The organism is Ruegeria sp. SCP10, from assembly GCF_040329495.1.
In the GTDB taxonomy this organism is placed as follows: Bacteria; Pseudomonadota; Alphaproteobacteria; order Rhodobacterales; family Rhodobacteraceae; genus Ruegeria.
In genome coordinates this window covers 56,264-281,350 of sequence record NZ_JBDZYF010000002.1, presented here as the reverse complement: position 1 = coordinate 281,350, position 225,087 = coordinate 56,264, and the positions used below count along the sequence as shown (strand labels likewise).

At 58.3% G+C, this 225,087-nt stretch carries 220 protein-coding genes, 2 tRNA genes and 2 riboswitches (2 of these 224 only partly in view); of the genes, 96 read left to right on the top strand and 126 right to left on the bottom strand.

All coding sequences use genetic code 11. The features are described from left to right. From sfsA to map, 3 genes are all read left to right on the top strand, one after another. Positions 1-391: the 3' portion of a DNA/RNA nuclease SfsA gene (gene sfsA / locus ABLN87_RS07745; RefSeq protein WP_353008756.1), read on the top strand. Its footprint begins 326 nt before the window's first position; the window shows 391 of its 717 coding nt (coding positions 327-717); its start codon lies beyond the left edge, outside the window; the stop codon is at positions 389-391. A gap of 63 nt (positions 392-454) precedes the next feature. Continuing rightward, positions 455-982: a GNAT family N-acetyltransferase gene (locus ABLN87_RS07740; protein ID WP_353008754.1), complete on the top strand. Its 528-nt coding sequence runs from the start codon at positions 455-457 to the stop codon at positions 980-982. Between the two features lie 139 nt (positions 983-1,121). After that, complete coding sequence (gene map, locus ABLN87_RS07735; protein WP_353008753.1) at positions 1,122-1,934, top strand: type I methionyl aminopeptidase; 813 nt, start codon at positions 1,122-1,124, stop codon at positions 1,932-1,934. Here map and ABLN87_RS07730 read toward each other — a convergent pair. From ABLN87_RS07730 to ABLN87_RS07715, 4 genes are all read right to left on the bottom strand, one after another. Next, on the bottom strand, positions 1,922-2,101 hold the full coding sequence (locus tag ABLN87_RS07730; protein WP_353008752.1) for a hypothetical protein: 180 nt from the start codon (positions 2,099-2,101) through the stop codon (positions 1,922-1,924). The two genes, map and ABLN87_RS07730, sit on opposite strands and share 13 nt — an antisense overlap. Before the next feature lie 23 nt (positions 2,102-2,124). Continuing rightward, entirely contained in the window at positions 2,125-2,760 is a 636-nt protein-coding gene (locus ABLN87_RS07725) for an HAD family hydrolase (RefSeq protein WP_353008751.1), read from the bottom strand. A gap of 86 nt (positions 2,761-2,846) precedes the next feature. Further along, positions 2,847-3,407, bottom strand: a complete 561-nt coding sequence (rsmD, locus tag ABLN87_RS07720; protein WP_353008749.1) for a 16S rRNA (guanine(966)-N(2))-methyltransferase RsmD — start codon at positions 3,405-3,407, stop codon at positions 2,847-2,849. Further along, a complete protein-coding gene (locus ABLN87_RS07715; protein WP_353008748.1) occupies positions 3,404-4,615 on the bottom strand; it encodes an NAD(P)/FAD-dependent oxidoreductase in 1,212 nt (403 codons plus the stop codon). Before ABLN87_RS07715 ends, rsmD begins: the two co-directional genes overlap by 4 nt. Positions 4,616-4,714: 99 nt before the next feature. On the opposite strand from ABLN87_RS07715, the gene ABLN87_RS07710 reads away from it, so the two are divergent. The 4 genes from ABLN87_RS07710 (at position 4,715) to ABLN87_RS07695 (ending at position 6,241) form a co-directional block, all read left to right on the top strand. Further along, positions 4,715-5,200: a peroxiredoxin gene (locus tag ABLN87_RS07710; RefSeq protein WP_353008747.1), complete on the top strand. Its 486-nt coding sequence runs from the start codon at positions 4,715-4,717 to the stop codon at positions 5,198-5,200. Positions 5,201-5,303: 103 nt separating this feature from the next. Beyond that, positions 5,304-5,549 carry a glycine zipper 2TM domain-containing protein gene (locus ABLN87_RS07705; RefSeq protein WP_353008745.1) on the top strand — a complete coding sequence of 82 codons (246 nt, stop codon included), beginning with the start codon at positions 5,304-5,306 and terminating at the stop codon, positions 5,547-5,549. Continuing rightward, positions 5,543-5,905, top strand: coding sequence for a hypothetical protein (locus ABLN87_RS07700; protein ID WP_353008744.1), 363 nt, complete (start codon positions 5,543-5,545; stop codon positions 5,903-5,905). The genes ABLN87_RS07705 and ABLN87_RS07700 overlap by 7 nt, the downstream gene beginning before the upstream one ends. Positions 5,906-5,929: 24 nt before the next feature. Then, the gene (locus tag ABLN87_RS07695) at positions 5,930-6,241 is read left to right on the top strand and encodes a hypothetical protein (RefSeq protein WP_353008742.1); all 312 of its coding nucleotides are present in this window, start codon (positions 5,930-5,932) and stop codon (positions 6,239-6,241) included. On the opposite strand, the gene ABLN87_RS07690 is transcribed toward ABLN87_RS07695, so the two are convergent. From ABLN87_RS07690 to ABLN87_RS07675, 4 genes are read right to left on the bottom strand one after another with little or no spacing between them, the layout of a single operon-like run. Then, positions 6,238-6,531, bottom strand: a complete 294-nt coding sequence (locus ABLN87_RS07690; RefSeq protein WP_353008741.1) for a 4a-hydroxytetrahydrobiopterin dehydratase — start codon at positions 6,529-6,531, stop codon at positions 6,238-6,240. The two genes, ABLN87_RS07695 and ABLN87_RS07690, sit on opposite strands and share 4 nt — an antisense overlap. Continuing rightward, the gene (locus ABLN87_RS07685) at positions 6,528-7,715 is read right to left on the bottom strand and encodes a GNAT family N-acetyltransferase (RefSeq protein WP_353008740.1); all 1,188 of its coding nucleotides are present in this window, start codon (positions 7,713-7,715) and stop codon (positions 6,528-6,530) included. The genes ABLN87_RS07690 and ABLN87_RS07685 overlap by 4 nt, the downstream gene beginning before the upstream one ends. Before the next feature lie 45 nt (positions 7,716-7,760). Then, a complete protein-coding gene (locus tag ABLN87_RS07680) occupies positions 7,761-8,528 on the bottom strand; it encodes a glycerophosphodiester phosphodiesterase family protein (protein ID WP_353008739.1) in 768 nt (255 codons plus the stop codon). Then, the gene (locus tag ABLN87_RS07675; protein ID WP_170533863.1) at positions 8,525-8,980 is read right to left on the bottom strand and encodes a RidA family protein; all 456 of its coding nucleotides are present in this window, start codon (positions 8,978-8,980) and stop codon (positions 8,525-8,527) included. The genes ABLN87_RS07680 and ABLN87_RS07675 overlap by 4 nt, the downstream gene beginning before the upstream one ends. Positions 8,981-9,270: 290 nt before the next feature. On the opposite strand from ABLN87_RS07675, the gene ABLN87_RS07670 reads away from it, so the two are divergent. Both ABLN87_RS07670 and ABLN87_RS07665 read left to right on the top strand, forming a co-directional pair. Beyond that, on the top strand, positions 9,271-10,086 hold the full coding sequence (locus ABLN87_RS07670; RefSeq protein WP_353008737.1) for an MlaA family lipoprotein: 816 nt from the start codon (positions 9,271-9,273) through the stop codon (positions 10,084-10,086). Beyond that, positions 10,076-10,684: an MlaC/ttg2D family ABC transporter substrate-binding protein gene (locus ABLN87_RS07665; RefSeq protein WP_353008736.1), complete on the top strand. Its 609-nt coding sequence runs from the start codon at positions 10,076-10,078 to the stop codon at positions 10,682-10,684. The genes ABLN87_RS07670 and ABLN87_RS07665 overlap by 11 nt, the downstream gene beginning before the upstream one ends. A gap of 92 nt (positions 10,685-10,776) precedes the next feature. Here the strand turns inward: ABLN87_RS07665 and fliP are convergent, their stop codons facing one another. Genes fliP through fliF form a run of 4 tightly spaced genes read right to left on the bottom strand, consistent with a single transcriptional unit; the run spans position 10,777 to position 13,970 of the window. Beyond that, positions 10,777-11,508 (bottom strand): flagellar type III secretion system pore protein FliP, encoded by a 732-nt coding sequence (fliP, locus tag ABLN87_RS07660; RefSeq protein WP_353008735.1) that lies wholly within the window; start codon positions 11,506-11,508, stop codon positions 10,777-10,779. Next, a complete protein-coding gene (locus ABLN87_RS07655; RefSeq protein WP_353008733.1) occupies positions 11,508-11,795 on the bottom strand; it encodes a FliM/FliN family flagellar motor C-terminal domain-containing protein in 288 nt (95 codons plus the stop codon). The genes fliP and ABLN87_RS07655 overlap by 1 nt, the downstream gene beginning before the upstream one ends. Beyond that, positions 11,788-12,384: an ABC transporter ATP-binding protein gene (locus ABLN87_RS07650; protein ID WP_353008732.1), complete on the bottom strand. Its 597-nt coding sequence runs from the start codon at positions 12,382-12,384 to the stop codon at positions 11,788-11,790. Before ABLN87_RS07650 ends, ABLN87_RS07655 begins: the two co-directional genes overlap by 8 nt. Next, complete coding sequence (gene fliF, locus ABLN87_RS07645; protein ID WP_353008730.1) at positions 12,384-13,970, bottom strand: flagellar basal-body MS-ring/collar protein FliF; 1,587 nt, start codon at positions 13,968-13,970, stop codon at positions 12,384-12,386. Before fliF ends, ABLN87_RS07650 begins: the two co-directional genes overlap by 1 nt. A 119-nt stretch (positions 13,971-14,089) precedes the next feature. On the opposite strand from fliF, the gene ABLN87_RS07640 reads away from it, so the two are divergent. The 5 genes from ABLN87_RS07640 to ABLN87_RS07620 are packed head-to-tail and all read left to right on the top strand — an operon-like array spanning position 14,090 to position 18,717. Then, entirely contained in the window at positions 14,090-14,587 is a 498-nt protein-coding gene (locus tag ABLN87_RS07640; protein WP_353008728.1) for a flagellar basal body-associated FliL family protein, read from the top strand. Between the two features lie 9 nt (positions 14,588-14,596). After that, positions 14,597-15,085 (top strand): hypothetical protein, encoded by a 489-nt coding sequence (locus ABLN87_RS07635; protein WP_353008726.1) that lies wholly within the window; start codon positions 14,597-14,599, stop codon positions 15,083-15,085. Beyond that, positions 15,085-15,669, top strand: a complete 585-nt coding sequence (locus ABLN87_RS07630) for a MotE family protein (RefSeq protein ID WP_353008725.1) — start codon at positions 15,085-15,087, stop codon at positions 15,667-15,669. Before ABLN87_RS07635 ends, ABLN87_RS07630 begins: the two co-directional genes overlap by 1 nt. A gap of 46 nt (positions 15,670-15,715) precedes the next feature. Next, a complete protein-coding gene (motA, locus tag ABLN87_RS07625) occupies positions 15,716-16,585 on the top strand; it encodes a flagellar motor stator protein MotA (protein ID WP_353008723.1) in 870 nt (289 codons plus the stop codon). After that, entirely contained in the window at positions 16,582-18,717 is a 2,136-nt protein-coding gene (locus tag ABLN87_RS07620) for a hypothetical protein (RefSeq protein ID WP_353008721.1), read from the top strand. The genes motA and ABLN87_RS07620 overlap by 4 nt, the downstream gene beginning before the upstream one ends. 53 nt (positions 18,718-18,770) lie before the next feature. Here the strand turns inward: ABLN87_RS07620 and ABLN87_RS07615 are convergent, their stop codons facing one another. Both ABLN87_RS07615 and ABLN87_RS07610 read right to left on the bottom strand, forming a co-directional pair. Next, on the bottom strand, positions 18,771-20,123 hold the full coding sequence (locus ABLN87_RS07615; protein WP_353008720.1) for an MmgE/PrpD family protein: 1,353 nt from the start codon (positions 20,121-20,123) through the stop codon (positions 18,771-18,773). After that, positions 20,120-22,561, bottom strand: coding sequence for a GcvT family protein (locus ABLN87_RS07610; RefSeq protein WP_353008719.1), 2,442 nt, complete (start codon positions 22,559-22,561; stop codon positions 20,120-20,122). The genes ABLN87_RS07615 and ABLN87_RS07610 overlap by 4 nt, the downstream gene beginning before the upstream one ends. A gap of 332 nt (positions 22,562-22,893) precedes the next feature. On the opposite strand from ABLN87_RS07610, the gene ABLN87_RS07605 reads away from it, so the two are divergent. Continuing rightward, on the top strand, positions 22,894-23,223 hold the full coding sequence (locus tag ABLN87_RS07605) for a hypothetical protein (RefSeq protein WP_353008718.1): 330 nt from the start codon (positions 22,894-22,896) through the stop codon (positions 23,221-23,223). Positions 23,224-23,232: 9 nt separating this feature from the next. Here the strand turns inward: ABLN87_RS07605 and ABLN87_RS07600 are convergent, their stop codons facing one another. Then, a complete protein-coding gene (locus ABLN87_RS07600; RefSeq protein WP_353008717.1) occupies positions 23,233-23,739 on the bottom strand; it encodes a potassium channel family protein in 507 nt (168 codons plus the stop codon). 65 nt (positions 23,740-23,804) lie between these two features. Next, positions 23,805-24,710 (bottom strand): rhodanese-related sulfurtransferase, encoded by a 906-nt coding sequence (locus ABLN87_RS07595; RefSeq protein ID WP_353008715.1) that lies wholly within the window; start codon positions 24,708-24,710, stop codon positions 23,805-23,807. Between the two features lie 97 nt (positions 24,711-24,807). Between ABLN87_RS07595 and pncA the strand changes: the two genes are divergently transcribed. After that, a complete protein-coding gene (gene pncA / locus ABLN87_RS07590) occupies positions 24,808-25,401 on the top strand; it encodes a bifunctional nicotinamidase/pyrazinamidase (protein ID WP_353008714.1) in 594 nt (197 codons plus the stop codon). Here pncA and ABLN87_RS07585 read toward each other — a convergent pair. Then, the gene (locus ABLN87_RS07585; protein ID WP_353008713.1) at positions 25,398-25,847 is read right to left on the bottom strand and encodes a hypothetical protein; all 450 of its coding nucleotides are present in this window, start codon (positions 25,845-25,847) and stop codon (positions 25,398-25,400) included. The two genes, pncA and ABLN87_RS07585, sit on opposite strands and share 4 nt — an antisense overlap. Positions 25,848-26,093: 246 nt before the next feature. Between ABLN87_RS07585 and pncB the strand changes: the two genes are divergently transcribed. Then, positions 26,094-27,386 carry a nicotinate phosphoribosyltransferase gene (gene pncB, locus ABLN87_RS07580; protein WP_353008711.1) on the top strand — a complete coding sequence of 431 codons (1,293 nt, stop codon included), beginning with the start codon at positions 26,094-26,096 and terminating at the stop codon, positions 27,384-27,386. Here pncB and ABLN87_RS07575 read toward each other — a convergent pair. From ABLN87_RS07575 to ABLN87_RS07550, 6 genes are read right to left on the bottom strand one after another with little or no spacing between them, the layout of a single operon-like run. Continuing rightward, the gene (locus ABLN87_RS07575) at positions 27,383-28,834 is read right to left on the bottom strand and encodes an aldehyde dehydrogenase family protein (protein WP_353008710.1); all 1,452 of its coding nucleotides are present in this window, start codon (positions 28,832-28,834) and stop codon (positions 27,383-27,385) included. The genes pncB and ABLN87_RS07575 overlap by 4 nt on opposite strands. A gap of 35 nt (positions 28,835-28,869) precedes the next feature. Then, positions 28,870-30,468, bottom strand: coding sequence for an ABC transporter ATP-binding protein (locus ABLN87_RS07570; RefSeq protein ID WP_353008709.1), 1,599 nt, complete (start codon positions 30,466-30,468; stop codon positions 28,870-28,872). Beyond that, positions 30,465-31,280 carry an ABC transporter permease gene (locus ABLN87_RS07565; protein WP_353008708.1) on the bottom strand — a complete coding sequence of 272 codons (816 nt, stop codon included), beginning with the start codon at positions 31,278-31,280 and terminating at the stop codon, positions 30,465-30,467. Before ABLN87_RS07565 ends, ABLN87_RS07570 begins: the two co-directional genes overlap by 4 nt. Beyond that, the gene (locus ABLN87_RS07560) at positions 31,277-32,224 is read right to left on the bottom strand and encodes an ABC transporter permease (RefSeq protein WP_353008707.1); all 948 of its coding nucleotides are present in this window, start codon (positions 32,222-32,224) and stop codon (positions 31,277-31,279) included. Before ABLN87_RS07560 ends, ABLN87_RS07565 begins: the two co-directional genes overlap by 4 nt. 40 nt (positions 32,225-32,264) lie before the next feature. Further along, entirely contained in the window at positions 32,265-33,284 is a 1,020-nt protein-coding gene (locus ABLN87_RS07555; protein ID WP_353008705.1) for a hypothetical protein, read from the bottom strand. Positions 33,285-33,306: 22 nt separating this feature from the next. Further along, complete coding sequence (locus ABLN87_RS07550; RefSeq protein ID WP_353008704.1) at positions 33,307-34,794, bottom strand: ABC transporter substrate-binding protein; 1,488 nt, start codon at positions 34,792-34,794, stop codon at positions 33,307-33,309. 169 nt (positions 34,795-34,963) lie between these two features. Between ABLN87_RS07550 and panB the strand changes: the two genes are divergently transcribed. The 4 genes from panB to ABLN87_RS07530 all read left to right on the top strand — a co-directional run bounded on the left by panB (position 34,964) and on the right by ABLN87_RS07530 (position 38,658). After that, positions 34,964-35,803: a 3-methyl-2-oxobutanoate hydroxymethyltransferase gene (panB, locus tag ABLN87_RS07545; RefSeq protein WP_353008702.1), complete on the top strand. Its 840-nt coding sequence runs from the start codon at positions 34,964-34,966 to the stop codon at positions 35,801-35,803. Beyond that, on the top strand, positions 35,800-36,651 hold the full coding sequence (gene panC, locus ABLN87_RS07540; protein ID WP_353008701.1) for a pantoate--beta-alanine ligase: 852 nt from the start codon (positions 35,800-35,802) through the stop codon (positions 36,649-36,651). The genes panB and panC overlap by 4 nt, the downstream gene beginning before the upstream one ends. 72 nt (positions 36,652-36,723) lie before the next feature. Next, the gene (glpK, locus tag ABLN87_RS07535; protein ID WP_353008700.1) at positions 36,724-38,202 is read left to right on the top strand and encodes a glycerol kinase GlpK; all 1,479 of its coding nucleotides are present in this window, start codon (positions 36,724-36,726) and stop codon (positions 38,200-38,202) included. Between the two features lie 39 nt (positions 38,203-38,241). Then, complete coding sequence (locus tag ABLN87_RS07530; protein WP_353008699.1) at positions 38,242-38,658, top strand: VOC family protein; 417 nt, start codon at positions 38,242-38,244, stop codon at positions 38,656-38,658. Positions 38,659-38,667: 9 nt separating this feature from the next. Here the strand turns inward: ABLN87_RS07530 and smpB are convergent, their stop codons facing one another. From smpB to ABLN87_RS07480, 10 genes are all read right to left on the bottom strand, one after another. Further along, entirely contained in the window at positions 38,668-39,144 is a 477-nt protein-coding gene (gene smpB, locus ABLN87_RS07525) for an SsrA-binding protein SmpB (protein ID WP_170379480.1), read from the bottom strand. 57 nt (positions 39,145-39,201) lie between these two features. Then, entirely contained in the window at positions 39,202-39,744 is a 543-nt protein-coding gene (idi, locus tag ABLN87_RS07520; RefSeq protein WP_353008698.1) for an isopentenyl-diphosphate Delta-isomerase, read from the bottom strand. Between the two features lie 198 nt (positions 39,745-39,942). Then, positions 39,943-40,356 (bottom strand): c-type cytochrome, encoded by a 414-nt coding sequence (locus tag ABLN87_RS07515; protein ID WP_353008696.1) that lies wholly within the window; start codon positions 40,354-40,356, stop codon positions 39,943-39,945. Between the two features lie 111 nt (positions 40,357-40,467). After that, positions 40,468-41,481, bottom strand: coding sequence for a P1 family peptidase (locus ABLN87_RS07510; protein ID WP_353008695.1), 1,014 nt, complete (start codon positions 41,479-41,481; stop codon positions 40,468-40,470). A gap of 81 nt (positions 41,482-41,562) precedes the next feature. After that, positions 41,563-42,309 carry an SDR family oxidoreductase gene (locus tag ABLN87_RS07505; protein WP_353008693.1) on the bottom strand — a complete coding sequence of 249 codons (747 nt, stop codon included), beginning with the start codon at positions 42,307-42,309 and terminating at the stop codon, positions 41,563-41,565. Positions 42,310-42,369: 60 nt separating this feature from the next. Beyond that, on the bottom strand, positions 42,370-42,789 hold the full coding sequence (gene arfB, locus ABLN87_RS07500; protein WP_170379490.1) for an alternative ribosome rescue aminoacyl-tRNA hydrolase ArfB: 420 nt from the start codon (positions 42,787-42,789) through the stop codon (positions 42,370-42,372). A gap of 263 nt (positions 42,790-43,052) precedes the next feature. Then, positions 43,053-43,700 carry a queuosine precursor transporter gene (locus ABLN87_RS07495; RefSeq protein ID WP_353008691.1) on the bottom strand — a complete coding sequence of 216 codons (648 nt, stop codon included), beginning with the start codon at positions 43,698-43,700 and terminating at the stop codon, positions 43,053-43,055. 91 nt (positions 43,701-43,791) lie between these two features. Continuing rightward, on the bottom strand, positions 43,792-44,676 hold the full coding sequence (locus tag ABLN87_RS07490) for an esterase-like activity of phytase family protein (RefSeq protein WP_353008689.1): 885 nt from the start codon (positions 44,674-44,676) through the stop codon (positions 43,792-43,794). Then, on the bottom strand, positions 44,649-45,512 hold the full coding sequence (gene mepA, locus ABLN87_RS07485) for a penicillin-insensitive murein endopeptidase (RefSeq protein ID WP_353008688.1): 864 nt from the start codon (positions 45,510-45,512) through the stop codon (positions 44,649-44,651). Before mepA ends, ABLN87_RS07490 begins: the two co-directional genes overlap by 28 nt. Continuing rightward, on the bottom strand, positions 45,509-46,876 hold the full coding sequence (locus tag ABLN87_RS07480; RefSeq protein WP_353008686.1) for an MFS transporter: 1,368 nt from the start codon (positions 46,874-46,876) through the stop codon (positions 45,509-45,511). Before ABLN87_RS07480 ends, mepA begins: the two co-directional genes overlap by 4 nt. Before the next feature lie 129 nt (positions 46,877-47,005). Between ABLN87_RS07480 and ABLN87_RS07475 the strand changes: the two genes are divergently transcribed. The 3 genes from ABLN87_RS07475 to yaaA all read left to right on the top strand — a co-directional run bounded on the left by ABLN87_RS07475 (position 47,006) and on the right by yaaA (position 50,309). Further along, the gene (locus ABLN87_RS07475) at positions 47,006-47,293 is read left to right on the top strand and encodes a YggT family protein (RefSeq protein WP_353008684.1); all 288 of its coding nucleotides are present in this window, start codon (positions 47,006-47,008) and stop codon (positions 47,291-47,293) included. Between the two features lie 78 nt (positions 47,294-47,371). Next, complete coding sequence (recQ, locus tag ABLN87_RS07470) at positions 47,372-49,411, top strand: DNA helicase RecQ (protein WP_353008683.1); 2,040 nt, start codon at positions 47,372-47,374, stop codon at positions 49,409-49,411. A gap of 133 nt (positions 49,412-49,544) precedes the next feature. Then, entirely contained in the window at positions 49,545-50,309 is a 765-nt protein-coding gene (gene yaaA, locus ABLN87_RS07465; RefSeq protein ID WP_353008682.1) for a peroxide stress protein YaaA, read from the top strand. An 88-nt stretch (positions 50,310-50,397) separates the two neighbouring features. Here yaaA and ABLN87_RS07460 read toward each other — a convergent pair whose 3' ends face one another. Continuing rightward, positions 50,398-52,587, bottom strand: coding sequence for a response regulator (locus ABLN87_RS07460; RefSeq protein ID WP_353008681.1), 2,190 nt, complete (start codon positions 52,585-52,587; stop codon positions 50,398-50,400). Positions 52,588-52,702: 115 nt separating this feature from the next. Between ABLN87_RS07460 and ABLN87_RS07455 the strand changes: the two genes are divergently transcribed. Both ABLN87_RS07455 and pbpC read left to right on the top strand, forming a co-directional pair. Beyond that, on the top strand, positions 52,703-58,126 hold the full coding sequence (locus tag ABLN87_RS07455) for an alpha-2-macroglobulin family protein (RefSeq protein WP_353008680.1): 5,424 nt from the start codon (positions 52,703-52,705) through the stop codon (positions 58,124-58,126). 36 nt (positions 58,127-58,162) lie between these two features. Continuing rightward, complete coding sequence (pbpC, locus tag ABLN87_RS07450) at positions 58,163-60,199, top strand: penicillin-binding protein 1C (RefSeq protein ID WP_417750386.1); 2,037 nt, start codon at positions 58,163-58,165, stop codon at positions 60,197-60,199. 10 nt (positions 60,200-60,209) lie between these two features. On the opposite strand, the gene ABLN87_RS07445 is transcribed toward pbpC, so the two are convergent. The 4 genes from ABLN87_RS07445 to ABLN87_RS07430 are packed head-to-tail and all read right to left on the bottom strand — an operon-like array spanning position 60,210 to position 66,887. Further along, positions 60,210-62,252 (bottom strand): hypothetical protein, encoded by a 2,043-nt coding sequence (locus tag ABLN87_RS07445; protein WP_353008678.1) that lies wholly within the window; start codon positions 62,250-62,252, stop codon positions 60,210-60,212. Further along, positions 62,249-65,011, bottom strand: a complete 2,763-nt coding sequence (locus ABLN87_RS07440) for a DUF4159 domain-containing protein (RefSeq protein WP_353008676.1) — start codon at positions 65,009-65,011, stop codon at positions 62,249-62,251. The genes ABLN87_RS07445 and ABLN87_RS07440 overlap by 4 nt, the downstream gene beginning before the upstream one ends. After that, complete coding sequence (locus tag ABLN87_RS07435) at positions 65,008-65,883, bottom strand: DUF58 domain-containing protein (RefSeq protein ID WP_170533961.1); 876 nt, start codon at positions 65,881-65,883, stop codon at positions 65,008-65,010. The genes ABLN87_RS07440 and ABLN87_RS07435 overlap by 4 nt, the downstream gene beginning before the upstream one ends. Continuing rightward, on the bottom strand, positions 65,880-66,887 hold the full coding sequence (locus ABLN87_RS07430; RefSeq protein WP_353008674.1) for an AAA family ATPase: 1,008 nt from the start codon (positions 66,885-66,887) through the stop codon (positions 65,880-65,882). The genes ABLN87_RS07435 and ABLN87_RS07430 overlap by 4 nt, the downstream gene beginning before the upstream one ends. 64 nt (positions 66,888-66,951) lie before the next feature. On the opposite strand from ABLN87_RS07430, the gene ABLN87_RS07425 reads away from it, so the two are divergent. Further along, complete coding sequence (locus ABLN87_RS07425) at positions 66,952-67,533, top strand: DUF1285 domain-containing protein (RefSeq protein ID WP_353008673.1); 582 nt, start codon at positions 66,952-66,954, stop codon at positions 67,531-67,533. On the opposite strand, the gene ABLN87_RS07420 is transcribed toward ABLN87_RS07425, so the two are convergent. Further along, positions 67,530-68,474, bottom strand: coding sequence for a DMT family transporter (locus ABLN87_RS07420; RefSeq protein WP_353008671.1), 945 nt, complete (start codon positions 68,472-68,474; stop codon positions 67,530-67,532). The genes ABLN87_RS07425 and ABLN87_RS07420 overlap by 4 nt on opposite strands. A 173-nt stretch (positions 68,475-68,647) precedes the next feature. Here ABLN87_RS07420 and ABLN87_RS07415 point away from each other — a divergent pair, with 173 nt between their 5' ends. Both ABLN87_RS07415 and ABLN87_RS07410 read left to right on the top strand, forming a co-directional pair. Continuing rightward, positions 68,648-69,400, top strand: coding sequence for a hydroxypyruvate isomerase family protein (locus ABLN87_RS07415; protein ID WP_353008670.1), 753 nt, complete (start codon positions 68,648-68,650; stop codon positions 69,398-69,400). 73 nt (positions 69,401-69,473) lie between these two features. Then, complete coding sequence (locus tag ABLN87_RS07410) at positions 69,474-69,704, top strand: DUF2798 domain-containing protein (protein ID WP_353008668.1); 231 nt, start codon at positions 69,474-69,476, stop codon at positions 69,702-69,704. A gap of 43 nt (positions 69,705-69,747) precedes the next feature. Here ABLN87_RS07410 and polA read toward each other — a convergent pair whose 3' ends face one another. The 3 genes from polA to ABLN87_RS07395 all read right to left on the bottom strand — a co-directional run bounded on the left by polA (position 69,748) and on the right by ABLN87_RS07395 (position 73,343). Continuing rightward, a complete protein-coding gene (gene polA, locus ABLN87_RS07405) occupies positions 69,748-72,543 on the bottom strand; it encodes a DNA polymerase I (protein ID WP_353008667.1) in 2,796 nt (931 codons plus the stop codon). A gap of 70 nt (positions 72,544-72,613) precedes the next feature. Next, positions 72,614-73,084: a hypothetical protein gene (locus ABLN87_RS07400; protein WP_353008665.1), complete on the bottom strand. Its 471-nt coding sequence runs from the start codon at positions 73,082-73,084 to the stop codon at positions 72,614-72,616. 82 nt (positions 73,085-73,166) lie between these two features. Then, a complete protein-coding gene (locus ABLN87_RS07395) occupies positions 73,167-73,343 on the bottom strand; it encodes a zinc-finger domain-containing protein (protein WP_170533977.1) in 177 nt (58 codons plus the stop codon). A gap of 87 nt (positions 73,344-73,430) precedes the next feature. On the opposite strand from ABLN87_RS07395, the gene ABLN87_RS07390 reads away from it, so the two are divergent. After that, positions 73,431-74,372, top strand: coding sequence for an ABC transporter ATP-binding protein (locus ABLN87_RS07390; RefSeq protein ID WP_353009258.1), 942 nt, complete (start codon positions 73,431-73,433; stop codon positions 74,370-74,372). 19 nt (positions 74,373-74,391) lie between these two features. On the opposite strand, the gene ABLN87_RS07385 is transcribed toward ABLN87_RS07390, so the two are convergent. Next, on the bottom strand, positions 74,392-74,856 hold the full coding sequence (locus ABLN87_RS07385; RefSeq protein ID WP_353008663.1) for a DUF1203 domain-containing protein: 465 nt from the start codon (positions 74,854-74,856) through the stop codon (positions 74,392-74,394). Between the two features lie 153 nt (positions 74,857-75,009). On the opposite strand from ABLN87_RS07385, the gene ABLN87_RS07380 reads away from it, so the two are divergent. Continuing rightward, complete coding sequence (locus ABLN87_RS07380; protein WP_353008661.1) at positions 75,010-75,423, top strand: group III truncated hemoglobin; 414 nt, start codon at positions 75,010-75,012, stop codon at positions 75,421-75,423. A 144-nt stretch (positions 75,424-75,567) separates the two neighbouring features. Beyond that, positions 75,568-76,506 (top strand): DMT family transporter, encoded by a 939-nt coding sequence (locus tag ABLN87_RS07375; protein WP_353008660.1) that lies wholly within the window; start codon positions 75,568-75,570, stop codon positions 76,504-76,506. 52 nt (positions 76,507-76,558) lie between these two features. On the opposite strand, the gene ABLN87_RS07370 is transcribed toward ABLN87_RS07375, so the two are convergent. Further along, the gene (locus ABLN87_RS07370; RefSeq protein ID WP_353008658.1) at positions 76,559-77,671 is read right to left on the bottom strand and encodes an S-(hydroxymethyl)glutathione dehydrogenase/class III alcohol dehydrogenase; all 1,113 of its coding nucleotides are present in this window, start codon (positions 77,669-77,671) and stop codon (positions 76,559-76,561) included. Positions 77,672-77,801: 130 nt separating this feature from the next. On the opposite strand from ABLN87_RS07370, the gene ABLN87_RS07365 reads away from it, so the two are divergent. Continuing rightward, a complete protein-coding gene (locus ABLN87_RS07365; RefSeq protein WP_353008656.1) occupies positions 77,802-78,089 on the top strand; it encodes an I78 family peptidase inhibitor in 288 nt (95 codons plus the stop codon). 13 nt (positions 78,090-78,102) lie between these two features. On the opposite strand, the gene ABLN87_RS07360 is transcribed toward ABLN87_RS07365, so the two are convergent. Then, positions 78,103-78,828, bottom strand: coding sequence for an SDR family NAD(P)-dependent oxidoreductase (locus tag ABLN87_RS07360; protein ID WP_353008655.1), 726 nt, complete (start codon positions 78,826-78,828; stop codon positions 78,103-78,105). Between the two features lie 186 nt (positions 78,829-79,014). On the opposite strand from ABLN87_RS07360, the gene ABLN87_RS07355 reads away from it, so the two are divergent. The 5 genes from ABLN87_RS07355 to ABLN87_RS07335 are packed head-to-tail and all read left to right on the top strand — an operon-like array spanning position 79,015 to position 83,224. Next, positions 79,015-80,349, top strand: coding sequence for an NAD(P)/FAD-dependent oxidoreductase (locus tag ABLN87_RS07355; RefSeq protein ID WP_353008654.1), 1,335 nt, complete (start codon positions 79,015-79,017; stop codon positions 80,347-80,349). Then, on the top strand, positions 80,300-80,848 hold the full coding sequence (locus ABLN87_RS07350) for a hypothetical protein (protein ID WP_353008652.1): 549 nt from the start codon (positions 80,300-80,302) through the stop codon (positions 80,846-80,848). Before ABLN87_RS07355 ends, ABLN87_RS07350 begins: the two co-directional genes overlap by 50 nt. Beyond that, a complete protein-coding gene (locus ABLN87_RS07345; RefSeq protein WP_353008651.1) occupies positions 80,848-82,071 on the top strand; it encodes an MFS transporter in 1,224 nt (407 codons plus the stop codon). Before ABLN87_RS07350 ends, ABLN87_RS07345 begins: the two co-directional genes overlap by 1 nt. Further along, positions 82,068-82,685, top strand: coding sequence for a DUF3833 domain-containing protein (locus ABLN87_RS07340; RefSeq protein ID WP_353008650.1), 618 nt, complete (start codon positions 82,068-82,070; stop codon positions 82,683-82,685). The genes ABLN87_RS07345 and ABLN87_RS07340 overlap by 4 nt, the downstream gene beginning before the upstream one ends. Beyond that, on the top strand, positions 82,682-83,224 hold the full coding sequence (locus ABLN87_RS07335) for a DUF3833 domain-containing protein (protein ID WP_353008648.1): 543 nt from the start codon (positions 82,682-82,684) through the stop codon (positions 83,222-83,224). The genes ABLN87_RS07340 and ABLN87_RS07335 overlap by 4 nt, the downstream gene beginning before the upstream one ends. A 17-nt stretch (positions 83,225-83,241) precedes the next feature. Here the strand turns inward: ABLN87_RS07335 and ABLN87_RS07330 are convergent, their stop codons facing one another. Continuing rightward, positions 83,242-83,853 (bottom strand): FMN-binding negative transcriptional regulator, encoded by a 612-nt coding sequence (locus ABLN87_RS07330; RefSeq protein ID WP_353008647.1) that lies wholly within the window; start codon positions 83,851-83,853, stop codon positions 83,242-83,244. Between the two features lie 54 nt (positions 83,854-83,907). Continuing rightward, a riboswitch (FMN riboswitch) is annotated at positions 83,908-84,055 on the top strand. Between the two features lie 70 nt (positions 84,056-84,125). Here ABLN87_RS07330 and ABLN87_RS07325 point away from each other — a divergent pair. From ABLN87_RS07325 to cobO, 5 genes are all read left to right on the top strand, one after another. Next, complete coding sequence (locus ABLN87_RS07325) at positions 84,126-84,566, top strand: 6,7-dimethyl-8-ribityllumazine synthase (RefSeq protein WP_353008646.1); 441 nt, start codon at positions 84,126-84,128, stop codon at positions 84,564-84,566. Between the two features lie 142 nt (positions 84,567-84,708). Beyond that, entirely contained in the window at positions 84,709-85,809 is a 1,101-nt protein-coding gene (gene aroC / locus ABLN87_RS07320) for a chorismate synthase (RefSeq protein ID WP_353008645.1), read from the top strand. Beyond that, positions 85,793-86,455 (top strand): HD domain-containing protein, encoded by a 663-nt coding sequence (locus ABLN87_RS07315; RefSeq protein ID WP_353008643.1) that lies wholly within the window; start codon positions 85,793-85,795, stop codon positions 86,453-86,455. The genes aroC and ABLN87_RS07315 overlap by 17 nt, the downstream gene beginning before the upstream one ends. Positions 86,456-86,509: 54 nt before the next feature. Beyond that, positions 86,510-87,445: a DMT family transporter gene (locus ABLN87_RS07310; RefSeq protein ID WP_353008642.1), complete on the top strand. Its 936-nt coding sequence runs from the start codon at positions 86,510-86,512 to the stop codon at positions 87,443-87,445. A gap of 57 nt (positions 87,446-87,502) precedes the next feature. After that, a complete protein-coding gene (cobO, locus tag ABLN87_RS07305; RefSeq protein ID WP_353008640.1) occupies positions 87,503-88,102 on the top strand; it encodes a cob(I)yrinic acid a,c-diamide adenosyltransferase in 600 nt (199 codons plus the stop codon). A gap of 39 nt (positions 88,103-88,141) precedes the next feature. Here cobO and ABLN87_RS07300 read toward each other — a convergent pair whose 3' ends face one another. The 5 genes from ABLN87_RS07300 to ABLN87_RS07280 all read right to left on the bottom strand — a co-directional run bounded on the left by ABLN87_RS07300 (position 88,142) and on the right by ABLN87_RS07280 (position 92,685). Next, positions 88,142-88,363 (bottom strand): hypothetical protein, encoded by a 222-nt coding sequence (locus ABLN87_RS07300; protein WP_353008639.1) that lies wholly within the window; start codon positions 88,361-88,363, stop codon positions 88,142-88,144. Between the two features lie 200 nt (positions 88,364-88,563). Beyond that, positions 88,564-90,132 (bottom strand): alkaline phosphatase D family protein, encoded by a 1,569-nt coding sequence (locus ABLN87_RS07295; protein WP_353008638.1) that lies wholly within the window; start codon positions 90,130-90,132, stop codon positions 88,564-88,566. Between the two features lie 134 nt (positions 90,133-90,266). Then, complete coding sequence (locus ABLN87_RS07290) at positions 90,267-90,632, bottom strand: SPW repeat domain-containing protein (RefSeq protein WP_353008637.1); 366 nt, start codon at positions 90,630-90,632, stop codon at positions 90,267-90,269. Positions 90,633-90,741: 109 nt separating this feature from the next. Next, entirely contained in the window at positions 90,742-91,692 is a 951-nt protein-coding gene (locus ABLN87_RS07285) for an AraC family transcriptional regulator (RefSeq protein ID WP_353008636.1), read from the bottom strand. A gap of 126 nt (positions 91,693-91,818) precedes the next feature. After that, positions 91,819-92,685, bottom strand: coding sequence for a branched-chain amino acid aminotransferase (locus ABLN87_RS07280; protein ID WP_353008634.1), 867 nt, complete (start codon positions 92,683-92,685; stop codon positions 91,819-91,821). A 159-nt stretch (positions 92,686-92,844) separates the two neighbouring features. On the opposite strand from ABLN87_RS07280, the gene ABLN87_RS07275 reads away from it, so the two are divergent. From ABLN87_RS07275 to dxs, 6 genes are all read left to right on the top strand, one after another. Next, positions 92,845-93,357: a MarR family winged helix-turn-helix transcriptional regulator gene (locus ABLN87_RS07275; protein ID WP_353008633.1), complete on the top strand. Its 513-nt coding sequence runs from the start codon at positions 92,845-92,847 to the stop codon at positions 93,355-93,357. Further along, on the top strand, positions 93,354-94,055 hold the full coding sequence (locus tag ABLN87_RS07270; RefSeq protein ID WP_353008632.1) for a response regulator: 702 nt from the start codon (positions 93,354-93,356) through the stop codon (positions 94,053-94,055). The genes ABLN87_RS07275 and ABLN87_RS07270 overlap by 4 nt, the downstream gene beginning before the upstream one ends. A gap of 69 nt (positions 94,056-94,124) precedes the next feature. After that, positions 94,125-95,051, top strand: a complete 927-nt coding sequence (locus ABLN87_RS07265) for a histone deacetylase family protein (RefSeq protein ID WP_353008631.1) — start codon at positions 94,125-94,127, stop codon at positions 95,049-95,051. Then, a complete protein-coding gene (locus ABLN87_RS07260) occupies positions 95,048-95,290 on the top strand; it encodes an exodeoxyribonuclease VII small subunit (RefSeq protein WP_170534025.1) in 243 nt (80 codons plus the stop codon). Before ABLN87_RS07265 ends, ABLN87_RS07260 begins: the two co-directional genes overlap by 4 nt. Further along, positions 95,291-96,157, top strand: a complete 867-nt coding sequence (locus ABLN87_RS07255; protein WP_353008629.1) for a polyprenyl synthetase family protein — start codon at positions 95,291-95,293, stop codon at positions 96,155-96,157. 16 nt (positions 96,158-96,173) lie between these two features. Then, entirely contained in the window at positions 96,174-98,102 is a 1,929-nt protein-coding gene (dxs, locus tag ABLN87_RS07250) for a 1-deoxy-D-xylulose-5-phosphate synthase (RefSeq protein ID WP_353008627.1), read from the top strand. A 532-nt stretch (positions 98,103-98,634) separates the two neighbouring features. Here the strand turns inward: dxs and ABLN87_RS07245 are convergent. Then, positions 98,635-98,710, bottom strand: a tRNA-Thr gene (locus ABLN87_RS07245). Positions 98,711-98,891: 181 nt separating this feature from the next. Between ABLN87_RS07245 and ABLN87_RS07240 the strand changes: the two genes are divergently transcribed. From ABLN87_RS07240 to arsB, 4 genes are read left to right on the top strand one after another with little or no spacing between them, the layout of a single operon-like run. Continuing rightward, entirely contained in the window at positions 98,892-99,719 is an 828-nt protein-coding gene (locus ABLN87_RS07240; RefSeq protein WP_353008625.1) for a helix-turn-helix domain-containing protein, read from the top strand. 1 nt (position 99,720) lies between these two features. Next, entirely contained in the window at positions 99,721-100,719 is a 999-nt protein-coding gene (locus tag ABLN87_RS07235) for an ArsJ-associated glyceraldehyde-3-phosphate dehydrogenase (RefSeq protein ID WP_353008624.1), read from the top strand. Further along, a complete protein-coding gene (gene arsJ / locus ABLN87_RS07230; protein ID WP_353008623.1) occupies positions 100,716-101,981 on the top strand; it encodes an organoarsenical effux MFS transporter ArsJ in 1,266 nt (421 codons plus the stop codon). Before ABLN87_RS07235 ends, arsJ begins: the two co-directional genes overlap by 4 nt. After that, positions 101,978-103,000: an ACR3 family arsenite efflux transporter gene (gene arsB / locus ABLN87_RS07225; protein WP_353008621.1), complete on the top strand. Its 1,023-nt coding sequence runs from the start codon at positions 101,978-101,980 to the stop codon at positions 102,998-103,000. The genes arsJ and arsB overlap by 4 nt, the downstream gene beginning before the upstream one ends. A 3-nt stretch (positions 103,001-103,003) precedes the next feature. Here the strand turns inward: arsB and ABLN87_RS07220 are convergent. After that, positions 103,004-103,080: transfer RNA gene (locus ABLN87_RS07220), tRNA-Arg, on the bottom strand. 115 nt (positions 103,081-103,195) lie between these two features. On the opposite strand from ABLN87_RS07220, the gene ABLN87_RS07215 reads away from it, so the two are divergent. Further along, positions 103,196-104,221: a LacI family DNA-binding transcriptional regulator gene (locus tag ABLN87_RS07215; RefSeq protein WP_353008620.1), complete on the top strand. Its 1,026-nt coding sequence runs from the start codon at positions 103,196-103,198 to the stop codon at positions 104,219-104,221. A gap of 4 nt (positions 104,222-104,225) precedes the next feature. After that, positions 104,226-105,440 (top strand): winged helix-turn-helix domain-containing protein, encoded by a 1,215-nt coding sequence (locus ABLN87_RS07210; protein ID WP_353008619.1) that lies wholly within the window; start codon positions 104,226-104,228, stop codon positions 105,438-105,440. Positions 105,441-105,443: 3 nt separating this feature from the next. On the opposite strand, the gene ABLN87_RS07205 is transcribed toward ABLN87_RS07210, so the two are convergent. Together ABLN87_RS07205 and hpaR are read right to left on the bottom strand one after the other, a co-directional pair. Continuing rightward, positions 105,444-106,142 carry a fumarylacetoacetate hydrolase family protein gene (locus ABLN87_RS07205; RefSeq protein ID WP_353008618.1) on the bottom strand — a complete coding sequence of 233 codons (699 nt, stop codon included), beginning with the start codon at positions 106,140-106,142 and terminating at the stop codon, positions 105,444-105,446. Between the two features lie 653 nt (positions 106,143-106,795). After that, positions 106,796-107,230, bottom strand: a complete 435-nt coding sequence (gene hpaR, locus ABLN87_RS07200) for a homoprotocatechuate degradation operon regulator HpaR (protein ID WP_353008617.1) — start codon at positions 107,228-107,230, stop codon at positions 106,796-106,798. A 187-nt stretch (positions 107,231-107,417) separates the two neighbouring features. Between hpaR and ABLN87_RS07195 the strand changes: the two genes are divergently transcribed. Then, positions 107,418-108,188, top strand: coding sequence for an HpcH/HpaI aldolase/citrate lyase family protein (locus tag ABLN87_RS07195; RefSeq protein ID WP_353008615.1), 771 nt, complete (start codon positions 107,418-107,420; stop codon positions 108,186-108,188). Positions 108,189-108,190: 2 nt separating this feature from the next. Here the strand turns inward: ABLN87_RS07195 and ABLN87_RS07190 are convergent, their stop codons facing one another. Further along, positions 108,191-109,333, bottom strand: a complete 1,143-nt coding sequence (locus tag ABLN87_RS07190; protein WP_353008614.1) for a DUF3095 domain-containing protein — start codon at positions 109,331-109,333, stop codon at positions 108,191-108,193. Positions 109,334-109,470: 137 nt separating this feature from the next. Here ABLN87_RS07190 and ABLN87_RS07185 point away from each other — a divergent pair, with 137 nt between their 5' ends. The 5 genes from ABLN87_RS07185 to ABLN87_RS07165 all read left to right on the top strand — a co-directional run bounded on the left by ABLN87_RS07185 (position 109,471) and on the right by ABLN87_RS07165 (position 115,991). Then, the gene (locus ABLN87_RS07185; protein WP_353008612.1) at positions 109,471-110,643 is read left to right on the top strand and encodes an MFS transporter; all 1,173 of its coding nucleotides are present in this window, start codon (positions 109,471-109,473) and stop codon (positions 110,641-110,643) included. Between the two features lie 22 nt (positions 110,644-110,665). Beyond that, positions 110,666-111,703 carry a glycosyltransferase family 4 protein gene (locus tag ABLN87_RS07180; RefSeq protein ID WP_353008610.1) on the top strand — a complete coding sequence of 346 codons (1,038 nt, stop codon included), beginning with the start codon at positions 110,666-110,668 and terminating at the stop codon, positions 111,701-111,703. Positions 111,704-111,815: 112 nt separating this feature from the next. Beyond that, complete coding sequence (locus ABLN87_RS07175) at positions 111,816-112,838, top strand: aspartate-semialdehyde dehydrogenase (RefSeq protein WP_353008608.1); 1,023 nt, start codon at positions 111,816-111,818, stop codon at positions 112,836-112,838. Positions 112,839-112,962: 124 nt separating this feature from the next. Beyond that, complete coding sequence (locus tag ABLN87_RS07170; protein ID WP_353008606.1) at positions 112,963-114,594, top strand: DUF4139 domain-containing protein; 1,632 nt, start codon at positions 112,963-112,965, stop codon at positions 114,592-114,594. Between the two features lie 290 nt (positions 114,595-114,884). After that, complete coding sequence (locus ABLN87_RS07165; protein WP_353008605.1) at positions 114,885-115,991, top strand: TIGR03032 family protein; 1,107 nt, start codon at positions 114,885-114,887, stop codon at positions 115,989-115,991. A gap of 215 nt (positions 115,992-116,206) precedes the next feature. Here the strand turns inward: ABLN87_RS07165 and ABLN87_RS07160 are convergent, their stop codons facing one another. Together ABLN87_RS07160 and glyA (ABLN87_RS07155) are read right to left on the bottom strand one after the other, a co-directional pair. After that, the gene (locus ABLN87_RS07160) at positions 116,207-117,649 is read right to left on the bottom strand and encodes a hypothetical protein (protein WP_353008604.1); all 1,443 of its coding nucleotides are present in this window, start codon (positions 117,647-117,649) and stop codon (positions 116,207-116,209) included. A 231-nt stretch (positions 117,650-117,880) separates the two neighbouring features. Further along, on the bottom strand, positions 117,881-119,191 hold the full coding sequence (gene glyA, locus ABLN87_RS07155) for a serine hydroxymethyltransferase (protein WP_353008603.1): 1,311 nt from the start codon (positions 119,189-119,191) through the stop codon (positions 117,881-117,883). 97 nt (positions 119,192-119,288) lie between these two features. On the opposite strand from glyA (ABLN87_RS07155), the gene ABLN87_RS07150 reads away from it, so the two are divergent. After that, a complete protein-coding gene (locus ABLN87_RS07150; RefSeq protein WP_353008602.1) occupies positions 119,289-120,155 on the top strand; it encodes a LysR family transcriptional regulator in 867 nt (288 codons plus the stop codon). Positions 120,156-120,170: 15 nt separating this feature from the next. Here the strand turns inward: ABLN87_RS07150 and ABLN87_RS07145 are convergent, their stop codons facing one another. The 9 genes from ABLN87_RS07145 to glyA (ABLN87_RS07105) form a co-directional block, all read right to left on the bottom strand. Next, positions 120,171-121,166 carry a helix-turn-helix domain-containing protein gene (locus ABLN87_RS07145; RefSeq protein ID WP_353008601.1) on the bottom strand — a complete coding sequence of 332 codons (996 nt, stop codon included), beginning with the start codon at positions 121,164-121,166 and terminating at the stop codon, positions 120,171-120,173. Between the two features lie 80 nt (positions 121,167-121,246). Then, positions 121,247-124,102, bottom strand: a complete 2,856-nt coding sequence (gcvP, locus tag ABLN87_RS07140) for an aminomethyl-transferring glycine dehydrogenase (RefSeq protein ID WP_353008600.1) — start codon at positions 124,100-124,102, stop codon at positions 121,247-121,249. A 178-nt stretch (positions 124,103-124,280) separates the two neighbouring features. Continuing rightward, entirely contained in the window at positions 124,281-124,646 is a 366-nt protein-coding gene (gene gcvH, locus ABLN87_RS07135; protein ID WP_353008599.1) for a glycine cleavage system protein GcvH, read from the bottom strand. Positions 124,647-124,663: 17 nt separating this feature from the next. After that, positions 124,664-125,758: a glycine cleavage system aminomethyltransferase GcvT gene (gene gcvT, locus ABLN87_RS07130; protein WP_353008597.1), complete on the bottom strand. Its 1,095-nt coding sequence runs from the start codon at positions 125,756-125,758 to the stop codon at positions 124,664-124,666. A 16-nt stretch (positions 125,759-125,774) separates the two neighbouring features. Further along, positions 125,775-126,197: a universal stress protein gene (locus ABLN87_RS07125; RefSeq protein ID WP_353008596.1), complete on the bottom strand. Its 423-nt coding sequence runs from the start codon at positions 126,195-126,197 to the stop codon at positions 125,775-125,777. 78 nt (positions 126,198-126,275) lie between these two features. Beyond that, the gene (locus ABLN87_RS07120; protein ID WP_353008594.1) at positions 126,276-127,649 is read right to left on the bottom strand and encodes an alanine/glycine:cation symporter family protein; all 1,374 of its coding nucleotides are present in this window, start codon (positions 127,647-127,649) and stop codon (positions 126,276-126,278) included. A gap of 24 nt (positions 127,650-127,673) precedes the next feature. Further along, complete coding sequence (gene lipA, locus ABLN87_RS07115) at positions 127,674-128,618, bottom strand: lipoyl synthase (RefSeq protein ID WP_353008593.1); 945 nt, start codon at positions 128,616-128,618, stop codon at positions 127,674-127,676. A 14-nt stretch (positions 128,619-128,632) separates the two neighbouring features. Further along, positions 128,633-130,015 (bottom strand): dihydrolipoyl dehydrogenase, encoded by a 1,383-nt coding sequence (lpdA, locus tag ABLN87_RS07110; RefSeq protein ID WP_353008591.1) that lies wholly within the window; start codon positions 130,013-130,015, stop codon positions 128,633-128,635. Between the two features lie 11 nt (positions 130,016-130,026). Continuing rightward, complete coding sequence (gene glyA, locus ABLN87_RS07105) at positions 130,027-131,295, bottom strand: serine hydroxymethyltransferase (protein ID WP_353008589.1); 1,269 nt, start codon at positions 131,293-131,295, stop codon at positions 130,027-130,029. 132 nt (positions 131,296-131,427) lie between these two features. Between glyA (ABLN87_RS07105) and ABLN87_RS07100 the strand changes: the two genes are divergently transcribed. Then, positions 131,428-132,030 (top strand): helix-turn-helix domain-containing protein, encoded by a 603-nt coding sequence (locus ABLN87_RS07100; RefSeq protein ID WP_353008588.1) that lies wholly within the window; start codon positions 131,428-131,430, stop codon positions 132,028-132,030. A 10-nt stretch (positions 132,031-132,040) separates the two neighbouring features. Here the strand turns inward: ABLN87_RS07100 and ABLN87_RS07095 are convergent, their stop codons facing one another. Then, the gene (locus ABLN87_RS07095; RefSeq protein ID WP_353008587.1) at positions 132,041-132,577 is read right to left on the bottom strand and encodes an SRPBCC family protein; all 537 of its coding nucleotides are present in this window, start codon (positions 132,575-132,577) and stop codon (positions 132,041-132,043) included. 106 nt (positions 132,578-132,683) lie between these two features. Then, entirely contained in the window at positions 132,684-133,334 is a 651-nt protein-coding gene (locus tag ABLN87_RS07090) for a carbonic anhydrase (protein WP_353008585.1), read from the bottom strand. Between the two features lie 143 nt (positions 133,335-133,477). Between ABLN87_RS07090 and ABLN87_RS07085 the strand changes: the two genes are divergently transcribed. The 3 genes from ABLN87_RS07085 (at position 133,478) to ABLN87_RS07075 (ending at position 136,047) form a co-directional block, all read left to right on the top strand. Further along, entirely contained in the window at positions 133,478-133,867 is a 390-nt protein-coding gene (locus ABLN87_RS07085; protein WP_353008583.1) for a hypothetical protein, read from the top strand. Positions 133,868-133,930: 63 nt separating this feature from the next. Next, positions 133,931-135,313: a leucyl aminopeptidase family protein gene (locus ABLN87_RS07080; RefSeq protein WP_353008581.1), complete on the top strand. Its 1,383-nt coding sequence runs from the start codon at positions 133,931-133,933 to the stop codon at positions 135,311-135,313. Then, positions 135,310-136,047: a C40 family peptidase gene (locus ABLN87_RS07075; RefSeq protein ID WP_353008579.1), complete on the top strand. Its 738-nt coding sequence runs from the start codon at positions 135,310-135,312 to the stop codon at positions 136,045-136,047. Before ABLN87_RS07080 ends, ABLN87_RS07075 begins: the two co-directional genes overlap by 4 nt. Here ABLN87_RS07075 and ABLN87_RS07070 read toward each other — a convergent pair. The 11 genes from ABLN87_RS07070 to ABLN87_RS07020 all read right to left on the bottom strand — a co-directional run bounded on the left by ABLN87_RS07070 (position 136,044) and on the right by ABLN87_RS07020 (position 147,215). Next, a complete protein-coding gene (locus tag ABLN87_RS07070) occupies positions 136,044-136,394 on the bottom strand; it encodes a DUF2794 domain-containing protein (RefSeq protein WP_353009256.1) in 351 nt (116 codons plus the stop codon). The two genes, ABLN87_RS07075 and ABLN87_RS07070, sit on opposite strands and share 4 nt — an antisense overlap. A 63-nt stretch (positions 136,395-136,457) precedes the next feature. Continuing rightward, positions 136,458-138,122 carry an ABC transporter permease gene (locus ABLN87_RS07065; RefSeq protein ID WP_353008577.1) on the bottom strand — a complete coding sequence of 555 codons (1,665 nt, stop codon included), beginning with the start codon at positions 138,120-138,122 and terminating at the stop codon, positions 136,458-136,460. Positions 138,123-138,225: 103 nt separating this feature from the next. Next, the gene (locus tag ABLN87_RS07060) at positions 138,226-139,443 is read right to left on the bottom strand and encodes a phenylacetate--CoA ligase family protein (RefSeq protein ID WP_353008576.1); all 1,218 of its coding nucleotides are present in this window, start codon (positions 139,441-139,443) and stop codon (positions 138,226-138,228) included. A gap of 19 nt (positions 139,444-139,462) precedes the next feature. Beyond that, positions 139,463-140,296 (bottom strand): ABC transporter ATP-binding protein, encoded by an 834-nt coding sequence (locus ABLN87_RS07055; RefSeq protein ID WP_353008574.1) that lies wholly within the window; start codon positions 140,294-140,296, stop codon positions 139,463-139,465. Positions 140,297-140,409: 113 nt separating this feature from the next. Beyond that, a complete protein-coding gene (locus ABLN87_RS07050; protein ID WP_353008572.1) occupies positions 140,410-141,693 on the bottom strand; it encodes an ABC transporter substrate-binding protein in 1,284 nt (427 codons plus the stop codon). 75 nt (positions 141,694-141,768) lie between these two features. Beyond that, positions 141,769-142,845: a branched-chain amino acid ABC transporter permease gene (locus tag ABLN87_RS07045; RefSeq protein ID WP_353008571.1), complete on the bottom strand. Its 1,077-nt coding sequence runs from the start codon at positions 142,843-142,845 to the stop codon at positions 141,769-141,771. A 3-nt stretch (positions 142,846-142,848) separates the two neighbouring features. After that, positions 142,849-143,106 (bottom strand): hypothetical protein, encoded by a 258-nt coding sequence (locus ABLN87_RS07040; protein ID WP_353008570.1) that lies wholly within the window; start codon positions 143,104-143,106, stop codon positions 142,849-142,851. Further along, the gene (locus ABLN87_RS07035) at positions 143,103-143,357 is read right to left on the bottom strand and encodes a hypothetical protein (RefSeq protein ID WP_353008569.1); all 255 of its coding nucleotides are present in this window, start codon (positions 143,355-143,357) and stop codon (positions 143,103-143,105) included. Before ABLN87_RS07035 ends, ABLN87_RS07040 begins: the two co-directional genes overlap by 4 nt. Beyond that, entirely contained in the window at positions 143,358-144,344 is a 987-nt protein-coding gene (locus ABLN87_RS07030; protein ID WP_353008567.1) for a branched-chain amino acid ABC transporter permease, read from the bottom strand. A 29-nt stretch (positions 144,345-144,373) separates the two neighbouring features. Further along, on the bottom strand, positions 144,374-145,192 hold the full coding sequence (locus ABLN87_RS07025; protein ID WP_170534159.1) for an ABC transporter ATP-binding protein: 819 nt from the start codon (positions 145,190-145,192) through the stop codon (positions 144,374-144,376). A 79-nt stretch (positions 145,193-145,271) separates the two neighbouring features. Further along, positions 145,272-147,215, bottom strand: a complete 1,944-nt coding sequence (locus ABLN87_RS07020; protein WP_353009253.1) for an AMP-binding protein — start codon at positions 147,213-147,215, stop codon at positions 145,272-145,274. A gap of 372 nt (positions 147,216-147,587) precedes the next feature. Between ABLN87_RS07020 and ABLN87_RS07015 the strand changes: the two genes are divergently transcribed. Further along, positions 147,588-148,709: a serine/threonine protein kinase gene (locus tag ABLN87_RS07015; protein WP_353008566.1), complete on the top strand. Its 1,122-nt coding sequence runs from the start codon at positions 147,588-147,590 to the stop codon at positions 148,707-148,709. A 424-nt stretch (positions 148,710-149,133) separates the two neighbouring features. Here ABLN87_RS07015 and mutT read toward each other — a convergent pair whose 3' ends face one another. Genes mutT through ABLN87_RS07000 form a run of 3 tightly spaced genes read right to left on the bottom strand, consistent with a single transcriptional unit; the run spans position 149,134 to position 151,609 of the window. After that, positions 149,134-149,532: an 8-oxo-dGTP diphosphatase MutT gene (gene mutT / locus ABLN87_RS07010; protein WP_353008564.1), complete on the bottom strand. Its 399-nt coding sequence runs from the start codon at positions 149,530-149,532 to the stop codon at positions 149,134-149,136. Continuing rightward, positions 149,529-150,755 (bottom strand): bifunctional glutamate N-acetyltransferase/amino-acid acetyltransferase ArgJ, encoded by a 1,227-nt coding sequence (gene argJ, locus ABLN87_RS07005; RefSeq protein WP_353008562.1) that lies wholly within the window; start codon positions 150,753-150,755, stop codon positions 149,529-149,531. The genes mutT and argJ overlap by 4 nt, the downstream gene beginning before the upstream one ends. A 5-nt stretch (positions 150,756-150,760) precedes the next feature. Continuing rightward, complete coding sequence (locus ABLN87_RS07000; protein WP_353008560.1) at positions 150,761-151,609, bottom strand: peptidylprolyl isomerase; 849 nt, start codon at positions 151,607-151,609, stop codon at positions 150,761-150,763. Positions 151,610-151,785: 176 nt separating this feature from the next. Between ABLN87_RS07000 and secA the strand changes: the two genes are divergently transcribed. The 3 genes from secA to ABLN87_RS06985 all read left to right on the top strand — a co-directional run bounded on the left by secA (position 151,786) and on the right by ABLN87_RS06985 (position 157,115). Continuing rightward, positions 151,786-154,503: a preprotein translocase subunit SecA gene (gene secA, locus ABLN87_RS06995; RefSeq protein WP_353008558.1), complete on the top strand. Its 2,718-nt coding sequence runs from the start codon at positions 151,786-151,788 to the stop codon at positions 154,501-154,503. Positions 154,504-154,604: 101 nt separating this feature from the next. Further along, entirely contained in the window at positions 154,605-155,534 is a 930-nt protein-coding gene (locus ABLN87_RS06990) for a hypothetical protein (RefSeq protein ID WP_353008557.1), read from the top strand. Between the two features lie 24 nt (positions 155,535-155,558). Next, entirely contained in the window at positions 155,559-157,115 is a 1,557-nt protein-coding gene (locus ABLN87_RS06985) for a phosphate ABC transporter substrate-binding/OmpA family protein (protein WP_353008556.1), read from the top strand. Positions 157,116-157,119: 4 nt separating this feature from the next. On the opposite strand, the gene radC is transcribed toward ABLN87_RS06985, so the two are convergent. The 13 genes from radC to dnaK form a co-directional block, all read right to left on the bottom strand. Beyond that, positions 157,120-157,875, bottom strand: coding sequence for a RadC family protein (radC, locus tag ABLN87_RS06980; protein WP_353008554.1), 756 nt, complete (start codon positions 157,873-157,875; stop codon positions 157,120-157,122). Between the two features lie 35 nt (positions 157,876-157,910). Further along, on the bottom strand, positions 157,911-158,645 hold the full coding sequence (locus ABLN87_RS06975; RefSeq protein ID WP_353008553.1) for an ABC transporter permease: 735 nt from the start codon (positions 158,643-158,645) through the stop codon (positions 157,911-157,913). Then, a complete protein-coding gene (locus ABLN87_RS06970; RefSeq protein WP_353008552.1) occupies positions 158,642-159,367 on the bottom strand; it encodes an ABC transporter ATP-binding protein in 726 nt (241 codons plus the stop codon). The genes ABLN87_RS06975 and ABLN87_RS06970 overlap by 4 nt, the downstream gene beginning before the upstream one ends. Continuing rightward, positions 159,364-160,038, bottom strand: a complete 675-nt coding sequence (gene tenA / locus ABLN87_RS06965) for a thiaminase II (RefSeq protein WP_353008550.1) — start codon at positions 160,036-160,038, stop codon at positions 159,364-159,366. Before tenA ends, ABLN87_RS06970 begins: the two co-directional genes overlap by 4 nt. Next, the gene (locus tag ABLN87_RS06960; RefSeq protein ID WP_353008548.1) at positions 160,035-160,970 is read right to left on the bottom strand and encodes an ABC transporter substrate-binding protein; all 936 of its coding nucleotides are present in this window, start codon (positions 160,968-160,970) and stop codon (positions 160,035-160,037) included. The genes tenA and ABLN87_RS06960 overlap by 4 nt, the downstream gene beginning before the upstream one ends. 20 nt (positions 160,971-160,990) lie before the next feature. Then, positions 160,991-161,953 carry a HesA/MoeB/ThiF family protein gene (locus ABLN87_RS06955; RefSeq protein ID WP_353008546.1) on the bottom strand — a complete coding sequence of 321 codons (963 nt, stop codon included), beginning with the start codon at positions 161,951-161,953 and terminating at the stop codon, positions 160,991-160,993. Continuing rightward, on the bottom strand, positions 161,950-162,546 hold the full coding sequence (locus ABLN87_RS06950; protein WP_353008544.1) for a thiamine phosphate synthase: 597 nt from the start codon (positions 162,544-162,546) through the stop codon (positions 161,950-161,952). Before ABLN87_RS06950 ends, ABLN87_RS06955 begins: the two co-directional genes overlap by 4 nt. Continuing rightward, a complete protein-coding gene (locus ABLN87_RS06945; RefSeq protein WP_353008543.1) occupies positions 162,543-163,307 on the bottom strand; it encodes a thiazole synthase in 765 nt (254 codons plus the stop codon). Before ABLN87_RS06945 ends, ABLN87_RS06950 begins: the two co-directional genes overlap by 4 nt. A gap of 2 nt (positions 163,308-163,309) precedes the next feature. Continuing rightward, positions 163,310-163,504: a sulfur carrier protein ThiS gene (thiS, locus tag ABLN87_RS06940; RefSeq protein ID WP_353008541.1), complete on the bottom strand. Its 195-nt coding sequence runs from the start codon at positions 163,502-163,504 to the stop codon at positions 163,310-163,312. Then, the gene (gene thiO / locus ABLN87_RS06935; RefSeq protein WP_353008539.1) at positions 163,488-164,465 is read right to left on the bottom strand and encodes a glycine oxidase ThiO; all 978 of its coding nucleotides are present in this window, start codon (positions 164,463-164,465) and stop codon (positions 163,488-163,490) included. The genes thiS and thiO overlap by 17 nt, the downstream gene beginning before the upstream one ends. Further along, on the bottom strand, positions 164,462-165,265 hold the full coding sequence (gene thiD / locus ABLN87_RS06930; RefSeq protein ID WP_353008537.1) for a bifunctional hydroxymethylpyrimidine kinase/phosphomethylpyrimidine kinase: 804 nt from the start codon (positions 165,263-165,265) through the stop codon (positions 164,462-164,464). The genes thiO and thiD overlap by 4 nt, the downstream gene beginning before the upstream one ends. Before the next feature lie 43 nt (positions 165,266-165,308). Beyond that, a riboswitch (TPP riboswitch) is annotated at positions 165,309-165,413 on the bottom strand. Positions 165,414-165,673: 260 nt separating this feature from the next. Beyond that, positions 165,674-166,822: a molecular chaperone DnaJ gene (gene dnaJ / locus ABLN87_RS06925; RefSeq protein WP_353008535.1), complete on the bottom strand. Its 1,149-nt coding sequence runs from the start codon at positions 166,820-166,822 to the stop codon at positions 165,674-165,676. 74 nt (positions 166,823-166,896) lie between these two features. Further along, positions 166,897-168,804, bottom strand: a complete 1,908-nt coding sequence (dnaK, locus tag ABLN87_RS06920; protein ID WP_353008534.1) for a molecular chaperone DnaK — start codon at positions 168,802-168,804, stop codon at positions 166,897-166,899. A 214-nt stretch (positions 168,805-169,018) separates the two neighbouring features. Between dnaK and ABLN87_RS06915 the strand changes: the two genes are divergently transcribed. Then, positions 169,019-169,621: an alpha-ketoglutarate-dependent dioxygenase AlkB family protein gene (locus tag ABLN87_RS06915; RefSeq protein ID WP_353008532.1), complete on the top strand. Its 603-nt coding sequence runs from the start codon at positions 169,019-169,021 to the stop codon at positions 169,619-169,621. On the opposite strand, the gene ABLN87_RS06910 is transcribed toward ABLN87_RS06915, so the two are convergent. Then, positions 169,618-170,439, bottom strand: coding sequence for an ABC transporter permease (locus ABLN87_RS06910; protein WP_353008531.1), 822 nt, complete (start codon positions 170,437-170,439; stop codon positions 169,618-169,620). The two genes, ABLN87_RS06915 and ABLN87_RS06910, sit on opposite strands and share 4 nt — an antisense overlap. A 122-nt stretch (positions 170,440-170,561) precedes the next feature. Between ABLN87_RS06910 and cysQ the strand changes: the two genes are divergently transcribed. From cysQ to ABLN87_RS06875, 7 genes are all read left to right on the top strand, one after another. Continuing rightward, a complete protein-coding gene (gene cysQ, locus ABLN87_RS06905) occupies positions 170,562-171,359 on the top strand; it encodes a 3'(2'),5'-bisphosphate nucleotidase CysQ (protein ID WP_353008529.1) in 798 nt (265 codons plus the stop codon). Then, complete coding sequence (locus ABLN87_RS06900) at positions 171,359-172,159, top strand: 3-deoxy-manno-octulosonate cytidylyltransferase family protein (RefSeq protein ID WP_353008527.1); 801 nt, start codon at positions 171,359-171,361, stop codon at positions 172,157-172,159. The genes cysQ and ABLN87_RS06900 overlap by 1 nt, the downstream gene beginning before the upstream one ends. A 69-nt stretch (positions 172,160-172,228) precedes the next feature. Further along, positions 172,229-173,212 (top strand): UDP-glucose 4-epimerase GalE, encoded by a 984-nt coding sequence (gene galE, locus ABLN87_RS06895; protein ID WP_353008525.1) that lies wholly within the window; start codon positions 172,229-172,231, stop codon positions 173,210-173,212. Continuing rightward, positions 173,172-174,266, top strand: a complete 1,095-nt coding sequence (locus ABLN87_RS06890; RefSeq protein ID WP_353008524.1) for a glycosyltransferase family 2 protein — start codon at positions 173,172-173,174, stop codon at positions 174,264-174,266. The genes galE and ABLN87_RS06890 overlap by 41 nt, the downstream gene beginning before the upstream one ends. A gap of 177 nt (positions 174,267-174,443) precedes the next feature. Further along, positions 174,444-175,430 carry a glycosyltransferase family 2 protein gene (locus ABLN87_RS06885; RefSeq protein WP_353009251.1) on the top strand — a complete coding sequence of 329 codons (987 nt, stop codon included), beginning with the start codon at positions 174,444-174,446 and terminating at the stop codon, positions 175,428-175,430. Beyond that, the gene (locus ABLN87_RS06880; protein ID WP_353008522.1) at positions 175,427-177,127 is read left to right on the top strand and encodes a beta-1,6-N-acetylglucosaminyltransferase; all 1,701 of its coding nucleotides are present in this window, start codon (positions 175,427-175,429) and stop codon (positions 177,125-177,127) included. The genes ABLN87_RS06885 and ABLN87_RS06880 overlap by 4 nt, the downstream gene beginning before the upstream one ends. Positions 177,128-177,133: 6 nt before the next feature. Further along, positions 177,134-178,579 carry a sulfotransferase family 2 domain-containing protein gene (locus ABLN87_RS06875; protein ID WP_353008520.1) on the top strand — a complete coding sequence of 482 codons (1,446 nt, stop codon included), beginning with the start codon at positions 177,134-177,136 and terminating at the stop codon, positions 178,577-178,579. On the opposite strand, the gene ABLN87_RS06870 is transcribed toward ABLN87_RS06875, so the two are convergent. From ABLN87_RS06870 to ABLN87_RS06835, 8 genes are all read right to left on the bottom strand, one after another. Beyond that, positions 178,563-179,081, bottom strand: coding sequence for a L,D-transpeptidase family protein (locus ABLN87_RS06870; RefSeq protein WP_353008519.1), 519 nt, complete (start codon positions 179,079-179,081; stop codon positions 178,563-178,565). The two genes, ABLN87_RS06875 and ABLN87_RS06870, sit on opposite strands and share 17 nt — an antisense overlap. 62 nt (positions 179,082-179,143) lie before the next feature. Continuing rightward, entirely contained in the window at positions 179,144-179,929 is a 786-nt protein-coding gene (locus ABLN87_RS06865) for an ion transporter (protein WP_353008517.1), read from the bottom strand. A gap of 13 nt (positions 179,930-179,942) precedes the next feature. Continuing rightward, on the bottom strand, positions 179,943-181,172 hold the full coding sequence (locus ABLN87_RS06860; protein WP_353008516.1) for a class I SAM-dependent RNA methyltransferase: 1,230 nt from the start codon (positions 181,170-181,172) through the stop codon (positions 179,943-179,945). Between the two features lie 39 nt (positions 181,173-181,211). Continuing rightward, positions 181,212-183,044, bottom strand: coding sequence for an ABC transporter ATP-binding protein (locus tag ABLN87_RS06855; protein WP_353008515.1), 1,833 nt, complete (start codon positions 183,042-183,044; stop codon positions 181,212-181,214). Continuing rightward, entirely contained in the window at positions 183,041-184,879 is a 1,839-nt protein-coding gene (locus ABLN87_RS06850; protein ID WP_353008514.1) for an ABC transporter ATP-binding protein, read from the bottom strand. Before ABLN87_RS06850 ends, ABLN87_RS06855 begins: the two co-directional genes overlap by 4 nt. A gap of 190 nt (positions 184,880-185,069) precedes the next feature. Further along, entirely contained in the window at positions 185,070-186,224 is a 1,155-nt protein-coding gene (locus ABLN87_RS06845) for a CCA tRNA nucleotidyltransferase (RefSeq protein WP_353008513.1), read from the bottom strand. Then, positions 186,221-186,835, bottom strand: coding sequence for a CoA pyrophosphatase (locus tag ABLN87_RS06840; RefSeq protein WP_353008512.1), 615 nt, complete (start codon positions 186,833-186,835; stop codon positions 186,221-186,223). The genes ABLN87_RS06845 and ABLN87_RS06840 overlap by 4 nt, the downstream gene beginning before the upstream one ends. Then, on the bottom strand, positions 186,810-187,796 hold the full coding sequence (locus tag ABLN87_RS06835; protein WP_353008510.1) for an Hsp33 family molecular chaperone HslO: 987 nt from the start codon (positions 187,794-187,796) through the stop codon (positions 186,810-186,812). Before ABLN87_RS06835 ends, ABLN87_RS06840 begins: the two co-directional genes overlap by 26 nt. Before the next feature lie 76 nt (positions 187,797-187,872). Between ABLN87_RS06835 and ABLN87_RS06830 the strand changes: the two genes are divergently transcribed. Beyond that, positions 187,873-188,316 (top strand): NUDIX hydrolase, encoded by a 444-nt coding sequence (locus ABLN87_RS06830; RefSeq protein ID WP_353008508.1) that lies wholly within the window; start codon positions 187,873-187,875, stop codon positions 188,314-188,316. On the opposite strand, the gene ABLN87_RS06825 is transcribed toward ABLN87_RS06830, so the two are convergent. Further along, positions 188,313-189,584 (bottom strand): PP2C family protein-serine/threonine phosphatase, encoded by a 1,272-nt coding sequence (locus tag ABLN87_RS06825; RefSeq protein ID WP_353008507.1) that lies wholly within the window; start codon positions 189,582-189,584, stop codon positions 188,313-188,315. The genes ABLN87_RS06830 and ABLN87_RS06825 overlap by 4 nt on opposite strands. Positions 189,585-189,739: 155 nt before the next feature. Here ABLN87_RS06825 and ABLN87_RS06820 point away from each other — a divergent pair, with 155 nt between their 5' ends. After that, positions 189,740-190,069 carry an Hpt domain-containing protein gene (locus ABLN87_RS06820; RefSeq protein WP_353008506.1) on the top strand — a complete coding sequence of 110 codons (330 nt, stop codon included), beginning with the start codon at positions 189,740-189,742 and terminating at the stop codon, positions 190,067-190,069. Here the strand turns inward: ABLN87_RS06820 and ilvA are convergent. Continuing rightward, entirely contained in the window at positions 190,066-191,292 is a 1,227-nt protein-coding gene (ilvA, locus tag ABLN87_RS06815) for a threonine ammonia-lyase IlvA (RefSeq protein ID WP_353008505.1), read from the bottom strand. The two genes, ABLN87_RS06820 and ilvA, sit on opposite strands and share 4 nt — an antisense overlap. Before the next feature lie 59 nt (positions 191,293-191,351). After that, positions 191,352-191,993 carry a hypothetical protein gene (locus tag ABLN87_RS06810; protein WP_353008504.1) on the bottom strand — a complete coding sequence of 214 codons (642 nt, stop codon included), beginning with the start codon at positions 191,991-191,993 and terminating at the stop codon, positions 191,352-191,354. Positions 191,994-192,266: 273 nt separating this feature from the next. Between ABLN87_RS06810 and ABLN87_RS06805 the strand changes: the two genes are divergently transcribed. Continuing rightward, the gene (locus ABLN87_RS06805; RefSeq protein ID WP_353008503.1) at positions 192,267-193,490 is read left to right on the top strand and encodes an argininosuccinate synthase; all 1,224 of its coding nucleotides are present in this window, start codon (positions 192,267-192,269) and stop codon (positions 193,488-193,490) included. A gap of 35 nt (positions 193,491-193,525) precedes the next feature. Here the strand turns inward: ABLN87_RS06805 and ABLN87_RS06800 are convergent, their stop codons facing one another. Further along, a complete protein-coding gene (locus ABLN87_RS06800; RefSeq protein WP_353008501.1) occupies positions 193,526-193,705 on the bottom strand; it encodes a YegP family protein in 180 nt (59 codons plus the stop codon). A 386-nt stretch (positions 193,706-194,091) separates the two neighbouring features. Here ABLN87_RS06800 and ABLN87_RS06795 point away from each other — a divergent pair, with 386 nt between their 5' ends. Together ABLN87_RS06795 and msrA are read left to right on the top strand one after the other, a co-directional pair. Further along, positions 194,092-194,373, top strand: coding sequence for an SCP2 sterol-binding domain-containing protein (locus ABLN87_RS06795; RefSeq protein ID WP_353008499.1), 282 nt, complete (start codon positions 194,092-194,094; stop codon positions 194,371-194,373). A 95-nt stretch (positions 194,374-194,468) separates the two neighbouring features. Continuing rightward, positions 194,469-195,140 (top strand): peptide-methionine (S)-S-oxide reductase MsrA, encoded by a 672-nt coding sequence (msrA, locus tag ABLN87_RS06790; protein WP_353008498.1) that lies wholly within the window; start codon positions 194,469-194,471, stop codon positions 195,138-195,140. Here the strand turns inward: msrA and ABLN87_RS06785 are convergent. Both ABLN87_RS06785 and ABLN87_RS06780 read right to left on the bottom strand, forming a co-directional pair. Then, on the bottom strand, positions 195,137-196,009 hold the full coding sequence (locus ABLN87_RS06785; RefSeq protein WP_353008496.1) for a ribokinase: 873 nt from the start codon (positions 196,007-196,009) through the stop codon (positions 195,137-195,139). The two genes, msrA and ABLN87_RS06785, sit on opposite strands and share 4 nt — an antisense overlap. Before the next feature lie 3 nt (positions 196,010-196,012). Further along, a complete protein-coding gene (locus ABLN87_RS06780; protein ID WP_353009249.1) occupies positions 196,013-198,268 on the bottom strand; it encodes an NADP-dependent malic enzyme in 2,256 nt (751 codons plus the stop codon). A 161-nt stretch (positions 198,269-198,429) separates the two neighbouring features. On the opposite strand from ABLN87_RS06780, the gene mutS reads away from it, so the two are divergent. Continuing rightward, positions 198,430-201,045 carry a DNA mismatch repair protein MutS gene (mutS, locus tag ABLN87_RS06775; RefSeq protein ID WP_353009246.1) on the top strand — a complete coding sequence of 872 codons (2,616 nt, stop codon included), beginning with the start codon at positions 198,430-198,432 and terminating at the stop codon, positions 201,043-201,045. 58 nt (positions 201,046-201,103) lie between these two features. Here mutS and ABLN87_RS06770 read toward each other — a convergent pair whose 3' ends face one another. Beyond that, on the bottom strand, positions 201,104-201,667 hold the full coding sequence (locus tag ABLN87_RS06770) for a nucleotide exchange factor GrpE (protein WP_353008495.1): 564 nt from the start codon (positions 201,665-201,667) through the stop codon (positions 201,104-201,106). Positions 201,668-201,677: 10 nt separating this feature from the next. After that, positions 201,678-202,742 (bottom strand): heat-inducible transcriptional repressor HrcA, encoded by a 1,065-nt coding sequence (gene hrcA / locus ABLN87_RS06765; RefSeq protein WP_170534251.1) that lies wholly within the window; start codon positions 202,740-202,742, stop codon positions 201,678-201,680. Positions 202,743-202,854: 112 nt separating this feature from the next. On the opposite strand from hrcA, the gene rph reads away from it, so the two are divergent. From rph to ABLN87_RS06745, 4 genes are read left to right on the top strand one after another with little or no spacing between them, the layout of a single operon-like run. Then, complete coding sequence (rph, locus tag ABLN87_RS06760) at positions 202,855-203,568, top strand: ribonuclease PH (RefSeq protein ID WP_353008494.1); 714 nt, start codon at positions 202,855-202,857, stop codon at positions 203,566-203,568. Continuing rightward, on the top strand, positions 203,565-204,179 hold the full coding sequence (gene rdgB, locus ABLN87_RS06755) for an RdgB/HAM1 family non-canonical purine NTP pyrophosphatase (protein ID WP_353008493.1): 615 nt from the start codon (positions 203,565-203,567) through the stop codon (positions 204,177-204,179). The genes rph and rdgB overlap by 4 nt, the downstream gene beginning before the upstream one ends. After that, on the top strand, positions 204,169-205,323 hold the full coding sequence (gene hemW, locus ABLN87_RS06750) for a radical SAM family heme chaperone HemW (RefSeq protein WP_353008492.1): 1,155 nt from the start codon (positions 204,169-204,171) through the stop codon (positions 205,321-205,323). Before rdgB ends, hemW begins: the two co-directional genes overlap by 11 nt. A gap of 4 nt (positions 205,324-205,327) precedes the next feature. Beyond that, positions 205,328-205,681 (top strand): YbaN family protein, encoded by a 354-nt coding sequence (locus tag ABLN87_RS06745; RefSeq protein WP_353008490.1) that lies wholly within the window; start codon positions 205,328-205,330, stop codon positions 205,679-205,681. On the opposite strand, the gene ABLN87_RS06740 is transcribed toward ABLN87_RS06745, so the two are convergent. The 7 genes from ABLN87_RS06740 to ABLN87_RS06710 all read right to left on the bottom strand — a co-directional run bounded on the left by ABLN87_RS06740 (position 205,671) and on the right by ABLN87_RS06710 (position 213,041). After that, a complete protein-coding gene (locus tag ABLN87_RS06740) occupies positions 205,671-206,567 on the bottom strand; it encodes a ParB/RepB/Spo0J family partition protein (protein WP_353008489.1) in 897 nt (298 codons plus the stop codon). The two genes, ABLN87_RS06745 and ABLN87_RS06740, sit on opposite strands and share 11 nt — an antisense overlap. A gap of 21 nt (positions 206,568-206,588) precedes the next feature. Beyond that, a complete protein-coding gene (locus ABLN87_RS06735) occupies positions 206,589-207,392 on the bottom strand; it encodes a ParA family protein (protein WP_353008488.1) in 804 nt (267 codons plus the stop codon). Beyond that, positions 207,385-208,005 (bottom strand): 16S rRNA (guanine(527)-N(7))-methyltransferase RsmG, encoded by a 621-nt coding sequence (gene rsmG, locus ABLN87_RS06730; protein ID WP_353008487.1) that lies wholly within the window; start codon positions 208,003-208,005, stop codon positions 207,385-207,387. Before rsmG ends, ABLN87_RS06735 begins: the two co-directional genes overlap by 8 nt. Continuing rightward, entirely contained in the window at positions 208,002-209,870 is a 1,869-nt protein-coding gene (gene mnmG, locus ABLN87_RS06725; protein ID WP_353008485.1) for a tRNA uridine-5-carboxymethylaminomethyl(34) synthesis enzyme MnmG, read from the bottom strand. Before mnmG ends, rsmG begins: the two co-directional genes overlap by 4 nt. 12 nt (positions 209,871-209,882) lie before the next feature. Further along, complete coding sequence (gene mnmE / locus ABLN87_RS06720) at positions 209,883-211,169, bottom strand: tRNA uridine-5-carboxymethylaminomethyl(34) synthesis GTPase MnmE (RefSeq protein ID WP_353008483.1); 1,287 nt, start codon at positions 211,167-211,169, stop codon at positions 209,883-209,885. 30 nt (positions 211,170-211,199) lie between these two features. After that, positions 211,200-212,471, bottom strand: coding sequence for a transcription termination factor Rho (gene rho / locus ABLN87_RS06715; protein ID WP_353008481.1), 1,272 nt, complete (start codon positions 212,469-212,471; stop codon positions 211,200-211,202). A gap of 120 nt (positions 212,472-212,591) precedes the next feature. Next, positions 212,592-213,041, bottom strand: a complete 450-nt coding sequence (locus ABLN87_RS06710; RefSeq protein WP_353008480.1) for a CopD family protein — start codon at positions 213,039-213,041, stop codon at positions 212,592-212,594. A gap of 404 nt (positions 213,042-213,445) precedes the next feature. On the opposite strand from ABLN87_RS06710, the gene ABLN87_RS06705 reads away from it, so the two are divergent. Genes ABLN87_RS06705 through dnaQ form a run of 4 tightly spaced genes read left to right on the top strand, consistent with a single transcriptional unit; the run spans position 213,446 to position 216,180 of the window. After that, positions 213,446-214,045 carry a Maf family protein gene (locus ABLN87_RS06705; RefSeq protein WP_353008479.1) on the top strand — a complete coding sequence of 200 codons (600 nt, stop codon included), beginning with the start codon at positions 213,446-213,448 and terminating at the stop codon, positions 214,043-214,045. Further along, a complete protein-coding gene (locus ABLN87_RS06700; RefSeq protein ID WP_353008478.1) occupies positions 214,042-214,875 on the top strand; it encodes a shikimate dehydrogenase in 834 nt (277 codons plus the stop codon). The genes ABLN87_RS06705 and ABLN87_RS06700 overlap by 4 nt, the downstream gene beginning before the upstream one ends. After that, positions 214,872-215,465 (top strand): dephospho-CoA kinase, encoded by a 594-nt coding sequence (gene coaE / locus ABLN87_RS06695; protein WP_353008477.1) that lies wholly within the window; start codon positions 214,872-214,874, stop codon positions 215,463-215,465. The genes ABLN87_RS06700 and coaE overlap by 4 nt, the downstream gene beginning before the upstream one ends. After that, a complete protein-coding gene (gene dnaQ, locus ABLN87_RS06690; protein WP_353008476.1) occupies positions 215,458-216,180 on the top strand; it encodes a DNA polymerase III subunit epsilon in 723 nt (240 codons plus the stop codon). The genes coaE and dnaQ overlap by 8 nt, the downstream gene beginning before the upstream one ends. Positions 216,181-216,204: 24 nt before the next feature. On the opposite strand, the gene secB is transcribed toward dnaQ, so the two are convergent. Together secB and ABLN87_RS06680 are read right to left on the bottom strand one after the other, a co-directional pair. Next, the gene (gene secB, locus ABLN87_RS06685) at positions 216,205-216,705 is read right to left on the bottom strand and encodes a protein-export chaperone SecB (protein WP_170534282.1); all 501 of its coding nucleotides are present in this window, start codon (positions 216,703-216,705) and stop codon (positions 216,205-216,207) included. A 54-nt stretch (positions 216,706-216,759) separates the two neighbouring features. Continuing rightward, on the bottom strand, positions 216,760-217,260 hold the full coding sequence (locus tag ABLN87_RS06680) for an FxsA family protein (protein WP_353008474.1): 501 nt from the start codon (positions 217,258-217,260) through the stop codon (positions 216,760-216,762). 108 nt (positions 217,261-217,368) lie between these two features. On the opposite strand from ABLN87_RS06680, the gene ABLN87_RS06675 reads away from it, so the two are divergent. From ABLN87_RS06675 to ABLN87_RS06665, 3 genes are read left to right on the top strand one after another with little or no spacing between them, the layout of a single operon-like run. Beyond that, positions 217,369-218,028, top strand: coding sequence for a Tim44/TimA family putative adaptor protein (locus ABLN87_RS06675; RefSeq protein ID WP_170534284.1), 660 nt, complete (start codon positions 217,369-217,371; stop codon positions 218,026-218,028). Beyond that, complete coding sequence (locus ABLN87_RS06670; RefSeq protein ID WP_417750385.1) at positions 218,025-219,065, top strand: murein transglycosylase A; 1,041 nt, start codon at positions 218,025-218,027, stop codon at positions 219,063-219,065. The genes ABLN87_RS06675 and ABLN87_RS06670 overlap by 4 nt, the downstream gene beginning before the upstream one ends. Beyond that, entirely contained in the window at positions 219,065-219,652 is a 588-nt protein-coding gene (locus ABLN87_RS06665) for a Smr/MutS family protein (protein WP_353008471.1), read from the top strand. The genes ABLN87_RS06670 and ABLN87_RS06665 overlap by 1 nt, the downstream gene beginning before the upstream one ends. Here ABLN87_RS06665 and ABLN87_RS06660 read toward each other — a convergent pair. From ABLN87_RS06660 to hslU, 3 genes are all read right to left on the bottom strand, one after another. Then, positions 219,649-220,869, bottom strand: coding sequence for an MFS transporter (locus ABLN87_RS06660; RefSeq protein WP_353008470.1), 1,221 nt, complete (start codon positions 220,867-220,869; stop codon positions 219,649-219,651). The two genes, ABLN87_RS06665 and ABLN87_RS06660, sit on opposite strands and share 4 nt — an antisense overlap. Continuing rightward, complete coding sequence (locus ABLN87_RS06655; protein ID WP_417750384.1) at positions 220,866-221,969, bottom strand: alpha/beta hydrolase; 1,104 nt, start codon at positions 221,967-221,969, stop codon at positions 220,866-220,868. The genes ABLN87_RS06660 and ABLN87_RS06655 overlap by 4 nt, the downstream gene beginning before the upstream one ends. A gap of 100 nt (positions 221,970-222,069) precedes the next feature. Beyond that, entirely contained in the window at positions 222,070-223,377 is a 1,308-nt protein-coding gene (gene hslU / locus ABLN87_RS06650; RefSeq protein WP_353008468.1) for an ATP-dependent protease ATPase subunit HslU, read from the bottom strand. 188 nt (positions 223,378-223,565) lie between these two features. Here hslU and ABLN87_RS06645 point away from each other — a divergent pair, with 188 nt between their 5' ends. Beyond that, positions 223,566-224,807, top strand: coding sequence for an MFS transporter (locus ABLN87_RS06645; protein WP_353008467.1), 1,242 nt, complete (start codon positions 223,566-223,568; stop codon positions 224,805-224,807). Here the strand turns inward: ABLN87_RS06645 and hslV are convergent. Next, a protein-coding gene (gene hslV / locus ABLN87_RS06640; protein WP_353008465.1) for an ATP-dependent protease subunit HslV crosses the window boundary here: on the bottom strand, positions 224,799-225,087 show its 3' portion. 269 nt of this gene lie beyond the right edge of the window; only the last 289 of its 558 coding nucleotides appear in the window; its start codon lies beyond the right edge, outside the window; its stop codon occupies positions 224,799-224,801. The genes ABLN87_RS06645 and hslV overlap by 9 nt on opposite strands.

The window sequence follows — 225,087 nt, the reverse complement described above, 5'->3', positions numbered from 1 at the left end:
CGAGGTGAAATACGGCCAGAACAGCCGCATCGACTTCCTACTCAGCGGGCCTGACCTGCCAGATGCTTATGTCGAGGTCAAAAGCGTCACCCTGTCCCGCCAAACCGGTCTGGCCGAGTTCCCCGACAGCGTCACCGCACGCGGCACCAAACATCTGGGCGAGTTGGCCGAGATGGTCGGGCAGGGGCACCGGGCGGTCATGCTGTATCTGGTGCAACGCACCGATTGCGAACGCTTCGCGCTGGCCGCAGACATTGATCCAGCCTATGCGGCGGCGTTTGAGTTAGCTCAGGCGCAAGGGGTGGAACGGCTGGTCTATCGCACTCGGATAACGCCCGAGGGCGTTTGGGTTGATACAAATGCCTGCATCGGATCCGAAACCAAGATATGATCGCAGGATGTCGGCGAAACCTGTTCGAGGCAAAAGCCAGTACGGCCAGCTAGGAGCCCCTTGATGGTAGAAGTATCAATTGAAACCTGTACCGAGTTACCGGAAAAGGACGCATTCAGTAGCATTTTATCGCAGTATTATCGCCTCATCGTCCAACGAATGCAGGATATGGGTTTCGACATAGACCCGGCCGCACCCGAAAGCGCAATGGCCGAATTCTGGGCCAATTCGAACGACTATCTGCCTCCGAACGGCTGCATCGTTGTGGCGCGAGATGCCGCCGGTGAAATCATCGGATGTGGTATGCTGAAACGGCTTGATGACCAGACTGGTGAACTCAAGAGAGTTTTTGTTGTTGAGAGCGCAAGAGGAACAGGCACCGGAAAAGCACTGATCGAAGCCCGAGAAAAGGCCGCACGCACGATGGGTCTGACACGATTGGTTGCCGATACGCTTACACCCAATGTCGAAATGCGCAGCCTTTATCCAAAACTGGGCTTCGTCGAAGTGGATGAAGTAATTGAGACGACAACCTACAAAGACCAACCTATGCTGCGCCCGCATATGCACTACTTCGTGAAAGAAATTTAAGGCAACACGCCCTTGCTGGCGGCATTTGAACACTGCGACACACCCGCCAATTTAGGAGCCACAGCCCCGCGCCCTCTGGAACTTTCTGCACAAGCAGCGTAAATAGAGTGCTGCGCGACACATTTGGAGCTTAGCGTCGATGAAAGAGCATCGCGGCCGTATGACGAAGGACGGCATCCGTATCTATGAACAGGGTGACTTTGCCGGCATGCATGCGGCAGGGGCCTTGGCTGCGCGGATACTCGACGATATTGCCGATCATGTGTTTCCCGGTCAGACAACCGGCGCGCTTGACGGGTTGATCACGCAGATGGTCGAGGATGCGGGCGCGACCTCGGCAACCATCGGCTACAAAGGCTATCAGCACGCCAGCTGCATCAGCGTGAACCACGTGGTCTGCCACGGCATTCCCGGCGACAAGAAGCTGAAAGATGGCGATATCCTGAATATCGACGTGACTGTCGTTGTCGATGGTTGGTTCGGTGACACCTCGCGCATGTATGTGGCGGGAAAACTGCCCCGCAAAGCCGAACGTCTGATCCAGGTCACCCATGATGCGCTGTTCAAGGGCATCGAGATGGTCAAACCCGGTAACACGTTCGGTGACGTCGGCCATGCGATTCAGGCCTATGTTGAGGCGCACCGGATGAGCGTTGTCCGCGATTTTTGCGGCCATGGGTTGGGCCGTGTGTTCCATGCACCGCCAAACGTCCTGCATTATGGGCGTCCGGGAACCGGAGCGGTTCTGGAAGAAGGTATGTTCTTCACCATCGAACCGATGGTCAATCTGGGCCGCCCGGAAACCAAAACGCTGGCCGATGACTGGACTGCCGTAACCCGCGACAAATCCTTGTCCGCGCAGTTTGAGCATTCCGTGGGTGTGACAGCCGATGGGGTGGAGATCTTCACACTCTCACCCGGCGGGAAGTACCATCCGACCTATTCGTCCTGATCGACGGCCTGTTCGCGTAGCAGCTTGAGCAACAGCGTTTCATCTCGCCATGGGATTACCGCGTCGTGAATGAAAACAGGTGCGCGCATCGGCTTGTGATCGGGGGCCGGGCTGACATCGGCATCCTGCGAAAATGACCAAATCGGTGGGTTCAGTACGCGGTCCATAACCCGACACTAGCACGGGTGTGTCAAATTCCCAAAAGATCCGGCACCACGTTCATGTCGTGAAAAACCTCTGCCCCGATCTCCGCCAATTTGGCGCCGTGACCCTCTGGTACAAAGGCAAGGCACCGCATGCCTGCGCGTACCGCGGCAGTCACACCATTCTGGCTGTCTTCAATCACGACGGGTGTGGACGCGTCGAACTGCTTCGCGGCCAGCAGAAACATCTCTGGGTCCGGTTTTGCAGTCCCAAGTTCGTGGGCCGAGAACATGGCACCCTGAAACCGATCCCAAAGCCCGTTCTGCCCCAGTGTGATCGCCATCTTGTCCGGACTGCCATTTGAGGCCACGCAGAATGGGATACCGTGGTGGTCGAGCCGATCAAGCAAGTCCCGAATACCCGGCATCAATGCCACGCCCTGACGCAGACGCTCGTAGGTTTCCGAATAGACTTCATCGATCCAGTCTTCGGGCAAATCAGCCCCTAGTGCACGTGCTTTGTCGCGCACGCCGGCCATTGTACCGCCCAAGAAAAAACCAACGCTGTCTTCCAGAGTAAGATCCAGTCCATAGCGGGCAAGGTTGTCTACCAGAACCCGATTGGACAGCGGCTCACTGTCGACCAGAACGCCATCGCAATCGAAAATGACCAGATCGTGCATGAAGCCTCCGTCTGCTTTTCGATCGTCGTACCCGAGCGCAGGTTAATGCGCAAATCGGCAAGCGGCATCAGTTCGCGCAACAGGTTTCAGTTTGAAACATTTCGCCATATCAAGGAGATATGAGTATCTCCGTACTTCCGGCTGTCGGACCGGCTAAACCCATCAGGCGCTGCCATGGGTGCGTTTTCCTCCCAAACCAGCAAGGCGTCATCAGCCGCCCATCCACCGGCGGCAAGGGCAGCCACCGCCTTTTGGCCCAGCGCCTTACCATAGGGCGGGTCCAGAAAGATCAGATCATAAGGGGCGTACGGGTTGTCGCCCAGCCGCGTCGCGTCCCGACGTACCAAATCGGTACGATCAGCACTGTTTGTCAGCGCGATGTTCTTGCGGATCAAACCCTGCGCAACCCGCCCGTCATCCACAAACGTGATATGCGCTGCCCCACGCGACAGCGCCTCAAGCCCCAATGCGCCGGTGCCTGCAAACAGGTCTAACACGCGCAGACCATCGAAGTCGATCTGATGCGTCAGGACGTTGAACAGGCTTTCGCGCACCCGGTCGGTAGTGGGGCGCAGATGCGCGCCCGCATCGCCTTTGCCAATCGAGGCCAAGGCGCGGCCTCGGAAGTCTCCGGCGATGATCCTCACGCTTTAAGCAGCGGCTTCAGGTCCGCTTCCGGGTCCGCGACCACGGATGGATCAGCCGTCTTGCCCGCATCGATCAGGCGTTTGCCAACCATATAGGCGCGAGGGTCGTTCATGGCGTCGACCGCGATCAACTGGTCGCCCTTGTAGTACCAGAAGGACACTGTGGCGCCTTCACCCTTACGGGTTACCACGCGGTCATACCCCGTGTTCAGCCCGGCAATCTGCAGCTTGACGTCATACTGATCCGACCAGAACCACGGGGTTGCGGTGTAGTCCTTGGAGGCACCCAACATGTTCTGAGCGACGATCTCGGCCTGATCGATAGCGTTTGGGACGCTCTCCAGACGAATACGCCCTTCGCCATGCGGGAATGAGGCGCAATCGCCTGCCGCCCAGATCGACGGGTCAGAGGTGCGGCCGTGGGCGTTGGTTTTAATCCCGTTGTCCAGTTCCAGCCCCGCCATCTCGGCCAGTTGCGTCGATGGGGCGATGCCAACACCGACAACAACAAAATCTACCTCGATCTCGGACCCGTCCGTCAAAACCGCTCCGACCACTCTGCCGTTGTCACCGACCAACCGATCCAACCCAACGCCTTCGCGGATATCCGCACCGTATTCGCTGTGCAATGCGCGGAAATAATCGCTGGTTTCCTTCGCAGCGACGCGTTGCAAGATACGCTCGGCCATCTCGACCAGAGTCACTTTGACCCCGCGCTTGGCACAAACGGCTGCTGCCTCAAGCCCAATATAACCACCACCCACGATCAACGCGCGTGCGCCATCGGTGACACGAGGCTCCATATCGTCGATATGCGCCAGATCGCGCACCACATGCACGCCTTGCAGATCACCGCCAATCGAGGCGGGAAGGTAGCGCGGGTCCGATCCGGTGGTCAGTGCCAGTTCGTCGTAGGAAATGACATCATTGCCAACCGTAACGGTCTTTGCCTGCGGATCAATTGCGGTGACACGCTGCCCCAAACGCAAAGTGATATTATTCTCGGCGTAGAAGCTCTCGGGCCGCAGGAAAAGACGCTCCAATTCCATTTCACCCAGTAGATAAGCCTTGGAGAGGGGTGGGCGCTGGTAGGGCAGATGCGGTTCCGCCCCGATCAGCGTGATGTCACCATCAAACCCATCCTTGCGCAGCCGCGCGACAAGCGAAGCGCCTGCCTGTCCGGCACCGATCACGACAATATGGCTCATGTTCCTCCCACCCTGTCGAATTACCATGGTCTCATCCACGCGACCACCTATATTGCGGCAAAGCCCGACTCTGCAAATCCAAACGACAGGAGGTAAGAAATGATTTCAACAGGTGACACTCTGCCCGATGCAACACTGACGCAAATGGGCGCGGACGGCCCGGAAGAGGTGCGCATTTCAGACAAAACCAATGGACGCAAGGTCGTGATTTTTGCAGTCCCCGGCGCCTATACCGGCACATGCACCACTGCCCATGTGCCCAGCTTTATCCGGACCAAGGATCAGTTCGACGCAAAAGGTGTAGACGAGGTGATCTGCATTTCTGTTAACGATCCGTTCGTCATGCATGCCTGGGGCGAATCCACCGGCGCCACGGCGGCGGGGCTGACCATGCTGGGCGATGCGACATCGGAATTCACCAAAGCCCTCGGCATGGATTTCGATGCACCGCCCGTGGGCCTGATCGCGCGGTCCAAACGCTATGCGATGCTGGTCGAGGATGGCAAGGTCGTCGCGCTGAACCTGGAAGAAAACCCCGGGGTTTGCGAAGTCTCGGCTGGTGAGGCCCTGCTGGACGCAATCTGAACCGATCTGGCCTCGGCCCGTGTCGGGGCCAGATGAACCCTATTTAACTTGCGACAACACCCCGTTACGCGAATACTTGACGCATAAACACGGGAGTTGATTGATGAAACTCAGATTTTTAACCCTCTGCGCGCTCTGTACTGGCGCTTTGGCCGCCTGCGGCCCGGCCCCGACCCCACAACAACAAGCCGCGCGCCAGCATGAAATCGCCTGCCTCGGTGGCACATTGGGTGGCGCGTTGATCGGCGGCGCAATCGGCAATCAGTTCGGGGGCGGCTCCGGCAAAACCATTCTGACTGCGGCAGGCGCTGCTGCGGGTGGCATCGAAGGGCAGAGGTTCGCATGTTGAAAGCATTGAAAATGAAACCGCTTTTGCTGATCGCATCCGTGGCACTGGCCGGTGTCGCAAGTGCTGAAACCGTGGCTGAACTGCACGAAAAAGAACTGAACGCCATTGATGCCAACAATGACGGGTTCCTGTCCAAGGACGAATTCAACGCCTTTTCCGACTACGCGTTTCAGACCATGGATGAGGACAAGAATGGCACGCTGGGATTGGATGAGGCCAAGCCGTTTCTGGACATCAAACAGTTTCAAAACGTTGACCGGAACGACGATAGCTTTATCTCAAGGGCAGAATACGACGCGCAGATGGAGAACGATTTCACCACTGCGGATCAGGACGGAAACGGCCAGCTGGACTAGGCCAACTCTGAACAGGAGCGCGGTATGAACAAATGGATCGCCTTTGGGGCGCTGTCTGTGCTCGCCGCATGTGATGTGCCGCAGGCCCCCGTCGTCGCCGGGCCGGATGGGCAGTCCCGTATTCAGATCAATGCCAGCGGTTTGACCTGCTACAACACGAAGTGTCTGGATATTGATCCGGCCGCGCGCAGCGTGCGACAGGTTGGCAACCGCACAACCGGAATTCCGGGCAACATAAATGTCAGCGACGGAACCGTGACACCGGCCGAGTTCGAACAGATGGGCGTTGTCGCCTCATTGGCTGGTGGAATGGGATCGCGCGGGGATCGGGGCTAGATCAGGCTGTCCATCTTGCGCGCCAGTTTGGCATCCAGAGACGACAAACCGCCCACATCGTGGGTGGACAGCACAACTTCGACCGTCCGGTAGACGTTGAACCATTCCGGGTGATGGTTCCACTTCTCAGCCCAGATCGCCACCTGAGTCATCCAGCCAAAAGCGGCAACAAAATTGTCGAAGCTAAAGGTCTTGGTGATTGCATCCCGGCCTTCAACCATGGTCCAGCCGTTGCTGAACAGCGGATCCAAAAGGGGGCCTCGGGTCTCGGTTGACAAAAGCTCGGTCATTGCTGTTCCTCCGGGTTCGATTTTCTGAAGGGTCCGTAATCGGTCAGAATCTCAATCTCTTCTCCTACGGCGCGGCCTTCGGCGTCCAGATATCTTTTCACAGCGTCAGCAAAACCCGGATCACCGACCCAATGCAAGCTATGCGTGCGCGTCGGCAGATAGCCGCGCGCCAATTTATGCTCGCCCTGCGCACCTGCCTCGACCCGCAACAAACCCTGCGCAATCGCAAAATCAATGGCCCGGTAGTAGCACAGTTCGAAATGCAGGCAGGCATGATGTTCGATACAGCCCCAATACCGACCATAGAGCGTTTCGCGCCCGATAAAATTCAGCGCCCCTGCAATCGGATAACCATCGCGCATGGCAAGAACCAGCGCCATATCATCCGCCATCGTTTCCTGTGCGATGTCAAAGAACTGCCGCGTCAGATAGGGTGAGCCCCATTTCCGTGCTCCGGTGTCCTGATAGAACCGCCAGAACGCATCCCAATGCTCGGGCCGCAGCTCTGACCCGGTCAAAGTGATGATGTCACCACTAAACCCGTTCGCTTGCGCCCGTTCTTTGCGGATATTCTTGCGTTTGCGCGACGACAGAGCAGCGAGAAACCCGTCGAAATCCGCATATTCGTCGTTCAGCCAGTGAAATTGCTGCGAGCTGCGCAGCATCAGGCCCATCTGCTCGCCCGCAAGCGCCTCATCCTCGGTACAGAAGGTTGCGTGCAGAGAGGAGACCTGATTGTCGGCCGCCAGTTTTACCGCGCCCTGCACCAGCGCGGACATGCCAATCGCCTCATAGCCCGGTCGCACCAGAAACCGCCGCCCGGTTGCAGGCGTGAAGGGAACGGCAATTTGCAGTTTGGGATAGTACCGCCCGCCCGCATTTTCATAGGCATGCGCCCAGCTATGGTCGAAGATGTATTCACCCTGACTGTGCGACTTTGCATACATCGGTGCGGCAGCGATCAGCATTCCGTCCAGATAGCTGGTCAGGTATTGCGGATGCCAGCCAGTTCCCGACCCAACCGACCCGCTGTTTTCAAGTGCCAACAGAAACCGATGAGTGGTGAACGGATCCAGAGGGCGCCCGCCATCTGCCGCCTCGGGGCAAGCGCAACCATCCCACTCTGCCGCAGAAATCTGCGACAGTGAGCTCAGTACCTGAACTTCGATCTGCGCCTGATCCATGTACCCTCCGCGTCTGTTCTTTATCTGTGACAGTGCGGGGCAGGTTCAACCCGGATGGGCCGCCAAATACCCCTCGAAGGTCACATTGTCGGCAACGGCGCGGGCCTGTGCCTCTTGTTCAGGCGAACGCACGGTCCAGCACAGAATCGGAATGCCCTGCGCCTTTAGCTCGGCAACACGGGGGCGGTTCAGGTCGTGAACCTCATGACTGATGAAGCTGGCCCCCACGCGGTCAAAATCCGGGATACCGCGCAGATGATCACAGATGCTGTCAGTCAGAGGCCAATCCTGCGGATCATATGAGCTGGTCACGATCCCGCGTGGTAAATGCGGGGCCAAACGCGCCAGTTCGGCCACGCTGTTGGGGTTGAAGGACATCAACGCCACCGGGCCTTTGTAGCTTTGCAGGGCCCGCACGGTATCAGCCTCAAGCGGGCCAATATCGGTGCCCATTGCGCCATCCTGATCCTTGAGCTCGATCAGCAAAGGCACCTTGCCGGCGACCATCGCAAGCACCTCATCCAGCGCTGGGATACCATCATCGCCATGCAGCAAGGGGATTTCCACCGCTTGCTCGGAAGTGATCCGTCGGATCGGACCCGCCTGTCCGGTCAGACGCGCCATATCATAGTCATGAAAAACCATGGCGCGGTTGTCTGACGTCAGCTGCAGATCGATCTCAATCCCGTACCCGGCTTCCACCGCTGCACGAATGGCCGCCCGGCTGTTTTCCGGACGGCGGTCCGAGATGTCATGCAAGGCCCGATGCGCGATCGGGGCCTGCAGAAATTCGGCTGGCAGTTTCGGGGTCATTGGACCTCGAATATGCCTTCGATTTCAACCGCTACGCCCAACGGCAATGAGGCCGCACTGACGGCCGAGCGGGAATGACGCCCTGCATCACCCAGCGCCTCGACCAGGAAATCGGACGCGCCATTGATCACCTGCGGCTGCGCGGTGAAATCTGCTGTCGAGTTCACAAACCCGGTCAGCTTGATCACCCGCACCAGTTTTTCGATATCGCCACCACAGGCCGCTTTGACCTGTGCCAGAAGGTTGATGGCACAGACTTTCGCCGCAGCAGCGCCCGCCTCGACATCCATGTCGTCGCCCAGCTTGCCGGTAATCAGATCATCCGCCTTGGAAATCTGGCCTGAAATATAGACAATATTGCCCACGCGCACGAAAGGCACATAGTTCGCGGCAGGTGCAGGGGCGTCGGGCAGGCTGACGCCCAGGCTTTCCAGTTTTGCGGTGATACTCATGCGATGATCCTCATCCCTCATTTGACTCGGGCGGACGCTACCCCCTTGGGCGCGACAGGGAAAGCAGGAAACTGGCATTTTTGAACGTGGCGCTTATCTGGGCATAACTTCTCTTATTCCGCAGTGTTGAAGCGATGTCACTTTACCACGCGCAGGCAGACGCGTTAAACGCTGGATGTTTCAATTTGAACCTGAAACATTTATGTGACCAAGACTTGTGCCAACGCGGCACTATTATCGATTTAATATCTGGCAATCATGGGCCAGATTACTTTGGAGTAGCAAAGACCGTGTTGAGCAGATTGCGTCTGAAACACCTTGTTGTGCTGTCCCTGTTGCCGATCCTGTCCGCCTGCGCCACGCAGCCCCAGGAACAGGCCGCCCGGGGTGAGGTGTTCGATCCTTACGAAAAGACCAACCGGGGCATCCACAAGTTCAATTTGGGTGTTGACCGGTTCCTGTTCCGCCCGGCCTCAAAAGGCTATGTCAAAATCGTGCCCGATCCGATGGTGACCAGTTTCAGCACCTTTGCTGAAAACATCTCGCTTCCAGGTCAGGCCGTCGACTATCTGCTGCAAGGCAATCCAAAACAGATGGGCAATGCCCTGTTGCGTTTTGTTGTGAACATGACAGTGGGCGGGTTTGGCCTGTCCGCACCCGCTGATGAGCTGAACCTGCCGCCCGTCGATACGGATTTCGGTGAAACGCTGCATGTCTGGGGGTTTGGTGAGGGCGCCTATGTCGAATTGCCGTTCTACGGCCCTTCAACAACCCGCGATGCGGTGGGCGTTGTGGTCAATCTGTTCTCGAACCCGATCAACTTTGCCCCCACGCGCCCCGCCGACAACCTTGGCGTTTATGCCGAGATCGTGCGCCGCATGGGTGACCGGGGTCGGTTCTCGGATACGGTTGACTCGATCCTGTATGAAAGCGCCGACAGCTATGCACAGGCCCGCCTGATCTATTTGCAAAATCGCCGCTTTGAACTGGCGCGCGATGATGAGGATGCCTATCTGGATCTGTACTCCGATCCCTATGCTGAAATCGGAACCGACCCTGTCAGGGACCCCTATCTAGACCCTTACGAGGACCCCTATGCCGAGTAAATCTTTGAACCGACGTCATTTTGTTTTCACCGGCCTGACCGGATTGGCGCTGACTGCGCTACCTGCATCCGCCTTTGCCCAGACCGAAGCAAGCGCCAAAGCGCTGGTGAACAGTGTTGTGGCCGAGATCAACCGCGTGATCGCGTCAGGCAAATCTGAAAACGCCATGCTGCGCGATTTCGAGAAAATTTTCGCGCAATATGCCGATGTTCCGATCATGGCACGCTATGCCCTTGGGGCCGATGCACGCACGGCCAGCCCAGCACAGCTGAAACAGTTCACCAACGCCTTTCAAGGCTATATCTCGCGCAAATACGGGCGTCGGTTCCGAGAGTTCATCGGCGGCCAAGTCGATGTGCGAAACGCCCGCAAAATCCGCGCCGGTTACGAGGTCAGAACACGGGTGAAGTTGCAGGGCTCGTCCCCTTTCGAGGTTACCTTTCTGGTGTCGAACAAATCCGGGCGCGACAAGTTCTACAATATGTTCATCGAAGGCGTGAACCTGTTGTTGACCGAACGGACCGAGATCGGGGCTATGCTGGACGCGCGTGGCGGTAATCTCAACCAGCTGATCAAAGATCTGAACCGGACCGCGTAAGTTTCGGTTTTGTTTGCAAGGGGCCGCATTGCCACGGGCAGCGCGGTCCTTTGGTTATGTTTGGCGCTAGGCCCTTCATTTTCCAGACACGTCTAGGGCATGTAGCTACGCACAAGTGCACTGGCGATCAGGGCCCAACCATCGGCAATTACAAAGAACGCCAGCTTGAAAGGCAACGAGACGATGGCCGGGGGCACCATCATCATACCCATCGACATCAGCACCGCCGCGACAACCAGATCAATGATCAGAAACGGTAGGAAAATCAGAAATCCAATCTGAAACGCCCGAGCAATCTCGGACAGCATGAACGACGGCATCAGGACAGACAGCGGAGCCTCGGGCGATAACTCCATCGCTTCACCCCCTGGTCTCAGCGCCGCCATGGCTTGAAATGTATCTACATCCAGACGCGCAGCCATGAAGGCCCGAAACGGTTGCAAGGCGCGTTCTAGGGCCGGTTCCACTTCTATCGTTTCGTCGATCATGGGGCGTATTCCGGCGCTCCAGGCTTCGGTAAAGACCGGGTCCATGATGAAGTAGGTGAGAAACAGGGCCAGGCTGACAATCAGCATATTCGGTGGTGATTGCTGCAATCCGATCCCCTGCCGCAGGATCGATAACACCGTGATCAAGAAGGGAAAACAGGTGATCATGATCGCAAGCCCCGGCGCAAGGCTGAGGACTGTGATTAAAAGGATCAATTGGATGGTGCGCGCCGAGATCGATTCCCCCTCGCCCAGAGACAGGCTCAGGTTCTGCGCGACGGCCAGCGACGGTGTCAGCACCGCTGCAGCAAGCACCAACCCGATCAGAAGGCGCATCAGCCGATCCCGTTCTGCAAATCTGCGATTTCGGTCAGGCGCACGGCCAGTTGCCCGGCCTGATCACCTTCCATCTCTTCCAGCAGGCCGCGCGCAACCAGTTGATCGCCCACGTATAAATCCACCGGGTCTTCGATCCGTTTGTCCAAGGTCAAAACAGCGTTTTCGCCCATGTTCAGCAAATCGCGGATCAATGGACGGGCACGACCCACTGAGACCGTGACCTCAATCGGGACCGCGTCGAACGGGCTGGCCTTTTCGGGTTTCTGAATCTGGGGATCACTCATTTTCCAATGCCTCTCTGGCTTCAAATAGATATGCGTCAAAGGCTCGCGCGACCGAGGCCAGAACGGCGCTGCAATCCACTTCACTGCGTGAGATACCTACCTGCAGGCGGGCCTGTCCCGGCTCTAACGCAGGATCTTCGATGACTTTTGGGGGCGAGCTAATAGCTGCGGGCAACATCGCTTCGACCTCGGCTGCGCGGCCCTCGGGAACCATGATGTGCATGGGCTGACCAACCTGCGCACGGGCCATTTCGGTCAACTGCTCGACAACTTGCGCAGCAAAACCACGATCGATCATCTCGGGCAAAACCAGCCGGGTCAGGCTGTCGAACATCGGTTCCAGAGACAGGGACATTCTGGTGACCGCTTCGGTGTAAGTGAACGACATGTCCTCGAGCGATTTTCCCAGTTCAGACGAGATTTGCCCTCGGCTTTGTTCCTGCGCCTGCGTCGCGTCCTCCCACCCCGCGCCGTAGCCTTGTTCAAAGGCCGCAAGGCGCTGTTCTTCCAAGGCGTCTTCGTCCAGCAAATGAACCTGACCGCCACCGGCTAGCGTGGTGAAGTCTTCAAGAAGATGGGCGATCGACATCAGACACGCTCCTCACCTTCTTCCAGCCAGCTGCGCAGAATCTCGACTGTTTCCTCCTGCTTGTCGCCAATCATCGCGCGCAAGCGATCCACCGGATCCGGAGACTGGTCCACGCCGATTGCAGGCACCTCGGCTTGCGCAGCCAAAGGCGCAAACTCGGACGCACCATCTGGGGCAATCTCACCCGTCAGCACCTGCGCATTCTCGGCCTCAACGTCACCGCTCGCCGGCAGCAAGGCGGGCATCACCGAAGGTTTCATCAGGATCGGACGAATGACAAACAAGGCCAAAACCAGTGAGACCACCGCCAGAACCGCCATTTGAACCAGAGACATCGCATCAAGATGAACGTTCTGAAACATCGATGCGGATACCAGGGTACCTTGCGGTTCAACCACCGGTAAATCCAGCGATTTCAAGGTGATGACATCCCCGCGCTCGGCATCGAAGCCCACCGCCGACGCAACAAGTTCCTGCAACGCGTCCAACTCGGCCTGCGGAAGTGGCGCAAAGCTCTCAGCCCCTGCAGCATCGACCACGCGTGTTCCATTGACCAGCACAGCAACCGTCAGGCGTTTGACGGCGCCGGGCGCGGTATGCACTTCAAGCTCGGTTTCTGAGACCTCGTAGTTCACCCGCTCACGGGTCTGAGTCGCATTCGAGTTCGATTCGTCGCCACCAGAGCCATCACCATCCGGCAGGTTCGAGGCCACCGTCACATCCGAAGATTGGTTGCGGGCGCTGTCCGAACGCTCCTCAACATCGGTGCTGATGGCAACGCGCCCTTTGGGATCAAAACGCCGCTCGCGGATCGATTCGGTTTTGGTCACGGTATCCACGCTGACCTCGACAACCGCGTTGCCCGCGCCGACGCGCGCCTCAACCAGGCGCAAAACACGCTCACGCAATTGGCGCGATTTGTCATCGGCTGTTTCGCCAGCCACAGCCGTTTCCTGTCCTCCGATCACCGCGCCCTTCGAATCGATCACCGCCACGTTTTCCGGGGCCAGCCCGCTGACGGCTGAAGAAACAAGAAACCGGATGGCCTTGGCCTGATCACCGGTGATCTCAGCCCCGGTCGACACCAGATAAACCGATGCAGTTGGGGCCACGCTGCGTTGAAACGGGTTTGCCGACCCGTTCGCAATATGCACGCGCGCCTGGCTAACATGGGGGCTGCCGACAATCGTGCGTGCAAGCTCGCCCTCTTTGGCGCGCCAATAGGCGGCATCAAACATCTGAGAGGTGGTGCCAAATCCGCTCAGCGAATCAAGCAATTCGTACCCGCGGTTCCCGTTTGCAGGCAGCCCTTCGCTGGCCAGGGTCATCCGTAGCTCATCCCGCTGCCCGCCCGGGACATAGATGGACCCGCCGCGTATTTCATACGGCACGCCACGCTGATCCAGCGAACGCACAATATCGCCCGCCGCCCCGCTTTCCAGCCCCGCATAAAGCAAGGTCATCGACGGCGCGGACGCCAACCGCGACATGCCCAAGATTCCCAAAAACACCAGCACAACTGCACCGGTAACGATGATTTGTTTTCGCCTGTCCAAACTTGCCCAGACAGTTCCGATCTGCTGCACGCTCACCTCCGACTCGCCGACATTCTGCCCGGCGCGTTCCCTGTTTGAACCATTGCCCTTAACAATCGGTTAGTCCCTGGCGGGTTATGACGGATTCACAACGGATGGATGAGGACGTAATGACAGACGCAACGGAAGAAGAGGCAGAAGCACCTGAGAAAAAAGGGAAAAAGGGTCTGATGATCGGGCTGATTCTGGCCGTCGCTGGCGCGGCGGGAGGATATTTTTTGACCACATCGGACCTGCTGCCTTTCGGTGCAAAATCCGAGGAGACATATGCCGAAGGTGACAAGGGCGACACCAAGGTCGAACCGCTTGCGGATGTCGGCTTCGTAAATCTTCCGCCCGTGGTCATCTCTTTGACCGAAAGTCAGGCGCGTCATTTGAAATTTCACGCACAGCTCGAAGTTAACGCTCCGTACATCGCTGATGTGGAAAAAATGCAGCCACGAATCATGGATGTGCTGAACGGCTATCTACGTGCAGTCGAAGTTTCCGATCTGGAGGATCCGATGGCTTTGACCCGGATCAGAGGGCATCTGCTGCGGCGCATCGAAATTGTCACCGGAGAAGGTCGGGTACGTGATGTTCTGGTCATGGAATTTGTACTGAACTAGGAGGCGAAATTGGAGCTTATTGCGGATATTTTGCTGGTCGCGGGTGCGCTGGGCGCAGGGCTTTATTGTTTTGTTCTGTCGCGCAGGCTCAGACGGTTTACCGATCTTGAAAAGGGCGTAGGTGGCGCTGTTGCGGTGCTGTCCTCGCAGGCAGATGAGTTGAAGAGATCCCTCGATAATGCACGCGCAGCTTCGGATCAGTCAGGCGAGTCGCTGAAGGGGTTGACCGTGCGTGCCGAAAGCGTGGCGCAACGCCTGGAGCTGATTATGGCATCAATGCACGATGTGATTCCTGCGGAGGATACCAAGCCCGAGGCCGACATTGCGGAACCGCCGGTTGGGTCCGAGCCGCAGTCTGAAGCGGAGGACGATACCGCTGAAGCCGTCGCAGAACCGTCTGACGAGCAGCCCGAAGACAAACCGGACGAGGCCACAGCCAAGGCGCCCGAGGGGCTAATGTTTTTCCGACATGGCCGAAATATGAATGAGGCCACCTGATGCGCGCCAATACTGCGGATAACGGGCAAAATCGCCCGCGCGCGGGTGTGTTGACGGTCATTTCGTTGTTGATGATCGGATCAGCGATTATTCGTGTCGGGCTGGAAGCCGGGCCAGCGCTGGCAAAGTCCACCAACGCCGAACAGGCCGGAAAGAAACCCGCAACGACTGAGACACGCGATGTTGAAGTTCTTCTGGTTGAACTGTTGCGCCGTGAAGAACGGGTAAAACAGCGCGAAGACAAGATTTTGGAGAAGGAAAAGGCGCTGGAAATTGCGAATGAGGCTATCGACACGCGCCTCGCCACTTTGCAAGAGGCCGAAGAGTCACTGCGTGCGACACTGGCCGTGGCAGACAAAGCCGCCGAAACGGACCTGACCCAGCTGACAGATGTCTATCAGAGCATGAAACCAAAAGACGCCGCCGCGTTGTTTGAGACGATGGACCCAACCTTTGCGTCTGGCTTTCTGTCGCGCATGCCCCCAGAGGCTGCTGCCAGCATACTGGCCGGTCTCAGCCCGGATGCAGCCTATACCATCAGCGTCGTGATGGCGGGTCGCAATGCGACCGCACCGCAGGAATAGACCCCATGGACAGCACCTCTGCCTTGAACATGTCTGGAGATCGCAAATGATTGGAATTGTTGGAATTGTCGTCATTTTCGTGATGGTGTTCGGCGGCTATCTTGCAGCAGGGGGCAAGATGACGATCATCCTGAAATCGCTGCCCTACGAAATGATGATGATCGGCGGTGCCGCCGTCGGGGCCTTTCTGATCAGCAACGATGCCGGTGGCATCAAACACACGATCAAGGACATGGGCAAAGTCTTTAAAGGGCCGAAATGGAAGCCCGAGGATTACCGCGATCTGCTCTGCCTTTTGTTCTCGCTTATCCGTATCGCGCGCGTGAACCCGGTCGAGGTGGAACAGCACATCGAAGACCCCGAAAGCTCAAGCCTGTTTTCTGCATACCCCAAGATTCAAGCCGACAGAGAGGCGGTGGACCTGATCTGCGACACGATGCGCTCTGCCGCCATGAACTATGACGACCCGCATCAGGTGGAAGAAGTGCTGGAAAAACGGATGGAGGCGAATTTTCACCACGCCATGCATTCAAGCCACGCGTTGCAAACCGTGGCAGATGGCCTTCCGGCCTTGGGCATCGTTGCTGCGGTTCTGGGGGTCATCAAGACCATGGGGTCGATCGATCAACCCCCCGAAGTTTTGGGTAAGCTGATCGGGGGCGCGCTGGTTGGAACCTTTTTGGGCGTCTTCCTTGCTTATGGTTTGGTGGGGCCGTTTGCAGGCAAGTTGAAAAACGTGGTCGAAGAGGACAACCATTTCTACCAACTGATAAAAGAGGTGCTTGTCGCCAATCTTCACAACCACAACGCAGCCATGTGTATCGAGGTAGGGCGGCAGAACACGCCGACACATAATCGCCCCGATTTCACCGAGTTGGAAGATGCTTTGAAAGAACTCAAGCAGGCGGCAGCATGACCCGGCTCGCCGCCTCGATATTTGCGCTAATTGCTTCGGCGACCCTTGCGTCATCGCAAGAGGTGACGATCCGCTCGGGCGAGCATGACGGATACACGCGCCTTGTGTTCACTGTTCCGCCAAACACGGATTGGGTTGTGAAACACCGCAAAGGTGGCGCGCGGTTGATGGTCGATTTGGACAATGTGACCTACAAGACCGGAGGCGTGTTCAGCCGGCTGACAACAAACCGCCTCGCCTCATTGTCGCAAAAACAGCCGGGCGATGGGCTGGAACTGGATTTTGGCTGCGAGTGCGTTGCTTCTGCATTTCTCTACCGCGACTCGATGATCGTTCTGGATATTGCGCCCGGCGCGATACTGCCGCCTTTGCTTACCAATATCCCGCCACCCCGATCGGTGCCGGAGCGGGACCTTTCGTCCCGCCCTAACCCGCCAGAAGCCATAGAGTTGCCTTCGCTGCCCCTTGGCGGGCAGAGTTTCAAGGACCAACTCTCGACGCGTCTGTTGCAAGGGGCGGATCGGGATGTACTGGATCTGAATCTTGCTACTATCGGGCCAAGGCGACGGCCCGAGCTGCAGGCGCTGCCTTTGACGGGTGGTTTGAACTCGAATGTAGAGCTTTCAACCGCATTGGATGAACTCAACGCCCTGCTGGGTTCCGAATTTCCGCAGATCGAGGCCAAACCTGCCTGTTTCACAAGCGTTGAGCTTGGATTTGAAACCTGGGCAGATGATCGGCCTTTCCAGGATCAGGTCGCTCAGCTGCGCGTAGAGCTGTTTCAGGAGTTCGACAGGCTGGACGCAGATCGCGCTTTGGCTTTGTCCAAGCTTTACGCCTATTACGGTTTTGGCGCGGAATCCCTGCAAATGCTGGGCCTTTCGGGTTTGCAAAGTGATGAGACTCAACAGGTTGCTGCAATTGCAAACATCGTTGACGATCAACCGTTTCCTCAGCGCAGCCCATTTCACGGCCTGCAGCGATGCGACAGCGATGCCGCGCTTTGGGCTGCACTCGCCGAGCGGAAACTGACAGCCGATGCGCGCGTTGAGGCAATCGAACAAAGCTTTGTCCGCTTACCCGACCATCTGCGCCGCAGCCTGGGGCCGCGGCTATCCTCAATTCTGGTTGACGCAGAACAACTTGAAGCCGCGCGGCGGGTTTTGCGGTCGGTAGAGCGTGTTGAACCGGAGACAACTCCCTCACTCTCCAACGCCAAGGCCGAAGTGGCTTATGCCGAAGGGGATGGCCCATCAGAAGAAAGCCACTTGTCCGAAGTGATCAAGGCACCCGAAGCCTCGACCGAGGCGCCGCTGGCCTTGGCGCGGTTGGTTGAAAAACGATGGAACGATCGAGGGGCTGTTTCTCTACAGGAACTGGATCTCGCCGCCGCCTATGCGATCGAATATCGCCAAACCGAAATTGGGCCAATGATGGCCCGAACACATGTGGTTGCACTAGGTCTTATGCAGGAATTCGAACAGGCCTTTGAGCTGATCGACACATTGCCGGATAGCGCAGAAGAACCTGTCGTGCTGGATCGACATCTGCAATTGCTTGCAGAACGCGCCGATGACTTAACATTTTTGCGGCAGAGCCTGTCTCTCTCACAGCCACAGAAGGATGCGGCGTCGACCGACACAGCCATCGCCCTGTCCAAGCGATTGACAAAGCTGGGGTTCGGCACTCAGGCGGCGGCACTGGCCAACCGCGGCGAAGATCGCGCGAGGCGCGCGGAACGGGCGCTGCTACGGGCGCAGGCAGCGTTGCAGGTTGGTCGCCCCTATCAGGCGGTGCTGGAGTTGGCTGATGATCCATCAGATGCCGCCAATGCTCTGCGGATCGAGGCGATGATCGCCAGCCGCGATTTTGCCAACGCCGCAGCTTTGTTGCAGGAGGCCGGAGATGTGCAGGCCGCAAACAGATACTACTGGTTGGCAAATTTGCCAGGCCGGGCCGATGTGGATTCGAACGGAAAGTTCGCTGAGTTAAATGCGACGACCCAGGCATTGGCGGACGCACCTGAACGCATCGAGGACAAACCCTTGGCAAATGCTGTGAACCTGCTGGATGAAAGTGCTCAGACACGAGCAAGAATCGCTGCTTTGCTTGAGATCGTTGAAACAGAATAGACCAACCCAGCGACGCCATTTGCGGTCTTAATTCTATGAGCTTAGGAAATAGACTATGGCGCTGGTGGTTCATACAGAAGCGCAGCCAAATCCGAATAGCGCGAATGCGGATCGGTCCAGCTCAATATCGCGTCGCGGATGGCCTCGGCGCGATCCGTGCCTACCACAGGCTTAGCGAATTCCATGTATTTCGCAATTACGTCTGATCGCGAAAACGGCGCTTCAGGGCCGCCTCGGGCATGGATATCACCCGAATGAAGAAGTCGCCCATCCATCGTGGCAATCTCAACATCGGCCCAGCGTCCCTTAGGGAAACGCGCGGTGTGCCGCTCAACTTCTGCAACCCGAATGCGGGACATGAACGCAGCTACTTCGGGATCGGAAAGGCCGGGCCCCGAGATATGCTCAACACCGATCCGACCATGAAGTGCATAAACAGCCACCGCAAAAGGCAAAGAATACTGCGCTTGAGATGTCGTCTGAGGGATACCCGAATACAGACAGGCCGCCTGATGAAAGCTATTCACCTTTAGGGTCGCAATTTGGTTGGGGCCCAAATCGTGTTCGATCATCACCGCCCGCGTTGCATCGATGGCCGCATGGGCCCATCGGCAGATGGGATAGGGTTTCACATATTGATGCTCGACCTGCCAGAAGGTCCCCAGATCCGACCAATGTGATGCTGCTTCATCGGATTCAATCGTGATGGCCGGGGCTCCGGTGAACCCACGCTCGGCCAGCACGGCGGCGGACAGACCGACCAATGCGCCCCAGCCTGACCCGTCATGCAGCATGGTTGGGTTTGCGATCTCGCGCATCATCTGGCTGCGGGGCCCGTGGTATTCCGCGATGCCCATGGCCTGCCGCAGTTGTTCGGGACTTTGCCCCCGCAGGCGCGCTGCCATGGCCGCAACGCCCAATGCATTCCACGCGCCGGACGTGTGATAGTCCGTGACGCTGTCATGCAGCGATATCCCGGCCCGACCGGCAATTTCATAGCCGGTGATCACCGCTGCCAAAGCCTCGGGGCCTGGCAGATCGGGGAGATGTTCTGCCAAAGCCGCCAGAGTGGGTAAAACGACAACGCCGATTTGACCCTTGGTCGGGTTATAGCCATCATGGCCGTCCAGATTATCGGTTTGGGTCGCGGCCGCATAAGCCGCACCTGCCAGACTGACCGCGCGGCCATCAAACATCATGCGCGCGCTAAACGCTGGGTCAGAGCTGGCATACAACAGCGCCGCAGTGTCGCGCGCAATCACGCCCGCCTCCATCGGTCCCGCCGCGATCAGAATGCCCATCGTGTCCAGCATCATCAGCGCCGCAGCCTCCTGCGCGCTGTTCGGCACGTCGGCAGCCGCCCGGGTCAGCGCAAAATCGGCAACAAAGGCGAAGCTATTGGTCACGCCGCGCCCTCCATCACCGGTTGTACATCGCGCAGTCGGTGGCCTGCCGGATCAAACGGGGGCTCTGACAGGATCTTCGCTTTGTGCGGTTTGCCGAGGATGAAAACCTCAACCGTATCGCCTGGCTTGGCCACCTTCGGATCCGCATAGCCGATCGCCAGCGATTTCCCGACCGAATAGCCGTATGCGCCCGAGGTCACACGGCCCACCGGCGCGCCATCCAGCGCAAAGATCGGCTCGCCACCGCTGGCATCGGCGTCTGCAGCGTCAACCTCGAAGATCGACAGAACCTCGCGCGCTGCATTGTCCTTGATGGACAGATAGGCGTCTTTGTGCAGGAAGTCCTTATCCAGCTTGATCAGGCCGGCAAGACCAACCTCTTGCGGCCAGTATTCCTGAGAATACTCGCGCCCCCAGGAACCATAGCCCTTTTCCATCCGCAGCGACCCCAGCGCGCGTCCGCCAACCGGGCCGCCGCCATAGTCCTTCGCAGCCTCCAAAAGCGTTGTATAGAGCCTGATCTGGTCGGATTCGGCGCAGTGAAGCTCCCATCCCAGATCGCCGGTAAAGCTGACGCGAATGGCCAGACAGGTAACGCCTGCGACTTCGATGGTCTGCGAGCGCATGAAGCGGAACGCCTCGTTCGACAGATCCGCGTTGGTCAGGCGTTGCAGAATGTCGCGCGACTTTGGGCCAGCCACGTTGAAGCCCGCAATGCGGTTTGTCGCGACCTCAAGCGTGGTCCCTTCGGGCAGATCGACCATGTTGAAGAAACGCAGGTGATAGCGCTCGGCCATGCCCGAGCCGATCATCATGTATTCGTCGTCGGCAACCTTGGTGATCGTGAAATCCCCAGCCACGCCGCCGCGGACCGAGATCAGAGGCGTCAAGCAAGATCGCCCAATCTCGGTCGGGATGCGGTTTGCGACCAGCCGATCAAGCCAATCATGGGCACCGAGGCCCTTGATCACATAGTTGGCAAAGTTCGAGATATCGATCACGCCGACCGCGTCCCGCAACATCTGAACCTCGCGCCCCACCGGCTCCCACCAATTCTGGCGGGTAAAGCCGTTGGTTTCGACCGTTCCAGGCTGATCGGCGAACCAAAGCGGGTGTTCCCAGCCGCAGTTCAGGCCAAAAACACACCCCATCGCCTTTTGCATCTCATAAGCCGGGCGCACGCAGGCGGGGCGACCAGCACTGCGTTCTTCATTGGGGAAGTGGATGGCAAAGCGGTGCGCATACTGATCCTCGACCCGCGCCTTGGTGAACTTTTTGTCGGCCCAATCGCCAAAGCGAGCCAGATCCCAGGCGAACATGTCGTATTGCGGCTCGCCCTCGATCATCCACTGCGCCGCCAACAGGCCCAGCCCACCGGACTGCGAGAAACCGGGGATGATGCCTGTGCAGCAGAAGTAGTTCTGTAGCTCGGGGACCGGCCCCCAGATCGCGTTGGAATCCGGCGACCAGATCATTGGGCCGTTGATGACACGTTTGACGCCCGCGGTGGCGGCGACCGGCACGCGTTCGGTGGCGCGGATCACGTTCTCCATGATCCGGTCCAGATCGTCGGGGAACAGATCATGGGCGAAATCCAACGGCGTGCCGTTTTCGGCCCAGAACCGCATGTCTTTCTCATAGGCACCGATCAGCAGGCCATTGCCCTCCTGACGGAAGTAGTATTCCCCATCCCGGTCGGCGATTGAGGGCAGACGGCGGCCCATATTGGCCACTTCGTCGATGGCCTCGGTCACGAAATACTGATGCTCGGTCGGTTGCAGCGGCAATTCGATGCCTGCCAGCGCCGCAACCTCGCGCCCCCACAGGCCCCCGGCATTGACCACCCATTGCGCGTGGATATCGCCCTTTTCAGTCCGCACGATCCAGGAACCATCTGGCTGCTGTTCCGTCCCTATTACGGGGCAAAATCGCTCAATCGTCGCACCCATAGCCCGCGCGCCTGCGGCATAGGCCATAGTCACACCGGATGGATCGACGTTGCCGCCGTCGGGTTCGTACATGATACAGCGGATATCATCGAACTGCGCCAACGGATGCAGTTCTTTCGCCTGTTCCCTGCTGATCTCGTAGAAGTTCAGACCGTAGAACCGCGCCTTAGCCTCTTGCAGCCGCAGCTGATGTTCGCGGTCTTCGGTTTGCGCCAGGTACAGCGAACCTGGTTGAAATACCCCGCAACCCTGGCCGGTTTCCTTCTCCAGCTCTTTATACAGATTCATCGTATAGTGTTGGATGCGCGTGACGTTGTTATTGTCATGCAGCCCGTGGATATTGGCCGCCGCATGCCAGGTCGAGCCGGATGTCAGCTCATCCCGCTCCAGCAGAACAACATCTGTCCAGCCAAGCTTGGCCAGGTGATAAAGGATTGAACAACCGACTAGGCCCCCTCCGATAACGACGGCCTGTGCGTGGGTTTTCATGAGATCTCTCCTAAAAAATCGGACGCTGCCTGCGCGGCAGGTTTCAACAAGAGTCAGCCATAGGTTGGAACAGGCATATGTTCTGTTCCCGACGCGAAATGTCGGGAACAGGGCTTTCTTAACATGAGTTTAACTCAACCCAATTGAATCCTTTATGATATTTTGAAGGCTTCAAGATTAAGTGGAGTAACCCCGTGAACCTTTTGGATGCGGGCCTGTCATACAGGGTTGAGTGGGAGGAAAAGCGCCGAACAACACACCAAACCCCACAGAATACTTGAAATATTTGGTTAATGTTCTATTTATGTTCCACATAGTCAGAGGACAAACCGATGGTCCAGCACATCCGAAATTCGGCTCTGGGTGAGCCAAGCAACGATTATCACCTGCTTCCGGTGACAGACCGGCAGATGAGGTATGCCCGTGCGATTGCAGAGCAATCTGCGCTGGAAATCCCCGTGGATGTGCAGCGAGACCGCAAGATGCTGTCGGACTGGATTTCAGCGCACAAGCCCCGCGTAACCTCGCAATTCGACAATTACCCAACTGGCAAGCAGGTCGCCTTTGCCGAGCGTATCTCGCGCAGCAAACGCCGCCCGATCCCATCCGAGTGTTTCCGTGACAAACGGATGATGTCGCGCTGGATCGATCAGAACAAGTAGGCTCTAATCTTAGCTATTTGGGCTATGATTGCGCGCATAGATCGCAACCGCAGCCGCCACAAACATGCCCAGCAGGATGTAGCCCGTGACCGCCTCGGCCGCAGCAAGTGCGCGGCACAGTCCGACTGGGGACATATCGCCATAGCCGACGGTGGTGAAGGTGACATACGAGAAATACAGGATGTCCGCCGGGCCCTGCGCGCCGATCACGCAGTTGTCGTTGTAGCCAAAGGCGCCATAGACGGCGGCAAACAGGAACGGCACGACTTGAATGAAGGACACGCCCATAAGCAGCAACAGCCGACGGGGGGATTTCACCTGGGTCACATAGTACCACGATTGCGAGGCGATCCAGATCAACAGACCCACTGAGGCGAAAGAGCCGATTGTATCGCCAGCCGTCGCATCACTCAGACGCGACAGGCCATACCACGCCAAAAAACTGACAATCACCAAACCCAATGCGGCCAACAGGGTCGATTTCCACTCTTCCAGAGTTTTGGGTTCACGATGCATTAGGGCTCCGTCCCGCTGGTGTGCCCCAGATCATCTGTCGTAAGGGGCGGACCCGCAAGCTGAATTTAGTTCGAACCCAGGTGCTCGAACCCGCGTTTGCGCGCCAGCAGGATTTGCTTTTGCCTCTCACGAAAACGGGCCTTGTCCGCCTCGGAGGTCTCACCGACACAGCGGTGACAGGCCACGCCATGCTCGTATTCTGGGCGTTTCATATCTTCGGGCAGAATCGGGCGGCGGCAGGCATGGCACAGACGGTGCGGCCCCTCGACCAGCCCGTGACCGACAGAAACACGGTTGTCGAACACAAAGCATTCACCCTGCCACGTGCTGTCTTCGGCCGGCATTTCTTCGAGATAGCGCAGGATTCCGCCTTTCAGGTGATACACATCCTCAACCCCCTGCCCCAGCAGATAGTTGGTCGATTTCTCGCAACGAATGCCGCCGGTGCAAAACATGGCCACGCGCTTGTTGTGAAAGCGGTCCTTGTTTTCCTCCCACCAGGCCGGGAAATCGCGGAAACTGGCGGTTTCAGGGTCTATTGCGCCCTCAAACGTACCGATCGCCACCTCATAGTCGTTGCGCGTGTCGATCACCACCACATCGTCCGAGCGGATGAGATCGTTCCATTCCTCCGGCTCAACATAGTTGCCGACCCGGGCGCGAGGGTCCACATCCGGCTGGCCCATGGTAACAATCTCTTTCTTCAGCCGCACCTTCATCTTGCCGAATGGTGGATGGTCTGCGGTTGCCTCTTTCCACTCAAGATCAGCACATCCGGGCAGCGACTTGATATGCGCCAGCACCGCATCAATCCCAGCACGAGGACCCGCGATAGTGCCGTTGATCCCTTCCTGCGCCAGCAGCAGTGTGCCCTTGACCGATTGGGCGCGGCACAGGTCCAGCAACGGATCGCGCAGGGCCGCGTGATCCGGAAAGCGAGTGAAGTGATAGAGAGCAGCGATCGTGTACATGCGCGCGGTCTAAACCCGCAGGCGCAGAGTCGCAAGAGACCGCATTGACGACCAACCCCGGCCCGCCTACCGATAAGGCATCAAAGGAGGCCCCCAGATGACCCATGCCCTGATCGTAATCGATGTCCAGAATGATTTCTGCCCCGGGGGGGCGCTGGCCGTGGCGGGCGGGGATGAGGTCGTGGCGCCCATCAACGCCATGATGGGTGATTTCGACGCGGTGATCCTGACGCAGGATTGGCATCCGGCAGGCCATTCCAGCTTTGCCAGCTCGCACCCGGGCAAAGCCCCGTTTGAAATGATCGATATGCCCTATGGCCCGCAGGTCCTGTGGCCCGATCACTGTGTTCAGGGCACGGATGGTGCCGCGTTTCACCCCGGTTTGCGCACCGATGCCGATCTGATCATCCGCAAAGGGTTTCGCAGCGCAATCGACAGCTATTCTGCCTTTTTCGAGAACGACCGTGAGACGCCAACCGGGCTGAAAGGCTATCTTGACACACGTGGATTGTCGAAGGTCACCCTCGTCGGATTGGCTACGGATTTCTGCGTTCATTACTCTGCCGTAGATGCCGCGCAGCTGGGCCTGGATGTGATCGTTCGGCTGGATGCCTGTCGCGGGATCGATATGGACGGGTCGATGGCAGCGGCTGAGCAGGCGATGCGGACCGCAGGGGTGGTTTTGGCCTAAGGCGTTGCTGCCCCGGTCGCCTCGAGGAACTTGAACAACACAAACAGAATGACGGCCAGCCCCAGGGCAAAGCCGATACGGCCCGGCAACGCTCGCCGTTTGGTTCGGCCTACCGGCATCGGCTCGGGCGTGAGGGCAGTCAAGGTAGGCTGCACGACCCCTTGCACTGGCCGTGCGCGTTTCACATGCGCCATGAACTGCAAAAGATCGAATTCACCGCTGTATTCACCCTGAACGCCTTGGCTTTTGATATTGGCAAACAACACTTGCAAAATCTGGTCACGGTCGACCTGATCTGCCGGAGGATAAACATCGGGCGCAATACCGCTGTCATGCGCGGCCAGCTCAAAGCCCGCATCCTGAAATATCTTGCGAATCTTGGGCGACGCCCCGCGCAAGGCATCCGACGTTTTAACATCCCGAAACAGCGCCACCGTTCGGACCATATGCTTGGCCTCGCTCGGTGTTTCGAGTGTTTGATCGTCTGATGCTTCTCTTAAAATATCAAAATCGTATCGAAGACTCATACACCTTAAACAGCCTTAGCGTTCCATCCCGCACCCTCACTAATCGGTGATCAGATCACACAATAAGCCCGCTTTGTGGCGTCAAGCGGGCATTGTCACCAAATCAGCGACTCTTGCCATTCGCCGTGCCGATTGATCTAACAACGGAAATTGCAGGAGTTCCCCATGGTCGATATTGCGACCCGTGTTTACAATCACAAATGGAAGATCGATCCGATTGTGCGGTCTTTGATCGACACGGATTTCTACAAACTGCTGATGTGCCAGTCAGTGTTTCGAAACAAGCCTCAAACCACTGTCGAGTTTTCGCTGATAAACCGCTCGAATCACGTGCCATTGGCGCGCCTGATCGACGAAGGCGAGCTGCGCGAACAGCTGGATCATATCCGCTCGCTCAGCCTCAGCCGGGGCGAAAGCACCTGGCTGCGGGGCAACATGTTCTACGGCAAACGGCAGATGTTCCGCTCGGACTTCATGGAGTGGTTCGAAAACATGCGCCTGCCGCCCTACCACCTGGAGCGTAAGGGCGACCAATACGAACTGACTTTTGAGGGTAAATGGCACGAGGTCATGCTGTGGGAAATCCCTGCTTTGGCCGTGCTGATGGAACTGCGATCCCGCGCCGTCCTGAACCACATGCGCCGGTTCGAGTTGCAGGTTCTTTATGCCCGCGCAATGACCCGGGTGTGGGAGAAGATCGAACAGCTCAGCGCCATTCAAGGCCTTGGAATCGCGGATTTCGGAACCCGGCGGCGGCACTCGTTCCTGTGGCAGGACTGGTGCGTTCAGGCGATGATCGAAGGGTTGGGCGCGTCCTTCACCGGCACCTCGAACTGCCTGATCGCCATGCGGCGCGAGGTTGAGGCCATCGGCACCAATGCCCACGAACTGCCCATGGTCTATTCCGCCTTGGCCGACACGGATGAGGCATTGGCGCAGGCTCCCTATGATGTTCTCAGCGACTGGCATGAAGAACATGACGGCAATCTGCGCATCATTCTGCCCGACACCTACGGCACTAAGGGATTTCTGGATCGGGCGCCCGATTGGCTGGCAGGCTGGACTGGCATTCGTATCGACAGTGGCGACCCTGCTGAAGGGGCCGAAGTGGCCATCGACTGGTGGAAGTCCCGTGGAGAGGACCCGACGCAGAAACGGATCATCTTTTCCGACGGGCTGGACGTCGACAAAATCAAGGAACTGCACGCCCAGTTTGTCGGCCGCACCAACATCTCATTTGGTTGGGGCACATTGCTAACGAACGATTTCCGCGGCCTTGTGCCGGACGAGGCGCTGGCGCCGTTCTCGCTGGTCTGCAAGGCGGTGTCGGCCAATGGGCGGCCAACAGTCAAACTGTCGGACAACCCGGAGAAGGCGATGGGTCCCGACGATCAGATCGACCGATACAAACGGGTATTCGGCGTCGGTGCCCAGAAGGCCATCGAAGTGATCGTCTAGCCGTGAAACGCCGCCACCGTCTTGAGTTGTGAAAAGCCGTACAGCGCTTCGAACCCTTTTTCGCGGCCGTGTCCGGATTTTCCAACCCCTCCAAACGGAAGCTCCACGCCGCCGCCCGCACCGTAATTGTTGATGAACACCTGACCCGAGCGTAGGCGTTTTGCCAACCGCATCTGCCGTGCGCCATCGCGGGTCCAGATACTGGCGACCAGACCGTAGTCGGTGCTGTTCGCTATAGTTAGAGCCTGTTTTTCGGTCTCAAACGGGATCAGAACCTGAACCGGGCCGAAAATCTCATCCTGCGCCAGAACGTGATCAGCGGGCACGTCAGCGAATAAAGTTGGTTGGACATAGGCTCCGGTCTCAGGCGCATCGGGAGTGATCTGCCCCCGTGCGGCTATCGTCAAATCCTCTCCCTTCGCTAGAAATCCCGAGACGATGGATTTCTGCCGATCCGAGATCAACGGACCCACCCGCAGGTCGTCCATTGCTGGCCCAACAGTCAACTGGCCATAAGCCTCAGCCATCCGCGCCTTGACCTGATCATAAACCCCGCGCTGCACCAGAATGCGGGATGAGGCCGAGCAGGTTTGCCCCGCATTCTGAATGCCCGCATTTACGAGAAACGGCAAAGCCGCGCCTAGGTCAGCATCATCAAACACCAGTTGCGGAGATTTTCCGCCGAGCTCCAACGTCACAGGGACTACATTGCGCCCCGCCGCCTGCTGCACCAAAGCCCCGGTCGCAACGGACCCGGTGAACGAGATATGATCGACCCCAGGATGTCCGGACAGCGCGGCCCCGGCCTCGGCACCCAAACCGGGCACAACATTCAAGGCGCCAGCCGGTAACCCGGCCTCGGTTGCCAGATGGGCAAAGGCCAGCGCGGTCAGGCACGCCTCTTCCGCCGGTTTCAGCACGCAGGCATTGCCCATGGCCAGCGCTGCACCGACTGAGCGGCCAATGATCTGCATCGGGTAGTTCCACGGCACGATATGGCCCGTCACGCCATGTGGCTCGCGCAATGTGTAGACAGTGTAGCCGTCGAGATACGGGATCGTCTCACCCATCACCTTGTCCGCCGCGCCACCATAGAACTCACAATACCGCGCCAGGGCGACGGCATCCGCCCGCGCCTGCGTCAACGGTTTGCCAACGTCCTTCGCCTCCAAAACGGCCAGATCCTCGACACGGTCCAGAACCAACCGACCTAAACGGCTTAGAATGCGCCCACGCTCGAATGCAGGCATTCGGCCCCATTCGCCATCTAGTGCAGCGCGGGCTGCCACGACAGCAGCGTCGATATCCGATGCTACACCGCGCGCGATCTGGCAGATTTCGGAACCATCGGACGGGTTGACCAAGGGCAACGATTGAGCGGTGACCGGCGATTGCCACGCGCCCCCGATCAAACAGAGGCTGGGATCAAACCATATCGCATTGGTCATCGAAAACTCCTATCTCGGCTCTAACACAGGGAAAATCACGCAGCACCCACTCCGATCTCCGGCAACTGCGGCGCAGCAGAAATCAGCTTTTGCGTGTATGGGTGGCGCGGATTTGTGAAGACCTGCTCGGTCTCGCCCTGTTCAACGATCTTCCCGGCTTGCATGACCATCACCCTGTCTGTGATCGTGCGCACGACGCTCAGATCGTGGCTGATGAACAGATAAGTCAGATCATAGGCGGCACATAGTTCAGCCAACAGGTCCAGAATCTGCGCCCGGACCGAGACGTCGAGAGCCGAGACCGCCTCGTCAAACAGGATCAGTTCCGGGCGGATAATCAGCGCGCGAGCAATTGCAATGCGTTGCCTTTGACCGCCCGAGAATTCATGGATGTACTTGTCCGCATCCTCTGGGCGCAGCCCCACGGCGATCAACATTTCAGCAATGCGATCCTGCCGCTCGCCCCCAGTCAGAGGGGTTTTGAGTAAATGAAATGGTTCGGTAATCAGGCGCGCAACCCGGTGGCGCGGGTTGAAACTGCCATAGGGATCCTGAAACACCACCTGCATCTTGCGCCGCACGGCCGGATTGGGTTTGTGACCGGAGAATACCGGCTGACCGTCCAGCCGAATGTCACCGGATTGCACCTCTTCCAACCCCAAAATAGCCCGTGTTAGGGTCGATTTTCCGCATCCGGACTCCCCTACCAGACCCAGCCGCTCACCCTGGTTGAGGGTGAAGCTGACCTGATCCACGGCACGGGTATGACCGGGCGCATCGAACAGGCCCTTGCGCGGCAAGCGATAGTCGCGGACCACTTGCGTGACCTCTAGCAACGGTTGCGGTTGTTTTGCATCAGGCAGAGCCACCCGATGGTTCGACGCCTCAAACAGCATCTGGGTATAGGGGTGCTGCATGTTGTGCAGAAGATGGTCGGTTGCACCGCTTTCGACGACTTCGCCATGGCGCATCACGACGATCTGATCCGCCATATCGACGACAACAGCCAGATCATGGGTGATCATCAGCAGGCCCATCCCGTATTCTGTCACCAAGCCCTTGAGCAGGTCCAGAATCTGCGCCTGAGTGGTCACATCCAGCGCCGTTGTCGGTTCATCCGCGATCAGCAGTTTAGGGCGCAAGGTAATCGCCATTGCAATGACCACACGCTGGCGCTGACCACCGGACAACTCATGCGGATAGCGGGACAGAGGGAAGCGATCAGAAGGCAGCCCAACTCGGGCCAATACCTCTTCCGCCCGCTCCTGCGCCTGCGCAGGAGGCATCGCCTTGTGGATCAGGATAGTCTCCATCACCTGATCGCCGATGGTTTTGACCGGGTTAAGCGCCGTCATCGGCTCTTGAAACACCATCCCGATCGAAGCACCGCGTAGTGCGCACATCTCTGCCTCGGGCCGGTTCAGTATTTCCTGCTCGTCCAGCAGGATCGAGCCATCACTTTCCGCCCCATCGGGCAACAACTGCATCACGGCCAGCGCAGTCATCGATTTGCCCGAGCCGCTTTCCCCGGTCACAGCAACGATCTGCCCCGGTGCAATCGACAAACTGACCTGTTTCAGAATCTCGACCCCGTGAATGCCGAGCGACAGGTTTTCGATCCGCAACAAACTCATGCCCGCGCCACCCTGATACGCGGGTCCAGCCAGTCGCGCAGGCCATCGCCCAGCAGGTTCAAGCCCAGCACAGTGACGATGATTGCGAGGCCCGGAATCAGGGCCAAATGCGGGGCGAAACTGACCATTGTCTGCGCGTCGGCCAGCATCCGACCCCAGCTTGGCGTGGGTGGTTGCGCTCCAAGACCGACGTAACTCAAGCCCGCCTCGGCTAGGATTCCAAGGCTGAACTGGATGGTCCCCTGAACGATCAGCAGGTTGGCGACATTGGGCAGGATATGTTCAGCTGAGATCCGCGCCGCGCCCTTGCCCGAGACACGGGCGGCTAGGATGAACTCTCGCTCCCACAGGGACAGGGCCGCGCCACGGGTGATGCGGGCGAAGACGGGAATGTTGAAGATACCGATGGCGATGATCGCGTTGATCGCGCCGGCACCGAGCACGGCTGTGATCAGGATGGCGATGACCAGAGAGGGGAAAGCAAAGACCAGATCATTGCCGCGCATGATGACTTCGTCCAGCCACGATCCCTTGCGTGCGGCCGCTGTCAGACCCAGCGGCACGCCCAGCGCCATGCCAATCCCCACGGCGACCAGTGCCACCGCAATCGACGTCCGCGCACCGACCATGATCATCGAGAACATGTCGCGCCCGAAGTGGTCGGTACCGAACCAGTGCTGCGTGCTGGGCGGTTGCAGTTTTTCAGGGATGTTGAGCGCCGCAAAATCATACGGCGTCCAGACAAAAGACACCAACGCCGCCAACAGAACCAGCGACGACAACACCGCGCCGAGGATCAGGTTTCGGCTCATGTCCGGCTCCTAAGCCTTGGATCAACGGCGGCATAGGCCAGATCAACCAGAAAATTCACGGTGATGACAGCGAAGACCAGCAGCATGACCACGGATTCCACCACGATCAGATCGCGGGCCGAGATCGCCTGAAATACCAGCCGCCCGAGGCCGGGCAGGTAGAACACCTGCTCGATAATGATTGATCCGGCCAAAAGGAACGAAAACTGCAGCCCGATGATCGTCAGCACCGGGATCAGCGCGTTTCGCACCCCGTGTCGCCACAGCGCCTGACGGCGGGACAAACCCTTGGCACGGGCGGTGCGCATGAAATCCTCACCCAGAATGTCCAGCAATGACGATCGCATCACTCGCGCCAGAATGGCCGCTTGCGGCAGCGCCAGGGCGATCGCGGGCAGTGTCAGGGAATGCAGCCCGGTCCAGAATCCGTTCTCCCAACCGGCAAACCCTCCGGCATTGAACCAGCGTAGGTTGATGGCAAAGATCAGAACCAACATCATCGCAAACCAGAAATTCGGCACCGCAATGCCCAGCTGTGTTGCGCCCATCACCGTCAGATCACCAGGTTTGCCGCGGCGCGCGGCGGCATAGATGCCTGCGGGAAAGGCGATTAGGGTCGATAAGGTCAGTGCATAAAGCGCCAGTGGCAAAGACACCCACAGCCGATCCGCGATCATCTGCGAAACAGGCGTGCGATAGGTGTACGAGGTCCCGAAATCCCCCACCAACATCCCGCCAACCCAGTTGAAATACCGCTGGGTCTTGGACACGTCCAAGCCCAACTCGGCCCGCAGTGCGGCCAATGTGTCGGGCTGCGCGTTGACCCCCAACATGAAGGAGGCCGGATCACCCGGCGCCACCTCGATCACCGCAAAGATGACGACCGAAGCAATGCCAAGGCTGATCACAAGTGAGAACAATCGTTTGAGCGCATAACGTAGCATTGGGGGCAGGTTAAGTGCGCGCCCTGCCCGGGTCCAGCGGCTAGTTATACTTACGCTGCTCTTGCCGAACCAGATCGACGGCGCAGGCCGAAAGCTCTTGCGCAGGGGCCGATTCAGCTAGCGTTTCCAGATTGGTTTCGGTACGTGCCAAAGCCGCCCGACGTAACACCATCAACCGGGCGCGCGGGCTGTCCAGAAACTGCGATTGCGGGATCACGGTCTCAAGGGGGCTGTCTGTGCGGATCACCTCGAAGTACCCGCCCAGCAGCGTAAGGAAGGCAAAGGAACAAGCCGCAACCTCTGCCGAACAATGCGTGTTGCACAGTTGCGCGATGGGTCGCGTCGCCTCGGCTGTCATCAGCCAGTTTTCCACGGCGGGCCGCCACGGGTTGCCCGGTGACAGATCGCCATAACCCAGTCCCAAAGCCAAAACACCAGCCATACCAAGCGCCTGTTCCGAGTTTGCCGAAACCGGGTCGGGCTGAATATGACGCAGCGCAGCCAAGCCGTCCCCGCGCGGCTCGGGACTGTCCGAAAGATAGGCCAGATAGGGCTGCAGATCGTCCATGGTCCCGTCATAGGCGCGCAACTCATCCCGCATCGCTTGACTGCCATACAAGGCAACGATCCGCGTTGGGTAATCTGTGGCTTGATGTTCACCAAGATCGTTGAGGCGCTTCACCTGATCGGGATCAGGCTGAGGCTGCCTGGATCGCAGCAAGGCCTGCGCCAGTGCATTCCCCTCGGCGGCTTCGAGGGTCACCCAAGATGTGCCGAAATTGCTATTGTCGTTGCGCCGGAACAGGGCGCGAGATTGGGCGGGCTCAAGGCTTTGTCGAAACGGGGATGGCCCAAGATCCGTGGTTTCGATCCGGCCCAGCAACAAACGCGCATCCGAATTGCCCGCCGCCGCCAGCGCCGCCAGCATCGGCAACGCCTTGGCGTCATCACCGCCCAGCCACAAGGCTATTGCCGCATCCAGAGTGGTCTCTGCCGATGCGGATGGCGCGGCACAAAGCTGCGCCAAGACCATCAAGGCGAGGAAAGAGCGTTTGATCATAGGCCTTCCCTTAGGCTGAACGCTACTCCGCCCAGCTGATAGCTGTCAGATCAATGGCCGCCGTCGGCGCGTTTTGCCACAGCCCTTGTACGCCTGCCTTGGCCACACCCAGTTTAGCCAACTGGAACAGGTACCCGTTGACGTAGTCGTTGGAAATCAGGCGCTGCGCTTCGCCCATCAACCGTGCCCGTTCCTCGGGGTCAGTGGTGGTGTTCAGCAACTCCATCAGGGCCTGAAAATCCGTGCTGTCATATTGGAAGTAATAGTCGGGCCGCGCATAGATACCGATATCCATCGGCTCAGTATGGCTGACGATGGTCAGGCCGAAATCCTTGCCCTTGAACACCGATTCCAGCCATTGCGCCCATTCTACATTAATGATCTCGGCGGTGATCCCAACCTCGGCCAATTGAGCGGCGATGATCTCTCCACCCCGGCGCGCATAGGAGGGCGGCGGCAGGTGCAGCGTAGTCTCAAAGCCTTCGGCAAACCCGGCCTCAGCCAGCATAGCCTTGGCCTTTTCCGGATCATAGGCAGACTGCCCGGTCAAATCGACATAGGCCGGGTTATGCGGTGCGAAATGGGTGCCGATGGGCGTGCCGTAGCCGAACATGGCTCCGTCAATGATGGCCTGACGGTCAATCGCATGAGCCAGAGCCTGCCGGACGCGAATATCATCAAACGGCGCTTGCTTGTTGTTGGTCGACAGGATCGTTTCACCCTCGGTCGAGCCAACAAGAACCTGGAACCGTGGGTCAGCCTCGAACTGAGGCAGGTTCTCGGGCGCGGGGAAATTGTCGAAAACATCCACATCTTCGGCCATCATGGCCGCAAAAGCGGCAGTCGGGTCCGAGATGAATTTGAACGTCGCACTCTCTAACGCGGGCTGATCACCCCAATAGTCAGGATTGCGGTTCAATGTGATGCTGTCGCCCTGCACCCATTCGCCAAAGGTAAAGGCTCCGGTCCCCACTGGGTTTGTCTTGATATCATCGATGCTCTCAGAGGCCACGATCACCGCATCACCCCAGGCCATGTTGAACAAGAAGTTACCGTTTGGTTCGGACAGGGTCACCTTGACGGTCAGCGGATCCACCGCCTCGACGCTTTCAATCCCGGCAAACAGAGCCTTCTGCGCGTTGGCGCTGTCTTCTGCCATTGCGCGATCAAGGCTGAATTTGACATCCTCAGCATCCATCGCACTGCCGTCGTGAAAACTCACACCCTCGCGCAGCTTAAAGGTATAGACGGTGCCGTCATCCGAGATTTCCCAGCTTTCCGCCAGCCCCGGTACAACCGAACCATCGCCCATGAACCGGGTCAGACCTTCGAAGATATTGGTGTAGACCACCGAATCGATGGCCTGAGCAGCCGCGCTGGTCGGGTCCAGATGAGGCGGCTCTAACTGCATGGCGATTGTAATGTCCGATTGAGCCATCGCTTGTGTCGCCAGCAATCCGGCGCTTAGCGCCAGCACCGAGCCAAAGGTTCGAAACACCTGCTTAGTCATGGAAACTCTCCCCGTTGAAGTCAACGCAGCCGCGTGTTTGCGGGCTTTCTGGGCCCAGTGTTCCTTTAAACCTAAGGTCATTCAAGGAAATGTTCGCGCAACCGGGGTTTCGTGGGCCCTGCCCGATCTGCTATGCCGCACTGCAACATGAACCCCGCAAGGAGCGAACATGAGCGCCACCGCCCGGAAAAAAGCCCCAAACGCCGAGGATATTCGCGCCCGGAAGAGAGGCGAGCCGCTGGTCAGCCTGACCGCCTATACCACCCCGATGGCGCGTTTGATGGACACCCATTGCGACTTTGTGCTGGTGGGTGACAGCGTTGGCATGGTGCTGCACGGGTTGGAATCGACCCTTGGCGTGACGATGGAGATGATGATCCTGCACGGGCAGGCCGTTGCCCGTGGGTTGGACAGTGCAATGATGGTCATCGACATGCCCTTCGGCAGTTATGAACATTCTCCTGCCGATGCATTCCTCAATGCCGCCCGTCTGATGGCGGAGACCGGTGCGGGGGCTATTAAGCTGGAAGGCGGGGTCGAGATGGCCGAGACCATCCGCTTTCTGGTCAAGCGCGGCATTCCGGTGATGGCCCATATCGGCCTGACGCCGCAGTCGATCAACACGCTGGGCGGGTACAAGGTTCAGGGCCGGGATGACCAAGCGCATGCCGTGCTGGCCGACGCCCATGCGGTGGCCGAGGCGGGCGCGTTTTCCGTCGTGTTAGAGAAAGTTCCGCAAAATCTGGCCGATCAGATCACCAACGAAGTAGCGATCCCGACCATCGGTATCGGCGCCTCTGCCGGGTGCGATGGGCAAATCCTTGTGGTTGACGATATGGTGGGCTTTTTCACGGCGTTCAAACCGAAATTCGTCAAACGCTATGCCGAACTGGGCCGGTTGGCCGAAGCCGCGATAGCCGAATACGCCGCCGAGGTGCGCGCGCGCAGTTTCCCGGCGGATGAACATGTCTTTGCCGATCAGGCCCCTGCCAAAGGGCCAAAGGGATGACCGCACCGATCCTGCGTCGGCTGGCCGATCTGCGCGCCTTGACGACCGAATGGCACCGCAACGGCGACACCATCGGCGTTGTGCCCACAATGGGCGCGCTGCATCAGGGGCATCTGTCACTGGTTCAGGCCGCCAAGGCAGGCACTGACCGCGTGATCGTCACGATCTTTGTGAACCCCAAACAGTTCAACAACCCCGAAGATCTGGCCAATTATCCGCGTACCGAGAGCGAGGATGCGCAAAAGCTGGTCCCTTACGGTGTTGATGCGATCTATGTGCCCGATCCCGATGAAATCTACCCGGCAGGCTTTTCAACCACTGTGACCGTCGGCGGCCTCACTGATATGATGGAGGGTCCCTTCCGCCCGGGCCATTTCGAGGGCGTCGCCACAGTGGTCGCCAAACTTTTCCTGCAAACGCAGGCGGATAAAGCTTATTTCGGCGAAAAAGATTATCAGCAACTGCTGGTGGTCCGACGTATGGCACGTGATCTGGACATCCCCGTTGAAGTTGTGGGCTGCCCCACGGTCCGCGAGCCCTCGGGTTTGGCCATGTCATCGCGCAATCTGCGGCTGTCGGCCAACGGGCTTGAGATCGCAGCGCGAAAGAACACGCTTATGCAAGCGATGGCCAAAGAACTCGCCGCCGGCGCACCGTTCGAGCCACTTGCAGAGCAAGCCAGGGATGACCTGCTGGCCGCTGGGTTCACCGAGGTGGAATATATCGACCTGCGTTGTGCCGAAACGCTTGAGCCCCTGCCCAACGCATCCCGCCCGGCCCGGCTGTTCATCACCGCATGGGCCGATGGCGTGCGCCTGATCGACAATATCCCCATTCCGGCGGCCTGATTTCTGCTCTGGCCCCTGCGCGAGTGTTTGCGCTAAAGTCCCGCAAAACCATGCGGGGGAGGAGCGCAGGCAATGACCTATATTCTGGCAATCGATCAGGGCACCACGTCCTCGCGCGCGATCTTGTTCGACGCACAAATGCAGGCCGTCGGCACCGCCCAGCGCGAATTTCCCCAGCATTTTCCGCAGGAAGGCTGGGTTGAACATGATGTTGAGGATATCTGGGACAGCGTTCTGACCGTCTGCCGTGAGGTTATGGAGACCAGCGGCGTCTCGGCCGACCAGATCGCCGGGATCGGCATCACCAATCAGCGCGAAACCACCGTGGTCTGGGACAAGACCACCGGCAAAGCCATCCACAACGCCATCGTCTGGCAGGACCGTCGCACCGCCGAGATCTGCGCCCGCTACAAACAAGCCGGGTGCGAGGATGATGTGACGGCCCAAACCGGGCTGTTGCTGGACCCCTATTTCTCGGGCACCAAAGTGAAATGGCTGCTGGATACCGTCGACGGAGCCCGCGCGCGGGCCGAGGCCCAAGAGCTGCTGTTCGGCACCATCGACAGCTTTCTGATCTGGCGTCTGACCGAAGGCCGTAGCCACGTCACCGATGCGACCAACGCCGCACGCACCCTTCTGTTCGACATTCACAAGGGTGAATGGAGCGCCGAGATTTGTGATCTGCTGGACGTGCCCTTGACGATGCTGCCAGAGGTGCTGGATTGCGCGGCTGATTTTGGCAGCACGTCCCTGCTGGGTGGCAATATCCCAATTCTGGGTGTCGCAGGGGATCAGCAGGCCGCCACGATCGGTCAGGCCTGCTTTCAACCCGGCATGATGAAATCAACCTATGGCACCGGGTGTTTTGCGCTGCTGAACACTGGCGCGCAGCCCGTCGCCTCAAAAAACCGTTTGCTGACCACCATTGGCTATCAGTTAGACGGGCAAAAGACCTATGCGCTGGAAGGCTCAATCTTCATCGCCGGCGCAGCAGTGCAATGGCTGCGAGATGCACTGAAAATCATCGATGCCGCCCCGCAAAGCGGTGATCTGGCGGCGCAGGCCGACCCGACTCAGCATGTGGTTCTGGTCCCTGCCTTCACCGGCCTTGGTGCACCCTATTGGAAGCCTGATTGCCGGGGCGCGATGTTCGGGCTGACGCGCAATTCAGGCCGGGCCGAGATTGCCCGCGCCACGCTGGACAGCATCGCCTACCAGACCCGCGACCTGTGGCATGCAATGCAAGGCGATTGGGGCGCCGAGGCCAATGTGATCCTGCGCGTCGATGGCGGGATGAGCGCGTCAGACTGGACCATGCAGGGCCTGTCGAACTGTCTGGGGGCTCCGGTGGATCGCCCGGTCATGCAGGAAACAACTGCATTGGGCGCGGCATGGCTGGCCGGCATGAAAGCGGGCGTCTATCCTGATCAGGACGGGTTCGCCGAGACCTGGCAGCTTGATAAACGCTTTGAGCCCCAGATGGCGCAGGATGCCCGCGATGCCGCCTATGCCCGCTGGCAACGTGCTGTACAGGCGGCCATGTCATTCTAAAATCTATTGTCTTGGGCCTCCAAGACGAGGAGGGATAAAATGATCGCCTATGTCACCGTTGGTACCGATGACGTCGCACGGGCCAAGCGGTTCTATTCGGCCTTCATGCCTGCGCTGGGCTATGAGCTTGAGGAAGGGCCCGAAGGTCTAAGCTACGCCTTGCCTGTGGAACCGGACCAATCACCGGTGTTGCCCGAGTTCTACGTCAAACCCACCTTTGACGGAGCACCCGCCTCGGCAGGCAACGGGTCAATGACCGCATTCGAGGCGCAAAATCAGCAGCAAGTGCGTGATTTGCATGCCGCCGCTCTGGCTGCTGGTGGGTCAGACGAAGGCGCGCCGGGTTTTCGTGCCGCTTATGGACCCAGATTCTATGTCGGATACCTGCGTGATCCGCAGGGCAACAAGATTGCTCTATTCTCCAGCAATCCGAGCGAGCCTGGGCGGGACGACTAACGTCGCGACCTAGCTGTGATCTTTCATCAATCGCTGCTTCTGGCGTGACCAGTCTCGCTTGGCCTGCGTCTCACGCTTGTCGTGTAGCTTTTTACCTTTGGCGATCCCGATCTTCAGCTTGGCCCGGCCCTTGTGATTGAAATACAGAACCAACGGCACCAGTGTCATGCCTTTGCGCTGCGTTGCATTCCACAGGTTCGACAATTCCTTGCGCGAGACCAGCAACTTACGGCGGCGGCGTTCTTCGTGCTTGAACACCTTGGCCTGCTCATACGGCGCGATGTAGCTATTGATCAGCCACAACTCGCCATCATCAACCGAGGCATAGCTTTCGGCGATGTTCGATCCACCGGCCCGCAGGGATTTAACCTCGGAGCCTTCCAGCATGATGCCACACTCGATATCCTCTTCGATCGCGTAGTCGAAACGGGCACGCCGGTTTTCGGCGATCACTTTGTAGTTTGGATCAGTCTTCTGCTTAGCCATGACGCGTTGATTTAGGCGGCTTGAACCCGCCATGCAAGGCCAGCACAGGCTTTGATATCAGGATTGTGCGGAAATGATCAGGTCCGGGCCGAAAATTGTATCTGAATGGTTGTGCAGATAGATCTTGAGCCAGGGTGTAAAGCGTTCCGGGTGGCGCTGCACCTCGGCCAGGAGATCGTGATAATCGATCCAGCGAATATCCATCACTTCGTCCGGGTTCGGCTCGATCTTCAGCGGGCCACGTACATGTGCTAGGAAAACGTCCACCACCTCATGTTCGATCAGGTTGTTGCCCACATCGGCATGATACTCCAGACGGTGGCGGTACTCGGGATACAGTCCGGTGATCCCGAGTTCTTCGCGCAAACGGCGCACTGCACAGGCTGAGGCACCTTCATCCCAGTCAGGATGGGTGCAACAGGTGTTCGCCCATAGGCCCGGGGTGTGATACTTGCCCAACGCCCGGCGCTGCATCAGAATTTCAGTGCCGCGCACCACAAAGACAGAGACAGCCTTGTGCCTGAGGCCTTTTTCATGCGCCTCAAGTTTGTCCACGGGGGTCAACTCACCATCAACCCAAGCCGGGATCATGATTCCCATATGTCGTCTCCTGATGCCGATCCATCGGACTGGCGAACTTTGATGTGGTGCTATGGCCGGATCGGCTTGGCATCGGGGCCCGTCGGCCCTGGATCGGGCCGCGTTGGGACAAAATGGCAATGATTGGTCGGATTATCAACCTTACGAAAAGCCGCAGGTGCGGCGGCTTTTCGATATGTCATCGGGTCATCTGAAATCTTATTCGCCTGATACGCTGAGGATATAGGCATAGACATCCTCGCCACCGGATTTCAGTTTGAAACTCATCTTTGACTTGGCCGCAGTGTCATCCAGATATTCCTTGAGGAACGATCTGGGGTCCTGAGAATAGGCGACAAAACTCTCTTCGTCCCAGACAAGCCCGTTTTCACCGGCTTCGACGATGCTGTCACCGTATTTGAACCCTTCCAAGGTCCCTGCGGTACGGCCTGCGACCCCGTAAAGGTTTGGTCCGGTTTTGCCGCCTTTTACAATCACATCACCCGCAGGGTCGGCGATCATGTGGCAGGATTTGCATCTGTTGAAGGCTTTCTTGCCCGCCTCTGCATCCCCTTCTGCATAAACAGGCAAGGCAAGCAGGCCGACGATTGTGGTGGCGAGGAAACGATTCATTGTCTTTGCTCCAGATTTACGTGGCTGGCCTAGAAGGAGCTTCGGAGCGCCAATGAGTCAACGCGCAGATTGCCGCGCGCGGGTCTGTGTCGCTGTGGCAAAACGCCGGACCTAGCCGGTTTGGTTGAGCTGTGACCAGCACGGTAGCAGGTCGCCAGACGCGGGTGAGGCGAGGTAGATCGCGCGCGCGATGGCCCGCGCCAGACAGAGCGAAGCCGCATGGCCGATCATCCCAAGTTCGGTATGATTGGCTAACTGCGCCTTGCCTGTGCTGACGCCAAAAACCAAATCACCGTCCCCCGGCGTGTGGGCAGGCAAAACCGCGCGCGCGATGCCATCATGCGCGGCGACGGCCAGCCTGTAGCATTGAGATTTTGACAAGGCCGCATCGGTGGCAACAATGGCGATTGTGGTATTCGATCTCTCGGGATCGGCCCGCATTGCGCTGGCCTTGCGGCTCGCATCCGGCTGGCCCAATCCGGCGCGCGGATCAGGACCTAAACCGCCAAATTCCTCACCTTGTTCGAATGGTGTCGCCCAGAAATGCCGGTCGCCGGGGGTGGTAACGCTCCCCATCGGATTGGCCGCAACAAGTGCACCCACCGTGATGCCCGTGTCCAGCACTGCTGAAGCCGAGCCCAACCCGCCCTTCTGCATCGCAGCCAAGGCACCGGTTCCTGCGCCAGCTGTGCCTAGTACAAAGTCTTCGCTGGCCGTCTCAAAAGCGCGCTGCCCCAATGCGCGGTAGGGGTTTTCGGGCCAGTCTTTGTTGCCGCCATTCAATAGATCGAACAGGATCGCGCCGGGGACGATAGGGACCGCAGCGTTGCCGACCGGATATCCCCGGCCTTGGGCCCTTAGCGCATCTGACACGCCCGAGCATGCGTCCAGCCCAAAGGCTGATCCGCCAGACAGGGCGATCGCGTCGACATGGGCGACCGATTTATCGGGGGCCAGAAGATCGGTCTCGCGTGTTCCGGGCGCGCCGCCCATTACGTGAACCGAAGCAGTGAATGGAGCGTCCGCCGTGAGGATGGTTGTGCCGGATTTGAGATCCTCATCCTGGGCGTTGCCGACCTTAAGGCCGGGGATATCGGTGATCAGGTTTCTGGATCCAGGGGTCATTGCAATCTGCGATGTTTGGGGCGGAAAGCGCGCAGGTGCGCTGCCTCCGGCGGAGGTGTTTTTGAACAGAAGAAGAGCGGATCAGATACAGCGGCCACCGTCGACCTCAAGCGCTGTGCCGGTGATCATGCTGGCCTCGTCCGAGCAGAGGAACAGGGCCGCGTTGGCCATGTCCTGAGGGGTTGAGAAGCGACCGAGCGGGATGGTCGAGAGGAATTTGGCGCGAATCTCGGGCGTGTCTTCACCCATGAAGGATTTCAGCAGTGGCGTTTCCCCCGCAACCGGGCAGATGGCGTTGACGCGCACACCCGAAGGGGCCAGTTCGACAGCCATGGTTTTCGTCGCGGTGATCATCCAGCCCTTGGAGGCATTGTACCAGTTCAGATTGGGGCGCGGCGACAGCCCGGCGGTTGAGGCGACGTTTAGGATCGCCCCCGCGCCCTGCGCCTTCATCGCCGGGACAAAGGTGCGGGCAGTCAGGTAAACGGACTTCATGTTCACGTTGAAGACACGGTCGAAGTCTTCTTCGCTGACGTCTTCCAGCGGGGTGGGCAGATGGGTGACGCCAGCGTTGTTGACCAGAATGTCGAGTTGCCCATAGGCGGCCTCGACCGCGTCGGCCATCGCCTGAACCGACGCGCCGTCGCTAACATCCACTTGCTGCGCCTTGGCGGCGGAGCCCAGTTGGGCCGCCAGGTCCTGCGCCGCGTCGCCGTTGATGTCAGCGATCATCACACGCGCGCCTTCGGCCAGAAACGTCTGTACGATCCCGGCCCCGAACCCGGACGCGCCGCCGGTGACGATTGCCGTTTTCCCCTCCAGCCTCATGGTGTTACCCTCCTGCCGCTTTTGCGGGTCAGAGTATCAACGGGTCGGCGAGATACCAGATCAATCTTCAGATACTTTCCCCCGCAGCGCCTTGACGTCGCCACGTGCCTTTTTCGCGGCCAGACGGCGTTTGACCGAACCGTAGGTAGGCTTGGTGGCAATCCGCCGCTTGGGTTTGACCAGCGCTCGGGCGATCAGCTCAGCCAATCGGGTGCGCGCGATCTCGCGGTTGCGGGCCTGAGAACGGGTTTCTTCGCATTGAATGATAATTGCACCATCCTTCGTCCAGCGGCGCCCGGCCAGACGTTTCAGGCGGTTCTTCACCGGCTCGGGCAGCGATGGTGAACGCGCGGCTTCGAACCGCAGTTCGACAGCGGTCGAGACCTTGTTGACGTTCTGCCCACCGGGACCGGAGGAGCGTACAAAGCTCTCGGTCATTTCCCAGTCTTGCAGGATGATATCGTCGGTGATGCGCAACATTGGGCGGACCTTACAAGGCGTCAGGGAAAACAGAAAGGGCCGCCCCGGTGGGACGGCCCTGCGAAAGTTCAGGAGGTTGGGTCGGTTAGATCAATCGACCAGCCGGAGCGAGCGCTCCGCCAAGGGCTGCCCTAGCAGGCGATCCCCCCGGTTGTTCCGACACCTCTCTCCAATCTCTTTCTTGACACTGGATCACCTCCTTTTCTATCTGTTGCGGTTAACTTTGAGCCTGACACAAGATGCGCCATTCTCAAAGCACTTTTTTAGGCAGGCTGTGCGGCGGTCAGACGGCCGACGATCACCTTGAACGGGATCAAGGCAATCAGGGCCAGTGACAGCTTTACCAACCAATCCGCGAAAGCCAGCGTAACCCAGAGCGGAGCCACCGGTCCGGACAGCATGAACGGCACAGGCTCCCATGCCCAGTTGATCGCGGCATCGGCGTTGGCACCGAAGAAGGTGACCGAGGCCGAGAAGGCCAACATAAAGAAGATCGCCGTGTCCAGCGCCGATCCGACAAGGGTCGAGACCAGCGGAGCACGCCACCAGCGGCCACCGCGCAGCGAATTGAAGATGGTCACATCAGTCAACTGCGCGATCAGGAAGGCGGTGCCGGACGCGACCGCAATCCGCAGCGGCACGGCGGCATAGGTGAACCCATCACCCTGCAGCATGATCTGGCTGCCGATCAGTGAGCAGATGATACCGGTGACAAACCCGGCAAAAACGACCTTGCGGGCCGGACCCACGCCATAGACGCGGTTCATGATGTCGGTGACCAGGAAGGCCAGCGGATAGGTGAAAGCACCCCAGGTCAGCAATCCATCAAGGATCAGGAACTGGACCAGAATGTTCGAGGCCACAACAATGGCGGCCATGGCAAGGATGCCGGGAATATAAGAGCGTTGCATTTTCAGATGCCCGTTTTGACAAGGTAGCGGCGACTTGGCCAAGGGTTCATCCCAAGGCAAGCCGTGCGTTTAGACCTTTGCCCTGCACCTGTCAATCGGGCAGTAGATATTCGACCAGTTCGGTCTGTTGCAGCGCCAGAAAATTATCGTCCGAGATCATCGTGGCGCGCAGTCGCCCCTGATCGTCGCGCCAGACGGATAGGCCCTCCAGATTGTCATGCGTGCCTTTGCTGGTCTCGAACAGGATTTCCTCTGCTTCCGGGGTATCGCCAGAGACATCCCACCGCCGCAGTCGCGACCGAAACCCGGTAATGGATGCCGTCCGTTCCAGCACATAGAACCGGCCATCGGGGCCGAAATCGGCCGCAACAGGTTGGAACTGCCCACGTTGCTGCAGCACGAAAGGCGTCGACCAGGCCTGACCATCCCAGCGATAGACCGGGATATCACCGTCTACCGTGCGGCTTTTTTCAGTGAGCGTATACAGGCGGCCCGTGTCGTCGATCGCCAGTCCTTCGAACGATCCATTCCGCTCAAGATTGTCAAAAGCGTTGGGGCGCGGCAAGACGCGGGCGTTTGTCCCCGGCGCGGGGTAGTAGGCGATGCGGTGAACACCTTCGAAAGAGATATAAAAACCGCCATCCGGGGCCATGGCGATCCCTTCGGAATCACCTGCATAGCCCAGCATGATGCGGCCGGTACTGGATAAGACCGGCCAATGGCCCAAAATGCGAATATCGGATACCTGATCCCCATCACGTTCCACACGCGCCGTCATCAGAGTCGCGCGGTCGCTGAGAACCGTCAGATGACGCCCCTTATCCGAAACATGTATCGCCGAGAAACCACCGAACCACTCGGCGTTGTCCCTCCAGACATAACTGCCAAGCTGGGCGGCGGTTTTGACCTCAACCGCCCCAACCGACCCGGCACACAGACATGCAGCAATCAGTTTGACGATAAAACGGCGGCGCATTGTTTGGGCAAATCGGCCAGAACATATTCCCGGCGTTTCTTGGGGGCAGGCGCATTCGGGTTGGGCGGCGGAGGGTTGAGAATGTTGTTCACCCATTCCTGCGCCTGGGCGCAGCCATCACCCTTGGGGATCGGATCCTGATTAACGCAGCCTTTTGAACCCCTGGGACAGTTCAGGCGCACGTGGAAATGATAGTGATGCCCCCACCAGGGCCTGATCTTGCGCAGGTAAGCACGATTGCCTTTCTCATCCTTGCACATCTGAACCTTGGCCCCGGGAAAGACAAATATCCGCGCCACGCGCTTGTCTTTCGCTGCCGCGCGCAGCACGGCGTGGTGCTGCTTGGTCCAGTTATTGTTCACAAAGGCCCCGTTCGAGCGTCGCAGAGAAATTGACGAAAGGTTCTCGCGTGCTTTGCGGCTCAGGCGCATATCGCCGCCTGGCAGCATCCAGATATCGATATCCAGACCCAGTTGATGAGATCGATGGCCCGATGTCATCGGCCCGCCCCTTGGCTGGCTGATATCCCCGACATAAAGGCCGTTCCACCCCGGTTGCTTTGCGGCAAACCGGCTGAGGTCCTGCACATAGTCTATAGCAACAGGATGCCCCCAGTTGCGGTTGCGCGACAGGCGCATGGCCTGCCATGTCGGTCCGGTTTCGGGCAATTGCACCGATCCAGCCGCGCATCCGCGCGAATAACTGCCGAAGGCGGCTGGTTTTTGCTGTGAGCTGACCCGTTTCGCCCCAAACAGCTGTTTCGCCAAAGGTTCAGCCGTCGCCGTGCTTGCCAGTACAAGTGCGGCCAAAGCGACTAAAAAACGTCTTAAAGTCATCTGCTCTGATCCCCTTCCGGTTTCACCCAGCGCATCAGTATGAGACCCAGAATAAACAACAGAATGATGGGTGACACCCCCAGACGTGCACTGCCGGTTATAGTTGTTGCAATCCCGATCAGAAGGGGTGCGGCAAAGGCCGTGGCGCGGCCCGACAGACCATACAGCCCAAAGCTTTCGACCGGGGTTTTAGGATCGGTATGGCGTACCATCATCGACCGGCTGGCCGACTGCAGGATACCACCCATGCCGCCGATCAGGATTCCACAACCAAAGAAGACCATATCGGGCAGGCCCGACCCTTCGGGCAACGAAATGCCGTAAACCTGCGTTCGGTCCATCGACACAACGGTCACACACACAAAGATCAGAACCCAGATCGCCACAAGGATAACCGGCTTTGGGCCATACTTTTTATCCATCTTGCCGCCGATCCACGCAAAGATCGCCGAGGCTAGGACGCTGACAATGCCAAATACACCGATCTTGATCAGGTCCCATTCCAGCACCAACCGGGCATAGACGCCGCCAAAGCTGTAAAGCCCGTTCAACGCGTCACGATAAAACATGGACGAGCCCAGATAGCTGGCCAGGCTCAGGCGACGGCGCAGGTTCGAAATGGATTTGGCAAGCAGGCTCAGCGCCTCACCCATACTGCCCTTTTTATCCGCAGGCGCATCATCGCGGACCCAGAGGAAATACGGCACCATGAACAGGACGAACCAACCAGCCGTGAAAGGCCCGACAAAGCGAGTGCCCTGCTGTTGCGCCGCATCCAGCCCAAACAGCGGGTCCATCCCGATCAGCGTCTTGCCGTTGGGCTGTTCCACGAAAAGCGCCAGCATGATCGCCAGTGAGATCAGCCCGCCGAAATAGCCAAAGGCAAAGCCCGAGCCCGAAATCTCGCCCACTTCACTGTCGTCGCCCAGATCGGGCAGTTGAGAGTTGATGAAGATCAGCGCATATTCCGCGCCCACGAAACCAAGGCCAAAAGCCGACAGCATCAGCCACATGTTCGACCCGTCCGGCATCGTGTACCACAGCGCTGCCGAGCCCACCGCATACATCACCGAAAAGGCAAAAATCCACGGGATACGCCGCCCCGACACATCTGCCATTGCCCCCAACAGCGGAGCACCAAAGGCGATGATCAATCCGGTAATGGTCAGGCAATTCGCCCAGACGGTTTGTGCCTGCGCAGCGGCGGCCTCGGCATCCAAGCCCGTGCCCGAATAATAGCCGGCCGCCACCCCGGCAAAATAGGGACCAAAGACAAAGGTCACCAAGAGGGTGTGATAGGGCTGACTGGCCCAATCAAAGAACCACCAGCCCCAAATGCGCTTCCGCCTGGAAATCTCTGCCATCTCTGCCCCTGTTGTTCTTTGACGTCATAAGACGGGCGTTTCACCCATTTCGCAAGCTTTCAGTTGGCGCAGACTTGCTCTTTGCCGCCGGGGCGCTTACGTCTCTGCCGGTGAAAGAACGGAGTGCCCATGCTGTCGCTGATCCAAATCCTGCTGCTGATCCTGGACATTGTCTGGTTCATCATTCTTGCCCATGTGATCATGAGCTGGCTGATCAACTTTCAAGTGCTAAACCTGCATCAACAGCTTGTGGCGCAAATTTGGTACGGGCTGAACCGCATTCTAGAACCTATTTATGGTCCCATCCGCCGTTTTCTGCCGAATATGGGCGGGCTTGATCTGACGCCTTTAGTTGTTTTGATCGGCGTCTATGCGCTGCGGATCATACTTATAAACAATATGGTCTATTTCGTCTGAGACCTTGTTCACCGAATCTTAGTATGTGATTGTCCTGTCTTAAGAGCAGATAAACCTTAAAACAGGGTCACCCCGCAGATGTTCGACTCCGCGCCTTTGCTGCGAGATGTCTTTGGATTCGACGCCTTCCGCCCCGGGCAGGAGGAGATAGTCGACGCCGTGACCGCTGGCGAAAATGTGTTGGCGATCATGCCCACAGGGGGCGGCAAATCCTTATGTTTCCAACTGCCTGCCCTGCTGCGCGACGGGGTGACGGTGGTGATATCCCCTCTGATCGCCCTGATGCGCGATCAGGTCCGCGGGTTGCAGGAAGCAGGGGTTGAGGCAGGCGCTCTGACCTCGGGCAATACCCCAGAAGAAACTGATGCGGTGTGGGAGGCGTTGGAGGCCGGTCGGTTGAAACTCCTCTACATGGCCCCAGAACGTCTGGCGGCCGGGTCCGCGTTAGGGATGCTGCGGCGGATCAATGTCAACCTGATCGCCGTGGATGAGGCGCATTGCGTCAGTCAGTGGGGCCACGATTTCCGGCCCGACTATCTGCGGATCGGAGAGCTGCGGCGCAGCTTGGGTGTTCCTTTGGCTGCCTTCACCGCCACCGCAGATGCAGAGACACAGGATGAGATCGTCGTAAAGCTGTTCGACGGGACCGCGCCGCGCAAGTTCCTGCGTGGCTTCGACCGACCCAACATCCATCTGGCCTTTGCCGCCAAGGACGGGCCCCGCAAACAGATCCTCGATTTTGCAGCCGCGCGTAAAGGGCAATCAGGCATCGTCTATTGCGGCACCCGCAACAAGACAGAGGTGCTGGCGCAAGCCCTGCGCGCGGAAGGGCACATCGCCTGTCATTATCATGGCGGCATGGACCCTGAAGACCGTCGCATCGTCGAAACACGCTTTGCCCGCGAGGACGGTTTGATCGTGGTGGCCACCGTGGCCTTTGGCATGGGGATCGACAAGCCCGACATCCGCTGGGTGGCCCATGCAGACCTGCCCAAATCCATCGAGGCCTATTATCAGGAGATCGGACGCGCAGGCCGCGATGGTGGCCCGGCCGAAACGCTGACGCTGTTTGGCCCCGACGACATCCGCTTGCGCCGGTCGCAGATCGATGAAGGGCTGGCCCCGCCCGAGCGGCGGATGGCCGACCACGCGCGGCTGAACGCTTTGCTGGGATTGGCAGAAGCCCTGAAATGCCGCCGTCAGACCCTGTTGGGGTACTTCGGGGAACAGGCCGAACCCTGCGGTAAATGCGATCTGTGCGATACCCCGCCTGAGGTGTTCGATGGCACCACCCCGGTCCGCATGGCCCTATCCGCGATCCTGCGCACCGAAGAATGGTTCGGTGCAGGCCATCTGATCGACATTCTTTTAGGCAATGAAACCGACAAAACGCGCGCTCGTCGCCATGACACGTTGTCCACCTGGGGGATCGGCAAGGAATGGTCCCGCCCGCAATGGCAAGCGATCTTCCGGCAGATGATGGGGCATGATCTGGTGCGCCCCGACCCCGAACGCCACGGCGCGCTGCGTATGACCGAGGCCGCGAAACCAATCCTGAAGGGCGAGGCGCAGATTGATCTGCGCAAAGATACGATCCGCAAGGCCACGCGCCGCCCTGCGGTCAAGGCGATGGTGTCCGAGGAAGACGCTCCATTGCTGAGCGCGCTCAAGGCCAAGCGTCGGGCCTTGGCGGAATCCGCCCGTGTTCCGGCCTACGTGATCTTCCCGGACCGGACTCTGATCGAAATGGCCGAAAAGCGCCCGATGACGCTGGATGATATGGCCCGGATTGGCGGCGTCGGTGCGAAGAAGCTGGAACGCTATGGTGACACGTTTCTTGAGGTAATCGCGGGCGAGGCCGCTGCAGTTCACCCCGCGCGCCGCAAATTGGCAGGCCAAGATCAGGGTGAGATTTATGACCGTTTGCTTGAAATTCAGTCCCAATTGTCGCGCGGCCCGGATGGAATCGACAAACCGCTGACCTGTTCGGCTTCGCAGCTGGCGAAGGTGGCGCAGTTGCGCCCGGATGACCCGCGCGGGATCGAACAGGTGCTGGGTGATCGCCGTCACGAAAGGTTTGGTGCTGCCTTTCTGGACGTCCTGCGGGATGCAGGTTAGGTCGTTTCGCGTTTCAATGGTGCCAATAGACGCTGCCTCTCCCTGCGGTCGACCGCACCTTTCGACAAAAGCTCTTTTGGTAAAACGCAAAACGACCTAGATACCGCAGGACGGGCAAGGAAAGAGGGCGGATATGCTGGTAGTGATTTCCCCGGCCAAGCGGCTGGACTGGGCAGAGCGGGATGTTGAGGTTACGGCACCCGATTTTCAGGACGACGCAATCCGACTGTCAAAAACCGCCCGCAACCTGACCCTTGGCGATCTGAAAAAGCTGATGGACCTCAGCGATGATCTGGCGCGTCTGAACCGTGACCGCTATCGCGCTTTTTCCGACACGCCAGAGCCTGACGCCACCCGCCCCGCGGCCTTGGCCTTCGCCGGGGATACCTATCAAGGGCTTGAAGCGGCCTCACTGGATACCGATGAGATGGCCTGGGCGCAGGATCATCTGCGCATTCTATCCGGCCTTTATGGTGTGTTGCGCCCGCTGGATGCAATTCAGCCCTATCGGCTGGAGATGGGCAGCAAACTAAAAACCCGCCGGGGAACAAACCTGTATGAGTATTGGCGCGACCAACTGAGCAAGGCGCTGAATGCGCAGGCCGAACAGGTTGATAGCGACATCCTGGTTAATTGCGCCAGTCAGGAGTATTTCGGTGCGGTCGACCTGAAGGCCCTGAAACTGAGTGTGATCACGCCAGTCTTTATGGAAGACAAGGCAGGCAGCCCGAAAATCGTGAGCTTTTTCGCCAAGAAAGCCCGTGGAGCGATGGCGCGATACATTGTTCAACACCGCCTGACCGATCCGCGCGCGTTGCTGGAATTTGACAGCGGCGGCTATGCATACCGCCCTGATTTGTCAGAAGCTGACAAACCGGTATTTGTACGGCCCTATTAAGCCTGATGGGCAGGGCAAGCGGTTGGAGCGAGGGACCTCCCACTCGCGCTCCTCGAGGTATTTTTGGACAGAAGACGGCGGGGCCGTTTCAATCCGTTTCAGGTGTGATCGGAGCCGTACCGTCAGGACGGTGATCCAGGATCATCTGATGGATCAGCTTTTTATGCAGCGGTTTTGTCAGGTAGTGATCCAACCCCGCTGACAGAATACCCTGATCGTCCCCCGCCATGGCGTGGGCTGTCAGCGCCACGATCGGCACATGATGTCCAGTTTCGACCTCTTGCCTACGAATCTCGGCGGTGGCCTGCTTGCCATCCATCTTCGGCATCGAAATATCCATAAAGATCAGATCGGGGGCAAAGTCGTGATAGGCCTCGACCGCCTCAATCCCGTTTCCGGCAAAGCGCAGTTCGATGTTCAGGTCTTTCACCATCTTTCTTAGGATCAACTGATTGGTACGATTATCCTCAGCGGCCAGCACACGCATCAGCCTTCCGCCTTCAACGAGGGCCTCGTGCTCTGGCTCGGCGGTGGGTTCTGGGCTAAGCGCCGCGCTGCCCAGCGCAATCAGGCGACTATAAAGCTCGGCCCGTGGTATGGGTTTTTGCAGAACACCGTCGATCAACTGCCGCGCGGCATTGGCGTGGATAACGCCCGGATTGGCGGACATGATCACCAGTGGCAGATCGGCCCAGCCGCGATCTTTCAGCGTTGTTGCCAGTTCCAGCCCATCCATATCGGGCAGATCGTGATCGCAGAGGATCAGATCAATCGATGCATCCAGTTTTGACAGGGCTTCGCTGCCCGATGCGCAGACCGTGACCTCAGCGCCCATCCGGCTGAGTTGTTTTTCAAGGATCGCCCGGTTCACGGCCAGATCTTCGACCACCATGACGTTCTTCAGACGCCCGTCCAGGTCAGGCGGCACGGGTTGCGGACCTTCTGCCGTAGGCAGAGAGATACGGAACCCAAAGCACGAGCCCTGCCCCAGTTCACTTTCTACCCAGACCGTGCCGCCCATCATCGTGATCAGACGTTTGGTGATGGCCAAGCCCAGACCCGTGCCCTCAAACTGGCGGTTGCGTTCGTCTTCGACCTGATTGAACTCTCCAAAAATATGCCCGATTTTGTCGGCTTCGATTCCGATCCCGGTATCCTCGATCGCAATGTGGATGTCGCAGTGCTGCTGATCGGGATGGGGCACGCCGGTGACGCGGATCAGCACATGCCCTTCGGTGGTGAACTTGACTGCATTGCCCACCAGATTGGTCAGCACCTGCCGCACCCGTCCCGGATCGCCGACAAAAAGCGTGGGCAGGAACAGGTCATAATCCATTAGCAGGGTCAGGCCCTTGTCGCGCACGCTGGGCTGCAACAGCATCGCAACCTCAAGAATACAGCGTTCCAGATCGAACTGTTCAGGATGCAGGATCAGCTTGTCGGCTTCGATTTTCGAGTAATCCAGAACATCGTTGATAATGACCAGCAAAGCTTCACCCGAGTTGCGGATCGTATTGACGTAAAGGCGTTGTTCTTCGTCCATCGGCGTTTCAGAGAGCAGCTCGGTCATGCCGACGATACCGTTCATCGGCGTGCGAATCTCATGGCTCATATTCGCAAGGAAAGCCGATTTGGCGCGGTTCGCAGCTTCGGCCCTGTCGCGGGCGGCCTGCAACTCGGCCTCATGCCGGACCGAGGCGGTGATGTTCAGCGCCAGGCTAACCACATCGCCCCCGCTGCCACGCTGGTCGATCAGGCGGATGTACTGGCCGTTCCACAGCTGAATCACCTCTGGCGGAGGATTGGCACGAGACCATCGCCGTTGCATTCGGCAGCACCATTCGGACGCGTTTTCTGCACCTAGGTCTACAATCCCTTCACTGGTCAGCAGTTCCAGTATGCGGCTGTATGAGATACCGGGCGCGACCTCATCCAGCCCTTCGAACACGCTGAGATATGCGGTGTTGGCGCTGATCAGCCGACTGTCACCGTCAAAAAAGGCAAACCCATCCTGAATGGTCTGGATCGAATGCCACAAGCGGCGTTCAGCCACTTCGATCTTTGCATTGGCAACGGTGAGATCGGATTTGACCTTTTCATTCTCGCCACGAACCGTCTCAACCTCAGCCTGGGTTTCGCCAATGCGCTTGGTCAGGGCCATGGCGTGGCGACCCAACTTGCGATTGGCCGAGGACAATTCCGCTTGTTTCAGTTCCAGCATCCGCTCGGCCGCAAGGCGCGCGCGTCGTTCTTGGGCCAGCTTTTGTGCAAGACTCATTGCGTTCGATCCCGTTCGTTCCTTGCGCAGCATCCCGCCAACCGGTGAAAAAGTGTTTAAGCCGTTGCGTGACTGGTAGGCCGCGTGCGAGGCTACGTTGGAATAGGAGGTCGTCATGCACCGCTTTATTTTGATTTCAATTGCTTATATCATTTCGTTCCTGATCCTGCCGATAGCGTCCCTTGCCCAAACTGCGATTCCTGAGTTTCGCTATGTCACCACGCGGGATGCTGATTTCTATGGCTCGGATCTAGATGCGCTTTTCGATACGGATCTGGCGTCTTGCATTCGGGCCTGCTCGGCCAATCAGCGCTGTACGGCCTTTACTTACAACACCCGGTCGGATGCCTGTTTCCCCAAAAGCGGCGTCAACCGGCAGGAGGAGTATCAGGGCGCTTTATCAGCCCAAAAGGTTCCGACCCCTGCTCAGACCCTAACACTGGCGAAAGCCCGCGCCGAGGCGCTCGATTTCCTCGCTCAGAAAGACCTCAACCGCGCGGCTCAGCAGGCGCGGGACCTTGGATTTGTTCACAATGCTGGAGGCCGGGATCTACAATCTTTGCTGGATGCGACGCGAAACGCGGGCGACGGCCGTCTTGCGATGCTTTGGACCGGAGCGGCGGTCTCGCTCAGCGATGCGCCAGACCTGTGGGTGGAGTATGCCCGGTTGTTGCAGGTTGCCCAACCAACAAGAAGCGAAGGCCGGTACGAGCTGCGTCAGCGCGCCGTAACTGCGGCGATCAACGGGTATCTTCGGGCCGATGCGCCGGGCACTCAGATTTCCGCGCTGATGGCACTCGCCGACGCGCTCGAGACTGTGGATCGCGGGCGCGACATGGTCTCGGCCCTGCGGCTGGCCGAGCAGGTGCAACCGCGCGAGGATGTGCTGGTCGCCCTGGACGACGCCATCGGAAAGTATGGCTTTCGTGTCATTGACAGTACCGTTGAAAGCAACGCCGCCGCGCCTCGCATCTGCGTTGAGTTCTCGGAGCCTCTGGTCAAGGCCGGGGTCGATTATGACCCCTATGTGCAGCGCAGCGATGAGGGGCTGGTGGTTCAGCTGGACGGCAAGTCCCTGTGCGTCGATGGAGTGGCGCATGGTCAGCGCTATCGCCTTGCACTGCGTGAGGGGCTTCCCGCCGCATCCGGAGAGGTTCTGAACCGCACGGTTGAGCTGACGCATTATGTGCGCGACCGCGCGCCATCGGTTCGATTTCCGGGGCGCAGCTATGTTCTGCCAAAGGCCGCAGATGCTGCTTTACCGGTTGAAACAGTCAACACGCCGACGCTGGACCTGACCCTGCGCCGGGTCAGTGACCGCAACCTGATCCGCGCCGTGCAGCAGGATTTCTTTGGCCGTCCGCTCAGCGAATGGCAGGAGCGGAACTTTGCAGACGAAATGGCCGAGGATATCTGGACCGGCACAGCCGAGGTTGCGAACCAGCTGAACCAGACGATGACCGCCCGCCTGCCTATGGCCGAAGCGATTGCCGATCAACCCGCGGGTATCTATGCGCTGACGGCGCGCGTACCGGGGGCCGATCCGTATGACGATCCTGGCGCGACCCAGTGGTTTGGGCTGACCGATCTGGGGATCAGCACCGCATTGGGCACCGATGGGTTGCATGTCACCGTACGCGGGTTGGCAGACGCCATGCCGAAGGAGGGGATCGATGTCTCGCTGATCTCAAACGCCAATGCGGTGATTTCCAAAGGTCAGACCGATGACAGCGGCTACATCCGGTTTGACCCGGGCCTCACGCGCGGTAACGGCGGCAGCGCGCCTGCGCTGGTTATGGTATCCGATGGCGATGCGGATTTCAGCTTTCTGTCCCTGACCGACCCGGCCTTGGACTTGTCGGATCGCGGGGTCGAGGGGCGCGCACCTGCCGGACCCGTCGATGTGTTCCTGACGACCGACCGGGGCGCCTATCGCGCCGGTGAGGTAATTCATGTCACCGCCCTGTCGCGGGACAGCACCGCGCAGGCGATCGACGGCCTGCCGCTGACCGTGATCCTGTCCCGCCCGGATGGGGTTGAATACCGTCGTGCGGTCTCGGATGGCGGGGTTGCTGGCGGGCATGTCTTTGCTTTGCCCGTCGCCGCAGATGTACCACGCGGGGCGTGGAAGATCGAGGTCAAGTCCGACCCCAAGGGCGACGCGCTGGCCCGCCAGACCGTGTTGGTCGAAGATTTTCTGCCCGAACGCATCGACTTTGACCTATCCCTGCCGGATGCGCCGTTGCGCCCCGGTGACACGCCGCCATTGCAAATCGACGCGCGGTACCTGTTCGGCGCGCCCGGGTCTGATCTAAACGTCGATGGTCAGGTCATCGCCCGCCCAACGGACACGGTGCCGGGGTATGAGGCCTATCGCTTTGGCCGCTACGATGCCGAGATATCGACCCGAAGCACCTATTTCGGCGACGCCCGCACCGATGCAGCGGGGCAAGCCACCATTGCTGTGGAGATCCCCGTGTTAGAGACGGATGGCGTACCGCTTGAGGCGGTGGTCATCGCCCGTCTTGCCGATGGATCGGGCCGTCCCGTGGAACGCCGCCTGACCGCACCTGTGCAGCCAGCGCAGGCAATGATCGGGGTGCGCCCGCTCTTTGAGGATGTTCTTCAACAAGGCACCGAGGCCGCGTTCCAGATCATCGGTCTGTCACCCGACCTGACACCGGACCCCATGCGCCTGCGCTGGACGCTGAACAAGGTCGAGACCCGCTATCAGTGGTATCAGCTTTACGGCAACTGGAATTGGGAACCGACCACGCGCCGCACGCGCATCGCCACAGGCGAGATTGAAACGACAACAGAGCCGCTAAACCTGTCGCAACCTGTCGATTGGGGTCAGTATGAGCTAGTCGTCCAGCGCCTGGATGGTGCCTACGCGGAAACGGCGGTCGAGTTCTCTGCGGGCTGGTACCAGGCGGCCGATGCCTCGGTCTCGCCTGACCGGCTGGACATGTCGCTGGATTTCGAGAGCTATCAACCCGGTGATACCGCACAGCTACGCATCGTCGCTCGCATGGCCGGAGTGGCGCAAATTGAGATTCTATCCAACCGGGTGATCCATCGCCAGATGGTCGAGGTGCCGGAGGGCGAAACCGTGATCCCCTTAGAGGTGACCAAGGACTGGGGTGCAGGCGCCTATGTCACCGCAACCGTAGTCCGCCCGATGGATGTCGCCGCTGGCCAGAACCCTGCGCGCGCCATGGGCGTGGCCCATGCACTGGTCGAACCGGTGGGCCGTACACTGGAGGTATCAATTGACGTGCCCAGTGTGACCTCACCCCGACAAACGCAAAAAGCTATTGTTAGGGTCGAAAACGCACACAGGGATGATCCCGTCTGGGTCACTTTGGCTGCCGTGGACGTTGGTATCTTGAACCTCACCGGGTTCGAAAGCCCGGACCCGCAGGGCTACTATTTTGGCCAGCGTCGCCTGGGTGTTGATCTGCGTGATGTTTATGGCCGTTTGATCGACGGCATGAACGGTGCGATGGGAGCAGTGCGTTCCGGCGGTGACAATTCGGGAATGCGACGGCAATCCCCGCCGCCCACTCAGGACCTGATGGCGGTGTTCAGCGGGCCCGTGCAGGTTAACGAAAACGGAGAGGCCGAAATTGACATCCCCTTGCCTGCCTTTAACGGCACCGTGCGCCTGATGGCGGTGGCCTGGTCCAACGCCGCCGTGGGTCAAGCAGAAGCCGAGATGATCGTCCGCGACCCGGTTGTTGTCACCGCCAGCCTGCCGCGCTTTCTGGCCCCCGGCGACCAAAGCCGGATGTTGCTGGAGATCGTGCATGCCGACGGTCCCTCGGGCGAGATGGCTTTGGGGCTGACAACCTCCGCCGGGCTGGAGCTGGGCGATGCCCCCACCAGTTTTGTGCTGGAGGACGGCGGCAAGGCTACATTCGAAATCCCCATCCAGGCTCTTGCGGTCGGAGACCCGGAGATCAGCGTAGCAATCTCGACGCCGGATGGACAGGATCTGGAACAGACCCTGCGGATGCCGATCCGTGCGAACGACCCAGTTGTGGCTCAAACACGGCGGTTTTCGCTGGGCGAAGGTGACAGTTTCCTGTTCACGCAGGATGTCTTTGACGGCTTTCAACCCGGATCGACCAAGGCGATCCTGTCTGCAGGCGCTTTGGCGAAGTTCGACACGCCGGGCCTGTTGGATCAGTTGAACCGCTACCCCTATGGCTGCACCGAGCAGATCACCAGCAAGGCGCTGCCGCTGCTCTATCTGTCGTCGGTCGCGCAGGCGACCGGGCTGGGTGATGGCCCGCTGGTGGATCAGCGCATCAATGACTCGATCCTCAGCATCCTGACGCGGCAATCGTCGAACGGTGCCTTCGGCCTCTGGCGAGCAAACAGCGGCGATTTCTGGCTGGATGCCTATGTCACTGACTTCCTGTCGCGCGCCCGAGTACAAGGTCACGCAGTACCGGATCGGGCCTTTGCACAGGCCATGGATAACCTGCGCAACCGGATCAACTATGCGCCCGATTTCGACAAGGGTGGTCAGGACATTGCTTATGCGCTGATGGTACTGGCGCGTGAAGGGGCCGCCTCGATGGGTGACCTGCGGTACTATGCCGACGCCAAGGGGGATGCGTTCGACACTCCGCTGGCCGCGGCACAATTGGGGGCGGCTCTGGCGTCATACGGCGATCAGACCCGCGCGGATGCCATGTTCACGCGGGCGGCCCAAATGCTGGACCAACGACCTGAACAAGAGCAATCCCTCTGGCGTGCGGATTATGGCACCACGCTGCGGGATGCCGCCGGTCTGCTAACGCTTGCGTTGAATGCGGGCAGTCAGGCGGTGGACCGCGACGCTCTGATCCAGCGGGTCAGCGAAGGTCGGCAGTACCTATCCACGCAAGAGGCCTCTTGGTCTTTGCTGGCCGCCCATGCGCTAGTCTCGGACTCGTCCGGGTCAGGACTGATGGTGAATGGCGCTCCGGTCTCAGGCCCCTTTGTTCAGGTTCTGGAAAGCGGGTTGGCGGATGAATTGAACATCACCGCCACCGACGCAAACCCAACCGACATCACCCTAACCGTCACCGGCATCCCCACCACCCCCCCGCAAGCGGGCGGCACCGGCTATGCAATCAACCGGTCCTATTATTCGATGGATGGCGATCCGCTTGATCCGACCTCGTTCACCACTGGCGACCGGTTCGTCACCGTTCTGACGGTCACGCCCTTTGAAAATGGCGGCGCGAGGCTGATGGTGGATGATCCGCTGGCCGCTGGGATCGAGATCGATAACCCAAGCCTGCTGCGCTCGGGCGATGTGCGTGCGCTGGACTGGCTGGACCTGTCGGAGGCCAGGCATACCGAGTTCCGCTCGGACCGGTTCCTGGCGGCTATTGATCTGTCCGGCGGCGAGACTGTGACGCTGGCCTATGTGGCCCGCGCAGTTACGCCCGGCACCTTCCACCACCCGGCAGCATCGGTCGAGGACATGTATCGCCCGCAAAACCGTGCACGTACCGAAACGGGGCAAGTAGAAGTTCGGTGATCCCGCGTCTGGCATATCAAAACGCGAAGCACCGGGATGCCTAGACGCGCCACATTGCTAATGGCGCTGGCTGGCGCGCTCTACCTGACCGCCTTTGCGCGAGATCGAGCAACGGACTGGGTCGACGCGACCATCCTGCCCCCTGTTCTGGCCGAAACCTCGGTCGAGATGCTGGACCGGAACGGCGCTTTGCTGCGGGCCTTCCCGGTCGAGGATGGCATCTGGCGGATGCGGCCCGGCCCGGTTGATCCTCGCTTTGTCGATATGTTGATCCGTTACGAGGATAAGCGATTTTGGTCTCATTCCGGCGTCGACCCTGCTGCGATGATCCGCGCCGCGGGGCAGGCGCTGTGGAATGGCCGCGCAGTCTCGGGCGGATCGACCCTGACCATGCAGGTTGCGCGGCTGATCGAGGACGGCCCCACCGGGCGGTGGAGTGGCAAACTCCGCCAGGTTAGAGTCGCATTGGCGCTGGAACAACGGCTGACCAAGCGACAGATATTGGACCTCTATCTGATACATGCGCCTTACGGTGGCAATCTGGAAGGTGTCCGTGCAGGCGCGCGCGCGTGGTTCGGGAAAGACCCGACGCGACTGACGGCTGCGCAGGCGGCATTGCTGGTGGCCCTGCCGCAAGCGCCTGAAACCCGCCGGCCGGATCGGGCAAATACGAATGCGGAAAAAGCCCGCAATCGTGTTTTACACCGGATGCAGCGGCATGGAGTTCTGTCGTCAGACGACATGCAGGCGGCGCTGATCGAAGCGGTTCCCACGCAGATGCGCCCCTTCCCACGCCATGCGCCGCATCTGACCGATCACGCGCTACGCACGCGCCCCGAGGCCCAGACCCACGATCTGACCCTGGATGGGCGTCTTCAATCCCGGCTAGAGGGATTGGTCGCCCAAACGGCCTCAGAAGCGGGCCCGCGTATCTCGGGCGCGCTGATCTTGGCTGATCATCGCAGCGGTAACATACTCGCCTCGGTCGGATCAGCAGGCTATCAGGACGCGCGGCAGGGGTTTGTGGATATGACCCGCGCGGTGCGTTCGCCCGGATCGACGCTTAAGCCCTTGATCTATGGCATGGCATTCGATCAGGGACTGGCCCATCCTGAAACCCTGATCAGCGACAGCCCGGTGATGTTCGGACGCTACGCCCCGCGCAATTTCGACGGTATGTTTCGTGGCGATGTCCGGGTGCGCGACGCGCTGCAATTGTCGCTGAACATCCCCGTCGTGCGATTAACGAATGAACTCGGCCCAGCCCGTGTCATGGCCGCCCTGCGCGATGCCGGAACGCAGCCTAAACTAAGTGGCGGCGCACCCGGTTTGGCGATCTCGCTGGGCGGCGTCGGGCTCAGCCTGCGGGATCTGGTGCAGCTTTACGCGACGCTGGCAGCGGGGGGTCAGGGGCCAGTTATATATCACGATGCGCTGTCTGTCCGAGCACAGACAACGCGTACGCTATCAGATGTCGCCGCGTGGCAGGTGGCCGACATCCTGTCTGGGCTGGCGCCACCTTCGGGTGCTGCTGCGCAGGGGTTGGCCTATAAAACCGGCACGTCTTATGGGCATCGTGACGCTTGGGCAATCGGCTTTGACGGGCAGCATGTCATCGGGGTTTGGTTAGGCCGTGCTGATGGCACCCCGGTGCCCGGCGCTTTTGGAGGAGAGCTGGCGGCCCCCCTGTTGTTTGAAGCCTTCGGGCATCTAAAACCCGCCCCCACGCCCTTGCGCCCGCCGCCGCCATCCACATTGATCCTTGGCGCGTCTGAATTGCCCCAACCTTTGCAACGGTTCCAACCGCGCAGCGCCGCGTTTGAGAAAGATCCAAGCGCGCCCGACCTGGTATTTCCGCCCAACAACGCCGTGTTAGAGACGAACGGAGGCCCCCTGGCCATCAAGCTGCGTGGCGGGGTTGGCCCGTTTTCCTTGTTGGCTGATGGGGTTCCGGTGCTGACAGGTCTGCGGCAACGAGAGTTTGATATCCCGAATCCTGGGCGGGGGTTTTCGTCGCTGGTGGTGGTGGACGCACGCGGAGCGTCTGATCAGGTCTCGATCCGGATCGACTGAGGCGCGGCCCTTAGCGGCGACCTTCGCGCAGCCAACCGCCCAACAGGAACCCACCTGCAAGAAGCAGAACCAGCCACGGCGGCAACAACCCGGCCTGGGTAACATCGCGCGTTTCATACGCCTCGCGCGGCGTCAGACCAATCCAGCCGCGCCCGGCTGCCGGTCGCCCAGCCCGAACGTTGCGGACCGCAGGCACACCATCCTCCAAGCGGATGACACCGCCGCGCAGCTGATCAATCACTGGTTCCAGAACGTCGCCAGTAGCGATGGTCTGCTCAAACTCCTTTGGTGCGGCGGGGCCCAGCCCGATCACGGCCATTAGGTCGCCCTCCTGCAAGCGATAAAGACCAATCTCAGGCCCAAAATACTGCGCTTCAAACCGACCGGGCGTGACCTCATCAAGTGTCATCTCAAGCGTTTCGCCATTAGGGCGGGTGATCGTCGCCGGGCCAACCTCTTCTTCGAGGGTCTGACGGATGATGCGCATCGACTGGCCGTTGGCCTCGGCCCAAAGCGCCTCTTCCTCTAACTCCGGCTCTTTCATCATCCAATGGGCCAGACGACGCAGCAATTCCAGCTGCGGCCCGCCGCCCTCGAACCCCCGACTCCAGAGCCAGGCGTGATCCGAAGCCAGCATGGCTACGCGCCCTTCACCCACCCGGTTCAGAACCAACAGCGGGCGGTCCTCGACCCCCGTCATCAAAACCTGACCCTCGCGATGCTTCACGTCGATCTGGCGCAGCCATGCGCCCCAATCCTCGGAATCGCCCAGATTGGTGGTCACCGGATGGCGATGCCCCAGATCGCTGACCATAGGCACATAGCGTTCTTCGATCACACGCGCGGTTGGCTGCGCCGGCAAGATCGACGCGAGCGGTGAGCGAAAGATGCTGTCCGCCGTGGCAAAATCAGGACCCGCCGCAATCAGCACTGCGCCGCCATCGTTGATATAGTCGGTCACGTTGTCCAGATAGATCGCAGGCAGGATGCCGCGCCGCTTGTAACGATCAAAGATGATCAGATCGAAATCGTTGATCTTTTCCAGAAACAGCTCTCGGGTCGGGAAGGCGATCAGCGACAGTTCATCGACCGGAACACCATCCTGCTTTTCCGGTGGGCGCAGAATGGTAAAGTGAACCAGATCAACGGAACTGTCTGATTTCAAAAGGTTGCGCCACGTGCGACCGCCCGGATGCGGTTCACCCGACACCAGCAGCACGCGCAGCCGATCACGGACACCATTCATCTGGATCAGCGCGGTGTTATTGCGATCCGTCAGCTCACCCTCGGCCTCGGGAACCGTGAACTGGATGACGTTGCGCCCACCATGAGGCAGCGTGATGGGCAATTCAACGTCCATGCCAATCGGGATGATGAACTGCTGTGGCTCGCCGCCATCGACGGAAATCTCAAGCGGTGCATTTGCGGCATCAACCGGAGCGGCGCCACTGTCTTCGACCCGCAAAGTCAGTGTTACAGGTTCGCCGATAATGGCAAAGGCAGGCGCGTTGCGGACGATCAGCCTGCGATCCCAATCGCTTTCGCGCCCGGTTTGCAACAGATGCATCGGTGCAGGCAGGTCGGGCGCTTGATCGACGTCGTGCACGATCCCATCCGAGACCACAAGGATACCGGCAATCCGCGCACGAGGTTCTTCGGCCAGCGCAGCGTTTACGGCTGCCATCACCTGCGTGCCTTCATCCCCATCCCCGTCGCCAACGCGGATGCGGCGCAGTTCGGTGTTATCGCGCGAGTCGATCTCGGCGGCCAGCGCCTCGGCGGCCTCGGCAGTCTGATCCGCGCGATCCGAGAGTGTCTGACTGGCGCTTTCATCTTCGATCATCAGAACGATATCGGTCAGCGGCGCACGATCTTCGACCTGATACACCGGACCGGCCAGAGCAGCGATCACGACCAGAGCGGCCAAGCCGCGCAGCGCCCAACCGGACAGGCCGCGCCAAAGGGCCAGAACGATCCCACAGACCGCAATCGCGGCAACAGCGGCCAGCACGGCCCATGGGATCAGCGGACCAAAGATGACGGTTCCGGTCATTGTCCCAACCTGTCCAGCAGAGCAGGCACGTGGACCTGATCGGATTTGTAGTTTCCAGTCAGCACATGCATCACCAGATTGACCCCAAAGCGGTTGGCCAGTTCGCGCTGACGTTCGCCCGCGTATCCCCGCCCAACCGGCAATAGTGCCTGCCCGTTGCGGTCCACAGCCCAGGCCCCGGCCCAGTCGTTGCCGCCAATCACCACAGGCGTCACGTTGTCATTGAGGTTGCGGAAGGGCATCCCCTCGATCTGTTCAGCGTCCAGCGGCGCAGCCTCAACCCAGACCTCGGTGCCCGAATAGCGACCGGGGAAATCCTGTAGCAGATAGAAGGTCCGGGTCAGGACATGGTCGCGGGGAATAGGCTCTAGCGCGGGGATATTCAGCGGGGCGGCCAGCTGTTGCAGCTTGCGCCCATTTGGGCTGGAAGCGCCGAACCCAGCAATATCAGCATCGCGCGTATCAAACAGGATCATGCCGCCTGACCGCAGATAAGCGTTCAGCTTGGCATAGGCCTCGGCTGAAGGTTGCGACTGATCGGGGGTGATCGGCCAATAGAGCAACGGGAAAAAAGCCAGCTCATCGCGTTCCAGATCCACGCCAAACGGCTCTGCCGGCTCCACAGATGTGCGGAAGAACAGCGTTTGCCCCAACCCACGCAGGCCTGCTTGCGCGATGTCGTCCACCCGCGCATCGCCGGTTAGAACATGTGCCAGAACCAACTCTTGTGTGGCGGCGAGAGCGAAATCCGTATCATCCGGCGTTTGCGCCTGCGCCTCGGGCACCAAAAGCAAGGCCCCCAACGCAACAGCCGTTGCTTTGGCCATACCCAACCGGCCTGATAGGGCCAGCGAGGCAATTACATCCACGGTCAAAAGGATCAGCGCAAGGCTGAGCAGCAAACCACCCAATGGCGTCTCGGTCGTTACTTCCTGTCCTTTGATCGGAACACCAGCGGGCCAGACAACCGGGCGCAGGGTTGCATCCTCGGCCAATACATTGCGGGCCAGCTTTTGCTTACCGCTTTCGTAAAGACCGGGGCGAATATCGGGACCAATTTGACCAGAGACCAGTTCGACGCCATCCACACCCGCCAGGGTGCCCGCGTCGGATAACACACCAAAGCCGTCCATGATCTGCACAGGTTCCCAGGTTGTGCCTTGCAACTGATCCACCTGCCGTGACTTCGCAGCCGATGCCACGGCCAGACGATCCAGCATTTCAACAAACAATCCCGAGAGCGGCAGGCTAGACCATTCAGCATCTGCGGTCACATGGAACAGAACCACCTGCCCCAATCCCAGTGCCTTGCGGGTGACCAGAGGCGTGCCATCCGACAACGATGCAATCACCCGATCCGCCAGATTAGGGTCTGGTTGTGCCATGACCTGAGTTGAGACAACAACGTCACCGGGTATTTGAAGCCCATAAAAGGGCGACGCTTCTGGGAACGGGGCCAGTGTCTTGGCCTCGCCCCAACTCATCGCGCCGCCGACAGTGCGCCCACCGCTGCGCAGGCGCACGGGCAGCAACGTGTCCTCTTCGTCGCGACCCAAATCGCTGGCCGCCATGCGTGGGCCGGCAAAGCGCAGCAACAGGCCACCCTGTTCGACCCATTGGATCAGACCAGCCTGTTCCGTGTCGGACATCTGCGCCACGTCGGACAGAACGATCACATCCGGGTTTGCGGGCAGAACCTCCAGCAACCCACCCTCGACAAAATCCGCCGTGGGGATCAGAACCTGTGTCAGATAATGCAGCGGTGACAGCAGCTCCAGCCCTTCGCGGTTCACCGTTCCGGCAATCAGCGCGACCTCGCGCCTGCGCAGGCTGTCATCGGTCAGCGTGACGGCCCCTGCCGATTTCTGGCCTTGAATCTCGAACCGAGTGATCCGAGCGCGCAGTTCCGATGGCAGCGCAAGTTCGATCTGCGCCTCAGTCGCGCCTGCCTCAAAAGCCAGTTCTGCAGATTGTAGAACGCGCGCGGTGCCCGCAGGGTCACGGCCCTGCGCCAGAATGGTCACGGTTTCCTCGGGGCCCGGCTCGGCCCGCAACACCGTGATCTGAATGACGCCATCTTGATAAGTAGCCGGAAGGATGGCCAGTGCATCCGATGGGGATTGGTAAACTGTCACGTCACCGCGCGATTGCAGCGCTGACACCAAACCCTCATGGCTGTCATAGCTCAGCCGATCACTGAACCAATGCGTGTCAAATCCGCCTTCGACCTGATCCAGCCCGGCTATGACCTGATCGATCTGTGCCTCAGTCGGCTGCCACGGGTTCGGAACCAGACCGGGCAGGCGGTTGCGCCACGCCTCTGCCGCCTGAAACACGGGCGGTTCCGGTTCGGTCAATCGCAGGATCGAGACAGGGCGGCTTGAGCGGCCCGCCTCGGTCAATTGCGCATCGATCTGGTCCAGCGTCGAGGACCACCGTGTGGCACCACCCCAGCTGGCATCCAGCACCAGCAACAAAGGCCCGGTGCCCGTTTCATCGCGTGAAGGGTTCAGGACCGGACCCGCCAAGCCAATGATGATCGCTGCCGCTGCCAGCATACGCAGTAGCAACAGCCACCACGGGGTGCGATCCGAGACGCTCTCGTCATCCTTCAACCCCAGCAGCAATGTCACCGCCGGGAACAAGCGCCGGATCGGCGCCGGTGGAACCGCGCGCAGGATCAACCACAGGATCGGCAGGGTCAGCAAACCCAACAGCACCCAAGGGGCGGTAAAGCCGATGCCCGCCAGAACCGTCATCGCGTGCCCCCGTCCAACGCGCGATAGAGCCAAAGCAGCGCCGCCTGCGCGCTATCGCCGGTGTGATGCAGACCCAGCTGCCACCCTGTCGCGCGGCAAAGCCGAGTCAACGCATCCTTGCGCTGCGCCAATCGGTCCAGATAGCGATCGCGCAGGTCTCCGGCTTTCAGTGTTTCATGGCGGGCTGTTCCACCAACGCTTTCGAAAATGGTGCGACCGAGATAGGGAAAGCTTTCCTCGCTTGGGTCCAACACCTGCAAGATCACACCGCGCACGCCGCGATCAGCGGCTTTGGTCAGCGCCAGTTCAACCTCGTCCATCGGGCCGAGAAAATCGGATATGAACACAGCACGCGCATGCGGGATCATGGCGCGGTGTTCAGGCGGCGCATAGTCTGCCTGATCATCCTCGGACCAGGCTTGCGCCAGGCGGATGATCTGCGCATTGCCGCGTCGGGGCGGCAAGGTCGTCCCCGTTAGCCCAACACGTTCACCGCCGCGCACCAGCAAGATAGCCGTAGCCAGACCCAACAGCCGCGCCCTATCCGATTTCGTCGGCAGGCTTTTGTCAGAAGCAAACCGCATCGACGCGCCCTGATCGACCCACAGCATCACCGATTGAGCAATCTGCCATTCGCGTTCCCGCACAAATTGCTGGTCCCCTCGCGCTGATCGGCGATGGTCGATCATCCGGCGGCTATCTCCGATCTGAGCAGGGCGGTATTGCCAGAAATCATCGCCCATACCTGATCGCCGCCGACCATGGTCGCCCAATAAAACGGTTCCGGCCAGATGTTCGGCGCGCGCCAACAGCGGCGGCAGCCGGGACGCCTCGGCCTCAGATCGTTCTCGAAGGGTTAGCGCAGCATTCACGCCGCAGCCTCGGTTCGGATCAGACCGGCAGCGGTCGACTCGATGAGGCCTGACAAGCTGTCACCCCGCGCCCGCGCTGCAAAGTTCAACGCCATCCGGTGGCTCAGCACTGGGCGGGCCATATCCAATACATCTTCGGCATTCGGTGCCAAACGCCCTTGAAGCATGGCCCGCGCTCGAACTGTCATCATCAGTGCCTGCGCCGCACGGGGGCCGGGCCCCCAAGCAACGGTTTCCTTGACCCGCTCGGACACGCCCGCTTCATCCGGGCGGAACGCGCGAACCAGATCGAGGATCAGTTCGACAACTGACTCCCCCACCGGCATACGACGCAACAGGACTTGCGCGGCCAGCAGTTCCTCTTTGGTGAAAATCTGATGCGCATCTTCTTCTTCGACGCCTGTAGTGGCCAGCAAAATGTCCCGCTCGGTCTGACGATCTGGGTATTCGACATCGACCTGAACAAGGAAGCGATCCAGCTGCGCCTCGGGCAGCGGATAGGTGCCCTCCTGCTCGATCGGGTTCTGCGTGGCCAGCACGTGGAATGGTGTCCCGAGTGAGCGATCCTCGCCCGCCACGGTCACTGTCCGTTCCTGCATCGCCTGAAGCAGGGCCGACTGAGTCCGCGGGCTGGCGCGGTTGATCTCATCCGCCATAAGCAACTGACAGAAGATCGGGCCTGAAATGAATCGGAAATGACGGCTGCCGTCATCAGCGGTATCCAGAACCTCGGACCCCAGAATATCAGCAGGCATCAGGTCGGGCGTGAATTGAATGCGATTGCCGTGCAGACCCATGACAGTCGACAGAGTTTCAACCAGTCGCGTTTTACCAAGACCCGGCAAACCGATCAGCAGGGCATGTCCACCGCACAACAGCGCCGTCAGGGTCAGGTCCACGACCCTCTCCTGCCCGATGAAGCGGCGGGTGATCGAGGCCTTGGCCTCTTGCAACTTGGTTTCCAGCGCTTCGATCTCGGATACGAGGTCGGCAGGTTCGGTCATGACTTTCCCTTCCGTGGACTATTATAGATGAAGTGTATCGCGCTAAGAGGAAATGGCAAAAGCAATGAGCGGACAAAAACCCGTGAAACCTTCGCCGGATGGTTTGGCTGCATCAGTCAAAGCGGCCAAAACCAAGGGTCTACCGCCCGTTCACCTGTGGAATCCTCCGTTTTGCGGCGATCTGGACATCAAGATCGCCAAAGATGGTTCTTGGAGTTACTTAGGGTCGCCCATCAACCGGTTCGAGCTTGTGAAGCTTTTTTCCTCAATTCTTAAGAAAGAAGACGGCAAATACTACCTCGTCACCCCGGTCGAGAAGGTGGGAATCACTGTCGAGGATGCGCCGTTTCTTGCCGTCGACTTCGACCAGACGGGGGATGGCCTATCGCAAGACCTGACATTTACCACCCATGTGGGCGATACGGCCATCGCCGGGCCGGATCATCCGATCCGCATTGTCATCGATGCGGAAACAGAGGAACCCGCACCCTACGTATTGATCCGAAACAACCTTGAAGCACGCATTGACCGCAAAAGCTTCTACCGACTCGTGGATATTGGTACCAAACATGATGGCTGGTTTGGCGTCTGGTCGGGCGGGCAGTTCTTCCCGTTGATTTCGGCAGATGCCCTAAGTGGTGTTTAGGCCGGTTGCCGAATCCGTCGGTCCTGCGCGACCACAACAGCCAAAGCGACAATCCCTGCGCCCAGCGCGCGGGTCCAGTCCCACGCCTCGCCTAAAACCAGCATGATCACCATCACGTAGAACGGCGCGACGTTAATGTGAAACGAGGTCAGCGCGACGCCCATTTTGCCCACCGCTGCAATGAAAAAGACCTGGCTGATACCCATTGAGACCAGCGCATAAAACACCAGCATCCCGCCCTGAGCGAAATCGATGGGGATGGCGGGGCGCAGGTCAAATCCTAACAGAAATGCCCCAGCCACCATCACTGTGGCCATCACCAACGCCCCGACAAAGGTGATCGTCGATCGACCCATCTGGCTGAGTTCGGGGAAATCGCGCGCCGTGGCCATGCTGCCCCAACAGAACAGAAATGTGGAAACCACCGCGCAAGCCGCACCCAGACCCAGTTGTGCCGGTGCCAGCGCACTGGTCGCGATGATCCCGCCCACAATCGAGACCAACACACCTAACGCAAAGTTCCATCGCAAACGTCGCGTACCGGCCGCCAGTTCCAACACCGTAGCCGCCAAAGGCGCGCAAGAGGCGATGATGGCCACCGTGACAGGATCGGTCAAATTTTGCGCCAGAAGGATCAGGAACATGCCGCCGCCGAAGCCAAAAGCTCCGACAAAAACTGCGCGGCCCCAGCGCGCATTCAGTACCCGCGCCGGACCGTCGAGCCAAATCCAGATCGGAACCATGACAACCACTGCCAAAGCCACCCGGGCTGCAAACAACGCGACGGGTGGCCAGCTTTGCAGTAAGACCTCGGCCGCCGGAAAACCCGCTGCCCATGTTAGCATGGACACGACAGCCAGCCCGTTTCCGGACAAGGCCGCATTGCGGTCAGCGGACACAGTAAGGGGTGTCCCGCGCACGGGGTCTGGGCTGAATGCCATAACGTTCCGATCTTTTGTTAATACGCCGCCAAAAATGATTCGCCGTATGTTCGGGATCGTCACCCAGTCCAGACCCGCGATCTGGTCGATTTTCGACAATCTGTCGTTTTCAGTCCCTTTCCCGAAATCACCCCGCTCGCTAAGCTTTGCGCACCAAACCGCCGGGACCGCTCATGCCCAGATTTGCCGCCAATCTTTCGCTGCTCTTTACCGAGCTGCCCTATCTCGACCGCTTCGCCGCCGCCGCTGATGCCGGGTTTTCCGCCGTTGAGATCCTGTTTCCCTATGATCTGGCTGCAAAGGAAACCCGCCGCGCCCTACTGGCAAATGGGCTGGACCTGGTGTTGATCAACGCACCACCACCCAATTACACCGGCGGGCAACCGGGATATGCCGCCGTTCCGGGCGGTGAGGCGCGTTTTCAATCCGATATCCGCCGCGTTCTGCGTTATGCTGAGGTTCTGAAGCCCCGGCTGATACATATTATGTCCGGTTATGCATCGGGGCCGCAGGCGATGGCTAGTTTCGTGCGAAACCTGCAATGGGCCGCTGATGCCGCCCCCGATCAGCAATTCACTATCGAGCCTTTGAACCCGGTCTCTCAACCGAACTACTTCCTGAACGACTACGCCTTGGCTGCCGAGGTTCTGGATCAGGTGAATCGTCCCAATATCGGCCTGCAATATGACAGCTTCCACGCGCATATGATCCACGGGAATGCGCTGGACGTCTGGCACCAGCATCACGATCGCGTGGTCCACGCCCAGATCGGGGCCGCGCCGGATAGATCCGAGCCCGGCGATGGGCCGACCGACTTTCCAAGCCTTTTCAACGCGATGGATAGCTGTGGCTACACCGGTTGGGTCAGTGCGGAGTACAATCCAACAACGCAACGCACCGAGCACTCGTTGGGCTGGTTGCGGTAACCCTGTCGTGACCACTGGCCATTGGGGTCAAAATACAGCACAGCTTGGCGCGGTGAATGAACGGATGATACCGATGACCCACGCCAGACTGTCACATATTATGTTCTGCCTGATCATGTCAGGGCTGATGTCCTGCATCGTGACCGGGATTGCCACGGTCAAGGCCATCGGATTTGGGCCGGGCACCTTTGGGGATTGGATGGCGGCCTGGGCCTTTTGCTGGCCCATCGCCTTCACCGTCATCGTGGTCCTTGGCCCCAGTGTCAAACGGCTGGTCGACCGTCTGGTCAGGCCCAAAGCCTGACCCGTCGCGAAGAGGGCCCATCGGGCCTGATGAGCGGCGAGCTCTAGTGTGCCTCGGCCCAGTTGGCGCCGCGCCCGGCGTCAACATCCAGCTTCACATCCAGTTTCACCGCCGGATCCGAAGCACCCTCCATCACATCGCGCGCCACATCAATCAACTGATCAACACCGTCCTCAGACACTTCGAACAGCAATTCGTCATGCACCTGCAGCAGCATCTTGGCAGGCAGGCCCTCGATCGCGTCTGGCATCCGCACCATCGCGCGCCGGATCACATCCGCGGCCGTGCCCTGGATCGGCGCGTTTATCGCCGCACGGCGCGAGAACCCCGCATGCGGCCCTTTGGCATTGATCTCAGGCGTGTGGATTTTGCGTCCAAACAGGGTCTGCACATAGCCTTGCTCTTTCGCAAAGGCGATGGTGTCGTCCATATAGGCGCGAATACCGGGGAAGCGTTCGAAATAGCGGTCGATGAATCCCTGTGCCTCGGCCCTTGGAATACGAAGGTTGCGCGCCAGACCAAAGCCCGAGATGCCGTAGATCACACCAAAGTTGATCGCCTTGGCCTGACGACGGATGTCCGGTGTCATCTCATCCAGTGGCACATCGAACATCTCGGACGCGGTCATCGCGTGAATGTCCAGCCCGTCAGCAAACGCCTGTTTCAATGCGTCAATCCCGGCGATATGTGCCAGAATCCGAAGCTCGATCTGGCTATAGTCGAGACTGACCAGCACATTGCCCGGTTCAGCAATAAACGCCTCACGAATGCGCCGCCCTTCCTCGGTGCGCACCGGGATATTCTGCAGGTTCGGATCGGTCGAAGCCAGACGACCCGTGTTCGCCCCAGTGATCGAATAGGACGTATGCACCCGTCCCGTATCGGGGTTGATATGGGTCTGCAATGCGTCCGTATAGGTCGATTTCAGCTTGCTGAGCTGTCGCCAGTCCAACACGCGGCGCGGCAATTCATGCTCGGTTGCCAGGTCTTCCAGAACATCGGCCCCGGTCGAGTACTTCCCGGTCTTCCCTTTCTTGCCGCCTTCCAGACCCATCTTGTCGAACAAGATCTCACCCAACTGCGCAGGCGAGCCGAGGTTGAAATTCTCACCCGCCAATTCGTGGATTTCAGCCTCTAATCCAGCCATTTTCTGCGCAAAGGCATTCGACATCCGGCTGAGGACATCGCGGTCGACCTTGATGCCGTGCATCTCCATTTCTTTGAGAACCGGCACCAACGGGCGTTCCAGCGTTTCATAAACCGTTGTCACCTGAACCTGATGCAGTTGCGGCTTGAACAGCTGCCACAGTCGCAGCGTGATATCCGCATCCTCGGCGGCATAAGCCGTGGCCTCATCAATTGCGACCTTGTCGAAGGTGATCGCCGACTTGCCAGACCCCAGCAACGGTTTGATCGGGATTGGAGTATGACTCAGGTAGCGCTCGGACAGAGTATCCATCCCGTGCCCATGCTCTCCACCATGCATGGCGTAGGACATCAGCATCGTGTCATCGATCGAGACCACGTTGACGCCATAGCGCGCAAATATCTTTGCGTCATATTTCATGTTCTGCCCGATCTTGAGGATCGAGGGGTCCTCGAACATCGGCTTCAGCAGCGCCAGCGCGTCCTCCAGCGGCATCTGCCCATCGGCCAGGTCATCTGAGCCAAACAGATCATCGGTTGCGCTGGCACGGTGAGTCAGCGGAATATAGCAGGCCTCACCTGCCTTGACGCACAAAGATATACCAACCAGATCGGCGATCATCTCGTTCAGGCCGGTGGTTTCCGTATCAACTGCGATCCAGCCGGTTTCATAGGCCCTGTCGACCCAGTTTTGCAGCGCCACCACATCCCGCACGCATTCGTATTTCGACGCGTCAAACGGAAGGGCCTCGACTTCTTCCACCTCGACCTGCATCGGCGCATCGGCGATGACCGGAGCCTCGGCCCCTAGCTTGTCGGCAATCCGCTTGATGAGGGTGCGGAACTCCATTTCCGCCAAAAAACCCAACAGGGTTTCGGGGTCAGGGTCCTGTACTTCGAGGTCGTCGAGGTTGAAATCCAGCGGCGTGTTCTCATCCAACTGCACCAGTTTTTTCGACAGCTCGATCTGATCGCGCTTTTCGATCAGGGTCTGGCGGCGCTTGGGCTGCTTGATCTCTCCCGCACGGTCCAGCAGGGTTTCGAGATCACCATATTCGTTGATCAGCAAGGCTGCCGTTTTGACGCCGATTCCCGGAGCCCCCGGCACGTTATCAACGCTATCCCCGGCCAGCGCCTGCACATCGACAACACGCTCGGGGCCAACGCCGAATTTCTCGATCACCCCGTCCCGGTCGATGCGCTTGTTCTTCATCGCATCCAGCATCTCAACGCCACCGCCGACCAACTGCATCAGGTCCTTGTCGGAACTCACTATAGTCACACGTCCGCCAGCCTCGCGCGCCTGAACGGCAAGGGTGGCAATGATGTCGTCAGCCTCATACCCTTCCAACTCTTTACAGGCGATATTGAACGCCTTGGTCGCTTCACGGGTCAGCGGCATTTGCGGGCGCAGGTCCTCGGGCATCGCCTCACGATTGGCTTTGTACAGGTCATAGAGGTCATTGCGGAACGTGTGCGAGCCCTTGTCGAAGATCACCGCCACATGGGTCGGTGCATCCGGGCCATCATTCCCCTCGACATATTTTTGCAGCATGTTGCAAAAGCCAGAAACTGCCCCGATCGGCAGACCATCCGATTTCCGAGTCAGCGGCGGCAGCGCGTGATAGGCCCTGAAAATAAAGGCCGATCCATCGATCAGATGCAGGTGACACCCTTTTCCGAAATTGCTCATGCGCACGCTCCCTGTCGGTCAGAGATGGTTCTGCCACAGGGTCGGTCGGGTGACCAGTCTTGAACTTGGGCTAACCGCCGAAGAGGCCGCTGAAAACGTCCGAAAAGCTGTTGAGCAAAGCCATAATGATCAAAACACCAAGGAAGGCAAAAAACGCGAAGGCAAAGAACTGGAACAGGATTGCGCCGACGCCAACCGCAATCCCGGCAATGGCAGGGCGGCGCCTTTCGTGACGCAGGAGACCGACAACCGACAGAACAACTGCCAGCGCACCCAGCATGGCCACGCCAATCTGCAGGAAATCATCCAGATCGCGCGCACGCGCAACAGGCTCTGGCTGCTCCAGCCCTGCCGCAGATCGCAGGGTGGATTTACCGATTTGAGCCGCCAGCTCACCCAGCGACACGCCCGCGGATTGCTGAGGCGCGAAGGGTCCAGCCCAAAAGACGAACAAGGCAGCAAACAGCGTCAAAGAGGCAATGCAAAAGCCGATCCAACCGAAAATCGGGTTGGCAGAGTCATTGGGTGCAATGTCGGTCATCACGTTCGCCTACGCTGTATGCACTACCGAAATAGCATAAAAAACACGGCGAGATTTGGGCGAAACCCGATTGGGCGGGCAATCAGCCCTGCTCTGTGCCTTTCAGAACATATTTGCAGTCGCAATAGGGGCACTCGACCCAGCCGGTATCTTCGGGGATTTGCAGCCAGACGCGCGGATGGCCCAGCGCACCTTCGCCGCCGTCACAAGCGACGCGGGTGGTTTCGACGATCTTGGTTTCCGGCGCTTCGATGGTCACGGCTGGCGATCCTTCACTGGTTGTCGGCCTCGCGGGCATGCATTAGGTGCGTTTATGAGCGATGAGCAATCCGGGGGCAAGAGCCACATGAGCGATGCGGCAATCAGGATCGAAGGTCTGCGCAAGACCTATCGGGCAAGCAAGGGTCAGCCCGAGAAGCACGCACTGAAAGGGATTGACCTGACCATTCCCAGCGGCTCGGTTTTTGGGCTTTTGGGGCCGAACGGCGCGGGTAAATCGACCTTGATCAACATTCTGGCCGGACTGGTGATCAAAACGTCCGGAAAGGTATCGATCTGGGGCTTCGATCAGGATCAGAACCCACGCCAGTCGCGCGCCGCCATTGGAGTAATGCCACAAGAGCTGAACCTGGACCCGTTCTTTACGCCCCGTGGCGCGTTGGAGGTGCAGGCTGGCCTTTATGGCGTGCCCAAGGCCCAGCGCCGCAGCGATGAGATTCTGGAACTCGTCGGGCTTAGCGATAAGGCCGAGGCCTATGCTCGCACGCTGTCAGGCGGGATGCGGCGGCGGTTGTTGTTGGCTAAAGCGCTTGTGCATCACCCCAGGATTTTGGTTCTGGATGAACCTACTGCGGGTGTCGATATCGAATTGCGCCAGATGCTCTGGAGCAACGTGCGCAAGCTTAACGAGCAGGGGATGACGATCATCCTGACCACGCATTACCTGGAAGAAGCGCAGGAAATGTGTGATCAGATCGCCATCATCAACCATGGTGAGAAGATCACTCAGGACAGCACCGCCAATTTGCTGGGCCGCATGGACCGACGCACCATGGTGATCATGCCCGATATCCCGGTTGCGGACCTTCCATCTACTGACGGGGTCGAGGCCGCATTGCGCGACGATGGCAGCCTGCTGCTGCAGTATCGCAGCGCCCAGACCAGTGCCGAGCAGGTACTGGAATCCGTTCGCGCTGCGGGTATCCGCATCCGCGATGTGCGCACCGAGGAGGCTGATCTTGAGGATGTGTTCCTTGCGCTGACCTCTTCTCAGGCTCGGGCGTCGTAAGCGCTGCTTAGAACCAGCCTTAGCCTCGGTCGATCCGCGCTTGATAGCAGTTGTTGCGCGCAGATCGGACGTGGATATAGGCCACATCGGGGCGGTCAAAGATATCTTTGACCTTTGCACCAATCTGATCCGTGGGGGTGATAGCTCCGGTGCCATAAACGATCCGATCATCCTGCCCGTATCCCTTGATTAAATAGTCAGGAGAGCTGGTCAGAATCTCAGGCAATTTATCCCCTTCATAGCGCTCGCAAGGTTCGGCACACAAAAATATCGGCCCGGTTTCCGCATAAGGATGCGTTGCGGCAAAGGGCCTGTGCGCCAGAACCAGCATCGGCGCCCCTTCGGGTATGTTTTGCAGACAATGACGGCAGGGATTGCCTGCGCCGGTTGAAACAGCGTGCTCTGGCGTGGCTCCATAGTCATCCGGACCACCCTGTTGCAGTGTGCGGACTTCGTCAGTGGGCAATGCAGTGATTTTGAACATATCAATCCTCCGGTTTTCCGGACCATGCCCAATCGTGACCACGCCGCGCGACCCGATTCCTGCGCAAATCGCACGTCGCCGTTGGCCGTAAGGATAAGCGCGACAAAACCACGCCTGTAGAACCGCCGGAAAGCCCGCTAGGACCAAAACACTATGACCCGACCCGTCCTGCCGCCGCGTTTTCCGGCCACGTCTGATCAGATCAATGCGCAAGTGTGCGCCTTTTATGCCCGTGTCAGAACCGACCCGGTACTGGGTCCCGTTTTTGCGCAACATGTCGATGACTGGCCCGCGCATGAGGAAAAGATCGCCTCATTCTGGCGCAATGCGATCCTGTATGAGCGCGGGTATGACGGCAATCCGCAGCGGGTTCATATTGAACGGCCAGAGGTGAAATCCGAGATGTTTGCCCACTGGCTGGATCTGTTCGAAGAGGTTGCAACCCAGACGTTGCCATCCGAGACCGCGACACCTTGGGTCGCCCTGGCACGACGCATCGGGGTGGGGATGAAGGCCGGGGTGCAGTCGGCGCGTCAGCCCAAGGATGCGCCACCAATCCTGCGTTGATCTCAAGACATGGCAGCTTTGCACTGTTAGCGGTAAAATAGGGGCTATGCGGGCTGGTCAATTGGGTTTACTCAGGGCCAAGACAGCCCTTTTTGCGCTGAGCGGCATTGTGCCACCACACCGACATCACCCGAGGCCACAGCGATGAGCACTCAGAATACCACCCTTCGGGGACTTGGTTTCGCGTTTCTAGGATTCGCGGTTTTTGCCAGCCATGACGCATTGATCAAAGTGCTGGGCGGGACTTATTCGGTGATGCAGATCATCTTTTTCGCCACTCTGTTCTCCTTTGTGCCCATGGCAGTGACAATCCTGACTGACCGGACCACCGGGAATTTTCTGCCGCACCATCCTTGGCTGGTGCTGCTGCGCTCAGCCCTGATGGTCACATCCATGGTCTGCGCCTTCTACGCGTTTTCGGTGCTGCCACTGGCCGAGGTCTATTCGCTGCTGTTTTCCTTCCCTTTGATCGTCACCGTCCTGTCGATCCCGATACTGGGAGAGGTCGTAAGAGCCCAGCGCTGGGCCGCGGTCGGCGTTGGCTTGATCGGTGTTTTGATCGTTCTAAGACCCGGCTCAACTGACATCACACTGGGCCACCTGGCCGCCTTGACTGCCGCGTTTTGTAGCGCGTTTGGGTCTGTTCTGGTGCGCAAGATCGGGAATGAGGAGCGGTCCGCCGTCCTGATCCTATACCCCATGTTGTTGGCCATTCTGGTCATGAGCCTGATGCAACCCGCCGTCTATCAGCCACCTTCGCTGCTGCATCTGGCAATGATGGCGCTGGTTGGTGTGTTTTCGGTCATCGCGCAACATCTGATCATACTCGCCTACCGCGCCGCGCCCGCCGGGGTCGTCGCGCCCAGCCAATACAGTCAGATCATCTGGGCCACTTTGTTCGGCATGATCTTCTTTGGCGAGCGCCCAGACGGCTGGGTCGCCGTCGGGGCAAGTATCATCATCGCGTCCGGTGTTTTTGTAGTCTGGCGCGAGAGCCGGTCGAACACCACATCCGCGAACACTCCGGTATTGCGGGTACGGTCGCCTCGGTCGGATACGGGGGCGACACGGCCAGGGGAATGAAAAACGGCGCGCCAACCAGCGCGCCATTCTCAAGATTAGTAAGCGTGGTGTCTTAGTACACAACCACCGACCGGATGCTTTCACCCTTGTGCATCAGGTCGAAGCCGTGGTTGATGTCGTCCAGACCCATGGTGTGGGTGATCATCGGATCGATCTCGATCTTGCCGTCCATGTACCAGTCGACGATTTTGGGCACATCTGTCCGGCCCCGCGCGCCGCCAAAGGCCGTGCCGCGCCACGAGCGGCCGGTGACTAGCTGGAACGGACGGGTCGAAATCTCGGCACCGGCAGGTGCCACGCCGATGATGATCGATTCACCCCAGCCCTTATGCGCCGATTCCAACGCGTCGCGCATCACACCGACATTGCCGGTGGCATCGAATGTGTAATCCGCGCCGCCCTTGGTCAGGTTCACCAGGTAGGGAACAAGATCGCCTTCAACCTCTTTTGGGTTTACGAAATCGGTCATGCCGAACTTGGTCGCCATTTCCACTTTCGACGGGTTCAGATCGACGCCCACGATCTGATCGGCCCCGGCCAGACGCAGACCCTGGATCACGTTCAGGCCGATCCCGCCCAGACCGAATACAATGGCACGGCTACCCAGTTCGACCTTGGCGGTGTTGATCACCGCACCGATACCGGTGGTCACGCCGCAGCCGATGTAGCAAATCTTGTCAAACGGTGCGTCCTCGCGCACTTTGGCTAGCGCAATTTCGGGCAGAACCGTGTGGTTCGAGAAGGTCGAGCAACCCATGTAGTGCAGGATCGGATCACCATCCAAAGTCGAGAATCGCGACGTGCCATCGGGCATCAGGCCCTTGCCTTGGGTCTCACGGATCGCCTGACACAGGTTCGTTTTAGGATGCAGGCAGTATTCGCACTCACGACATTCGGGGGTATATAGCGGGATTACATGATCGCCGGGTTTCAGGCTGGTCACGCCCGGCCCGACCTCGACCACCACACCTGCGCCTTCATGGCCCAGAATAGCGGGGAACAGGCCCTCGGGATCGGCTCCCGAAAGGGTGAATTCATCTGTGTGGCAAATGCCGGTAGCCTTGATCTCAACCAGAACCTCACCCGCCTTGGGGCCTTCGAGGTTCACATCCATAATTTCCAAAGGCTTGCCAGCCTGAACGGCGACGGCTGCACGGGTGCGCATAGTGCTTGTCTCCCAGTCTTGTTTGTCCAAACCCTGCGTCAAAAACAGGGTTCTTTCAACTGTGCATTCATGACAGACTGGCTAAACTTTTGATATTGAAGAAACGACATTGCCCGAATGAGGAACGCCAATGCACCGATTTTTTCCGATCCTAGTCCTTCTGGCGGCCTGTTCCGAACCACCCCCACCCGAAGATATTCCGATTGAGCCAGAGGCCGCGCCGGTCGATCTGGCCTTTTGTCAGGGCGATCCATTTGCCGAGACCATTGGCCAGCCGGTTTCAACCATTCAGGCTGATTTGCCCGAACGCAGTCGCGTGCTGGCACCAAACGACATTGCAACCCAGGATTATCGGATCGACCGACTGAATGTGTTTGTGGATGATACCGGAGTGATCCAACGCCTGACTTGCGGCTGATCCTGGATCAACGCTATTTCCCGCGATAGATCAACCAATCCGGCAGGTAGTCCAACAACCGGATGACCCATGAAAACGGGGCCGGGAAATCGGTACGGAAACGACGGCGCGACATCGCTTTGATCACACGATCTGCCGCATCCTCAGCCGTCATCAACATAGGCATCTTGAAATTGTTCTTCTCGGTCAGACGGGTCTTGATGAAGCCCGGATTAACGATGCGCACTGTGACCCCGGTACCCGCAAGATCAAAGCGCATGGTTTCCGCCAGCGACACCAAAGCCGCCTTGCTGGCCGCATAGCCCACGGCCGCGGGCAACCCACGATAGCCAGACAGAGACCCGATCAACGTGATATCGCCGCGGCCTGTACGCACGAAAGACGGCACCGTTTCACCCAGAACCCGAAGGGCACCGGTGTAATTCACATCCGTCATGGCCAGTACCGCCTCGGTATCCCAATCGGCGCTGCGCATCGGCTCGTAGGCCCCGGCATTGTAAACCAGCCCGTCGACCGCACCGACCTCTGCCACAGCACGGCGCACGGCATCCAGATCGGTGACGTCAAAAGGAACCGCGCGGGCATTGGGCAGGCTTGCGCAGATATCAGCCAGCCGATCCGCATTGCGCGCCGACAGAATCAGATGCGCACCCCGGCGGCTGAGCGCCTCGGCCAACGCGCGGCCCAGGCCCTCGCTGGCGCCCACGATCCAATAGGTTTTTCCATCAAAGCTGCTCATGTCTGGGCCGTATTGTGATCTGATGCTTATTTTACGGGCGGGCACGGGTGCTGGATCACGCCGCCATGCAGGAAATTCGGCGCAGAAGTCACAATATAGAGCAGCATGGAAAATAATCTAATCTGATTGATCCGACATCAAACCTGCTACGTATCCCCTTGTAAAATGTCGCACTAAGGGGATCACATGTTCGACGAAACGCGAGGCGAACGCAAGAAAATCGCAATCGTAGGTGCAGGCATTTCCGGTCTATCCGCAGCCTATTATCTGTCAGAAGATCACGACATCACTATTTACGAGGCCGAACCTCGGTTGGGTGGGCATGCACGTACCGTCATGGCTGGCAAGAATGGCGATCAGCCTGTCGATACCGGGTTCATCGTCTTCAACTATGCGACCTACCCCTATCTGACCAAGCTGTTTGACGAGTTGAACGTGCCGGTTGTCAAATCCGAAATGAGTTTTGGTGCAACCATCGACAATGGCCGGATCGAATACGGGCTGAACAACCTGCGTACGCTGACCGCGCAGAAACGCAATCTGGCGCGTCCATCCTACTACAAGATGATCGCCGACATCCTGCGGTTCAGCAAAGAAGCACCCGAGGCTGCCAAGGATGATGACACCACAATCGGAGAGTTGGTGGATCAGATGCGTCTGGGCCATTGGTTCCGCCACAACTATCTGATGCCGATGTGCGGCGCGATCTGGTCGACCCCGGTGGAGTTTGTCGATCAGTTCCCGGCGCGCTCGCTGGTACAATTCTTCCGCAACCATGCTTTGCTGGCCAGTGGCCGTGCCAATCAGCATCAGTGGTATACGGTCAAAGGTGGCAGCATCGAATATGTGCGCCGCATCGATGCCGCCCTGCGCGAACGGGGCTGCGATATTCGACTGGCTGCCCCGGTCGATCACGTTCAGCGCGACGACATGGGCGTTTCGGTGACAAGCCAGGGACATATCGACCAGTTTGATGAGATCATTCTGGCCACTCATTCCGACCAGTCTCGCGCCATTCTGGGCGACAATGCCACGACCGCCGAAGCTGCAGCATTGGAAGCGATCCGCTATCAGCCCAACAGCGCCATTCTACATTGCGATCCCAGCCAAATGCCCAAGCGTCGTGCCTGCTGGTCCAGCTGGACCTATCGCTCACAAGCCGGAAACGTTGGTGTCACTTACTGGATGAACCGGCTGCAAAACATACCGGACAGCGATCCGCTGTTCGTGACGTTGAACGCGTCATCAGAGATTTCCGCGGATAAAATCTATGATCAGGTCGAATTTGCCCACCCGGTGTTCGACAAGGCCGCCCTGAAGGCACAAGGGCAAATCCGCGAGATGCAGGGACAGAACCGGACCTGGTTTGCCGGAGCGTATAACCGGCACGGGTTTCACGAAGACGGGATTGCCAGCGCGATGCATGTTGTGGATCGCATCAAGGGCACCCCGCTAACGATCGGAGCTGACCATGGCACTTTGGAACAAGACCCGGCCATCCCTGCGGTTGCGGCTGAATAGGCGCCTGTGGCGCGCGGGGCTTCTGTCCTTGACGCTGCTGGCCCCAGGTGGGCTGGCGGCTGATCCGCTGTCGAGCGAATTGCAAGACCCCAAGCAGATCGGCAGCGGGACCTTCCGGTTCCTTGGCCTGCCGCTCTATGACGCAAAACTCTACACACCCGGCGGGGCCGCGTTCAATTGGAGCGAGGATTTTGGCCTGAAGCTGACTTACCGCAAAAACCTGAAACAAAAGGCGCTGGTAGAATCGACGCTGGAAGAAATGGCCCGCCAGGGCAATCCGCAGCCCACGCAGGCACAGCTTGAAAAGTGCTTTCAGGCTGTCAGCAAGGGCGACAGCTATCTGGCGATCTCGGAAGGGCCAAACAAGGTCGGCTTCTGGCGGAATGGTACCCAGACCTGCACATTGGCGAGCAACGACATCAAGAAGTCCTTCATGTCGATCTTTTTGGGCGACAACACCCGCTCGGCCAGCTTTACGCAAAGCTTGAAGGGCCAGTGATGCTGTACCCCCGTGTCAGCCTGTACGCGCTGATGCTCGCTGCGGCGGGTATCCCGCTTTACATTCACCTGCCACGCTTTGCGGCGGTGAACTTGGGCATTGGTCTTGGGGTGATTGGCACGGTCCTTCTGGTGATCCGACTGGTCGATCTGGTTCAGGACCCGCTGATCGGCTGGGCCATCGACCGCTGGCCGGGAGGGCAGCTTCTGTTCGCAGCTTTGGCCGCGTTGGGATTGGCCATCGGCTTTCCCTTGCTGTTTGGCCTGCCGGAAGGCGCAAGTGTCACGGCCCTGATCGTGGTCCTGATCCTGCTGTTCTCGGCCTACAGCCTCGGTACGATCCTTTTATATGGTCGCAGCGCGACGCTTGCGAAAAAGGCCGATGCCAAAGAGCTGATGACACTCGCCGCCTACCGCGAAGGCGGGCAATTGACAGGCGTCGTGATCGCCGCCAGCGCCCCGGCCTTGTTCGTGGCCTTGGGCGCTTCCGCACAAGGATACCCCGCCTTTGGCCTGTTTCTGGGCTTGCTGGCGTTGCTGACCCTGATCGTGACGATCCCAATCTGGCGACGTACCCCGATCACCGGTCAGGGCCTGTCCTTCGCAGGCCTCGGTCAGGCCGGAGCGCTGCGCCTGCTGGCATTGGCACTGGTCAATAGCCTGCCGGTCGCCATCACATCCACCCTGTTCCTGTTCTTTGTCGAAGATCGCCTGCAACTGCCCGGCAAAGCGGGCCCGCTGCTGATCCTGTTCTTCCTGAGCGCCGGTGCAAGTGTGCCGCTTTGGGCCAAGCTCAGCAACCGGATCGGCCCGAAAAAGACTCTGATTATTGCCATGCCCTTGTCCATCGCAGGGTTTATCGGAGCGGCCAGTCTGGACGCTGGAGCGTTGGTTGGCTTCGCCATCATCTGCATCGCGTCCGGTGCCGCGCTTGGGGCGGATATGGTTGTCCTGCCCGCCATGTTTTCCGTTGTGCTGACTCGCGCGGGGCTGAACGCCTCGGCCGCGTTTGGCATCTGGTCTTTTGCCGGCAAGCTGGGCCTCGCGCTCGCTGCCTTTTTCACTCTGCCACTGCTCGAGCGCAGCGGCTTTACACCCGGTCAAACCAATAGTGTCGAGGCTTTGAAAACACTCAACCTCGCCTATGCCGTACTGCCCTGCATCCTCAAGCTTGGCGCATTCGGGATGGTTTTGACACTGCCCACGGAGGTTTCAGCCAAATGAAGACGCTTATTGTGTTTCTTCTCGCCATCCTCGCTGTTTTAGCAGCCAAGGGGCGTTTCCTCAGCTTTCGCTCACAATCGCCTGCCGATTATGCGTCCACGGGCCCCAACTTCTCGCTGAAAAAACACCTGAATGGCGAAATCCTGTCCGAAGGCCTGATCTATGGCCCGAATGGCAAGATGTCGAACAGCTTTGTCGCCCGCATGGTCGGCGAATGGGATGGCAACTCGGGCACACTGGCCGAGTGGTTCACCTATTCTAACGGCAAGCAGATGACCCGCAAATGGTATCTGACGCTGGGCACCGGCAACACGTTCATCGCCACGGCAGATGACATTGTCGGTGAAGGAAAGGGAGAAATCTCGGGCTCGACCGTCAAACTGACCTATCGGATCATCCTGCCCGAAGATGCAGGCGGGCACACGCTGGATGTGACCGACTGGATGTACCTGACGGAAAATGGCGCGATCATGAACCGCTCGGAAATGCGCAAGTTCGGCATCAAAGTGGCCGAGCTGGTCGCCACGATGCGCCCCGCGCCCGAGGTCAAGACCGCGCATCTGAACGGTGCAAATGGCTATGATGCCAAGGCTGCGGAAAGACCACTGCAATGATCCGCGCCCGCTTTGTCATCACCTTTGCCGCCATCGCGTGCCTTGTGTTTCTGGCCGCATGCTCGGCCAAGCCCCGCGTGCCAAAGACCTTCCTGTCAGATCGCGAGCTGAACCTTGAGGAGTTTTTCGAAGGCAAAACCGTCGCTTATGGTCAGTTTCAGGACATCCTCGGCAACGTCCCGCGTCGTTTCTCTGTCGATATCGACGGAACCTGGGACGGAGAAACGCTGACCTTGGTCGAGGATTTCGTCTATGACGACGGCGCAACCGAACAGCGTATCTGGACCCTGACAAAAACCGGTGCCGATACCTGGACCGGCACCGCCCCCGGTGTGCTTGGCACTGCCGAAGGAATCGAGCGGGGCGATACGTTCAACTGGAAATACAAGATCGACCTGCCGATCAAAGATGGCACCATGCGTGTGAAGTTCGATGACTGGATGTGGCTGCTGGAGGATGACCGCTTGCTGAACCGCGCCTATGTCTCGCGCTTTGGCGTCCGCATTGGTGAGGTGATCCTGTTTTTTGAGAAAAAATAGACTCTAGACAGGGTCTTCTACACCTCACGCATCAGCGCGGCCAGCTGATCGGTTTCAGCGCCAAACCCAGCCGCCACCTGATCCGCCGCAGCGCGCCGCACCTCATCCGGCTTGTTCTGGCCCAGTTTCCAGGTGCCCTGAATATCCTCAACCTGCATCCGGCAAGGCACGATCATCCGCATCATCCGGGTTAAAGCATCCTCTGACATCTTACCCGTGACCCAAGGGGGTTTCGGCAGCAGCTTCTGTTCGTAGAACGCAGATTGCCGGTTCAGCAGATCCAACAATTCCTCCTGCGGGCGTAACTCAAGGCGACCGATCAGATGAACCGCCACATAGTTCCAGGTTGGCACTTGATCATCCACCCCATACCAGTCGGGCGAGATATACGCATCCGGCCCCGTCACTGCGATCCGCACAGTGCGCGGTTCCTTGAGCAGCCTGACAATCGGGTTCGACCGCACCAGATGCAACTCGGCCAGCTCACCAGTCTCGTCCAGCAAAAACGGGACGTGGCTCATGATCGGCGCGGCATCGCCTGAAACAGCCAAAACGCCAAAGCCACGGTCACGGGCAAAGGTGATATGCCGGGCGCGGTCTTCAGCGCGAAATGCGGGATTGGGATGCATGAATCTCCTCCTGTCAAATCTCTTGCAGATCAGGTGGGTTCTATGCAAGGTCCCATCTGTTCTCAGGGCGGGGCGAAATTCCCCACCGGCGGTATGCGGGCAATGATCCGTAAGCCCGCGAGCGGCCCCATAGTCCGGGGTGTCAGCAGATCTGGTGAGAGGCCAGAGCCGACGGTTACAGTCCGGATGAAAGAGAACGTGCATCGTGCCGCCCAGCGGCGCGCCTGCTCGTGATCGCCTTGGGTGACGTGTCTGTAACTCAGGAGGTCCGAATGACACACACCCGCTATGCCTTCATCAAAGCCAACTGGCACTCCGATATTGTCGACCGTGCACTGGATGGGTTTCTGCAACTCATCCCCAGCGATCAGGTTGATGTCTTCGACGTTCCCGGCGCGTTCGAAATGCCCCTACTGGCCCGTGATCTGGCCCAAACCGGACGCTACGCTGCAATCGCCTGTGCGGCGTTCGTGGTGGATGGTGGCATCTACCGGCACGATTTTGTGGCCCAAGCCGTCGTTGATGGCCTGATGCGGGCCGGGCTTGACAGCGGCATCCCCGTCCTATCGGTCTCATTGACACCGCATCAGTATCAGGAAACCGACCACCACAATGCCATCTATCGCGACCACTTCGTGCAAAAAGGCCGCGAGGCTGCACACGCTGCGCTTGCTATCATCAAAACCCGCCAGTCCTTGAAAGCGCAAACCTGATCCACTTCATCTGGCCAAAAATATCCCGGGGGTGAATTGAGCCAACGGCTCAAGAGGGGGCTGGCCCCCTCCCCCTTATCCGAAATCCGCTTGAGGCCAAGCCCTGTGCCCGCTAATCACAACGCTCAAAGGAGCATGCCCCATGTCGATGAACAGCTTTGGACACCTCTTCCGCGTCACCACCTGGGGTGAAAGCCATGGGCCCGCATTGGGTGCCACCGTTGATGGCTGCCCTCCGGGTGTGGCAATCGACGCAGCGATGATCCAACACTGGCTCGACAAGCGCAAACCAGGGCAGAACAAATTCACCACCCAGCGGCGCGAACCCGATCAGGTGAAAATTCTGTCTGGCGTGTTCGAAGGTCAGACCACCGGCACGCCCGTTCAGCTGATGATCGAGAACACGGACCAGCGCTCGAAGGACTACGGCGATATTATCGACAAGTTTCGTCCTGGCCATGCCGATATCACCTACTGGCAGAAATACGGCATCCGCGACTATCGCGGCGGCGGGCGCAGTTCGGCGCGCGAAACCGCCTCGCGCGTCGCTGCCGGAGGCTTGGCGCGCCAAGCGATCAAACAAATCGCGCCCAATGTGCAGATCACCGGCTACATGACCCAGATCGGCCCGCACAGGATCGACCACGCCAATTTCGACTGGTCGCAGATAGAACAGAACCCCTTCTGGACACCTGACGCCCAAGCCGCCGAGGACTGGGCCACCTATCTGGACGACCTGCGCAAGTCCGGCAACTCGGTCGGCGCGATTGTCGAAGTCGTCGCGCGCGGTGTCCCCGCCGGGCTGGGCGCGCCGATTTACGCTAAGTTAGACACTGATCTGGCCGCTGCGATGATGTCGATCAATGCGGTCAAAGGCGTTGAAATTGGAGAAGGCATGGCCGCCGCTGAACTGACCGGCGAGGCCAATGCAGATGAGATTTTCATGGGCCAGAACGGCCCCCAATACAGCTCGAACCATGCGGGCGGCATTCTGGGCGGCATCTCGACCGGACAGGACATCGTGGTGCGCTTTGCGGTCAAACCGACCTCATCGATTTTGACCACGCGCAAGACGATCACAAAATCCGGCGAGGAAACCGAGATCATCACCAAAGGACGCCACGACCCATGCGTCGGAATCCGAGCCGTGCCGGTAGGCGAGGCGATGATGGCCTGTGTGATCCTGGATCACCTGCTGTTGCATCGCGGCCAGATCGGCGAGAACCGTGGCCATATTGGCTGATCTCCGCACCCGGCTGCGCGGCATCGTCGCGCAGCGCATGCAGGCTGATCCTGCCCATGATCTGGCGCATCTGGACCGCGTCTGGCGCAACGCACAGGCTATCGCAGATGATCAGGCCAATATGCAGGTTCTCATGGCCGCGTGCTATCTGCACGATCTGGTCAACCTGCCGAAAAACGATCCGAACCGGCATCTCGCATCTCGTAAATCGGCACAAGTATCAGAGTCTATATTGGACGATTTGGGCTTTGATGACCCGTCGATCCATGCAACGCAACATGCCATCGAATCTCACAGCTACTCGGCCAATATCCCGCCTCGCTCGTCCGAGGCCCGCATCCTGCGCGATGCGGATCGCCTCGATGCGCTTGGGGCAATTGGGATTGCCCGGTGTTTCACTGTGGCCGGTGCTCTGGACCGGACGCTTTATGATCTTGATGATCCATTTGCAGAAAACCGCAATCTGGACGATCTGAAGTTCGCGATCGACCATTGGAAGATCAAACTGCTCGATCTTCCGGCGGGGATGCTAACGCAGGGCGGGCGGGATCTGGCGACCACGCGTGTATCAGTGATGCTTGAATATCTTGAGGCCCTGGCAGAGGAAATCGGCCACCCCGTTCCAGATCACTGGAAATCTGCATAATTGGTACAATCTCGTCGTTGATCTTTCCGCACCAAAGGCGCAGGTTCGCCGCACATGGCACAATCCTTAACATCGCATCGACCCATGCTTGCCGTGGGTCTGAAACTGGCCGCGCTGGTGCTGTTCACCTCGATGTCGGCGCTGGTCAAAGCCCTGTCCGAGGATTTCCCGCCGGGTGAACTGGTCTTTTTCCGCTCGCTCTTTGCCGTTCCGGTGATCATTGCCTGGCTGATCTGGCGTGGAGAGTTGGCACAAGGCTTTGTGGTCAAAAAACCCATGGGTCATTTCTGGCGCGGCGTGCTGGGCACCAGCGCCATGGGCCTGACCTTTACCGGCCTCAGCCTGCTGCCGCTGCCCGAGGTCACCGCAATCGGCTATGCCACCCCGATCTTCACCCTGATTCTGGCCGCCGTCATGCTGGGCGAGCGTATTCGCATGATCCGCATCGGCGCTGTGGCACTGGGGTTGTTGGGGGTTTTGATCATGATCTGGCCCCGGCTGGGCAGCACCCAAATGGAAATGGCCGCAACCATAGGCGCGCTATGCGTCCTGGGCGCAACGCTGGCCCGCGCCTTTGTTCAAATCCATATCCGCCAACTAGTTAAGGTCGATCATCCCGCCGCCATCGTGTTCTATTTTTCGATGACCGCGACGCTACTCTCCTCGTTGACCGCGTTCTGGGGATGGACGATGCCGACCCTGAATCAGACTCTAATACTGATTGCAATGGGCCTTGTCGGCGGGGTGGCGCAAATTCTGGTGACCTCATCCTATCGGTTCGGGCAAGCCTCAATGCTGGCGCCGTATGACTACACCACAATGCTTTTTGCCATCTTCATTGGCTATGTCTGGTTTGATGAACTGCCAACACTGGCCATTCTGCTGGGGGCTACTCTGGTGATCGCGGGCAATGTGGTCGTGATTTGGCGCGAGCATCAGCTTGGGCTGGAACGCGGCAAGGCCCGTTCGGTAACGGACCCCAAAGCCTGATCTTTACCTTTCGCAAACTTCGCCTAGGTTGGGCGGAACAATCAACGAGGGTGCCCCATGAGCGACGCGCAGGATCACAAGGAAAAGATGCAGAAGGTGCAGGCCAAGCACCGCAAGAAAGTGTCCGAGGCGGTCGATCCGGGGCGCGGCCTGGTTCTGATCAATACTGGCAAGGGTAAGGGCAAGTCCTCGGCCGCCTTTGGTGTTGTGATCCGTGCGCTGGGCTGGGGGCAAAAGGTTGCCGTTGTTCAGTTCATCAAAGGCAAGTGGAAGACGGGCGAGCGCCGGTTCTTTCAAGACCGCGATCTGGTGACGTGGCACACGATGGGCGAAGGCTTTACCTGGGACACACAAGATCGCGAACGCGATATTGCCGCCGCTACCGCCGCCTTTGACAAGGCATGCGATCTGATGGCTGGCGGGGATTATGATCTGGTCGTGCTGGACGAGATTAATATCGCGCTGCGGTATGAATACCTGCCGGTCGAACGTGTACTAGACGGTCTCAAGGCGCGGTCGGATAAGACTAGCGTTTGCCTGACGGGCCGCGACGCGCCGCAAGCACTGCGTGACTATGCCGATCTGGTCACTGAAATGACCGAAGAAAAACACCCTTTCCAATCAGGCATCAAGGCACAGCGTGGCGTTGATTACTAAGGGGTTTCGTGACGGGCAGGATGTGAGGGCACACCTGCCTTATTCGAAGCGCCTTAGAAGTACATTTTCAAAGATATAGCGTATCGAATCCGTGCGGCTGGTGGCGTTTTCGGGCAATGTCACGTCCTCGGGCCGTTCAGAAATCGCGTTCTCGCGTTTCGTGCAGTCGAAATAAGCCGCAAAGTCAGTGTCGCAGCAGCTGCAGCCACAAGCGGTTGCAGCGTCATGCCGTGCAATGATCTCTTCAAGCGGATCGCCCATGCCAGAACCCTACGCGGTCGTTTTCGGAGCGGCGGCACGCCATCACCAAGTTGCGCGCTATGCCTGCAAACCACCCCGAAACCTATGGCCGGACGAGGTACAATCCGGCGTTGGTTTTTATCTGACTGTTTTTGTCGATTATTTCAAGGAAAAAACGCCCTCGAAAAACAACGAGGGCGCAAGTCACAGGGAAACAAGTCTCAGATGGACTGACCTTGCGGATCCAAAGTCACCGACCAAAGCTCGGTATCTGCACGATCCATCAGGCGCACCGTCATCTGTTGCGTGCCGCCATCAATGTCGACCAGACCAAAGAACTGCAAACCAGCGCTTGGGGGAAGGTTGACGCCCTGCCCTTCGGCGGGGGCTTTGACAAATTTTACCTCGGGACCGAACGTGCCATCCAGCGCATTCGGGCCAAAGGTTCCCGCGTGGAGAGGACCAGACACAAACTCCCAAAACGGTTCAAAATCTTGGAATTGAGCTTTGTCAGGGTCATAGTAGTGCGCCGCGGTATAGTGCACGTCCGCGGTGAACCAGACAGTGTTGGTGACGCCTGCAGTTTTGATGAACCGCAGCAGATCGGCAATCTCTAACTCGCGCCCCTTGGCTGGTCCACTATCACCGTTCGAGATCGCCTCCGCCCCGGCCTGTTCCTTCCAGTTGTCCCAGACAATCAAGCCAATCGGCATGTCCGAGGCGATGACTTTCCAGGTCGCTTGTGATGCTGCAAGCTCGCGCTTTAGCCAATCCAACTGTGCCGCGCCCAGAATGCGGGACTGGTCGGTGATCTCATCTTCCATCGCCGGGCCGTTCGGGCCGCGATAGCTGCGAAGATCCAGGAAGAACACGTCCAGCATAGGACCGTACGATATCTTGCGATAAACCCGACCGGGTTCAGCCGGTGTGATCCGCAGCGGCGTCATCTCATGAAAGGCACGACCCGCGCGGGCTTGCAGAACATGCACCGATTTCTCGGAATACCGGTCATCGGAAATCAGGTCTTTGGCATCCGACCAGTTGTTCACCACCTCATGGTCATCCCACTGGAAAAAGGTCGGGCATACCGCATTCATCGCCCGCACATGTTCGTCCATCATGTTGTATTTCCACTGGGCGCGGAATTCATCCAACGATTCCGCAACCTTGCGTTTCTCGTCAATCAAGGTGGCGTTCCTCCAGATCACTTGCCCGTCTTTTTCAACCTCGTCCTGCATCGGGCCATCGGCATAAACCGTATCGCCAGAATGGATGAAGAAATCGGGCCGGTGCTGGCTCATGGTCGCATAGGTGCGCATTCCATCGTCGTCGATGCCCCAGCCCTGACCGGCGGTATCCCCTGACCAAGCAAACCGAATATTGCGGCGTGCGGTCGGCGCGGTGCGGAATTGGCCAATAATAGGCTCTGATATGGTGTTGATATCGCTCAGATCAGCGGCCACAAAACGATAGAATATATCCTGATCCGAGGGGAGCCCATCGATAAGACGCTTAACCGCAAAGTCGCTGTTTGGGATGGCATCCATTGGCGGTAATTGGCGGGCATCAGAAAAGCTCTCGGTGGTCGAAACCTCCATCATCACGCGCGCCGGGCGATCTGTACGGGTCCAGATCATGCCAGAGCTTGTGTCCACATCGCCCGACTGAACGCCATGGGTAAACACCGGGCGCGAAGCGGCGCGGCTGATCGCTGGCATCGACAGCGAGGCTGCGGCAGCGGTGCTGCCAGCCAGAAACATGCGGCGGTTGAGGCGAAGGAATTTGGTCATGGGGGCTCTCCTGTCTGGACACCTGTTCGAAGGCGCGCGATTGGTAAGCCGCAGTGAGCCGCCCATTTGTAAAACGGAAGGCTCAGTTTCTTGAAACTATCACGATGATATTGTGAAGCCCTGTGGATAACTGCTCAGGCAGCTACGCGTTGCTCGGGTGCGCTGAGCGAGATAACCGCGACGACTGCAGCCCCGTTCAGCCAGTAGAATGCTGCGTCCAGACCCGAAAACCCAAACATGCTGGGTGCAAACAGGAATGTAATGCCGACCAGCAGATCGACAGCCAGATGAAATTTGTAGGGCAACACGCGCCAGATGCCGAGGTGGTGATCCGTCAGGACAGTCAGCACGAAGGCTGCCGCCCCGGTGACGACAGACAGCCACAAAGCCAGCGGATTTGATTGACCCAGTCCAAGCACGAAGGGCAGCACCATCAGGGCGATAGCGACAGGATAGTCCAGATACGCGTGGACGGAGCGAGTGACAAAGCGAACAGACATTGCGATTTCCTTTCCTGGGTTGGTATGGCCCCAAGTTAGGTGCAGGTAGTTGGTCGCAGAATTCCGGATCGTACGCGAAATGGTGCAGATCGTTCAGAAACCTGATCGATCAGTGCATCGATCGATAGGCTGCCGGGGATAGGCCGATCTGTTTCTTGAACACTCGGGAAAAGGCGGCTTCGGAAGCATATCCAACCTCTGCCGCCGCATCAGCCACATTCCAGCGCGCCTCGGTCAGGCCATGGCAGGCGATTTGCATGCGCCAATCGGTCAGATATTGCATTGGCGTGGTCGCCATCTTCACAGCAAAAAGCTGCGCGAAGGCAGTGCGTGACATCCCCGCCTCGCGCGCCAGAGACTCAACGCTCCATTCCTGAGCGGGCGCTTGATGAAATGCAGTCAAAGCGCGCGAGATACGAGGGTCAGCAAACCCCGCAAGGGCCGAATCCGTAGGGCTTTGATGTTCAAGATGGGCGCGGATCGCCTGCGCAAACAGCGCTTCCGATAGTTTCAGTGCGATCAAGTCACCGCCAATCCGCGCACCGCTAACCTCAGACCCGATCATGCGAAGCGTGGCTTCGATCCAGGCCCCGGCCTCTTCGCCATAGTTCTCGATCAGGATGTAAGGCGGCAGGCGGTCGATCAGCATATGGCCAGTACCTTGGCGCCCCGGCGGACCTGTGAATGAGAAATGGCCGCAGATCAGCTGAGTGTCACGCCCGGTCTCTTCACCGCCATAAACCAGCACACCATCCCCCTGATAGCCCGACTCCTCCAGCACTTGTTCAAGCGGCAACGCATCGACCGGTTGGACCTCGTTGCATAACAATGCATGGGCAGAACCGTGGGAGATCAGGATTAGGTCGCCTTGCTTAAGACGCACAGTTTCGCCTGTGCTAGAGACAAATACCTTCAACTCACCCCGTTGCACAAAGTGGAAGCGCGCCACATTCTGATAGGACGGCACCTGGACACCGAAGGGTGGCGTGAAAGAGGTTCGGAAGTAGAACGTTCCCCTTAGGGACAGGCGTGTCAGGATATCGCTCAGCAGGTCTAGCATGGGTGTAACCTACAGCGGCCCGTGCATTCGTCCAGCTGTCTGAACGATCTGCACAAGAACTTGAACGATGCGCAAAGAAAAACCCCCGCCTTACGCGAGGGTTCAGGGCTGATGCGTCAACGTTGCTTAGGCGCGCACCAGTTTCTCATAGTCTTCGGCGATCTCACGCGTGATGTCGCCCACCTCAAACGTGTAGTCACCGATTTGGCCTACAGGCGTGACCTCGGCCGCTGTCCCGGTCAGCCAACACTGTTCAAAATCCGCCATTTCTTCGGGCTTGATGCGGCGTTCATGGACGGTCAGACCTTTGTCTTTCAGCATCTGGATAACGGTTTGACGGGTGATACCATTCAGAAAGCAATCGGCCAGCGGAGTGTGCACTTCCCCGTCCTTGACGAAGAACACGTTCGCACCGGTTGCTTCGGCCACATAGCCGCGCCAGTCCATGAACAGCGCGTCGGAACACCCCTTGGCTTCGGCCTTGTGCTTTGAGATCGTGCAGATCATGTACAGGCCTGCCGCTTTGGCGTGCACCGGGATGGTTTCAGGGCTGGGGCGCTTCCATTCTGCGATATCCAGCTTGGCACCCTGCATCTTGGCATCGCCATAATAGGCACCCCAAGGCCAGACCGCGATGGCCATGCGCACCGGGTTCTTGGCCGAGGCGACACCCATATCCTCACCCGAGCCGCGCCAGACCAGCGCTCGCACATAAGCGTCCGTCAGACCGCTGGCTTTCAGCGCTTCTTCCTTGGCGGCTTCGATATCATCGACCGAATAGGGCATAGGCATATCCAAAGCCTCTGCCGAGGCGATCAGACGCTTGGAATGTTCGCGGCTTTTGAAGATTTTGCCGTTATAGGCACGCTCACCTTCGAACACCGAGGACGCATAGTGCATCGCGTGGGTTAGAATATGTACGTTCGCCTCACGCCATGGAACCAGCTTGCCATCCAGCCAGATAGTGCCATCACGATCATCATACCCCGCCATGCGAAACCTCCAGCCTTGGGTTGAATTTCCGATTGTTGCGCTATTTAGGACCGATGCGGACACAATCTTGCGCAAAAACTGCGATTCGATACCTGTCTGCCCTTGGAATGTCAATAACGCTGACATAAACTCGGAGCCGTGTAACGCATGAGGCATGATATGTCCGAAATCCGCCCCGCCCCGAAGTTTGGGGGCGAAAGCCTGTTGTTTCTTACTGATGAGCAGTTGCGACAGGGGATCGAGGCCATGTTTTTTGCCTATCGCGGCTTTACTGCTGATCCTGATCGCATCCTGTCCGAGATGTCATATGGCCGCGCCCACCATCGGGCGATCCATTTCGTCAATCGGGCGCCGGGGACCACGGTGAACAACCTGCTGGCTATTCTCGGGGTAACAAAGCAATCCCTGAACCGTGTACTACGGACATTGATCGAGGATGGTATGGTCGAAAGCCGGGTTGGAACCGTGGACAAGCGCGAGCGGCATCTGTTCCTGACCGAAAAAGGCCATGCGCTAGAGGCGACATTGTCCGATGCCCAGCGCGCCCGGATGCGTGCCGCGTATAAGGATGCGGGGCCCGAAGCCGTCGCTGGATTTCGTAAAGTTCTTGAAGCGATGATGGATGCTGATATGCGTCATGCTTACACGAAGTTGCGGGATACGACCTCATGAACGATATGGACGCCCATCTGCTGATCGTCGACGATGACGAGCGCATCCGCGATCTGTTGAAGAAGTTTCTGATGCGGAACGGGTTTCTGGTGACCGCGGCCCGCGATGCGGCCCATGCGCGGCGGGTTCTGTCCGGGCTGGATTTCGACATGATCGTACTGGATGTGATGATGCCGGGCGAAGATGGGGTGAGCCTGACCAAGGCGCTGCGCGAAACGCACAGCACTCCGATCCTGCTGCTGACTGCGCGGGGGGAAACCGAGCATCGGATTGCAGGATTGGAAGCCGGGGCTGATGACTATCTGGCCAAACCGTTTGAGCCAAAAGAGCTGTTGCTTCGGATCAATGCGATTCTGCGGCGTATGCCCGAAACGCCTGCTCAGGATACCGCCGCAAAGATCCTGACGCTGGGGCCGATCCGGTATGACATCGAACGTGGTGAGATGTGGCAGGGCGAAGATCCCGTGCGCCTGACCGCGACTGAGAGCCAGTTGATGAAGATTTTCTCGGCCCAGCCGGGGGAACCGATCAGCCGGGCCAAACTGGTCGAGGATTTGGGCCGTGACAAAGGACAGGCGCAGGAACGCGCGGTGGATGTGCAGATCACACGGTTACGTCGCAAAATCGAGCAGGATCCGAAGCAGCCTCGGTACCTGCAGACGGTTCGGGGTGCCGGATATATGCTGGCGCCGGATTGATTTAGCCGCGGCGCGGCGATTTTATGCCTTCGGCGAGGATATTTTTAGCCAGATGAACAGGGGATCCCGATGAAGACTGCCTTGCTGACCCATGCCGATTGTCTGGGACATGTGACGCCGGATGGACATCCCGAGCGGGCGGCGCGGTTAGAGCATATTCTTCATGCGCTGGAGCCTTTGGATCTGGATCGCAGAACAGCGCCGATGGCGGCAGATGATGATCTATTGCGGATTCACCCTGAAGACTACATCCGGGATATTCGCGCGGCGCGCCCGGCGGAAGGGTATGCGCAGATTGATGGGGATACTTTTGTGTCTCCGGGCTCGGTCGATGCGGCCTATCGCGCCGCGGGCGCTGTGGTGCGTGCGGTTGATCTGGTGCTTGGGGGTGAGGTTCCGAACGCGTTTTGTGCCATTCGCCCACCAGGCCATCACGCAGAAACCGATAAGGCGATGGGGTTTTGCCTGTTCGGCAATGCGGCGCTGGCAGCGAAACATGCGCTGGATCATCACGGGTTAAGCCGCGTCGCCGTTGTTGATTTCGATGTGCATCATGGCAATGGCACGCAGGATCTGCTGTGGGACGAGAAACGCGCGTTGGTGATTACCAGTCAGCAGATGCCCCTGTGGCCCGGATCGGGACGACCGGATGAGACCGGCGCATATGAAACCATTGTGAACATACCACTGGCCCCCGGTACGGGTGGGTTTGAGATGCGGGCGGCTTATGAAACGCAGGCGTTTTCGCATCTGCGGGCGTTCAGGCCCGAGTTGATCATCATCTCAGCCGGGTTTGACGCCCATCAGGACGATCCGCTGGCCAATCTGAACTGGTCCACCGGCGATTTTGCATGGGTCACGGCGGAACTGTGCAAGATCGCCGATGAGGTTTGTGAGGGCCGTATCGTCTCGACTCTGGAAGGCGGGTATGATCTGAACGCACTGGCCGAGGCGACACGCGCCCATGTGGAAGAACTGATGAAGGCAGCACAATGACCGATACTCCCGTTGAACAGATGACGTTTGAACAGGCGATGAAAGAGCTTGAGGCCGTAGTCGGACAACTGGAACGCGGCGACGTGGCGCTGGATCAGTCGATCGCGCTCTATGAGCGCGGGGCTGCCTTGAAGAAACGCTGTGAAGATGAGTTGAAGCGGGCCGAAGAGAAGGTTGCCGCGATCACTTTGGACGCGGGCGGCCAGCCAACCGGGACGACACCTGTCGACGGTCAGTAAATGTTTCGGGGAAGGCTGGCACAGGACGCCGCGCAGATTCAGGCGCAGTTTGACCATGTGCTGAAGGGCTTCGATGATTTCGACGTGACGCGGGCCATGGGCTATGCCACCCGGGGCGGCAAGCGGTTGCGTGGGTTTTTGGTGCTGGAAAGCGCCCGCCTGCATGACGTGGACGAGGCCCACGCCATTTGGCCCGCCACAGCGATTGAGGCATTGCATGCCTATTCTTTGGTCCACGACGATCTGCCCTGCATGGATGATGATGACCTGCGGCGCGGGCGCCCCACGACCCATGTAAAATGGGATGAGGGAACGGCGGTTCTGGCCGGGGACGCGCTGCAGACCCTGGCCTTTGAGCTGTGCACACGCCCAGAGGTGGGCAATGCCGAAATTCGCGCGGATCTGGCCTTGTCGCTGGCCAAAGCCAGCGGTGCGCAGGGCATGGTTATGGGTCAGGCTCTGGACATCGCTGCTGAATCGGCGGCCAAGCCTTTGTCGCTTGAGGAGATCACCCATTTGCAAGCAGGCAAAACTGGTGCTTTGATCGAATGGTCTGCCTGCGCCGGCGCGCGTCTGGCACAAGCTGATCCGTCCGCCTTGCGCCAATATGCCCAAGCCCTTGGCCTTGCTTTTCAAATTGCAGATGACATCTTGGATGTAGAAGGTGATGCGGAGCGCGCCGGGAAACGGCTGCAGAAAGATGCGGATGCGGGCAAAGCCACGTTTGTGTCGCTGCTGGGGTTGGGACCGGCCAAAACCCGTGCGGCAGAACTGGTGGATCAGGCTTGCGCCGCGCTGGATGGATATGGACCGAGGGCCGAAACCTTGAAGGATGCCGCCCGCTTCGTTATTGCCCGGGACAGCTAAGTCAGGAACGCGCTAAATGTCTGATCGTCCGAACACGCCTCTGCTGGACCTTGTGAATCGTCCTGCTGACCTCAAGCAGTTTTCGGACGCGCAGTTGCATCAGGTGGCGCTGGAGTTGCGGACCGAGACGATTTCCGCCGTGTCCGTCACCGGCGGCCATCTGGGTGCGGGACTGGGCGTTGTGGAACTGACGACGGCGCTGCACGCAGTCTTCGACACGCCGCGCGACAAGATTGTCTGGGATGTAGGGCACCAGTGCTATCCGCATAAGATCCTGACAGAACGTCGGGATCGTATCCGCACCCTGCGGATGAAAGATGGCCTCAGCGGCTTCACCAAACGCAGCGAAAGCCCCTATGATCCGTTTGGCGCGGCCCATTCAAGTACGTCTATTAGCGCAGCGCTCGGCTTTGCGGTTGCGCGCGATCTGGGTGGCGTGACGCCTGAGGGGCTGGGTGAGGCGATTGCGGTGATCGGCGATGGGTCGATGTCGGCGGGCATGGCCTTTGAGGCGATGAACAATGCGGGCCACCTCAAAAAGCGCCTGATCGTGATTCTGAACGACAATGAGATGAGCATTGCCCCTCCGGTGGGTGCGCTGTCCAACTACCTATCGCGCATCTATGCCGAGGAACCGTTTCACGATCTGAAAGCCGCTGCTAAGGGTGCGGTGTCGCTGCTGCCTGAGCCGTTCCGCGAGGGGGCCAAGCGCGCCAAGGAGATGCTGAAAGGCATGGCCGTTGGCGGCACTTTGTTTGAAGAGCTTGGCTTTTCCTATCTCGGTCCGATCGACGGGCATGATCTTGACCAATTGCTGCCGGTGCTCCGCACGGTCAAAGCGCGTGCGACGGGTCCGATCCTGATTCACGTTCTGACCAAGAAGGGCAAAGGCTACGCCCCCGCCGAGCAAGCCCGCGACAAGGGCCACGCCACCGCCAAGTTCGATGTGGTGACGGGTGAGCAGAAAAAGGCGCCATCGAACGCGCCGTCCTATACCTCGGTCTTTGGCAAGACGTTGGTGGATGAGGCCGCGCGCGATGACAAGATCGTCGCCGTCACGGCGGCGATGCCAGACGGCACCGGGTTGAACCTGTTTGCGGAACGCTATCCCTCGCGCTGTTTCGATGTGGCGATTGCGGAGCAGCACGGGGTGACCTTCTCGGCCGCGCTGGCGGCAGGAGGGATGAAACCCTTCTGCGCGATCTATTCGACTTTCTTACAGCGCGGATACGATCAGGTCGTGCATGACGTCGCCATCCAACGCTTGCCTGTTCGCTTTGCCATCGACCGCGCCGGGCTGGTCGGTGCCGATGGCGCGACTCACGCGGGGTCCTTTGACATTGCCTACCTGTCAAACCTGCCAGGTATGGTTGTCATGGCCGCTGCAGATGAGGCGGAACTGATGCATATGGTGGCCACCGCAGTCGCACATGACGAAGGCCCCATCGCCTTTCGCTATCCACGTGGCGAAGGTGTGGGCATTGACTTGCCCGAACGCGGAGAGGTGCTGGAGATCGGCAAGGGCCGCATGATCCAGGAAGGCGCGCGCGTGGCTTTTCTATCCTTTGGCACACGCCTCGCAGAGGTGCAGAAAGCCGCCGAGTCGCTGGCCGCGCGGGGGATCACGCCCACCATCGCCGATGCCCGTTTCGCCAAACCACTGGACCGCGATCTGATTCTGGGTCTGGTGGAAACGCACGAGGCGCTGATCACTATTGAAGAAGGCGCTGTGGGCGGGTTCGGCAGCCACGTCGCGCAATTGTTGGCGGATGAAGGGGTGTTTGATCGGGGCCTGAAGTACCGATCAATGGTTTTGCCCGACATCTTTGTCGATCAGGCCAGCCCGGCAGATATGTATGCCGTGGCAGGTATGAATGCCGAACATATCGAGGCGAAAGTCCTGGATGTTCTGGGCGTCGCATCGATCGGAGAAAAGCGCGCGTAAGCGCTAGGCTGAGCTGGGTGCAACGCTCGCAGGCTTATCTGCGACCGCCAATGCCATCGTTTTGCTTCTCATGGAGCACGCTATGAAAAAGAGCTTTGATTTCCGATTGGTCTAGGCCCCCATCGAAACGTTCGTTCTAAGATGAGTCCGGAGCAAGATTTCCCGGTATGGAAATACGGACTGATTTGTTTTCCAACCATTGGTTCAGAAGCGACTTAATCGACATTGTTAAACTCCAGCGCGTGTATTTCTTAATCAATGAGGTCGCTGCGGGTCGTTTCCGAACCGTGAGGGGGAACTGGCTCAAGGAAATTTTGTGAGTGAGCGGAACCCGCAGCGACACGGCGCATTTACGAGTTTTATTTGACCGTGAAAGGTATGGAATTCCGCCAGTTTTTGCGTTTGTTGACCGGTCAGTCAAAATTTTCGTTGGCAAGCTTACGTTTACGTCAACTTCCTAACCAAACGGTCTTAAATTCGGACGTTGCGTCACATTTGTTCGATCGCTTCGGTGAACACTTCAGCCAGTTTTTGGTGCCGCTGAAGGGACTCGAACCCCCGACCCCATCATTACGAATGACGTGCTCTACCAGCTGAGCTACAGCGGCACCTTTGGTCGCCCTGACAGGATACGCCTGGGTGCGGAGCGTCATTTAGACCGTCATGATCGCGCCTGCAAGTCCAGATGCATATGCTGGAGAAATCAGCGGGTGCCTTGGTTTGTGAAAGTTCTGTAAAGAAGTCGAACTTGGATTGATCGATCATCATTATTTCGATAATTCATGAAATATGATAGAAAGAATCACAGATCAGCTGGCCATTCTGGGCCACTCACAACGCATCACCGTGTTTCGCATGTTAATGCGTCGGTTTCCTGACACCGTGCCGGCAGGTGAGCTGGCATCTGAGCTGGATATCAAGCCCAGTACCATGTCGAACTATCTGAACGCGCTGCAACGGTCCGGGTTGGTGACACAGCAACGTTCTGGCACGTCGCTGCTCTACTCCATCGACATGAAGAAGGTGCAGGGGATGCTGGATTTCCTGATCGTCGATTGCTGCCGGGGGCGGCCCGATCTCTGTATGCCTTCAACAAAAGGAAAAGGCGAGATGACAGACCGCAAGTTCAATGTCCTGTTTCTGTGCGTGGGAAATTCTGCGCGCTCGATCTTTGCTGAATCGCTGCTGCGCCAGATGGGTGGGGATCGGTTCACAGTCTATTCCGCAGGAACGCAACCCGCGTCCGAGCTGAACCCATTTGCCGTGCAGGTCTTGCACGATAAGGGTCACGATACCTCGGTTCTGCGTTCAAAGCATATGTCCGAGTTCGCCACGGCTGAGGCACCACAGATGGATTTTGTCTTTACCGTCTGTAACAGGGCAGCAAACGAGGAATGCCCCGCCTGGGAGGGCCAACCGATCAGCGGCCATTGGGGCATGGAAGACCCAGTCAAAGCAACCGGAACAGATGCCGAGAAAAGCCTAGCTTTCCAAACCGCATATGGCGCGCTGAAGCACCGGATCGAAGCTTTCACCTCTTTGCCAGTCGAAAGCCTTGACCGGATCGCATTGCAAACCGCTGTCGATGAGATCGGCAGATCGCCTGTCGGGGACTGATATGACTACTTTTGCGGTAAACGGCTTGGGCCGGATGGGAAAACTGGCCCTGAAACCGCTGTTGGAAAAGGGTGCCAGGATCGCGTGGATCAATGACGCGGTGGGAGACGCCGAGATGCACGCGCATCTGCTGGAATTCGACACGGTTCATGGCCGCTGGGACGCCAATTTCGCGCATGATGACGACAGCGTCACCATCAACGGCACCCGGCTGCCCTTCATCGGCACCAAGGACCTGAGCGCCCTGCCGCTGGACGGCGTCGATGTGGTGATCGACTGCACCGGCGTCTTCAAGACCGAGGCCACGCTGGCCCCCTATTTTGAGGCGGGCGTGAAAAAGGTTGTCGTCTCGGCCCCGGTCAAGGACGGCCCGACCGCCAATATCGTGATGGGCGTGAATGACGACATCTATGATCCGGCGACCCATCAGATCGTAACTGCAGCCTCCTGCACAACGAACTGTCTGGCCCCGGTGGTGAAGGTCATCCACGAGAACCTGGGCATCCGCCACGGCTCGATGACCACAATCCATGACGTGACCAACACGCAAACCATCGTAGACCGTCCAGCCAAGGACTTGCGGCGCGCACGGTCGGCGTTGAACTCACTGATCCCGACTACAACCGGCTCGGCCACGGCGATCACTCTGATTTACCCCGAACTCAAAGGCCGCTTGAACGGCCATGCGGTGCGCGTGCCGCTGTTGAACGCCTCACTGACTGACTGCGTGTTTGAGGTTGAGCGTGAGACAACTGTCGAAGAGGTCAACGCCTTTTTCAAAACCGCCGCCGAAGGTGAGTTGAACGGCATTCTGGGCTATGAGACCCGTCCGCTAGTCTCGACCGACTACACCAATGACGAACGCTCCTCGATCGTGGATGCGCCGTCGACCATGGTGGTGAACGGGACGCAGGTGAAAATCTATGCCTGGTATGACAATGAGATGGGCTATGCCCACAGGTTAGTCGACGTGGCTCTGATGGTCGGGGCCTCGCTGTGACCGACCGGCCCGAGGGGCTGTCGGCCTATATCGCGGTCACAGCCGCCTATTGGGCCTTTATGCTGACCGATGGGGCCTTGCGGATGCTGGTGCTGCTGCACTTTCACACGCTGGGTTTCTCGCCGGTGCAGCTGGCCTATCTATTTGTCCTCTATGAAATCGCCGGAATGGTGACGAACCTTGCAGCGGGCTGGATCGCGGCGCGGTTTGGCTTGACCTCGACGCTCTATGCCGGGCTTGGGTTGCAGGTGTTGGCGCTACTGGCGTTGACGCAACTAGACCCTAACTGGGCGATTGGCGCATCTGTGGCCTTCATCATGATCGTGCAGGGCGCAAGCGGGGTGGCCAAGGATCTGGCCAAAATGTCCTCGAAATCCGCGGTTAAATTGCTGGCCCCGACCGACGGTGGCGGGCTGTTTCGCTGGGTGGCGGTGCTGACCGGATCAAAGAACGCCGTCAAAGGACTAGGCTTTCTGCTTGGTGCAGCCATGCTGGCAACGCTGGGCTTTCAGGCGGCGATCATCGTGATGGCAGTCGTTCTGGCGGTGATCCTGTTCGCCGTCATCCGCTTCATGCCCCCCGGCCTGCCCAAAGGGCGCAAGGGCGCGAAGTTCTCAGAGGTCTTCTCGAAATCTGCCAACGTCAACTGGCTGTCCGCCGCGCGGGTCTTCCTGTTTGGTGCCCGTGACGTGTGGTTCGTGGTCGGCATCCCGATCTATTTCTACGCCGTCCTCTCGGATGGCACCGAAGAAGGCAACCGCGCTGCCTTTTTCATGATCGGCACCTTCATGGCGTTCTGGATCATCCTCTACGGCGTCGTTCAGGCCAATGCGCCCAAAATCCTTCGGGCCTCAGACCGGTCCGAAGGCGATTTGATCCGCGCCGCGCGCAGCTGGGCCGCCATGCTTTTCTGCGTTCCTGCGGCTCTAACACTCGCGGTTTTGCTGTCTTCCGGGCCGGAGACATGGCTGACAATTACGTTGGCCGTTGGGCTTTTGGTGTTTGGAGCAATCTTCGCCGTCAACTCATCCCTGCATTCCTATCTGATCCTCGCCTTCACCAAGTCCGAGCGGGTCACGATGGATGTCGGCTTCTACTACATGGCCAACGCGACAGGACGCCTTTTGGGCACCGTCCTGTCCGGCTTTACCTATCAAGTCGGCGGCCTGCCCTTTGTGCTGGGCACAGCGGCTGTCATGGTGGCGCTTGCGGCGCTCACTTCGGGCAAACTGACCGACCAAACATCTGAGGCATATTCATGAGCATCTTCGAACGCTACCTGACCATCTGGGTCGCCCTCGCCATGGCCGCAGGCGTGCTGATCGGACTGGCAGCTCCCGGTCTGGTCGCGTTGGTTGCCTCAGCCGAATTCGCAAGCGTCAACCTGGTTGTCGCTGTTCTGATCTGGGCAATGGTCTACCCGATGATGGTTGGCGTAGATTTCCGAGCGGTCGCCGGTGTTGCACGCCAGCCAAAAGGCCTGATTGTGACGCTGGTGGTCAACTGGCTGATAAAACCCTTCACCATGGCCCTCCTGGCCGTTCTGTTCTTTGACTACGTCTTTGCGCCATGGATCGAACCCGAGGATGTCGCCCAATACACCGCAGGCTTGATCCTGCTGGGCGCAGCGCCTTGTACCGCGATGGTCTTCGTCTGGTCACAGCTGACCAAGGGCGACGCGACCTATACGCTGGTGCAGGTCTCAGTGAACGATCTGATCATGGTGGTGGCCTTCGCGCCGATTGTGGCCTTTCTGCTTGGTGTGACTGACATATCTGTTCCATGGCAGACACTGGTACTGGCCACTGTCCTCTATGTCGTTCTGCCACTGATCGCCGGGCTGCTCACGCGCCGGAAGCTGGGATCACAAGACGCAATCGACGCCTTTTCTGCGCGCGTTAAACCATGGTCCATCATGGGCCTGATCGCCACGGTGGTCATCCTGTTCGGCCTTCAGGGGCAGACGATCCTGTCCAAACCTATGGTCATCGTCCTGATCGCCATCCCAATCCTGATCCAAAGCTACGGCATCTTTGCGCTGGCCTACGGCGCGGCCTATGCCCTGAAAGTCCCGCACCGCATCGCGGCACCCTGTGCCATGATCGGCACGTCCAACTTCTTCGAGCTCGCCGTCGCCGTGGCCATCAGCCTGTTTGGTCTGAACTCTGGCGCTGCGTTAGCAACAGTGGTGGGCGTCCTTGTCGAAGTCCCAGTGATGTTGTCTCTGGTCGCCTTCGCCAATCGGACCCGCGACAGGTTTCCGGAGCCTGTGGTGCAGTAACAATGGCGACCCCGGCAGGATTCGAACCTGCAACCTGCCCCTTAGGAGGGGGCTGCTCTATCCAGTTGAGCCACGGGGCCGCTTGGGGCCTTCTGTAACCGGGAATTTCGGGGTTGTCATTGCCTTTGCACAATTGTTGTACACGTCGACCTGTTCACGCTACCATCGGGCAAAACAACAACGCAGGTGCCTCTCGTGAACACAGAAACCAAACGCCCGCTGACCCTTCGAGATGTATCCGAGGCTTCGGGGGTCTCAGAGATGACAGTCAGCCGGGTCCTGCGCAATCGTGGGGATGTGTCCGATGCCACCCGCACACGAGTTTTGGCCGCCGCGAAAGAGCTGGGATATGTCCCCAACAAAATAGCAGGTGCACTGGCGTCCAGCCGGGTTAATCTGGTTGCCGTTATCATCCCGTCGCTGTCGAACATGGTGTTCCCCGAGGTTCTGACCGGGATCAACCAGGTGCTGGAAGATACCGAACTCCAGCCTGTGGTCGGCGTCACCGACTACCTGCCCGAGAAAGAAGAGAAGGTGCTGTACGAGATGCTCTCGTGGCGGCCTTCAGGCGTTATCATTGCGGGACTGGAGCATACCGAGGCCGCCCGCGCTATGCTGGATTCATCTGGTATTCCGGTGGTCGAGATCATGGATACCGACGGCAAACCGGTGGATGCGATGGTCGGAATTTCCCATCGTCGCGCGGGCCGCGAGATGGCGCAGGCGATCCTGAAAGCGGGCTATGAACATATCGGTTTCATGGGCACCAAGATGCCATTGGACCATCGCGCGCGAAAGCGGTTCGAAGGCTTCACCGAAGTGCTCGGCAAGAAAGGGATCGAGATCGAGGATCGGGAATTCTATTCCGGCGGTTCAGCGCTCGCCAAGGGCCGCGAGATGACGCAGGCCATGCTGGAACGCTCACCCGATTTGGATTTTCTTTATTATTCCAACGACATGATCGGGGCAGGTGGTCTGTTGTATCTGCTGGAGCAGGGCATCGATATTCCCGGACAGATCGGTCTGGCCGGGTTTAACAATGTGGAACTTCTGCAAGGTCTGCCACGTAAACTGGCAACGATGGACGCCTGCCGATTGGAGATTGGCCGACAAGCGGCCGAGATCATCGCAGAACGACTCAAGGACCCAGAGTCTGAGATTGAGACCCGCGTGACCTTGACCCCCAAGATCAGCTTTGGCGATACGCTAAAACGGCGCTAGGCCGATGGCGCTGCGGCAACTCGACAACCGCACAGCGCGGGCGATCTTTATGGATCGTCATGCGCTGGCCGAGCCGCCTGCGGGACGTTCCAAAGGGGCAGACCTGTTGGAGCTAATCCAGCGGCTGGGCTTTGTTCAGCTCGACAGTATCAACACCGTCGCCCGCGCCCATGACATGATCCTGTTCTCGCGCAGGCCCAGCTATCGCAGCGGGAATCTGAAACGCCTCTATGAACGCGATCGGGCGTTGTTCGAACATTGGACCCATGACGCCGCTGTCATTCCGATGGAGTATTACCGTCATTGGCATCTGCGGTTTCTGCGTGATGCTGATCTGTTGAAGTCGCGGTGGAAGAACTGGCGCCGGGATGGGTTTGAACAGCAGTTCGAGACGGTGCTGACCCATATCCGAGACCATGGTGCGGTGTCCTCATCCGATGTTGGGAAGGACGAAAAGAAAGGGTCCGGCGGGTGGTGGGATTGGCATCCCTCCAAGACGGCGCTTGAGTTTCTGTGGCGCTCCGGCGCGCTGACGGTGGTCGGGCGCGATGGATTTCAAAAACGTTATGACCTGACGGAGCGGGTAATCGAGACGCATCTGTGCCCCGGTCAACACCCATGTGACGCTGAGGCGACCGTCGATTGGTTGTGCAATGCCGCGCTGGACCGGCTTGGCTTCGCCACATCAGGTGAGATCGCGGCGTTCTGGGATACGGTCAGCCCGGCGGAGGCCAAAGATTGGTGCGCGAAAGCCCTGCAATCAGGAGTCTTGGAGGAAATCGAGATTGCCTGTGTTGACGGGCGAATGCGCAAGCTTTTTGCACGACCCGATCTGACAGATGATTTGGCGGACCTGCCCCGGCCAACCGGGCGCATGCGGGTGCTCAGCCCGTTTGATCCGATGCTACGTGACCGGAACCGGGCCGAGCGGCTGTTTGGTTTTCACTATCGGATCGAGGTTTTTGTGCCTGAGGCGAAACGGACCTATGGCTACTACGTGTTCCCATTGCTTGAGGGCGACAAGCTGATTGGGCGGATCGATATGAAAGCGCATCGGGATGCGGGCGAACTGCGCGTGCGCGCCCTTTGGCCGGAACGCACCATCCGATGGTCTGACGCGCGCACCGGCCGCCTGGAGGCCGAATTGGATCGGGTCCGTCGCTTCGCCGGTCTGGATCTCGTTAGCTTTGCACAAGATTGGCTTAAAAAGCCAAAATAGGCTTTATTCTGCTTCGGTCAGGGTCAGCCGAAGCGGTGCGAGCCCGTCAATGCCACCTTCAATCGTATCCCCGGCAACTACGGGCCCGACGCCGGCAGGCGTTCCCGTCAGGATCAGGTCTCCGGGACGCAGGTGATAGTAACCGGACAGATGGCATATGATCTCATCAATCTTCCAGATCAGCTCTTGCAGGCTTGCATCCTGACGGAATTCGGAATTGACGCTCAGGTGAATGCGCTTGCTGTCGTCCGGAGCCCACTCAGCCGCACGGGTCAGTGGTGCAAAAACCGTTCCATTCTCTAAATCCTTGCCCAAATCCCAAGGCCGCTGTTTGTTGCGTTCACGGATTTGCAGATCGCGGCGCGTCATATCCAGCGCGCAACCATAGGCATAAACCGCATCCCAGGCCTGAGCGCTGGTCGCTTTGAACACCGGTCTACCGATGGCAACGGCCAATTCCATTTCGTGATGGAAATTCTCGGTGCCCGGCGGATATGGCACGGTCGCGCCGGTCAGAACGGCGTTCGACGCGGATTTGGTGAAGTAGAATGGCGCTTCACGATCGACCTCATGCCCCATCTCGGCTGCATGGGCAGCGTAATTGCGACCAACGCAGAAAATCCGACCAACCGGATACCGGGCCGTTTCACCCTGCACTGGGATGCCAAGGATATCCGGAATCGGGAACAAACGGTCGGTCATGATGGGTCCTCATGGATGTTTGCGCGCATCTTAATTCACAAGACCAATCCCGCAACCCGCAGAAATCCGCCGGTTTTTACACAGCTCTCCCTGTAAATTCGGCACGGAACTGCCCAATTTTGACAATTTGGAAACGAATTGTTTCCCGAATCCCGAGGAATCGGTTTTAGATATACACATCGGATGCGCTTTTTGACCCCCGGCGCAGTTCGATACCTGCGATGGGCCCCAAAATCTGCACATCGCCATTTGATGAAAAGTGCTTGGATACCATCCTGTTCGCCCCAGAACGCTGGTTGCCAAAGTAATGAACCAATCTATTTGGCTCTGCACGATCTGGTGCAGAGCGCTTTATCAACCGCCAGAACCGGATCGTTGGAAGGCCGGACAAACAGCACGATCAAAGCGACGAAAAGAAACCGCTTGCGGACCAGACAGCAAGTCGGCAAGTGAGCATGACCGCTTCGGAGCACACGCAAAGGTTTAGGTCCATCCCCCTGGATCCTGAGCCTCGGTAACGAACCAATTTTCGGTTCTGCACGTCTTCGAAGCACGGGCCAGGCACATATCCAGTCCGGGTCTGGCCAAACCCCGTCGGAGAGTTCCCCCTACCATCTCTGACGGGGTCATAAACCTAAGGCCGGACCAAGCTCTTAGCTTTCCAGATCATTGAGTTCATTGAGAAGATCCAGCAGCATTTCATGCTTGTCGGGGCCAAGCTGACTGCGCACCCGTTTGGCCTGTTCCACACTCACGGCCAGATTGGCGTGAATGATCTGAACCCCCGCATCGCTGATTTCGACAATCTGACGGCGACCATCCTGAGGATGCCGGCGGCGCAAGATCAGGTTTTTGTGCTCTAGCGTTTGCAGAATACGGGTCAGGCTGGGCAACAGCAGGCAGGCGCGTTCGGCAATATGCGTCGGCTCTTGCGGGCCTTCTTCGTTCAAGACACGCAGCACCCGCCATTGTTGTTCGGTGACACCGGCATCCACCAACAGCGCTCGGATTGGCCCCATCACCTTTTCCCGCGCCCGCAACAGCGCGATGGGCAAAGATCTTGAAGTTAACGGTAAATCATCGGCCATGTTTAACCTTACCACGGTATTGGCGGAACGCGCGCATGCCGGGTTCTAACCAGAAACTGCGGCGATGCCTCTGGAATGCGAATGCTTGAACTCTCAAACGGTTTGTTTCCAAAAGCTATGGATATTGACCGAGACTGCATGACAGAATGCAGCAGAATCTCAAGAGTCTCATACAGGACATAGCAGAATGCCCGCCCCAAAGAACACATTCAAGCAGGCTCTGGCACAGGGCAAACGACAGATCGGCTGCTGGATGAGTTTTGCCGAACCCACCACTGCCGAGGTCATGGGAACCGCAGGGTTCGACTGGCTGGTTATTGATGGAGAGCACGCGCCCAATGATATCCGGTCGATCCGGGATCAGTTGATCGCTTTGGCCAACAGCTCGTCTCATCCCGTCGTCCGCGTACCGGTGGGTGAGACCTGGCTGATCAAGATGGTTCTGGATGCGGGCGCGCAGACCATTCTGGTGCCAATTGTGGAAAGCGCGGAACAGGCACGAGAGCTGGTCCGTGCTTGCCGTTATCCACCCGAAGGTGCACGCGGCGTTGGCGCAACATCCGCGCGGGCGACGATGTATGGATCAACCCAAGACTACATACAGACCGCCGATCAGGAAATCTGCCTATTGGTGCAAGTAGAAAACCGCGCTGGAATGGCAGCACTGGACGAAATTCTACAGGTCGACGGGATTGATGGAGTCTTTATCGGGCCCGCTGATCTGTCGACCGATATGGGCCATCAGGGCAACAGCGCCGCGCCCGAAGTGCGCACAACCATCGCCGACGCGATGAAACGGATCAGGGCCGCAGGCAAAGCGCCGGGGATTCTGGGCACCAATGATGAGGCAACCCAAGCCTATCTGGACATGGCTCCGCTGTTCCTGGCGGTTGGCATCGATGTCATGCTTCTGGCCAACGCTGCGCGCGCACTGTCGGCGCAATGGAAGTCCGGCTAGGGCTAGCCCCGCATCAAAGCCGCCGCCTGCGCATACCCGCCGGATGCACCATCAACGAAATGAACGTGATCATCCCGCGTGGCGGCGGGCACAAAGCAGGTCATCATCGCCTCATCCTGTGCATGCAGACCAAATCTGATCTTGCCGCGACCGCGCGCTTCTTCCAGCATATGTTCGATCTGGGCCAGCGTGGCATCATCGCAATCCAGCGTCATCTTCAGCCCATCGTCGAATTTGCGGAAATCGGCATTGCGGCTGACCATCCGCTTATAATGCTCGGGCTCGAACTGACCCATACGCTTATTGGTCCAGAACAGGATCGCAATCAGCAGGTTCTGCCCCAGCAACATCAGCTTTTGCAGCAACAGATTGCGACCGGTTCGCGATACATGCGCATCCAAATCAACACCCGGTGGTGGCCATGTCATGGGTGGTCCGTTCTCAGGCACCGGGTGACCCGCGCGGTCCAACCCGTCCGAGGCACGCAAGACCGATTGCGCCAGATCGGCAAAGTCACGCTCGGTCGCCTGCGCCGTGGGCTGCACAACAACCGAAACGATGCGCCCATGCTGCGCCGGGCTGTTGGACCAGCGACAGGACAGACCGGTCAGATCTGGCTGGCTGCCCGGCTCGGCCAGCGGCACCTGATGCTCTCCGGCCTTCATCTGTGCCTCGGCCCAGGCCAAACCACCACCCGAGAACATGGCATAGTCCACCCCGTTCGATGGCGCATACCGGGCCACGCGCAAATCCTTGCCCGCCCGACGCAGCTCTGCCACGGGCACCAACGCCGCGCGCAGCGGCATTGAAAACTCTTCCTCAGCCCAGCGCCGTAGCGCGGCAAGCGTCTGGCGGGCCTGATCGGCGGCACTGGGCGGCACGGCAAACCCCGCACCGTCTCCACCAAAGACATAAGGGAACAACTTACCATCCATCGTGTTGATCATGCCCGAGATCACGGCCGCGCCCACCATGTTCACGGTCTTGTAGCGTCCGCGCGCAATCTCTCCGGTCGAGTCGACGATATCGGCAACGCCCAAAACCCACTCATCCGGGACAGCCGCAAACGAGGACGGGTCCGCCAGCTGATTAAAATCGCGCAGCAGCGGCAGGTTTTCGTAAAATGCAGAATGGAGGTCTTTCATGGTCCCCCTCAGATTGAATTGAATGGTCAGATAGCTCAAACGTGATCAATGTCTGTTACCTGCAACATTCTACACGCGCTTGTGCGTTTTACCACAACATGCCAAGGAGTGATCGCAAGATTTGAAGGGGACGTTAGATGAAATCTGGGCTGGTTGTACTGTGTCTGGCCTATGTCCTCAGCCAGTTCTTTCGCGCATTCCTTGCGGTCCTCAGCCTTGATCTGGAACGCGACATCGGTGCCACGCCCGAAGATCTGGCCTTTGCCTCGGGCCTTTGGTTTTTGGTCTTTGCAGCCATGCAAATTCCGGTCGGCTGGGCGCTGGACCGGGTCGGCCCGCGCCTGACCGCAGCGGCGCTGTTGCTGGTAGGCGGCGCAGGTGGGGCGATTGTGTTTGCCCTGGCCACGTCCGCCGCTCATGTTAGCATCGCAATGGCGCTGATAGGGGTTGGGTGCTCTCCGGTTCTGATGGCATCGTATTTCATCTTTGCGCGCGAATACCCCCCGGCCCGGTTTGCCACGCTTGCCGCAGTGATGCTGGGCGTGGGATCGGTGGGTAATCTGGTCGCCTCCTACCCAACCGCTCTTGCGGCTGAAATGCTGGGCTGGCGTGCCACCCTGCTGTGCCTGGCTTTGGTTTCTGCAGTTGTCGCCCTTGGTATCTGGATCAGCGTGCGCGACCCAGCAAAGGTCGAAACCGAACACAAAGGATCAGTTCTGGACCTCCTAAAACAGCCCGCCTTGTGGCTGATCCTTCCATTGATGCTGGTGGCATACGCGCCATCGGCCGCGCTGCGTGGATTATGGGCCGGTCCTTATCTGAACGATGTCTTTGGGCTCAGCACCACGCAGATCGGCACTGCAACGCTGATCATGGGGTCCGCAATGATCGCGGGAACCTTTGCCTACGGTCCGCTGGATCGCATTCTGGGCACGCGGAAATGGGTTATTTTCGGCGGCAATGCGCTGGCGGCCGTAGCGTTGGGTCTGCTGTGTCTGTGGATCAACAGCGCGGTCTGGGTCTCGGTCCTGCTGCTGGCAGTCATTGGTTTTCTGGGGGCTAGCTTTCCGGTTATCATGGCCCATGGCCGCGCCTTTGTGCCGCCGCATCTGGTTGGGCGTGGGGTCACCTTGCTGAACCTTTTTGGAATCGGCGGCGTCGGCATTGCACAATTCGCGACGGGACGCATCCACGCGGCCAACGTCGCCGCCGGAGCCACCGCGCCCTATCTGGCAATCTTCGGCTTTTTCGCCGTGACCCTTGCCATTGGCTGCGTGATCTATCTATTCAGCCGGGACAGCCTGGACTGATTAGAAACCGGAGGGACGGCCCGTGCAGGACATCGAGGTGATCGCACCCAACCTGAAACACAGCCTGTCCGGGGTCACCACCACGGTCATCCGCCTGCTGCCGATCCAGAAAAAGATGATCGGGATCGTCGCTACCGGTCCCGGCCTGCCGGATGACCTACCCCATATCCGCCTGATCAAGGTACCATTCCTGTCGAACCGTACCCGCCGGGTCTGGCACGCGCGGCGCAATACGGAAATGCTGATGGGTCTGTTTCTGCGCAAGGTTCTGCGGCGCAATCTGAAACTGCTGTTCACCTCTGCAGCACAGCGGGATCATTCCGGGTTCACCAAGAAACTGATCGCACAGATGGATGCTTTGATCGCAACAACCCCGCAGGCAGCCTCGTTTCTCCAACACCCGTCGACCGTCATCATGCATGGCGTAAACACCGAACTGTTCCATCCTGCGGAAGACAAACAAGCGCTGCGCAACAAGCTAGGCCTGCCCGGTGGCACGCTGATCGGCTGTTTCGGGCGTATTCGCCCACAGAAAGGCGTCGACCTACTGGTCAATGCTACGCTGAGCGTACTGCCCAAGCACCCCGACGCCCACATCGTCTTCACCGGTCGCGCCACCAGTGAGTTCGAAGCGTTTCAGGCCGAACAAGAAGCGAAACTGCAAGCCGCTGGCCTGGGCGACCGCGTGCATTTCCTGGGTGAACGCCCGTGGGAAGAGATTGTCGAGACCTACCGCGCCCTGGATCTGTTCGTCGCCCCTGCGCGCCACGAAGGGTTTGGCCTGACGCCCCTTGAGGCGATGGCCTCGGGCGTACCGGCCATCGCCTGTCACGGCGTGGGCGCTTTCAGTGCTCAGATCAAAGATGGCGAAACAGGTCGGCTGGTTGAAAAAGACAACGCCCCAGCATTGGCCGAAGCGCTGGATCAGATGCTGTCCGACCCGGCCCAACTGGCCGCCGCAGGGCAAGCCGCCCGTGCCCATGTGGAGCGGAATTTTCGAATCGAGGGTGAGGCTGAGGCCATCGTAGAGGTCTATCGGTCTTTGCTGGACACCGAATAGGGCGTGGCGAACGCCTCAAATCCGCGTCATTCGTCGAAAACCGATCCGAAAGCTCTTTTTTCTTTGCTGCAACGCGGCTATGAACGCGCGTCCTTAACTTTGGAGACATGAAATGGGCTATCGCGTCGTTGTCGCCGGCGCCACAGGTAACGTGGGCCGCGAAATGCTGAATATTCTGGCGGAACGCCAGTTCCCGATCGATGAAATTGCCGCTCTGGCAAGCCGTCGTTCGCTGGGGACTGAGGTGACATTTGGCGACAAGACACTGACCACTAAGGACATCGACACATTCGACTTCACCGGCTGGGACATGGCGCTGTTTGCCATCGGCTCGGACGCAACCAAGACCTACGGCCCAAAAGCGGCCGCAGCCGGTTGTGTGGTGATCGATAACTCGTCGCTATATCGGTATGACCCGGACATTCCGCTAATCGTGCCGGAATGTAACCCGCAAGCGATTCACGACTACAAAAACAAGAACATCATCGCCAACCCCAACTGCTCGACCGCGCAGATGGTTGTCGCGCTGAAGCCGCTGCATGACCGCGCCAAGATCAAGCGTGTTGTTGTGTCGACCTATCAGTCGGTTTCGGGTGCCGGTAAAGAGGGCATGGATGAGCTTTGGGATCAAACCAAAGCCATCTACAACCCGACGACCGAGGTTGAGCCGAAGAAGTTCCAGAAGCAGATCGCCTTCAACGTCATTCCGCAGATCGACGTCTTCATGGAAGACGGCTCGACCAAGGAAGAGTGGAAGATGGTTGTCGAAACTAAAAAGATCGTCGACCCGTCGATCAAGGTTACGGCTACCTGCGTTCGCGTTCCGGTTTTCGTTGGCCATTCCGAGGCCGTGAATATCGAGTTCGAGGAATTCCTGGACGAAGACGAAGCCCGCGACATCCTACGCGAGGCCCCGGGCATCATGGTGATCGATAAGCGTGAAGATGGCGGTTATGTATCGCCCATCGAATGCGCCGGCGATTTCGCCACGTTCATCAGCCGCATCCGTCAGGATTCGACGATTGAGAACGGCCTGAACCTGTGGTGCGTCTCGGACAACCTGCGCAAAGGTGCCGCACTGAACGCAGTTCAGATTGCCGAGCTTCTGGGCCGTGAGGTTCTGAAGAAAGGGTAAACCGGCACTCAACCCAAAAACCACAAGGGTCGCCTTTAAGGGCGACCCTTTTTCTTTGCGCTTGAGGAAATCGGCTGCTCCTGCAAGCTTGCGGAGAGACCCATCCAATTTTCTGCGAGCTATTATGAGACCCCTGATATACCTGCTGGCATTTATGCCTTCTGTGCTTCTGGCTGAAACATTCCCAATCAACACCGTGGTGAGTGAGGTCACGGTTTACCCCGAGGGGGCCGAGATTTTCCGGTCGGGCACTTACGATATCCCGGCGGGCAACCATCGCTTGGTCTTGCAGGGGATTCCCGCAAATGATGGCAGCCAACTGCTGACAATTCAGGTCCATACTGAAGGTCTTGAACAGACCGCGCTGATCCGCCGGTACGAAAACGTACCGATACAAGATCACAAAACCGATGCCGTGCTGCAAGCAGAAGACCGAATTCAGGCCATCGAAGATCAGATCACCTTGGTTGAGGACGCCGCAAGAACAGCGCTTCTGAGGGCCGACGCCGCGCAGCAATCGTTGTCGTTTCTGGGCCAGCTGGGCGACAACGAAGGCTTGGCATCCGACCCCAAAACGCTGCGCGAGATCACACGCATGATCGCTCAAGAAACCCTGAAAGCCGAGCAGGATGTTCAGGCCGCAGAAATCGAAGCCCGCGAGATCGCGCGCCAGCTTGAACAGCTTGAGGAAGACTTAGGGATTGCACAGGCCGACCTCAACGCGCTGATCCCCGAAACCGATGATCATCTTTATGTCGCCATTGATGTCGTCACCGACACAGCGGTAGAAGGTCGGCTGACCGTTTCTTACATCGACTCGTATACCGCCGAGTGGTCGCCGGGGTACGAGTTTCACCTGACGACGGGCACTGCTCCGACAGTGCGGATCGACCGAAATGTCCTCATTACACAAGATACGGGCGAGAATTGGCGCGACATCGTACTTCACGTGTCGACCATAGCGCCCACGGGTCAGAACGCGGCATCGTGGCTGCCGCCCTGGCGGCGGATGATCCAAGAGAAACGGCAAGCACAGTCCGACAGGGGCAGTTTTGCCAGCCTTGCAGAGCCGGTCGTCGAAGCACCCGTCATCGTGGAGGAAACCGGCAGTGGCCTGTCCCTCACTTCTACAGTCGATGGCACGGGCGTTACCTATACTCTGCCCTCGCCGGTCTCGGTTTCGACCGGTGACGAAATCACCCAGATTGCGCTGGATTCGACCAGTCAGCCTGCGAAAATCTTTGCGCTCGGCGTGCCCTGGCGCGACAAAACGGCTTATCGTACCGCCGGTTTCATCAATCCGTTCGATCAAAGGCTGCTCAGTTCAGTTGCCTCTCGGTGGTTTGTGGATGATGTTCTGGTCGCCGCCGGAGAGTCCCCGGAAATCGGCCCTCGGGAAGAGGTTCATATGGGTTTTGGGCCGATCCAGGGCCTGACGCTTTCGCGGCACATCCTAAGCCGTAGCAGCGGCGATGCAGGGATTATCACACGCTCAAACCAACATATCGAACGGGCTGAGATCATTGTTGAGAACCTGACCGATCAGCCCTGGCCCCTACGCCTGCTGGACCGTGTTCCATATTCGGAACAGGACGATCTGCAAATCTCGTGGACGGCCCAGCCCCGTCCGACGGATGAAAATGTCGACAACCAGCGCGGTATTCTGGCCTGGGAGATGGAGCTTGCCCCAGGTCAGGCAGAAACGGTGCAGTTGGATCTTGAGATGAACTGGCCTGAAGACATGGAACTGCGGTAACTCTCTCTGCCCATCAGCCCACCTCATCTGGTCTGAAAATCCGCGCTCATGGTCTCAGCTTTCCATTCCCGGCAGGACCTAGTGCTGAGATTTGATATTGTTCAGGATCCCGTCTGAAGATCATTAGATATTTTCTGCTGAAATTGCAGAGGCGCGACGGAGCATTATCCGCAACTTAGGATTGGTTTTGTTGCATTCGTCAGGTGTGCGTTTAGAAATCAGAAGGGCATATTGCGGTTGATACTTCCCTCCGACCACATCGGCTCAAACAAAAGGCCCCGAGTAACCCCATGACGAACACAGCCTCCGAACAAAACCAACAGGACGCCGTTGAATATAGCCAGTCCCGGGGTTTAGTGGATCGGTTGGCGCGATTGGACTGCTCGCTTGCGCTTTCCTCCTACCAATCCGGGCTGCTGTACCATCTGGGTCGGGGTTCCGACGGATCGTTGCATGTGCATCAGTCGGCCATGCCAAAACCCATGGGGCTCCATTATGATGGCCAAGGTGGGCTGACGCTGGCCGGGGGCGCCGAAATTCTGAGGTTCCAGAACATTCTCGCCCCGCATGAGCGCATCAATAACGTCTTCGATGCCTGTTTTATGCCACGGCTTATACATAGTGTTGGTGAGTTGGATGTTCACGATATCGGGCTGGATGCAGATGGCGCCCCCGTCTTTGTGAACACCCGTTTCAACTGCCTATCGACCCTGTCCAAGCGCCACAGCTTCGTACCTGTGTGGACCCCGCCGTCGATTACTCAGATCGTGGATGAGGACCGGTGCCATCTGAACGGGATGGCCATGCGCGACGGCCAGCCCGCCTATGTCACTGCCGTATCCCAATCCAACACGATTGACGGGTGGAGAGATCGCCGCGTTGACGGAGGCGTCGCCATTGACGTCCAGAACAACCAAGTTGTGTGCAAGGGCCTGTCGATGCCGCATTCGCCGCGCTGGTACAATGGCAAGCTCTGGCTTCTGAACTCTGGCACCGGTGAGCTAGGCTATGTGGATGGGCTGGAAGGGGGTGATCCGGGTCAGTTCAAACCGATTGTATTTTGCCCGGGGTTCCTGCGCGGGCTGCGACTATACAAAGGATATGCTTTCGTCGGTCTGTCCAAGCCGCGCTACAAGCGGTTCGAAGGGCTGCCATTGGCAGATCGGCTGGACGCCGCAGACAGCGACGCGTGGTGTGGCCTGCAGATCATCGACCTTGCCACCGGCACCTGTGTCGACTGGTTCCGCATCGATGGCGCGATAACGGAACTCTATGACGTCGAGATCATCCCGGGATTTGCAACGCCTATGACGGTCAGCCCTGGCGGCGCCGAAGCGGCGAGTCTGATCACTTGGGATAAACCAGAGACTGCCGACACGCCGACGTCGCAAAGGTAACTCAACTCTACGTTTGCCGCACAACCAATTCATTGAACGTCATACGACCCTGACCCAACCGTCATAGTCAGATCAGGGCAAGACTAACGTTCTACATCAGAAGACCCCAAAAGATCGAATGTTCGTTTGCAATGAAGTTAGCAGCGAACTGCAGGTCGGCGCGATAAACGACAAGAAAGTCCGCTCTGAGCCCATTCCAACGGATACTGCAATGATTACAAATGGCCGCTATTGGAGACTTCACTCCAATTTAACGTTTCTAGATTAAGCAGGAACGTTGAGTCATTGTCTTCATATCCGGGTTCGATTTTGCCCCCAATGACAAGAATTCCACCCTCTGTCAAAACGGCCCTGTGACGGTGTATCCAACCCGGTCCCGAACCGCTCGTCTGCATGGGAGTAATTGAAAAATTGATTGTGTTTAGGCGAAGAACTTGCGTTTGTCCTTTCCTGCGGTTTTCGGGGTATCCGAGCGAACCAATTAACCAAATTTGATCTCCAACCAGAGTCGCCGAGTGAAAATCTGTGGGTGGAAAAACGTCTTCTGGGTAAACGAAATGATCAACACTACCGTCCGTGCCTAGAACCGTGACATCCGCGTAAATGCAAAAATCGTCATCGTAGTGGTCTTCATGCTCGCCAGCGACAAACACCAGCCGACCGTCCGGCAACACGGTTGCGCTGCGTCCAAAGCGGGAGAACGTCCAAACTGGATTGTTCCGGTCAGGTGCGCATATCAGCGATTTGGGTGCGCCATACCCACCGATGCGCATTTGTTCGCTCCAAAAAGCAGGCAATAATCTCTCAGGATTCGACTGACCAACTCGCCGGGTGCGATTTGCCTCAAATACTGATTGCGTGAGTTTTATTTCTGGCAAGCTCGAAAGTTCTGGGTCTTCGAGCGAAGGTCCGTACTCAAATTCGGCTGGATTTACCCCATAAGCCACGAATAGCCTGCGCATTGGGTCCGAAGTCGCGTTTGCTACTGGCGATGTATAGGACTTCGCGGGTGATCCGAACGGGGCTGCACCCGCAGCGAGCAACGCTTCGGCTGTGGCCAAATCGTCATTGTCGACAGCCCGCTCAAGTGCACCCCATTCGATGTCATCGATGGCATTGGGATCAAAGCCCAAATCCATGAGCCACTTCACGACGTCCGACGCACGCGCTCTAACCGCTGCGATAACTGCGCCTGAATCCTTGTTGCGACCAGCGTTGAACTTAGAAACGTACTCCCGTGCAGCGGCGATGTTCCCGACGCGGCAAGCAAACCAGAAAGGATCAAGGTCTTTCGTTTGAGGCGATGCAGGCACATCGCCGAGAGCGAGAGAAACCTGATCTGGTGTCCATCCTGTTTTTGCGCCAGAGCGTATCAGCAAACGCATTGATGCCATCTTGCCGTCCGCAAAACACCGGCCAAATGGTGTAACGCCATAGCCGCGCGGAGTAGCATCAACGTCTGCACCCGAGGCTATGTGCTCTCGAAGTTTCTCGCAAAGTTCGTCGTCAGGAAACTTGAGAACATCACGAAAAAGGTCCGAAAATTCTGCCGAGAGCCCTAGATAAGAGCTTTCTCTGTTCAAGTCATGATTTGAAAAAGCCTGACTGAGGGCATGTTCTTCTGCCTGAAACGAGGCAAGTAGTTCTAAATTGTTCATGATGAAGCGCCGTAGTTGGCGTGTTTAGAAAAAGAGGACCTATTTCATCAACCAGTAATGGTGACCTGTCAACGCTTCAATCAAAGGAAGCTGACGTTGATGCAGCTAAAGTAAATGGCAGCTTCGTCCGCACCCCCGCCATTGAGTTAGAAATTTTTGGGCTTTGGACCAACGATATATGACGTGGCAGTGAAATCATGTTTGTCCGATCCGCAACTCAAACGTCGAAGGTCAAATATGAACAAAGGATAGGCTGTCAAAGCTTTGCCGCCAGTCGCTGACCTCGGCACCAACGTCTTCGCCCGCCAAGCCGCGCGCGATCAGTGTGGCCAGCCTGTCTGCATGATCCGTTGTCATGCCCCATCTTACCAGTTCCGGGGTGCCTATGCGTAAGCCGTTCATGTCGCCCTGCACTGCCGGCGCTGGAAGGCCGATGCCACAAGCCAGAAAGCCCGCCTGTCGCAGGGTTTTGGAGGCGGCTTGCCCGCCACCAAGCGCCTTAGCCAAAACAGCAAACTGGTGGGAGCAGGTGAAACCCTCTCGGCCAGCAAAGACAGGTACGCCATTGTCATTCAGACGCTCGGCAAGCGCTTGTGCCATTGCGATCATCTGTGTCGCATAGTCGGCCCCGAAATCGCGCCAATCCAGCATAGTGACCGCAAGCGCAGCAGACTTCGCCGCGTCGAAATTGGCTGTCATTCCGGGGAACGCGATTGCGTCCAGACGCTCGGCCAGATCAGCCTCATTGGTAACAATCAACCCACCGGCAGGGCCGCCAAGGCTTTTGTAGGTGCTCATTGTCATCAGATGCGCGCCTTCAGCCAGCGGGTCTCGCCACGCCTTGCCTGCGATGATCCCGCACTGATGTGCGGCGTCGAACATCACTTTGGCACCAACCTCATCGGCGATGGCGCGGATCTCTTTCACCGGATGTTCGAACAGGTTGAGGCTACCCCCAACCGTGATCAGTTTGGGTCGTTCGCGTTTCGCCATGGTGTGCAGTTGATCCAGATCGATGGTGTATCCATCTGCATCAGTTGGTGCCTCAACTGTGCGCAGCCCGAACAGACCCGCACAGCCCGCCAGATGATGCGTGACATGACCGCCAATCGACGCAGGGGGTGCGATGATCGTATCGCCCGGCTTGCACGTGGCCATAAAGCCGTAAAGGTTTGCGATCGCGCCCGACGGCACGCGGATCTCCGCGAAACGTGCGTCGAAAACCTCTGCACAAAGCTGAGTGGCGATCACCTCGATCTCTTCGATGGCCTCAAGGCCCATCTCATACTTGTCACCCGGATATCCAAGCGAAGGGCGCGACCCGATACCCGAGGCCAACAGCGCCTCGGCCCTCGGGTTCATGACATTTGTGGCGGGGTTGAGGTTAAAACACTCTTTCTCGTGGATCTCGCGATTGCGGTTCGCCAGATCATCGATCCGGTCCAGCAATGCGCCCGACGCACTGCCGGCAGTGGCTGTCGCGATCTGCTGTACAAGCGCTTCGCTGGCGTCCGGAACCCAGGGTCTTAAGTCGATTGTCATTGCTGCACACTCCTTGCTTGGCTTCAGAATGGACGGTCTGCATGACAATGCAAATCAGTTCTGCTATTTCTTGCCCTAGGAAAACTAAGGCTAATGAATGGCAGTTCTTCCCCGCCGACCCAAGGGGCCGCCCCTGAACGCATTGCGCGCCTTCGAGGCTGCGGCACGTCTGGGCAGTTTTGTTGCAGCAGCCGAGGAACTGGGTGTCACCGCCGGTGCGGTGTCGCAGCATGTCAAAGCTGTAGAAGCCTGGTCCGGCACCAGCCTGTTTGAGCGCGGCGCACAAGGTGTTTCATTGTCTGCCGCTGGTCGTTTGTTGACCGAGGATTTCACACAGGCCTTCGATCTGCTGGCCGCAGCAACCCAAAACCTGCGCAACCTGGCACCCAACCCCGAAGTTCACATTGCCGCACTGCCATCGGTCGCGCAGCTTTGGTTGCCCTCGCGTCTGGGTCGATTGCGCAACCTGCATCCCAATCTGAACATATCCGTAACAGCGATGGAGAACCCTCCGAGCCTGACTAGAGATCTGTTTGATTTGTCGATCTTCATATCTCTGCCGGACGAAACCGCAGATCAGATCATCGTCGAAGAAGACATCATCTTTCCGGTTTGCGCCCCAAAGCTGGCCAAGGATGTTGATCTAAAAACCGCACCCTTGCTTCACGATCAGACCTGGGAAAGTGATTGGTCCGCGTGGTCAAACGCCACAGGCATCGATATCGGCGATCCGGCACGCGGCCCTCGGTACTCGCTCTATGCCTTGGCGGTCGAAGAGGCGAAATCAGGCGCGGGGGTTCTGATGGGGCATGCTGCGCTTGTTGCGCAGGCGCTGGATGCGCAGCAGCTCAGCCGTGTGTCGGAGGACAGTCATAAAACCGGCAAAGCCCTGGTGATCGAACGTCCACGTCGGTCCCCGCGCCATCCGGAAATCGATCATGTCATCGATCTTCTGTGTAGATAAAGGCCGCAGTTGGTTCTACGAACCCGCAGCATATCCAAGATAACGGCGGGTCCTGATGTCCTCAGGCCGCGATCCGCACTGTTCGAACAAAGCGCGCGACATGGCAGCACGCGAGGAAAACCCGGTTGCAGCTGCTATTTCGACCAACGACATGTCGGTCTGCCTCATCAGATCAATAGCTCTCTCTATCCGAAGCTCTTTATACGTGTACAGAAGCGTGGTGCCGGTTTTACAGAGGTATCGTCTCTGAAGTTGACGGGTCGAGGCACCCACTGCCCTTGATAGGTCAGTGATACTCAGAGGCTCCTCGATATGCTCCAACATGGTCGACAGAGTCAGGATGACCAGTTCGTCCCCACCAGATCTACGAACAAGCCGATTGGCGGTCTGGCTCTCTATTGCCTGTTTTGGCTCTTCCAGACCGACATATCTGCGTACCGCATCTGCAAGATGTTCGCCATGATCCCTCGACACAAACTCAGTCAGCAGGCGCAGGGCGCTGATGCGGGTGTTTGCGCTATGCCATCGCCCGTTGAGTGAAAGATACGTTGAGGCACCACAACTTCTTATACCACGCTCTGACGCTGCCGACTGAAAACTGGAATGTATCGCAGCGACATGCCCGTCACAGCCGCTAGCCTGGGCCAGCAGCATCACGGCGCCCCCAACCAGCACAACCCGCGGCGCGAGGTTCAGCACCTGGGTCGCCCAGTGTTTTTGCGCGCCAGCCAGATTCCAGTTCTCCTCCAGACCCCCCCAGATAACAGCAGTCCGCCCTGCCCAATACAGAGGCCCGCCGACCTTATCCTCGGCAAGGGCACGCAAAGTGACAACGTAGCGCTGATGGTCCATCAAACCGTTCAAAGCCCGGTAGAAATCCAACACCAGCTCTGCCGATGCGCGGGAGGCATTCGGGTGCAAAATGACATCAACATACTGAACGCGCTCAGACACCGTCGCAAAGGCGTTTGCCTTGTTTTTGGGTTCGTTACGCAGGACGTAATGTTTCATATGTCATGACACTTCTGTTTTGGGTGGCAGAGAGCGGGGGCCGCTCTGCTGCCGGTGGACCCCCCCCTTGGGGGGTGTTTTTATTCGGCGGCGTCTTGGTATTCGGTCATTGGAGGGCATGTGCAGACGAGGTTTCGGTCGCCATATGCGTTGTCGACGCGGTTGACGGGGGACCAGTATTTGTCGACGCCCATGGAGCCTGGGGGGAAGCAGGCCTGTTCGCGGCTATAAGGCCGGTCCCAGTCACCGACCAGATCGCGCACCGTGTGGGGGGCGTTTTTCAGCGGGTTGTTGTCCGCGTCGATGGTGCCGTCGATGATGTCCTGTGCCTCAGCCCGGATCGAGAGCATGGCGTCGCAGAAGCGGTCCAGCTCGGCCTTGGGTTCCGATTCCGTGGGCTCGACCATCAGGGTGCCTGCCACCGGCCAGGACATGGTCGGCGCATGGAAGCCTGAATCGACCAGACGCTTGGCCACATCGTCGACGGTGACATGCGCCTCGGCGTCCAAGGGGCGGGTGTCGAGGATGCATTCATGCGCCACACGACCGGTCTCGGAGGTATAAAGGATGGGATAAGCATCCTTGAGACGCGCGGCGATGTAGTTGGCGTTCAGGATCGCCACTTTGGTCGCCTGCGTCAGACCCGCACCACCCATCAGCAGCACATAGGCCCATGAGACCGGCAGAATGGACGGAGACCCAAAGGGCGCGGCCGAGACCGGACCGACGGCGGTGCCATATTCCGGATGGCCGGGCAGATGCTCGGTCAGATGCGCCTTGACGCCGATCGGACCCATGCCGGGGCCACCGCCGCCATGGGGGATGCAGAAGGTCTTGTGCAGGTTCAGGTGGCTGACGTCACCGCCAATGTCACCCGGACGCGACAGGCCCACCATGGCGTTCATGTTGGCACCGTCGATATAGACCTGACCGCCATGGTCATGGGTGATCTGGCAGACCTCCTGCACGGTGGTCTCGAACACGCCATGGGTGGACGGATAGGTGATCATGCAGGCGGCCAGATAATCGGAGTGCTTCTCGGCCTTGGCGCGGAAGTCGTTCAGATCGATATTGCCATTCTCATCCGCCAGAACCGGCACCACCTGCCAGCCCACCATCTGGGCCGAGGCCGGGTTGGTGCCATGCGCCGAGGTTGGGATCAGGCAGACATTGCGCTGCCCTTCGCCGCGGGCGAAGTGGTAGTTGCGGATGGTCAAGAGACCCGCATATTCCCCCTGCGCGCCCGAGTTGGGCTGTTGGCTGATCGCGTCATAGCCGGTGATCTGGCACAGCTTGTCGTTCAGATCGGCAATCATCTCGTGATAACCCTGCGCCTGATCTTCGGGGCAGAACGGGTGCAGGTTGCCGAACTCGGGCCAGGTAACCGGGATCATCTCGATCGTGGCGTTCAGCTTCATGGTGCAGGACCCCAGCGGGATCATTGCCCGGTCCAGCGCCAGGTCGCGGTCGGCCAGACGGCGCATATAGCGGGTGATCTCGGCCTCGGCCCGGTTCTGGTGGAAGATCGGATGGGTCAGGTAGGCGCTTTCGCGCAGCGCGTAATCGGGCAGGCGATAAGCGACATTCGAGCTGTCATCCTGACGGTCGATGCCAAAGGCGCCCCAGACGGCCTCGATGGTCTCGGGCCGGGTCTGTTCGTCCAGACTGATGCCAACCTTGGTCTCGCCGACCTTGCGCAGGTTCACACCGCGCGCCACGGCGGCCTCCATCACTGTTGTCTGCAGGGGACCGACCTCAACCGTGATGGTATCGAAGAACACTTCCGGTTCAACGGCAAAGCCTGCCTCTTCCAGACCGGCGGCCAGGCGCGAGGTCTTGCGGTGCACCGATTGCGCGATGGCCTTGATGCCGTCGGGGCCATGATAGACTGCATACATTGAGGCAATGACAGCCAGCAACGCCTGCGCGGTACAGACGTTCGAGTTGGCTTTCTCACGCCGGATATGCTGTTCGCGGGTTTGCAGCGACAGGCGGTACGCCTTGTTGCCCCGGCTGTCGATGCTGACGCCGATGATCCGGCCGGGCATCGAGCGCTTCAGCTTGTCGGTGGTTGCCATATAGGCGGCGTGCGGGCCGCCATAGCCCATCGGCACACCAAAGCGCTGGGTCGAGCCGATGGCGATATCCGCACCCATCTCACCGGGGGATTTCAGCAGCGCCAGCGACAGGATGTCGGCAGCGACAATGGCGATGGCTTTATGTTCGTGCAGCGCCGCGATTTCCTTGGTGAAGTCGCGCACGTGACCATGGGTGCCGGGATATTGGAAGATCGCGCCAAAGACCGCGCCTGCGTCCAGCGTGTCCGGGTCGGCCACCTGCACGTCGATGCCCAGAGGCTCAGCGCGCGTTTTAATGACCGCGATGGTCTGCGGGTGGCAGTTTTTGTCGACAAAGAAAGCCGCGTTGTTGGCCTTGGACCGGCCGCCGCGCTTGGCCATGGCCATGGCTTCGGCAGCGGCGGTGGCTTCGTCCAGCAGCGAGGCGTTGGCCACGTCCAGCCCGGTCAGGTCGCTGACCATGGTCTGGAAGTTCAACAGCGCCTCAAGACGGCCCTGGCTGATCTCGGGCTGATAAGGTGTATAGGCGGTGTACCAGGCCGGGTTTTCCAGAATGTTGCGCAGGATCGGTGCAGGCGTGGTGGTGCCGTAATAGCCCTGACCGATCAGCGAGGTCAGAACTTTGTTCTTGCTCGCCACCTCTTTCATGTAGAACAGCGCATCGCGCTCGGTCATCGCCGGTCCCCAGTCCAGCGGCTCTTTCTGCCGGATCGCAGGCGGAACCGTGGCGTCGATCAGTTGGTCCAGCGTCTTGAAGCCGATCACCTTGAGCATGTCGCGCATCTCGGTCGGGCTGGGCCCGATATGGCGGCGGTTGGCGAAGTCATAGGCTTCGTAGTCGGTCAGTTTGAAGGCCATGTGTGCGCTCCTCAAGGAATGTCTCGCCCGGCCGCTGTGGCGGATGCCTCCGGCGTGGGGTGAGGGCCGTCTTGGAATCTGTCCAGTGGACAGATTCAGGCCCGAACGGGCGGAGCCCCAAATCAGCGGCTCCAGGTGAAAGAAGGGGCGAATCCGTGCAAGGACCCGCCGTTTGGGTTTATCCGATGAAGGCTTTGTAGCCCGCTTCGTCCATCAGATCTTCAAGCTGCGACGCGTCTGTGATCTTGATCTTGTAAATCCAGGCCTCGCCCTCGGGGTCGTCGTTCAGCGCGCCGGGATTGTCGGCCAGCGCCTCGTTGACCTCGGTGATCTCACCATCAACTGGCGCATAAAGCTCGGACGCCGCTTTGACGGATTCGATCACGCCAATCTCGCCATCCTTCTCGAACTCATCGCCCACCTCCTGCTGCTCGACAAAGACCACTTCGCCCAGCTGTTCAGCCGCGTGTTTGGTGATGCCCAGCGTGGCGGTGTCGCCCTCGACCATCAGCCATTCATGCTCTTCGGAATAATAGGTTGCCATGTCTCTCTCTCCTGGCTTCAACGCTTGTAATTCTGTGTGACAAAGGGCAGCGCCACGATCTGCGCCGGTTGCGCCTTGCCCCGGATGATCAGATTGACCTTTTCACCCGGCTCACCATGGCCTGCGGACACGTAGCCCATCGCCACCGGGCCACCCACCGTGGGGCCAAAGCTGCCCGAGGTGATCTGACCGATGGTGTTGCCGTTGCTGCACTGGATCTCAACACCCTGACGCGCCGGGGCGCGGCCATCGGGCTTGATGCCCACCAGCTTGCGCGCGGCACCCTCGGCCAGTTCGCGTTGCACGCGATCCGCGCCCGGGAAGCCGCCCTCTTCCTTGCGGCGTTTCTGAATGGCCCAGCCAAGGCTGGCTTCAATCGGCGAGGTGCTCTGGTCGATGTCATTGCCATAGAGGCACAGCCCGGCCTCCAGCCGCAGGCTGTCGCGTGCGCCCAGACCCGCAGGTTCGCACTCCTCATGCGCCAGGAAGGCGCGGGTGATCTCGATCGCCTTATCTTCGGGGATCGAAATCTCATACCCGTCCTCGCCGGTATAGCCCAGGCGCGAGATACGGCAGTCTACGCCGTTGATATCCGCCACGGTGGTTTCCATGAACTTCAGATCCCGCGCCGCGGGGCAGAGCGCGCCCACCACGTCTTCGGCTTTGGGACCCTGCACCGCAACCAGCGCCCGGTCGAAGATCTCGGTCACTTCAACGCCGTCCAGGTTCGCTTTCATATGCGGAATATCCTGATGGCGCAGCGCCGCGTTTACCACCACAAAGTAATGATCGCCCGCATTCGACACGATCAGGTCATCCATGATCCCGCCGTCCTCATTCGTAAAGAACCCGTACCGCGCCTTGCCTTCCTTCAGCGTCGCATAAGCCTGCGGGCACAAAGCTTCCAGCTTCTCGCCCACATTCTCACCGCGCAAAATCACCTGACCCATATGAGACACATCAAACACAGCCGCCTTCTCACGACACTGCTTATGCTCCCCCATGATCCCCAACGGATACTGAACAGGCATCTCCCAACCCGCAAAATCAACCAGCTTACCTCCCAACTCAACATGCAAAGAGTACAAAGGGGTGCGTTTTAGTTCAGACATAATTCCAACCTTTCGATTAGCGGCACTGATCGCGAACGACCATGACGTTGCAATGTGCATTGCGCACGACTCGGGCCAGGTTCGGGCCAATTTCATAGATCGGGAAGTCGCCCTTGGTGGAGGCCATGATGATCAGGTCAAACCCCTCTTTGTAGGCGAGTTTCAGGATTTCACGGTAAACGCTGCCTTCTTCGATATGGATCGCCACATCGGAGGCATCAGCGTGATCCAGAATGGCCTGAACCGCGTTGCGGACATGATCCTTGGCTCCGGCGCCATAGTTCGCAGGCAGGTTTGGCAGTTGGATAATCTCGGGGATGACGGCAACCGCGTGCAGCTCGGCGCCGTAGAATTTCGCCTGTTCCAACGCAACCGGCAGAGCCTGTTTCCAGGAACGGTCGTCGGTATGATCAATGGGCAGCAGGATTTTCGTGGCCATCACGTCTCTCCTCGAGATATGGAATTCTGTTTCAAAGGCGGGGGGCCGGGTTGGCCCCCCGTTTTGGTCGGGGCGAACCTATTCGGCAGCTGTTGCGTCCGGCTCTTCGGACTTGCCGCCTGAGGCGAAGAACTCTTTCGTCAGTTTGAAGACGATCGGGCTCAGCAGGGCCAGGGCGATCAGGTTCGGGATGGCCATCATCGCGTTCAGCGTATCTGCCAGCAGCCAGATGAAGCCCAGATCTGCAGTTGCGCCAAAGTAGATCATGACAATCCACAGGACGCGGTAGGGCAACAGTGATTTGACGCCCAGAAGGAACTCGACACATTTCTCGCCGTAGAACGACCAGCCTAGGATAGTGGTGAAGGCAAAGATCGACAGAGCGATGGCGATCAGATACCCACCAATGCCCGGCAGCGACAATTCGAACGCAGCCGAGGTTAGCGCCGCACCGGATTCACCCGATGTCCAGGCACCCGACGCGATGATCGCCAGACCGGTGATCGAGCAGACGATGATGGTGTCGATGAAGGTACCCAGCATCGCGATCAGGCCCTGGTTGACCGGACCTTTGGTCTCGGCTGCGGCGTGTGCGATCGGGGCAGAGCCCAGACCAGCTTCGTTCGAGAACACACCGCGGGCCACACCAAAGCGGATCGCGGCCCAAACGGCAGCACCGGCAAAGCCGCCTTCGGCAGCGGACGGGGTGAAGGCGTGGGTGAAGACCAGCGACAGGGCAGAGCCGATGTTGCCGATGTTGATCAACAGAACCAGCAGGCCAGCGATGATATAGACGATGGCCATGAACGGAACCAGCTTACCGGCAACCGCGCCGATGCGGGTGATACCGCCCAAAATTACGGCTGCGGTCAGGACCATCAGGACAATACCGGTGACCGAGGTGTTCAGGCCAAAGTTGGCTTCCAGAACCTGCGCCACGCCGTTTGCCTGCACACCGTTGCCGATGCCAAAGGCCGCAACAGCGCCAAACAAGGCAAATGCAACGCCCAGCCAGGCCCATTTCGCGCCCAGGCCGTTCTTTATGTAGTACATTGGACCGCCGACATAATTGCCCAGCTCGTCCTTTTCACGGTATTTCACGGCGCAGACGGCCTCGGCATATTTGGTGGCCATGCCCACCAGGGCGGTCATCCACATCCAGAACAGGGCGCCTGGACCGCCCAGGAAGACAGCAGTGGCCACACCAGCGATGTTACCTGTACCGATGGTCGCCGACAGTGAGGTCATCAGCGCATTGAACGGGCTGATCTGCCCTTCGCCCTGACCTTCCCGGCCTTTGAACAACAGGCTGAAGCCCGTGCCAATGCGCAGGATCGGCATGAATTTCAGCCCGACCTGCAGGAAGAAGCCAACGCCAAGAATGAGGACCAGCATCAGCGGCCCCCACACGACGCCATTGATGGCTCCTACGATTGAATTTAACGCTTCCATGGTATTCCTCCCTAGTGCGTCTGGTTATGCCCCGGCAGCAATTGCTCGTTGGCGAGCTTGCTTGAGGGCGGCAAAGTCTTCGTCCGCATGGAACGACGAACGGGTCAGCGGCGTGGCCGACACGTGTAGAAAGCCCTTGGAACGTGCGATCTGCTCCAGCTGGGCGAACTCTTCCGGTGACCAGAACCGGTCGATCGGGTGATGTTTAGGGGTCGGTTGCAGGTATTGCCCGACTGTCAGGAAATCGACATTTGCGGCCCGCAGGTCATCCATCACTTGGCGCACGTCACTGAGGCTTTCGCCAAGGCCGACCATCAGTCCGGATTTGGTGAAAATCTCGGGATTTGCGCGTTTGGCATCGTCCAGCAAGCGCAGCGACGCATAGTAGCGGGCACCGGGCCGAACCGTCGGGTAGAGATGCGGTACCGTTTCCAGGTTGTGGTTGAATACGTCCGGCGCTGCTTCAAATACCAGAGTTGCGGCAGCCCCTTTTCCCAAGAAGTCCGGAGTTAGAACTTCGACGGTAGTTTCTGGGTTTTGGTGCCGCACTGCTCGGATCGTCTGCGCGATATGTTCGGCGCCGCCGTCATCCAAGTCATCGCGGTCAACTGATGTGATCACCACATGACGAAGCCCCAGTTTCTTGACGGCCGCCGCGACGCGGCCCGGCTCGAACACGTCCAATGCGTCTGGCCGACCGGTGGCCACGTTGCAGAAGGAACAGCCACGCGTGCAAACTTCACCCATGATCATCATGGTGGCGTGGCGCTTGGACCAGCACTCGCCGATATTCGGACAGGCGGCTTCTTCGCAAACGGTTGCCAGATTGTGGTCGCGCATCAGGCGGCGGGTTTCGTAATACTCTGCGCTTTCGACCTTTTTACGGCGAATCCACTTGGGCTTGCGGGGAATGACACTGTCTGCCTTCCTGGCCTTTTCGGGGTGGCGGGGACGAAGCTGGATGGTCATCTGGCGGCCCTTCCTTACGCGTGGATCGCGCGGCCCATGGCGTCAAGGCAGGCCTCTTTGACCGCCTCGCCCATGGCTGGATGTGCATGACAGGTGGAGGCGACCTCGGCGACGGTGGCACCTTTGGTCATCGCCAGAACCAGTTCGGCGATCAGATCACCGCCATGGGCACCGCAGATATGCGCACCCAGGATTTTGCCATTCGGATCAGCCAGAACCTTGACCGCGCCGTCTGTTTCTCCGGTCGATCGGGCGCGCGAGTTGGCCATGAACGCGAACTTGCCAACCGAGTATTCGATGCCCGCCTCTTTCAGCGCCTCTTCGGTTTGACCGACCGAGGCGACCTCGGGGTCAGTGTAAACCACGCCCGGAACGGTGTTGTAATCCACATGGCCTGCTTCACCGGCCAGCATTTCGACACAGGCGACGCCGTCCTCTTCGGCCTTATGCGCCAGCATCGGGCCGGGAACGCAATCGCCGATGGCATAGATGCCGGGGATCGATGTGCGGAAAGTGTTGTCCACTTGAATAAACCCACAAGGGTCCAGCGCGACGCCCAGATCTTCCAGCCCAAGCCCGCGTGTCACCGGACGGCGCCCTACGGCGATCAGAACCTTGTCAGCCTCGATCATCTCTTCCTTGTCTTTGCCGACCCGGTCCAGAGTAAGCGTCAAGCCGGTTTCAGACTTTCCAATGGTCTTCAGCGCTCGTCCCAACTGGAACTTCAGGCCGCGTTTGCTGAGCGCACGCTGCGCCAGTTTCGCAATCTCGCCGTCGATACCGGGCAGAACGCGATCCAGATACTCAACCACTATGACTTTGGCCCCAAGACGCGCCCAGACCTGGCCCAGCTCAAGCCCGATCACCCCTGCCCCGACGACGACCAGATGATCCGGCACCGTGTCCAGCGCCAATGCACCGGTTGAGCTAAGAACATCCTGCTCATCGATCTCGATACCGTTCAGAGGCGTCGGCTCGGACCCGGTGGCGATCAGAATATTCTTGGCCTCATAGGTGTCGTCGCCAACCTGCACCTGCCCGTCGGCGGGAATGCTGGCCCAGCCTTCGATCAGCTCAACGCCGTTCTTCTTGAATAGAAAACCGATGCCCTTGGTCAGATCGCCAACGATCTTGTCCTTGCGCCCCATCATTGACGGCACGTCGATGCTGGCCCCCTCGACGGCAATGCCATGGGAGGAGAGATGTGCAAGCTCGGCATATTTGGCCGAGGAGGTCAGCAACGCTTTGGAGGGGATGCACCCCACATTCAGACAGGTTCCGCCCAGCGCCCCACGCCCTTCCACGCAAGCCACTTTCATACCCAGTTGAGCCGCGCGGATCGCAGCAACATAACCGCCGGGACCGCCCCCGATGACGATGAGATCGTAAATGCTCATTGGGTGTTCTTTCAGTAGATTGGATAGTTGGCGCAGAGGGCGCGGACTTTTGCGCGAGTCTCTGCCTCGACAGCGGCATTGCCTTCGGGCGTCTCGCGCAGGGCATCCAGAACGTCGCCAATCAGGTGGCCAATCCGGGTGAACTCCTCCGGGCCAAACCCGCGGCTACATCCAGCGGCCGTTCCCAAACGGATACCGCTGGTGACAGTCGGTTTTTCCGGATCACCCGGAACACTGTTCTTGTTACAGGTGAACCCGGCCCGCTCCAGCGCGGCCTCGGCGTCTTTTCCGGTCACGCCAAGCGGCCTCAGATCGACCAGCATCAGGTGGTTTTCCGTGCCACCCGAAACGATGTCACATCCCCGCGCCATCATCACATTGGCCAGCGCCGCCGCGCTGTCCACGACGCGCTGCATATAGTGCTTGAACTCGGGCTTCAGTGCTTCCCCGAATGCGACGGCTTTACCGGCGATCACATGCATCAGTGGGCCGCCCTGAAGCCCGGGAAACACAGCCGAGTTGATCTTTTTAGCCAGCGCCTCGTCATTTGTCAGGATTATCCCGCCACGCGGACCGCGCAGGGTCTTGTGGGTCGTCGAGGTGACCACATGCGCGTGACCAATTGGCGAGGGGTGCAGCCCGGTCGCTACCAGACCCGCGATATGGGCCATGTCAGCCAGCAGCCAGGCACCAACCTCATCCGCGATCGCGCGGAACCGAGCAAAATCGATCTTTTGCGAATAGGCTGACGCGCCAGCGATGATCAGCTTTGGTTTTTCAGACCTGGCCAGCGCTTCGACTTGGTCATAGTCGATCAGCCCCTCGTCCGTCAGGCCGTACTGAACCGGGTGAAACCACTTGCCCGATTGAGCAGGCTTGGCACCGTGCGTCAGGTGACCACCGGCGTCAAGCGACATGCCAAGGATCGTGTCACCGGGGCTGAGCAGAGCAAGCTTCACCGCTCCGTTTGCCTGCGCGCCAGAGTGCGGCTGAACGTTGGCAAACTCACAACCAAACAACGTCTTCAGTCGCTCGATCGCTTCGACCTCAACCTCATCCACATATTCGCAACCGCCGTAGTAGCGGCGACCGGGATAGCCCTCAGCGTACTTGTTCGTGAGTACAGAACCCTGCGCGTCGATCACAGCCTGCGAGACGATATTCTCGGACGCGATAAGCTCGATCTGTTCTGCTTGGCGCTTGCCTTCACGTGCAAGAGACGCGGCGATAACCGGATCTGCATCTTTGAGCGTTCTTGTAAACAAGATTCCCTCCTCCATACGCGTATCCCAAGTACGAAATTTTGTTTCCTATAGTGGATATCGGATGCTAAAGGCAACATATATCTCGTACTTGTGAAGTTGTGTAAGGATGGGGAAATCGGTAACCTGCGGAAAATCAGGGAGATTTCTATGGTCGATGACAGCCTGAACGACGCCGTCGGGCCGGAAGAACAGGACGAAGGCGCTGCTTTGGGGCGCTCAATCCGGGATGCGCGCCGTGCAAAAGGGTGGACGTTGGAGGAAGCCGGACGGGCGGCGGGAATCGGTCGCTCGACACTTTCCAAGATCGAAAATAACCAGACGCGACCCAGTTTCGATATTGTACGCCGGCTGACCCAGGCGCTGGAAATGAGCACCCCGCAGCTGTTCCTACAATCGGGCCAACGCGGGATTTCGGGCCGCCGCGATTACACCCCAAAAGGCCAGGGCGAGATGAAGGACACCCCGACATATCTGCACGAGTTGCTCTGCCCTGAACTGACCAGCAAGCGAATGCTGCCTTACATCGCGACGATCAAAGCCCGTGATGTGTCTGAATTCGAGAACTGGATCAGGCATTCGGGTGAAGAGTTTATGTATGTGATCAGCGGCGAGTTGACCTTCATTTCGGAACACTATCGCCCATTGACCATGAAAGCGGGGGATTCACTATATTACGACAGCGGCATGGGGCATGGCTGTATCTCGACCAGCGAAGAAGATGCTCGCGTTTTGTGGGTGTCCTTGGAGTAAGCCGCCCGGATCACCCCTGCGATTCAACAAGCACCTTCAGGTTCGACAAACCGCGCTCGTAATCCCCGCCGACCCAACTATCCATCATCAGGCCCATCCAGCGCGACATGGGATTGAGGCCCAGATTGGTTTCAAAACCCCAAGTGACCTGAGTCTGCCCGCCTTCGGGTTGCAGGACAAACGCAGCCATAGCCGTCCCCATCGGACCGAAATCAAGCGCCGTGCGGACGGCTTCGTTTTCAACGCTCTCGACAATCTCCTGCGATCCGGTGCCGACTTGCGGGTGGTCCGAGCTCCAGTTCAGGGTGTTGCCAACTCCCGCCTCTGGACCGGAATAGGACAGTTTGGTTTCGGGATCGCGATGCAGCCAGGGGGACCAGTGTTCGGTCTCTTGCATGGAGTTCACGTAAGGAAAGATCGCCTCAGCCGGGGCGTCGATGATGATCGAACGAGACACCTCGGCCTTTCCGGGCAGCAGATAAGAGACACCCACCAGCGCCACGACAATCACAAGCAGAAAAACAAAAAGACGTTTGACAAATCTCATGGGTCCAATCCGATTCCAAAAAACACTTCAGTCGAACCATATCATTAAATTGCCCGGAGTCAGAGACCTGCTCTAGGCAGTTTTTGAACGCTCAATCAGGGCGCACCTAAACAGTTAGAAACCGCTTTTGGTTGGGATCATAACACTGCAGGCCACCTTCCCCGATATCGGTCCAAAGCCCGTGAAGGCTGAGTGAGCCGTCTTCAACAGCTAAGGAAATGAATGGGAAACTCATCAGGTTTTCCAGCGATGCGACAACCGCCTGTCGTTCAAACTGCCGTGCCTGCTCGTCGCTATCTTCGACATCTGCGACCAAGTCGTACTTCGGCTTGAGGATATCCATCCAACGACCAACAAAGCTTTCTTTTGCTTCCAATTGGGGTGCCTTCCCTTTGCACATGTCGATGCAGCCCTGAACACCGCCACATTGCGAGTGTCCAAGTACGATCAGATGAGCCACCTTCAAGGCCGTTACAGCATATTCAATTGCAGCACTGGTGCCATGGTGATCGCCATCAGGGGCGTAAGGTGGCACGAGATTGGCGATATTGCGATGAATGAAGAATTCGCCCTGATCCGCACCAAAGATTGAAGTCACATGAACGCGGCTATCACAACAAGAAATCACCATCGCACGCGGCCGCTGCCCTTCGCTAGCGAGGCGGCGATACCAGACTTGGTTTTCAGCGTAAGTGGTAGATTTCCACCCGTGGTAGCGTTTGACTAGATAAGTCGGCAGTGGTTTGGCGAGGTCCATTATCAAGTCCCAGTTCTATTCAATTTCTCGGGGTATAGTCCAATTCGCAAAAAATTCGAACCATTCTTTCGGGTGCGGGCAAGGTTTTACAAAGGAATTCCCGACCAATATCTGGTCTACGCCGTGGGGGCGACAGAACTAGGGTGAATGTGGTGGAAAAGATACTCACGCTTGAACATACAGAAACGGTGCGGCTGGACCCGGACAGGTTGAGCGGCCTGTACAGGCAATTGGGTGACAAGAGCGCATTGGACGTCCTGTGCCGCACGGTCGAGGAACTGGCCGTGCGCCTGTCGAATTGCGAACGGTTCTGGCGGAAACGCGATTGGGACAATCTGCGCAAATGCTCGAAATCGCTGGTGGCGATTGCCGATCAGATCGGGATGACGGCCCTGGCAAGGGTTGCCAACGATGTCGCACAATCGGTCGATGCCGGGGATGCGGTTGCCGCCGGGGCGACACTCGGGCGGCTGATCCGAATTGGCGAACGGTCATTGACCGCGATTTGGGATCAGCAGGACCTGTCCGTCTGACGGGGGTTGCAGGCGGATCGCGGGTGGCTAGTCTGGGCGCAAAGTCAAACAACCGAGACATCCATGCCCCTGAGCTTTGCCGAACCGACCGATCCTTTTGTCCCGCTTCATGTCATCGCCCAATCCGATCTGGACGCGTGGCTGGCGGATCAGCCCGAACATGTCGGCCGCTGGGTCGCGGCAAACGGGTTCACCGCTGCGCTGGGTCAGATATTGTTGGTACCCGATGACGCAGGCGGTACCATCTGTGCGCTTGCAGGTTACGGGACCGAGTCGAAACGCGCCCGCAAACGCTTTGCCTTGGCCGCTGTGGCCGAGTCACTGCCCGAAGGCACCTATCAGATCGCATCTGGCCTTGATGCTGAGCGGGCTGAAATGGAATGCTTGGGCTGGCTGCTCACCGGCTACACATTCGACCGCTATGCAAGCAAATCCCCCGCCAAAACAGGTCTGATCGCGCCAGAGGGCGTTGATGCCGCGCGTATTGAGGCAATGGCCAATGCCGAGGCGCTGATCCGTGATCTGGTCAACACGCCCGCCTCGGATATGGGACCCGAACACCTGCAACAGGCCATTGAAACACTGGCGGAAGAATTCGGCGCATCCTGCAAGACCATCCTGGGTGATGCGCTGTTGGAACAGAACTTTCCCATGATCCACACTGTGGGGCGCGCAGCGGATCAGGCCCCTCGATTGATCGAGATGAACTGGGGATCGGCTGGCCCAAAGCTAACGCTTGTCGGCAAGGGCGTGTGCTTTGACACGGGTGGGCTGAACCTGAAGCCCGGCGCCTCGATGGGTTTGATGAAAAAGGATATGGGTGGCGCGGCCAATGTCTTGGGTCTGGCCCGCATGATCATGGCGTTGAACCTGCCGCTGCGACTGCGGGTGCTGATCCCGGCGGTCGAGAACGCGGTGGCGGGCAACGCCTTCCGGCCCGGCGATATTCTAAACTCGCGCAAGGGGCTGACGGTTGAGATCAACAATACCGATGCCGAGGGGCGGCTGGTGCTGGCCGATGCGCTGGCGCTAGCGGATGAGGGAAAACCCGACCTGGTGATCTCAATGGCCACCCTGACCGGAGCAGCGCGAGTGGCATTGGGCCCCGATCTGGCCCCATTCTATACGGATGACGATCAGACCGCAGCCGCACTGTCGGACGCCGCGCAACGCTCGGCCGATCCGGTCTGGCGCATGCCGTTTCACACGCCTTATGAGGCGATGATCGAGCCGGGCATTGCCGACCTGGACAATGCTCCCTCGGGCGGGTTCGCGGGGTCCATCACCGCTGCCCTGTTCCTGCGGCGTTTTGTCGAGAACAGCGCCTATATGCATTTCGACATCTACGCGTGGCAGCCCAGCAAATCACCCGGACGCAGCAAAGGTGGGCTGGGGCAAGGCCCCCGCGCCATCCTCGGCGCCCTGCCGGAGGTTCTAGGCCTATGACCCGGCTACGCGTTATCCAGCCTGTGGTTGACCTGTTTAGTCAGCCAGACGGTCTACGCGACCGGCAATTGCTGTTCGGAGACATGGTTGAGGTCGTGGAAGAGACGGACGGGTGGAGCCGGGTAACTGCAGACAAGGACGGCTATTCCGGCTGGGTCCGCTCGGCCCAACTGGGCGCGGATATCCCGCAAACCCACAAGATCACGGCCCCGGCAACTCATGCCTATGAGCAGGCGGATATGAAGACGCGCGATTTGGCCTCGTTGAGTTTCGGCAGCACTGTGCAAGCCCTGTCAGAAACCGGGAGGTTTGTGGAAACCGAACTAGGGTTCATACCAGCGGCGCACACCACCCCAATCGCTGAGGTGCAAACCGATCCGGTGGCAGTGGCCGAGCTGTTTCTGGGCACGCCCTACCTGTGGGGAGGCAACAGCCGGTTCGGGATCGATTGTTCGGGTCTTGTTCAGGCCGGGTTGCTGGCCTGTGGTATCCCCTGCCCCGGCGATAGCGGGGATCAGGAACAGGCTGTAGGCACTGCTCAGCCAGAGGATACAGAGCCCTTGCGCGGTGACCTGCTGTTTTGGAAAGGTCACGTTGCCTGGGTATCAGGTCCCAATCTGCTGCTTCATGCCAACGCGCATCATATGGCGGTGGCCTATGAACCAATGGATCAGGCGATTTCGCGCATTCTGGCACAAGGTGACGGGCCTGTGACCGCTCATAAACGGCTCTAATCCGGAGAAACTGAGCGGATCAGCTTACGCTCCAACACGCGCAACACCGTGCGCAGGTCGTGGCCACGTTTCAGGATGCGCCCGTCCATTCCGACAACTGAATACATTCCTTGCTTCTGCCGCAGGCGCGGGTGTTTTTCGATGCGATAGATCGGGTGTTCTGCTGTGCGCCGGAAGATCGAGAAGATTGCCGTGTCACGCAGGTTAGATATTCCGTAGTCGCGCCATTCTCCGGCGGCGACCATCCGACCATAGACAGACAGGATATGGGACATCTCGCGCCGGTCGAACGCGACGGGCATCTGGGCCGAGTTTGCAGAGAACCGGCTGGGAGGCTGCATATTCATATCCCGAGCCTTGCCGGAAATCGCGCCTGAATCAAGCCTGATGCGCATCAACGCTGTATTTCCTTACCGTCGCCCAATCTGCCGGCAGATCAGGATCACCGGCAACAATCCAACAGCCAATATGACCAACGACGGCACAGCGGCCCCTTCGAGCCGTTCGTCCGAGGCCAAGCGGTAAGCCTGCACCGCCAGTGTATCAAAGTTGAACGGGCGCATGATCAGGGTCGCGGGCAACTCTTTCATTACGTCGACGAAAACGATCAGCAAGGCGGTGAGCAGTGATGGGGTCAGAATGGGCAGATGGACCCGCCGTAACGTGCCCAAGGGTGTTTGACCCAAAGACCGGGCAGCGGCGTCCATATTGGCGTGAACCGTGCTCTGCCCGCCTTCATACGCGCCCAGCGCGGCAGCCAGAAACCGCACCATATAGGCCGCGACCAACAGCCAGATAGATCCCGTGACCAACAGACCGGTCGAGATATCAAAGGTCTGGCGCATCCAGGCGTCCAGTGCGTTGTCAAACGCAGCGAAGGGCACAAGCAACCCAACAGCGATCACGCCGCCCGGCACCGCATAGCCCAGCCTCGCCAGATAGGCCGCACTGGTCGAGGCGCGCCCGGGTCTGAGGCGCTGAAAGAACCCGACGCTGACCGCCGCCGCTACAGTAACCAGAGCCGCGGTGCCCGCCAGGATCAATGAGTTCTTGATGAACCCCATGTATCGGTCCGACAGTAGGTTCTGTTCAGACTCCAATCCCATGTCGACCAGAATGAGAACCGGAAATACGAACCCAAACAGGACAGGCACTGCGCAAAGAAGAAACGCCCCAAGGGCGCGCCACCCGGTCAGATTCGCGGCGGGGTGCGCCACATGGTGTTTGCCGCTTTGATGATACTTTGCATTCCCACGCAACGTTCGTTCAGCCACGGCCAGCATCAAGGCAAACCCCAACAAGCATAGCGCCAGTTGCGCAGCCCCAGCGCGATCACCCAGCGAAAACCAGCTAGTGTAAATGCCGGTCGCAAAAGTCTGAACGCCGAAATAGGAGACGGTTCCAAAATCCGCGATGGTCTCCATGATTGCAAGCAGCACCCCGCCCGCAATCGCCGGGCGCGCCATGGGCAACGACACACGCCGAAACGCCAGCCACGGATTGTTCCCCAAGGCACGCGCCGCCAGAAAAGCTGTTGCGCTTTGCTGCAGAAACGCGGCGCGGGCAAGCAGGTAGACATAAGGATAAAGTACAAGGATCAGCATCACCGCCGCACCCTCGGTCGAGCGGATCTCGGGGAACCAATAATCGCGCGGGCCCCAACCCGTCACGTCACGCAGAGTGGTCTGTACGATGCCTGGGTGATCCAGAACAAAGGTGTAGGCATAGGCAAGCACATAGGCCGGAAAGGCCAACGGCAGGACCAGTGCAATCTCCAACAATCGTACGCCGGGAAATCGGGTCATCGTCACCAGCCACGCGGCTCCGGTTCCGATGCAGAACGTGCCGATAGCCACCAATATGACCAGAATAATCGTGGTGACTGTGTACCTGGGTAACACCGTCTCGGCCAAATGCGTTATAGCGTCGGTCCCACCGGTCAGCGCAGCCAGAACAACCGCAACCATCGGTAACAAGCACGCCCCAGCCACGACATAGGCCAGCCCGGCCAAAAGCCGGGTTCCGCGCACGCCGCGGTTTCGCGATCCGTTTTCAGAATAGTCGATCTGGGTCATTGCCCTGCTGCGTTGATGCCGAAGACTTCGCCTTTAATCGACCAAAACGCTCGGAAACACCAGTGTATGGACAACAAATCTGCGGCACATACTGCCGCAGACCTTACTCATAGACCCGCTGATCCTCGATCACCAAGCCGTCTTTGGGCAGGGAACCGGGGGCGACTACCTCGATCGCGCCTTTCAACTTCAGCACTTCGGCCACGGACTTGGCATAGGCCATGTCATCGCCACCCGAGCTTTCGATCTGGACAGTCATGGTATCCATCTCTCCCTGCCGCGCGGCAATCACGCGGGCTTTGACGATCTCGTCATGCTTTTCGACCAAAGCGGCGACCTGTTCAGGGCGCACGAACATCCCCTTGATTTTGGTGGTCTGGTCGGCACGACCCATCCAGCCTTTGATCCGCATATTAGTCCGTCCACAGGGCGAGACACCCGGCATCAGGGCCGACAGATCCCCGGTGGCAAAGCGGATCAGGGGATAGTCGGGGTTCAACGAGGTCACGACCACCTCACCCACCTCACCCATGGACACAGGAATGCCGGTTCCGGGGGTCACAATCTCGACGATCACATGCTCGTCGATGATCATCCCTTCCATCGCGGCGCTTTCATAGGCGACATTACCCAGATCCGCTGTGGCATAGCATTGCAGGCAGGAAATCCCGCGATCCGCATAGTCCTGACGCAGTGACGGGAACAGTGCCCCGCCACCCACGGCAGCTTTGGAGAATTTCAGCTCAACGCCCATCGCGTCAGCCTTGTCCAAAATGACCTTCAGATAATCGGGGGTGCCAGCATAGGCGGTGCATCCGATGTCGCGCGCGGCGGTGACCTGTAGTTCAGTCTGACCTGTTCCGGCGGGCAGAACTGCGGCACCAACCGCGCGTGCGCCGCTCTCAAAGATCATTCCAGCCGGTGTCAGATGATAGCCAAAGCAGTTATGAACGATGTCTCCTGCGCCAATGCCAACCGCATTCAGGAAGCGGCCCATGCGCCACCAATCCTGATCGATATTGCCGGGCTCGTAGATTGGACCTGGCGACTGGAACACATGATGGAACTGATGCGCTGGTTTGACGGTAAACCCGCCGAATGGCGAATGGGCAGCCTGCGCGCGGGTCAGGTCTGACTTGCGTAGAACCGGCAACAGGGGCAAATCTTCGGCAGACTTGACCTTATTAGTGTCTATTTTGGCAAGATGTTCTGCAAAACCGGGTGCGGATGCCACCTGCGCAAGCTGCGCCCGCAAAGCTGCGGCCTGATCCGAGGCGCGCTGATCGGCAGAGCGCGTTTCGAGTGTGTCGAAATAGGTCATCGCCATATCCTCCATCAGATCACAACCACCGCTTGCGACGACGGTACGAGCGGACGTCGCGAAAGCTCTTGCGGCCGTCCTCGGACATGCCGAGGTAGAACTCTTTCACGTCGGGATTTTCACGCAGCTCAGCCGCTGGGCCATCCATCACAACGCGACCGGATTCCAGAATGTAGCCATAATGCGCAAAGCGCAGCGCCACATTGGTGTTCTGTTCGGCCAGCAGGAAGGACACGCCTTCTTTCTCGTTCAAATCCTTCACGATGCCGAAAATCTCTTCGACAAGCTGCGGTGCCAGACCCATCGAGGGTTCGTCTAGCAGGATGGTCTCGGGTCGCGACATCAAAGCTCGGCCCATCGCGACCATCTGCTGTTCCCCGCCCGAGGTATAGCCGGCCTGCGACCGGCGACGCTCTTTCAAACGTGGAAAGTAGTTGTAAACAAGTTCCAGATCCTGCTGGATCGCGGCACTCCCGTCCTTGCGGGTATAGGCACCGGTCAGCAGGTTTTCTTCGACTGTCAGGTGCTCAAAACAGTGGCGACCTTCCATCACCTGGATAACGCCCTTTTCAACCAGATCAGCCGGATCGCTTTCATGTACGCTTTGACCACGATACTTGATCGTGCCTTTGGTCACCTCGCCGCGTTCGGAATGCAGCAGGTTCGAAATCGCCTTCAGCGTCGTGGTTTTTCCCGCCCCATTGCCGCCCAGCAAAGCCGTAATTCCGCCCTTGGCCACAGTCAGGCTAACCCCTTTCAGCACAAGGATCACATGGTTGTAGATCACCTCGATATTGTTGACCTCAAGCAGGGTTTCCGCCTGTACGTCTGTGGTTTGTGCCGCATCCAGCATCAGCGTGTGTCCTCATGCCTGCCCAGTAAGGGCGGTTCGTGAGGAGCGGCAAGCAACCCGCCGCTCCGTTTGTCTGGGGCGCCCCGAAATCCCCGGGGCGCGCGATCAGTTTCTTACTCGCAGCGCTGCGAGATGTTGTTTTCAGCCGCGTATGCGCCCGAATCTTCTTCGATCAGCGCATTGATCACGTCGGCATCGGTCGGTTTGAAATCCTGAACCGAGTTCCACGTGCCTGCTGCTGCATCCCACTGAACGACGCCGACAAGGCCGGGGCCACCATGGTTTTCACAGCTGACCGAGAATTCGGGGCCGAAACCAGACATGCCCAGCGCTTCCATCTTGGCATTGGTCATTTCCAGCGCCTCCATGCCATCGCGCATCATCGATGCGTCGATTTCTGCGGTGCCGTGCATGTCCTGTGCGGTTTTCACCGCTTCGGCAGCCAGCATCGCGGCATAGAGGCCACGGTTATACTGCACCGTGCCCAGTTGATCACCCGCGCCAGCGGCTTTGCCCGCATCGACAACGTATTTCTGCAGATCGGCGTAAACCGGGTAGTCATCGCCCAGACCGGTGAAGGTCAGCGCCTTATAACCGGTGGCTTTGTCACCCGCAGGCTGTACGTCGAACTCCGCACCAGACCACCAGACACCAATGAAGTTCTCCATGGGGAAGCGAATGTTGGCGGCCTCTTGCACCGCAACCTGGTTCATCACACCCCAGCCCCACATGATCACATAGTCGGGCTTTTCGCGGCGGATTTGCAACCACTGAGACTTCTGCTCTTGCCCTGGATGATCCACCGGCAGCAGGGTCAGGTCATAGCCGTGCTTTTCGGCTAGCGTTTCCAACGTACGGATCGGTTCCTTTCCATAGGCCGAGTTGTGATAGACCAGTGCGATTTTCTTGCCGCTCAGATCTCCGCCATTCTGATCCAGCAGATAGTTGATCGCACCTGACGCACCGTTCCAGTAGTTGGCAGGGTAGTTGAACACATGGCTGAACACTTTGCCGTTCGCGGCCGAGGTCCGGCCATAACCCATCGTGTGAAGCGGGATACCATCTGCAGTCACTTTGGGGATCAGCTGATAGGTGATACCGGTCGACAGCGGCTGATACACCAACGCGCCTTCGCCCTTGGTGGACTCATAGCATTCCACACCTTTTTCGGTGTTATACCCGGTCTCACATTCCAGCACACGGGCCGGAACACCGCCGATTCCACCGTCCCGCTCGTTCAGCAGGGTAAAGTAATCAGCATAGCCATCCGCAAACGGGATACCGCCCGCCGCATAAGGTCCCGTCCGATAGCTGAGTGACGGGAACACGAGGTCGGCCATGACTGGACCTGCGGCCATCACGGCGCCCAGCGCTAGGGTTGCCAGTTTCTTGTTCATCGGGTGTCTCCTCCCTTGGTTAGTCCGATGTTGGGTTTCGGGCTTGAGCTGCCCGTCTTTTGATTGGGCCGGTCCTTAGTGCGGGAACGGCCAGAGTCTGAGTTTTTCCTTCGCGACGCGCCACAGCTGTGCCAGCCCATGCGGTTCGAGGATCAGGAACATGATGATCAGGGCGCCCACGATCACGAGATTGAGGTGCGCCACGATATCTGTGGGCCAGCCCAGCAGATCGACGCCAACCAGTTTCAGAACCACCGGCAGCAACACCAGGAACGCGGCCCCGGCGAAGGATCCGAAGATCGAACCCAATCCACCGATGATGACCATGAACAGCACCAGGAATGACTTCTGGATTCCAAAGACTTCGCCAACCTCAACCGCGCCCAGATAGACGGCAAAGAACAGCGCTCCGGCCACGCCCACAAAGAACGAGCTGACGGCAAAGGCAGTTAGCTTCGCTTTGAGCGGGTTCACCCCGATGATCTCTGCCGCGATGTCCATGTCGCGGATCGCCATCCATGTCCGGCCCGTGGTGCCGCGCGTCAGGTTGCGGGCGACAATGGCGCAGACCGTCAGAAAGATTAGGCAGAACAGATAGGTCGCCCATGCGGGCGCGCTCGGCCCGGTGATGATGATGCCAAATACATCACGCTCTGGCGCATTGATCTGACCCGAGGCCGAGTAGTTGTAGAACCACGGCACCCGGTTGAACAGCCACACCAGAAAGAACTGTGCCGCCAGTGTGGCCACGGCAAGATAGAACCCTTTGATCCGCAGCGAAGGTAGGCCAAACAGCACGCCAACAATCGCGGTTACGCCACCAGCCAGCAGAACATGGATGAACATGCTGACATCGGGGAACGCCGTCATCAGCTTGTAGCAGGCATAGGCCCCTACAGCCATGAAACCCCCGGTCCCCAGGCTGACCTGTCCGCAATAGCCGACCAGAATGTTCAACCCAATCGCAGCAATCGCATAGATGAGGAAAGGCAGCAGCAGGGCGTTCGCCCAATAGTCGTTGATGATGAACGGAATGATGCCAAACGCCACCGCCAGCACGACATAGTAGCGATACCGGTCAAACTTGATCGGGAAGGTTTGGCTGTCGGCAATGTACGAGGTTTTGAAATCCCCGGCCTCACGATAGAACATGCGTCACTTTCCCCATTGTTCCTGTGCCCGACCCCGGGCAGCAGCATCCAGTTGATTGGACCCTTTGGCATATCCGCTCGCCTCGGACGCGCGGACCAGTTTCATGTAGGCCATGATGCCGGTGACCAGCCCGGCAAAAGCCAGGATCGCCGCCACGACCAGTTGGCTGTCGCTCAGGTCATCCGAGGTAACGGCGATGTACCCAAACGCCCAGAACCCGGCCCATGCGATGACGTTGATGATGGCGATCAGCTTGGTCATGCCGGAGCAACTCTGTTTCTGATGTTCAGCCAGTGAACCACCCCGGCCAAGGCTGCATAAAAGAACAGCGAATCCACTGCCCGCAAATACCCGGCATAAAGAAGCATCCTCATCTGCCATTCCGTATCTCCGGCCATCGCCATGCTTGAACCGGCTAAATTGATCTCAAAACACTCGGCCAGCGACCGGGCAAATCCATAGGCCAACAAGGCAATCGGCAAAGCTTTGACCAGGGAACTCAGGTTATCCATCTATACTCTCTCGATAATTTTTTCACCGAAGAGACCTTGGGGCCGAAACACCAGGAAGATCAATGCCAGCACATAAGCAAACCAGTTCTCGGTCGCGCCGCCCAATGCGGGGCCCAGAGCGAACTCGAACAGCTTCTCGCCGACCCCGATGATTAGCCCGCCGACGATGGCACCGGGGATCGAGGTGAACCCACCCAGCATCAGCACCGGCAGCGCCTTGAGCGCGATCAGCGACAGCGAGAACTGTACGCCCGACTTGGTGCCCCACATGATCCCCGCGACCAGTGCGACGAACCCGGCGACTGACCAGACCATGATCCAAATGAAGTTGAGCGAAATCCCGACCGACAGTGCCGCCTGATGGTCATCCGCCACGGCGCGCATCGCCCGGCCCTGTTTTGTGTACTGGCTGAACGCGACCAGAGCTGCCACCAGAAGCGTCGCAATGATCGTCGCGACGATATCCAGATTGTCGATGAAGAAGCCGTAATCGAAAATCTGGAAGGTGGTCTCATCAATCCACAGATTGATCCCCTGCGGCAGGCCCACATCCAGCGTCTTGATCTCGGAGCCCCACATCAGGTCGGCCACGCCCTCAAGGAAGTAAGCCAGACCGATGGTGGCCATGAACAGAATGATCGGCTCCTGCCCGACCAGATGGCGCATGACAAACCGCTGCACCGCCCAAGCCAGCAGCACCATCACAGCCATCGTCAGGATGATCGCGAACAGCGCGGGCACGTTCCAGCCGAAATAGTGGATATGCGTCCCAAAGATCGCGTTGATCAAGTGGGCAAAGGGCACCTGCCCCTTCATGATTCCGACCAGCGTCATCGCCGCAAACAGCGCCATAACCCCTTGCGCATAATTGAAAATCCCCGAAGCCTTGTAGATCAGTACAAAGCCCAGCGCGACCAATGCGTAAAGCACCCCGGCCATCAGACCGTTGAGGATGACCTCCATCGCAAATACGAGTTGTTCAGGCATGGGTGCCTCCCCAATTTACTATCCCGATGTCAGTCATGGCTGACCCCAAGATAGGCGTCGATGACCTCTTGGTTGTTGCGCACCTCGTCGGGTGTGCCGTCGCCGATTTTCTTGCCGTAATCCATCACGACGACCCGGTCGCTCAGATCCATCACCACGCCCATATCGTGCTCGATCAGAGCAATCGTGGTGCCAAATTCGTCATTCACGTCGAGGATGAAGCGGCTCATGTCCTCTTTCTCTTCGACGTTCATGCCCGCCATGGGTTCATCCAGCAGCAGCAGCTTCGGCTCCGCCGCCAGAGCACGCGCAAGCTCCACCCGCTTTTTCAACCCGTAGGGCAGGCGGGATACTGGCGTTTTACGGATGTGCTGAATCTCGAGGAAGTCGATAATTCGCTCAACCGCCTCACGATTCTCGGTCTCCTCGGCTTCGGCTTTCCCCTTCCACCACGCCTGCTGAAGGATATTGGTCTTCATAAAGCTCAGGCGCCCGGTCATGACGTTGTCCAGAACGCTCATGCCTTCGAACAGGGCGATGTTCTGGAAGGTCCGCGCAATGCCCTGCTGTGCCACTTCAAAGGGCCGCATCTGTGGGCGCTTGGCTCCGTGAAACCAAACCTCACCCTCCTGCGGGACATAAAACCCCGAGATCACATTCAGCATCGAGGATTTGCCCGCCCCGTTTGGCCCGATAATGGCGCGGATCTCACCCTCGCGAATGTCGAACGAGATATCCTTGATCGCCACCACACCGCCGAAACGCAGGGTGATGTTCTTCATCTCCATCACCACACCGCCGATCTTGCGGCCGTCTTCGGTGACATATCCTTCGGAATGATCCAGCATCAGCCTCTCCCAGACTTACGCAAAAACGGGACGGCGGGCGGGGCGATTACCGCAGGTCGAGCGGCGCTCGAACGGCCCATCATTCCGCCGCGACCTTGTGCTGCGCGACCGACACAACCGGCGCATCAACAATCTCAAGCGTCGCCGAAATCGACCCCTTGCGACCATCTTCATAGGTCACCTCGGTCGTGGTCGAAACGCTCGAGGACCCGTCATAAAGAGCGGCAATAATGTCGTGGAACTTGTCCTCAACAAAGCCACGACGCACCTTGCGGGTCCGGGTCATCTCGCCATCATCGGCATCTAGCTCCTTGTGCAGAACCACAAAGCGATGCACCTGACAGCCCGACAACATCTCATCCGCTGCGACCGACTTGTTCACCTCTTCCACGTGGGATTTGATCGTCTCTAACACACGCGGATGGCCTGCCAACTCCTGATAGGACGCATATGCCACGTTGTTGCGCTCAGCCCAGTTTCCGACCGCCGTCAGGTCGATATTGATGAAGGCCACGCAGCGATCCTTGCCATTACCAAACAACACGACCTCAAGAATATCAGGGTAGAACTTCAACTTGTTCTCAACATATTTCGGCGCGAACATCGACCCATCGGCCATTTTGCCCACATCCTTAGCGCGATCGATGATCCGCAAATGGCCCGAGTTTTCTTCGATGAACCCGGCATCCCCGGTCGCGACCCAGCCTTCGGCATCTTTGGTCGAGGCCGTCGAGTCCGGGTTGTTATAATATTCGACAAACACACCTGGCGAGCGGTAGTGGATCTCGCCACTGTCGTCGATTTTCAACTCGACCGCGGGGGCCGGAACGCCGACCGTATCCGCGCGCACCTCACCATCCGGCTGCACGGTGATGAACACGGTCGCTTCGGTCTGACCGTAAAGCTGTTTCAGATTGATGCCCAGCGAGCGGTAGAAATCGAAAATCTCCGGCCCGATCGCCTCACCGGCGGTGTACCCCACCCGGAACCTGCCATAGCCCAGAGTGTCCTTGAGCGGCCCATAAACCAGCAGGTTGCCCAGCGCGTATTTCAGCTTGTCACCAAAACCCACCGGCTTGCCGTCCAGCAGCAAGCCACCAACTTTCTTGGCATGGGCCATGAAGTGATGGAACATGCGCTGTTTCAGCTTGCCCGCATCCTCCATCCGGATCATCACATTGGTCAGCTGGGTCTCGAATACGCGCGGCGGGGCAAAGAAATAGGTCGGCCCGATCTCGCGCAGGTCCGTCATCATCGTATCAGCGCTTTCAGGGCAGTTCACGCAGAAGCCACACCAATAGGCCTGACCGATCGAGAAGATGAAATCGCCCACCCAGGCCATGGGCAGATAAGAGAGAATATCCTCATCTCGAGTCAGATGATCGAATTCAGCCGAGTTCTTTGCGCTTTCAATGACATTCCGGTTCGACAGCACCACGCCTTTGGGCTTACCCGTCGTACCCGAGGTATAAAGCATCACGCAGGTATCGTCATAGGTGATCGCTGCGATGCGCTTGTCCAACTCGGTATCGAACCGCGCGTGCCCAGCACTGCCCTCGGCCATGATGTCTTCAAGCGCGTTCATCTGGCTATGGTCGTACTTCCGCATCCCGCGCTTGTCGGTATAGAGGATGTGTTTGACCTGATGCAGGTTTTCCTGAATCTCGACAACCTTGTCGACCTGCTCCTGATCACCACAGACGACGAATTTCGCGCCGCAATGTTCCAGCACATAGGCCATCTCTTCCGCGACCGAGTCCTGATACAGAGGCACCGGAACCGCGCCTACCATCTGCGCGGCCACCATCGACCAGTAATGCGCCGGACGGTTGCGGCCTATAACGGCGATGTGGTCGCCTTTCTCAACGCCCAACTCCAGAAAACCCAGCGCGATGGCGCGGATTTCCTTGGCCGCTTCTGCCCAGGTCCAGCATTGCCAAATCCCGAATTCCTTTTCCCGATAGGCCGGGGCATCCCCGAACTGGGTCGCATTGCGGTGTAACAGCGCCGGAAGGGACTGCATCCCTTCAGCGCCCGACTGCGTCTGAGCCAATCTTTCTCTCCTCCCCATCCGGCCCCTCCCCGGGCCAGAACCGGCAGGCCGGGACCACGCCCCGAATGCCGACGCCCCGATAAGGGACGCACGAAAGATCGACGTCAAGTTTTGCCTGATGTTTTCTCAATTCTTACGAATTGTAACAGGGGGCGCCGCAAACCGCCCCTGCCCCAAGGCCCTTCTTTTCAAGACGTGTCGGCGATGCTATGGGGGCTGCCACACACTCTGGCGATGGCGTCGCCGGATACCACTCGTGTTCACCCCACATCCTGTACGCCGGGACTTTCAATCACGGGATTGAGGGCCCCGCCCCGATCTCCGCCACAGCAGGAGGCAATCATGGCCTGGTCGCCAGACAAAACCGAAGTCAAAAGCTGGAACGAATGGGACACCCTGCGCCACGTCATCGTAGGCCGTGCAGATGATTGCCACATTCCGCCTGAAGAACCCGCGCTGGACGCCAAAGTGCCTGAAGACAGTGATATGCGTGGCCAATGGGGTCGGCGTCCGCAGGAAACGATCGACCGCGCCAACGAATTGCTCGACAATTTCGCCGATCAGCTGCGCAAACGTGGTATCCGCGTGGATCGCCCGACGTCCATCGACCATTCGCAACCCGCCACCACACCGGATTTTCACACCGACAGCCAGTTTGGCTGCATGCCCCCGCGCGATGTGCTGCTGACCGTCGGGCATGAAATCCTCGAAGCGACCATGTCCTATCGCTGCCGCTGGTTCGAATACCTGAACTATCGCCCGCTGATGCAGCAATATTGGGACGAAGACCCCAACTTCCGCCACGAGGCCGCGCCCAAGCCGCGCCTGACCGATGCGGATTACCATCCAGATTATCTGAGCGACAAAATCGGCGTGGAAAAACGCCTGCAATGGGCGGCAGAGAAGTTCTTTGTCACCACCGAGGAAGAGCCTCTGTTTGACGCCGCCGATGTGCTGCGCTTTGGCCGTGATCTAGTGGTCCAGCATGGATTTACGACGAACCTGAAAGGGATCGAATGGCTGCGGCGTCACTTCCCCGATCACCGGGTCCACACGGTGAACTTCCCCGGTGATCCCTACCCGATCCATATCGACGCCACCTTCACACCGCTGCGCCCCGGCCTGATCCTGAACAACCCACAGCGCCGCCTGCCCGAAGACCAGCGCGGCATGTTTGAGAAAAACGGGTGGGAGATCGTGGACGCCGCCCAACCGGCACATAACACCCCGCCGCCGCTGTGCTATTCCTCGACCTGGCTGTCGATGAACGTACTGGTGCTGGACCCGAAAACCGTCTGTGTCGAGAAATCCGAGGTCTATCAGGCCGAACAGATGGACAAGCTGGGCATGGAAGTGGTCGAGGTCGACCTGCGCGACGCCTACGCCTTTGGCGGCGGGCTGCATTGCTGCACGGCGGATGTTTATCGCGATGGGGAATGCGAGGATTACTTCCCGAATATGTAGGCTTTGCGAGCTGATAGCATGGTGCCCGGGTTATGATCGGGCATCTGAATTCGGTGTCGGAGGACCTTGCTGCTTCGTTGTTTGAGAGTGTCTGCGCTAAGCCCTTTGCAAGCTTAAATAGGTGGGCAATAGTGTCTGTACTTTGCTGTATACAGGGACCGTGATGAGCACTAAGTCAGATTCGAATGCGCCTCAGTCAGCCGAACAATCCGAGTTAAAAAAACGCCTCAACACATTGTTGAGAGGCCAAACTATTCAAGAAGTAGCAATTCTAAATGGGCAAGAACTTGTACTAGTCCTTGGGAATGGTGATCGACTTTTTGTCGACTCAAACAGTGACCTTGATGTTTCAGTTACCTAAACTAAACGGCAGCTAAGTCCGCGACACCGGGCAAACAAACACAACCTTGGCACAAGCCTGCAACTACAACCAATCCCGCAAGATCGGGATCAACGGCACATCTGCCGCAGGCATGGGATAGTTGCGCAGATCATTCCCACGCACCCATTTCAACGCCTGCCCTTCCTTGGATTGCGGAATCCCCTCCCATTTGCGGCAGGCAAACAGAGGCATCAGCAAGTGGAAATCGTCATAGCTATGGCTGGCGAATGTCAGCGGCGCGAGGCAGGAGGTCCAGGTGTTGATGCCCAGCTCTTCTTCCAACTCGCGGATCAGCGCGGCCTCGGGGGTTTCGCCGGGTTCGATCTTGCCGCCGGGAAATTCCCAGAGGCCTGCCATGGATTTGCCCTCGGGACGTTGGGCCAGCAACACGCGGCCCTCAATGTCGATCAGGGCGACAGCGGAAACAAGAACTGTCTTCACGAGCGATAATCCGCGTTGATCTCGATATAGCCATGGGTCAGATCGCAGGTCCAAACGGTGGATTGCCCCTCGCCCAGCCCCAGATCGACAGAGATCAAAAGGTCCTGACCTTTCATGTATTCGGCAGCGTCTTCCTCACGATAATCGGGACTAACCCAGCCTTTTTCGGCCACAAGAATGTCGCCGAACGAGATGCTCAGGCGGTCGCGGTCGGCTGCGGCTCCGGATTTACCGATGGCCATGACCACGCGGCCCCAGTTCGGGTCCTCACCTGCGATGGCGGTTTTGACCAGAGGGGAGTTGGCGATGGCCAGCCCGTGGGTCTTGGCGTCGGCATCGGTGGCGGCACCGGTCACGCGGATCTCCACGAATTTCGTGGCCCCTTCGCCATCGCGCACAACCTGCTGGGCAAGGTCCAGCATCACTGCTTCAAGCGCTTCGGCAAATGCTGCGTTTCCAGTGACATCAACGCCAGAGGCCCCGGTGGCGCATAAAAGCAGGCTATCCGAGGTGGATGTATCACTATCCACAGTAATGCAGTTGAACGTCCGGTCCGTTTGCGCGCCCAACATCGTTTGCAGCGCCGATTGGTCCACCTGCGCATCGGTGAAGATGTAAACCAGCATCGTCGCCATATCCGGCGCGATCATGCCCGATCCCTTAGCAATCCCTGCAATAGAGACTGTTTTGCCATCAATCTCGACCTGCGCACGCGCCCCTTTCGGGAAGGTATCGGTGGTCATGATCGCGCGCGCTGCATCTTCGATTGCATGGCGGCTGAGGCCTGATTTCAACACCTCAAGCTGCACAACGATCTTGTCATGCGGCAGCGGCTCACCAATCACGCCGGTGGAGGAGGTAAAGACTCGCTCAACCGGTACTCCGGTCGCTTTGGACACGGCCTGCGTGACCTCGACCACCGAGGTTTGGCCATAGTGACCAGTGAAGGCATTGGCGTTCCCCGAATTCACCAAGATCGCTGCCGGGCCGTCGCTGGACCCGCCGATCTTGTCCTGACAATCCAGCACCGGCGCCGCGCGTGTAGCAGATCGGGTGAACACCCCGGCGACCGAGGTACCGGGGTCCAGAACGGCCAGCATGACGTCTGTCCGACCCTGATACCGCACCCCGGCTTCAACGGTGGCAAACCGCACACCGTCGATTGCGGGCAGGTCAGGGAAGCCAGCGGGGGCCAGCGGCGAAACCTTGGTGATCGTGGCCACGCAGATTACTCCTGAATCAGGTCCAGCTGGCGGATGATCTCGGGGCCCGCCCCTTCCAACGGCGAGCGTTCGATTTGCGCCTGCTGGGTCAGTTCATCGATACGCGCCTGAATAGCGTCCTGCTGAAGGGTCTGAGCAAGCTCATCCCGAACGGCCTCCAACGCAGGGGCCTCGGATTTGCGTTTGTCATTCAGGATCACAAGATGCCAGCCGAACTGGGTTTGAACCGGGTCCGAGATCTGACCCTTTTCCAGACCAATGACAGCGTTTTCGAATTCTGGCACCATCTGACCCTTGCCGAACCAGCCCAGCGATCCGCCATTGGGACCGGACGGCCCGGTGGAATGTTCGCGCGCCATCTCGGCAAAATCTGCACCATCATCCAGCTGAGTCTTGATCACCTTGGCCTCGTCTTCGCTTTCAACCAGAATGTGGCTGGCATCGAACTCGTCTTCACCTTCGAACTCGGCATATTGCGCGTCATAGGCGGCCTGAATGGCCTCATCCGTTACAACCGAGTCGGTCAGGGCACCCACCGTCTGCACAGCCAGCAAAGACCGCTTTTCGTTGTCCAAAGTCAGCGCATTCTGCGAGGTCAGCTCTTGTTGCTGTTGACCCAGTAACTGTTGCTGAATCAGCTGTTCCAGCACGAAGTCAAACAGAACGTCGTCTTCGATCTGCGTGTATTGCGGCGGCAGCGCTGCGACGGTGGCGATGATGTGACCCAATGTGATCTCATCGCCATTAACCCGCGCCAATACAGTGCTGGCGTCAGACTTGGTTTCGGCGGCCAGCGGCAGCGCCATCACGGCGGTCAAAGCCAGCGATGGCAGAAAAGTGAGGCCTTTGGGCATGGAATCATCCTATTTCTTTGCCGCGACAGGGCGCAGCGTTGACACTTCAGAACCTGCCGCTTACATCGCTTTGAAGCCTTGGACAGGGCCGCCTTTCACCCCCCGTATCTATGGGTTGCGCGCAAGGTGGGCAAGCCTGTCGCAACCAAGACAAGAACAGATCCGCTGGAGTGAACATGCTGGGATTCGGAACGCTCGCCAAAAAGGTCTTCGGAACGCCGAACGACCGCAAGATCAAGGCGACCCGCCCGCTGGTCGAAAAGATCAATGCGCTGGAGCCCGAGTTCGAACAACTCTCTGACGATGGTCTGAAGGAAAAGACTGAGGAACTAAGAAAACGCGCGCTGGAGGGCGAAAGCCTGGATGCGTTGCTGCCCGAAGCTTTTGCCAATGTCCGTGAAGGGGCGCGGCGCGCGCTGGGTCTGCGTGCCTTTGACGTGCAGTTGATGGGCGGCGCCTTCCTCCATCAGGGCAATATCTCGGAAATGAAAACGGGTGAGGGCAAGACGCTTGTAGCCACCTTCCCCGCCTATCTGAACGCGTTGACGGGCAAGGGCGTGCATGTTGTTACGGTCAACGAATACCTTGCAAAACGTGATGCCGAGTGGATGGGCAAGGTGTTTGAATTCGTTGGCATGACCACCGGTGTCATCTGGTCGGGCCAGCCAGATGCGGACAAGAAGGCCGCTTATGCCTGTGACGTGACCTACGCCACCAATAACGAACTGGGTTTCGATTATCTGCGCGACAACATGAAGGCCGATCTGGGTGAGATATACCAAAAGCACCACAATTTCGCGATTGTGGATGAGGTCGATTCGATCCTGATTGATGAGGCGCGGACACCACTGATCATCTCGGGGCCGTCGCAAGACCGCTCGGACCTCTATACCGCGATTGACGCCCTGATCCCGTCGCTGAGCGATGAGCATTTCACGCTGGACGAAAAGTCCCGCAACGTGACCTTTACCGATGAAGGTAACGAATTTCTGGAACAGCAACTGATCGAGGCAGGCCTGATCCCCGAAGGACATTCCCTGTACGATCCCGAAAGCACCACCGTGGTGCACCATGTGAATCAGGGCCTGCGGGCACATAAACTGTTCCAGCGCGACAAGGATTACATCGTCCGCGATGGCAATGTGGTTCTGATCGACGAATTCACCGGCCGGATGATGCCAGGCCGCCGCCTGTCAGAAGGCTTGCACCAAGCCATCGAAGCCAAGGAAGGCGCACCGATCCAGCCCGAGAATGTGACCTTGGCCAGTGTCACTTTCCAGAATTACTTCCGCCTCTATGGCAAATTGGGCGGCATGACCGGTACAGCGTTGACCGAAGCCGAAGAGTTCGCCGAAATCTATGGCCTTGGCGTAGTCGAAGTGCCTACAAACAAGCCAATTGCGCGACTGGACGAAGACGATCAGGTCTATCGCACAGCAATGGAAAAATACGGCGCGATCATCAAAGAAGCGAAAGAGGCCAGTGAAAAAGGCCAGCCTGTTCTGATTGGCACCACCTCGATTGAGAAATCCGAAGTGCTCAGCCAGATGCTGGGCAAGGAAAAGATCGAGCACAACGTTCTGAACGCTCGCCAGCATGAACAAGAAGCTCAGATCGTGGCCGATGCGGGCCGCTATGGGGCGGTGACCATCGCCACCAACATGGCCGGTCGCGGCACCGACATTCAGCTGGGCGGCAATGTGGAAATGAAGGTTCTGCAGGCACTTGCCGAGAACCCTGAAGCCGACCCGGCCGAATTGCGTACGGCAGAAGAGGCCAAGCACGCAGAAGAAAAGCAAAAGGTTCTGGATGCGGGCGGTCTTTATGTCATGGCGTCCGAGCGTCACGAAAGCCGTCGGATTGACAACCAGCTGCGTGGTCGTTCAGGCCGTCAGGGTGACCCGGGCCGCACCGTGTTTTACCTGAGCCTCGAAGACGATCTGATGCGCATCTTCGGCTCGGAACGGCTGGACAAAGTGCTGACCACGTTGGGCATGAAAGAAGGCGAAGCCATCATTCACCCCTGGGTCAACAAATCTCTGGAGCGCGCGCAATCCAAAGTCGAAGGCCGTAACTTTGACATGCGCAAAAACGTTCTGAAATTCGACGACGTGATGAACGATCAGCGGAAAGTGGTCTTTAGCCAACGGCGCGAGATCATGTCGGCAGACGACCTGTCTGAGATCGTCTCGGATATGCGCGAGCAGGTGATCGACGATCTGATCGACGAATACATGCCGCCGAAATCCTATGCGGATCAGTGGGATACTGAGGGTCTGCATGAGGCAATCAAGGACAAGCTGACCATCGACGCACCGGTTCAGGACTGGGCCGCCGAAGAAGGCGTGGATGATGAACAGGTGCGCGAACGCCTGATTAAATCCGCCGATGAAATGATGGCGCAGAAGGCCGTTGCCTTTGGCCCCGAAAACATGCGCAACATCGAAAAGCAGGTGCTGCTACAAACCATCGACAGCAAGTGGCGCGAGCATCTGCTGACGCTGGAACATCTGCGCTCGGTCGTTGGGTTCCGGGGATACGCTCAGCGCGATCCGCTGAACGAATACAAAACCGAAAGTTTCCAACTGTTCGAAGGCATGCTGGATTCCCTGCGCGAAACCGTGACACAGCAGCTTTCACGCGTTCGTCCGCTGACCGACGAAGAGCAAAAAGAGATGCTAGCGCAGATGGCGGCACAGCAGGCTCAGACGCAAGCTGCGGTGGATCAGGCAACCGATCGGGCCGAGGCCAAAGCCGAAGCTGCCGCGTCAGGTGATGCGCTGCCGGGCTTTGACGAAACCGATCCGTCGACCTGGGGGAACCCGTCGCGAAACGACCCTTGCCCCTGCGGATCGGGCAAGAAGTTCAAACATTGCCACGGCAGGTTAACCTAACGTCATCGACGCCCTGATCACAATGAGTCCGTTTCGAGGACACAAATAAGCCTCGATTCAGGATCAGTGTGCGACTCGCTCCTTCAACTGGGGAGGGTGTCTTGTTTGTTGTAAGAAACTACGTGACCATGTGCGGCACAATCGCCTGTGCCCTAGGCATTGGTTACTTGATGCAATATGGAACAGCTGCGCAGCCAAGCGATGCGCAGAGCCAAATTGCTGCGGCTACGCAAACAAATCAAACGTCGGTTCTGGCAGGGCTGGATAGCATCGTGCTGACCTCAGCCTCGGCAACCGCATCTGACACTGATGACGCCGTGGTTGCGCCAAAAACCACCCGTGTCGAACCCCGACAGAAGCCGACACAGAAATCCTGTAACCTAAGCGCCCGCGCTGTTGCCGTACCCGGCGCGCAGGCCCGCCTGACAATCAAATCTCCGTGCCGCGGCAATGAGCGGATCAGTATTCACCACAGCGGCATGACCCTTACGCAGGTCACCGATAAAAACGGCACGCTGAGGGTAACCATCCCAGCGCTGTCAGAATATGCGATCTTTCTGATCTCGTTCCCGGATCAAACCGGGACTGTCGCCACGACCCATGTCCCTGATCTGCAGGAATATGATCGAGTGGCGCTGCAGTGGAAGGGCGACAAAGCGTTGCAAATTCACGCACTGGAATTCGGCGCCAGCTATGGTGGCGATGGTCACGTCTGGTCGAACAGCGCCACAGCAGGCGCTGGCAGTGTTGTCAGCTTGGGCCATTCAGGACTGACAGACGCCCAAAATATCGAAGTATATTCGTTCCCGGCGGGCCAGTCCCAGCAATCTGGAACCATCGACCTGACAGTCGAAGCAGAAGTGACCGAAAACAATTGCGGTCACACATTGAACGTTCAGTCCATTGAGCTGCGGGCCAACACAGGCCTGCGGTCACGTGATCTGAGCGTGGCTGTACCGGATTGCTCGCAATTGGGCGAGTTTCTGGTGTTGAATAATCTGCTCCAAGACCTGACAATCGCGGCAAAGTAACCCGCAGACAGGCTCGACTCTCTGATGACATTTTTCCGTGTGGCCGTGGCCGCGCTGATCTCAGCAACACTTGGAACAAGTGTTGTGGCGCAGGACATCACCCTCACTTCGCATGATGGCAAGGTCGAGATCACGGGTGACCTGCTGGGTTTTGATGGCGAATTCTACCGCGTCGACACACAATTCGGAGAGCTGACAGTCGACGGCTCGGGCGTTACCTGTGATGGCCCGGCCTGTCCCAACCTGACGGATTTCGTGGCCGAGGTCTGGTTTTCGGGCTCGTCGGTCATGGCCGAAACCGTTTTGCCCGCCCTGATCATCGGTTTCGCGCGGCAAGAGGGGCTGACCGCAACGCCGAAACGGGTGGACGAACGCACCTTTGCCTATGAGCTGTTTCAGACCGGGCGAACGGCCCCGCTGGCGCGGTTGTACTTTCGCGTTGGAAACACAGATCAGGGATTTGCCGACCTAATTGCAAACGATGCTGACATCGTCATGGCCCTGCGAGAAATCCGTGAGGTTGAACAGACCGCGGCGGCAGAGGCCGGGCTGGGCGATCTGACTCGCCCTCGCCGGTCACGGGTGATTGCGTTGGACGCCATGGTGCCGGTTGTTGCCCAGGACAACATTACAAGTCAGATTTCACCTGCCGATCTGGCACGTGTTCTGTCCGGTGAGGTCACAAACTGGGCGGATCTGGGTGGACCTGATGCACCTATCGCGCTGCATATGCCGGATGCGGGGTCGGGTTTGGCCCAAGCAGTAGAAGATCAACTGTTGGCCCCGGCAGGAGTGGCCCTGTCCTCCGATGCGATACGCCACGGGCGCAATGGCGATTTGGTACAGGCCGTCGCGCGAGACGCGTTTGCCATCGGGATTGCTAGTCATGACTCGGCCGATAATACACGCGCCCTGCCCTTGACCGGCGGGTGCGGGCATGCGCTCGCCGCATCACGTGACGCCATCAAGACCGAAGACTATCCGCTGACGCTACCGATGTTCCTCTACCTGCCGGAACGACGCCTGCCACGAATTGCGCGTCAATTGCTTGCCTATAGCTTAGGCGCTGATGCCCAATTGGCCATCCGTCAGGCAGGGTTTGTTGATCAGACACCGGAAAGAACGCGGATTGGTCTACAGGGCGACCGCCTGTCCAACGCCATTGTATCCGGCGGGGCCGAGGTTGGGTTGGAAGAGGTTCAACGCATGGTCGAAACCTTGCGTCCGATGGCGCGTTTGTCGCTGTCAGTTCGATTCGAGCCCGGATCATCGCGGCCCGACGCACAATCGCGGTCGAATATCCAATACCTTGCTCAAGCGCTTGAGACCGGAACACTGAACGCCCGAAAACTACTGTTTGTCGGATTCAGTGACGGGGATGGGCCGGCCAGCACCAATGCCCGCATCGCCCTGCGCCGTGCGCAAACCGTCCGGAACTCGGTACTCGGGGCTGTTGAGACCGAGATACCCGACAGTATCGAGATCGCGGTCGACGGGTTCGGTGAGGCGATGCCGATGGCCTGCGACGACACCGAATGGGGCCGCAAAGTCAACCGTCGCGTTGAAATCTGGGTCGAATGACCCGCTAGAGGTATCCTTCGGACCGAAAACTCAGCTCGGTCGATTTGCCGATGATGAGATGGTCATGCAGGGTCAGGCCCAACGCGGTGCAGGCATCTTGAATGCGGTTGGTCATATCGGTATCGGATTTCGACGGTGTCGGATCGCCTGAAGGGTGGTTATGCACCAGGATCAGGGCCGAGGCGTTCAGTTCAAGTGCGCGCTTCGCCACCTCTCGCGGATAGACCGGCACGTGATCGACGGTGCCCTTGGCCTGTTCCTCATCTGCGATCAGCACGTTCTTACGATCCAGATAGAACACGCGAAACTGTTCAGTTTCACGATGGGCCATAGTGGTATGGCAATAGTCCAGCAGCGCATCCCAGCCCGAGATGACATGCCGCTGCATCACACGCGCACGGGCCATGCGGTGGGCACAGGCCTCAAGGATTTTCAGATCGGTGATCACTGTATCCCCAACACCCTTAATCTGCCGCAGCCGTTCCTCGGGCGCGGTCAACACACGGTTGAAATCGCCAAACGTATCCATCAGCGCGCGGGCCAGCGGTTTCACGTCCTGCCGCGGGATGGATCGAAACAGGACCAGTTCCAACAGCTCATAATCCGGCATCGCGGCTGAACCGCCCGCCATGAACCGTTCGCGCAACCGCTTGCGATGGTCTTTGATGTAGGAGGGTAACCGACCCGTCGGCAGCGGCTGCGCTGGCGCTTCGTCCTTATCGAACAGCATGGGGGCTTCGGCAAAGGCATCCTGTGTCATAATCTGACACTGGCGCAGAATCGGTTTCTGAATGGTTAACGCATCTCACCCGCCATACGCGCCGTGGCGCGGCGGACAACCATGTGCAGAACAATCGAAAACACGCCCAGCGTCAGCATTGCGGCAAACATCAGGTCTGTCTTCGCGCGGCCATTGGCCAGCAGCATCAGATAACCCAGCCCTTGAGACGAGCCGACCCATTCACCGATCACCGCCCCAATCGGCGCATAGACTGCCGCCAATCGCATCCCCGACGCCAAGGATGGCAAGGCCGCAGGGATACGGATGTGCCAAAGGACCGCGCGTTTGCTGGCCTGCATTGTACGCGCAAGATCGAGATATCCGGGCGGGGTCCTCATCAGACCGTCAAAGAAGGATGAGGTGATTGGGAAGTAAATGATCAGCACCGCCATCGCGACCTTGGACCAGAGACCATAGCCCAGCCAGAGCGTCAGAAGCGGTGCCAGCGCAAAGACCGGGAGCGCCTGAGTGAACACCAACAGCGGCTGCACCAACACACGCGCGGCACGCGAATTGGCCAGCTGCAGTGCAGTGACGACACCCAAAAGCGTGCCGCACGCCAGACCAATCAGCACCTCGATAGCGGTGATCCAGGTGTGTTCCGCAATCAGCCAGCGGTTTTGCCACCAGGTCTCGGCCACCACGGCAGGTCCGGGCAGTATGAATTTCGGCAAGCCGGTGATCGAGACAATGGCCTGCCAGATGGCCACGGCAAACACCGTCGCGGCGAGGGCAGAGAGGTATTTCATGATGCCTCTCTCAGCAGCTTGAGCAATGCACCCTGAGTCTCCAGCGTCTCAAGGTCGTCCACATGGCGCGGCGCCGGCGCCTTGGGTGGAACGCAGGGCGTCAGACCATCCTGCGTCATGACCGTTATGGTTTGACCCAAGCGCGCGGCCTCAGCCGGATCATGGGTAACCAGCAGAACGGTCCGCCCTTGCAACACCTCAGCCGCCAGATCCTGCATATCCGCACGGGTTCGGGCATCGAGGGCTGAAAACGGCTCATCCAGCAGGACAATGGGGCGATCTTCCATCAACGTGCGGGCCAAAGCCACGCGCTGGCGTTGGCCGCCCGATAGTTCGGTCGGTTTCTTGGTCATGTGATCCTGCAAGCGCATCCGTTCAATCAGACGGTCGCGGCGGTCCAGATCAGGTTTTTCACCCCGTAGTCGAGCACCCAGCGAGACATTCTGCGCCACGCTTGCCCAAGGCAGCAGCAGATCGTCCTGCGCCATATAGGCGACGCGATCCGGCACCGGCTGCCCATCGCTTGCGGTGATCTGGCCAGTGAAGACTGCCCCGGTTTCCAGCCCAGCGATCAGCCGCAGAACGGTGGTTTTGCCCACGCCCGATCCGCCCAACAGGCACGTCCACGCCCCGGCCCCAAGGGTCAGGGTCAACGGCGCGAACAAAGGCACACCGTCGATGGAGGCCGTGCCGCTGATGGTCAGATCGGGCGTTGGCGTCATGGTGTCAGGCCCATTTGCCAGAACTTGACTTCAAGCTGCGTCGCCATCTCAAAGGTCTTGCAGAGGTCAGCCCAGACCGGCAGAGTTGCATAGTCCGGGCCAAGCCGTCGAACCAAAGCGCCATCCATCAGCGCGCCGATGTCATGACAATAGCTTTGATACTGATCACCCGCATAAGTATCGATCCAGGGGCGATAGGTCTCGGATGTTGCCTCTTGCGCCAAACGCGCACCGATCTCGGCATAGCCGATGACACATGGCAGCAGAGCAGCCAGCAGGTTCAGATAGTCACCCGAATAACCGGATTCGAGCACAAAGCGCGTATAGGCGAGGTTTTCAGGCCGCTCAGGCGTGGCCATCAGCTCTTCACGGGAAATGCCTTCAGCTTCGCAAACGCCAACATGCAGCATCATCTCTTCATGCATCAGCCCATTGACCGTGGCGGCGGCCACCTGCATTTCCTCATGAGTCTGCGCTTTGACCACGGCCAGCGCCCAAGCGCGCGAGAAATGGGTGAGGAACACATAGTCCTGTCGCAGATAATGAAGAAACGCGTTTCGCGGCAGCGTTCCGTCCTTCAGGCCCTCGACAAAGGCATGGCGGGTATACTCCCGCCACGGCCCCTGCGCCGCATCACGCATCAGCGTGAAGGCGTTGCCATAGTCGCTCATTGCGCGGTCACATCAATTGTGATGTCGCCAACCGGGTTGATACTGTCGATCATGCCGCTGTCTTTCAGGAACTGCTCGAACCGTGCATACCGACCCGCGTCAAACCCGGCAGGGCGCAAAGCAAAGCGGGGCAGCGTGTCGACCCAAGCGCGCGCGTTCAGCTCATCCTGCAATTCGGGTGAGGTGGCGGCAAAGATTTCCCAGCTCTTTTCCGGGTTGTTGACGATGTACTGTGTTGCCTTCTCGGTCGCGGCCAGAAAGCGCGCGATCATGTCGGCGTCCACCGTGTCAGGATTCGCGACATAGATCAGCTCGTCATAGGGCGGCACGCCTTCTTCCTCGATGTAAAAGCAGGTGCCGGGGACACCTTCGATATCCATCTGGTTCAGCTCAAAATTGCGGTAGGCGCCAATCACCGCATCCACCTGACCGGTCATCAAAGACGGCGACAGCGAGAAGTTCACATTGATCAGCTCCACGTCATCCAGCGCAACGCCATATTTTCCCAAAACCGTGGTCAGCACTGCTTCTTCTACACCAGCGACCGAGAAACCGATCTTTTTCCCTTTCAGGTCGGCGGGCGACTTGATCGGACCGTCCTCCAGAACCAGCAGGCAGTTCAAGGGCGTCGCGACCAGCGTACCAACACGCTTCAACGGCAGGCCCTCATGGATCTGCAGGTGCAGCTGCGGCTGATAAGATACAGCTAGTTCGGCCTGACCTGCCGCCACCAGACGCGGCGGTGCGGACGGATCTGCGGGGGGAACGATCTCGACCTGCAACCCTTCGTCGGCGAAATAGCCGTTTTCCTGCGCCACGATGATGGGCCCATGATCGGGGTTGATGAACCAATCCAGCAGAACGGTCATCTTGTCTTCGGCCCAGGCTGGCGCAGCGGCCAGCAGGGCAATAGCAGCGATCAGTTTCTTCATGTCTCGCGTTTCCTTTTCACTCACGAGGTTGAGGCCGCAACGAGGACAATCTCGCCCGGCCAATCCGGTTTAATCTGTTCAGCGGCACGCCAGGCGCGCAGGCCAGTTGCACAGCACAAAGCCAGTCGTTTTGCCTTGTTAGGCTCTGATTTCAGGTGTTCCACGCTTAGCCGACGTGCTAGGGGGTGGATGGGTTGAGGGGTTTCGTCTTCACTCCGAAGCTCAACAATCACGTCGTCCGAAGAAAGCTGCGAGGCGGCAACGAAGGCGAAGGACTGCTCAGGCTCGGGCGCTGCGTCAAAGCGGAAGCTGGAGCTGCGGAAAGTCTGGGCATCCACCTGTACCATCTGGCCCAGGGGCGACGGGTTGAGGCCGAGGATCAAAGCCAACGCCATCTGCGCCTGCATCGCACCGATCATCCCAACGAGTGGCCCCAGCACACCTGCCGTGGCACAGCTCGCTCCGCTGGTCGGGGCTTCGGGGAACACGGCCCGCAGTGAGGGCGCACCGCCGCAGAACACACCCACATAGCCGGACAAGCCCAGCACTGAGGCGCTGACCAATGGTTTACCCAATGTGAGGCAGATATCCGACAGGGTATAGCTGGCGGCATAGCTGTCCGCACAGTCGAGGATCAAATCGGTCTGTGAAACAAACCCAGCCGCATTTTCGCTTGTTAGAGCCTGTTTTAGCGCGACGACGTCGATATCAGAATTCAAAGCACGACAGCGATCGGCTGCAACTTCGGCCTTTGGGCGTCCGCAATCGGCCTCGGTAAACAGCGTCTGTCGATGCAGGTTCGACAGGGCGACTTCATCCGCATCGAGGATCGTCAGATGGCCAACGCCCGCCCCGGCCAGCAAAGGCAGGACCGGAGCTGCCAAACCGCCTGCCCCGACAACCAGAACCCGAGCCTTGGACAGGCGCGCCTGCCCTTCGGCCCCGACTTCGGGCAGGATCATCTGGCGGTCGTAGCGGCTCATCTGGTGGCCTCGATCCACTGGCGCACCCGCGCCTCGGGGTCGGCGTTCAGGGTGATGTCCGTAACGACCGAGACAATATCGGCCCCCGCCTCAAGCACACCGGGCGCGCGTTCGACGCTCATACCGCCAATCCCGACCAGAGGGATATCGCCCACACGGGCTTTCCACTCGGTGACGCGCGGCAAGCCCTGCTGCTCCCACTTCATCTTTTTCAAGATCGTCGGATAGACCGGCCCCAGCGCGACATAGTCGGGGTCCATGGCTAGAACGCGCTCTAGCTCGTCATCGTCATGGGTAGAAACGCCCAGCTTTAGACCCGCTTTCCGGATCGCTTTGAGGTCGGCCTCGTCCAGATCTTCCTGCCCCAGATGGATCCAGTCGCAGCCCACATCTATCGCCGCCTGCCAGTAGTCATTCACAACCAAAACCGTGCCATTCTGATTGCATAGATCGTGAGAGGTCGCGATCTCGGCCCGGACAACATCGTCCGGCTGATCCTTCATGCGCAGCTGCACCAGCTTTACTCCCAACGGCAACATCCGCCGCAGCCAGTCAGAGTGGTCAAAGATCGGGTAGAAACGGTCCAACCTCATGACAGGAACGCCTTTCCGACGACGGGGGTTGAGGGTTCGGCCATGTCGCGGGCCTCAATCGGGTCGGCCTGATTGGCCAGTTGCCCGGCCTCAACCGCGCGCATCATGGCCTTGGCCATCAACGCCGGATCGCCGGCGCGGGCGACGGCCGTGTTCAGCAATACAGCGTCATAGCCCAACTCCATCGCGTGGGCGGCATGGCTGGGCAGGCCAATCCCGGCATCAATCACCAGCGGCACATCCGGAAACTCGGCCCGCATTGCGCGCAGGGCGTATTCATTGTTCAGCCCCCGGCCCGAGCCGATGGGCGCACCCCAGGGCATCAAAACCTCGCACCCGGCCTCAAGCAGCCGCTCGCCCACGATCAGATCGTCGGTGGTGTAGGGAAAAACATGAAACCCGTCCTCGGTTAGGATGCGCGCGGCCTCGACCAGCTGGAAGACGTCCGGTTGCAGACTGTCGGTATGGCCGATCAGCTCCAACTTGATCCACTTGGTCTCAAACACTTCGCGGGCCATATGCGCGGTGGTCACCGCTTCTTTCACCGTGTGACAGCCGGCCGTGTTGGGTAGCACCAGCACGCCCAGATCGCGGATCATCTGCCAAAAGGTCTGACCCGCCCCCGATTCCCGCCGCAGAGAGACAGTCGCCACACCCGCGCCGCTGTCGCGGAACGCCTGTTCGAGGATAGCAGGGCTGGGATATTGCGCGGTGCCCAGCATCAGCGGGTTGGGCAGAGCGACGTCATAAAAGCTTTTCATCCTCACCCTCCTTGCATCGGCGACAGGATTTCGACCCGGTCACCTTCGGATAGAGCATGGGCAATGCGCAGACTGGAGGGCACGAATTCCTCGTTCACTGCGGTTGCGACACGGCCCGAGAAACCGCATTCCTCTAGCAGCTCTGCCAAGGTGGCGGCCTTTACGTCCTTGGGGTCGCCATTAAGCACGATCTTCATCGACCATCTCCGAATGTTTGTTCTCAAGCACTAGATCGGCCACGCCCTGTGCCAAGGCTGGGGCCAACAGGTAGCCATGGCGGTAGAGGCCATTGGCATAGATCGTCCGGCCCAGACGCCGGATACGCGGCATGTTGTCGGGGAATGCGGGCCGCAGATCGACGCCGATTTCCAGCACCTCGGCCTCGCCAAAGACAGGGTTCAAGGCGTAAGCGGCGCTGAGCAGTTCTAGCATCGACCGCGCCGTGATGCGGTTGCTGTCCTCGCTTTCGATCATCGTTGCGCCGAGCATGTAGATGCCATCGCCTCGCGGCACGATGTAAAGCGGCATCCGCGGATGCAGCAGGCGCACAGGACGGTTCAGCGTCACATCGGGGCAGCGCACGACCAGCATCTCACCCTTTACGCCCCGCAGATCAGGCAAAGCATCCCGCGCTTGAAGCCCCCGGCAGTCGATCGCATTCTCCAACTGCGCGGGTGCGAGTTTGTGATGAAACACCACGCCTTGGCCTTCCAGGTAATGGTACAGGTCATGCAGCGCTTGCCTTGGATCAAGATGCGCCTCTTGTCCGAAGTACAGCCCTTTGCTGAATCCATGCAGATCAGGCTCTAATTCGGCGATTCTTTCCCTATCTGCCTCGCAAAACGCTTCGGTCCTGCGCGCGAAACGCCGCAAGTCAGGCACATCCCGAGCGTTGGCAACAACCAGTGTGCCGCACCGGCTCACGGCTGTACGATCCGCCCACCACGCGATGGCTTCTTGGCCCAGTCGCAAAACCGGTTCTTCGGCATTTTCATATTCACACCAAGGCGCCAACATGCCACCTGCCCACCAGGAACACCCATGCGGGCCAGGCGGGCCTTTGGGATCGAACACCTGTACCTTCGCCCCGCGCGCGGTCAGCTCGCTGGCGACGGCCAGCCCCGCCACACCGGCCCCTATGACGGACCAGATCGTCACACCGACCACATCCGGTGGAAGTGATGCACCGGGCCGTGGCCCGCTCCTACCCTTAGTGTATCCGCCTGTGCTATCGCGCCCTGCAGATAACTATGCGCTTCACCTACCGCCTCGATCAGGGACAATCCTTTGGCCAAACCGGCAGCAATCGAGGACGACAACGTGCAGCCGGTTCCGTGCGTGTTTGTTGTGTTCTGCCGAGGGGCCTGAAATTCAGCAATCACGCCCGTTTCATCGACCAGAAGATCATGACAAATATCACCTGCGCCATGCCCCCCCTTCATCAAGACCGCACCTGCGCCCAACGCGCACAGCGCTTTACCTTGAGTGGTCATCTCTGCGGTTGAAGCCGCGTCACCCTGCTCCAGCAGACACGCCGCCTCTGGCAGGTTCGGGGTCAGGATCGTCGCGCGCGGCAGCAAGACCTCGCGCAAGGTTTGAACCGCCTCTTGCGCCAACAAAGCGTCACCGGATTTTGCCACCATAACCGGGTCGAGTACGACAGGTCCGCCATATCTTGAAATCCCGTCCGCCACCGTCTGAATGATCTCGGGCGTGGCCAACATTCCAATCTTGATGGCACGTACATCCAAGTCATACAGAACAGCGTCGATCTGAGCGGCAATCACATCCAGCGGAATACCATGCACAGCCGTCACAGCCTGCGTGTTTTGCGCCGTAACAGCGGTGATCACGCTGGCCCCGAAGACACCCAAAGCCGACATCGCCTTGAGATCGGCCTGAATGCCCGCCCCGCCGCCGCTGTCAGATCCCGCTATGGTCAAGGCAATTGGCACCACGTCGTTGCTCCGCTTACTTGGGCAACGCGGCATGGAAAACGTCTGTTTGTGTTAGACCGTTCCCTCCGCCGGTATTGCCCGGATCAGGTTCGATGGGTTGACGCACGCGCCTCTCAGCCCTGAATTCAGGGCACCCCAACGGTTGATTGGGACAATCTCAGGACAGGTCTCGGAAATCAAGCATCAATCTACGGGTCATAAGGCCACATCCAACAAGGAAATAAGACCAATTGAGGTTGAATCCATGCGAGGCTCTGCCTCGCGCTCCGGGATATTTCTGGCCAGATGAAGCGGGGGATCCAAACTTCATCTGGCTCTATATATCTCGGGGGAGACGCCCGTAGGGCGGCGGGGGCAGAGCCCCAAATGCAAAAGGTGGCCCCAATTTGGAACGACCCGTTTTATTCTTTAGCTTTTCATTCCGTCCCAGAAGGATTTAACGGATGAGAAGAAGCTTTTTGATTCCGGGTGGTTATCCTCACCCAGATCGTCAAACTCGCGCAACAGCTCTTTCTGGCGGCTTGTCAGATTCACTGGGGTCTCAACCGCCAGTTCGATGAACATATCCCCAACGCCACTGCCGCGGAGCGCTGGCATGCCTTTGCTGCGCAGGCGCATCTGGCGGCCAGACTGGCTGCCAGCTGGTATTTGCACGCGGCCGCGACCACCATCAATCGTAGGTACTTCGATCGACCCACCCAGCGCGGCCTTGGCCATACTGACGGGCACACGACAATAGAGGTTCACGCTATCGCGCTCGAACAGCTTATGTTCGGAGACCTCGACAAAGATGTAGAGATCGCCGGGAGGGCCACCGCGCATTCCCGCCTCGCCTTCGCCAGCCAGACGAATGCGGGTTCCAGTTTCAACGCCTGCGGGGATGTTCACCGACAAGGCGCGTTCTTTTTCCACCCGGCCAGAGCCGCTGCAAACCTTGCAGGGGTTCTTGATGATCTGACCCAGCCCGGAACAGGTGGGGCAGGTGCGCTCAACGGTGAAAAACCCTTGTTGCGCGCGTACTTTGCCCATGCCGGAACAGGTGGGGCAGGTAACCGGCTCGGCGCCGCCCTCGGCCCCGGTTCCATCACAAGACGAACAGGCCACAGCAGCAGGGACATTGATGGTTTTTTGCAGGCCTGCATAGGCCTCTTCCAGCGTCACGCGTAGGTTGTAGCGCAGGTCTGATCCGCGCGCGGCCCGACGGCCACCGCCGCCGCCACGCTGGCCACCCATGAAATCGCCGAACAAATCATCGAATACATCCGAGAATGCACTAGAGAAATCACCCTGCCCAAAGCCACCGCCAGGTCGACCGCCGCCGCCCATGCCGTTTTCAAAGGCAGCATGGCCAAACCGGTCATACGCGGCCTTGCGGTCCGCGTCCTTCAGCACGTCATAGGCCTCGTTCGCTTCTTTGAACTGCGCCTCGGCATCCGGGTTGTCTTTGTTGCGATCGGGATGCAGCTCTTTGGCTTTCTTGCGAAAACCCTTTTTGATCTCGTCCGCCGATGCGCCCTTGGTCACGCCGAGCACATCGTAATAGTCGCGTTTTGACATCAGTATTCCCTTCTGCCTCAACGTAATCGGGCCGGCCCGGCAACCGGACCGGCCCGCATTGGCCCGGTTACCCGTTACTTACGCTTGTCGTCGTCCAGATCTTCGAACTCGGCGTCGACAATGTCGTCTTCACCCGGCGTGGCGTCTGCCGCCGCAGGCTCATCGTCACCCTCTTCGGCTTGCGCCTTGTAGATGGCTTCGCCCAGCTTCATGGCCGCTTCGGTCACGTTCTGGATGCCCGACTTGATTTTGTCGGCATTCTCGGTTTCCAGCTCGTCCTTCAGCGCGGCAATCGCCAGCTCGATGGCTTCGATGGTGGTCGGGTCGACCTTATCGGCATGCTCTTCCATCGACTTCTCGGTCGAGTGGATGAGGCTTTCGGCCTGGTTCTTGGCGTCGACCAGCTCGCGGCGTTCCTTGTCGGCTTCCGCGTTCTCTTCGGCGTCCTTGACCATCTTTTCGATGTCCTCGTCGGACAGACCGCCCGAAGCCTGGATCGTGATCTTCTGCTCTTTGCCGGTGCCTTTGTCCTTGGCCGAAACCGAGACAATGCCGTTGGCGTCGATGTCAAATGTCACCTCGATCTGCGGCATGCCGCGCGGTGCCGGCGGGATATCTTCGAGGTTGAACTGACCTAGGATCTTGTTGTCCGCAGCCATTTCACGCTCACCCTGGAACACGCGGATGGTTACGGCGTTCTGGTTGTCTTCGGCGGTCGAGAAAACCTGAGACTTTTTGGTCGGAATGGTCGTGTTGCGGTCGATCAGTCGGGTGAACACGCCACCCAGTGTCTCAATCCCCAGCGACAACGGGGTCACGTCCAGCAGAACCACGTCTTTGACGTCGCCCTGCAGAACACCGGCCTGAATGGCGGCGCCCATGGCGACAACTTCGTCCGGGTTCACACCCTTGTGCGGCTCTTTACCGAAGAACTTGGTAACCTCTTCGATCACTTTCGGCATCCGGGTCATACCACCGACCAGAACAACCTCGTCCACGTCGCCAGCCGACAGGCCCGCGTCTTTCAGAGCAGCCTGGCAGGGCTTCATCGACTTCTTGATCAGATCAGCAACCAGCGATTCCAGCTTGGCACGGGTCAGCTTCATGACCATGTGCAGCGGCTGACCGTTCGAACCCATCGAGATGAACGGCTGGTTGATTTCGGTCTGCGAGGTCGAGGACAGTTCGATCTTGGCTTTTTCAGCAGCTTCTTTCAGACGCTGCAAGGCCATCTTGTCGGCTGACAGGTCGACACCGTGTTCCTTTTTGAACTCATCCGCCAGGTAGTTGACGATGCGCATGTCAAAGTCTTCACCACCCAGGAAGGTGTCACCGTTGGTCGATTTGACCTCGAACAGGCCGTCGTCGATTTCCAGAATGGTCACGTCGAACGTACCACCACCAAGGTCATAGACCGCGATGGTTTGGGTTTCTTCTTTGTCCAGACCATAGGCCAGAGCAGCAGCTGTCGGTTCGTTGATGATCCGCAGCACTTCCAGACCGGCGATTTTGCCTGCGTCTTTGGTGGCCTGACGCTGGGCGTCGTTGAAATAGGCCGGAACGGTGATGACCGCCTGCGTGACTTCCTCACCCAGATAGCTTTCAGCCGTTTCCTTCATCTTGCCCAGAGTAAAGGCCGAGATTTGGCTTGGGGAGTATTTTTCACCGCGGGCTTCCACCCACGCGTCGCCATTGCCGCCATCAACGATGGCGTAAGGCACCATTTTCTTATCTTTTTCGACTTCTGCATCATCCACACGACGACCGATCAGACGCTTGACGCCAAAGATGGTGTTGTCGGGGTTGGTGACCGCCTGACGTTTTGCAGGCTGACCGACCAGTCGCTCATCTTCGGTGAAGGCGACGATCGAGGGCGTGGTCCGCGCCCCTTCTGCGTTTTCGATGACCTTCGGCTGCGAGCCGTCCATGATGGCAACGCACGAGTTTGTGGTACCAAGGTCAATGCCGATTACTTTTCCCATAATTTTGATCCCTTTCAATTTAAGGCGATGTCCCGAGGGCCGGACCCGTTATGGCATCCTGTCCCCGATCTGATGTGCGCGACAGCACTACACCATCGCGCGTCCCGGCGTATATAAGGTCCGGACCAATGGCCTGCAAGCACTCTGAATCGCAGGTTTTCGGGAATCTGCGGCCTTTTTTGGCAAGGATTTGGTAAGGAATGGGGAATCGGGGATGGCAGGGCTGCTTTTGCGGGGGTTCGATATCAGGAAAGGGTATCTGGACGGCACAACCCAGACCCGGCTGATTGAGGCGTTGCGCCCGATTCTGAAAGCAGCGCCATTGGTGCGGCCCGTGACACCCTCAGGCAAGGAGATGTCGGTGCGCATGACCTCAGCCGGAGCGCTGGGTTGGGTCACCGACAGATCAGGCTATCGTTATCAGGATCACCACCCCAAAGGTGAAAAATGGCCCGCAATACCCGAGGCGATCCGGACCATCTGGCATGATTTAGTCAGCGCCGAACGTGAACCCGATTGCTGTCTGATCAACTACTATGACGACAGCGCCAAAATGGGTCTGCATCAGGACAAGGATGAGGCGGACTTTTCCTGGCCGGTCCTGTCAATCTCGCTAGGGGATGACGCCCTGTTTCGCATCGGCAATACAACCCGCGGCGGCAAAACGGAATCTGTTTGGCTAAGCTCGGGCGATGTGGTGATCATGGGCGGCCCGGCCCGGCTGACCTATCATGGCGTTGATCGGATCAGGCCCGGATCATCCCGGCTGTTGCCAAAAGGCGGGCGGATCAACCTGACCCTGCGCGTGGCGCGTTAGCGGCGGGCATCCCAGCTTTGGGACATATGCTTGCGAGAAAAGAAATCGCCCAACAAACCAATCATTGTCAGAGCGATCCCGACCCAAAGTGCATACTCCCAGTCGGAGTTGCGTGGATAATAGTTGCGGAACACAAACCCTCGGCACTGATCGATAAGATGAAACAAAGGGTTCCACGCAAACATCATCAAAACAGTTCCACCCAACGCGTTTCCCAGAAACATCTTACCTGAAAACACCATGTTCAGCCGCCGATAGATCGTGCTCAGCATTGTAGCGGTTGTTGGAAACCACGGCTTAAGCGCCATAAACACCAAACCAATCGAACACCCGGTGAACCACGCCAATATCAGCATCCCAAAGGCCCCGCCCGGGTCCTGAATTTCAAGAGGCGCTACTCCAACGCTGTAGACGAATAAAATCACGGTAATCGACATGATCTGCTTGTAAAGCGCACCAAATGCCGAGGCGAGCAACATAACCATAGCGTTCATCGGAGAATGCTGCATCATTGGATTGTTTTTTCCACCTAACTTGGACATGGCTGCAATCGACTGGGTATGCATCATGAAAAGAAACACACCCGACAGCAGATACAGGATGAATTCACCCCTGATCTTAGCCACGCGCGGGCCCATGAAGGACATAAGTAGATAAAAAACCATAGCGATCAGAAGAATCTGTAGGATATTGATCAAGATCGCGATCACGGCATTTGAGTGTTGTGTGCGCACGTCGCGTACCACACCGTGGAACACCAGTTCTGCGATGGTAAAGGCGCTGCCCAGCATCGATTGACTGCGCTTGAAGTAAAACACGCGAGGGGTCTTTCCTGTTTTGTTGCCCTCAAACTGACACGAATACCTTGCCGTTCGGTAACCGGCACATCATAAGTCCGTCAGAGATTTGGATCAACAAACCACGTAAACGGAGCAATTTTGTGACCTACGATGCGCTTATCCCCGTCATCCGGCATCTGGCCCTGGAAGCTGGCGACAAGATCATGGAGATCTACCAGGCGGATGATTTCGACGTGAAGGTCAAATCAGATGCAAGCCCCGTGACCGAGGCGGATGAAGCTGCCGACGCCCTGATTTCCGAAGGGTTGCGCGCAGCCTTCCCGGATATCCTGCTTGTGACCGAGGAACAGGCCGCGTCACATTCGACCAAGGGGGATACATTCCTGATCGTTGATCCGCTGGACGGCACCAAGGAGTTCATCAACCGGCGCGGAGATTTCACCGTCAATATCGCGTTGGTTGAAAATGGCATTCCCACGCGCGGGGTCGTCTACGCTCCGGCGCGTGGTCGCATGTTCTATACGCAAGCTGACGGGCAGGCGGTGGAAGAAACAGGCACATTGGACAAAGTTCAACCTGGTGACGTCACACCCATCTCGGTCTCAGACCCAGACAATTCGGCGCTCTTGGTGGTGGCGTCGAAATCGCACCGCGATCAGGCCACGGATGACTACATCAACAAATACCAAGTGCAGGACAGCAAGAGCGCGGGCTCGTCGCTGAAATTCTGTCTGGTCGCAACGGGTGAGGCCGATATCTACCCCCGCGTAGGTCGCACCATGGAGTGGGATACCGCCGCCGGTCACGCCGTTCTGGCTGGTGCGGGCGGTCAGGTGGTCCGGTTCGACGATCATACCCCACTGACTTATGGCAAAGACGGTTATGCAAACCCGTTCTTCATCGCCTACGCTCCGGGTGTTGAGCTGAAAGACGCCTGATGTCCGTTCTGATCGCCATCCCCGCCCGCTATGCCTCGACCCGGTATCCCGGAAAACCTCTGGTTCCACTGACCGGCGCGACGGGCAAAGCGATGACGCTAATTGAACGATCCTGGCGCGCGGCCTGTTCGGTGTCGGGCGTGGATCAGGTGGTCGTGGCCACCGATGATGACCGCATCCGCAACGCCGCCGAGGGGTTCGGAGCCGAGGTCGTGATGACCTCGGAAACCTGCCAGAACGGCACCGAACGCTGTGCCGAGGCGCATGCCGTTCTGGGCGGCGGGTACGACATCATTGTCAACCTGCAAGGCGACGCCCCCCTGACCCCGCATTGGTTTGTCGAAGACCTGATCACAGGCCTGCGCGCCGCACCTGGTGCGGGTGTGGCGACCCCGGTTCTGCGCTGTGACGGCGATGCGCTGAACAGCCTTTTGAATGACCGCAAACATGGGCGCGTTGGCGGTACCACGGCGGTGTTCGCCCGCGATAACAGCGCGATGTATTTCTCGAAAGAGGTGGTCCCCTTCACCTCGGATACATTCGCTGGCGACACGCCAACTCCGGTTTTTCACCACGTCGGCGTCTATGCCTATCGGCCGGACGCTCTGGCAGCTTATCCCGGCTGGCCAATCGGCCCGCTGGAACAGCTGGAAGGCCTGGAACAGCTGCGCTTTATGGAAAATGGGCGCAAGGTTCTATGTGTCGAAGTCGGAGCCAAAGGCCGCCAGTTCTGGGAGTTGAACAACCCCCAGGACGTGCCCAAAATCGAAGAAATGATGGCCTCTATGGGGCTGGAGTGACCTCTTTTCCCCCTGACCCCTAACCCAAGATGGCGTAGGAACGCCCAACTCTGACCCCATGGATCGCATATGAAAACTGTTCTTGTCACCGGTGGCGCTGGCTATATCGGATCCCATGCCTGCAAGGCGTTGTCACAGGCAGGGTATGTTCCCGTCACCTATGACAACCTGATCACTGGTTGGCAGGATGCAGTCAAGTTCGGCCCGTTTGAACAAGGCGACCTGCTGGATCGCGAACGGCTGGACGAGGTGTTCGCCAAACACCAGCCTGTGGCGGTGATGCATTTTGCAGCGCTGAGCCAGGTGGGCGAGGCGATGGCGGAACCTGGGAAATACTGGTCCAACAATGTGACCGGCTCCCTAGCTTTGATCGAGGCCGCGGTCGCAGCGGGATGTCTGGACTTTGTGTTTTCATCGACCTGCGCCACCTATGGCGAACATGACAATGTGGTTCTGGATGAAACAACTTCGCAACACCCGCTGAACGCTTATGGCGCTTCAAAACGCGCAATCGAAGATATCCTGCGCGATTTTGAGGCGGCCCATGGCCTGCGCCATGTGATCTTCCGCTATTTTAACGTGGCAGGTGCAGACCCCGAGGGCGAAGTGGGCGAGTTCCACCGCCCTGAGACGCACCTGGTCCCGCTTATGCTGGATGCCATCGACGGCAAGCGGGATGGGCTGACGGTGTTCGGCACGGACTATGACACGCCCGACGGCACCTGCATCCGCGATTATGTGCATGTCTGCGATCTGGTCGACGCTCATGTGCTTGGTCTGAACTGGCTGGAACAGGGCAAGGGCAGTCAGGTCTTCAACCTGGGCACCGGCTCGGGCTTTTCGGTTCTTGAGGTGATCGAGCATTCCAAAGCCGTGACCAACCGAGCCGCGCCTTACACCGTTGGCGCCCGCCGCGAGGGTGATTGCACCAAACTGGTTTCAGGCTCGGTCCGCGCCGAGGCTGAACTGGGCTGGAAGCCCAAGAGGTCAACGTTAGAGACGATGATTGCCGATGCCTGGCGCTGGCATCAGAACGGACACTACGACCAATGAGGCCGGGTTGATCGGCGCTTCGCCGCAGACCCTGCCCCGGATTGGATGGGCTGACGCATATCGCCTGCGCTGGAAACGTCGCCGCCTGCTGCTGCGATCCTGGCGCAGCCGCCATCAACTGACCAGCCGGAACGATCAGACACATAAGATCAGGCGCGGTGACATTCTTGCCTTCACCACGCTGCGCAATGAAATCACCCGGATTCCTTGGTTTCTGCGCCACTATCGACAGCTGGGTGTCGATCATTTTCTGATCGTCGACAACGGCAGCGACGATCGCTCGACTGAGCTGCTGCTGGATCAACCCGATATCTCGCTTTGGCAAACTCATGCCAGCTATCGCGCCTCGCGCTACGGGCTGGACTGGCTGAACTGGCTGCAAATGCGACACGGCCATGGGCATTGGTGCCTGATGGTGGATGCGGATGAGCTGTTGATCTACGCCCATCACCAGACACAAACACTGCAAGACCTGACCGCGTGGTTGGGTCAATCCGGGCGCCGGGCCTTTGGGGCGCTGATGCTGGACCTTTACCCAAAAGGCACATTGGGCGCCCAAAGTTACGACCCCGCAGCCGATCCTGCCGAGGTACTGAATTGGTTCGATGCGGCTCCGTACCGCGCCCAGCGCCAAAGCCCTCTGGGTAACCTTTGGGTTCAGGGCGGGGTCCGCGAGCGCATGTTTTTTGCGAAAACACGCCAACGATCACCTACATTGAACAAGATACCCTTGGTGCGCTGGTCCCGGCACTATGCCTATGTGAATTCCTGCCACTCGGCTCTGCCGCGGCGGCTGAACGCGGCCTATGACGGGCCCGGTGGGGAAACACCATCAGGCGTTTTGCTCCACACCAAGTTCCTGCCTGAAATCATCCAGAAATCTCGGATCGAAAAACAGCGCCGCCAGCACTTTCACGACCCCGACCAGTTCGGATCGTACTATGACGGGATCATCGATGGGCCAACCCTTTGGACATCTCAATCGGTGCCGTTTGAAGGTTGGGAACAGCTAGAGCAACTTGGGTTAATGAATGCCGGAGGATGGCGGATATGACAAATACATACACATATATGTCATGTTTTCTGCTAACCGGTTCTAAATCCATTGCCCTGCAATATGCAAAGATGACATAACTTAGCATAATCCCGGACCTTTTTCAAAAAGGGGCGGTGAATGCTCGCGTCACAATAAGGGTAGGCTAAACGCGTGAGCCTGTTGGATTCGTATCGGATGAGATTGCGGCGCAAGCGCCGTATTTTGCGCTGTGTGCGACGCCGACGCGAACTTGAACCCGCCAGCAACAATACCGCCGCAATTCGGCACGACGACATCCTGTTGATGAGCGTTGTGCGCAACGAAAAAATCCGCCTGCCCTTCTTTCTGGAATACTACCGGAAGCTAGGCATTGATCATTTTCTGTTTGTCGACAACAACAGCGATGATGGCAGCTTTGAATTCCTAAGGGCACAACCGGATGTCTCGGTCTGGCGCACAAGAACCAGCTATAAACGCGCCGGTTTCGGTCTGGATTGGTCAAACTACCTGCTGCGCAAATATGCCCATAAACACTGGGTACTGACCGTCGATCCGGATGAATTCTTTATCTACCCGTTCTGCGATACCCGCCCGATCCGGGCCCTGACAGATTGGCTGGATGGCAGCGCTGTGCGCAGTTTCGGCACCATGCTGATTGATATGTACCCCCAAGGCCCCGTCGAGGAAGAACCCTATCGCGAAGGGCAGGACCCGTTCGAGATTGCGCGCTGGTTCGATGCGGGCAACTACATGATCACCAAGAATCCAGAATACAAAAACCTCTGGATTCAAGGCGGCGCGCGGGCGCGCGTGTTCTTTGGTGACAATCCCTCAAAGGCACCGGCGTTGAACAAAATCCCCCTGGTGAAATGGGACCGGCGCTATGTCTATGTAAGTTCGACCCATTCCTTGCTGCCACGCGGGCTGAACCAAGTTTACGACGAATGGGGCGGCGAAAAGACCAGCGGCGCGCTGCTGCATGCCAAATTGATCAACACGTTAGGCGATAAGGCCCGCGAAGAGTTGCAGCGCGGCCAGCATTATCGCGGGTCCGGCGAATACAAAGCCTATGCCCAACAATTGGATGAAAAGCCTGTATTCTGGTGCGATTTCTCTGAAACCTATATCAATTGGCGACAGCTTGAAATTCTGGGCCTCATGTCAAAAGGAAACTGGGCATGAGCTCTCTGGGCGTTGTTATGCTGGTCCATACGGCCTTGGATCGCGCCGAACAGGTGGCACGGCATTGGACCGCAGCGGGCTGCCCGGTTGTGATCCATGTGGACCAGAAAGTCCCGGATCAGGTGTATTCGGAATTCACCGCCTCTTGCGCTGACAACCCCCTAATCACATTTTCCAACCGCCACAAATGCGACTGGGGTGGCTGGGGTATAGTTGCCGGAACACAGGCAGCATCCGAACAAATGCTCGAGAAGTTTCCGGACGTGCGGCATGTGTTTCTGTCATCGGGGTCCTGCCTGCCCCTGCGCCCGGTGCAAGAACTTGTAAGCTACCTTTCGGAACGCCCCCGTGTGGACTTTATTGAAAGTGCAACCACCGCTGATGTCAGCTGGACCATCGGAGGGCTGGATCATGAGCGTTTCACGCTGCGTTTTCCGTTTTCCTGGCGCAAGCATCGGAGGCTGTTCGATACCTATGTCAGGCTTCAACGCACGCTGGGTCTGCGCCGCCAAATCCCTGATGGCCTAATGCCCCATATGGGCAGCCAGTGGTGGTGCCTGACCCGCCAGACACTATCTGCAATTCTCCAGGACCCTAAACGCAAAACCTATGATCGTTATTTCCGGCATGTCTGGATACCGGATGAAAGCTATTTTCAAACGTTGGCACGGCTCTATTCGACCCATATCGAAAGTCGCTCGCTGACGTTGTCGAAATTCGACTATCAGGGGCGTCCACACATCTTCTATGACGACCACCTGCAATTGCTGCGCCGCTCAGACTGCTTTGTCGCACGCAAGATCTGGTGGCGCGCAGATCGTCTGTATCAGACTTTTCTGACCGATCAGGCGGGCGCACTACGTCCGGCAGAGCCAAACCCCGGCAAGATCGACCGGGTCTTTGCCAAAGCGGTCGAACGTCGAACCCATGGTCGCGATGGGCTGTATATGCAAAGCCGCTTTCCCAAACATGGCAGCGAAAATGGCCTGACCTCATCGGCCTACTCGATGTTTCAGGGCTTTAGCGAGTTGTTTGAGGGTTTTGAGGCCTGGTTAGAAGCCACAACTGGCGCTCGGGTGCATGGTCATCTGTTTGGCCCTGATCGTGCTGAATTTTCCAAAGGCCAGACCATCACCAATGGTGCGCTCAGCGATTGCGCGACATTGCGCGACTATAATCCCACGGCGTTTCTGTCGAACCTGATCTGGAACACACGGGGTGAGCGCCAGTGCTTTCAATTCGGGCCTAACGATACCCAAGACATCAACTGGTTCATGGCGCGGGACCGAAATGCGCAAATCTCGGTCATTACCGGTGCCTGGGCGGTTCCGCTATTCCGGTCAAACCTGAACTTCGCCGATATCCGGCTTGAGGCCGCGCGCCTGCAACAGATTGAAACCAAGCAGATTGAGGTTCTGACCTCTGTCTGGACCAAGGCCAATGTGCGCAGCTGGACCTTATCGGACTTTGTCGAAGCGCCAATGGAGCCGCTGCACACCATCATTGACGAGATCGGGACGCAAATGCCCAACCATCTGACCGAAGCGCCCACGATGGTCGATCTGTCGGGTTTTGGTCAGTTTCTGCAGAACCTCAAAAACCAAGGAATGCACCCAAAACTTATGGGTGATTTCCCCGCCGATGACGTGTTTGGAACCCAGACCAAACCGTTCCGAAAGCCCTATCTGGTTCAGTGATGGCCGATGACGCGACCGTTTGACTACTTCATCATACTGGCCGCCATGCGCACAGGCTCGAACCTGCTTGAGGCCAATCTGAACGCTCTGGACGGCATCACCTGTCATGGAGAAGCCTTCAACCCGCATTTCATCGGTCGTGTCAAAGCGCAGGATGTATTGGGCATAACGTTGGAACAAAGGGACGAGTATCCGGCACAACTTATCCAAGCCATGCGCACTGACCCGATTGCGTTGAACGGCTTTCGGTATTTTCAGGACCATGATCCCAGAGTGCTGGAACCGGCCCTGAATGATCCACGTTGCGCCAAGATCATTCTGACCCGCAATCCGCTGGACAGCTATCTGTCGCTCAAGATCGTGCGCGAAACCAAGCAGTGGCAGCTAAAGAACATCAAACGACGGCTTGAGGCCCAAGTTGACTTCGACGGGCCCGAATTCTCTGACTATCTGGATCAACACTATGGGTTTCAGTCCCGCCTGCGCGCCCATCTGCAACGCAGTGGTCAGGCCGCGTTCTACATTGATTACAACGACCTGACCGATCTGAGCATTCTGAACGGCTTGGCCACCTGGCTTGGGGTTTCGTCAAGGCTGGGCCGATTGGATGACCGGCTGAAACCGCAGAACCCGACACCGGCCCTGTCCAAAGTCACCAACCCGGATGAAATGCAAAGAACACTATCCGGGCTGGACCTTCTGTCGATTGCGCGCAGCCCGAATTTTGAACCCAAACGCGATCCTGCGGTAGATGGATACATCATCGCGGCCGAAACACCGCTGATCTATATGCCCCTGCGTGGTGGTATCGAACCGATCGTGCGCCAATGGATGGCCGCACTGGACGGTGTGGATGCCGGTGAATTGCGCACTGAACTGACGCCCGACATGGTTCGCGATTGGATGCGATCTTCGCCCGGTCATCGTAAATTCACGGTGCTACGCCATCCCCTGGCGCGCGCGCATCGCGCGTTCTGCACCCATATCCTGAACAAAGGGCCGGAGTGTTATGAAGACCTCCGCACGCAATTGCGCAATCGGTTCAAACTGCCGATCCCCGGTCAGGTGCGCGAAAAGAACTATTCCAAAGACCAGCACTATGAAGCATTTTCCGCCTTCCTGACCTTTCTGCGCCACAACCTTGCGGGCCAAACCCCAATCCGCGTAGATGCAAGCTGGTGCACACAGGTGCAAGCACTAGAGGGTATATCAACCTTCGCGATACCTGACCTGATCCTGCGCGACGATGAACTGGAAACCGCCCTGCGCGATCTGGCGCGAACCATGGGCCATGACACTCCGCCAACACCAAAGACGAGCGCAACGGAAACTCCGTTTGCACTTGATCAAATCTGCGATGACCGGTTGCAGGCGCTGGCAGCTGAAACCTACCAGCGCGACTTTGATCAATTCGGGTTTGGCGAATGGCGCCCGGTCAGGCCCGCAGGGTAATCAAAGTGCCCCGATTAACCATCGCGTAGATCTCTTCCATCTCGTCGTTCTTGACCGCGATGCAGCCCGCCGTCCAATCCGGCGTCTTTTTCGCACGCTTGAATTCAGACCGCAGGTTCGGCTGACCGTGGATAAAGATATCCCCGCCCGGATCGACTCCGGCGGCTTTGGCCTTGGCGATATCAGCCGAGTTTGGATAGGAAATTCCCAAGGACAGATGATACCGGCTGCGTGGGTTGCGGCGGTCAATCAGATATGTGCCCTCGGGCGTGCGCCCGTCGCCACGCTTGGTTTTGGTGCCGTTCGGCGCAAAGCCCAGATCGACATCATATTGCCGAAGTATCTGTTCGTTGTGCAGAAGATACAGCTTCCGCGCGCCCTTGTTGACGACCAAAGAGGTCACCTCGGGCCCATTGTAAGATAGAATTCTAGGGCTGGCTGAGGCACAAGCCGAAAGGCTTAGCGTTGCCATCGCACCCAATCCAAATGCTCGACGATCCATGTTTCACTGCCTGCTACTCTGGTTTTTTTTGGCTATTATGCCAAAAAATCAAAAAACTGAAATCACTTTTTGATGTTCGATTGCTCAATTATGCGGCGTTCGATGGCTTCCAGCCTCTCAAGCACCTCATCACGGTAGGCATCGGTTTTGACCTCATCCTCGGCATGATGCGCATCCTGCATCGAGTTCACGATCAGACCAACCAGCAGGTTCACCACCGCGAAGGTCGTCACCATGATGAACGGGACAAAGAACAGCCAGGCGTAGGGATACACTTCCATCACAGGGCGGACGATGCCCATCGACCAGCTTTCCAGCGTCATGATCTGGAACAATGTATAGGCCGACAGACCTAGATCACCGAACCAGTTTGGGAAACTTTCCGAAAACAGCTTGGTCGAGATCACGGAGCCGATATAAAACAGGATCGCCATCAGCAGGAACACACTGGCCATACCCGGCAAGGCCGAGATGAAGCCTTCGACCACCCGCCGCAGCCGTGGCGCAACTGAAATCACACGCAACACCCGCAGAATTCGCAGCGCCCGCAGAACCGACAAACTGCCAGCGCTGGGTACCAGAGCGATCCCCACGATCACGAAATCGAACAGATTCCAGCCGCTTTTGAAGAAGTTCCGCCCTGTCGCCACCAGTTTCATCGCAATCTCAGCAACGAATATGGCAAGGCAAAGCTTATCAAGCGCCGCAATCAGCGGGCCCGCGATCCCCATCAACGTCGGAGAGGTTTCCATACCCAGCAGCACGGCGTTGAACATGATCACACCGGTGATGAAACGCCCGAACATAGGTGTTTCGATAATGTGCTGCAATCGCTGTTGAAAGCCCATGTTCGCTGTCTCCTCAGGATGCGGGGTTCAACACAAACCGCGCGGCCAGTTCCGTATGTGACGACCACCGAAATTGGTCAACAACCTGTACCCATTCAAGGGTGTAGCCTGCGTTAACAAGCATTTTTGCATCGCGCGCGAAGGTCACCGGGTTACAGGACACATACGCGATGGCTGGGCGCAGCGCCTGAGCCAGTTCAGCCACCTGCGCCTCTGCCCCCGCGCGTGGCGGGTCCAGCACGACCGCATCAAAGGCCTTCAATTCATCGGGCATCAGTGGGCGGCGAAACAAATCACGCGCCTCGGTCGTGACACGTTTCAACCCTGTTGCCTTACGCCAACCCTGATCCAGCGATTGGGTCATCGCGGCTTCGCCCTCAACTGCATGAACCTCGGCCGTCTGAGCCAGTGGTAATGAAAACGTCCCGCTGCCCGCGAACAGATCAACAACGCGCTTGGCACCTTGCGTTGCCTCCAAAACAGCCTGTGTTAGAGCCTGTTCACCATCCTTGGTCGCCTGCAGGAACGCACCCGGAGGCGGGGTTACTTCGGACTGCCCAAACCGCTGAACCGGGGGCTGCCGCATGGCAATGACCTCACCATCCCAGCTGAGCCGGGCAAGCCCGTGCTTCTCGGTCGCTTGCGCCAGGGCCAGTTCAAGCGGCCCATCCAGGGGTTTGCCCCCCGTGACTGCAACATCCAGCCCGCCCTCGGACAGGGTCAGTGTCACGGCCAGAACGCCCTTGCGGCTGCCGCCCAGCATGGCAAACGCCTCGGCCACCGGAATACCGGCGATCAGTGCGGGGTCCAGCAGATGACAATCCGGGATTTCGGTGATCACGTCGGACGCGCGTCCGTGAAACCCGGCCAGCGTGCCTTTCTTTGTGCGCCGGACAGCGATCGTTGCACGACGGCGCGAGCGTTCAGGCGAGGTATGGATCGGACGCATCGGCGCCTCCAACACCTGTGCAGACAGGGCCGTTCGGACCACATCCACCTTCCAATCGGCGACGAACGCATCCGATGCATGCTGTAGCTGGCACCCTCCGCAAGCTTTGTAGTGGCGGCAAGGCGCCTTCACACGCTGATCGGACGGGGTTTCCACGCGGATATCGGAGAGAAACTGGCCCAGCAATGTGCCTGAAACCACCTCACCCGGAAGAGTGCGGGGCGCATAGACCGGGCCATCGGCGATGCCGTCACCCTGATGGCCAAGCCGGGTTATGGTGTAGGTTTCCGTCATACCGCGCCTGATAACGGGGGTTTGGCCGCAACAAAACCCTTATTCGGCGGCTTCTGCCTGAATGAAACCACCCGATTGCCGATGCCAGAACCGCGCATACAGCCCGCCCTGGTCCAACAGCGCGTCATGCGTGCCGGTTTCGACGATGCGTCCTTGATCCAGAACGACGATCCGATCCATCTCGCTCAGCGTGGACAAGCGATGCGCAATGGCCAGAACGGTTTTGCCCCGCATAACCCGATGCAGCGCAGTCTGGATCGAGGCTTCGACCTCAGAATCTAACGCCGACGTGGCCTCATCTAACACTAGGATTGGGGCGTCTTTCAAAATGGCGCGGGCCAATGCGATCCGCTGTCGCTGACCCCCACTGAGCTTCACGCCGCGCTCCCCCAAATGCGCATCATAGCCTTTGCGGCCTTGCGCATCCTGCAAACCAAGGATGAAGTCATGCGCCTCGGCCTTTTCGGCGGCCTCGATCATTTCATCCTCGGATGCATCTGGGCGTCCATACAGGATATTTTCACGTGCGGACCGATTGAACATGGCCGTTTCCTGCGTGACCATGCCAATCTGACGGCGCAAACTGTCCTGCGTCACCTGCGAGACATCCTGGCCATCGATGCGAATAACGCCATTTTCCCCATCGTAGAGCCTAAGAAGTAGCGAAACGAGGGTAGATTTGCCTGCCCCAGATGCCCCGACAATCCCGAGCTTTTCGCCGGGTTTGATGGTCAAATCCAGCTCTGAAACGCCCCCAATTTCCCGGCCATATGCAAAGCTAACGTCGTCAAATGTAATCGCACCATGGGTCACTACCAGATCCTTTGCCTGCGATGCATCCTCGACCCTGTCGCGCTTGGCCAAGGTTTTCATCCCATTCTCGATCTCGCCAACATTGGCATACAGCCCCATCAGCGTGAAGCTTACCCAACCGGTCATTTGCGAGATACGGACCGAAACAGCGCCGGCAGCCACAATGTCGCCTGTAGTTGCAGCACCGCTTTGCCAGAGCCACAGCGTCGCCCCAATCAGCATCACGGGCAGCACACCCGCCAAAGTCATCAAGATGACCCGAAAGCTGGCCGAAAGCAGCCCGAACTCTAACGAACGTTCGCGCAGATCAACCATCGAATTGCGCGCTGCCCGATCCTCGTGTTGGGCATGTGCAAACAGCTTGACCGTTTTGATATTGGTGATCGTATCGACGATTTGCCCTGACACCATCGCACGCGCACCTGCCCGTGCACCTGATCGTTTGCGGATACGTGGCAAATACCAGCGCACCAGCAGAAAATAGACCACCAACCAGGCAACAAAGGGCATCATCACCAACGGATGAATAGACCCTAACAAAAGCAAAGAGCCGACAAGAGAGGCCAATGCAAACACAATCGCGCTGATCGTTTCCGAGACGACCGAGGCCAGAGCATTCGCAGTCTGAACCTGTTTCTGCGCGATCCGTCCCGCGAAATCATCGTCGAAATACGTGACCGACTGGCCCAATGTCCATCGGTTCAGCTTGGCCAAAACCAGTGGCGTGATATTGGGCATGACGACATAGTTGTTCGAAAACGCCGAGAAACCAAAAAAGATCGGCCGCAGGAGCATAAAGAACGCAACCCCGCCCAGGATCATCCACAGATTGCCGCCGGTCAGAAACCCGTCCGGTCCGCTGGTCGTTGCCACATCGATAACACGGCCCAGAATCCAGGCTGTTCCTGCCTCCATCGTACCGGCCGCTGCCGAGAAGAAGGCCGCGACAAAAAGCATGGGCCAGGCACCGGATAGTGCCCAGCGAATGAACGCCCCCAACGTTTGCGGCGGGGGCGTCTCGATGTTTTTGAACGGGTTGATGAGGTCAGCGACCCTCATTCAGCGGCCTCCGGGTTCATGAAGCCACCAGATTGCCGCGCCCAGAACTGCGCGTAAAGGCCGCCCTGCGCCAAAAGATCAGCATGCGCGCCTTCTTCGACGATCCGGCCTGCATCCATAACCAGAATACGGTCCATCTGAGCGATGGTGCTGAGCCTGTGGGCAATGGCGATCACGGTTTTACCTTGCATCATGCCGTAGAGGGTTTCCTGAATGGACGCTTCAACCTCGGAATCTAGGGCAGATGTCGCCTCATCCAACAACAAGATCGGCGCATCCTTCAAAATCACCCTGGCAAGGGTCACCCGCTGCCGCTGACCGCCGGACAGTTTGACGCCCCGCTCACCCACATGCGCATCGTATCCGGTGCGTCCCTGCGGGTCTTGCAGGTCAAGAATGAACTCATGCGCCTCGGCCTGCTTCGCAGCGGCAATCATCTGTTCTTCAGTCGCATCCGGACGACCATAGAGGATGTTGTCACGCACTGAACGGTGCAGCAACGCGCTGTCCTGCTGAACCATGCCGATATGCCCGCGCAGACTGTCCTGCATGACCTGCGCAATGTTCTGATCATCGATCAGGATCGCGCCCCGCTCGACGTCGTAAAAGCGCAAAAGCAGCTTGACCAGGGTCGATTTCCCAGCACCAGAGCGCCCAATCAGACCGATCTTTTCGCCCGGCTGAATGGTCAGGTTTATGTGATCCAAACCACCCGTTTCACGACCATAATGGTGCGACAGATCGCTGATTTCGATCTGGCCCTTGCTCAGTTGCAAGGGTTTTGAGGCCGGTACATCCAGCAGGTCGATTGGCTGAGCAATCGTCTCCATCCCCTCGGCCACGATACCAAGCTGACGGAAGAAGCTGGTCAGCGCCCACATGATCCACCCGGTCATCGCGTTCAAGCGCAGGGTCAGCGCCGTTGCAGCCGCAACAACGCCAACCGAAGCGGTACCCTGCATCCAAAGAGCAATCGCCCAGCCAACAACCCCAACGATCAGAAAGCCGTTCAAAGTAACCAGAACCGCATCCATGATCGTGAATATCCGCATCTCGACCTGAAAGGTCCGACGCGTTTCCTCGATCGCTTCACGCGCATAATCCAGCTCCTGTCGGCCATGAGCGAACATCTTGACCGAGTGGATGTTGGTGTAGCTGTCGACAACCCGGCCCGTGACAGTCGAACGCGCATCAGATGCGGCCTGAGAGGCGGGCCCGACTCGTTTCACGGTCCAACTCACCAGCAGCGCATAGAATACAAACCAGATCAGCAATGGGATCAGCAGCCGCGCGTCGGCTGCGTATAGCAAGATCGCCGCGCCGATCAGATAGGCCAGCGAGAATGAGATCGCGTCAAAGACCTGAAACACCACTTCGCCCGCCGCAGGCGGGGTTTGCATGATGCGGTTGGCGATCCGGCCTGCGAAATCATTCTCGAACCAGCCAACAGACTGGCGCAGAACGTGTTTATGTGCCCGCCAGCGGATCAGTGTGCCAAAGTTCGGCAGGATCGTGTTGTTCAGCAGCAGTACATCGACCAGATGCAGCAGCGGACGCAACAGCAGGATAAAGCCCGCCATCAACAACAACTCGGTCCCGTGGGTTTGCCAGACCTCTGCCGGGGTGCCACCCAACAGATCAACAACGCGGCCCATATAGTAGATCAACCCGACCTCAACAGCGGCCACGATGATGGAAATCAGCGCGGCCCAAAAGAACACCCGGAAAAACGGGCGCGAGTAGTCCAGCATGAATGGCCACAGCCGCGTCGGCGGCGTATCGGTCTCACGATAGGCGACAAAAGGGTCAACGAGGTTTTCGAAATAGCGAAACATGGAGAGTGCTCCGATTGAGCAGAAATACAGACATGCGAAGAAGAATGGCGCCTGAACACCACCCTTTACGGGGTAAGTGCCCTGGCTTTAGCCGAACCAGATCCCGTAATACATTCGCATTCCTCCATCCATGAGTCAGGCGCACGTAACCACAAACGAAATCGTTTGTCATCCCTTTTTGAGACTTCGTTCAGCTGGTCAGCAATTCTGCGCGGGTCAGGGTGAAGTCAGACGCGATCCAACGGGCCTCAAGCTCGGCCAGCTTCTTGCCCAGAGCGGGGCCGGTAAAGTCGGGGATCAGATCGGCGGCGCTGATCGGGAAACGCGCTGCTGCACCGTGATGGAGAGCTTGGCGTAAGTCCTCGGACCAGGGGTGTTCGAAGAAGGCACAGCGCAGCAAGGTTTCGTGCAGGCCTCCGTCGTCGCCGTAGCGATAGCCCAGCTCTTCGATGCTGGTCGAGGCCTGCGCTTCTTCACGCATTCGGGTCATGCGTTGCAATTGCGCCCGGCTCAGGCGCAGTGTTGCGGCATCCTCGGGTGTGGCAATCACGGCCAGCCTGCGCACCGGATCAGGCGCGGCACCGGCGGCCTGTTCTATGGCAATCAGCGGGGCCAAGGCACGGTCATCTGCACCGGGCAACAGATGCGACAGAACACCCGCGCTGCGCATCGCTGCCACCGAAGGCGCAGGGTCTGGCGCGCCCAACAGCTTGATCAACTCGGCCCCGACCCGTTCACGGGATAGCGTTGTCAGCCCATCCAGATTGGACGCAATCGCAGCTAGCGCATCCGCGTCGAATCCTGCATCAGCATCGCCATACCAAGCGTGAAACCGGAAATATCGCAACGAGCGCAGATAATCCTCGCGGATGCGGTTCTCAGCGGTTCCAATAAACCGCACGCGCCGCGCCTGAAGGTCAGGCAAGCCTGACAGCGGGTCCAGCACCGTGCCGTCGGGTCGCGCATAGATCGCGTTCATCGTGAAATCGCGGCGCGCAGCATCTTCTTCAACGGTGTCGGCAAAGGCCACAACCGCACGGCGACCATCGGTTTCCACATCGCGTCGAAAGGTGGTGACCTCATGTGGGGTATGATCACAAACGATGGTGATCGTACCGTGTTCCAGCCCCGTTGGAATCGCCTTAAGGCCAGCCTTTTCGGCCAGTTCGATCACCCGTTCGGGATAGGCATCGGTTGCAATATCGATATCCGAGACGGGCGCGCCCAGCAGGGCGTTACGCACGCATCCGCCCACGAACAGGGCCTGCGCCCCGCCTTTGGTGAGGGCTTCACAAACCGCCTGAGTCGCCGGGTCCGAAACCCAAGGCGCGCTGATCTGCTTCATTCACTTACCCGTGCTGCAAGCCCGCGCAATATGCGAGCCGTCGCGCCCCAGATGTAATAAGGACCGTAAGGAACAGCGAAATACTTTCGCCGTTGGCCACGCCACCGGCGCGACTCGATCACATAATTCTCGGGCTTTAGCAGATGTGCAAGTGGAACTGAGAAAACCTCATCCACTTCGCCCGGCTCAGGCACTGGATCAAAACCCTGGCGGATGATGGCCACAACCGGGGTAACAGCGAACGAGGTCACGGTTTCATGGCTGGGTAGAAAGCCGATCACTTCGGGCAACTCTGGATGCAGGCCAATTTCCTCGTGTGCTTCTCGCAGCGCCGCAGCGGTGATATCCGCATCGCCCTCATCCTGTTTGCCACCGGGAAAGGCGATCTGGCCGGGATGGTGTTTCAAAGCCGATGACCGCTTAGTCAGGATCAAACGCGGCACATCCCCAGAAACTGAGATCGGCACCAGAACCCCAGCCGGGCGCAATTTGCGCCCGGGGGGCAGCACGGTTTCGGGGTTCAGATCAAAGTCACTGGACCCATGGCCCGGACGCTGCAACGCCGCAGCAATCTGATCCGTCGGATCATGCACCGCTGGCATCTTCCGCATCAAAACCAACCGTCGCGGGATCCAGCACATAATGCGCCCCGCAGAACTGACAATCGGCAGTGACCATGCCCTCGGGCGTTGTCATCTTTTCGATGTCCCTAGCCGAATAGATCGACAGGCTTTGACGTACACGCTCTTCAGAACAGGTGCAGCCAAACTGTACCATCTGCGCGTCATAAACGCGTGGGCTTTCTTCGTGAAACAGGCGGATCAACAGATCGGTCGGCGCGATGGATGGGCCGATCAGTTCCAGATCATCAACTGTATCCAGCAGGATGTTGACCCGGCCCCAGTTTTCACCTTCTTCGCCGTCGACCAGATCGTTGGCGGTGAGGATTTCACCCGTCCCCTCACCCGAGGCCGCAAAGGGCGAAGCTTTGGGCATGTGCTGCAACATGATCCCACCGGCACGCCAATGCTCACCCACTTCAGGTTCGGTCGATTTGCCGAAGCTCAGCGAGAAACGGGTCGGCAGTTGTTCGGATTGGGCGAAATATGCCTCGGCCGAGGCGCTGATCGACGCTCCGTCCAGCGGTGTAATGCCCTGATAAGGCTGCGTGCCTTCGCCCTGATCGATCATGATTGCGAAATACCCTTCGCCTACCTGATCAAAGGGGGCGCTGTTGGTCAGTCGATCCCGGTCAAAGCTGGCATAGGCGCGGATACGTGCCGGTTCACCTTCGACGGTGGGCGCATAATAATCGGTTGCGATCATCCGCACCGCACCCTTGGATTGAACCTGCAACGACAGCTTCCAGCGCAGCGAAACGGTCTGGCCAATCAATGCTGTCAGCAAAGCCATCTCGGCCACCAGCGCCTCGACCTGTTCGGGATAGTCATGCTGCTTCAGGATGCCATCCAGCACCCCGTCCAAACGGGCCACACGGCCACGCATGTCCGACACATCAAGTTGAAAGGGCAGGACGGTATCGTCCCACGCGATTTTTGTTCCAAGAGACATGGGGTTTCCTTACACGCCACAGGTTGGCATACCGGCACCATATAGGTCGCAGAGATTGGGTTGTAAGGGGCCATACATGATCAGACGGTTTGGTGAAAGCCCTGAACCCGGGCGATCCTACACCCGCAGGGTGGGCGTCTATGCGTTGCTTCCACGCGAAAAGCATCTGCTTTTGACCTGCCAGACCGAACCGGGCCCCGATCTGCAACTGCCGGGCGGTGGCATTGATCCCGGCGAATCGCCCATTACCGCGCTGCATCGTGAGGTTTATGAGGAAACCGGATGGCGCATCGCCACGCCGGAACGCATTGGTGCGTTTCGCCGCTTTACCTATATGCCTGAATACGATTTATGGGCCGAGAAGGTCTGCCTGATTTACCGCGCCCGTCCCGTCCTGCAATTGGGCCCGCCAACCGAAACCTTTCACGAGGCGCTTTGGATGCACAGCGCGGATGCGGTTGAACTGTTGGGAAATGACGGCGACCGTCACTTTGCAGCCTTGCACCTGAGCAGTCTTTAGTGCCCGTTGTATTCAAAAAATACCGCCGAAACGTCATCTCCCATGCCTTCGTTGGGTGGCATGCGCTGGGTCAGCCGCCAGAACATATCATCCAGAAATTCTGATCCACCCTGGCCAGACGCACAGTCCAACGCCATTTCACGCAGACCATCCTCCTCCAGCAACCCGCCTTCTGCCAGGTGACATTCCGTGAAACCATCGGAGTGCAGTAAGAGCCGGTCACCTGGATTCAGCTTTGTTTCAACCTGCTGAAAATTCGCATCTGGGATCAATCCGATGGGAAGGCCGCCATCGCCAAGGTATTCGGTGCTGCCATCCTGCCTCAGCAACAGCGGGTGCGGATGTCCAGCCTGCACCATTTTCATATGCCCGCTGCGCAGATCGACAATGGCGTAGACCATTGTGAAGTATTCCTCGATCCCGGTGTCCACCATCAAACGTGAATTGAGCGTTTCGGCCACTTGCTCCGGCGGCAGTAACGCGTAGAACTTGTTCATCCGCTTTTCCAGCGCCACATTCTGATCGAAATGCTGGCTGGACAGATAGCCGCCAAGCCGCGCGGTCATCATCGCCGAGGTGATCCCGTGGCCCGAGACATCGATGCTGTAGAATCCCAATCGGTTCGGACCGGGCGAGAACATGCCCACCAGATCGCCGCCAATATGACCGCAGGGCTTTAACAACAGACTGACCCGGGAAACACCGAACTCGCGCGTCAATTCCGGGACCAGTGATTCCTGTATTTTTCGGGCTTGTTTCAGGTCTTTGTCGATCGCGTCATGGGCCAGTTTCAGTTCGTCGAGTGCAGACTCGATCAGGCGGTTCTTGTCCGAAAGCTCTCTCTGCATATCCAATATGCGTGCGCCGGCCGAGATACGGGCGCGCAGTTCATCCGCCTCTAGCGGTTTGATCAGAAAATCATCCGCCCCGGCATCCAGCCCACGCGCGACTTCCTGCTTTTCGCTTTTCGATGTCAGAAGGATGAAATAGCTGTAGTGTTCAGAGTCGAGCGCGCGGAACGCGCGGCAGAACTCCAGTCCGCTCATGCCTGGCATGACCCAATCGCTGAGCACGAGATCAGGTGCAAATTCGGCGCAAAGCTCAAGGGCCTTTTCGCCATTGTCTGCCTCAAGCACCTCAAATCCCCATTTCTTAAGCGAGGCCACAAGAATGCGCCTTTGCAGGCGGCTGTCATCCACGACCAGCACCTTTCGGATCGCACCGAAATCCAGTTCGGAACCGGTTTGTTCAAGACTTAGTGCTGACACCCTTTAACCCCAGGCTTCCTTCTTCAGGGACGCGGCAAACCTATCGCGCCGGGGTTTAACATCCCGTGAAGGCCCAATGGTCTTTGGCTTTAACCGCACATTTACCTGATCCGCGCTAGCAAAGATCAACCCAATTCCTTTGCAGGAGGATGACGATGATCCATTGGCCCCGAGTCAGACAATTGCGGGACGAGGTCGGCGCAGATGAAATTGATGAAGTCATCGCAATCTTTCTGGACGAGGTGCAGGAAGTGATCGCACGCCTGCATGCCGATACCGAACGGCTTGAACTGGAACAGAACCTGCATTTCCTCAAAGGCAGCGCCATGAGCTTGGGGTTCGATCAGTTCTCGAAACTCTGTCAGGATGGCGAGCGCCGTGCCGCTGCCGGACAAGCGGCAGAGGTTGATTTGGCCGAAATCCTGGCCGCTTATGACGCATCCAAATCTGTGTTTCAGGCCGAATTGCCTAGCAATCTGACCTAAATCACGAACTGTGCCAGCGTCTCATCTTCGGTGATGTCGGTATAGGTAAACCCGGCCTCATCCAGATGCGCAAACAGGCGGGCGAAGTTCTCGGGCTTGCGGGTTTCGATCCCGATCAGGACTGACCCGAAGTTGCGCGCGGATTTCTTCATATATTCAAACCGAGCGATGTCATCTTCGGGGCCGAGAATGTTCAGGAATTCTTTCAACGCGCCAGGGCGCTGCGGCAGGCGCAAAATGAAGTATTTCTTGACCCCGGAATAGCGCTGCGCACGCTCCTTGACCTCGGGCAGGCGTTCAAAATCGAAATTGCCGCCCGATGTCACGCAAACCACTGTCTTGCCGCGAATAAAGCTTTGCACATCTGCAATCGCTTCAATCGCCAGTGCCCCAGCGGGTTCCAGCACGATGCCTTCGACATTCAGCATCTCGATCATGGTGGTGCAGATGCGATCCTCGGACAAGACCAGCACATCCGACAAATGCCGCGATTTCAGCAGTTCGAATGGCTTGGCCCCAATCTTTCCAACTGCTGCGCCATCGACGAAGTTGTCCACATGGTCCAGCGCCACCGGATGCCCCGCCGCCATCGCCGCATGCAGGCAGGCGCCGCCCTTGGGTTCAACAAACAGACAGTGTGTGCGATCTCCGAACCAGGTCGCCACTCCAGCGGACATACCACCGCCACCCACAGGCAGCAGCACATGGTCAGGTACCTGGCCCAACTGTTCTTCGATCTCGACCGCCAAGGAGGCCTGACCTTCGATCACATCCTCATCGTCGAAAGGTGACAGAAAATGCCCGCCCTGCGCCGCGCACCATGCCTGCGCCGCGGCCAGAGTGTCGTCGAAATAATCCCCGGTCAGGTGAACCTCGATATTGTCACCGCCAAAGATGCGGGTTTTCTGGATTTTTTGCTGCGGGGTCGTCACCGGCATGAAGATCACGCCCTTCACGCCCAGATGCTTGCACATATAGGCCACGCCCTGCGCGTGGTTGCCGGCGCTTGCGCAAACGAACAGGTCCTGCCCTTGCTGTTTGCGCATCGCATTGAACGCGCCGCGTATCTTGTAAGATCGCACCGGGCTGAGGTCTTCGCGCTTAAGCCAGATATCCGCACCGTAGCGGTCGGACAAATGCGCATTCCTCTGCAACGGTGTCGCCGGGAATACGGTGCGCATCGCCTGTTCGGCGGTTCCGGCACGAGTCATGAAGTCAGTCATGACCGTTTCAGTGGCCTATCCCGACTAAAAGAGCAAGGAATACATATGTGTACGAGAGGTCAGGTGAGCTCGCGCTTTTCCACAACGTAGCCATAAACCGTCGTCAGGATACTGATGTTCAGAATCGCCAAGAAGACTTGAAAGGCAAGTGACAGAATACCGTGAATGGGCGGAATGAACTGAAGCAAGTTGATTGCAAAGCTCACAATCAGTTGAAACATGACGTAGAAGAAAATCAGCCCCAAAGCGGTCCTCCCCGGGTTGTGGATTCGGCTCCAAGCGTTCCACACCTCTGACAGGCCCATCGCTTTATCGACAGCAAATGCGGGCAAAACAAGCGACCATCTCAGGAAAGCGACGCCAACCAAAACCAACACAAAAACCAAACCCGCCAACGCAACGGGCCAAATGACTTGGGCGACGTTCATAAGCACGAAACCGGTCGGAATGGCAATTGCCAAGAAAATGATACCCAACAGAAACAATCTCAGGACGTAACCAACTGCCAGCTTGATATCAAACCGCGGAATGAAGCCCGAGGTAAACTCTTCCAGCAAGATATATCGGTGCCAAGTGGTAATACCCCAAGCGCTTATGATGGCTGTCAGAGTCCAGATCAAAAAGAACCATACAAAAAAGAAAGAAGGAATGTTTTCTTTGGGAATAGTTACGGTCTTACCCCAAACTAGGTAGTCGCTCATACCGGACAAATAGAGAAACGATCCTATTACCGTGATGCTAAGCGCGGTAGGTGCCCAAAATATCCGAATGACCGCTGTCACGTTTCCGAGAACCATTGCAACTGCGTGCGCAAAAATCTTCCAACCCAAATCCAAAACTCTGCCCTCTCAACCAATCCTTGTTCCCTATCCGCTCGTTTCACCTCAATTCCCTCGCGCGGTCAACGCACATAACTTGCCCCCGCGCTCAAAACCCGCTAGGGGCCAGTCGTTCTTCGCACAAAGGGAAATCAGATGTCCGCGCCCAAGAAAGTTGTTCTGGCCTATTCCGGTGGCCTTGATACCTCGATCATTCTGAAATGGCTGCAGACCGAGTATGGCTGTGAGGTCGTGACCTTCACCGCCGATCTGGGTCAGGGCGAAGAGCTTGAGCCAGCCCGCAAGAAGGCCGAGCTGCTGGGAATCAAGCCTGAGAACATCTATATTGAGGACATCCGCGAGGAATTCGTACGCGACTTCGTCTTCCCCATGTTCCGTGCAAATGCACAATACGAAGGGCTGTATCTGCTGGGTACCTCAATCGCGCGGCCTCTGATCTCGAAACGTCTGGTTGAGATTGCTGAGGCCACTGGTGCTGATGCCGTTGCCCACGGCGCAACCGGCAAGGGCAACGATCAGGTGCGGTTCGAACTGGCGGCTTACGCGCTCAACCCCGACATCAAGGTCATTGCGCCGTGGCGTGAATGGGACCTGTCCAGCCGCACCAAGCTGCTGGAATTTGCCGAACAGAACCAGATCCCGATTGCCAAGGACAAACGCGGCGAAGCTCCATTTTCGGTCGATGCCAACCTGCTGCACACCTCTTCCGAGGGTAAGGTTCTGGAAGACCCAGCCGATATGGCGCCCGACTATGTTTACCAGCGCACCGTCCACCCTGAGGACGCGCCGAATGAGCCGGAATTCATCGAAATCGGCTTTGAAAAGGGTGACGCGGTCAGCATCAATGGCGAGGCGATGACCCCGGCCACCATCCTGACCAAGCTGAACGAATATGGCGGCAAGCACGGCATCGGTCGTCTCGATCTGGTCGAAGGCCGGTTCGTTGGCATGAAGTCGCGCGGTATCTATGAAACGCCCGGCGGCACCATCCTGCTGGAAGCACATCGTGGTATCGAATCCATCACCATGGACCGTGGCGCGATGCATCTGAAAGACCAGCTGATGCCGCAATATGCGGAACTGATCTATAACGGTTTCTGGTACTCGCCCGAGCGTGAGATGCTGCAAGCCGCCATCGACAAATCGCAAGAACACGTCACCGGCACCGTGCGGGTGAAGCTGTATAAAGGTCTGGCCTCAACGGTTGGCCGCTGGTCAGATCACTCGCTGTATTCCGAGGCGCACGTGACTTTCGAGGAAGACGCTGGTGCCTACGATCAAAAAGACGCGGCAGGCTTTATCCAGTTGAACGCGCTGCGGCTCAAGCTTCTGGCAGCACGCGATCGTAGAACAAGCTAAAGAAATGGGCTGCGCTTGCCGCCCATCCCCATTTCTTACGCCGCCCGCTGTTCATGAACAGGGGCATTGTATGCCGATTTCGTAAGATTAATGCCGTGCTCAGCATCCGCTTTGCGCACATAACTCTCCGATGAAACAGCAATGGGCTCGTGGTTGGACGCTTTCAGCGTCCATCGCCAGTACCCGGCGGAGTCTTTGTAAAGAACGTAGTACATTCTCGCGTCTCCATTACGTTGTCGCGATCCCGACGTAAGTGCCGGAACCTGCAAGGACACCGCAACATGCTTGACGGGACTCGCGATATCGTTGAGAATCGCAGTGTCTTCACTAGACAGAATGCCCGTTTGCGGCAGTCTTGGGGCACCTATTCGAGTAGGTGCCCCTTTATGATCGCGAGTCTGAGCCCGCGAGTCGAGTCTTTTTTATATGTGGCATTACAACATGTTGGGTTGCCAGCATCAGCGCATACAGGATATTCGAAGGTGCCCGCTGGTGTTTAAGCGACTCAAAATGCAAGAGGCTCTAGTGCTTCCAGCTTGGTCAACCTTGCCAAACTTATCTCTATGTCTTTACGTATACGTCAACTTTCAAAGGACAGGTCATGCTGCAAGATATCGCCGACGGAATTCAAAAAGGGCTAAATGGCAAAAGCTTTGATGGCTCGCTCAAGTTCGATTGTGGTGAGGCGGGCGTGATCGTTCTGGCCGACAATCAGGCCACCACGCAGGATCAGGAGGCCGATTGCACAATCCGGATTTCACAGGACAACCTGACCAAATTGCTGACTGGTAAGCTGAATCCGATGACCGGCGTGGCCATGGGCAAGCTGAAGATATCGGGCAATATGGGCGTTGCGATGAAGCTGGGGCAGCTGCTGGGATAGACGATAAAATCGCCTCACCAGCGCGTGACAATCGATGTCAGCGCATTGCAAGGCGGGGCGTCTACAGGCAGCTTGGTCTCGGAAGGAGACCTGCCATGACACGAACTGCCTATCTCGATTGTATAAAACCCTCAGTGCTTTTTGTACTAATCTTGCTGGCTGCACTACTGCGCGCCCTGCCGGGTTCCGCCGCAGGGACCGAGACGCTAACGGTCGCGGGCGGATGTTTCTGGTGTGTCGAATCCGATTTTGAAACTGTACCCGGCGTAATTGGCGCGGTGTCCGGATATACCGGTGGCACCACCGCCAACCCCAGCTACAAGGACGTGACCAAGGGCGGAACCGGCCATTATGAGGCGGTTCAGATCACCTTTGATCCCAGCAAAGTCTCTCGGGATACCTTGTTGGACATGTTCTTCCGATCGGTTGATCCAACGGACGCGGGCGGACAGTTCTGTGACCGGGGTGATAGCTATCGCACGGCTATATTCGTCTCTAACATGGGCGAAAAAGCCTTAGCCGAGCAAGCAAAGGCCGATGCCCAGTCCGCGCTCGGCCAAACCGTTGTGACGCCTATTCTACAGGAAACCGCCTTTTATCCGGCCGAAACCTATCATCAGGATTACTACAAGGGCGAAAAGGTTGTGTTCACCCGCTTTGGGCCAAAGCGTCAAAAGAACGCCTATAAGGCTTATCGCAAAGCCTGCGGTCGGGACGCGCGGGTCAAACAGCTTTGGGGTACAGATGCACCGTTTGCCGGATCCTAATCGAACTGCGCGTCGCGCACCTCCCGCAGGTCTGGAATAACATCCGCCGTGCCGTGCCGTGTCACCATCAAGGCAGCGGCGCGGTTGGCTTGAAGAATAGCCTGTTCCATCGGCATACCCCGATCCATTCCCGCCAGCACGTAGCCGGTGAAAGTATCGCCTGCCCCAGTCGTATCCACGGCCTGTACCTTATGCGCCGCAAAGTCGATCGGATCGCAGCCTTGCTGAAAATACCGCGCACCCTTGGACCCAAGCGTCACGATCACATGTCGCACAGGCAATTCAGCCGCACTTAGACCTGTTTCCTGTTGCAGTTGTGCAGCTTCAACCTCATTCAGGATCAGGAAGTCCAGATAGGGCAGCACGGCCTGAACCGCCTCAGCCTCGAACGGGGCCGCTGCATAGCAGGCGGTCAGACCAAGCTCGCGCGCCATGCGGGCGGCTTCGACTTGTGCATTGGTTTCATTCTGAAAAACAAGCAGATCGCCGGTGTTGGCAGACGCAAGCGCCTGCCCGATCTGCCCACCTTCAAGCGCGTGATTGGCGCCCGGATACAGAATGATCAGGTTCTCACCCTGCGCATCGACCGCAATGATGGCATGACCCGTGGGGCTGCTGACCTCAGCTATAAACCGCGTGTCCACGCCATATTCCGTCAACCGCTCTTGTGCCCAGCGCCCATCCGAGCCGACCGCTCCGATATGGCTGACGCGTGATCCCGCCCGCGCGGCAGCCACCGACATATTGGCGCCCTTACCACCCAGAAACTTCTCGAGCCCGCTAGCCGCCAGAGTTTCCCCCGGCGCAGGCAGATGCGGCAAGGCATAGACCATATCCGCGTTGATCGAGCCAAGGTTCCAGATTGTCATTGCTTACCCAATCTCACACGAGGCCAGAATGGCCATGTTCAGGATATCGTTGGCCGTTGAAACCGTCGAACAAATCTGAATTTGCTTACCGATGCCGGACAATATCGGGCCGATCACGGTGGCCCCGCCCATTTCCTGCATCAACTTGGTTGAAATGCTGGCCGAATGGCGTGCAGGCACGATCAGAATGTTGGCTGGGCCGGTGAGGCGCTGAAACGGATAAGCCTCCTGCTGGTCCACATTCAGCGCGACATCGACGGTCATCTCACCTTCGTATTCGAAATCCACGCCGCGCTGATCAAGCACTGCGGGGGCCACATGCATTTTCTCGGCCCGCTCTGACACCGGATAGCCAAAGGTCGAGAAGCTGACAAAAGCCACCCGAGGCTCTAGCCCCATGTGGCGGGCCACGGCTGCGGCGCGCTCGGCGATATTGGCCAGATCGTTTTCGTCCGGCCATTCATGAACCAACGTATCACCGATCAGAACAATCCGCCCCTTGTGCAAGAGCGCGGTTACACCCGCGGCGCCATGTTGCGCATCGGCGTCAAACACATGGTTTATGCGATCCAGCACATGTGCCGATTTTCGAGTGGCGCCCGTCACCAGACCGTCGCCATGTCCATGGGCCAGCATAAGAGATGAAAACACGTGGCGGTCCCGCGCCGCCAGACGATGGATATCCTTGTGATCAAAGCCTTTGCGTTGAAGGCGTTGATACAGGAAGTTCTTGTAGCTGTCCAAATGGGTGGTATTGGCCGCGTTGACAACTTCAAGCTCGCGCACCGCGTCGCCCAGTCCAGCTGCTTCCAGCTTTTGCTTCACATCGTCTTGGCGTCCAACCACCATCGCCTTGCCGAAGCCAGAACGCTGATACATCACCGCCGCGCGCAGCACGCGTGGATCGTCGCCCTCGGCAAAGATCATCCGGCTTTGTGCCTGACGCGCACGGGCGTTCAAACCGCGCAGGATGCTAGCGGTTGGGTCCATGCGGGATTTGAGGCTCAGCTCATAGGCGTCCATGTCTATGATAGGACGGCGTGCTGCGCCCGTATCCATCCCGGCCCTGGCAACAGCTGGTGGAATGCGGTGAATCAGGCGCGGGTCAAAGGGTGTCGGGATAATGTAGTCGCGGCCAAAGGTTAGCGATTTGCCATAGGCCATCGCGACCTCATCCGGCACATCCTCACGCGCCAGCCGGGCCAGCGCATGGGCGCAGGCGATTTTCATCTCGTCATTGATCGCACGCGCATGGATATCCAGCGCACCGCGGAACAGGTAGGGGAAGCCTAGAACGTTGTTCACCTGGTTCGGATAGTCGCTGCGGCCTGTGGCAACGATCGCGTCAACGCGGACCTCATGCGCCTCTTCCGGGGTGATCTCAGGGTCGGGGTTCGCCATCGCGAAAATCACCGGGTTGTCCGCCATGCTGGCAACCATATCCTGCGTCACGGCGCCCTTGACCGAAACGCCCAGGAACACATCCGCGCCCTTCATGGCATCTTCCAGCGACCGCAGATCGGTCGAGATCGCATGGGCCGATTTCCACTGGTTCATCCCTTCGGTCCGGCCCTGATAGATCACGCCCTTTGTGTCACAAACGATGCAGTTCTCGTGCCGCGCGCCCATCGACTTGAGCAGCTCGATACAGGCAATCCCCGCAGCCCCCGCACCGTTCAGAACAATCTTAACGTCTTCGATCTTCTTGCCCGAAATATGCAGCGCGTTGATCAGACCCGCCGCACAGATCACCGCTGTACCATGCTGATCATCGTGGAAGACGGGGATGTCCATCTCCTCCTTCAGGCGCTGTTCGATGATGAAGCATTCCGGGGCCTTGATATCTTCCAGATTGATGCCGCCAAAGGTCGGCCCCATCAGACGCACCGCGCGGCAGAACTCATCCGGGTCTTCGGTGTCCAACTCGATATCGATCGAGTTCACGTCAGCGAACCGTTTAAAAAGGACGGATTTCCCCTCCATCACCGGCTTCGACCCCAGCGCACCAAGGTTACCGAGACCCAGAACCGCCGTCCCGTTCGAGATCACAGCGACCAAGTTACCCTTATTGGTATAGTCATACGCGGTCTCCGGCGCGTTGGCGATGGCTTCACATGGAACAGCAACACCGGGGCTATAGGCCAGCGACAGATCGCGCTGGGTGGTCATGGGAACGGTGGCCTGCACCTCCCACTTGCCGGGGGTTGGGTCCAGATGAAAGGCCAGCGCCTCTTCTTTGGTGATCTTCGCTTTAGGCATTTTGAACGTCGTTTCCATGACTTCGGGGCTCATGCCTCATAGCGCAGGCAGGCGCGCGCCTCAACGGGAATGAGTTTTCGGCTTTTATAGAAGATGCGGGGTTTGTAAGGTCGCGTCCGGAACACGCCAGAAGGGGGCCACTTTTGTCCACAGTCACGCCAATGATGGCTCAGTACCTTGAGATCAAAGAGGCCCATGCCGACGCTCTGCTGTTCTACCGTATGGGCGATTTCTACGAGATGTTCTTTGAGGATGCCGTCAATGCCGCCGAAGCGCTGGACATCGCCCTGACCAAGCGCGGCAAACACAATGGCGACGATATCCCGATGTGCGGTGTCCCGGTTCATGCGGCTGAAGGCTACCTGCTGACCCTGATCCGCAAAGGGTTCCGCGTGGCCGTCTGCGAACAGATGGAAAGCCCGGCGGAAGCGAAGAAAAGAGGCTCTAAATCAGTGGTAAAGCGCGATGTCGTGCGTCTGGTGACGCCCGGCACGCTGACCGAAGATGCCCTGCTCGAAGCCCGCCGCCACAACTTTCTGGCCACATATGCCGAGGTTCGGGATGAGGCCGCACTGGCCTGGGCCGATATCTCGACCGGGGCGTTTAACGTGATGCCTTTGACACCCGTGCGGCTCAGCCCCGAGCTGGCCCGGCTGGCCCCATCCGAGTTGATCGTTGCCGACGGGATGGAGCAATCGCTGAACGAAACCGTCCGCGACCTTGGGATTTCACTGACACCAGTCGGACGGGCCAGTTTCGACAGTACCGCGGCGGAAAAACGCATCTGCGGGCTGTTTCACGTGGGCGCGCTGGAGGCATTCGGGTCCTTTGGCCGGGCCGAGATTTCGGCCATGGGTGCCCTGATCGACTATCTTGAGATCACGCAGAAGGGCAAACTGCCTCTGCTGCAAACACCAATGAAGGAATCCGAAGACCGCGTGGTACAGATCGATGCCGCCACGCGCCGCAATCTGGAGCTGACCCGATCCCTGTCGGGCGGTCGTGCCGGATCGTTATTGTCAGTGGTCGACCGCACCGTCACACCGGGCGGGGCACGGTTGCTGGAACAACGCCTCTCAAGCCCGTCCCGCAATTTGGATGTGATCCATGCCCGTCTCGACGCTGTCAGCTTTGCCGCCGAGGACAGCCTGATCGCCTCGGACCTGCGCGAGGCCCTGCGCAAAACCCCCGATCTGGACCGCGCCCTGTCTCGCCTGTCGCTTGAACGTGGCGGGCCCCGCGATCTGGCCGCCATCCGCAACGGCCTGACCCAAGCCTCCGCAATTGCCGGCATCTGCGAAGGGCAGGATCTGCCGGTCCTGCTAGCAACCGCTTTGCAAAACCTTGTCGGCTTCGACGACCTTCTGAACTTGCTGGATGAGGCTTTGGTGGCCGAACCACCCCTGCTGGCCCGCGACGGAGGTTTCATCGCCCCCGGCTTTGACCCCGAACTGGACGAAGCGCGCACCCTGCGCGACGAAGGCCGATCTGTCATCGCTGGGTTTCAGCAGAAATATGCGGAACACACAGGCATCACTTCGCTGAAGATCAAGCACAACAACGTGTTGGGCTATTTCATCGAAACCACGGCTACGCATGCTGAGAAGATGCTGAACCCGCCGTTTTCTGAGACCTATATCCATCGCCAAACCACCGCCAATCAAGTGCGGTTCACGACCGTCGAACTCTCGGAAATCGAAACCCGTATCCTGAATGCTGGAAACTTGGCGCTTGAGATCGAAAAGCGGCTCTATAAAAGGCTTTCTGACGAAATTCTGGGCTTGGCCGCCCGCCTCAACCAAGCCGCCCGAGGGCTGGCCGAGCTGGATCTGACCACAGCGCTTGCCGACCTTGCGCGCGGTGAGAATTGGTGTCGCCCACAGGTCGACACCTCGCGGGCCTTTGAGGTTCAGGGCGGACGCCACCCGGTAGTCGAACACGCACTGCGCCAACAAAGCGGCGACGCCTTCGTCGCCAATGACTGCGATCTCAGTGCCGAAGATGGGGCCGCCATTTGGTTGCTGACCGGTCCCAACATGGCCGGTAAATCAACCTTCCTCCGCCAGAACGCCCTGATCGCCCTACTCGCCCAAATGGGCAGCTACGTCCCTGCAGAACAAGCCCATATCGGCCTTGTCAGCCAGTTGTTCAGCCGCGTCGGAGCCTCTGACGATCTGGCCCGAGGCCGCTCAACCTTCATGGTCGAAATGGTCGAAACTGCCGCCATTCTGAACCAGGCCGATGACCGCGCATTGGTCATTCTGGATGAAATCGGCCGCGGAACCGCCACCTATGACGGCCTCTCCATCGCTTGGGCCACGCTAGAGCATCTGCACGCCGCCAACCAATGCCGCGCCTTGTTTGCGACCCATTACCACGAACTCACCGCTTTGGCCGGAAAACTCGAAGGCGTCGACAACGCCACCGTTGCAGTCAAGGAATGGGAAGGTGAGGTGATCTTCCTGCACGAGGTCCACAAAGGCGCCGCCGATCGGTCGTATGGCGTGCAGGTCGCCCAACTGGCGGGTCTGCCTGCCTCCGTTGTTGAACGTGCCCGCATCGTATTGGATCAACTAGAAAAAACCGAGCGTGAGGGTGGCAAACAAAAATCCCTGATCGACGACCTACCGCTCTTCTCAGCCGCTCCACCACCGCCGCCGCCTGCACCGAAAGCCTCACCGGTCGCAGACATGCTGAACGACATCCTGCCCGACGAGCTGACCCCCCGCGAAGCACTCGACCTGATTTACAAACTGAAAGAGGCGGCCAAATCCTGACCGCCCCTTCTTCTGTTCAAAAATACCTCCGCCGGAGGCTTGGCCTCGCAGAGGTCAATCAGCTCGCAGGTGTCGACGACACACCAACCTGCGCCGGGCGCAGCAAACGGTCGTGCAACATAAACCCTTCAGCCGAAACCTGAATGATGTCCCCCGCGCGCGTTCCCGGCACCGGCGCTTCAAACATCGCCTCATGCACATTCGGATCGAACCGATCACCCACTTCAGGCGTGATCACTTCGATGCCGTGCTTCTGAAAAACATCTTTCAACGCCCGCATGGTCAGTTCCACACCTTCCAACAGAGGGCCAGCAACCTCTTTCTGCTCATCGGTCGCGGCCTCAAGCGCGCGTTTCATGTTGTCGTAAACCGGCAGCATGTCGCGGGCCAGCTTTGATCCGCCATACTGTTCCGCGTCCCGGCGCGCTTTGTCGCCGCGCTTGCGCGCATTCTCGGCATCCGCCAACGCGCGCATGAACTTGTCTTTGTAATCGTCCCGCTCGGCGCGCAGCGCGTCGGCTTCCAACGCCTCTTCGCTGATATCCATCAATTCCTCGGCCAGCTCTTCCGCTTCGGCCGTTGCGATATCGTCCAGAAAATCTTCGTTCTTGGGCTCTGCCATCTCTTAACCTCTAGCTCCGGTCGGATATCAGCTTGCCGACCAGTTGCGCCGTATAATCCACGATCGGCACGATCCGTCCGTAATTCAGACGTGTGGGCCCGATGACCCCAACCGCACCAATTATCTTACGATCAGCGTTCATATATGGAGACACCACCAAAGAGGAACCCGAAAGTGAGAAAAGTTTGTTCTCAGAGCCAATAAAAATGCGAACGCCCTCGCCTTCTTCCGCCAATTCAAGGAATTCCGCGATGTCACGCTTGCGCTCCAGATCGTCAAACAGCGACCGGATACGCTCCAGCTCTTCTTCCTGACCAGATTCGCCCAACAGATTCGCCCGCCCGCGCACGATCAAACGAGCCGAGTCAGTCCCGTCGCCATCCCAGGCTGCTATTCCGCTTTCGACCATCGCGCGCGCCAAAACATCAATTTCTTGCCTTCGCGCATCGATCTGGCTTTGCATCTGCCGTCGTACTTCGCTGAGCGTACGCCCCTCGATCAGTGCATTCAGGAAGTTCGCCGCCTCCCGCATTGAGCTTGGCGTCTGTCCCGGCGGCGGCGTGAACAGCCTGTTTTCGACATGACCATCGGCAAAGACCAGAACCACCAACGCGCGATCATGGGCAAGTGAGACAAACTCGATATGCTTGATCTCGGATTCATGTTTGGGCGTCAAAACCAGTGACGCTCCATGTGTCACATGTGACAAAGCCGATCCTACGCGGTCGAGCATCCCGCCGACATCACCCGCGTTAGAGCCTAAAGTCTCATCCAGTTTCTGACGGTCATCAGCGCCCAGATCACCAACCTCCAGCAACCCATCCACAAACATTCGCAGCCCTTGCTGCGTTGGAATGCGTCCCGCGCTGACATGCGGGCTGTCCAGCAGGCCCAGAAACTCCAGATCCTGCATCACATTGCGCACGGTCGCCGCGCTGACTTTTTCCGAAAGGGTGCGTGTTAGGGTGCGGCTGCCGACTGGCTCACCGCTGTCCAGATAGCTTTCGACGATCAGCCGGAACACCTCACGCGACCGGTCGTTCATCTCGCTCAGAATTTTGCTCGCTTCGCTCATCCGCGCACCCTTGCTGGACAGCCATTAAATAGCAGGCACAAGAAAGGTCAATCGGGGTTGCATCGTAACGCTACAGGGCGGTATCCCCAACCCAGCAAACAAAGGAATTCCCATGCGACCCTCAGGACGTGATCTAAACGAAATGCGCGCCGTTTCCATCGAAACCGGCTTTACCAAACATGCCGAAGGGTCTTGCCTGATCAAGATGGGCGACACCCATGTGCTGTGCACCGCCACGATCGAGGATCGCGTCCCGCCCTTCATCAAGGGTTCGGGCCTTGGTTGGGTCACTGCCGAATACGGTATGCTGCCCCGTGCAACCAACACGCGGATGCGGCGTGAGGCTGCATCAGGCAAGCAGGGTGGGCGTACTGTTGAAATTCAACGCCTGATTGGCCGCGCCCTGCGCGCAGGCGTGGATCGTGTTGCCCTGGGTGAGCGCCAGATCACCGTGGATTGCGATGTGATCCAGGCCGATGGCGGCACCCGCTGCGCCTCGATCACCGGGGGCTGGGTTGCTCTGCGTCTGGCAGTCAACAAACTGATGAAAGCAGGCGACGTTATTTCCGACCCTCTGGTCGATCCCGTTGCTGCCGTGTCTTGTGGTATCTACGCAGGCCAACCGGTGCTGGATCTGGATTATCCGGAAGACAGCGAGGCGGGCGTTGATGGTAACTTTATCATGACTGGATCCGGCAAGCTGATCGAAGTGCAGATGAGCGCCGAAGGGTCTGTCTTTTCCCGTGCGCAAATGGATCAGCTGATGGATCTAGCTGAAAAAGGCGTGGCTGAACTGGCCGCCGCCCAGAAAGCAGCCTCTGCATGACTCGTAAGTTCGACGGGGACAGGTTACTGGTCGCAACCCACAACAAGGGCAAGCTCGAGGAGATGGCACATCTGCTTGAACCTTTTGGCGTGACCGTGGTTGGTGCGGCTGAGATGGAACTACCTGAACCGGAAGAGACCGAAGATACTTTTGTCGGCAACGCCCGGATCAAGGCCCATGCCGCCGCAAAGGCCACCGGTCTGCCTGCCCTGTCGGACGATTCTGGGATCACCATCAACGCCCTGGACGGAGCGCCGGGCGTTTACACCGCCGATTGGGCGGAAACTAGCAATGGCCGCGATTTCCTGATGGCGATGACTCGCGCGCACAGCGAGCTGGAAGCCAAAAACGCCGCGCATCCCCGCCTGGCTCAGTTCCGTTGCACGCTGGTTCTGGCCTGGCCTGATGGGCATGATGAAGTGTTCGAAGGCGTTGCGCCCGGTCATCTGGTCTGGCCGATCCGTGGCAAAGATGGGTTTGGGTATGACCCGATGTTTGTCCCCGAAGGCCACGACATTACCTTTGCGGAAATGGATCGCTGGGAAAAGAACAAGATCAGCCACCGCGGCCGCGCGGTGGAGATGTTCGTGAAAGGCTGCTTTGGCGGATGATTGGTGCAACGGGGGCTTTGGCCTGTATGTGCATTGGCCCTTTTGTGAGGCCAAATGCCCCTATTGCGATTTCAACAGCCATGTTTCCCGTGAAATCGATCAAAAACAATGGCTTGAGAGCTATCTGAGCGAGCTAAAGCGTTCAGCCGCCGAAACGCCTGATCGGGTGCTGAACACGATCTTTTTCGGTGGCGGCACACCCTCTCTGATGGCCCCTGACACCGTCGCCGCCGTGATCGACGAAGCCCGCACTCTCTGGCGCCCAGCCAACGACATGGAGATCACGCTCGAAGCCAACCCCGGCTCTGTTGAAGCGGGCCGGTTTTCAGCATATCGCGACGCTGGGGTGAATCGAATATCCATGGGCGTTCAGGCGCTGAACGACGATGATTTGCGCCGATTGGGGCGCATTCACACAGTCGCCGAGGCAAGCGCCGCATTTGATATTGCCCGCACTTGCTTTGATCGTGTCAGTTTTGACCTTATCTATGCCCGGCAACATCAAACCTTGGGCGCTTGGAAAGCCGAACTGACCGAGGCCCTATCGATGGCTGTTGACCACATGTCTCTGTACCAGCTGACAATTGAGGACGGCACCGCCTTTGGCGACCGATACGCGGTCGGCAAGCTGCGTGGTCTGCCCGAAGATGACAGCGCGGCAGATATGTATCTTGCCACACAGGAGATTTGCGACGCACATGGCCTGCCCGCCTACGAAGTATCAAACCACGCAAAACCCGGCGCCGAGTCTCTGCACAATCTGATTTATTGGCGATATGGCGACTATGTCGGAATCGGCCCTGGCGCACATGGCAGGATCACCGTTTCCGGACAGAAACTGGCGACCGAAACTTATCTGTCGCCCAACGGATGGCTGACCGCGGCACAAAACGGGTCAGCAGAGAAAAGCCGCACCGCCTTGCCCCTGCAAGATCAAGCAAATGAATACCTTATGATGGGTCTTCGAACTACTGAAGGACTAGATATAGATCGGTATAGCGCATTAACTGGTAAGCCGCCGGAGCAATCCAAACTGGATCACCTGACGCAGATTGGCATGATCTCACAGCATGGGAACCGCGTGTCTGCAACCAAAGACGGGCGCGCCGTTCTGAACGCCGTCATCCGAGAGCTATTGAGCTAGGTGCATGCGGTATCTTTGGGCCACATTCGGATTGCTCTGTGTTGCACTGGCAATGCTTGGCGTTATCCTTCCCCTATTGCCCACGGTTCCGTTTCTTCTGCTGGCAGCATTTTTCTTCGCCAAATCCTCATCCCGCCTTCACAACTGGCTTCTGACGCATCGGCTGTTCGGGCCCATGATCGAAGATTGGCAACGCTCACGCGCTATCCGTCCAGCCGCAAAAAAAGCGGCAACTGTTTCAGTCGCCGCCGTCTTCGGGATTTCTTTAATTTTATCCGCACCGCCCTACGTCCTGATCATTCAGGCCATCGTCCTAAGCGCCGTGCTGACGTTTATCTGGACTCGCCCTAGCGGCTAAGTTTCGCGCAGAGATCGTCAAGCTGATCCAGGTTTTCATAGGTCAGTACGACCTGACCGCTTTCAGTGCCCGGCTTGTGGTTGATCACCACCTTCATTGCCAAAATGGCCGAAAGATCCTTTTCCAGCGCACGTGTATCTGCATCCTTGCCCGCATTCAGATTGCGGGACTGAGGCGCTGTCCGGGGAGTATTCCCCTGCTGTTGCTTTTTCACCAGCGCTTCGGTCGCTCGAACCGACAAGCCATCTTTAACAACCAGTTTTGCCAATTCAGATGGGTTTTCTGCTGTAATAAGCGCCCGCGCGTGACCTGCTGACAGCTTGCCTTCGATCACCAGCGTCTGAACATCCATCGGCAAAGACAAAAGGCGCAGCAGGTTTGCGATATGGCTGCGGCTTTTGCCCAAAGCCTCGGCCATTTTTTCCTGCGTATGACCAAACCGATCCATCAACTGCTTGTATCCAGCAGCCTCTTCAACGGCGTTCAGATCAGCACGTTGAATGTTTTCAATAATCGCAACTTCCAGCACTTCGGTATCGTCAAAATCACGAATTATAACTGGAATATCATGTAGTTGCGCCATTTGCGCCGCACGCCAGCGGCGTTCGCCCGCAACAATCTCATATGCCCCGTCTCCAATCGACCGCACGATCAAAGGCTGGATGATGCCCTTTTCCTTAACAGAGGCCGCGAGCTCGTTCAGCTGGTCGGGCAAAAATGTACGGCGCGGCTGGTCGGGGTTGGCTTTCAGCTTTTCAATCGGAACGGTCATGTCCGGGCGGCGCGGCTCTGCAGGGGCGCGCCCATCTCCGTCCTGCGTCACATCCGCCATCAACGCAGATAGACCGCGCCCAAGGCCCCTCGATTTTGTTTTCTTGGCGCTCACGTCGCCCTCCTGACTTGTCGCTTATGCGGCGACTTTGTTGTTCTTGTGCATGACTTCGCGCGCCAGGTGCCGATAGGCCATCGCCCCAAGCGATCCCGAGTCATACTGCAGAACCGGCAACGCAAAGGATGGTGCCTCACTGACCCGCACATTTCTTGGTATCTTGGTCTTAAAAACCATCTCACCCAGATTGTCACGCGCGTCTTTTTCGACTTGGCGGGACAAGTTGTTGCGGTTGTCATACATGGTCAACACAACACCTTCGATTCTCAGGTCCGGATTCGCGGTCTGCCGAACCTCTCTGATCGTCAACATAAGTTGCGAAAGGCCTTCCAGCGCAAAAAACTCGCTCTGCAGTGGAACCAATACCGAATGTGCAGCAACCATTGCGTTTACGGTCAGCAAATTCAGCGACGGCGGGCAATCGATCAGAACAAAATCCAGATCAAATTCATCGATTGACGTCTGGCGCAGGGCGTCGTGCAATAAATAGCTGCGTTTTTCATTTGAAATCAGCTCGATATCAGCCGAGCTTAGGTCCACCGTGGCCGGTATGACGAACAGACCGCCGATCTCGGTTTCCTGAACAACTGCCTCAAGCGGTGCATCATCAAGAATTAGATCGTAAGTCGTCCAATCGCGGTCTTCAACGCCCAGCCCTGTCGATGCATTTCCCTGCGGATCAAGATCAACCACCAAAACTCGGCATCCAGCCTCGGCCAGCCCAGCCGCAAGGTTTATTGCCGTCGTAGTCTTTCCAACGCCACCCTTCTGATTGGCAACCGCGATTATCCGGGGCCCGGAAGGACGAGACAGATCAACCACGTGATACTCCTTTGATCTTAAGGATAACGGCCTGAGGTTCAGTTAAACTTGTAATCGGCTCCGCGTCGAATTTCCATTCCTCGCGCGCCTCGTCCATCTCTTTTTTCCAATTTGCGCCTTTCGGCAACAAGGCTAGGCCGGATTCGCTTAAGTGCCTGTCACAAAATGACAAAAGCGTCTTGAGATCAGCCAAGGCCCGCGCCGATAGGATATCCACGCCCAACGGGTCAACTGCCTCGATCCGCCTTGAGATCACCTCACAATGAACACCGCATTCCCGTGCGACATTGCGCAGAAAGGCCGATTTGCGCTGATCGCTTTCGACGAACTGAAATCGCGCCTCTGGTGCCTCGTCCGCAGCCATAATCGCGCAGACCATTCCTGGAAACCCACCCCCGCTTCCAAGATCGGCCCATGTTCGAAAGGACTTCACGCAACGGAACACCTGCACCGAGTCCAGGATGTGACGGTTCCAGATATCCTCCAGGCTCTTGCGGGAAACCAAATTGATCTTGGGGCTCCAACGCTTGACCAGCTCGACATAAGTTGTGAGGCGATCGAGTGTTTCACGTGAAACATTTAGTGCGTCAAATTCCGGCAATTCAAATGTCATGCTTGCCGCAGCCTTTCGTCACGACGAAGCCTTGCCAGAACAAGTGTTAGTGCCGCAGGGGTCACACCTTCAACTCGGCTGGCCTGTGCGATGTTGGCTGGGCGCGCGGCAGATAACTTCTGCTTCATCTCTACAGACAGTCCATCGAGCGTACTATAGTCAAAGCTCTGCGGGATTACGTAAGCTTCATCACGCTTCATCGCCTCCACATCACGCTGCTGCCGAGTTATGTAGTTGGCGTAGAGCGCATCACGCGAGATTTGCCGGCGAATTTCCGGTGCGGTATCATGCAGATCGGGGATTAAGGGGACTATGTCTTCAAAAGACACATCTGGAAACGCAAGGATCGCAAGGCCATCACGGCGGTTTCCGTCCTGATTTACATTGATGCCAGCCGCTTTGATCTCTTTCGGGGTGTAGGTGCGATTAGTAAGTATCGCTTTTGCACTCTCCAGCTTCGACATCTTACTTTCAAAATGCGCGCGCCTGTTTTCACCAACACAGCCGAGCTGAAGCCCGACGGGTGTCAAACGTTGATCTGCGTTATCCGCCCTCAGTGACAATCTGAACTCAGCCCTTGAGGTGAACATACGATAAGGTTCAGCGACACCTCGAGTCGTTAGATCATCGATCATAACGCCGATGTAGCTATCCGCTCGAGTGAAATGCACAGGTTCTTTCCCCTGCACCTCCAGCGCGGCATTCAGGCCAGCGACCATTCCTTGGGCTGCCGCTTCCTCATATCCTGTGGTTCCATTTATCTGACCCGCAAGATATAGGCCTGGCACTGAAGCAAGCGACAGCGAGGCAGTCAAGATTCTGGGGTCCACATAGTCATATTCAATTGCATACCCAGGTTGCAGAATTTCGGCCTGCTCGAGCCCCTTGATGGACCTAACATAATCCTGCTGGACATCCTGCGGCAATGAGGTCGAGATGCCGTTGGGATAGATGGTGTGATCATCTACACCTTCAGGCTCCAGGAAAATCTGGTGTGAGGTTTTGTCAGCGAACCGAACAATTTTATCCTCAATGGATGGGCAGTATCTTGGACCAACACCATCGATATGCCCGCCATACATTGCCGACTTGCTGAGATTATTCTCAATAATCTCATGTGTCCGGGCATTCGTATGGGTAATGCCGCATGAGATTTGGGGCGCGACTGCAGATGTCGATAAGAACGAGAACAACGTTGGTTTATCATCCCCATCTTGCCTCTCCAAATCCGACCAATCGATCGTCCGTCCATCAAGCCTGGGCGGTGTGCCAGTTTTCAGCCTGCCAATGGGCAGCTCGTAGCCGTCCAATCTCTCGGCCAGCTTCGTAGATGGTCGATCTCCCATGCGACCACCCGGTCGCGATACATCGCCGATATGGATCACTCCACGCAAAAAAGTGCCCGACGTTAGAATTACCGCGCGTGCTGAAACCCCCGATCCGTCACCAAGGATTACGCCCGCAACGCGGTCGTCTTCCATTTTGAAATCCACAACCTCACCAACCAGAACGGTCAAATTCTCTTGCTGATCCGTTTCTGCTTGCATCGCCGCGCGATACAGTGCTCGGTCAGCTTGCGTTCTGGGTCCTTGAACAGCTGGGCCTTTGCGGCGGTTAAGCAGTCGAAACTGAATACCTGCGCGATCTGCAACGCGACCCATGACCCCATCCAGCGCATCTATCTCTCGTACCAGATGACCTTTACCCAAGCCGCCAATCGCTGGGTTACAGGACATCACACCGATATCGGTTGCTGACAGTGTCACAAGCGCTGTCAACGCACCCATCCGCGCAGCCGCATGAGCAGCCTCCGTTCCCGCATGCCCCGCGCCGATAACGACGACATCAAAACCTGAATGTTTCACGTGAAACACTCCTTATTTCCCAAGGCAGAAACTTGAGAAGATTTCATCCAATAGATCTTCGACACCTATTCTACCCACCAAAGATTCAAGCGCCCGGATTGCAGTACGCATTTCCTCTGCTGCAATATCATACAGGTCCGGACCTGATTCCAGAACCGACATTGCACTGTCCAAAGCACGCTTTGCAGCAATCAGCGCAACCCTGTGCCGCTCCCGTGTAGCTATACCATGGCTAGTGGAACGACCTTCCAACACACGCGATATATTGTTAATCAATAGATCAATTCCCTGGCCGGTTTTCCCGGAAACTCCATTGTCGACATCTGGTCTGAGATCTGATTTCGGTCGAACAAAGATGTCCCCCTCTTGAAACGGTACGCCAAGTTCCGAGGGATCGTCAGAGAGAAAAACACGCAGATCAGCCGTTTCTGCACGTTTGCGCGCGCGTTCGATACCAAGGTTTTCAACGTGGTCTTCGGTTTCTCGCAAACCAGCGGTATCCAACAGCGTTACAGGCAACCCCGAGAGGTCCATGCGTACCTCAATCACGTCCCGCGTGGTTCCCGCATATTCCGAAGTGATCGCTGCCTCACGCCCTGCAAGCGCGTTTAGCAGGGTTGATTTACCTGCATTCGGCAGCCCAATGATTGCCACTTCAAATCCGGTTCGAATACGTTCAGCAATCTGAACACCATCTGCCTCGCGCTGAAGGTCATCAGCAACACCAGAAACCAACTGCCGAACTTCAGGAGTGACGTCGGTTGGAACCTCCTCATCAGCGAAGTCAATCACAGCTTCCAACAACGAAGCTGCCCGGATCAGGTCGCGCCGCCAACGTTCGGCAAGCTGCCCCAACTCCCCTGCTAGAATGGTTTGAGCTTGCTGTCGCTGTGCTTCGGTTTCAGCGTCGATCAGATCGGCAAGGCCTTCGACCTGTGTCAGGTCCATCTTGCCGTTTTCCAACGCCCGGCGGGTGAATTCTCCGGGGTCAGCCAGACGCACCCCATCGACATCAGACATGCATCGCATCACAGCATTCACGGTAGCTGTACTGCCGTGAATTTGCAGTTCAGCAACGTCTTCGCCGGTAAAACTAGCCGGCGCCTGGAAGGTCAGGACCAAACCATCATCTAACCGAGAACCGCCGGGATCACGCAAGGTGCGAAAGGCCATACCCCGCGGTGACAGGGCACCGCCCGACATCTCGGCCGCAGCGCGATGTGCATCAGGACCCGAGAGGCGAATGACCGCCACCCCGGCTTTGCCCTGCGCACTGGCCAAGGCGAATATCGTATCCATTCGAAGGCCTCGCGTCAGTTAAGACCTGTGTCAGGTATTCATCGAATCGAAGAACTCGCCGTTTGTCTTGGTCTGTTTCAACTTCGACAACAGGAACTCGATTGCGTCGGTGGTGCCCATCGGATTGAGGATACGGCGCAGAACGAAGGTTTTGGCCAGATCACCCTTGTCGACCAGAAGGTCCTCTTTCCGGGTGCCGGATTTGAGAATATCGATGGCCGGGAACACGCGCTTGTCTGCGATCTTGCGGTCCAGAACGATTTCCGAGTTACCAGTTCCTTTGAATTCTTCAAAGATGACCTCGTCCATCCGGCTGCCGGTATCGATCAATGCTGTGGCGATGATGGTCAGCGAGCCGCCCTCTTCAATGTTCCGCGCGGCACCAAAGAACCGCTTGGGCCGTTGCAGAGCATTCGCATCCACACCACCGGTCAAAACTTTACCCGAAGATGGGACCACGGTGTTAAAGGCCCTACCAAGTCTTGTGATCGAATCGAGAAGAATAACAACATCTCGTTTATGTTCGACCAAACGCTTGGCTTTTTCGATCACCATCTCGGAAACGGCAACGTGGCGGGTAGCCGGTTCGTCGAAGGTCGAAGACACAACCTCACCCTTCACCGAACGCTGCATATCGGTCACTTCTTCGGGCCGTTCATCGATCAGCAGGACGATCAGATAACACTCCGGGTGGTTCTGTTCGATCGAGTGCGCGATGTTCTGCAGGATCACGGTTTTACCGGTCCGCGGCGGTGCCACGATCAAGGACCGCTGGCCTTTGCCGATAGGTGACACAAGGTCGATCACACGGGCCGACTTGTCCTTGATGGTCGGATCCTCGATCTCCATCTTCAAGCGCTCATCGGGATACAGAGGCGTCAGGTTGTCGAACAGGATCTTGTGCTTGGCCTTCTCGGGATCTTCAAAGTTGATCTTAGTGACCTTGGTCAGCGCAAAGTAACGCTCATTATCATCGGGCGCCTTAATCTCACCTTCGACGGTGTCACCAGTGCGCAGCGAATGCAGACGGATCATGTCGGGCGAGACATAAATGTCGTCAGGGCCCGGCAGATAATTCGCCTCAGGCGAGCGGAGGAAGCCGAAGCCGTCTTGCAGGACCTCCAACACGCCGTCACCGCCAACGGTCCAGCCCTCATCCGCACGTTCGCGCAGGATCTGGAACATCATCTCGCCTTTACGCATGGTCGAGGCGTTTTCGATCTCCAGCTCTTCGGCCATCGCCAGAAGGTCTTTGGGGCTTTTGGCTTTCAAGTCGGCAAGATTCAGGGATTCAGCTGTCATGATACATACCTTCACCGCAGATTGCGGCACGAAGTGGAATTTCAGTACGGAAAATACGCCGCCCGGACGGGCGTGTTTCGGGTTCAATAAGCGCTTACTTAATAAGAGTCAAACAAGCCGTCAGAATTTCAAAACAACCGACAGGACGATGATCACCATCAAAACGGTCGGAACCTCATTCATCATGCGGTACTGACGCCCTGTGAGCGTGTTTCGGCCTGCAACGAAGTCCTTTCGGCGGGCCATAAGCCAATGATGAAACCAGGTCATTCCGATCACAGCTGCCCCCTTGGTCCAGGGCCAGACGAAATCCCAACTGACGATGCCTGGCGTAAACACCATGATCAGCCCACAGACCCAAGCAACGACACTGGCAGGACCCATGATCACCCGTAGTAGCTTTTCTTCCATTTCAAAGAAAATCTCTTGAGCGCTATCGACCGTCTGCGCTTTTTCTACGTGATAGACAAACAGCCGGGGTAAATAGAACAAGCCGGCCATCCAAGAGATCACGGCCATTATATGAAGCGCCTTCACCCACGGGTAGATCGTGAAAAGAAGATCAGTCATTCTGGCTCCGAACGTTGTTCGACCCTTTCCCTAATAAAAAAAAAGGAAAGAAGAAAGGATGATGGTTTTGTAGTGTAGGTAATTTCCGTGGATTACTTTTTTACCCTTCAGTTTTCCCCAGGTGGACAAGTTTGCCGAAGCGTAGGCGTATTTTGTGAATTTCATAAATATCATATATATAACAAATACTTATATCTTTAACGTTCTTTGAAAACTGGGGATAATTGACGGAATATCTATGGGGGATAGAGTTATCCTGTGATCTAGACTTATCCTTGTCTCGGCTGGACAGTGTTTGAGCGACTCAGGGAAGTTTTGCGGGTTTTTCCCGGGCTTGCGTGTCAATCTGAAAACCATACAAAGCGTCCAAGACTGCTCATTGATTTGCACACGGGGTTTTCCACATGTCTGTCCCCATCATTCTGGCCTCGGGCTCAACCATTCGCGCGCAACTGCTGAAAAATGCAGGCGTGCCTTTTACTGTTCAAGTGGCGCGCGTGGATGAGGATACCATGAAACGCGCGCTTTTGGCCGAAGATGCCGCGCCGCGTGATATCGCGGATGCGCTCGCGGAAATCAAAGCGCGTAAGATCAGTGACAAATCTCCGGGCGCGATGGTGCTGGGGTGTGATCAGATGTTGGATTTTGAGGGGCAACTGCTGTCGAAACCACAAACGCCCGAGGATGCGTTGGCACAGCTCAAGGCAATGCGGGGCAAGCGGCATATGCTGTTGTCTGCAGCGGTGATTTATCAGGATGGTGAGCCGATCTGGCGGCATGTGGGTCAGGTCCGTCTGCGGATGCGGATGAGCTCGGATGCTTATTTGCGCGATTATGTTGACCGGAACTGGGACAGTATTCGCCATGCTGTAGGAGCTTATAAACTGGAAGAAGAAGGTGCACGCCTATTTGCGACCATTGACGGCGACTACTTTAACGTTTTGGGTATGCCCTTGTTGGAGCTGCTCAACTACCTGGCTGTCAAAGGGGTGATCGATCAATGACGGACTATCGGGTTCCCTTGGCCGGGGTGATTGGGCATCCGATCGGGCATTCCCGGTCGCCCAAACTGCATGGACATTGGCTAAAAACTTATGGGCTGCCGGGGCACTACATTCCAATGGATGCGGCCCCAGCGGATCTTGAGACCGTGTTGCGCACACTGCCCAAAGCCGGGTTTGTCGGCGCGAACGTGACGGTGCCTCATAAAGAAGCCGCTTTGCGGATTGCCGATCATGTCTCTGACCGGGCAACGGTGATCGGGGCGGCGAATACATTGGTGTTTCGCAAGGATGGCTCGATCCATGCGGACAACACGGATGGCTATGGGTTCATGGAAAACCTGCGCAGTGGCGCGCCGGACTGGAACGCTCAGGATGGCCCGGCGGTTGTGTTCGGCGCAGGTGGCGCGGCGCGGGCGGTTCTGCAGGCATTGGCCGATGCGGGCGTGCCGGAAATCCTGCTGACCAACCGCACCCGCACCCGCGCGGACCACCTGAAAGAAGAAATCGGCCAGCGCATCACTGTGGTTGACTGGGTTCAGGCCGGAAATGTCGTGGAAAATGCAGAGCTTGTGGTCAATACAACCTCACTGGGCATGCAGGGCCAGCCTGAATTGCGAGTACCTTTGGACGGGTTGCAGCCCGGCGCGGTGGTGACCGATCTGGTTTACGCGCCGCTGAAAACCAACCTTCTGAAAACGGCGGAAGAGGCCGGGTGCACCACGGTCGATGGCCTTGGGATGTTGTTGCATCAGGCGGTTCCGGGGTTCGAGCGCTGGTTCGGCGTGCGCCCCGAGGTTGATGCCGACACCCGTGCGGCGGCCCTGGCATGAGCTTTGCGCTTGGCCTGACCGGCTCGATTGGTATGGGTAAAAGCACAACGGCGCAGATGTTTGTCGACGAAGGTTGCGCGCTGTGGGATGCGGATGCGGCTGTTCATCGGTTGTATGCGCCCGAAGGCGCAGCGGTTGAGCCGATGGGCGCGGCCTTTCCTGAAGCCATCATCGATGGAGCGGTTAGTCGGGAGGAGCTGAAACAGATCATTTCACGGGATAGCTCTGCATTGAAAACCATTGAGGCCATTGTCCATCCCTTGGTCGCGGCAGACCGTGCCGCATTCCGCGAAAACGCAACAGCGGATATTCTGGTCTTTGACATTCCCCTGCTATTCGAAACCGGCGGTAATGCGGCCATGGACGCGGTTGCCTGTGTTTCCATTCCGCCCGAAGAACAAAAGCGCCGTGTGACGGCGCGCGGAACGATGACCGAGGCGCAGTTCGAACAGATCCGTGCGAAGCAAATGCCAAATGACGAAAAATGCGCGCGGTCGGATTATGTGATCGTGACCGACACTCTGGACCACGCCCGCGCGCAAGTGCAGGATGTGGTCAGGCAGATACGGGCGGGGATGGTAAATGCGTGAGATTGTGCTTGATACCGAAACCACAGGGTTCGATCCTGAAAGCGGGGATCGGATCGTGGAAATCGGTGCGGTTGAGCTGTGGAACCATGTCGCCACGGGTGAGACCTATCATGTTTACATCAACCCCGAACGCTCCATGCCGGAAGAGGCGTTTGGTGTGCATGGGATTGGCCCCGACCTGCTGGAAACTCCGCGCCCGGCTGAAAAGGGTGAAGTTACACTGAAAGACAAGCCGGTTTTTGCCAAGGTCGGTCAGGGGTTTCGCGATTTTGTCGGCGACGCCAAGCTGGTGATCCACAACGCCTCATTCGACATGAAGTTCCTGAACGCAGAACTAAAATGGATGGGTATGGCCCCGCTGCCGATGGATCAAGCCATTGATACGTTGGCCATCGCGCGCAAACGCTTTCCCGGCTCGCCTGCGTCTTTGGATGCGCTATGCCGACGGTTCAACATCGACAATTCGAACCGGTTGCTTCACGGGGCGTTGCTCGACTCGGAGATTTTGGCCGAGGTCTATCTTGAACTGATCGGCGGCCGTCAGCCAGATTTCGGCCTGTCCACCTCTGCTGCCTCGGGTCCGGGTGGAGCAGATGACTGGCGGCCAAGCCCACGCGCAACGCCTCTGCCCCCTCGGATCACCGATGAGGAACGCGCAGCGCATGAGGCATTTGTCGAGAAATTGGGCGAAAGCGCCCTGTGGACCCGCGCCTGATCCATTCAGGCACGGGTCAGAACCTTAGGCGTCGGTCTTTTCCGCCTGAGCTGCCTGACGGCGCATCAACTCGTTGCGATACAGCGCGACGAAATCGATATTGTCCAGGTTCACTGGCGGGAAGCCTCCGTCACGGGTAACATCGCTGACGATGCGGCGCAGGAATGGGAACAGCATCCGGGGGCACTCGATCATCAGGAACGGGTGCATCTGATCTTCGGGCACGCCCTCCACGTGGAACAGGCCGCAATAGTCAAGCTCGCACAGGAACAGGACGTCATCCATGCCTTTGGCTTTGGACGTCAGGTTCAGTTTGATCGACACCTCGAACTGATGCTCGTTAGGGCGTTTCTTGGCATCCAGGTTCACCTGAACCTGAATTTCGGGCTGTACGTCACCCGACACGCCTTTTTGAGCCATCACGTTTTCAAAGGACATATCGCGGATGAACTGTCCCAGAACGCGCATTTGTACCTGTGGGGCAGTTTGTGCCGCAGTGTTTTCTGCAGCGTTTTCTTCGGCCATGGATCTACTCCAAAAATGAAATTCGCCACTGCTTATCAACTTGGGCGCGGCACCTCAATGCTCGTGGGGGCCTTCGACCCATTTCGATGGTTTTGAGGGGTCTTTCCGGGGGCGCACCTCGGTAAATTCTCCGTCAATCACATCGCTCTGATCAAAAGGGCCACGCTGGGTATGAAAACCCGCCCCGGACCCCATCTGGAATTGGGTGACTTTGACTTTGGACTTCAGGTAGCGGAACACTGCGACCCGGACACCCGGGATAAGCAGTGCAAATCCAATAGCATCGGTGAAAAAGCCGGGCGTCAGAAGCAACGCGCCCGACAGCAGGATCATCGCGCCATGGGCCAGCGGTTCGGTCGGGTCATCCAGTTTGGCAAAGGATTGCTGCAACTGTCCCAGCGCCATGCGACCTTGTGTCCGCACCAAAACAGTGCCCAAAATCGCTGTAAAAACCACAATTCCCAGCGTTGGCCACAGGCCGATCAGACCACCCACTTGAATAAACAGAGCGATTTCGATGATCGGCACTAACAAAAATGCCAAGAACAGGTACATTTGCGCTATCCTTTCCATATGGCCCGGCTGTGGACTTGCCTCGCACTGTCACCTACATAGTGGCAAGAGGCCGTGTACACAAAGTCTTGGCTCTGAGAAGAGGATGAAATGAACGAACCCATGATCCAGTTGCTGGTCCTGGCCGGAATTGCCGTTTTCCTGATCCTGCGCTTGAAAAGCGTATTGGGTTCGCGTGAGGGTTTTGAAAAGCCTCCTGTCCCGCATCAGCCCGATACAGGCTCGTCGCGCCGTGATTTTGAGGTGATCGAAGGCGGCCCCGATCATGACATCACCGACCATGTGCCGGAAGACAGTGATCAGGCGCAAACTCTGGCCGCGATGAAGCGGATTGAGCCCAGCTTTTCCGTCAGCGAGTTTGTTCAGGGCGCACGCGGTGCCTATGAGATGATCGTGATGGGTTTTGAGAAGGGCAACCTGGATGAAATCCAGCCCTTCCTGTCAGAAGAGGTGTTTGACACGTTTGTTTCGGTTGTTGCCGATCGCGAAGACAAGGGCCTGACGATCGAGGCGGAATTCATCGGCGTACGGGAAACTACCCTGACCGATGTGAAGTTCGACAAGGACACCAACGAGGCCGAGATCACCATGAAATTCGTGGGTGAGTTGACCTCGGTCGTGCGGGATCGTGGTGGCGACATCATTGAAGGTAACCCCAACACCGTGAAACGCCAAAAGGACAGCTGGACCTTTGCCCGCGTGATGGGCAAGGACGATCCGAACTGGCTGCTTGTCGCCACGGACGCATGATTGCAACGCTCCGGTCGCTTTTTCTGGTGGGTGCAATGACCACCGCCAGCGCCACCGGAGCAGAGGTGACGCGATCCATTCTGTCATTTGATGACTTGCAGGGCTGGGCCGAGGATGATCACGGCGCGGCTCTTTCCGTTTTTCTGAACACCTGCGGAGATCTGGGACATCCGGATTGGCGCGCGCTTTGCGGTGTTGCGCGCAGCTATGATGCGGATGCCGCACGTGCTTTCTTTGAACTGTTCTTTCGCCCGGTTCTGGTTGAGGATGGTGAGGACGCGTTGTTCACCGGGTATTTCGAGCCTGAGCTCGATGGTTCGAGGGTTCGCACAGAACGCTTCAAATATCCGATCTACAAAATGCCGCCCGAAGCCCGAAGTGATGGGCCATGGCTGAGCCGCCGGGAAATCCTGACCAGCGATGTGATGCAAGGACGTGGTCTGGAAATCGCTTGGGTCGATGATCCGGTCGAACTATTCTTTCTGCAGATTCAGGGCTCGGGCCGGGTAAAGCTGCCCGATGGTGGTGCATTGCGCGTTGGCTATGGTGGTGCCAATGGACACCCCTATCGGTCGATAGGCGTTGAACTGATCCGGCGCGGGATTCTGGGTTCGCACGAAGTCAGCGCGCAGATGATCCGCGCTTGGGTGCGAAAAAACCCGCAGGTCGGGGCCGAGTTGCTGTTTCACAACCCTTCCTACGTGTTCTTCCGCGAGGTAAGCCGCGTTGCGCCCGAATTGGGGCCGTTGGGTGCCATGAACCGGTCTGTGACCACTATGCGCAGTATTGCCGCCGATCCGGCATATACACCGCTGGGCGCACCGGTCTGGGTTGAGAAAGATGGTGCAAACCCTCTGCGCCGATTGATGATTGCGCAGGATACCGGATCAGCCATCAAAGGTGCGCAGCGGGCTGATATCTTTTTTGGAACTGGTGACGAGGCCGGACAAGCTGCTGGCCGGTTGAAGGATCCGGGCCGGATGATCCTGTTGTTGCCAATTCAACGTGCTTACGCCCTGTTGCCGGATGAATTCTGATGACCCGGCGCAAACTGACAAGTGACGAGATCGAGCTTTGGCGCAAGGTCACTAAACAGGCTGAACGGTTGCATCCGGAGATGCCTCAGACCGTGCATCCGACAACCCTGCCCAAGCCGACACCCAAGAAATTGCCGAAACCCCGGATCGAAACCTTTGAACTGGGCCAGACCCATCAAGGCAGACCGTCCGGAAATAGTTTGAAGCCGTCGATAACGGAAACGTTGCGCGCTGCGCCGGTACAGATGGACACCAAGGCGTTTGGTCGGATGAAGCGCGGCAAGCTAAAGCCCGAGGGCAAGCTGGACCTGCATGGGATGCGGATTGAAACAGCTCATCCGGCGCTGGTGCGCTTTGTTCTGACGGCGCAGGCACAAGGCAAGCGGCTGGTGCTGGTGATCACCGGTAAGGGCAAGGACCGTGATGAACCTGGCCCAATCCCGACCCCTCGCGGCGTGCTGCGCAATCAGGTGCCGCATTGGCTGTCCATCCCCCCGCTGGCGCAAGCGGTGATGCAGGTGACTCCGGCCCATATCAGCCATGGCGGTGACGGGGCCTACTACGTCTATCTGAGGCGCTCGCGCTAGAAATCGGCCCTCGCACGCCGGATACCGAACCCGACTAATGCGCAGACCAGCAGGAAAAACGCTGCGATCCAAAGGAATTGCAGGCTGAGCGGGACACCAAGGTCGATCAAAACACCGGTCAAAACCGGACCTATGGCAGAGCCTAGTACCATCAGCGCGGTTGCCAAGGCTTTGATGGCCCCGATATGTCGGGTGCCGTAGAACTCGGCCCAAAACGCGCTGGGCAATGTGTTATGGGCTCCGCCAGTGATGCCCATGAAGATCAAGCCAATCAAAGCGATGCCGATGGTGTCTGCAAAGGCCATGACGCTAAAGCCCATCGCCATTGGTATCTGATAGAATGGCATGATCCGGGCGGTGCCCCATTTGTCCAGTGCCCATCCCGCCACAAACATTGAGACGATCGAAATGACGGTAAAGATCGGGAACAAAGCCACCAATTGAATATGAGCCCAGTCTTTGACCTCGGCCAAGTGGACTTGATGAAAGAAAAAGGCAGTGATGAACGCCGAGGGCCCCAGAATGGCCGGCGCCATGCACCAAAACAGCGGATGCAAAAGCGCCTCACGACGGGTCCAGTGACGGCCCTGCATTCCCGTTGACGCATATTCATCCGCAAGGCTTTGAGGTGTTCGTTCCTGACGCAGTAGACGGATCAGGACCGGAATACCTAACAGGATCAGACCTGCCACCAAAACCCAAAGCCAGCGCCAATCCACAAAAGCCATTGCAGCAACAAAACTGAGGGGCAGCAGAGCCTCGCCGATGGAATAGCCCAGCGAGGCGATTGACAGCGCTTTGCCACGTGATGCCGTAAACCAGCGTGCCATGGCGACTTGTGCCAGATGAGTGCTCATCCCCTGCCCGAACAGCCGCAGCAGAAAGATGACCACCGGCAAAAGGGCGACCCAGGTGTTCCAAGCCAGCGCAAGTGCCGCAAGGGCAAGCCCCGCAAGGACAACGGGCCCCAGAACACGGACGCGGAACACATCTGTCAGGCCACCGGCCCAGATCATCACCCCTGCCGCCACCAAGGTGCCCAGTGAGTAAAGCCCGCCCCAGGCCCCATGGCTCAGCCCATAGGCTGCGCGGATTTCGCCGGCAAAGACCGAGATGAAGAATGTCTGCCCAAAGCTCGACAAGAAGGTCAGTAAAAGACCAGCGCCAAGCCAGGTTGCATTGTCATAAAGGAACTGACGCAGGTTGAACCGCGTCACGGCGTTGTCACCTCTGCCTGTCCGGTTTCGGTCAGCACAATTTCGGTTGCGCCATCGGGGTTGCGTTGATCTTCAGGCACCAGAGTGTTGATGCCCCGGCTGCGCCTGTCATCCGGCCCGAACGTGCCGCTGACGCGCCGGACCGAGCCGAGAATCGCCAAAAGCGCTGGCGAAGTGGCTGCCACGAAATGTGAGGATTGCGCATCACTATTGAACGCAGTTGTGTCGATCACATTGATCGGAAACTCTTCCAGCGCATCGATCGAGCTGATGTTCCCCAAACGCTCACCTTCTGCGGTCCCGCGCAGGCGGGCCGAGATATTGAGTATCTTGTCCTTCTGCGACACCATCACGATGAATGGGTCAGGCGGGTTTGCAATCCGGGCCATCTGAGATCGAAACAGATCAACATCCAGATCGGGCGAGATCAGAACAACGCCTTCCAGATTTCTTTTGGCCCAGCCGGGTTCTTTCAGCTCGGCCTGTCGCATCATCTCCATCGACAGCGCGCCACCCATGGAATGCGCGACCAGAACAACGCGTTTCACGCCCATAGATTTCAAACTGCGAACGGTTTGTTCCAGCCCATCGCGCGCGAACAGCATGCTGTCCAGATCATAGGCATAGCCAAAACCTGTTGCGCGGCTGGGCCATGAATAAACCAGGATCGAGCCGGGTATTCCGATATCATTCGACAGCTGCGCCGCCCGGAACAGGGTCTCGGTTTGGGTCGAGTTGTAGCCATGGACGAAGACCGTCACGTCATCCTGACCATGCAGGCGTTCTTTCAACCCGTTCGGACCATCCAGTTCGGTCACTTTGGCCAGCACAAACTCTTTCTTCGGGTTTGCATTGGCGTATGAAAACTTAAGCGTCCCGGGCGTATGGGTTGGAGGGATTGAAACAGTGGTTTCAAGAAAGCGCAGGCTGTCGCCGCGGCGGAACCCATAGGATCCATCAGGCTCTTTTGCGCGCGACGTGCTGGCGAATACGGTCTTGGGTGTGCCAATAGACAATGCCGAGGGCACAGTTTCCGTGACGGTTCTGTCGACACAGGCCCCAACCGAGAAAATCAGAAACAGAATGACCACATAGCGCAATGCACAAGACCTTCGGAAATGCTTTGCGCTAAGCTATCGATTTCTGCCCTCGCGTCCAGTGACACGCGGAATCTGCGGCGGCAAAATCCAGCTGAATCTGTTACAGAACGTAACGGCTCAGGTCGGTGGACTTGGTTAGCTCGCCCAGGTTTTCTTCGACGAAGGCGGCATTGACCGTGATTTCAGATCCGGCTTTGTCGGGCGCGGTAAAGGACAGTTCCTCAAACACCCGTTCCATTACAGTGTAGAGCCGTCGCGCACCGATGTTTTCGATGCTTTGGTTTACATCTGCCGCAATCCGAGCCAACGCCGCAATGCCATCTTCGGTAAAGCTGACTGTGACCTCTTCGGTGCCCATCAGGGCGGTATATTGGCGGGTCAGGGCGTTGTCAGTTTCGGTCAGGATGCGCACGAAATCTTCTTCGGTCAGGGCGCGCAGCTCTACACGGATCGGCAGGCGGCCCTGCAGTTCGGGCAATAGGTCCGACGGCTTGGCGATGTGGAAGGCCCCGGAAGCGATGAACAGGATGTGGTCGGTTTTCACCGGGCCATGTTTGGTGCTGACCGTCGTGCCTTCGATCAGGGGCAGCAGGTCGCGTTGCACCCCTTCGCGGCTGACGTCGCCGCCGCGCGCGTCTGACCGGGCGCAGACTTTGTCGATTTCATCCAGAAAGACAATACCGTTTTGTTCGACCGACTCCAGTGCCACGCGGTTGACGGCTTCATCATCCAGCAGCTTGTCGGCCTCTTCGCCGATCAGGGCGTCGTAGCTTTCGGCAACGGTCATCCGTTTCTTGACTGTCCGCCCACCGAAGGCTTTGCCGAAGATATCGCCCAGATTCATCATCCCCATCTGGCCACCCGGTTGGCCGGGAATATCGAACATCGGCATTGGGTTTGCGGTTTCCGATAGCTCCAGCTCGATCTCTGTATCATCCAGATCACCCGCTTTCAGCTTTTTGCGAAACATCTCGCGTGTGCCCTCGCGGGCGTCTTCGCCTGCAATCGCCTCGATCACACGATCCTCGGCGGCCTGATGCGCGCGCGCTTTGACATCCTCGCGCATGTATTCACGGGTTTGAACGATGGCGGCGTCGGCCAGATCACGCACGATCTGCTCAACATCACGGCCCACGTAACCGACCTCGGTAAACTTGGTGGCCTCGACCTTGATAAAAGGTGCGCGCGCCAGTTTGGCCAGGCGGCGGCTGATCTCGGTTTTGCCCACACCGGTGGGGCCGATCATCAGGATGTTCTTGGGATAGACCTCATCGCGGATATCATCGGCCAGCTGCTTGCGCCGCCAGCGGTTGCGCAATGCCACGGCAACGGCGCGCTTCGCATCTTTCTGACCAATGATGAAACGGTCCAGTTCCGAGACAATCTCGCGCGGGGTCAGGTCGGTCAAGGCGCAGTCCTTTCAGTCGGCAGGTCAAACTTGGGCTTAGGTAATCATGTGCGGCATGAAAACAACCAAGTGGCTGTATTGGCAGCGTTGGTTAGCAACGCACCATCCGGTTTGCAATGCTTTCCATAGGTGAAACGCGCCCGCTCTGATACAGTGATTTCAATGCCTTGCGGGTCAGGAGCGCAGAGATGACGAAAATCGCCAAGATCACCCTGTTATTTGTGGTGTTTGTGGACCTGATCGGGCAAGGCCTTGTTTTTCCGATAATCAACTCGCTGATCATGGAAACGAAATCGGGCTTCCTGCCCGACAGCACACCAGAGGGACAGCGGCATTTCTACTATGGTCTCGTGATTGGGTGCTTCTTCCTGTCCTGGTTTCTTGGTGTGGTCTATGTCTCGAAAGTCTCAGATTCCATCGGGCGCAAGAATGCTTTGTTGGTTTGTCTAGGCGGGGCGCTGGTGGGCTATGCTCTGACCATCGCGGCGCTCTATATGAACAGTCTGATCATGCTGATTGTCGGGCGGTCGATCACAGGGTTCACGGCAGGCAACCAGCCTATCGCGCAGGCAGCAATGATCGACGGCAGCACAGATGCTGCGGACCGTGACCGAAACATGGGGTATATCGTGACGGGCGTCAGCTTTGGCCTTGTGGGCGGCCCGATTATCGGAGCGGTCCTGTCAGATGCCGCCCTGCTGGGCAGCTACGCGACGCTGAAAACCCCGTTTTATGGAGCGTTTGTTTTGGTGCTGATCGCGATTTTCCTTGTAATGACATATTTCAAGGACACCCGCACCGAACGCGAGCCATTTGTCTTTCGCCCGCGCGATATCACTGACAGCCTGATCGCAGTGCGCGGCCACCCGATGGTTCTGAAAATCCTGCCGGTCTATTCCTTCTTCATGATCGCCAACGTGACCTTCTACGTCTTTGTCGACAACTTCCTGACCAGCCGTTTCGGCTATGGCGTGATAGGTGGCAGCATGGCGATGGTGGTCATTGGCTTTGCGCTGGCTTTTTCCAGCACATTCCTGGTCAAACCTGCACAAGAGAGGTTCAGCAAGCATCAGATCATTTACACTGCGCTGATCGTCATGGTGATCTGCGGGCTGGCATTCGCCTTCAGCCCCAGCGGCGTGCTTAGCTTTGTGCCGGTGTTCTTTTTCTACTTCCTGTTCGGCGTAGCCTACCCCACCCTACTGGGTCTGTTTTCATCATCCGTCAGCGAAACGGATCAGGGCTGGGTCATGGGCGTGACCACCGCAGTCTTCTGCCTGGCGGGTGGCATCATGTCCTTGATCGGCGGCGGGTTGATGAGCATCGATATCCGCGTGCCCTATTACATCGTCGTTGTGGCCGCGATTTTTGGTCTGATCGGGATGCACCGCCGCTGGAAAGGGAAAGAGATTAGGGCGCTGTTAGCCTGAGATTGTCTCGACCGTCAGGTTGCCGTTGGTGTAGACGCAGATATCCGCGGCAATCGCCATGGCCTCACGCGCCACCTGCTCGGCCTCCTTATCGCTGTCCATCATCGCGCGGGCTGCGGCGAGGGCGAAGTTCCCACCCGATCCGATGGCAGCCACGTTATGCTCGGGTTCCAGCACATCCCCTGCCCCGGTGATCACCAACAGGTCCTTGCCATCGGTGACAATCAGCATCGCCTCAAGCTTTTGCAGGTACTTGTCGGTGCGCCAGTCCTTGGCCAGT

Excerpts from the sequence above, each read along its gene's own strand:
- gcvT (WP_353008597.1), bottom strand. The coding sequence starts at position 125,758 with ATGTCTGAACTAAAACGCACCCCTTTGTACTCTTTGCATGTTGAGTTG.
- ABLN87_RS07680 (WP_353008739.1), bottom strand. The coding sequence starts at position 8,528 with ATGACCCCGAAACTGCCAGCCGAATTTCTGCAGGCCCCGATCGCGCAT.
- ABLN87_RS07190 (WP_353008614.1), bottom strand. The coding sequence starts at position 109,333 with ATGAAAGACCTCCATTCTGCATTTTACGAAAACCTGCCGCTGCTGCGC.
- ABLN87_RS06710 (WP_353008480.1), bottom strand. The coding sequence starts at position 213,041 with ATGACTGATCTTCTTTTCACGATCTACCCGTGGGTGAAGGCGCTTCAT.
- fliP (WP_353008735.1), bottom strand. The coding sequence starts at position 11,508 with ATGCGCCTTCTGATCGGGTTGGTGCTTGCTGCAGCGGTGCTGACACCG.
- ABLN87_RS07400 (WP_353008665.1), bottom strand. The coding sequence starts at position 73,084 with ATGACCGACATTGCACCCAATGACTCTGCCAACCCGATTTTCGGTTGG.
- ABLN87_RS07095 (WP_353008587.1), bottom strand. The coding sequence starts at position 132,577 with ATGAGATTTGTCAAACGTCTTTTTGTTTTTCTGCTTGTGATTGTCGTG.
- ABLN87_RS07710 (WP_353008747.1), top strand. The coding sequence starts at position 4,715 with ATGATTTCAACAGGTGACACTCTGCCCGATGCAACACTGACGCAAATG.
- thiS (WP_353008541.1), bottom strand. The coding sequence starts at position 163,504 with ATGAAGATCGTGCTTAATGGCGACCCCAAGGACGTAAAGGCCGCCACC.
- ABLN87_RS06835 (WP_353008510.1), bottom strand. The coding sequence starts at position 187,796 with ATGTCTCTTGGAACAAAAATCGCGTGGGACGATACCGTCCTGCCCTTT.
- ABLN87_RS07730 (WP_353008752.1), bottom strand. The coding sequence starts at position 2,101 with ATGGACCGCGTACTGAACCCACCGATTTGGTCATTTTCGCAGGATGCC.
- ABLN87_RS07575 (WP_353008710.1), bottom strand. The coding sequence starts at position 28,834 with ATGACCAATGCGATATGGTTTGATCCCAGCCTCTGTTTGATCGGGGGC.
- rsmG (WP_353008487.1), bottom strand. The coding sequence starts at position 208,005 with ATGACATTTGAATTGCCGGAATTTGACGCACTAAATGTTTCACGTGAA.
- smpB (WP_170379480.1), bottom strand. The coding sequence starts at position 39,144 with ATGGCTAAGCAGAAGACTGATCCAAACTACAAAGTGATCGCCGAAAAC.
- ABLN87_RS07365 (WP_353008656.1), top strand. The coding sequence starts at position 77,802 with ATGCACCGATTTTTTCCGATCCTAGTCCTTCTGGCGGCCTGTTCCGAA.
- ABLN87_RS07560 (WP_353008707.1), bottom strand. The coding sequence starts at position 32,224 with ATGCTACGTTATGCGCTCAAACGATTGTTCTCACTTGTGATCAGCCTT.
- ABLN87_RS06950 (WP_353008544.1), bottom strand. The coding sequence starts at position 162,546 with ATGAGGTTGGACCGTTTCTACCCGATCTTTGACCACTCTGACTGGCTG.
- ABLN87_RS07210 (WP_353008619.1), top strand. The coding sequence starts at position 104,226 with ATGGCGCTGCGGCAACTCGACAACCGCACAGCGCGGGCGATCTTTATG.
- gcvH (WP_353008599.1), bottom strand. The coding sequence starts at position 124,646 with ATGGCAACCTATTATTCCGAAGAGCATGAATGGCTGATGGTCGAGGGC.
- ABLN87_RS07430 (WP_353008674.1), bottom strand. The coding sequence starts at position 66,887 with ATGACCGAACCTGCCGACCTCGTATCCGAGATCGAAGCGCTGGAAACC.
- tenA (WP_353008550.1), bottom strand. The coding sequence starts at position 160,038 with ATGAGCGACTATGGCAACGCCTTCACGCTGATGCGTGATGCGGCGCAG.
- arsB (WP_353008621.1), top strand. The coding sequence starts at position 101,978 with ATGAGCATCTTCGAACGCTACCTGACCATCTGGGTCGCCCTCGCCATG.
- aroC (WP_353008645.1), top strand. The coding sequence starts at position 84,709 with ATGTCGATGAACAGCTTTGGACACCTCTTCCGCGTCACCACCTGGGGT.
- glyA (WP_353008589.1), bottom strand. The coding sequence starts at position 131,295 with ATGGAGGAGGGAATCTTGTTTACAAGAACGCTCAAAGATGCAGATCCG.
- ABLN87_RS06830 (WP_353008508.1), top strand. The coding sequence starts at position 187,873 with ATGATCAGACGGTTTGGTGAAAGCCCTGAACCCGGGCGATCCTACACC.
- ABLN87_RS07725 (WP_353008751.1), bottom strand. The coding sequence starts at position 2,760 with ATGCACGATCTGGTCATTTTCGATTGCGATGGCGTTCTGGTCGACAGT.
- ABLN87_RS07170 (WP_353008606.1), top strand. The coding sequence starts at position 112,963 with ATGAGACCCCTGATATACCTGCTGGCATTTATGCCTTCTGTGCTTCTG.
- ABLN87_RS07600 (WP_353008717.1), bottom strand. The coding sequence starts at position 23,739 with ATGCATCGTGAACCCAAAACTCTGGAAGAGTGGAAATCGACCCTGTTG.
- lpdA (WP_353008591.1), bottom strand. The coding sequence starts at position 130,015 with ATGAGCATTTACGATCTCATCGTCATCGGGGGCGGTCCCGGCGGTTAT.
- mepA (WP_353008688.1), bottom strand. The coding sequence starts at position 45,512 with ATGACTTTAAGACGTTTTTTAGTCGCTTTGGCCGCACTTGTACTGGCA.
- ABLN87_RS06805 (WP_353008503.1), top strand. The coding sequence starts at position 192,267 with ATGTCCGCGCCCAAGAAAGTTGTTCTGGCCTATTCCGGTGGCCTTGAT.
- ABLN87_RS07035 (WP_353008569.1), bottom strand. The coding sequence starts at position 143,357 with ATGGATAACCTGAGTTCCCTGGTCAAAGCTTTGCCGATTGCCTTGTTG.
- ABLN87_RS07460 (WP_353008681.1), bottom strand. The coding sequence starts at position 52,587 with ATGAGTCTTGCACAAAAGCTGGCCCAAGAACGACGCGCGCGCCTTGCG.
- hrcA (WP_170534251.1), bottom strand. The coding sequence starts at position 202,742 with ATGAGCGAAGCGAGCAAAATTCTGAGCGAGATGAACGACCGGTCGCGT.
- ABLN87_RS06875 (WP_353008520.1), top strand. The coding sequence starts at position 177,134 with ATGACGCGACCGTTTGACTACTTCATCATACTGGCCGCCATGCGCACA.
- ABLN87_RS07740 (WP_353008754.1), top strand. The coding sequence starts at position 455 with ATGGTAGAAGTATCAATTGAAACCTGTACCGAGTTACCGGAAAAGGAC.
- ABLN87_RS06820 (WP_353008506.1), top strand. The coding sequence starts at position 189,740 with ATGATCCATTGGCCCCGAGTCAGACAATTGCGGGACGAGGTCGGCGCA.
- ABLN87_RS07260 (WP_170534025.1), top strand. The coding sequence starts at position 95,048 with ATGACCGATACTCCCGTTGAACAGATGACGTTTGAACAGGCGATGAAA.
- ABLN87_RS06985 (WP_353008556.1), top strand. The coding sequence starts at position 155,559 with ATGACATTTTTCCGTGTGGCCGTGGCCGCGCTGATCTCAGCAACACTT.
- ABLN87_RS07640 (WP_353008728.1), top strand. The coding sequence starts at position 14,090 with ATGACAGACGCAACGGAAGAAGAGGCAGAAGCACCTGAGAAAAAAGGG.
- pncB (WP_353008711.1), top strand. The coding sequence starts at position 26,094 with ATGGTCGATATTGCGACCCGTGTTTACAATCACAAATGGAAGATCGAT.
- ABLN87_RS07015 (WP_353008566.1), top strand. The coding sequence starts at position 147,588 with ATGGCCTGGTCGCCAGACAAAACCGAAGTCAAAAGCTGGAACGAATGG.
- ABLN87_RS07090 (WP_353008585.1), bottom strand. The coding sequence starts at position 133,334 with ATGGACCTCGCCAAACCACTGCCGACTTATCTAGTCAAACGCTACCAC.
- ABLN87_RS07235 (WP_353008624.1), top strand. The coding sequence starts at position 99,721 with ATGACTACTTTTGCGGTAAACGGCTTGGGCCGGATGGGAAAACTGGCC.
- ABLN87_RS07490 (WP_353008689.1), bottom strand. The coding sequence starts at position 44,676 with ATGCGCCGCCGTTTTATCGTCAAACTGATTGCTGCATGTCTGTGTGCC.
- ABLN87_RS07150 (WP_353008602.1), top strand. The coding sequence starts at position 119,289 with ATGGCAGTTCTTCCCCGCCGACCCAAGGGGCCGCCCCTGAACGCATTG.
- ABLN87_RS07475 (WP_353008684.1), top strand. The coding sequence starts at position 47,006 with ATGCTGTCGCTGATCCAAATCCTGCTGCTGATCCTGGACATTGTCTGG.
- ABLN87_RS07530 (WP_353008699.1), top strand. The coding sequence starts at position 38,242 with ATGATCGCCTATGTCACCGTTGGTACCGATGACGTCGCACGGGCCAAG.
- pbpC (WP_417750386.1), top strand. The coding sequence starts at position 58,163 with ATGCCTAGACGCGCCACATTGCTAATGGCGCTGGCTGGCGCGCTCTAC.
- ABLN87_RS07655 (WP_353008733.1), bottom strand. The coding sequence starts at position 11,795 with ATGAGTGATCCCCAGATTCAGAAACCCGAAAAGGCCAGCCCGTTCGAC.
- ABLN87_RS07715 (WP_353008748.1), bottom strand. The coding sequence starts at position 4,615 with ATGAGCCATATTGTCGTGATCGGTGCCGGACAGGCAGGCGCTTCGCTT.
- ABLN87_RS07595 (WP_353008715.1), bottom strand. The coding sequence starts at position 24,710 with ATGTACACGATCGCTGCTCTCTATCACTTCACTCGCTTTCCGGATCAC.
- ABLN87_RS07690 (WP_353008741.1), bottom strand. The coding sequence starts at position 6,531 with ATGACCGAGCTTTTGTCAACCGAGACCCGAGGCCCCCTTTTGGATCCG.
- radC (WP_353008554.1), bottom strand. The coding sequence starts at position 157,875 with ATGACACAGGATGCCTTTGCCGAAGCCCCCATGCTGTTCGATAAGGAC.
- ABLN87_RS07605 (WP_353008718.1), top strand. The coding sequence starts at position 22,894 with ATGGTCCAGCACATCCGAAATTCGGCTCTGGGTGAGCCAAGCAACGAT.
- ABLN87_RS06795 (WP_353008499.1), top strand. The coding sequence starts at position 194,092 with ATGCTGCAAGATATCGCCGACGGAATTCAAAAAGGGCTAAATGGCAAA.
- ABLN87_RS06860 (WP_353008516.1), bottom strand. The coding sequence starts at position 181,172 with ATGACGGAAACCTACACCATAACCCGGCTTGGCCATCAGGGTGACGGC.
- ABLN87_RS07055 (WP_353008574.1), bottom strand. The coding sequence starts at position 140,296 with ATGCTGGATGCGGCACAAACCACAGACGTACAGGCGGAAACCCTGCTT.
- ABLN87_RS06890 (WP_353008524.1), top strand. The coding sequence starts at position 173,172 with ATGCCTGGCGCTGGCATCAGAACGGACACTACGACCAATGAGGCCGGG.
- glpK (WP_353008700.1), top strand. The coding sequence starts at position 36,724 with ATGACCTATATTCTGGCAATCGATCAGGGCACCACGTCCTCGCGCGCG.
- ABLN87_RS07565 (WP_353008708.1), bottom strand. The coding sequence starts at position 31,280 with ATGAGCCGAAACCTGATCCTCGGCGCGGTGTTGTCGTCGCTGGTTCTG.
- lipA (WP_353008593.1), bottom strand. The coding sequence starts at position 128,618 with ATGACCATCCAGCTTCGTCCCCGCCACCCCGAAAAGGCCAGGAAGGCA.
- coaE (WP_353008477.1), top strand. The coding sequence starts at position 214,872 with ATGAGCTTTGCGCTTGGCCTGACCGGCTCGATTGGTATGGGTAAAAGC.
- ABLN87_RS07630 (WP_353008725.1), top strand. The coding sequence starts at position 15,085 with ATGCGCGCCAATACTGCGGATAACGGGCAAAATCGCCCGCGCGCGGGT.
- ABLN87_RS07705 (WP_353008745.1), top strand. The coding sequence starts at position 5,304 with ATGAAACTCAGATTTTTAACCCTCTGCGCGCTCTGTACTGGCGCTTTG.
- ABLN87_RS06970 (WP_353008552.1), bottom strand. The coding sequence starts at position 159,367 with ATGACGCCAACGCCCGATCTGACCATCAGCGGCACGGCCTCCATCGAC.
- ABLN87_RS06680 (WP_353008474.1), bottom strand. The coding sequence starts at position 217,260 with ATGTACCTGTTCTTGGCATTTTTGTTAGTGCCGATCATCGAAATCGCT.
- ABLN87_RS07610 (WP_353008719.1), bottom strand. The coding sequence starts at position 22,561 with ATGAAAACCCACGCACAGGCCGTCGTTATCGGAGGGGGCCTAGTCGGT.
- ABLN87_RS07000 (WP_353008560.1), bottom strand. The coding sequence starts at position 151,609 with ATGCCCAAAGGCCTCACTTTTCTGCCATCGCTGGCTTTGACCGCCGTG.
- ABLN87_RS07025 (WP_170534159.1), bottom strand. The coding sequence starts at position 145,192 with ATGCTGGATCATTCCGAAGGATATGTCACCGAAGACGGCCGCAAGATC.
- msrA (WP_353008498.1), top strand. The coding sequence starts at position 194,469 with ATGACACGAACTGCCTATCTCGATTGTATAAAACCCTCAGTGCTTTTT.
- recQ (WP_353008683.1), top strand. The coding sequence starts at position 47,372 with ATGTTCGACTCCGCGCCTTTGCTGCGAGATGTCTTTGGATTCGACGCC.
- yaaA (WP_353008682.1), top strand. The coding sequence starts at position 49,545 with ATGCTGGTAGTGATTTCCCCGGCCAAGCGGCTGGACTGGGCAGAGCGG.
- ABLN87_RS07360 (WP_353008655.1), bottom strand. The coding sequence starts at position 78,828 with ATGAGCAGCTTTGATGGAAAAACCTATTGGATCGTGGGCGCCAGCGAG.
- ABLN87_RS07280 (WP_353008634.1), bottom strand. The coding sequence starts at position 92,685 with ATGGCGGGGTATGATGATCGTGATGGCACTATCTGGCTGGATGGCAAG.
- ABLN87_RS06915 (WP_353008532.1), top strand. The coding sequence starts at position 169,019 with ATGGCAGGGCTGCTTTTGCGGGGGTTCGATATCAGGAAAGGGTATCTG.
- ABLN87_RS07300 (WP_353008639.1), bottom strand. The coding sequence starts at position 88,363 with ATGGGCGATCCGCTTGAAGAGATCATTGCACGGCATGACGCTGCAACC.
- ABLN87_RS07275 (WP_353008633.1), top strand. The coding sequence starts at position 92,845 with ATGTCCGAAATCCGCCCCGCCCCGAAGTTTGGGGGCGAAAGCCTGTTG.
- ABLN87_RS06745 (WP_353008490.1), top strand. The coding sequence starts at position 205,328 with ATGCGGTATCTTTGGGCCACATTCGGATTGCTCTGTGTTGCACTGGCA.
- ABLN87_RS07480 (WP_353008686.1), bottom strand. The coding sequence starts at position 46,876 with ATGGCAGAGATTTCCAGGCGGAAGCGCATTTGGGGCTGGTGGTTCTTT.
- ABLN87_RS06675 (WP_170534284.1), top strand. The coding sequence starts at position 217,369 with ATGAACGAACCCATGATCCAGTTGCTGGTCCTGGCCGGAATTGCCGTT.
- ABLN87_RS07265 (WP_353008631.1), top strand. The coding sequence starts at position 94,125 with ATGAAGACTGCCTTGCTGACCCATGCCGATTGTCTGGGACATGTGACG.
- ABLN87_RS07355 (WP_353008654.1), top strand. The coding sequence starts at position 79,015 with ATGTTCGACGAAACGCGAGGCGAACGCAAGAAAATCGCAATCGTAGGT.
- ABLN87_RS07330 (WP_353008647.1), bottom strand. The coding sequence starts at position 83,853 with ATGCATCCCAATCCCGCATTTCGCGCTGAAGACCGCGCCCGGCATATC.
- mutS (WP_353009246.1), top strand. The coding sequence starts at position 198,430 with ATGATGGCTCAGTACCTTGAGATCAAAGAGGCCCATGCCGACGCTCTG.
- ABLN87_RS06975 (WP_353008553.1), bottom strand. The coding sequence starts at position 158,645 with ATGAAATACCTCTCTGCCCTCGCCGCGACGGTGTTTGCCGTGGCCATC.
- dnaK (WP_353008534.1), bottom strand. The coding sequence starts at position 168,804 with ATGGGAAAAGTAATCGGCATTGACCTTGGTACCACAAACTCGTGCGTT.
- ABLN87_RS06705 (WP_353008479.1), top strand. The coding sequence starts at position 213,446 with ATGTCTGTCCCCATCATTCTGGCCTCGGGCTCAACCATTCGCGCGCAA.
- ABLN87_RS07505 (WP_353008693.1), bottom strand. The coding sequence starts at position 42,309 with ATGAGGCTGGAGGGGAAAACGGCAATCGTCACCGGCGGCGCGTCCGGG.
- rdgB (WP_353008493.1), top strand. The coding sequence starts at position 203,565 with ATGACTCGTAAGTTCGACGGGGACAGGTTACTGGTCGCAACCCACAAC.
- ABLN87_RS07175 (WP_353008608.1), top strand. The coding sequence starts at position 111,816 with ATGGGCTATCGCGTCGTTGTCGCCGGCGCCACAGGTAACGTGGGCCGC.
- ABLN87_RS06885 (WP_353009251.1), top strand. The coding sequence starts at position 174,444 with ATGAGATTGCGGCGCAAGCGCCGTATTTTGCGCTGTGTGCGACGCCGA.
- ABLN87_RS06945 (WP_353008543.1), bottom strand. The coding sequence starts at position 163,307 with ATGAAAAGCTTTTATGACGTCGCTCTGCCCAACCCGCTGATGCTGGGC.
- ABLN87_RS07385 (WP_353008663.1), bottom strand. The coding sequence starts at position 74,856 with ATGTTCAAAATCACTGCATTGCCCACTGACGAAGTCCGCACACTGCAA.
- ABLN87_RS07650 (WP_353008732.1), bottom strand. The coding sequence starts at position 12,384 with ATGTCGATCGCCCATCTTCTTGAAGACTTCACCACGCTAGCCGGTGGC.
- ABLN87_RS07310 (WP_353008642.1), top strand. The coding sequence starts at position 86,510 with ATGGCACAATCCTTAACATCGCATCGACCCATGCTTGCCGTGGGTCTG.
- ABLN87_RS06670 (WP_417750385.1), top strand. The coding sequence starts at position 218,025 with ATGATTGCAACGCTCCGGTCGCTTTTTCTGGTGGGTGCAATGACCACC.
- ABLN87_RS06785 (WP_353008496.1), bottom strand. The coding sequence starts at position 196,009 with ATGACAATCTGGAACCTTGGCTCGATCAACGCGGATATGGTCTATGCC.
- ABLN87_RS06960 (WP_353008548.1), bottom strand. The coding sequence starts at position 160,970 with ATGAAGAAACTGATCGCTGCTATTGCCCTGCTGGCCGCTGCGCCAGCC.
- arfB (WP_170379490.1), bottom strand. The coding sequence starts at position 42,789 with ATGTTGCGCATCACCGACGATATCATCCTGCAAGACTGGGAAATGACC.
- ABLN87_RS07185 (WP_353008612.1), top strand. The coding sequence starts at position 109,471 with ATGAAATCTGGGCTGGTTGTACTGTGTCTGGCCTATGTCCTCAGCCAG.
- panB (WP_353008702.1), top strand. The coding sequence starts at position 34,964 with ATGAGCGCCACCGCCCGGAAAAAAGCCCCAAACGCCGAGGATATTCGC.
- motA (WP_353008723.1), top strand. The coding sequence starts at position 15,716 with ATGATTGGAATTGTTGGAATTGTCGTCATTTTCGTGATGGTGTTCGGC.
- ABLN87_RS07555 (WP_353008705.1), bottom strand. The coding sequence starts at position 33,284 with ATGATCAAACGCTCTTTCCTCGCCTTGATGGTCTTGGCGCAGCTTTGT.
- ABLN87_RS07415 (WP_353008670.1), top strand. The coding sequence starts at position 68,648 with ATGCCCAGATTTGCCGCCAATCTTTCGCTGCTCTTTACCGAGCTGCCC.
- ABLN87_RS07045 (WP_353008571.1), bottom strand. The coding sequence starts at position 142,845 with ATGTTCTATCGTGAGGCCGGGGATTTCAAAACCTCGTACATTGCCGAC.
- ABLN87_RS06845 (WP_353008513.1), bottom strand. The coding sequence starts at position 186,224 with ATGAAGCAGATCAGCGCGCCTTGGGTTTCGGACCCGGCGACTCAGGCG.
- ABLN87_RS07145 (WP_353008601.1), bottom strand. The coding sequence starts at position 121,166 with ATGAAACATTACGTCCTGCGTAACGAACCCAAAAACAAGGCAAACGCC.
- ABLN87_RS07030 (WP_353008567.1), bottom strand. The coding sequence starts at position 144,344 with ATGCCTGAACAACTCGTATTTGCGATGGAGGTCATCCTCAACGGTCTG.
- ABLN87_RS07240 (WP_353008625.1), top strand. The coding sequence starts at position 98,892 with ATGATAGAAAGAATCACAGATCAGCTGGCCATTCTGGGCCACTCACAA.
- map (WP_353008753.1), top strand. The coding sequence starts at position 1,122 with ATGAAAGAGCATCGCGGCCGTATGACGAAGGACGGCATCCGTATCTAT.
- ABLN87_RS07455 (WP_353008680.1), top strand. The coding sequence starts at position 52,703 with ATGCACCGCTTTATTTTGATTTCAATTGCTTATATCATTTCGTTCCTG.
- ABLN87_RS07205 (WP_353008618.1), bottom strand. The coding sequence starts at position 106,142 with ATGACCGACCGTTTGTTCCCGATTCCGGATATCCTTGGCATCCCAGTG.
- ABLN87_RS06780 (WP_353009249.1), bottom strand. The coding sequence starts at position 198,268 with ATGCCTAAAGCGAAGATCACCAAAGAAGAGGCGCTGGCCTTTCATCTG.
- ABLN87_RS07550 (WP_353008704.1), bottom strand. The coding sequence starts at position 34,794 with ATGACTAAGCAGGTGTTTCGAACCTTTGGCTCGGTGCTGGCGCTAAGC.
- ABLN87_RS07495 (WP_353008691.1), bottom strand. The coding sequence starts at position 43,700 with ATGCAACGCTCTTATATTCCCGGCATCCTTGCCATGGCCGCCATTGTT.
- ABLN87_RS07340 (WP_353008650.1), top strand. The coding sequence starts at position 82,068 with ATGAAGACGCTTATTGTGTTTCTTCTCGCCATCCTCGCTGTTTTAGCA.
- ABLN87_RS07075 (WP_353008579.1), top strand. The coding sequence starts at position 135,310 with ATGACCCGGCTACGCGTTATCCAGCCTGTGGTTGACCTGTTTAGTCAG.
- ABLN87_RS07585 (WP_353008713.1), bottom strand. The coding sequence starts at position 25,847 with ATGGTCCGAACGGTGGCGCTGTTTCGGGATGTTAAAACGTCGGATGCC.
- ABLN87_RS06810 (WP_353008504.1), bottom strand. The coding sequence starts at position 191,993 with ATGAGCGACTACCTAGTTTGGGGTAAGACCGTAACTATTCCCAAAGAA.
- secB (WP_170534282.1), bottom strand. The coding sequence starts at position 216,705 with ATGGCCGAAGAAAACGCTGCAGAAAACACTGCGGCACAAACTGCCCCA.
- mnmE (WP_353008483.1), bottom strand. The coding sequence starts at position 211,169 with ATGGATACGATATTCGCCTTGGCCAGTGCGCAGGGCAAAGCCGGGGTG.
- ABLN87_RS07325 (WP_353008646.1), top strand. The coding sequence starts at position 84,126 with ATGACACACACCCGCTATGCCTTCATCAAAGCCAACTGGCACTCCGAT.
- ABLN87_RS07020 (WP_353009253.1), bottom strand. The coding sequence starts at position 147,215 with ATGCAGTCCCTTCCGGCGCTGTTACACCGCAATGCGACCCAGTTCGGG.
- ABLN87_RS07050 (WP_353008572.1), bottom strand. The coding sequence starts at position 141,693 with ATGAACAAGAAACTGGCAACCCTAGCGCTGGGCGCCGTGATGGCCGCA.
- rph (WP_353008494.1), top strand. The coding sequence starts at position 202,855 with ATGCGACCCTCAGGACGTGATCTAAACGAAATGCGCGCCGTTTCCATC.
- ABLN87_RS07120 (WP_353008594.1), bottom strand. The coding sequence starts at position 127,649 with ATGGAAGCGTTAAATTCAATCGTAGGAGCCATCAATGGCGTCGTGTGG.
- ABLN87_RS07425 (WP_353008673.1), top strand. The coding sequence starts at position 66,952 with ATGAGCGGACAAAAACCCGTGAAACCTTCGCCGGATGGTTTGGCTGCA.
- gcvP (WP_353008600.1), bottom strand. The coding sequence starts at position 124,102 with ATGGCCTTCAAACTGACCGACTACGAAGCCTATGACTTCGCCAACCGC.
- ABLN87_RS06770 (WP_353008495.1), bottom strand. The coding sequence starts at position 201,667 with ATGGCAGAGCCCAAGAACGAAGATTTTCTGGACGATATCGCAACGGCC.
- ABLN87_RS07620 (WP_353008721.1), top strand. The coding sequence starts at position 16,582 with ATGACCCGGCTCGCCGCCTCGATATTTGCGCTAATTGCTTCGGCGACC.
- cobO (WP_353008640.1), top strand. The coding sequence starts at position 87,503 with ATGAGCGACGCGCAGGATCACAAGGAAAAGATGCAGAAGGTGCAGGCC.
- ABLN87_RS07125 (WP_353008596.1), bottom strand. The coding sequence starts at position 126,197 with ATGGCCACGAAAATCCTGCTGCCCATTGATCATACCGACGACCGTTCC.
- ABLN87_RS07285 (WP_353008636.1), bottom strand. The coding sequence starts at position 91,692 with ATGCTAGACCTGCTGAGCGATATCCTGACACGCCTGTCCCTAAGGGGA.
- ABLN87_RS07270 (WP_353008632.1), top strand. The coding sequence starts at position 93,354 with ATGAACGATATGGACGCCCATCTGCTGATCGTCGACGATGACGAGCGC.
- ABLN87_RS07290 (WP_353008637.1), bottom strand. The coding sequence starts at position 90,632 with ATGTCTGTTCGCTTTGTCACTCGCTCCGTCCACGCGTATCTGGACTAT.
- galE (WP_353008525.1), top strand. The coding sequence starts at position 172,229 with ATGAAAACTGTTCTTGTCACCGGTGGCGCTGGCTATATCGGATCCCAT.
- ABLN87_RS07040 (WP_353008570.1), bottom strand. The coding sequence starts at position 143,106 with ATGACCAAGCTGATCGCCATCATCAACGTCATCGCATGGGCCGGGTTC.
- ABLN87_RS07695 (WP_353008742.1), top strand. The coding sequence starts at position 5,930 with ATGAACAAATGGATCGCCTTTGGGGCGCTGTCTGTGCTCGCCGCATGT.
- ABLN87_RS07160 (WP_353008604.1), bottom strand. The coding sequence starts at position 117,649 with ATGAACAATTTAGAACTACTTGCCTCGTTTCAGGCAGAAGAACATGCC.
- ABLN87_RS06855 (WP_353008515.1), bottom strand. The coding sequence starts at position 183,044 with ATGAGGGTCGCTGACCTCATCAACCCGTTCAAAAACATCGAGACGCCC.
- ABLN87_RS07375 (WP_353008660.1), top strand. The coding sequence starts at position 75,568 with ATGAGCACTCAGAATACCACCCTTCGGGGACTTGGTTTCGCGTTTCTA.
- ABLN87_RS07700 (WP_353008744.1), top strand. The coding sequence starts at position 5,543 with ATGTTGAAAGCATTGAAAATGAAACCGCTTTTGCTGATCGCATCCGTG.
- ABLN87_RS07070 (WP_353009256.1), bottom strand. The coding sequence starts at position 136,394 with ATGAATATGCAGCCTCCCAGCCGGTTCTCTGCAAACTCGGCCCAGATG.
- ABLN87_RS07080 (WP_353008581.1), top strand. The coding sequence starts at position 133,931 with ATGCCCCTGAGCTTTGCCGAACCGACCGATCCTTTTGTCCCGCTTCAT.
- ABLN87_RS06800 (WP_353008501.1), bottom strand. The coding sequence starts at position 193,705 with ATGTACTACGTTCTTTACAAAGACTCCGCCGGGTACTGGCGATGGACG.
- ABLN87_RS07370 (WP_353008658.1), bottom strand. The coding sequence starts at position 77,671 with ATGCGCACCCGTGCAGCCGTCGCCGTTCAGGCTGGCAAGCCTTTGGAA.
- pncA (WP_353008714.1), top strand. The coding sequence starts at position 24,808 with ATGACCCATGCCCTGATCGTAATCGATGTCCAGAATGATTTCTGCCCC.
- ABLN87_RS07420 (WP_353008671.1), bottom strand. The coding sequence starts at position 68,474 with ATGGCATTCAGCCCAGACCCCGTGCGCGGGACACCCCTTACTGTGTCC.
- ABLN87_RS06850 (WP_353008514.1), bottom strand. The coding sequence starts at position 184,879 with ATGTTTCGCTATTTCGAAAACCTCGTTGACCCTTTTGTCGCCTATCGT.
- panC (WP_353008701.1), top strand. The coding sequence starts at position 35,800 with ATGACCGCACCGATCCTGCGTCGGCTGGCCGATCTGCGCGCCTTGACG.
- ABLN87_RS07195 (WP_353008615.1), top strand. The coding sequence starts at position 107,418 with ATGCCCGCCCCAAAGAACACATTCAAGCAGGCTCTGGCACAGGGCAAA.
- ABLN87_RS06880 (WP_353008522.1), top strand. The coding sequence starts at position 175,427 with ATGAGCTCTCTGGGCGTTGTTATGCTGGTCCATACGGCCTTGGATCGC.
- ABLN87_RS06840 (WP_353008512.1), bottom strand. The coding sequence starts at position 186,835 with ATGCGGAAGATGCCAGCGGTGCATGATCCGACGGATCAGATTGCTGCG.
- dnaQ (WP_353008476.1), top strand. The coding sequence starts at position 215,458 with ATGCGTGAGATTGTGCTTGATACCGAAACCACAGGGTTCGATCCTGAA.
- ABLN87_RS07410 (WP_353008668.1), top strand. The coding sequence starts at position 69,474 with ATGACCCACGCCAGACTGTCACATATTATGTTCTGCCTGATCATGTCA.
- ABLN87_RS07345 (WP_353008651.1), top strand. The coding sequence starts at position 80,848 with ATGCTGTACCCCCGTGTCAGCCTGTACGCGCTGATGCTCGCTGCGGCG.
- ABLN87_RS06900 (WP_353008527.1), top strand. The coding sequence starts at position 171,359 with ATGTCCGTTCTGATCGCCATCCCCGCCCGCTATGCCTCGACCCGGTAT.
- glyA (WP_353008603.1), bottom strand. The coding sequence starts at position 119,191 with ATGACAATCGACTTAAGACCCTGGGTTCCGGACGCCAGCGAAGCGCTT.
- ABLN87_RS06870 (WP_353008519.1), bottom strand. The coding sequence starts at position 179,081 with ATGGATCGTCGAGCATTTGGATTGGGTGCGATGGCAACGCTAAGCCTT.
- ABLN87_RS06645 (WP_353008467.1), top strand. The coding sequence starts at position 223,566 with ATGACGAAAATCGCCAAGATCACCCTGTTATTTGTGGTGTTTGTGGAC.
- ABLN87_RS07515 (WP_353008696.1), bottom strand. The coding sequence starts at position 40,356 with ATGAATCGTTTCCTCGCCACCACAATCGTCGGCCTGCTTGCCTTGCCT.
- rho (WP_353008481.1), bottom strand. The coding sequence starts at position 212,471 with ATGACAGCTGAATCCCTGAATCTTGCCGACTTGAAAGCCAAAAGCCCC.
- ABLN87_RS07295 (WP_353008638.1), bottom strand. The coding sequence starts at position 90,132 with ATGACCAAATTCCTTCGCCTCAACCGCCGCATGTTTCTGGCTGGCAGC.
- ABLN87_RS06865 (WP_353008517.1), bottom strand. The coding sequence starts at position 179,929 with ATGGGCTTTCAACAGCGATTGCAGCACATTATCGAAACACCTATGTTC.
- ABLN87_RS07665 (WP_353008736.1), top strand. The coding sequence starts at position 10,076 with ATGCCGAGTAAATCTTTGAACCGACGTCATTTTGTTTTCACCGGCCTG.
- ABLN87_RS07060 (WP_353008576.1), bottom strand. The coding sequence starts at position 139,443 with ATGACCTATTTCGACACACTCGAAACGCGCTCTGCCGATCAGCGCGCC.
- ABLN87_RS06665 (WP_353008471.1), top strand. The coding sequence starts at position 219,065 with ATGACCCGGCGCAAACTGACAAGTGACGAGATCGAGCTTTGGCGCAAG.
- ABLN87_RS07335 (WP_353008648.1), top strand. The coding sequence starts at position 82,682 with ATGATCCGCGCCCGCTTTGTCATCACCTTTGCCGCCATCGCGTGCCTT.
- ABLN87_RS07255 (WP_353008629.1), top strand. The coding sequence starts at position 95,291 with ATGTTTCGGGGAAGGCTGGCACAGGACGCCGCGCAGATTCAGGCGCAG.
- ABLN87_RS07065 (WP_353008577.1), bottom strand. The coding sequence starts at position 138,122 with ATGACCCAGATCGACTATTCTGAAAACGGATCGCGAAACCGCGGCGTG.
- ABLN87_RS07570 (WP_353008709.1), bottom strand. The coding sequence starts at position 30,468 with ATGAGTTTGTTGCGGATCGAAAACCTGTCGCTCGGCATTCACGGGGTC.
- ABLN87_RS07380 (WP_353008661.1), top strand. The coding sequence starts at position 75,010 with ATGACCCGACCCGTCCTGCCGCCGCGTTTTCCGGCCACGTCTGATCAG.
- ABLN87_RS07685 (WP_353008740.1), bottom strand. The coding sequence starts at position 7,715 with ATGGATCAGGCGCAGATCGAAGTTCAGGTACTGAGCTCACTGTCGCAG.
- ABLN87_RS07675 (WP_170533863.1), bottom strand. The coding sequence starts at position 8,980 with ATGAGTATCACCGCAAAACTGGAAAGCCTGGGCGTCAGCCTGCCCGAC.
- dxs (WP_353008627.1), top strand. The coding sequence starts at position 96,174 with ATGTCTGATCGTCCGAACACGCCTCTGCTGGACCTTGTGAATCGTCCT.
- idi (WP_353008698.1), bottom strand. The coding sequence starts at position 39,744 with ATGGGAATCATGATCCCGGCTTGGGTTGATGGTGAGTTGACCCCCGTG.
- secA (WP_353008558.1), top strand. The coding sequence starts at position 151,786 with ATGCTGGGATTCGGAACGCTCGCCAAAAAGGTCTTCGGAACGCCGAAC.
- ABLN87_RS07165 (WP_353008605.1), top strand. The coding sequence starts at position 114,885 with ATGACGAACACAGCCTCCGAACAAAACCAACAGGACGCCGTTGAATAT.
- ABLN87_RS06955 (WP_353008546.1), bottom strand. The coding sequence starts at position 161,953 with ATGAGCCGCTACGACCGCCAGATGATCCTGCCCGAAGTCGGGGCCGAA.
- ABLN87_RS07445 (WP_353008678.1), bottom strand. The coding sequence starts at position 62,252 with ATGACCGGAACCGTCATCTTTGGTCCGCTGATCCCATGGGCCGTGCTG.
- dnaJ (WP_353008535.1), bottom strand. The coding sequence starts at position 166,822 with ATGTCAAAACGCGACTATTACGATGTGCTCGGCGTGACCAAGGGCGCA.
- ABLN87_RS06700 (WP_353008478.1), top strand. The coding sequence starts at position 214,042 with ATGACGGACTATCGGGTTCCCTTGGCCGGGGTGATTGGGCATCCGATC.
- hpaR (WP_353008617.1), bottom strand. The coding sequence starts at position 107,230 with ATGGCCGATGATTTACCGTTAACTTCAAGATCTTTGCCCATCGCGCTG.
- ilvA (WP_353008505.1), bottom strand. The coding sequence starts at position 191,292 with ATGACTGACTTCATGACTCGTGCCGGAACCGCCGAACAGGCGATGCGC.
- ABLN87_RS07440 (WP_353008676.1), bottom strand. The coding sequence starts at position 65,011 with ATGACGGTTCTGGCGGGCATCGGCTTTACCGCCCCTTGGGTGCTGTTG.
- ABLN87_RS07510 (WP_353008695.1), bottom strand. The coding sequence starts at position 41,481 with ATGACCCCTGGATCCAGAAACCTGATCACCGATATCCCCGGCCTTAAG.
- ABLN87_RS07350 (WP_353008652.1), top strand. The coding sequence starts at position 80,300 with ATGGCACTTTGGAACAAGACCCGGCCATCCCTGCGGTTGCGGCTGAAT.
- polA (WP_353008667.1), bottom strand. The coding sequence starts at position 72,543 with ATGAGCAATTTCGGAAAAGGGTGTCACCTGCATCTGATCGATGGATCG.
- ABLN87_RS07100 (WP_353008588.1), top strand. The coding sequence starts at position 131,428 with ATGGTCGATGACAGCCTGAACGACGCCGTCGGGCCGGAAGAACAGGAC.
- ABLN87_RS07390 (WP_353009258.1), top strand. The coding sequence starts at position 73,431 with ATGAGCGATGCGGCAATCAGGATCGAAGGTCTGCGCAAGACCTATCGG.